Here is a 168,692-nt window from a genome sequence, read left to right as displayed (position 1 = left end):
AGTAGTTCGCGGTAGGTGAGGGTGCGGCAGTCGCCGGGTTCGCCTTCGAAGTGGATGGCGGGTTGGTCGCCGTGGCCGTCGAGGACGTGGCGGTCCAGGCAGTTGTAGGCGACGTTGAGTTTTCCGCCGACGAACCATTTCGCTACCGGGGCGTCGGTCCAGTCCAGGACTTGGGTGAAGGGTTCGTGCCAGTGCAACCGCCCGGCCTGCTCGGCCCAGAAAGCTTCCCGGTCGCCCGCCGCCGCCTGGTAGAACCCCGCGTCGGCGTTCGCCTGAGCGGCGAACTCCGCGCTCGGCGGGTAGGCGGTGGTGCTGTCGCGGTCATCGGTGGTTGCGCTGGTCACGCGAGATCTCCTAACGAAAGAGCAAGGGGGACGAGGAAGGCCGGGCAGCGATCAGTGCACCACCGCCTTCTCCGCGCCGACGCCGGTGAGCGAGCGGACCTCCATCTCCGCAGCCTTGGCCGGATCCTCGGACCTGCCGCCGACCAAGGTGCCGATGACGCCGAGCGCGAACGCCAACGGGATGGAGACGATGCCCGGGTTGGACAGCGGGAACCAGTCGAAATCCGATCCGGGAAGCATGGCGGTCTTGCTTCCGGAGACCGCGGGGGAGAACACGATCAGCACGATCGTCGAGATCAGGCCGCCGTACATGCTGAACAGCGCACCGGTGGTGTTGAACCGCCGCCAGAACAGCGAGAACAGGATGGTCGGCAGATTCGCCGACGCCGCGACCGCGAACGCCAGCGCCACCAGGAAGGCGACGTTCTGCCCGTTGGCCAGGATGCCCAGGGCGATGGCCAGCACGCCGATCACCACCGCGGTGATGCGGGACACCCGGACCTGTTCGCGCTCACCGGCTTTCCCGCGTTTGATGACGTTGGCGTAGATGTCGTGGGCGAACGAGGCCGACGCCGTGATGGTCAGGCCCGCGACCACCGCGAGGATGGTGGCGAAGGCGACCGCGGAGATCACGCCGAGCAGCACCACGCCGCCGAGTTCGAAGGCCAGCAGCGGCGCCGCCGAATTCTGCCCGCCCGCGGCCGCCAGGATGCGGTCCGGGCCGACGATCGCCGCCGCGCCGTAGCCGAGCACCAGGGTGAACAGGTAGAACGCGCCGATCAGGCCGATCGCCCAGACCACCGAGCGCCGTGCCTCTTTGGCGGTGGGCACGGTGTAGAAGCGCATCAGCACATGCGGCAGGCCCGCGGTGCCGAGCACCAATGCCAGGCCGAGGGAGAGGAAGTTGAGCTTCGAGGTCTCGCTGCCGCCGTACTGCGCGCCGGGAGCGAGCACGTCGCGCGCGGCGACGGCCTTGTTCGCCGAGCCGGAGACCGCTTCCTGCGCGGAGCCCAGGATGTCGGAGAAGTTGAAACCGAACTTCGCGAACACCATGACGGTCATCAGCGCCGCGCCCACGATCAGCAGCACCGCCTTGATGATCTGCACCCACGTGGTGCCCTTCATACCGCCGACCAGCACGTAGACGATCATCAGCACGCCAACCACGGCGATCACGATGGACTGCCCGGTCTTGTCGGAGATGTCCAGCAGCAGCGCGACCAGGCCGCCCGCGCCCGCCATCTGCGCGAGCAGGTAGAACAGCGACACGGTGAGCGTGGACAGCGCGGCGGCGGTGCGTACCGGGCCTTCCTTCAGCCGGAAGCTCAGCACGTCGGCCATGGTGAATTTGCCGGTGTTGCGGAGCATTTCGGCGACCAGCAGCAGCGCGACCAGCCAAGCGACCAGGAATCCGATGGAATAGAGGAAACCGTCGTAGCCGTAGACCGCGATGGCGCCCGCGATGCCGAGGAAGCTCGCGGCCGACAGGTAGTCGCCCGCGATGGCGACGCCGTTCTGCGGGCCGGAGAAGCCGCGCCCTCCGGTGAAGTAGTCGGCGGCGGTGGCGTTGTTGCGGCTGGCGCGGATCACCACGATCATCGTGAACACGACGAAGACGCCGAAGATGGCGATATTGGCGACCGGGTTGCCGACCGTCGCGGCGGCGGCATAGGTGTGCACGGTGTTCACGCTCGTTCTCCCTCGAGATAGCCGCGGATCTTCGCCGCGCGCGGATCCAGTTCCCGGTTGGCGAACCGCACGTACAGCGCGGTGATGGCGAAGGTGGAGACGAACTGGCCGAGGCCGAGCAGTAACCCGACGTTGACATCGCCGAACACCGCGCGGCTCATGAAGTCGTGGGCGTAGGCGCCGAGCAGGACGTAACCGAGGTACCAGAGCAGGAACAACGCGGTCATCGGAAACACGAAGCGGCGCAGGCGCGTTCGCAGTTCCTGGAATTGGGGGCTCGCCTGCACTTCGGCGAATTCTGCTGCGCTCGGCGCTCGCCGCGGGGCGGTGTCGTCGAGTTCGATACTGGTCATGAGTGTCCTACCGAGTGACGTGGCTTACTTCTCGAGGACGGTAAGCCAGGCCAGCGGCTCCCCAGTAGGCTGTGGCGTGGGTCACTCTGTGAAGGTGCCCGAATCTGCGCCGAGCGGTCGATGTGACGCGATGAACGGTCGGCCGCCCGGGCCTCGGTCAGTCCGAGCGCAGGCTGCGCTCGCGGTCGGCGCCCATGCCCAGTCGCTCCGGGGCGTGCATCCGGACGAAGATCCGGCTCACCGTCCTCGCGCCGAGTCCGCGGGTGAACGAGCTGACCAGCACCATGGTGGCGAACGCCAACGGCACGCTGATCGCCGCCGGATAGCCGAGCAGCGCCGCAGGCCAGCCGCCCGCCACCGCGTCGGAGAATCCGCCGGTGACGGAGACGGCGGTCGCGGTGCCCGCGGCGAGCCCGCCCGCGATCAGGCCGGCCGCCGCGCCCGCCGCGGTCAGCCCGCGCCACCAGATGCCCAGCACCAGCAGCGGGCACAGCGTGGAGGCGGCCACCGCGAAGGCCAGGCCGACGGTGCGCGACAGGTCCAGCGACACGACGGTCAGCGACAGCGCCAGCGGCACCGAGCCCGCGACCAGCGCGGCCGCGCGGAAGTCCCGGATCCGCCCGCGCAGCATGTCGGTGCTGAGCACGCCCGCGATGCTCACCAGCAGTCCCGACGAGGTGGACAGGAACGCGGCGATCGCGCCCGCCGCGGCCAGCGCCGCGAGCAGCTGCCCCGGCAGTCCGGCGACCACCGAGCCGGGCAGCAGCACCACCGCGGCGTCGGAGGTCCCGGTGATCAGCAGTTGCGGCACGTACAGCCGCGCGAAGACGCCCAGCAGGACGGGGAACAGGTAGAACAGTCCGACCAGGCCGATCACCGCGAGCGCCGTCGCGCGCGCGGCCCGCCCATCGGGGTTGGTGTAGAAGCGCACCAGCACGTGCGGCAGGCCCATGGTGCCGAGGAAGGTCGCGAGGATCAGCGAATAGACCTGGTAGGCCGGATGCGGTCCACCCAAGCCGCCGCCCGGCGCCAGCCAGCCCGTGCCGTCGGCGGGTGCGCCCGCGACCACCGGCACGGCGGCCCCGGCTTCCAGCACCAGCCGCGTGCCCGCGGACAGCTCGTGGGTGCCCGGCGCCAGCGGCACCGGGCCGTCGACCGCGCGGTCGTCCAGTGTTCCCGTGATCGAAACCCGCTGTGGCGCACCGACCCGCACCACCACGTCGGTGGTCACGTCGACGGTCGTGCGCTCGGACACCACCGGCGGGGCGGGCGCGCCCAGTTCCCGCTCGTCGGCGAGGAAGTGCCCGAGCAGCACCAGCGCGGGAAGGGCCACCGCGGTCAGCTTCAGCCAGTACTGGAACGCCTGGACCAGGGTGATCGAGCGCATCCCGCCGCCGACCACGTTGGCGAGCACGATCGCGCCCACCGCCACCGCGCCCACCCAGTCCGGCACCCCGAGCAGGATGTGCAGGGTCAGCCCGGCCCCTTGGAACTGCGGAATGAGATACACCGCGCAGACGAGCACCACGACGGTTGCCGCGAGCCTGCGCAAACGCAGTGAGCCCAGCCGGAATTCGGCGAAGTCGGGCACCGTGTACGCGCCGGAGCGGCGCAGCGGAGCGGCGACGAACAGCAGCAGCGCCAGGTATCCGGCGGTGAAGCCCACCGGGTACCACAGCGCGTCCGCGCCGTATTTCGCGATCAACCCGGCCACGCCGAGAAACGAGGCGGCCGAGAGGTATTCACCGGAGATCGCGGCGGCGTTCCAGCGCGGTCCCACGCTGCGCGACGCGACGAGGAAGTCGGAGGTGGTGCGCGCGAGCCGCACGCCGTACGCGCCGATCGCCACGGTCGCCAGCGCCGCGAGGACCAGCGCGGCCACCGTGAGCGCAGGCGCCGTGCCCGAGGTCATGGAGCGCTCCGGTGTCGGCGCATCGGTTCGGCGGGCGATGTTGACGTGATCGACTCGTTCATGGTGGAGGGCGCACCGTCAGTCCTCGGCCAGTTCGAGGAAGTCCTGTTCGTTGCGTTCGGCCAACCGCACATAGGTGCGGCCGAGCAGGAACAGCAGCGGGTAGACGGCTCCGCCGAGCAGCAGCCACGGCAACCGGATGCCCAGCACCGCCATGTCGCCGATCGAGCCGGTCCGGAACAGCACCGGCAGCGCGCACAGCAGCGCGATGCTCACCAGGCCCACGCGGAGCGCGAGCCCGAGTTGGGCGCGGATCAGGCCCCCGATGAGCGCTTCGCCGAACTCGGTTTGCTCGGCGACCTCCATCCGCGTGCGCACCCGCCGGGCGCCACGTCGCTCGGAGAGCACGACGCGCCTGCGGACCGGACGCTGCGGCCCGGTCACTGGTTGCCCCAGTGCTGCCGGGGCCGGTGCACCAGCCGTTGTTTCAGCTCACGAACCTGTCTTCGGCTGACCGGCAGTTCGACCGCCTGCGCGTCGCCCTCGGCCCGCAGGCACACCACGGTCCCGGAACCCACGCTGCGCAGCCCGGTCACCAGCCGCAGCGCCACCAGGTAAGACCGGTGCACCCGGAGGAATCCCGCGTCGTGCCAGCGAGCCTCCAGCGCCGACAACGGAATCCGCACCAGGTGCGATCCGGCGCTGGTGTGCAGCCGCGCGTAGTCACCGTCGGCTTCCACCCAGCTCACGCTCGATCGCGGTACCAGCGTGGTCACTCCGCCGAGTTCCACGGGGATGACCTCGTTCGGGTCGGTGCGGGCTTCGGCGGCGGGCGGGTGCGGCGCGCTGCGCGCCGCGGCGATCCGCCGCACCGCCTCCGCGAGCCGGTCCTCCCGCAGCGGCTTGAGCAGATAGTCCACCGCGCCCAGGTCGAACGCCGCGATCGCCCGGTCGTCGTGGGCGGTCACGAAGACCACGGCGGGCGCGGCCGCGAACTCCGAGAGGATGCCGGCCAGCTCCATGCCGTCCAGTCCCGGCATGTTGATGTCCAGGAACACCGCGTCGATCGGATGGGCGCGCAGCACCCGCAGTGCGCTGGTGGCGTCGCCCGCCGTGTGGATCTCGCCGATTTCGGTCCGCGCGCGCAGCAGATACACCAGCTCGTCCAGAGCGGGTTTCTCGTCGTCCACGGCAAGCACGCGCAGCGCGCCCGCCGGTTTGCCGGTAACGCGGGTCACAATCGCACCATCGTAAGGCGGTGTGCCGGTCTTACGCCCGGATGCCCGCGCGGAACTTGGGGACGCGGAGGCTGACCTTCGTGCCCGCGCCGGGCGCCGTTTCCACGACCAGGCCGTAGTCGTCGCCGAAGGCCGCGCGCAACCGGTCGTCGACATTGGCCAGCCCGACGTGCGCGGCCTCACCGGAGCCCGCCGGGCCCGTCCCGGTGTCGACGGCGTCCAGCGCGCCGGAGCGCAGCAGATCAGGGTCCATGCCGACGCCGTCGTCCTCGACGCTGATCACGCAGTCGGTGCCCGCGTCGGTGGCGACGATGCTGACGGTGCCGCCGTGCGCGGTGCCCGCCAGCCCGTGCCGCACCGCGTTCTCCACCAGCGGCTGCAACGCGAGGAAGGGCAGCACCACGCCGAGCACCTCGGGCGCGATCCGCAGCCGGACCTGTAGCGCGTCGCCGAAACGGGCGCGTTCCAGCGCGAGGTACCGCTCGATGTTGCGCAACTCGTCGGACAGCACCGTGAATTCGCCCGCGGCGCGGAAGGAGTACCTGGTGAAGTCGGCGAACTCGAGGATCAGCTCGCGGGCCCGCGCCGGGTCGGTGCGGACGAACGAGGCGATGGTGTTCAGCGCGTTGTAGATGAAGTGCGGGCTGATCTGGGCCCGCAGCGCGCGCACCTCGGCGCGGTCCAGCCGGGCCCGCGACGCGTCGAGTTCGGCCAGTTCGAGCTGACCGCAGGCGTACCGCGCCACCTCGGCGACCGCACCCAGCCGGCCCGGTCCCGGCTGCCCGGCGCTCACGACTCCCAGCACACCGGCCACGCCGTTGGATTCGACCAGTAGCGGTTGCGCGATCAACGTGCGTCCCGCGTGTTCGCCACGTCCCGGTCCGGCGACGAGCACCGGGCGTTCGCCCGCGACGGCGCGCGCGGCGGCTTCGCCGAAGTATTCGGCCAGTTCGGCGTGCGGGCCGTCCCAGGCGAGCAACGTGCCGTCGGGGTCGGCCAGCGCGAGCGCTTCGGCGCCGGTGAGTGCGCGCAGGTGCGGCGCAGCCTCCCGCGCGGACTGCTCGGTCAGCCCGCGCCGCAGCGGGACCGCCGCCAGCGACGCGGTGTGCAACGCCGAATGCACCGCCCGCTCTGCGGGGGTGGTCACCACTCTGCGGGTGCGCGACCAGATCAGCAGCGCCCCGGCGATCAGCGCCGCCGCCGCCGCGACGGCGAGTGCGGTGGTCATGGCGGGCATCGGCGCACGGACTGCATGGGCTGATTATCGCGTCGGCCGCAATCGTGCGCGAAGCAGTGGCGGTCCTGGTCCGAGATCGGGCCTGGATCTTTTGCTGCCGTCTGTGACGCTGCGAAGCGGCCTACGCCCTGGCCGGTCGCGCGACCCTCCACCCGACCCGAACTTCTGCACCGAGCCAGGGATCGCAGCGCCGGAAGGCGGCCGAGTGCGGCAACTGCCCGGCGCGCCCGGCTCGGCAGCGCCTGCGGGACGATCGCTCGGGCGAGCAGCGCATCGCCCCGCGGCGACTGGGCCGATCTCACCGGTGCCGCGGCGCGGTCCGGTTCGCGGGAGTTCAGCCCTGGTACTGCGGGACCGTGAACTCGATGGTGCCGGGTTCTGGGAAGTGCGCAGCGCCGATGCTGACCGTCGCGGTGAACTGGCCGATGCCGGGAAGGAACAGCGCGGAGTGGCCGCTGTTGCCCCAGTAGCCGGGGCCCTGCGCGACCACTTGGAACGTACCTTCCTGGCCGGTGTCGACGTTGCGGTAGTTCAGCGTGACCGGCAGCGTGCAAGGTCCGGCGCCGACCAGCGTCGCGCCCACGGTGAAGGCCGCCTGGTTGGGGTAGGCGTTGCCGTTGACCGACATCTCCACCTGACCCACGCACGGCCCCTGGGCCAGGGTGTACACGGTGGCGAACGCGGCGGGCGCGGCCGCGGCGGGCGCGGCCGTCGCGGCCAGTGCCGCCACCGCCGTAGCGGGAACCATCAAGAGCGCTGTCGTCGAATTCATCGACACCTCCACGATTTCGGGAAAATCCGGTCTGCCGTGCTGGCCCGTCCCCGACAAGCGCCGGCATCGTCGTGGGGAGGGAAGCAGAGATTACCGCCGAGCCACGGCCGCCGTTCGGGTGTTCCCGAATTCGGCACGACCCCGACACTCGCGGAAATCGGCCACTCACACGGCGAGTCCCCAGGACGCGCCGGTGATCTTCCCCACCGACACGCCGGACGCCCGAGTGCCGCCAGCGCGCCGGTCCGAAGCAGTCGGTGGGCACGCCTAGAATCGGTCCAGCCAACCCCCGTCGAGACCTTGGGAGGAAGGACCGTCTTGGCCGCCTCGTCCGGATCGTTCGTCCATCTGCACAACCACACCGAGTACTCCATGCTCGATGGTGCGGCCAAGATCTCGCCACTGTTCAGCGAGGCGAAACGGCTGGGGATGAACGCGGTCGGGATGACCGACCACGGCAACATGTACGGCGCCTCCGAGTTCTACAACTCGGCCAAGAAGCACGACATCAAGCCGATCATCGGCATCGAGGCCTACATCGCGCCCGCCTCCCGGTTCGACACCAAGCGCGTGCAGTGGGGCGATCCGAGCCAGAAGGGTGACGACGTCTCCGGCTCGGGCGCCTACACGCACATGACCATGGTCGCCGAGAACGCGACCGGCCTGCGCAACCTGTTCAAACTGTCCTCGCTGGCCTCCATCGAGGGCCAGCTCGGCAAGTGGGCGCGCATGGACGAGGAGATCATCGCCCAGTACGCCGAAGGCATCATCGCGACGACCGGCTGCCCCTCCGGCGAGGTGCAGACCCGCCTGCGCCTCGGGCACGAACGCGAGGCGCTCGAGGCCGCGGCCAAGTGGCAGGAGATCTTCGGGAAGGAGAATTTCTTCCTCGAGGTCATGGACCACGGCCTGTCCATCGAGCGCCGGGTCCGCGAGGGGTTGCTGAACGTCGGCAAGAAGCTGGGCATCCCGGCGCTGGCCACGAACGACTGCCACTACGTCACCAAGGACCAGTCCGCCAACCACGAGGCGCTGCTGTGCGTGCAGACCGGCAAGACGTTGTCGGATCCCACGCGGTTCAAGTTCGACGGTGACGGCTACTACCTGAAGTCCGCCGAGGAGATGCGCGCGCTGTGGGACGCCGAGGTGCCCGGCGCGTGCGACAACACGGTGCTGATCGGCGAGCGGGTCCAGTCCTACGACGACGTGTGGGCCTTCAAGGACCGCATGCCGATCTTCCCGGTGCCCGAGGGCGAGGACCAGGATTCCTGGCTGCGCAAAGAGGTCGACCGCGGCCTGGCGCGCCGGTTCCCGGACGGCGTGCCCGACGAGTACTACACCCGCGCCTACTTCGAATTGGACGTCATCAAGCAGAAGGGCTTTCCCGCCTACTTCCTCGTCGTCGGCGACCTCGTCAAGCACGCGCGGGAGGTCGGCATCCGGGTCGGCCCCGGTCGTGGTTCGGCGGCCGGTTCGCTGGTGGCCTACGCCCTCGGCATCACCAATATCGACCCGCTGCCGCACGGCCTGCTGTTCGAACGGTTCCTCAACCCGGAGCGCCCGTCCGCGCCCGATATCGATATCGACTTCGACGATCGCCGTCGCGGTGAGATGGTCCGCTACGCGACCGAGAAGTGGGGCACCGACCGGGTCGCCCAGGTGATCACCTTCGGCACGATTAAAACCAAAGCCGCGATCAAGGACTCCGCGCGTGTCCAGTTCGGCCAGCCCGGCTTCGCCATCGCCGACCAGATCTCCAAGGCGCTGCCGCCGCCGATCATGGCCAAGGACATCCCGCTGTCGGGCATCATGGACCCCGATCACGAGCGGTACAAAGAGGCCGCCGAGGTCCGCGAACTCATCGGCAACAACCCGGACGTGGCCAAGATCTACGAGACCGCGCGCGGACTCGAGGGCCTGATCCGCAACGCCGGTGTGCACGCCTGCGCGGTGATCATGTCCTCCGAACCGTTGATGGACGCCATCCCGGTGTGGAAGCGGCCCCAGGACGGGGCGATCATCACCGGCTGGGACTACCCGTCCTGCGAGGCCATCGGCCTGCTGAAGATGGACTTCCTCGGTCTGCGCAACCTCACCGTCATCGGTGACGCGCTGGACAACATCAAGGCCAACCGCGGCATCGATCTGGACATGGACAACCTGCCGCTGGACGACCCCGCGACCTACGAATTGCTCTCGCGCGGCGACACGCTCGGCGTCTTCCAGCTCGACGGCGGTCCCATGCGCGACCTGCTGCGCCGCATGCAGCCCACCGGCTTCAACGACATCGTCGCCGTGCTCGCGCTCTACCGCCCCGGCCCGATGGGCATGAACGCGCACAACGACTACGCCGACCGCAAGAACGGGCGGCAGCCGATCAAGCCGATCCACCCCGAGCTGGAGGAACCGCTCAAGGAGATCCTCGCCGAGACCTACGGCCTGATCGTCTACCAAGAGCAGATCATGTTCATCGCGCAGAAGGTCGCCTCCTACTCGATGGGCAAGGCCGACGCGCTGCGCAAGGCCATGGGTAAGAAGAAACTCGAGGTGCTCGAGGCCGAGTACAAGGGCTTCCACGAGGGCATGACCACGAACGGCTTCTCCGAGGCCGCGGTGAAGGCGCTGTGGGACACCATCCTTCCGTTCGCCGGCTACGCGTTCAACAAGTCGCACGCCGCGGGCTACGGCCTGGTCTCGTTCTGGACCGCCTACCTCAAGGCCAACTACCCGGCCGAGTACATGGCGGGCCTGCTCACTTCCGTGGGCGACGACAAGGACAAGGCCGCGGTCTACCTCTCCGACTGCCGCCGCCTCGGCATCACCGTGCTTCCGCCGGACGTCAACGAGTCCGAGCAGAACTTCGCCTCCGTCGGCAAGGACATCCGCTTCGGTCTCGGCGCGGTGCGCAACGTCGGCGCGAACGTCGTCTCCTCGATCATCCAGGCGCGCAAGGAGAAATCGAAGTTCACCGATTTCTCCGACTACCTCAACAAGATCGACGCCATCGCCGCGAGCAAGAAGGTCACCGAATCGCTGATCAAGGCAGGCGGTTTCGACTCCCTCGGGCATCCGCGCAAGGGCCTGATGCTGATCCACTCCGATGCCATCGACGCCGTGATGGCCACCAAGAAGGCCGAGGCGATCGGTCAATTCGACCTGTTCGGCGGCCTGGACGCGGACGAGTCGGTGACCTCGGTGTTCAACGTGAAGGTCCCCGACGAGGAGTGGGAGTCCAAGCACCGGCTCGCACTGGAGCGGGAGATGCTCGGCCTGTACGTCTCCGGGCATCCGCTCAACGGCGTCGAGCACGTGCTCGCGGCGCAGGCCGACACGCAGATCCCCGCCATCCTCGAGGGTGACATCAAGGACGGCACCCAGGTGACCGTCGGCGGCATCCTGGCCTCGGTGAACCGGCGCATCAACAAGAACGGCCTGGCCTGGGCCTCCGCGCAGCTGGAAGACCTCACCGGTGGCATCGAGGTGCTGTTCTTCCCGCAGTCGTACTCGGTGTACGGGATGGACGTCGTGGAGGACGCCGTGGTGCTGGTCAAGGCGCGCGTCTCGGTCCGCGACGACCGGATCTCGCTGATCGCCAACGATCTCGCCGTACCCGACCTGTCCGCGGTCGGCGTCGCGAAGCCGCTCGCGGTCACCGTCACCACCCGGATGTGCACGCCGGACAAGATCGGCGAACTCAAGCGGGTCTTGTCCAGGCACCCAGGCACGTCGGATGTGCATATCCGGCACGTCGGCGCCCGAGACAAGACCACGCTGCTGAAACTCGACGAACGCCTGCGAGTCTCACCGTCCTCGGCACTGATGGGCGATCTGAAGGCGCTGCTCGGCCCGGGCTGCCTGGCCAGTTGATCGGTGGGCTCCGCGCGGTGCGGAATCGGGCGGCTGCTCGGCTCGGCCTGCTCGCGAGGTTCGGTGTTGTCGGGAGCCGAGCCGTTGTCGGCGGGCCGATCGGCAATCTGGACGCGGTCGCAAGTGGAGCGATCGATCGGCGTGTGCTGCTTCGCGAGTGAACGGCGAGCTCGGTGCCGGTCGGGGATCGGGCCGTTGCTCGGCCGGTCCCGCTCGGCGGGTTCGGGGGGTGCGCGGTCGCGAGTGGTGCCGCTGGTAGGGCCCAGGTTGCGTGGCGGGCGATCGGCGCGATCGTGCGGTCCGCAAGCGGGCCGCCGGTCGGTCGGGTGCTGATCGGCGGATCTGCATAGTCAGGAGTCGAGCCACTACTCGATTTGCTCCGGACTGGCTGCGGCGGACGATGTTGCCGTCTTCGGTGCTGTGGGGCGGCCTCGATGCGCTGGTCCTACGCTGTGTGACCGCCTGCAGCGGGCTGCGCGCGTTACGAATCGAGCCATTGCTCGATCTGCGTGAGATTCGCGGCGGTGACGACGGTATCGCCGTCTTCGGCGTCCACAAGTTGCCAGTCACGCGGTGATACGGGATCGCGCACCAGGCGGTAACCCCCGCGTGTGGCTCGATCGGTCAGTTCCCGGAGCCGTTCGGCGATCGGATCTCGTGCGGTTTCATTCATGAGTCAGGTCTCCATGTGGGTTGTTGTCGTGCGGAATCCGGCGTGACGCGCCCGGTGGTGACCAGCGCGGCGAATGCGGCGCGTTTGCGAGCGCAGTCGTGTTCGCGGTGTAGTTGCATGGCGCGGTGTGCGGCGGCGATGGTCAGCTGCTGGGCAGGTGTCGCGCATGTCCACTCTTCCGGCCATCGGATCGGGTGCGAGTGTCGCTGCCTGCGAGCTGATTTCCGTCCAGCGGCCGGTCGGCGTGGCTGATCGGTGGGCCACACACAGCCGATGACGAGGAGTACCGTGCCGCATCCGGCGAAGATCGCCGCGATGCTCGACACCGCGGGCCATATTCCCACGCTCGCTCACCGCCGGCAGCCGTCGCCCGAACCGGTGCGCAGGTCCTCGGCGAGCCGGCCCAGTCCATCGAGCACCTCCTGGAAGGTTCGGGGTTCCGGCATGCTGTCGGCGGACAGCGCGGGACCGGTGTGATCGGTGGGGAAGTCGATGCCACGCCGGTGCGCGCGTTCGCGCGGGCTCGTCTCCTGCGGCACGATCCGGCCGTGCCGCACGAGGGTGTGAAAGGCGACCGCCTTCCACGCACACCGATCGACCCGGCATTCCCGGTGCCGCCGCATCTGCCGATGCGCCAACTCCACCTCGGCCGAACCGCAAATACCCGGCGGCGCAACCAAAACGCCTTCATCCCCGCGAAAACGCAACATATTCCCAATTCCTCCATAACCCACCGGGGCCGGTGATGTCGAGTGGCACACGGCTGCGGCATTTCGCGAGAAGGCCTCTCGACCGGGTGTCGTTGATCTTGAAACGCGCGGACGTCACGCCTGCGGGGAGCCGGATGGCTCGGGTGCCAGCGTGTTTCGGCCGCGTTGGGTGATTTCGTAGCGGCCTCTTCGGGCTCCCGCCACGATGAGTTCGTGGCTGACCAGGTTCGCCAGCGCGTGGCGGGTCTTCCACTCGGTGAGGCAGGCCGACACCTCGATCTGATGTTCGGTGAGCATCCCGCCGCAGTTCAGCGCCCGCAGGATTCGGACCTGTGCGGCGGAGAGGCTTCCCTGTTGCTTGGCCATGCGGCTATGTTGCTGCAGGCCAACAGCATCTGGGCTGGGAAAACGGACGGCCCGACGAAGTCTGCCATTTGCGCAGAGTCCGGACCGGTGCACACGTAGTTCGACGTCCGAACCGGACCGGATCCTGGGCCGTTTCGGACCGAGCAGGGGAAAAGGGGAGCGATGGGGAAGGACGATCAGCCTGGTTCGACGTTGCCGCGTCGGCAACTCGGGCGGGCACTGCGAGAGGCGCGAGAAGGTGCCGGGTTCACGCTCGAGCGGGCCGCGCAGCTCATGGAGATGGGCAAGACCTCGGTCGGCCGGATCGAGAAGGGGCAGAACGACAAGGTCATACTGCGCGATGTGGAGGCGTTCGGCAAGCTGTACGACCTGGACGCGGAACAGATCGAAGAGCTTAAAATTCTTGCGCAGCAGTCGCCTACGAAATCATGGTGGCAGGCGTCCCGCAATCTGATTATGCCTGGATTCAACACGTATCTCGGGCTCGAATCCGGGGCGTCGCAACTTGCAATGTACCAGCCACTCGTTATCCCGGGCCTGCTCCAAGTAGCCGATTACGCGCGAGCAATTGAGCGGCCGTATCTTCCGAATGATACTCAGGAAGATATCGAGCGCCGTGTAGAACTTCGATTGCGGCGGGCGGCGATCCTGACTCTGCGAATAAACCCTGTAAGAGCTGAGTTCGTGGTGCACGAGGGTGTTCTGCACACGATCGTCGGCTCCCGTGCCGTCATGGCTGCGCAACATAGACACATGGCGGACATGAGCACTCGCCCAAACGTCACCGTGCGGATACTGCCATTCACGGCCGGGTTTCCGGGCGACTGTGTCCCCGTACTGCCTTACATCATGCTCGATTTCCCGGTGTACGGTACGGGCGGTCGATCGGAGCCTCCAGTCGTATACGCCGAAAACAACACCGGCGTAATGTTTTTCGAAGGCGAGGACGATGTGAAGCGCTACCGCAGAATCCACGAAACGATCCTGTGCGCTGCGCTGGAGGAACAACCATCGAGAGACCTGCTCCGGCAGGTGGCAAGGAGATATGAACAGTGACTATCGGCCTAACCGGCGCGCGATGGTTCAAGTCGACACACAGCGGCACGGGGAACGAATGTGTCGAAGTCGCCTGGCTGGAGGCGGGCTATGTCGGTGTTCGCGATTCGAAGAACCCGACCGGTCCGGCGTTGATCTTCGCGCCGGGCCAGTGGGATGCCTTCGCCGCTGGCGTCCGTGGCGGGGAGTTCAACCGGCCGGGCTGAATAGATCCCACCGTCCGCAGCAGCGGCCTGCATCCGGGCTACATGGGGCCGGGGCAAGGCCGCTGCCGTTGCGAAAGGAGCTGTCAGACCATGTCGGCCAGTAGCGGGGCTGGTGCGGGCTCGGTCGCAGCTCGCGCCACCTCCTTGCGGTGCAACGCGTGGCTGCACGCCACGACGGCGAGTGCGGCCACGCCGAGAACTACGCCGATCCACGCCACCGCCGGGTAGCCGAGGCCCGCGCCGATGGCGAGACCGCCGAGCCAGGGGCCTGCGGTGATGCCGACGTTGAACGAGGAGATGTTCGTGGCTCCCGCCAGGGTGGGCGCGTCGCCCGCGAGGGTGAAGACGCGGCTGTTCAAAGTGGGATTGATGCCGAACCCGAAGGCTCCCAACAGGAATGACAACAGCACGACGGGCACAGGGTGTTCCATCGTGAGGGCGAGCAGCGCCGAGGTGAGCACGCCGCCGGTGATGCCGACGTACAGGCTGGTGAGCGGGCGAGTGTCGGCGGAGCGCCCACCGACGACGATGCCGAGGAACGCGCCGAGCCCGTAGACGCCGAGTACCACCGGGATCCAGCCGTCCGCCATGCCGGTGACGCGCGACAGCAGAGCGCCGAGGTAGGCGAAGGTGACCATCAGGGCGGCGATGGCGAGGGCGGTGGTGGCGTAGGACAGCCAGAGCGCGGGGCGCATCATGGTGCGCAGTTCGGTGCGCATTCGGGTCGGCGCGTCGGTCCGTCCGCCGGGGATCTTCGCCAGCACGCCGATCCCGGCCGCTGCCGAGAGCAGCGCCACCGCCCAGAACGCCGCCCGCCAACCCAGTTGCTGCCCGATCACGGTGCCCGCCGGGAGCCCGATGATGATGGCCAGGGTGAGCCCGCCCGCGACGATGCTCATCGCCTTGCCGCGCGCGGTGGCGGGCACCAGGCCGATCGCCGTCGTCGCAGCGACCGCCCAGAATCCGGCGTAGACGAACGCGCCGACCACCCGCGTCGCGAACAGCACCCAGTAGTCCGAGGTCAGTGCTCCGACCACGTGGGTGCCGACGAACACCGCGAGAAAGGCGAGCAGTGCGGTGCGCCGCGACCAGCGCAGCGTCGCGACGGCCAGCACCGGCGCGCCCACCAGCATGCCCAGGGCGAACCCGGAGATGAGCAGGCCCGCGCGCGGCACGGAGACGCCCAGGTCTGCGGCCAGCTCGGTGAGCAGGCCCGCGAGCATCAGCTCCGAGGTGCCCTGGGCGAAGATCGACAGACCCAGGACGTAGATCGCCACGGGCATCGGTACCTCCTTATATTGTACTGATCTATCCAAAATGAGGGCACGGCAAAGCCGTCGCCAGGGGTGGAAGGTTCAGAGCGCGTCGAGCGCGGTAGTCGCGATGGCGGCCAGTGTCTCGCGATCCGCGCCGCCGCGTGCGGCCACTCGCATGCCGCCGATGGTGGCGATCACGAAGTGGGCCAGCGCGGATGGGTTCTTGTCCGGTGCGATCTCGCCCGCGCGTCTGGCCGTTTCGAACGCGTCGGTCAGCACGGCGAGCCGTCGCTCCTGGTCGGCGGCGAGTACGGCGGCCAGTTCGGGGTCGCGCGGGGCCAACTCGATCGTCGAATTGACCACGAGACAGCCGAGCGGGTCCTCCTCGGGCGCTTCGACGATTTGCCACAGCAGTGCGTGGATCTTCGCGCGCACCTCCGTCCGGCTGTCGAGCAGGTCGAATGTCGCGGCGTTCTTGGTCGTCATGTAGCGGCGCAGGGCGCGCTCGAACAGGTCGCGTTTGCTGGTGAAGGTGTTGTAGATGCTGCTGCGGCCCAGTCCGGTCGCGGCGCACAGGTCTTCGGTGGAGGTCGCTTCGTACCCCGTGCGCCAGAACGCGTGCATCGCCGCGTCCAGCGCGCGGTCCTCGTCGAACAACCTGGGGCGTGGCATGGGTTCACGCTAGCACGGTTTTGAACAGATCGTTACAGTATATTCCGGACGGGGCTCCGACCTGCGGTGTTCCGATGTCCAAGCGGCTGTTAAGCATTCGATTGGCGCGGTGGCGGACAGTTCTCGGCCAGTCGTCCACTCCCAGGAAAGAGGATCGTCATGCAAGCCATACTCCGGAGCCTGCGCCTGCTCGTACTCGGCGCCACCGTGCTCGCGGCCGCGTTGGCCGTCGCGGCGGTCGGTGCGGGGGCCGCGAACGCGGGGTCGGTGTACGCGATCGAGTTCGCGCCGGGGAGCGACCACGCGTCCATCGACGGCGCGGTGGTTCGCGGCGACGCCGACACCTACGCGTTCGAGGCGCGGGCCGGGCAGACGCTGATCACGGAACTCACCTCCGTCGAGGGCAACGCGCGGTTCAGCACCACCGCGCCCGACGGAAGCGTCCTGTGCCTCGAGGAGACCTGGAGCCGGATCACCCTGCCGCGCAGCGGCTACTACACCATCTCGGTGGAGCCGAGTCGCGGCAACGCGACCTACACCTTGTCGGTCCGCATCGTCTGATCGTCAGGGCGACACCGCGACACCGAGCGTCTGGGCGACCAGGAAGCGGGGAGCGTGCTCCCCGTAGAACGACTCGGCGTCGCGGATCTCGAAACCGGCGTCTGTCACCAGGCCGCGAATATCGCGGTTCAGGTGGCAGCCGCCGAACAGTCGTTTCTGGACCGGGTTCAGCCGGTTCTGCCACGCCCGCACCTTCTCGTCCGGCGCCAGCCCGTGCTCGACGAAATGCAGGGTCCCGCCGGGGACGAGCACCCGGCGCACCTCGGCGAGCGCGGCGGCGATGTCGGGGATGGTGCACATCGTCCAGGTCGACAGCGCGCAGTCGAAGGTGTCGTCCGGGAAGGGCAGCGCCTGCCCGTCCAGCCCGGCCCGCTCGATCGGCACGGTGGCGGCGGTGACGCGGTCGCTCGCCAGCCGCCAGCCCAGATCGGCGGGCTCGACCGCATGCACCGACGCGACCGTCGCCGGATAGAACGGCACGTTCAAACCCGAACCGAAACCGACTTCCACGACCTGCCCGTGCAGATCGGCGCAGGCCCGCTCGCGCAGCGGATCCAGGTCCCGCATCCCGCAGGCCAGGTTGACGATCCGGGGAACCACGTGTTCCGCATAGACACCCACACCTCCACTCTTGCAGGCATCGCCCGTCCGGGCCAGGGGCCTACGGCGACAACCCGGTGGGCGCCCCGCGCCCAGCCCGGTCAGCGTGGTGGCGCGGATCGAGTGAAGCGACTTCAGCCGGGCTGGCGGCAAGCCGGGACCGCACATGCCGCTGTGGTCGAGCTCGGTGGCTGCGCACGCGGCTCTGGTCAGGTCGGGTGTCGGTGGTCGTGCGCGCTGTTGTGCCGAGGGTCGGTGTTCGCGGTGCTGTGCGCTGTTGGGCCTGGGTCGGTGTTGGTGGTGGTGCGTGCCCCTGCGCCCGGGGTCGGCGTCCGTGTTGATGGTGGTGCGCGCTCTTGTGTGGGAGGCCGAGTTCACGTTGGTGGTCGCGTGCGCTGTTCGGCCTGGGTCGGTGTTCGCGATGGTGGTCGCGTGCGCCGTTGTGCCGGGGCCGGTGCTCATATCTGATGGCTGTGCGCGCCATTGTGCCCGGGTCGGTGCTCCTATCCGGTGGCTGTGCGCGCCGCCGCACCCCAGGTCGGTGTCCGTATCCGGCGGGCCGGGTGTGCCCGTGCGATGCTGGCGCGGTGACTTTGTTCGAGGTGTGGGCGCCGCGGCCGGAGGCGGTGCGATTGGATCTGGAGGGTGTCGTCCACTCGATGACTCGGTCGCCGGACGGGTGGTGGCGCACCGATATTCCGGCCGTGAGCGGAGCCAGGTACGGCTTCCTGCTCGATGACGACCCGACCGTGCTGCCCGATCCCCGCTCGCCGCGCCAGCCCGACGGGGTGCACGCCCGCTCGGCGCTGCACACTCTCGATCCGGCGGGGTGGACGGACGCGGACTGGACCGGGCGGCCGCACGCCGGGGCGGTCTACTACGAACTGCACATCGGAACGTTCACCCCCGAAGGCACCTTCGACGCCGCGATCGACCGGCTGGACCATCTCGTCGGACTGGGCGTCACCGTGGTCGAAGTGATGCCGGTGAACGCCTTCGACGGCACGCACAACTGGGGCTACGACGGCGTGCTCTGGTACGCGGTGCAGGAGAGCTACGGCGGGCCCGACGGCCTCCAGCGCTTCGTCGACGCCTGCCATCTCCGGGGACTGGCGGTCTGCCTGGACGTCGTCTACAACCATCTCGGCCCGTCCGGCAACTACCTGCCGCGCTTCGCGCCCTACCTGACCGAGGGCCGCAACACCTGGGGGCAGAGTCTCAACCTCGACGGCCCGCAGTCCGACCACGTGCGCGGATACATCCTCGACAACGCGGTGCGCTGGTTGCGCGATTTCCACATCGACGCGCTGCGCGTGGACGCGGTGCACGCCTTGGTCGACCGCACGGCCACCCACCTGCTGGCCGAGCTGTCGGTCGCCGTCGAGCGGCTGGCCACCCACGTGCGCAGGCCGCTGACGCTGATCGCGGAGAGCGATCTCAACGACCCGAAGCTGATCACCCCGCGTGCGGCAGGCGGCTACGGCCTGACCGCGCAGTGGAACGACGACCTGCACCACGCCGTGCACACCGCCGTCTCCGGTGAGCGGCAGGGCTATTACGCCGACTTCGGCTCGCTGCGCTGCCTGGCCCGCACCCTGAAGCACGGGTTCTTCCACGCCGCAACGTATTCCAGCTTCCGGGGCCGCACGCACGGCAGGCCGATCGATCGCGGCCTGATCCCGGGCAGCGCCCTGCTGGCCTACACCTGCGACCACGATCAGATCGGCAACCGGGCGCTCGGTGACCGCCCCAGCGCCTACCTGACCGACGGCCAGCTCGCGATCAAAGCCGCCCTCGTCCTGTGTGGCCCGTTCACACCGATGCTGTTCATGGGGGAGGAGTGGGGGGCGCGCGCGCCGTTCCAGTTCTTCACCTCACACACCGACCCAGAAATCGCCGCCGCCACCGCATCCGGGCGCAAGAAGGAGTTCGCCGCACACGGCTGGCCCGCAGGCGAGGTGCCCGACCCGCAGGACGTGAAGACGTTCCTGCGCTCCAAGCTGGACTGGACCGAAGCCGACGAGCCGGAGCACGCCCGGCTGCTGTCCTGCTATCGCGCCCTGCTCGCCCTGCGCCGTGACCGGCCGGAGCTCAGCGACCCCTGGCTGACCCACGTTTCGGTGGACTACGACGAGGCCGCGCGATGGATCGTCGTGCGCCGGGGCACGCTGGCCCTGATGTGCAACCTCGGCGAGGACCAGGTCGCGATCCCGATCGCGGGCCTCCCGCTGCTGTCCTGGGATTCCCCGACGATCGGCCCTTCCGCCACAACCGTTCCCGGCCACTCCTTCACCCTGCTGGAAACCGCGCTGCCCGGCCCGCGCCGATAGCGTGGAATCCCAGCTCCGGGCCGCTTTTCGGGCGGTTCCGGGATAGCGGGCGTACCACTGTCCGAGACAGGTACTTTGCCGGAATCGTCCCATGCCATTACCGTGGAGAGATGAGCAACGTCGCTTCCGGGGACCTCGCGGTTCTTCCCCCGGGGATGGGTGGCAGCGCCGCCGCCGAATTCGCACCGTTCGTGCGTGCTTTCGCACGGGCATTCGGCACTCGCCGGGGTGCGGGCGCGGCGTTCACGCTGCACCGGCACGGAGAGCCGCTGGTCGACATCTGGGTCGGTTCCGCTGGTGACGCTCCGTGGACCAGAGACACCGGCACGATCATCTTCTCGGCCACCAAGGGGATCGCCGCCACCGTCGTGCATCGTCTCGCCGACCGCGGGTTGCTCGACTATTCCGCCCCCGTCGCGGAGTACTGGCCGGAATTCGGCGCCAACGGCAAGCGCAAGATCACCGTCCGCCAGATGCTCACCCACCGGGCGGGACTGTCCGCGCTGGCCCCCCTCGCCACCGGCGGACTGGCCGACGTGCTGGATCACGAGCTGATGGAGCAGCGCCTGGCCGCGGCGAAGCCCGACCGCCTGCTCGGCGTGCCCACCTACCACGCGCTCACCTTCGGCTGGCTGGTCGGCGGCTTGGCCCGCGCGATCACCGGCACGAGCCTGGCCGAACTGTTCCAAACCGAGGTCGCCGAGCCGCTCGGTATCGACGGCCTGCATCTGGGCAAGCCACCGGCCGACGCGGCGATCACCTACGCGCCGCTCGCGGGCACCCAGCTGAGCATGCTCGGAAAGCCGCTGGGGGCCGCGGTTCTCGGCCGTAGCCACCGGATTCCCGGCGCGCTCGGGGCCGCCACCCGCTGCCTGTTCCTGCCCGGTCTGGAAGCCATTCTCGAGGGCGCCAGCCCGCCGATCCTGGAGACCGAACTCGGCGCGGGCAACGGTGTGTGCACCGCGCCCGCGCTGGCCACGATGTACGGCGCGCTCGCAGGCGACGGCACCGTGGCGGGCGGCAGGTACCTCGGCCGCCGCACCATCAAGGCGCTGCGCCGGGTCGAGACCTATCAGCCCGACCGCGCGCTGTTCTACCTGCCGATGATGTGGCGGCTGGGCTACCACTCGCTGCCTGCGCCGGGCGCCCACGCCGGGTTCGGGCACATCGGCCTCGGCGGTTCCTTCGGCTGGGCCGAACCCCGGCTGGGCCTGTCGGTCGGCTTCGTGCACAACCGGTTGTCCGCCGCGCAGATCGGCTACGACCAGACGGCGGCATTCTGGCTGTTGCCGCTCATGATGAACTGCCTGCGCGCTTCCCGCCGCCGCATACCGGCGGCGGAAACGCCCAAGGCGGCCTGACCCGGCGGCGGTCCGGCCGAGCTGGAGTCGACCCACCGAGGATGCGGCTCAGGCCGGGTCGATCCGCCGAGGACGCGGCTGAGGTGGGGCCGACCCGCCGAGGACGCGGTTCAGGCCGGGTCGACCCGCCTGACATCCCCGCTCGGGTCGGCTCGAACCGCTGGACAATTCGCTCAGGTCAGGTAGCGGTAGGCCGGAGAATCGGGCTCGAGGCGCTCGCACTGGATCGGGGAATGGTGCATCCGCTCCAGCAGCGGCCCCAGGCCGTCGGGGGCGCCGAGTTCGATGCCGACCAGCGCCGCGCCCGTCTCCCGGTTGTTGCGCTTGACGTACTCGAACAGGGTGATGTCGTCCTCGGGGCCGAGCACCTCGTTGAGGAAACGGCGCAACGCGCCGGGCTCCTGCGGGAAATCCACCAGGAAGTAGTGCTTGAGGCCGCTGTGCACCAGCGAGCGCTCGATGATCTCGCCGTAGCGGGACACGTCGTTGTTGCCGCCGGACACCAGGCACACCACCGTCGAGCCCGGCTCCACGCTGATCTCCGCCAGCGCCGTCGTGGTGAGCGCGCCGGCGGGCTCGGCGATGATGCCCTCGTTCTGGTACAGATCGAGCATGGTGGTGCAGATCGCGCCCTCGTCGACCTGCATCATCTGGAAAGCGCCCGCGCCCCTGGGCGATTCGGTGACGGTCAGCAGCGGCAGCGAGGCGTGCGAGACCACTCGCCCGCCGAATCCGGCCACCGCGGCGTACGGCACGGCGCCGACCCGGCGCACCGCGGCGCCGTCCACGAAGGGGTCGATCTCCGGCAGCGTGACCGGACCGCCCGCCACCAGGGCCGCCGTCATGGAGGCCGCGCCCGCGGGCTCCACGCCCAGGATGGCGGTGCGCGGGGAACGCGCCCGCAGGTAGGTGCCGATACCGGCCAGGCAGCCGCCGCCGCCCACCGGCACGATCACCAGGTCCGGCGGGCCGTCCAATTGCTCGAGGATCTCCGCGGCGATGGTGCCCTGACCGGCGGCGGTGCGCGCGTCGTCGAACGGCGGCACCATGGTCGCGCCGGTGCGCTCCACGTCGGCGGCGGCGGCCGTGGCGGCGGCGTCGTAGGTCTCGCCGACGGCAATCAACTCGACGAACTCGCCGCCGTGTACCCGGATGCGGTCGCGCTTCTGCTTCGGTGTCGTGGTCGGGACGTAGATGCGGCCCTTGATCCCCATCGTCTGACAGGCGAACGCGACGCCTTGGGCGTGGTTGCCCGCGCTGGCCGCGACCACGCCCGCGGCGCGTTCGGCCTCGGTCAGCTGGATCACCAGGTTGTAGGCGCCGCGCAGCTTGTAGGAGCGGACCGCGCTGAGGTCTTCGCGTTTCAGATAGACGGTCGCCCCGGTGAGCTTGGACAGCCGCTCGCTGTGCTGGAGCGGGGTCGGATCGATGACGTCGGCAATTCGCTTGGCGGCAGCATCGATCTCGTCCGCGGTGAGCGCGGGGCGAGAAGCGGACAATGCGTCGAGGACATCAAGCGGATTGGACACCCCAATCATGGTGCCACCCGCCGCGGCGGTGACCTGCGGCGGGTGGCCATGACACGCTGGGCGACCTGCGTAGGAACTACCTGGGCGTGAGGACGAAGACGGGGATCTGACGGTCGGTCTTGGTTTGGTAGTTCGCATAGTCCGGCCACACCTCGACCGCGCGCTCCCACCACTGCGCCTTCTCCTCACCGAAGACCTCGCGCGCGGTGTAGTCCTTCTTCACCGTGCCGTCGCGCAACTCCACGTGCGGTTCGGCCTTGATGTTGTAGTACCAGACGGGGTGCTTCGGCGCGCCGCCCAAGGAGGCGACCACGGCGTACTCGCCGTTGTGCTCGACTCGCATCAGCGGCGTCTTGCGCAGCTTGCCGCTCTTCGCGCCCTTGGTGGTGAGCAGGATGATGGGCTTGCCCTGCAAGGTCGCGCCCTCGGTGCCGCCGGAGTTCTCGTACTTCTCGGCTTGCTCGCGGGCCCAGTCGGATGTGCTCGGTTCGTATTCACCTGTCAGTGGCATGACTGCCGCAACACCGCGGCGAATCGGTGTGTTCCCTGCGACAAAAAGTTCGCTGGCCCGAACTTCTTGTTCCGACTACCCTGAGGAGATGGCGGTCGTTCACTCTTCGGCGCGCGGCACCACGATCGACATCGCCGGTAGCGCGTGGCCGGCCTACAAGCTCGACGCACTCGTCGTCGGGCTGGCGACCTGCCTCGTCCTGGTCCTGATCACGGGCTCGCCGCAGGTCGCGGTGCTGGCGGCGGCAGCGCTCGCGGCGGCGCGGTGGCTGATCGGCATGGCGCTCGCGGGTCCGGGCGAGCTGCCCGGCGACACGCCGTAGCTCCCCCGCATTAACGCTTTCCCGTCCCACGCGATGAATTCGAGTAGTGGAATACGCGGGTTTCGGTGGGACAGCAGCGGGAGGATCAGCGCATGAAACGTCTCGTTGTATGTTGCGACGGCACCTGGAAGGCCGAATCGAGCAGCACGGTGTCGAACATCGTCAAGATCGCGCAGACGATCCGCTTCGACGCGCCGGGCCCGGCGGGGGAGACGATCCAGCAGTGGGTCACCTACGTCTCCGGCCCGGGCGCCCGCGGTTTCCTCAGCGATCGCCTTCTGGGCGGCGCCTTCGGACTCGGACTCGAGGCGAACCTGTCGTCCGCCTACTGGCATCTCGCCCTGAACTGGGAAAAGGGCGACGAGATCTACATCTTCGGCTTCAGTCGCGGCGCCTTCACCGCGCGCAGCCTGGCGGGTCTGATCAGCCGGATCGGGATCATGACCCCGGAGGCGATGATCGCGGGCAAGTACCCGGATGCCTTGCGCATCTATCGGCAGCGCCCGCCCGCGCCGACGCCCGAGGACCCGGATCCGGCCGAGCCGGAGGAATGGCAGGAGTTCCGCCGGAAGAATTGCCGGCGAGCGAAGATCGACTTCCTCGGCGTGTTCGACACCGTCGGCGCGCTGGGCGTCCCCGGCGTCACCTCGCTGCGGCACCGCTTCCACGACGTCAAGCTCTCCCGCCACGTGCACTGCGCCCGCCAGGCGCTGGCCATCGATGAACGGCGGCGCAACTTCGAACCGTCCCTGTGGGAGGTGCCGGTCGAACCGACTGTGAAGTACCGGCGCGGTTTCGAGCGGGTCAAGCAGGTGTGGTTCCCTGGCGTGCACACCGACATCGGCGGCGGCTACGCCGAATGCGGCCTGTCCGACGCGACGTTGCAGTGGATGGTCCGGGAGGCGGAGTCGGTCGGGCTGGCCTTCGACCGGGACCGGCTGGACGCGCTGTCCAAGCGCTGCGACACCACCAAGGGCGATCACATGCGGCTGCACGATTCGCTGAGCATCGGCTACCGCGTCCTGAATCTGGTGCGCACCCTGCGCAATCCGCGCAGCCGCCGCTTCCACTGGGATTCCTGGCGGCGGATCGCCACGCCCACCGATCAGGGCGTCCGGCTGTCGGTCAGCACGCAGGACGCGCTGGACTACCAGCCCGCGAACCTGCGCCGCTGGCGCGAAGAGCTGGGCGGCGTGATCCCGGAGAAGACCTTCGAGCAGGTGCGCGGCGATTTCGCGAAGGAACTCGAGCGGGTTCCCGCGGTGCCCGACGCGCCCCCGCTCGAGCTCTCAGCGCACCAGTAGCGCGACGGGCAGCCTGGCGAACATCTTCTCCAGCCTGGCCCGGCCCTGGAAGGTGTGGCCGGTCAACCGGTCGGTCCAGCTGCCCGCGGGCAGGTCGAGGAACGTATCGCCCCATCCCGTCTCGGCCAGGCTCACGCTGTGCCGGGTGGCGGCGACGATGACCTCGGGCGGCTCACCGGTGCGGCCGCGGGCATACGACACCACCTTGGCCGCGTGGTCGCCGGTGGCGAACAGCGGCCGGTAGGTGCCGCCGACGAAGCAATCGGGACGTTCGCGGCGCAACCACAGCGCGTAGGCGACGATCCACATCTTCGCCGCACCGGTGGTGTCCAGCGCAGGTGTGCCGGTGAGCGACTGGAGCATGCCCGCGCGGGCGGCGAAGTCCACCGGCCTGCGGTTGTCCGGGTCGACGAGGGAGTCCTCCCACAGCTCACAGCCCTGGTAGACGTCCGGGATGCCCGGTCCGCACAGTTGCAGCAGTTTCTGCGACAGCGAGTCCGACCAGGCGTGCGGGGCCAGCTCGTGCACCAGGTCACCCAGTTCGGAGCCCACCGGCCCGTCGATCACGACGTCCAGCCACGCGTGCACGGCGGACTCGAACTCGGCGTCCGGCTCCTCCCAGGAGGTCTTGGTGTTCGCCTCCCTGATCGCTTTCTCGGCGAACGCGTGCAGGCGTTCGCGCAGGCCGGGCACCGAGGCGGCGGGTCTGCCGTCCGCGGGCCACACCCCGAACATGTTCTGTAGCAGGAACAGCGCCGTCGCGCCGTCCGGCGCCGGAGCGGTCTCCAGCCAGGCGTCGACATTGCGCGCCCAGGTCTCCGCGGCCTGGGACAGGACGCCGATACGGGCGCGCACGTCCTCGCCGCGTTTGGTGTCGTGCGTGGACAGTGTGGTCAAGGTCGCGGGCCACAGCTGCGCGCGCTGGCTGTTGGACAGGTGGAACTCGTTGAGCGAGTGACCGAAACGCGCCGGGTTGCCGCCGACCTCTTGCAACGAGACCAGCCGCGCGGCCTGATAGAACATGGTGTCCTCGACCGCCTTCGCGGTCACCGCCCCGCAGACCTGGCTGAAGCGCACCGCCGCGGCCCCGTCGGCGGCCAGCGCCGCGACCAGGACCGCCAGCGGCGCGGTGAGCTCGCTGTTGCGCTTCTCCACCTCGGCGATCACCGCGCCCGCCATCCCGGCCAGCGGCGCGTAGTCGGCCCGGTACACCGGCATGAACGCCAGCACCTCGATGGTGGCGTTGGTCAGCGCCATGGTGTCGAAGCTCTCGGCATTCGCATCCTGTTTGATGGCGGCCACCAGCCGCCGGATCTCCGGCGTCAGGATGGTCTCCGCGACCGCTCGCTTGATCCGGTGCTCGGTCTCGCCGATCCAGGCCCGGTCGCTGCCGTGCCCGGCGACCCGGCGCGACAGTTCGGTGAGCGCGTGTTCCCCGCGCGGATCGATCAGCACGCCGCCGAAATCGGCCAGCGCCTCGTAGCCGGTGGTGCCGTCGATCGGCAGCGTCGCGTCCAACGGCTCGCGGTTGGCCAGGATCTTCTCCACCAGCAGCAACCGGTGCGGGCCGATCAGCCTGCGCAGCCTGGTCAGGTAGCTTGCCGGATCGGCCAGACCGTCCGGATGGTCGATGCGCACGCCGTCGATCAAGTCGTGCTCGCACCACGCGGCGAGTTCCCGGTGGGTGACCTCGAAGACCTCGGGGTTCTCCTGCCGGATCGCGGCCAGGCTGCTGACCGCGAAGAACCGCCGGTAGGTGCACAGCCCGGCCTTCCAGCTCACCAGGCGGTAGTGCTGCTTGTCGTGGATACGCAGGGCGTTGTCGCCGTCGGTGCCCGGCGCGATCGGGAAACGCAGATCGTGCAGCGCGAGCATGGGTTCGGCGCCGGAGCGGTCCACGGTCAAGGCGGCCGGATCGTTCTCGCTCTGCAACACCGGCAGCGCCAGCCGTCCGCCCGCGCCGTTGCCGGGACTCCAGTCGATGTCGAAGTACGGCGCGAACCTGGACTCTCGACCGTTCCGCAGGACGTCCCACCACCAGGCGTTCTGTCGCGGATCGGCCACACCGACGTGATTGGGCACCAGGTCCACGATCAGTCCCATGCCGCGGCTGCGCACCTCGTCGGCGAGGGCCTTGAGCCCGGTCGGCCCGCCAAGGGCGGCGGAGACCGTGGTCGGGTCGGTGACGTCGTAGCCGTGCGTCGAGCCGTTCGTGGCGGTCAGGATCGGCGACAGGTAGAGGTGCGAAATGCCCAGCTGCTGGAGGTATTCCGCGATGGCGCGCGCTTCGGCGAAGGTCAGTGCGTCCGGTCGTAGCTGGAGCCGGTAGGCGCTGCGGATCGTCGTCTGGCGAGCGGGCTTGCGGCGCAGCGATACCGGGTCGGTCACGTGCATCTCGGTGGAATCGGGTGGGTTCATCGGCATTCTGGTCAGGCGGCCTGGCGGAGGACGAGGAGACAGCGAGCTTCGACGGTGACGGTCGCGCCACCGGGGTACCCGGCGTCGGCCAGGCCGGTCGGCGTCGAGCAATCCAGTGCCACCGACCATTCCCCGCCGTCGCCGGTGTGGGGTAGCACGAAGTCGATAGCCTCGTCGTGGGCGTTGAAACACAGCAGGAACGAGTCATCGGTGATCCGTTCGCCGCGGGGGCCCGGCTCGGGAATCGCCTCGCCGTTGAGGTAGACCGCCAGCGACTTGCCGAAGCCGCTGTCCCAGTCCGCTTCGGTCATCTCCTCGCCGGAGGGGGTGAGCCAGGCGATGTCGCGGGCGTCGCCCGCCGAACGGGTCGGGCCGCCCGCCAGGAAGCGGCGGCGCCGGAAGACCGGGTGCTCGGTGCGCAACGCGATCACCGCGCGGGTGAATTCGAGCAGCTCGGCGTTCTTCTCCCGCAGCGACCAGTCCATCCAGGCCAGCGGCGAGTCCTGGCAGTAGACGTTGTTGTTGCCGTGCTGGGTGCGGCCCATCTCGTCGCCGTGCGCGAGCATCGGCACACCCTGGCTGAGCATCAGCGTCGCGAGCAGGTTGCGGCTCTGCCTGGCGCGCAGGGCGAGGATGTCCGGATCGTCGGTCGGCCCTTCGGCGCCGCAGTTCCACGAGCGGTTCCAGCTCTCGCCGTCACGGTTGTCCTCGCCGTTGGCCTCGTTGTGTTTCTCGTTGTAGGACACCAGGTCGTGCAACGTGAATCCGTCGTGCGCGGTGACGAAGTTGATGCTCGCGCTCGGCCTGCGGCCGGTGGCCTCGTAGAGGTCCGAGGAGCCGGTGAGCCGAGAGGCGAACTCGCCCAGCGTCGCCGGTTCGCCGCGCCAGTAGTCGCGCACGGTGTCGCGGAACTTGCCGTTCCATTCCGTCCACAGGCCGGGAAAATTGCCGACCTGGTAGCCGCCCTCGCCGACATCCCACGGTTCGGCGATGAGCTTGACCTGGCTCACCACCGGATCCTGCTGCACCAGGTCGAAGAAGGTCGAGAGCCGGTCCACGTCGTGCAGCTCCCGCGCCAGCGTCGCGGCCAGATCGAAGCGGAAGCCGTCGACGTGCATCTCCAGGACCCAGTAGCGCAGCGAGTCCATGATCAGCTGCAAGGTGTGCGGGTGGCGCACGTTGAGGCTGTTGCCGGTGCCCGTGTAATCCATGTAGTGCGAGGGATCGTCGTCGACCAGGCGGTAATAGGCGGCGTTGTCGATGCCGCGGAAGCCGATCGTGGGACCGCGATGGTTGCCCTCGGCGGTGTGGTTGTAGACCACGTCGAGGATCACCTCGATGCCCTCGGCGTGCAGTGCGCGCACCATCGCCTTGAACTCGGTGACCGCCGACCCGGCGCGGTCCATCGCCGCGTACCCGTTGTGCGGCGCGAGGTAGCCGAAGCTGTTGTAGCCCCAGTAATTGCGCAGTCCCTGGTCCAAGAGCACACGGTCGTGCAGGAACTGGTGCACCGGCATCAGCTCGATCGCGGTGACGCCCAACCCCTTCAAGTGATCCACGATCGCGGGGTGCGCGATGCCCGAGTAGGTGCCGCGCAATTCCTCCGGCACATCGGGATGGGTCATCGTCATGCCTTTGACGTGCGCCTCGTAGATCACGGTCTCGTGGTACGGACGGTTGGGCGCGCGGTCGGCGCCCCAGTCGAAGTACGGGTTGATCACCACGCCGGTCATGGTGTGGCCGAGCGAGTCCAGTCCGTAGGTGTAGAGCGAGGGATCATCGTCGAAGTCGCCGTCGAACGCCTTGCCGTACGGATCGAGCAGCAACTTGCTCGGGTCGCAGCGCAAGCCGCGGTCGGGGTCGTAGGGGCCGTGTACCCGGAATCCGTAGCGCTGACCGGGATCGATCGCGGGAAGGTAGGCATGCCAGACATAGCCGTCGACCTCGTCGAGCGCGATCCGCGTCTCGGCGCCGTCCCCGTCGATCAGACAGAGTTCGACCGCGTCGGCAACCTCCGAGAACACCGAGAAATTGGTGCCCGCGCCGTCGTAGGTGGCCCCGAGGGGATAGGCGGTGCCGGGCCAGACACCCAGTGGGGTCGCGTCGCCGGGCGCTGCGTCGGGCTGAGCCATGGCAACGACAGTAGCGCCAGCGGGGCATTCCGCAGTGCGGGTGGTTCCGGCCGACCGGATCAGGGCAGGTCGGAGGCGTTTTCCGGCCGGCGGCGGCAGTAGTAGCCGGGAAGTGCCGCGACGAACGGGAGACCGCCGGGCGAGCTGCCCGGCGGGCGCGTCAGTCCCCGGGCGTGAGCGCCCGCCGCCAGGTCTGGCCGACCAGGTCGTGACCCCAGCTGTGATGCGGGCTCTGGTCGACGAGCTCGAAGCCCGCCCGTTGGTAGACGTGCCGCGCCGCGGTGAGCACGTCGTTGGTCCACAGCACGATCTCGCGGTACCCCGCCGCGGTGGCGAAGCGCAGGCACTCGCCGACGAGCGCCGAACCGACGCCGAGGCCGCGGGCGGTGGGCTCCACCAGCAGCAACCGCAGCCGCGCGGTGCTGTCGTCCTCTCGAACGCAGAAGACGCTGCCCACCGGGTGGCCGTCCGCTTCCGCGATCCAGGCGCGCTCGCGCCGCTCGTCGCGGGAAGCCAGGTAATCGGCCACGATGCGCACGATCAGTTCCTCGTAGGTCGCGTCCCAGCCGTATTCGTTCGCGTAGAGCTCCGCATGGCGCTGGATGACCCAGCCGTAATCGCCCGAGCGCGGGCCTCGCAGCGAGAAGGCGGGCGCGGCGGTGGGCCGGTCCAGAATCCGCTGGATGGTTCGCATCGCCGTGATCAGCCGGGTCCGATTCGCTTGCGGCTGCCCGTCGAGCAGCGCGCCGACTTCGTCGCTGGAGCGTTGATCGAGCGTCGCGAAGACCTCCCTGCCCCGGTCGGTCAGCCGCACCTCCTGGCGGCGGCCGTCGGTGCCGGAGCGATTGCGCCGCACGAGACCGGACTGTTCGAACCGGGCCAGGATGCGGCTGAGGTAGCCGGCGTCGAGGTCGAGCGCGCGCCGCAGCGCGACCACTTCGGTCGCGTCGGCTGCCGCCAGTTCGAACAGGATTCGCGCCTCGGTCAGCGAGTACCGGCTGTCGTGCAGTCCCTCGCCCAGTACGCCGATCACCCGGGTGTAGTGGCGGTTGAACTCGCGGACGGCGGCGATGTCGGCGGCGGTCACGTCGGCTCCAATCTTTGACTGAGTCAAAGAATATCGCGGGGCGGCCCGCTGGGTCGGGAAACGGCCGGACTGCGCCGACCTGCCCGAGGGAGCCAACCGGCTCGGGTGCTAACTTGAACGGCGTTCAAGACGCCCCGGACGGCCGGGGCCGTGACGCGAGGATTCCTGTGGCACTGACCCCCGACGAGATCACCGCACTCGACGCCGAACACGTCTGGCATCCCTACGGTGGTTTCCCGGCGACGACCGAACCGCTGGTGGTGACCGCCGCCGCGGGCACCAGGCTGACCTTGGCCGACGGCCGCGAGCTGGTCGACGGCATGAGTTCCTGGTGGGCCGCCATCCACGGTTACCGGCATCCGGTGCTCGACGCCGCGCTGGTCGACCAGTCGCGGCGGATGAGTCACGTGATGTTCGGCGGGCTCACCCACGAGCCCGCGGCCCGGCTGGCCGAACTGCTGGTCGAATCGACACCGGCCGGGCTGGACAAAGTGTTCCTGTGCGACTCCGGCTCGGTGTCGGTCGAGGTCGCCGTGAAGATGTGCCTGCAGTACTGGCGCTCGCTGGGCAAGCCGGAGAAGCGGCGGCTGCTCACCTGGCGCGGCGGGTACCACGGCGACACGTTCACGCCGATGAGTGTGTGCGACCCCGAGGGCGGCATGCACTCGCTGTGGAGCGACATCCTGGTGAACCAGGTGTTCGCGCCGGTGCCGCCGAGCGAGTACCGGCCGGAGTACGCGGCGGAACTGGAGCGCCTGATCGCCGCGCACGCGGGCGAACTCGCGGCGGTCGTCGTGGAGCCGCTCGTCCAGGGGGCAGGCGGGATGCGCTGGCACCACCCCGGCTATCTCACCGACCTGCGCAGGCTGTGCGACGAACACGGCGTGCTGCTGGTCTTCGATGAGATCGCGACCGGATTCGGCCGCACCGGAACGCTGTTCGCGGCCGACGTGGCGGGCGTGAGCCCGGATGTGATGTGCGTCGGCAAAGCGCTGACCGGCGGCTATCTCACCCTCGCCGCCGCGCTGTGCACCACGCGGATCGCCGAGACGATCAGCGCGGCGCACGGCGGGCTCATGCACGGTCCCACATTCATGGGCAACCCGCTGGCCTGCGCGGTCGCCGTCGCGTCGATCGAGTTGCTGCGCTCGCGCGACTGGCGCGGCGAGGTGGCCCGGATCGAGGCGGAGCTGGCGGCGGGCCTGGCTCCGGTGCGTGGCCTGCCCGGCGTGGTGGAGGCGCGGGTGCTCGGCGCGATCGGCGTGATCGAGCTGGACCGTCCGGTGGACATGCGCGCCGCGACCGACGCCGCGGTGGCCGCCGGGGTGTGGCTGCGTCCGTTCCGCAACCTGGTGTACACCATGCCGCCATTCATCAGCACCTCCGGCGACATCGCGACGATCACCGCCGGGATGCGCGCCGCGGTGGCCGCGCAGACCGCTCGGTGACCGGTCAGGCGATCCACGGCGGGACGATCGTGCCGTCGCCGTCCGGTGTCCCGGCCCGGGCGCCCGCCGGTGCGGTGACGATGGCGGTGAAGCCGTTCCCGGTGCGCACCTGCCGCAGGACGTTCGCCGGGAGGATCACGGTATCGCCCTCGGCGGCAGTGAGTTCCGTGCCGTCGAGCACGATGTCGACGTGTCCGGCGAGGACGGTCCAGATCTGTTCGGCGTCGATGAAGTGCAGCGGTCCGGCCGTGTCCGCGGGTACCTCGACCCGCCACAGCGCGAGCCCGGAGCCGCCCTGGGTGGGGGAGGCGAGTGTGGTCATGACGCCGCCCGGGGTTTCGGTGCGGCGGGTGTCGGAGTGTCGGATGACGGTCATCGGGCTACCACCTAAGATGGACAATATGGTTGTCCATATAGTCAACGAGGTTGTCCATCATGTCAAGTGACGCGGGTGGTTACGAGTTGCCGCTGCGCATGCTGCTGGGCTTCCGCGCCGTGATCGACGAGGTGCACGCCGAACTGGCCGAGCACGGGCATGCCGAGTTGCGGCCGTTGCACGGCTTCGTCTTCCAGGCGGTCGGCCGCGCGGGCGGGCCCTACGGTTGCGCGGCCGCGGATCTCGGGCGCGCGCTCGGCGTCTCGAAACAAGCCGCGGGCAAGCACATCGAGACGCTCGAGCGGCTGGGCTACCTGCGCCGTGGGCACGATCCGACCGACGCGCGCCGCAAGGTCTACACGCTGACCGAACGCGCCGAGGACGTCTTGGCCCGATCGGCGCGCGCCTTCGACCGGATCCACGACCGCTGGGCGAACCTGCTCGGCGCGCACCGGCTGGCCGAGTTGGAACGCGATCTGCGCTTGCTGACGCCCGGCGAGGTGTTCCGGCTCGATACGCCGAATTGGTTCACCGGTCCGTGAGCCGGTCGTGCGGGGTGCCGGGGATCTCCGGACGATCGCTGTCCGACACCATCTCCCACACCCGGAAGATGCAGTGGTAATCGTCCGACCAGCCACGAACCATCAGCAAGTAGGTGTCGCCGTCGCGCAGGACGATGCGGCGGCCGCGCAGTTTGGGATGTTCGGGAGTGTAGGTGGGCAGCACGCCGGCCAGCTTCGCCAATGCCTGCGCGCGCGTGCCGACCACTTCGGTGAGGATCCGGGGTGACCAGCGCTTCTGCTCCCCCGAGCCCGTTGTTTCCTCGACGACTATCGCCCACCGCGGCATTCGGCCGTTTTCCTCCCCGGTGAAACTTCGCCACCGCAGGCCGGTGACAACCACCAACGTCGGCTCAACGGTACCAGCGGGCGGTGGGCAGGCGTCCTGAACAGCGTTCAAGTATGCTGCGGAGCTGTGACTACCGATCCGCTGAGCTGGTTGGACGAACGCGCGTCGGCGCGCGTGGCCGCGGGACTGCGCCGCGAGCTGCGCCCGCGCGCCGCGCAGGCGTCGTCGATCGATCTCGCCTCCAACGACTACCTGGGCCTGGTCCGCCACCCCGACGTGATCGAAGGCGCCATCGACGCGGTGCGCCGCTGGGGCGCGGGGGCGACCGGGTCGCGCCTGGTCACCGGCACCACCGCGGAGCACGAACTGCTGGAGACGGAGCTGGCCGAATTCGTCGGCGCCGAAGCGGGACTCGTGTTCGCCTCCGGGTACGCGGCCAACCTGGGCGCGGTCACCGCCCTCGCCGGGCGCGGCTCGCTCGTGATCTCCGACGCCGGTAGTCACGCCTCGCTGGTGGACGCGTGCAGGCTGTCGCGCGCCCGGGTGGAGATCGCGCCGCATCGCGACGTCGCGGCGGTGGACCGGCTGCTGTCGGAGCGCACCGAGGAACGCGCGCTGGTACTCACCGATTCGGTGTTCAGCGCCGACGGCGATCTCGCGCCACTGACCGAACTGCACCGGGTGACCAGGGCCAACGCGGCGGTGCTCGTGGTGGACGAGGCGCACGGCCTCGGCGTGCGCGGCGCGGGCGGACGCGGGCTGGTGCACGAGTGCGGGCTGGCCGGTGCGCCGGACCTGGTGATCACCGCCACGCTGTCGAAATCATTTGCCGCGCAGGGCGGTGTGGTGCTGGCCAGTGCGCGGGTGCGCGCCCACCTCATCGATGCCGCGCGCACGTTCATCTTCGACACCGGTCTCGCGCCCGCCGCTGTCGGCGCCGCGCGGGCCGCGCTGCGCCTGCTGCGCTCCGAACCGGAGCTGGCCGGTCGGGTGCTGGACCGCGCCGCCGACATCGCCCGGATCGCCGGGGTGCCCACGCCGCCGTCGGCGGTGGTGTCGGTCGTGCTCGGCCCGGCGCAGGTGGCCTTCGACGCCGCTCAGGCCTGCCGGGCGCGGGGGCTCGACGTGGGTTGCTTCCGTCCGCCGACGGTTCCGGAAGGCACGTCGCGACTGCGCCTGACCGCGCGCGCGAACCTCACCGCGGCCGAACTCGATGCCATCGCGGCGGTGCTCGGCGAGGTGCTGGCCGAGGCGCGAGAGGCGGTGCCCGCGTGACCGTCCTGCTGATCACCGGAACCTCCACCGACGTCGGCAAGACCGTCGTCACCGCGGCCGTCGCCGCCGTGGCGCGGGCAAGCGGTCGTTCGGTGGCGGTGTGCAAGCCGGGCCAGACCGGTGTCGCGGCAGGCGAACCGGGTGACCTCGCGGAGATCGAGCGGCTGTCGGGCGTCACCAGGACGGTCGAACTCGCCCGCTACCCCGACCCGCTGGCGCCCGACACCGCCGCCCGCCGCGCCGGGCTGCCGGAGCTGACGCTCGCCGACACCGCCGCCGCCGTCGACTCCCTGGCGGACGCCGACCTGGTCCTGGTCGAGGGCGCGGGCGGACTGCTGGTGCGCCTGGGCGATTTCACCTTGCTCGACCTCGCCCAGAAACTCGGCGCACCCGTCCTGCTGGTCACCGCCGCCGGGCTGGGCACGCTCAATCACACCGAACTGACCACCCGCGCACTGCAATCGGCGGGCGTGCGGTGCGCGGGCCTGGTGATCGGCTCCTGGCCCGCCGAACCGGACCTCGCCGCCGAGTGCAACCGCACCGATCTGCCCCGCGTCACCGGCGTCGACCTGGTGGGGTCGGTGCCGGAAGGCGCGGGCGGCTGGCAGCGCGCGCGATTCACCGCCGCCGCCGCGGGGTGGTTCGATCCCGCCTGGTCGCCTTTCCGCTGACGAGCCGGGCCGGTTGGTGACATACCTACGACGAACCCACCGGCACCGGCAAGACCACCGCGCACAGGGACACCATCACGGCCGTTTCGCACGGCTGGTCCCGTGCGAACAGTGAGGCAGATCATCTCGTGCGAACCGGTCGACCCTGCGGCGACCGGTGAGCAAAACCATCACCTGCTCGCCGCACGACCCCGAGGGGCGGCGCCGATGTCGAAGTCAGTGCACGCCGCTGTGGCCGGAAGCCGGCGCGCCCGAAGACGAAGACCCCTTCGGTGCGTCTCGTCGGGCAAACTCGCGGCCATGCCCGAGGTGGCACGCTGAGCGGTAGCGGGTGCGTGGCGGCCCTCCGCACCCGTGCCTACAGTGGGATGGATGTCGCCGATGGACGCCCGGCACCCGTCCACCGTCTCCGACTGGGACGACGCGCGACGCCGAGCTCGGCTGCGGGACACGAGCCTGGGGCACGGGTGGAAGACGTTGCGCCGTACCAAGGTGACGCTGCTTCGGGTGACCGCACTGTTGCTGGCCGGACTCGTGGTGTTCGCGCAGTACTGGAAGTACGACGTCGCGCCGGAACAAGCGCGACTGGCGCGCACCGAGCCCGCCATCCTGCCCGTCGCCCCGCCGGTGGACTCGCAGAACTGGGACACCGTCGTGGTGGACCTGGTCGGGCTCGGCGGGCTCGATGCCACCGACACCGCCGCCGCGCTGCCCGCGCTGCGCCGGATGGGCATGGTGTGGGCGATCCGCTACGACAACCAGGGCCTCGACACCAAGGTGATCGCCGACCTCATCGTGCGCGCCGCCGAACTGTCCGGCCTGCGCAACGTCGTGCTCGTCGGCCACAGCATGGGTGGCGTGATCGCGCTCGAGGTCGCCGAGCACATCCACCGCGACAGCGACCGCAGGCTGGCCGGGGTCATCCTGGACTGCACACCGGTGGACTTGAACGCCGTCCGTCCGGAGAGCCGCGGTCGCGGGGAGGACATGCTGCGCTGGATGGGCTGGTTGCCCGGCGCCCGGGAAAGCCGCGCCCTGCGGCTGGCCGTGGAGACCTATGCCCGCCGGGACCGTTTCCTCCACCGCGGCGACGGGCCGTTCGGGCTCGAGTTCGGCAAGCTCGGTGAGGTGCTGGCGGAAGTGACGCGGGACAAGATCGTCTCACGCGACGCCGCGAGCAACGGTCTGATCGAATCCCAGTTCACCGCGATCGTGGCCGGTGGCGCGACCGACGACTTGCGCACTCTGGCCCAGCCCGTGGCGGACAAGCCGCGACCCGCCATCGTCTTCATCCGGCCGCGCGACGCGAGCGCCGACCGCGTGGTCGACGTCGAGTACTCCCACCGGGCGCTGATCGAGCAATCCGGCGGCGTGGACGGCACGCTGCTGGTGGTACTCGCGCGAAACACCGGGCACGCCAACCCGATGCAGCGCCCACGGGAATACAACACGGTGATCGAGCAGCAGATCCTGCCGTTCCTGCAGCGCTACCAGCAGCAGGTCCGGTCGACGATGGTGGCCGCGCCGCCGCGCTGAGGGGTTCGAACCAGGCTGAGACAAACCGTATCCCGGCCGGTTTACCCTTGCTGTAATTCGCCTATGTTCCGACCAAGTACGTTCCGGTCCGGCCGCCGCGGCCGCACGACCGCCGCATTGCTCGCCGTGGCAACCGTTGCGACACTCGGACTCACCGGCTGCGCGAAGGACGACGAGCCGGTCGGTCCCACCGCCGACGGACCACTGCCCACCGAGGTTCCCGCCGGGACCGCCCTCGTGGTCGCCGACCAGTCCGAGCGCCTGCAGTCCGTGCTGCGCATCTCCGGCGAACTCGACAAGCTCCCGTTCAAGGTGGAGTTCGCCAACTTCGTCGGTGGCCCCGCCATCCTGGAGGCGTTCCGCGCGGGCGCCGCCGACGTCGCGCAGGTCGGCGACGTCCCGCCGATCCACGCACTGGTGGCGGGGCAGGACGTGCCGATCGTCGCGTCCTACCAGACCAGCACCACCGCCTTGAAACTCGCGGTGGCGCCGGGCAAGTCGGTGCCGAAGCTCACCGATCTGAAGGGCAAGAAGATCGCCTACGCCGAGGGCACGGCCCAGCAGGCCGCCGTGCTGCGCGCCATCGACAAGGCCGGGCTCACCACCTCCGACGTGCAGCTGATCCGGCTGCAACTGGCCGAGTTCCCCGATGCGGTGCGCACCGGCCAGGTGGATGTCGCGCCGCTGATCGAGCCGAACGTCACCCGGTTCCTGCGCACACCGGGCGCCGCGCTGGTCCCCGACTCCGAGACCGCGGGCATCTACGGCGGCCTCGCCTACCTGTATGCCCGCCGCGCCGTCGTGCGGGACCCGGCGAAGGCGGCCGCCACCCGCGCGTTGGTCGGTGCGTTCGTCCGGGCCTACCAGTGGGCCAACACCCACCCGGAGGAGTGGGCGCGCCGGTACTACGTGGAGAACCAGAAGGTGAGCACCGACGACGCCAAGCGCATCGTGGACTCACTGGGCACCTATGTCTTCCCGCATCTGGACCAGCAGCTCGTCGACCGTCAGCAGTCCACCATCGACGCCATCGCCAAGGCGGGCGAACTGCCCAAGAAGGTGCGGGCGGCCGACGGTTTCGACCTGCGCTTCGACGCCGCGATCACCCAGGCGGTCAGCGAGAGCGGCGCGTCGTTCGAACCGACGGCGCGCTGATGGCCACCCTGGACGCCGCGGTGCTGCGCCGCATCGGCCTCGGCCGCTCCGCGCAGCCGGTACTGGCGAAACGCAAACCGGCCCGGCCGCGCCTCGGGCCGGGCCGCCCGATCCCGTTCGGTATCGCGATAGGACCCGTGCTCCTGGTCGCCGCGTGGGTGACCGGTTCCGCGACGGGCACGTTGGATCCGGAAACCCTGCCCGCACCGTGGACGGTCGCCGAGACCGCCGGTGACCTGATCGCCGACGGCCGGCTACAGAGCAATCTGCTGACCTCCGTGCAGCGCGCCGCGATCGGGCTCGGGCTCGGCGTGGCGATCGGCCTGGTGCTGGCGCTGCTGGCCGGGCTGAGCCGCGTCGGTGAAGCGTTGGTGGACGGGCCGATCCAGATCAAGCGCGCCATTCCCACCCTGGCGCTGATCCCCCTGTTCATCGTGTGGTTCGGCATCGGCGAGGAGATGAAGCTGGTGGTGATCACCACCAGCGTGGCGATCCCGATCTACCTGAACACCCACGCGCACCTGCGCAGCGTCGACGCCAGGTACGTGGAGCTCGCCCAGACGGTGGGGCTGTCGCGGTGGGGATTCGTCCGGCGGATCGCGCTGCCCGGATCGCTGCCCGGCTTCTTCACCGGCCTGCGGCTGGCCGTCACCATCTCGTGGCTGGCGCTGGTCGTGGTGGAACAGGTCAACGCCACCAGCGGCATCGGCTATCTGATGACCCAGGCCCGCACCTACGGCCAGATCGACATCATCGTCGTCGGCCTGGTGATCTACGGCCTGCTCGGCCTGTTCGGCGACATCCTGGTGCGCGCGGCGGAAAGGAAGGCGCTGTCATGGCGGCAGACACTCGGGGACTGAACGTCGTGCGCGCCCGGCGGCTGCGCCGTGGCTTCGGCGACCGTGTGGTGCTGCGCGACCTCGATATCGACATCGCCCGCGGCGAGTTCGTCGCACTGCTCGGCCGCAGCGGGTCGGGCAAGAGCACCTTGCTGCGTGCGCTGGCCGAATTGGACTACGACGTGCCCGGATCCGGCGAGCTGAGCGTGCCCACCGAGCGTTCCGTGGTGTTCCAGGACTCCCGGTTGCTGCCCTGGACGCGCGTGCTGGACAACGTGACCCTCGGTCTCGGTGGTTCGGACGCGGCCGGTCGTGGTCGTGCGGCGCTGGCCGAAGTCGGGCTCGCCGGCCGGGAGAGAGCCTGGCCCAAGGAGCTGTCCGGCGGCGAGCAACAGCGCGTGGCCCTGGCGCGTTCGCTGGTGCGCGAACCCGAACTCCTGCTGGCGGACGAGCCGTTCGGCGCGCTGGACGCGCTCACCCGGATCAAGATGCACGCGCTGCTGCAAGACCTGTGCGCGAAGCACCGGCCCGCCGTCCTGCTGGTCACCCATGACGTGGACGAGGCGGTGCTGCTCGCCGACCGCGTCCTGGTGCTCGACGACGGGCGCATCGCGGTGGACCAGCGCATCGACCTGGAACGTCCACGCCGCCACGGCGATCCCGCGTTCCTGCGACACCGATCCTTGCTGCTGGCCAGCCTGGGCGTCGACGTCGCGAACACACCTACCGACGAGAAGAAAGCCTCATGACGACCGCACCGCGCCAACTCAGCCTCAACGCCTTCATCTACCCCTCCGGCCACCACGAGGCCGCCTGGCGCCATCCGTGGAGCAGCCCCGAGCGGATCTACGACGTCGCCTACTACCAAGAGATCGGCCGCACCGCCGAAGCGGCGAAGCTGGACGCGGTGTTCTTCGCCGACGGTCCCGCGCTGCGCACCAACGTTCGGCACAACGCGGCCTCCGGCCTGGAGCCGATCACCCTGCTCACCGCGATCGCCACGGCCACGACGCATCTGGGCCTCATCGCCACCGCCTCGACCACGTACTACGAGCCCTACAACCTGGCCAGGCTGTTCTCCACGCTGGATCACATCTCCGGCGGCCGCGCGGGCTGGAACATCGTCACCACCGGAACCGATCTCGCCGCGGCGAACTTCGGCCTGGACAAGCATCCCGACCACGCCGAACGGTACGCGCGGGCGCGGGAATTCGTGGACGCGGTGGTCGCGCTGTGGGACAGCTGGGAGGACGACGCCATCGTCGACGACCGGGCTTCCGGCGTGTACGCCGATCCGGACAAGATCCATCAGATCGACTTCGAGGGCGAATACCTGCGGGTGCGCGGGCCGTTCAACGCGCCGCGCACCCCGCAGGGCTACCCGGTGCTGGTGCAGGCGGGCGCGTCGAACGACGGCCGGGCGTTCGCGGGCAAGTACGCCGAGGCGATCTTCACCGCGCATCAGCGGCTCGGCGACGCGCAGGCGTTCTACGCCGACATCAAGGAACGGGCCCGCGGTTTCGGGCGCAATCCCGAGCACGTCAAGGTCCTGCCCGGGATCAGCCCGTTCATCGCCGATACCGAGGCCGCGGCCAAGCGATTGGAACGGGAGTTCAACGAGCTCACCGTGCCGGAATACGGGTTGGCGCAGCTGGAGGGCATCGTCGGGATCAGCCTGCGGCACCTGCCGCTGGACGAGCCGATCCCGGTCGACTTGTTCGACGCGGCGGGCGATGTGACCGACAACGGCCAGAGCCGGTTGCAGGTCGTCGCGGGCATCGTGCAGCGCGAACGCCCGACCGTGCGCGGTCTGCTGCACCGCCTCGCCGGTGCGCGCGGTCACCGGGTGTTCGCCGGAACCCCCGAACAGGTCGCCGACACCATCGAGGAATGGTTCCGCAACGGCGCCGCCGACGGCTTCAATGTGATGCCGCCGTACTACCCGGGCGGATTGGAAGTCTTCGCCGAAACGGTCGTGCCGATCCTCCAGGAGCGCGGGCTGTTCCGCACCGAGTACACCGGCACCACCTTGCGTGACCACTTCGGCTTGCCCCGTCCCGACAGCCGCTTCGCCCGCCAGCCCGCGCTGACGCGGTGATCGGCGCGGACGAAAAGGATTGTCCCGCTGATCTATCGGTGCGTCGTGTCGTGGCTCTGCACGGGGCGCCCGGTGGACGTGCGGCAACGCTCCGAGCCGACGGCGTCGACTTCGCCGAAGGTGTCGGATCAGCGGCACGCACCCGGTGCGGGCTTGTTTCGAGGCTCGGTTGCGAGCGGCATACGACCGATCGGCGCGGGGCCTCGCAGCTGCGGCGTGGTTCCCGCCGATCGGGGCCACGGCGATGAGCGAGCGGTCCGTCCTGGTCGGCGAGGTCGCGGGGCCGGTGCGGTTGCGATCGTTGACCTGGACCGTGTTCGTGCCGATGGTGGTGTACGGCGTCGGGTCCGGCGCGGCGGCGCCGATGTACGCGCTGCGCGCGCTGGACCTGGGCGCGTCGGCCGGACTGGCGGGGGTCATCGTCGCGCTGTCCGGATTGGGCATGGTGCTCACCGACCTGCCCGCGGGACGGGTGGTCGCCCGGATCGGGGAACGCGGCGCGTTGGCGGTGGGATCGGTGCTCGGGGCGGTCGGGGTTTTCACGGCGATCATCGCGCCGAACGTCGGGGTGCTCGCGCTGGGGATGCTGCTGGCCGGCGCGGCGAGCGCGGTGTGGGGTCTGGCGCGTCAGACCTACCTCGTGGCCGTGGTGCCCGCGGGCGACCTCGGGCGTGCGATGTCGACACTCGCCGGTTCCATGCGGCTGGGCTTCTTCTGCGGGCCGTTCCTCGGTGCGGCCGTGGTGCACTCGCTCGGCCCGAACGGCGGGCTGTGGTTGCAGCTGGTGACCACGGTGATCTCGGGCGCGGCCATGGCGGCGATCCGATCACCCGAGGCAGCGGGCGGGGCGGGGGCGCGGCATTCGCTGGGAGCGGTCGTGGTCGAGCATCGCAGAACCCTCGGCACACTGGGCCTCGCGGCGTTGCTGGTCGGTGCGGCACGAGCCGCCCGGCTGGCGCTGCTGCCGCTGTGGGCGGCGCATATCGGTTTGAGCGCGTCGGCGACCAGCTTGGTGTTCGGCGTCGCGGGCGCGGTGGACGTGGTGATGTCCTATCCGGCGGGTGTGTGGCTGGATCGCTACGGCAGGCGCGCGACCGGCGTGCCGTCGATGATCCTGTTCGCCCTCGGCTTCGGCGCGCTGCCGTTCACCTCCTCGGTCCTGGGTCTCGGCTGCGCCGCCGTACTGCTCGGGCTCGGCAACGGAATGAGCAACGGGCTGATCATGACCGTCGGCGCCGACGTCGCACCCGACGGGCAGCGCGCGGAATTCCTCGGCGCCTGGCGGCTCACCCACGACATCGGCATGTTCGCCGGGCCGGTGGTCGTCGGCGCGATCAGCGCCCTCACCGTCCTCGGCGGGGCGGCCATCGCGCTCGCGGTCACCGCCGCGGCGGGCGCGTACACGATGCACCGCTGGTTCCCCGGCGCGGTGGGGCCGCCGACACGCCCGCAACGGTCCGCGGGTTAGCCGCAGGGCTTGGACCTCCGGTCCGAGGAATCGTCACTACTGGCGGGTGTCGATCGGGACGCTGCCCGGCTTGCGTCGGTAGGGTTCTGCGGCGTGTCCCCATGGTTGCTTCGGCGGAACGGTCTTGCCGCCGCCGCGATGAGCATCTGCGTCGCGGCCGCTGTCGCGATGCCGTCGGCGGCGGCGGAAGGTCCGGAAACCGGACGGCTGAGCAGCATCGGACTGCTCGATCCCGCCTGGTCGTTCGCGGCGGCCGCGGCGTCGTTCGGGGTCGTCTACACCACGACCGATCAGCACGGAATGCCCGCGCAGGCGTCCGGTGCGCTGTATCTGCCCGCGGGACTGCCGCCGCAGGGCGGGTGGCCGCTGGTGGTGTGGGCACATGGGACGGCGGGCATCGGCGATGCCTGCGCGCCGTCGCGCCGCCCGCAGTCCTCGCGGAATTCCGCCTACTTCGACCGGATTCTGGCCGACGGGTACGCGGTGCTGGCTCCCGACTATCAAGGGCTCGGCACCGCGGGGCAGTTCAGCTACTACAACTCGAACGTCGAGGGAGCGTCGATATCGGACGCGGTGGCGGCGATTCGCGACACTCCCTTTCCGCTGTCGCGTAGATGGGTGGTGATCGGCCAGTCGGAAGGGGCGCACGCCGCGATGAGCGCGGCGGCCTCGAATGCCGAGAAAGGCGGTTCCGCCACGGGGTTGAGCGGGGTGGTAGCCACCGGTCTGCGCACCGACCCGAGCAAGAGCCTGCCGGAGATGTTCCGGCCGACCTCCACCGGCTCGAAGAACCAGATCGCCTACGCGGCGTACTTCCTGGCCTCGCTGGAGGAATGGAGACCCGGCAGCGTCATGCCGTATCTCTCCGATTTCGGCAAGGAATTCGTGGCGGAAGCCGCCCATGAATGCCTTTCCGATCTGGTCGTACGCGCGCAGGACCGCCGCCCGGCGGCGCTGTTCGTCGACCCCGACCGGCCGACGCCCACCTTCGCCGACGACGTCGCCGCGTTGGCGGGATACCCGCAAGACCGGTTCACCAGTGATCTCATGATCGGCTACGGCACCGACGACGTCGATGTTCTTCCCACCGACACCGCCGATTACGGGAGGCGCCTACAGGAGGCCAACCCCGGGATACGGGTCACGGTCGCGGAATACCCTGGCAGAGACCACAGCGGCGCGTTCCTGGCTTCGCTTCCGGATGCGCTGGCTTTCCTGAACGCGCACCTGCGCTGACGCCGGACGCGCACCCGCGAGCCGCCTCAGCGGACGCGGGTGCCGAGCAGGTGCCGCACGCCCGCCACGAACAGTTGCAGACCGAAGTCGAAACGGGCTGTGGCGTCTGTGGTTTCCTCCAGCGGCGACGTGCCGTCGGGCAGGGCGCCCGCCGAGTCCATCTGCATCCTCGACTGCTCGTCCACGGTCTCGCCGAGGACGTAGTAGAGCAGCGTGAACGCCGTGAGTTCGGCCTCCTGGCGCGGCATGCCCGCGCGAATCGTGGCGCTCACCAGTCGTTCTCGTCCCTTGCTCGTGGTGAGCCGGGAAGCGTATGTCGCCGAGACCAATTCGGCGCCGTCGCGATAGGCCAGCAGGCAGTCGCGCATCCGGTGGGCCAGTTCGGTGATCTGCCCGGCCCACTCCTCGGCCTGGATCGGGTCCTCCATGGGCGCGAGGATCTTGTCCGCGACCGCGCCGAGCAGCGCCTGCTTGTTGGGGAAGTGCCAGTACAACGCGCCCGGTTGGACCTGGAGGGAACCGGCCAGCCTGCGCATGGTCAGGTCGGCCAGGCCGTATCGGTCCAGAATCGCGATGGCGCCGTCGACCACGTCCGCCCGGTGCAGCTGCACTCGATGCCCTTCCCGTCGTGCTTTGACTCACTCCTACCGCTACCCTAGCCTGAACACCGTTCAAGTTGCACGGCCACCTCGGCCGAACGAAGGGATGCGTTGCAGTGACCCAGGCACCCGTAGACACCGCTGCGCCAGGACCGACGCAGGTCGGGACGTCGCCCATTCTGTCGATCGCCCGCGAGCAGGTGCTCGAACGCGGGGAAGGGCTGAACCAGGAGCAGACCCTCGAGGTGCTGCGTCTGGGTGACGACCGGCTGGAGGAGTTGCTCGCCCTGGCCCACGAGGTGCGCATGAAGTGGTGCGGTCCCGAAGTGGAGGTCGAGGGCATCATCAGCCTCAAGACCGGCGGCTGCCCCGAGGACTGCCACTTCTGCTCGCAGTCGGGGCTGTTCCAGTCGCCGGTGCGCGCCGCGTGGCTGGACATCCCGAGCCTGGTCGAGGCCGCCAAGCAGACCGCGAAGACCGGCGCCACCGAATTCTGCATCGTGGCCGCCGTGCGCGGCCCGGACGAGCGCCTGATGGCCCAGGTGGCCGCGGGCGTCGAGGCGATCCGCAACGAGGTCGACATCCAGGTCGCCTGCTCGCTGGGCATGCTCACCCAGGAGCAGGTCGACCAACTGGCCGCGATGGGGGTGCACCGCTACAACCACAACCTGGAGACCTCCCGCTCCTACTTCCCGAACGTGGTCACCACGCACAGCTGGGAGGAGCGCTGGGACACCCTGCGCATGGTCCGTGCGGCGGGCATGGAGGTCTGTAGCGGCGGCATCCTGGGCATGGGCGAGACGCTGGAGCAGCGCGCCGAGTTCGCCGCGAACCTGGCCGAGCTCGAGCCCGACGAGGTGCCGCTGAACTTCCTCAACCCGCGCCCGGGTACCCCGTTCGGCGACCTCGAGGTGCTGCCCGCGTCCGACGCGCTGCGCGCTGTCGCGGCGTTCCGGCTGGCGCTGCCGCGCACCATGCTGCGCTTCGCGGGCGGCCGCGAGATCACCCTGGGCGATCTCGGCGCCAAGCAGGGCATCCTGGGCGGCATCAACGCCGTCATCGTCGGCAACTACCTGACCACCCTCGGTCGCCCGGCCGAGCAGGACCTGGATCTGCTCGGCGAGCTGAAGATGCCGATCAAGGCGCTCAACGAAACACTCTGAGCCGGCTCGGTTGCGACGATGAGGCAGGCGAGCATGGGTACTGTCATGAATATGGACGAGCGCTACAACCCGTTCACCGGCAAGCGAATCGTGCCGGGTCTCGACGACGCGATCCCGGCCGCCGCCGCACTGGGCCTGGAACCGCCGCGCTTCTGCGAACAGTGCGGGCGCCGCATGATCGTGCAGGTGAGCCCGGACGGCTGGTGGGCCAAGTGCTCCCGGCACGGGGTCACCGACTCGGCCGAACTGGAACGCCGCTAGTGGCGTCGCCGTTGCGGGGTGAGGCGCGCGCGGCGACGGTGATCGCCGTCGCCGTGGTGGTGGTGAGCGCGCTGGCCGGTGCCGGATGGGGCCTGCTGGCGCCGACCGAGCGGCTGATGGTGGTCGAGCCGGGCCGCGGAGTCGCGCTGACCGGTGAGAGCGCGCATCAGTTCGACGCCCTGGCGTTGTTCGTGCTCGCGGGCGCGGTGCTCGGTCTGCTCTGCGCGCTCGCCGTGTGGCGGTGGCGCTCGGCGCGCGGGCCGCTGCTGCAACTGGGACTGCTGGTCGGGTCCGGCGTCGGCGCGGTGGTGATGGCGCAGGTGGGGGAGCAGGTCGCCGAATGGCTGCATCCGCGCCCGCACGACCCGCCGGTGGGGCAGATCGTCACGTTGCCCATCGAGCTGGGCAGTGCGCTCGCGTTCATCGTGCAGCCGCTGATCGCGTCGTTCGTCATGCTGTTCCTCGCCGCGCTCAGTACGTCCGAGGATCTCGGCAGCGGACGCCGCGCCGCCCGCGACGAGGAGGAAGCCTTCGGCTCCCTCCCGCCCTACGGTGACGCTGCGAGCGGGGCGGAGCTGCCCTATCGTGGCTACGAGCCTGCCGCGGAAGGGTATTCGGTACCCGAATACCGTCCGCGGTACTGACGCGTCGCCCGGCGGGCAGCCGCGGCGATGGAAGGCTTCCGAGCCCACCGTGGGTGTGGGAACGAAGCGTGCGCGGAAGGAACAGGACGTGACCTTTGTCGGTGGCGGGCCGGTCGTCGAAGAGCTCGACGCCAAGTTCTGGCGGGTGGCCGAACCCCTCGTCTATCGCGGCGCGACGGAGGAATTCGTGGTTCCCGCCGGTTTCCGCACCGATTTCGCCTCGGTGCCGCGCGCGCTGGTCTGGCTGATCCCGCGCTACGGCAGCTACACCCGCGCCGCGATCCTGCACGACTACCTGCTCGGTTCGGGCACGGTGAGCGTCGCCGACGCCGACGGCATCTTCCGCCGGAGCCTGCACGAACTCGGCGTATCGCTGCCGCGCCGGTGGATGATGTGGGCGGCCGTCCGCGCCGCCCACGGGTTGCGTGGCGCAGGCCCGGCCGACGTCGCCCGGTTCATCGTCGTCGCCGTTCCCTCGGTGATCTTCCTCGCGGTACCCGTCACCGTGGTGACGGTCTTCCTGCTGCTGTTCTGGTTGGTGGAACTGGCCTTCTGGGCCGCATCCCGGGTGACCCGGCGGACCGAAGCCCCGCCCCCCGACCCACAGATGAAAACCGCCTGACCGGTACACATGCAAAAGCCCCGCACCTCGAGAGGTGCGGGGCTCTTACCTAGCCACGTCGATCAGATCGCGCGGACGTCCTGAGCCTGCGGGCCCTTCTGTCCTTGGCCGATCTCGAACTCCACGCGCTGTCCTTCTTCAAGGGACTTGAATCCCGAGCCGGACACGGCGGAGTAATGAACGAAGACGTCGGCGCCGCCGCCGTCCTGCGCGATGAAGCCGAAGCCTTTTTCGCTGTTAAACCACTTCACACTGCCTTGAGCCATTGCTTTACTTCATTCTTTTCTGTAGGTGAGCCGAGCAAATCACTTCGATAGCCCGGTCTCAGAGATCAACACTGCCATGAATCGGCGCCGCGCGACACCGAGCGCCCTGGTTTGTGAGCTAACCGACACAAGCGGCCTTCGCCGGTCCCCTCGCGTGACACGCCGGATCCGGCCTTGGGGGCGGCCGACGCGGTCACTCCAGCGATTCCGGCCGATCGGCTGTCCCAAGCCGTGATGCCGGCGCCGCGGCGCACGGACGGCGCCGGCATCACGAGCGAGGCCTCCGCCTGGCCGGTGTGTCCGGGCCGTGCCGGGGAGTCGCCGTGGTGGGCCTGTTCCGCGGAGAAAATGAATGGAGACGGGGTCGATGGCGCGGATAGGGTGGGCGCCCGGATGTCGAGAGGAGGCGGGCGATGAATCGAGCACAGGAAGCGGTGGCCGAGACGCCTCCCGCCGCGAAGGAGCGCGCGGATCTAGCGGCTTGGCGACGGCGAGATGCCTTGCGCCGCAGCAATGCCGCGCGCCCGGTGCGGAGTAAGCGGGAGTATCGCCGCCAGGACAAGCACCGGAAAGCGGCCACCGACCATTGACCCGAGCCTCTTCCCGCATATGCCGGCAGTACGACAGGGTCGTTCACGAAAGGCGTGCGAGCGTGGAAAGCGCCCGTCACGGCGGGCGCCGTTGATCAGGAGGGGCCGGGTGGGCGCAGTGCCGCGAATTCGTCGGTGACGCGCAAGCCCGAGTCGGTGAAGCGGTAGACCGCGGCGGGGCGTCCGCCCGCGCGGCCGGGGGCCGCGGTGGCTCCGGTGGGGGTGATCACCCCGCGGCGGGAGAGGACTCGTTGGAGGTTCGTCGTGTCGACGTCGTATCCGAGGGCCGCGCAGTAGATTTCACGCAAGGTCGACATCGTGAACCGGTCCGGCGCGAGGGCGAAGGCGATGTTGGTGTAGGACAGTTTCGCCGCCAGGCGGGTGCGGGCGTGGTCGACCACCGTGCGGTGGTCGAAGGACATGTCCGGCAGCGCCGAGACCGGGTGCCAGGCGGTGTCCGAGGGCAGGTGGGGGTCGGCGGTCAGCGGAACCAGGCCGAGGTAGGCCGAGGCGATGCGGCGCGGGCTCGGCACCCGGTCGGGGGCGCTGAACACCGAGAGCTGTTCCAGATGGCTCAGCTCGCGCACGTCGACCTTCTCGGCGAGCTGGCGGCGGGCGGAGGTGTCGAGATCCTCGTCGTCGCGCAGGCGGCCGCCGGGCAGCGACCAGGTGCCCTTCTGTGGGTCGAGCGCCCGTTCCCACAGCAACACCGCGAGTTCGGTCCGCTGATCGGGCGGGCAACGCCGCAACATGCTCTCCGCGCGGTCCACGGGGCGGTGACCTGCGGCGATGCCGCTGGGGAAGCGGCGAACCTGGAACACCGCGGTGAGCGATTCGTGGATGGTGCTACTATGGGCCACGTTTTCGATTGTAAGTCGAAAACCTGGTTTGGTGCGAATCGGCGCGCGGCCGACCGCACGAGGAAGGGAGCCATCCATGGCGACGACGGGTGCGAAACTGGCGCCCCCGCTGATGGGGCAGGTGTTCGACGGGCCCTCCGGGTTCGCGGGTGTCGAGGCAACGCCGGAGTGGGCGCAGGAAGTCAAGCGATTGGCTCGAGAGCGCAACGCGACGATCCTGGCGCACAACTACCAGCTGCCGGAGATCCAGGACGTGGCCGACCACGTCGGCGATTCGCTGGCGCTGTCACGGATCGCGGCAGAGGCGCCGGAGGACACCATCGTGTTCTGCGGCGTGCACTTCATGGCCGAGACCGCCAAGATTCTCAGCCCGGCCAAGACCGTGCTCATCCCGGACCAGCGCGCTGGATGTTCGCTCGCCGATTCCATCACGGCCGACGAACTGCGCGCGTGGAAGGCCGAGCACCCGAACGCGATGGTCGTGTCCTACGTCAACACCACGGCCGAGGTGAAGGCGCTCACCGACATCTGCTGCACCTCGTCCAACGCGGTGGACGTGGTCGCCTCGATCGACCCGGACCGCGAGGTGCTGTTCCTGCCGGACCAGTTCCTCGGCGCGCACGTCAAGCGGGTCACCGGCCGCGCGAACATGCACATCTGGGCCGGTGAGTGCCACGTGCACGCGGGCATCAACGGCGACGAGCTGACCGAGCAGGCGCGCACCCATCCGGACGCGGAACTGTTCGTGCACCCCGAATGCGGATGCGCCACCTCGGCGCTGTACCTGGCGGGCGAGGGCGCGTTCCCGGCCGATCGGGTGCACATCCTGTCCACCGGAGGCATGATCGACGCGGCCAAGGCGGCGAAGTCGAGTCAGGTGCTGGTGGCCACCGAGGTCGGCATGCTGCACCAGCTGCGCAAGGCCGCCCCCGGCATCGACTTCCAGGCCGTGAACGACCGGGCGTCGTGCAAGTACATGAAGATGATCACCCCGGCGGCGCTGCTGCGCTGCCTGGTCGAAGGCCGTGACGAGGTGCACGTCGATCCCGAAACCGCCGCGCTGGGACGTAATTCGGTGCAGCGGATGATCGCGATCGGCAATCCCGGCGGCGGTGAATGAGTCCGACCGCTGCCCGTAGGGCGGTGGGTCGTTCTCCGGCGGAACACGGTGGCCACGGTGCTGACCACCGTGCCCGCGCGGGGGAACGTTCGCGGATCGGGAGACAGAGAGGCGCGGGCCGATGACAACCCGGGTTTCGATCGACTGGGAGGCCGAGGCCGATCTGGTCGTGATCGGCGGCGGCGTCGCGGGACTGACCGCGGCGCGGACCGCCTCGCTGCGTGGCCTGCGGGTGCTCACTCTCAGTAAGGGTGGCCCGACCGATACGTCCACCCAGTACGCCCAAGGCGGCATCGCCGTCGTGGCGCCGCACGGTGACTCGGTCGAATCGCACGTCTACGACACCGTGGAGGCGGGCGCCGGATTGTGCGAGGTGGACGCCGTGCGTTCCATCGTCGAGGGCGGCCAGGCCGCGGTGGCCGCGCTGACCGACCTGGGCGCGGTGTTCGACCTCGGCCGCGACGGCCAGATCTCGCGGACCCGCGAGGGGGGCCACAGCACCCGCCGGATCATCCATGCGGGCGGCGACGCCACCGGCGCGGAGGTGCAGCGGGCGCTGAACGAGGCCGGCCTGCCGGTGCTGTTCGGCGCGGCGGTCGGTGAGATCGTCACCGGGCCGAACGGCGTGCGAGGTGTGATCGCGGTGTCGGACAAGGGCTTCGGCGTCGTCCACACGCCCGCCGTGCTGCTGGCCACCGGCGGCCTCGGTCAGTTGTACGCGCTGAGCACCAATCCGCCGGGCGCCACCGCGGACGGCATCGCGCTCGGGCTGTGGGCCGGCGCCGCCGTCGCCGACCTGGAGTTCGTGCAGTTCCACCCGACCGTGCTCTACACCCCGGGCGGCCTGGGACGCAGGCCGCTGATCAGCGAAGCGGTGCGCGGCGAGGGCGCGACACTGGTCGACACCGAAGGCGATTCGGTGACCGCGGGGGTGCATCCGCGCGGCGACCTGGCTCCCCGCGATGTCGTCTCCCGTGCCATCGCCGCGCGCATGCGAGCGCTCGGCACCGAGCACGTCTACCTCGACGCGCGCTCGATCGACGGTTTCGCGCAACGATTTCCGACGATCACCGCCTCGTGCCTGGCGACGGGCATCGATCCGCGAACGGACCTCATCCCGGTCGCGCCCGCCGCGCACTACCAGTGCGGGGGAGTCGTCACCGACACCCACGGCCGTACCGGAGTTCCCGGCCTGTACGCGGCCGGTGAGGTCGCGCGCACCGGTTTGCACGGCGCGAACCGGTTGGCGTCCAACAGCTTGCTGGAGGGACTGGTGGTCGGCGAGCGCGCCGGGGCCGCCGCCGCCGAGCGGCTCGGTGAGCGGGCCGGGGTGAGCGAGATCTCCACCCGCACCGCCGAGTTCGCCGGCCGTGAGGTGGTGCAGAGCCTGATGACCACGCACGCCTCGGTGGTCCGCGACGGCGCAGGCCTCGCCGAAGCGCTCAAGCGGCTCGACGACGTGGCCGTCCGCCGTGACCCGCACACCGCCGCCGCACACCCGATCGCCGGAATCGAGGACGCCGCGCTCACCCTCGCGGCGCGCACCCTGCTGCTTGCCGCAATCGCCCGCACCGAGAGCCGCGGCTGTCACACCCGGTCGGATCATCCGGACGCCATGGACGAACTCCGCCACAGCCTCCCGATCCGGCTGAACGGCGACGGCGCGCCCGAGTACGCACCACTTCCCTGACCACACGCGCCGAGCCGGACATGCCACGAGCTGTCCAACGCCCCGCTCGGCGAGAGAGGAACACTTCGATGGCTCTGGATGCCGCCCTGGATCGCGACGAGGTGCTGCGCCTCATCCGCGCCGCGCTGGACGAGGACCTGCGCTACGGCCCGGACGTCACGACCGTGGCCACCGTGCCCGCGGACGCGGTGATCAAGGCGTCGGTGGTGTCGCGCGAACCGGGGACCGTGGCCGGGCTCGACGCCGGTGTGCTGGTACTCGACGAGGTGATCGGCGCGGGCGAGTACGAGATCACCGATCGCGTCGCCGACGGCACCCGGGTGTCGCCGGGACAGCCCGTGCTGACGGTGATCGCGCCGACGCGCAAGCTGCTCACCGCCGAGCGCACCATGCTCAACCTGGTGTGTCATCTGTCCGGTATCGCGACGGCGACGGCCGCCTGGGTGGACGCCGTCGCCGGCACCCGATGCCGCATCCGCGACAGCCGCAAGACGCTGCCCGGGCTGCGCGGGCTGCAGAAGTACGCCGTGCGGGTGGGCGGCGGTGTCAACCACCGCATGGGTCTCGGCGACGCCGCGCTGATCAAGGACAACCACGTGGTCGCCGCCGGCTCGGTGGTCGAGGCGCTGCGCGCGGTCCGCGCCGCCGCCCCCGACATCGCCTGCGAGGTCGAGGTGGACAGCCTCGAACAACTCGACGCCGTGCTCGCCGAGAACGTGGAACTCGTGCTGCTGGACAACTTCCCGCTCTGGCAGACCCAGGCGGCCGTCCAGCGCCGCGACACCGCCTCCCCGCAGACGAAGCTGGAGTCCTCCGGCGGCCTGAGCCTGGACGTCGCCGCCGACTACGCCCGCACCGGCGTCGACTACCTCGCCGTCGGCGCGCTCACCCACTCGGTCCGGGTGCTCGACCTCGGGCTGGACATGTAGGTGGCGGGACCGGGTGCGGGGGCGGCATCGATCGAGGAGCGGAGGGCGTCGAGCGGAACGCCGCCGTGTTTCCGTCAGCTGTCGCGCCCCATCGTGCGCTGGTGCACGCGTTCGCCGCGATAGCGCAGTCCGGGGACCAGGGGCTCCGGGTCGTGGGCGGCGAAGCCCACGCGCCGGTGCTCCTGGTCTCCGGTGCGACGTCGATGTGCAGGTGACTCGGCCCGCGCTCGTCGCGGAAATCGCCCACCGTCGGCGCCCGGCGGATCGCCGCGCGCGTTAGATCGGCGATGCTGCGTGCGAAGAATGCGGCGGACTTGCCGTTCGCTCAGGCGGTGAGCTCGCGTTCCAGCGGTGTCCGGAACCGTGGGATGGCGCGGACTTCGCCGAACCAGTCTGCGACGCGTTGCGCTTGCGCGGCGATCAGCGTTTCGGCGTCCGCGCCCACGTCTTCGAGCAGGCGGTAGACGATCTCGCCGTCCTTGCGCTGCGCCCAGCCGCCGACGACGCGTCCGTCCCACCAGACCGTAGGTCCGATGTTGCCGTTGCGATCGAACACCCGCGGTGCGTGCGGGCCGAGGTACCACTCCCGCGCCTGCCAGCCCATCGGGGTCGGATCGAGGGCGGGCAGCAGCGCCGCCCACGGCTCCGGCGCGGCGACCGGTTCCACGTCGTCGGCCAGGAGCACGCCGGTCACGCCGTCCAGGTCGACCTCGACCAGATCCAGGGCGCCCAGTGCCGCGCGCACCTCGCCGAGCGTCCACCCGGTCCACCATTTGACGTCGGATACCGGCGCGGGACCGAAGGCGCGCAACCAGCGACGAACCAGTTCCGCCCTGGCCTCGGCGGTGGGAAGAGCGGGAACGCCGTCCGGCAGCCACGATTCGATCGGCGCCCAGGTGTACTGGCTGCTGGTCCAGCCGCCGTTCGGCCTGCCGCGCACGATGCGGCCCTCGCAGCCGAGCGTCACCAGTACCCAGGTGGTGATGTTCGTCGGCTTCGAATACGCCTTGTCCGGTGCGGTGTTCACCTGGGTGCGCAACCGGGGGACGTCCTTGCTCAGCTGCGCGCCGGTCGCCGCGCCGCGGGCCAGCAACGCTTTGTGCGTCTCGGCTTCGACCTCGGCCCACCAACCGGCCGTATCGCCGTCCCCGATGCCCGCCTGCGTCAGGTACTTGCCGTAGGTGCGCCGCTGCTTGTGCGCCAGGGCGTCCGCGCACGAAGCCTGGAGAATCGGAACCGATTCCACCGGCACGACGAACATGGTGCGCCGCATGGCCAGCATTCGCAGCAGCGAACGATCCTCGTAGAGCGCCTGTTCGACGTCGGAGGGTGTGAGCCCGTCGGCACGCGCCGCGACGGAGAGGTACACGGTCGCCGGATCGGTCGCGTGCAGTGCGACCATCGAGCGGGCGATCTCCGCGACCTGTCCGGTGTGCTCCGGCATCGCCAACCGGTGCCGCACCGCCAGCCGAGCGCGCCGCTGCGCGGCATCAATCGAACGCATAGGCGAATCGTAACGTCCGCACCGTAGCTCAGAGGCCGAAGCGCTCCGGGGCCAGGCGCAGCGCCCGGCAGGCGTCGCGCACGGCCTCGGTCGCTTCCGGGCCGCAGGCGCCTGCGTCGCTGCCGATCAGGATCCCGGTGCGGATCACCGCGTCCGCCTCGTCCGGCTTGCCGCCCGCTTTGGCGATCTGCCGCAGCACGTGTGCGCAGCCGCGGATCGGATCGTTCGCCAGCCGATTGCAGTTGTCCTCGAACAGGGCGCGCAAGTCGTCGACCGGGAAATTGCGCAGGACCGGATCGGCCGTGACCAGCTCGGCGACGGTGGCCCGGCCGGTCGCCGCGGTCGCGCCGTCGGCCACGGCGACCAGCGCGCACAGGGCGACGGCGGCGTCACGGAAACTCCCGCCGCGCAGCCGGTTCCGGTCGGCCAGCAGTTGTGCTCGCCACGTCGCGGCGTGCTCGGCCGTGCTGATCGGGGTCGCGTCGGGGATACGGCGGGGTGCGAAGGTCATGGCGGACTCCATGAGAAGACGTCCGAACGCGCGGACCCGTGCCATCCGGACTCGGAATGAATACCCGGACCGTAACAGGGCCGCGACGCCGGGTCCTGCCCCCAAAAAAATCGGAATCAGCCCTCGGGTTCCCAGGCGCGGACCAGGTCGAGCAGGCCGGGGAAGCGCGCTTCGAGGTCGGCGACGCGCACCTGGCTGCGGCGCTCCAGTCCGTAGCGCCGCTGCCGGGTGACGCCCGCCTCGCGCAACACCCGGAAATGGTGCGTCAGCGTGGATTTCGGCCGATCTATGCCGAACCAGGAGCAGGGCCGGTCGTCCTCGGGGGAGTCCAGCAAGAGCTTGCGGACCATGGCCAGGCGCAGCGGGTCGCTCAATGCGGCGAGGACCTGGTCGAGCCGCAGATCGGCGCGATCCGGCTCGGGCAGCACGGCGGTGTCCTCGGTGGCCGTTGGCATCGCGTCTCCTCGCTCTGGGTGCTTTGTACGACTTCTATCGTACTAGGTTAGATGTTCGGTTATTGTCGTACCAGTACGAGAAAATTCGAATCAAGGAGTGGTGATGGGATCGACGGTGACGCGGCCCCGCGCGGAAGTGCGCCGAACGAGCGACTCTTCGGTGTGGCGTGCGGCCTGGCCGGTGTTCGCGGTGTTCGTGCTGTCGAACGCTCCGACGCCGCTGTATGTGGTGTGGCAGCGGACGATCGGGTTCTCCTCCGGGACGCTGACCGCGGTGTTCGCCTGCTACATCGTCGGATTGCTGGGAGCGCTGCTGGTCGCGGGCGTGGTGTCGGACCGGGTGGGGCGCAAGCCGGTCCTGCTGCCCGCGGTGGCGGCGGCGATGGCGGCCTGCGTGCTGTTCGCGATCGCGCAGTCGGTCCTACTGCTGGCACTGGCGCGGCTGCTCACCGGTGTGGCGGTCGGCGCGGCCGTCTCGGCGGGCATGGCCGCGGTCACGGACGTGGGCGGGCCCGACCGCAGACGCGTCGCCGCGCTGGCCGCCTCCACGGCGATGGTGCTCGGGGCCGGGAGCGGCCCGTTGCTGGCGGGCCTCCTGTCCGAAACGCTGCCCGGTCCCACGGTGACGGTCTTCGGGCTCGAGATCGCCGTGCTGGCCACGGCTTTGGCGGTGGCCGCCCGGCTGCCGTTGCCCGCGGGTCCCGGCGGACGCGGGCCGTGGATCCGGATTCCTTCGGTCGCGCGGGAGGGGCGGACCGCCGTGCTGCTCGGGATCGCGGTGTTCGGACCGGGGATCACCGCGACGTCGTTCGTCCTGTCGCTGGGACCGTCGGTGCTGACGCACCTGCTCGGCGCCGCCGACCGGGTGCTCGCGGGTGCGGTGGCGTTCACGATGTTCCTTGCCGCGACCGGAGTTCAGTTCGCCGCGCGGCGATTCGGCGTGCGCACCGTCCTGCTCGGCGGCGCGGTCGCGACCGTGACGAGCATGATCGCGCTGGTGCTGTCGCTCGCGACGACCTCTCTCGCGTTGTTCGTGACGGCCGCCGCGCTCGCCGGGGCCGGTCAAGGGCTCGGCCAGTTCGGGGGCCTGACGGCGATCGGCGCGAGCGTGCCGGGCGGGCGGCTGGCCGAGGCGAACGCCGCGCAGAACGTCGGCGGCTATCTTCCGGCCGCGGCGCTGCCGCTGACCGCCGGGTTCCTCGCCGACGCCTACGGGTTGAGCGCCGGGGTGGCCGTGTTCGGCGCGGTGGTGGGTCTCGCCGCCGCCGGGGGCGGACTGCTCGTCCTGACGCGCCTGCGCCGGGACGCCGCGACGCCGCCGACGGCGTGACATCATCCGAGGATGCGACGGGCCCATCCGGTACTGCTTCTCTGCTGCGCGCTGGCCGGCGTGCTCGTGACGACAATCGCTGCCGCGCCGCGTGTCTCGGCGGAGCCGGTTTGCGCGACGGGTGTGACGGTGCGTCCGGTCTCGCTGACCGTGGACGGTGAGGAGGCGACCGGGCGGGTGTACGAGCCCTACCGGTGCGCCGAGGGGGACGTGAGCCCGGAGGCGCTCGTGATCGCGGTGCACGGGCACGACGGGTCGTCGGCGGATTTCGCCGGTTACCTCGAGTCGATCGCGCGGCGCACCGCGACTCCGATCCTGTCGATGGATCTACGCTCCGCCGACAGCCGGTGGCGCACCGGAGAGTGGAATCTGTGGGCGGGGTGGCGCGATGTCGTCGCCGCGACCGCGTGGTACCGCCAGATCCACGCCTCGATCACCCGCACGGTGCTGTGGGGCTGGAGTCAGGGCGGCATCACCAGCGGTCTCGCGGCGGCGCACGGTCCGCGCGGGATGTTCGACTACTGGGTCGACAACTACGGTCCCGCCGACGATTTCACGATGTGGCTGGGTGCGGTGGCCGTGGACCCGGCACTGCCCGCGCAGATCGAGCGCGACGCGGGCGGCTGCCCGCCCGCCGCTTGCCCGCTCGCCTACGCCGAACGCTCACCCGTCCTGCTGGCGGCCCGGATGGACGTGCGGCGCGCGTTTCTCGTCCATGGCACCGCCGACGACGTGGTGCCCTACGCCACGAGCGTCGAGATGCGCGCGGGGCTGGCCGCCGCGGGCAAGCCCACCTCCATGTACACCGTCGTCACCGGGCGCGACTTGAACGGGCGGGTGGCGCCGGGCGACCACAGCGTCGGCCCGGCCTTCTTCGAAGGCGGCTGCGTCGTCGAGCGCCTGCTGCTCGGCACGGAACCGGTCGACGGCCCGGACCGCGACTACCTCGTCGACGTCGCGCACGGCGTCGTCACCGCCCCGCCCGCACCCGCGGGCGCGAAGTGCGCGGCGTGAGGCGCCGGGAACACGATCGTCGTCCCGCGCGGTTGATCGAGAAGACCGAACGACGAAGCGAGGACGTGATGAGCAAGCCGACCGACCCGGCCTACCACTGGAACGGAGCGGATCTCGATCTGGATGCCTACCTGGCCCGGATCGGTTTCGGCGGCGAGCGCGCCCCTACCGTCCGGACGCTGCGCGACCTGGTGCGGGCGCACACCACCGCCATCCCGTTCGAGAACCTGGAGATCATCCTGGGCCGGTCGATTCCCCTCGACCTGGCGACCTTGCAGGACAAGATCGTGCGCCGCCGCCGCGGCGGCTACTGCTACGAGAACGTCGGACTGTTCGCGGCGGCGCTGGAACGACTCGGTTTCGGCGTCACCGGGCTGAGCGGGCGGGTGAGCATGGGCGCGGGCGCCGGGTTGCGGCCCGCCACCCACGCGTTGCTGCGCGTGACGACCACCGACGACGACCGGGTATGGCTGTGCGACGTCGGCTTCGGCGCCGGACCGCTCGCGCCGTTCGAATTATCCTCGGAGACCGGCGAATTCGCGGCGGGGGGGTGGAAGTTCCGGCTGGAGAGAACGCGCGGTGAGCTGGATTCCGAGCTGTGGGTGCTGCACCAATACGGCCGCGACGGATGGATCGACCGGCACAGCTTCACGCTGAATCCGCAGTACCGCATCGACTACGCCGTCGGCAACCACTTCGTGTCGACCTCACCGCGTTCCCCGTTCACCACCCGGCCGTATGTGCAGCGCTTCCACCCGGACGCGCACCATGTGCTGGACGGCACCACGTTCGTCACGGAGTTTCCCGACGGCACGAGCGACACGCGGGAACTGGAACCCGCCGAACTCCCCAAGATCCTCGCCGAGGTGTTCGACATCGACCTCACCGACGACGACGCCGCCGCGCTGGCGGAGGCCAGGTGGGCGCGCGACTGACATCGGGCCCCGCCCGGTATCGCGCCCGGCCCGATAGGGTCGTCGGCGTGCGTACCAACCGGAAGTCCCTCGTCCTGTTCGCCGCACCGGTGCTCGTGCTCGCCGCCTGCTCGTCCGGACCGGATCAACCCGACACCGTGGCCGGGCAGTTCGCCGAGGCGCTGAACCAGGACGACGTCGCCGCGGCGGCCGCGCTCACCGACAACCCGGCCCTGGCCTCCGAGACCCTCGGCGCGCTCTACGGGGGGCTCGGCAAGGACGTGCGCTACGAGGTCCGCTCGGTCGACGACGAGAGTTTCACGCTGGCCGCCACCTGGAAACTGGGCGGGGACGGCAAGTCCGAGTGGACCTACACCACCAACGGCACCGCGCACGACGACGGGAGGGGGTGGCGGGTGAAGTGGGATCCCGCCACGGTCGCCCCGGGCCTGGCCGGCGGGCCGTTGAGCTACAGCAGGGTCTATCCGCAACCGGCGCGCATCCTCGATGCCGCGGGCGCCGAACTGATGACCGAGCAGATCGTCACGCTGGTGAATCTGGCCCCCGGCACCGATCTCGCCGCGGTCGCGGAGTTGCTCGGCCCGCTCTCGCCCGGTCTCGGCGCGCAGTCGCTGCAAACGGAACTGGCCGCGGCGCAAGGCAAGCCGATCACCGCGATCACCCTGCGCGAGGCCGACCTCGCCCCGATCCGGGAGCGCCTGACCGCGCTGCCGGGCGTCACCCTCGCGCCGCAGACCCGGCTGCTGACGACCGACAAGGCGCTGGCCGCCCCGACGCTGTCCGGACTGGCCGAGTTGTGGCAGGAGTCCGCCGACGCGAACGCCGGGTGGGCGGTGCGCGCCCAGACCCCGCAGGGCACCCAGCGCGTCGCCGGGACGGACCCGAGGCCCACCGCCGATATCGCGACCACGCTCGATCCCGGCCTGCAGCGCGCGGCCGAGGCGGCGCTGGCCCCGGTCGCCCAGCCCGCCGCGATCGTCGCCCTGCGGCCCTCGACCGGTGCGGTCGTCGCGATCGCGCAGAACGCCGCCGCCGACGCGCAGGGCCCGATCGCGCTCACCGGGCTCTACCCGCCGGGATCGACGTTCAAGACGGTCACCGTCTCCGCCGCGCTGCAGGCGGGCGCCGCGACACCCGACACCGTGCTGCCCTGCCCCGGTACGGCGAACATCGAGGGCCGCCGCATCCCCAACGACAACAACTTCGATCTCGGCTCGGTCCCGCTGCACACCGCGTTCGCCCGGTCCTGCAACACCACGATGGGCGCGCTCGGCGCGCAGTTGCCCGCCGATGCCCTGACGAAAGCCGCCGCACAACTCGGACTCGGCATCGACTACGTCACACCGGGCCTGACCACCGTCACCGGAAAAGTCCCCGCGGCGGAGACCTCCGCGCTGCGGGTGGAATCGGCGATCGGTCAAGGGCAGGTGACAGCGTCACCGTTCGGCATGGCCCTGCTCGCCGCGTCCATCGCCCGCGGCGCCGTGCCGGCGCCCACCCTCGTCGCGGGCAAGCCGGGCACCCCCGACCGGACGGCGGAGGCACTGCCGCCGCAGGTGGACGACCAGCTGAAAGCCATGATGCGCGAGACGATCACCGACGGCACCGCGACACAATTGCGCGACCTCCCCGGGCTGCTCGGCAAGACCGGTACCGCGGAGTACATCGATGACGCCCACGCGCACGGCTGGTTCGTCGGCATCGACGGCGACCTGGCATTTGCCGTGTTCATCAGCGACGCGAGCAGTTCGGCGCCCGCGGTGGACGCCGCGGGCCGGATGCTGCGTGCTCGCGGATAGTCCGTGCCGGGCGATTCGGGGCCGCGGAAAGGTCCGGCTGACGCGTACGAGTGTTCCGGCGCCCGCTACACTCATCCCCGGACCGCGTGAGTAATCAATATGCGGGATGTCACGATTTCGAGAAGGTTCGGAGTAGGCGCCATCGATACCGGTCAGTTGATCGCGGAGCATTACCGCCTGGTCGAGCGGATTGGTAGCGGCGGCACGGGCGTGGTCTGGCGTGCCGTCGACGAACGCCTCCAGCGCTCCGTTGCCGTCAAGCAGATCCACATCCAGCCGAGCCTGCCCGAGGCCGAACGCGTCGTGGTGCGCCAGCGCGCCATCCGGGAGGCCCGCAACGCCGCCCGCTTCCAGCATCCCAACGCGATCGTCGTGTTCGACATCACCGAGCACGACGGCGATCCCTGCCTGGTGATGGAGTACCTGAAGTCGAAGAGCCTGGCGGCGGTGATCGGCGCCCAGGGCACGTTGCCGCTGACCCAGGTCGCGCGGATCGGCGAACAGGTCGCCTCGGCGCTGATCGCGGCGCACCAGGCGGGCATCGTGCACCGCGACGTGAAACCGGGCAACATCCTGCTCGACGATCACGGCACGGTGAAGATCACCGACTTCGGCATCTCCCGCGCGACCGGCGACGTCACGCTCACCGAGACCGGATTGATCTGCGGCACCGCCGCCTACCTCGCGCCGGAGGTCGCCCGCGGCTCCGACCCGAGCCCCGCCTCCGATGTGTTCGCGCTGGGCGCCACGCTGTTCCACGCGCTCGAGGGCGAACCGCCCTACGGCGCGGGCTCCAACCCACTCGCGGTGCTCTACGCCGCCGCCAACGGTCAGCTGAGCGAACCGCGCAACGCCGGGCCCGCCACGGATTTCCTGCTCGACCTGCTCAGCCCCGAGCCACGCGAGCGCCCGAGCATGCGGGCCGCGCGCGACCACCTCGCCGCGTTCGCCGATGCGGGCCCCGCGCCGGTGGCCGCCGGGTTCGTGCCCGCCAGCGAAGCCTTCACCCGGCCGAGGGCGGGCGAGCCGGAATCCGCGACCCGCGCGCTGCGGCCCTCGGCGATGGCCTCGGCGCCCTACACGCCGACCGAGCGCCAGCCGCGTCCCCGTCCCACGCCCCCGCCGCCCGTCCACCCGGACACCGCGGCCCATCCCCGCACCATGGCGCAGCCGCGCCCGACGCCGAGTCAGGGCTCGGGAGGGAAACGGCGCGCGGTGCTGATCGGTGCGCTGATCGGCGCGGTCGTGGTGGCCGCAGCCGTCATGGTGAACATGCTGAGCTCGTCGGGCTCGAACACCAACGCCTCGCAGGGCGGTACCTCGTCGGTGGTCGCGTCCACACGCCCCGGTGGCAACACGACCTCGGCCGCCGTCCCCGTGGGGGAGACGAAGAGCGTCGGCAAGGCCGACTCGCGGCAGTCCATCGATCTGGTGGTGAACTTCTACAACAACCTCACCTACCTGAGTCTCTCCGCTGCCTGGAAGCAGCTGACCCCGGCTGCCCAGCAGGTCTACGGGAGCCAGCAAGCCTTCGAGGACTACTGGACGCAGAACCGGGTCACCGGCTTCAACACCGTCGACACGGCCGGTGGCGGTACCGGTACCAACGCGGACGGTTCGGTGGACGTCAACGTGGCCAGCGTGACCTACGGCGGCCGGAACAAGTCGGTCACGCTCCGGGTGATCAACCCCGGCAGCGGGTCTGTGCAGATCGACAGCGACACTCGTTGACGCGGGCGTAGGAGAGCAACGCCACAGTTCGGCGCACCGACGGCAGCTACCGACCGCCGACCTGCGCACACCGCTGCCTCGCGACCCGGCCGCCCGGACCACGGCGATAACGGCTCGCGTCGGCCCATTAGGCTGGTAGCGGCAACTTTCCTGTTGCGGATTCAGCTGGAGACAAGGACCGACACCACATGACATCCCGCATCGAGCTCGCCCGCGTCGATCTGCGCGGTCGTACTCCCTCCGTCGCCGAGCTGCGCGCCGCGCTGCCGCGCGGGGGAGTCGACGTGGACTCGGTGCTGCATCAGGTGCGTCCGGTGGTCGAGGCGATCCGTGATCAGGGCGTGTCGGCGGCGCTGGAGTTCAGCGAGCGCTTCGACGGGGTGATCCCGGCGACGGTGCGGGTGCCCGCGGCCGAGCTGGAAGCCGCGCTGGAACGGCTGGACCCGGCGGTCCGCGCGGCGCTGGAGGAGTCCATCGCCAGGGCGCGCAAGGTGCACGCCGATCAGCGGCGCACGGACAAGACCACCGAGGTGGTGCCGGGCGGCACCGTCACCGAGCGCTGGGTGCCCGTCGAGCGGGTCGGCCTGTACGTGCCGGGCGGTAACGCCGTCTACCCGTCCAGCGTCGTCATGAACGTGGTGCCCGCGCAGACCGCGGGCGTCGGCTCGCTTGTGGTGGCCTCACCGCCGCAGGCGCGGTTCGGCGGGCTGCCGCACCCCACCATCCTGGCGGCCGCGCAGCTGCTCGGCGTCGAGGAGGTATGGGCGGTCGGCGGAGCGCAGGGCGTGGCGCTGCTGTCCTACGGCGGCGTCGACACCGACGGCGCGCAGCTGGAGCCGGTGGACCTGATCACCGGGCCGGGCAACATCTACGTCACCGCGGCCAAGCGGCTGTGCCGCGGCCTGGTCGGCATCGACGCCGAGGCGGGCCCCACCGAGATCGCCGTCCTCGCCGACGCGACCGCCGATCCGGTGCACGTCGCCGCCGACCTGATCAGCCAGGCCGAGCACGACGTGCTCGCCGCCAGCGTGCTGGTCACCGACAGCGAGCAGCTGGCCGACGCGGTGGACGCGGCGCTGACCACGCAGCTGACCGTGGTCAAGCACGCCCACCGGGTGGGCGAGGCGCTGCGCGGCAAGCAGTCCGGCACCGTCCTCGTCGACGACATCGAGCAGGGCCTGCGCGTGGTGAACGCCTACGCCGCCGAGCACCTGGAGATCCAGACCGCCGACGCGGCCGCGGTCGCGGCGCGGGTACGCAGCGCCGGAGCGGTGTTCGTCGGCGCGTACGCGCCGGTCAGCCTGGGCGACTACTGCGCGGGCTCCAACCACGTGCTGCCCACCGCGGGCTGCGCGCGGCACTCCTCCGGCCTGAGCGTGCAGACCTTCCTGCGCGGGATCCACGTCGTGGAATACACCGAAGCGGCGTTGAAGGATGTCGCGGGCCACGTGGTGGCGCTGGCGAACGCCGAGGACCTGCCCGCGCACGGCCAGGCCGTGCAAGCGCGTTTCGAGGCCCTCTCATGACGCGCGCGGCGAGCGCGCCCGGCGCGGACCTGACCCTGGACGACCTGCCGCTGCGGGAGAACCTGCGGGGCAAGAAGCCTTACGGCGCACCGCAGTTGACGGTCCCCGTGCAGTTGAACACGAACGAGAACCCGCATCCGCCCAGCCGGGCGCTGATCGACGACGTCGCCGAGTCGATCCGCGCGGCCGCGGCGGACCTGCACCGCTACCCGGACCGCGACGCCGTCGCGCTGCGCACCGACCTGGCGCGGTATCTGACCACGCAGACCGGTATGGCGGTGGACACCGGCAACGTCTGGGCCGCCAACGGCTCCAACGAGATCCTGCAGCAGCTGTTGCAGGCCTTCGGCGGACCGGGCCGCAGCGCGCTGGGGTTCGTGCCCTCGTACTCGATGCACCCGATCATCTCCGAAGGCATCGACACCGAGTGGATCGAAGCAAAGCGCAACGCCGACTTCTCCCTCGACATCGACCACGCTCTGGCCGCGATCGCCGAGCGCACACCCGACGTGGTGTTCGTGACCAGCCCGAACAACCCCACCGGGCACAGCATCCCGCAGGAGGACCTGGCGCGCATCCTCGCGGCCGCTCCCGGCATCGTGGTGGTCGACGAGGCCTACGGCGAGTTCTCGGCGCAGCCGAGCGCCATCGGGCTGATCGACCGGTTCCCCGCGAAGCTCGTGGTGACCAGGACGATGAGCAAGGCGTTCGCGTTCGCCGGTGGGCGCCTGGGCTATCTGGTCGCCGCGCCCGCGGTGATCGACGCGATGCTGCTGGTGCGGTTGCCCTACCACCTGTCGGTGGTCACCCAGGCCGCCGCGCGCGCGGCCCTGCGGCATGCCGACGAGACGCTCGGCAGCGTCGCCGAACTGGCCGCCCAGCGCGACCGGGTGGCGGCGGCATTGCGCGAGCTCGGATACGACGTGATCCCCAGCGACGCCAACTTCCTGCTTTTCGGCCGCTTCGCCGACGCCGCGCGCAGCTGGCAGCGCTACCTCGAGCACGGCGTGCTGATCCGCGACGTCGGCCTTCCCGGCTATCTGCGCACCACGATCGGCCTCGCCGCCGAGAACGACGAACTGCTGCGGGTCAGCGGGCTGCTGGCAGGCAGCGACCTGGCACCGCGATGAACCAGCGCCGAGAAGCTATCGGCGGCAACCCGATTGGACGTGAGCATGAGTAGGACCGCCCGGGTGGAGCGGGTCACCAAGGAATCCGGCATCGTCGTCGAGCTGGATCTGGACGGCACCGGCAAGACCGAGATCGCCACCGGCGTCCCGTTCTACGACCACATGCTGACCGCGCTCGGCGCGCACGCGAGCTTCGACCTGACCGTGCGCGCGGAGGGCGACACCGAGATCGAAGCGCACCACACGGTCGAGGACACCGCGATCGTGTTCGGTCAGGCGCTCGGAAAGGCGCTGGGCGACAAGGCGGGGATCCGCCGGTTCGGCGATGCCTACATCCCGATGGACGAGACACTGGCGCACGCCGCCGTCGACGTGTCCGGCCGCCCCTACTGCGTGCACACCGGTGAGCCGGAGCACTTGGTGCACACGGTGATTCCCGGTTCCGGTCCCGGCGCGCCGTACTCCACCGTGCTCAACCGCCACGTGTTCGAGTCGATCGCGTTGAACGCGCGTATCGCGCTGCACGTGCGGGTGCTCTACGGCCGCGATCAGCACCACGTCACCGAGGCCGAATTCAAGGCGGTGGCCCGGGCGCTGCGCGCCGCGGTGGAACTCGACCCGCGGGTGAGCGGGGTCCCCTCGACGAAGGGAACGCTGTGAGCGCGAAAACGGTGGCCCTGCTCGACTACGGGTCCGGCAATCTGCACTCCGCCGAACGAGCGCTGACCAGGGCGGGCGCCCGCGTCGATGTGACCGCGGACCCGCAGGCGGTGCTCGCCGCCGACGGACTCGTCGTGCCGGGCGTCGGGGCGTTCGCCGCGTGCATGGCGGGACTGCGTGCGGTGCGGGGCGAACGCCTGATCGGGCAGCGGCTGGCCGGCGGGCGCCCGGTACTGGGCATCTGCGTCGGCATGCAGATCCTGTTCGAGCGGGGTGTGGAATTCGGCGAGCAGAGCGACGGGTGCGCCGAATGGCCGGGCACGGTGGAACGGCTGTCGGCTCCGGTGCTGCCGCACATGGGGTGGAACACCGTCTCCGCCCCGTCCGACAGCATGCTGTTCGCGGGCCTCGACGCGCAGACCCGCTTCTACTTCGTGCACTCCTACGCCGCGCAGACCTGGGACCTGCCGGCCGGCGAGCACTTCGCCGCGCCCAAGCTGACCTGGGCCGAGCACGGGGTGCCGTTCCTGGCGGCGGTGGAGAACGGCGCGCTGTCGGCGACCCAGTTCCACCCGGAGAAATCCGGTGACGCGGGCGCCCACCTGCTGCGCAACTGGGTGAACTCGCTGTAGGGCGATCCCGCGCACCGAGGCGCGCGGGACCGCCGCTGCGGTCAGTGCTTGCGGACCTTGCTGACCAGCCAGCGTCCGTCGACGTTGTCCACCGTCACGGTCATCGCCATGCGGCTGGTCTGCGGCAGACCGTCGGTCTCATCGCTGGTCACCGTCCGCACCACGTCGACGTCCACCTCGGCCCGGTTGTCGTCGCCGGAGACGATGCGGCAGTCGGCCGAGTTGGCCTCGGCGCGGATGTGCGCGGCCTCGGCACTGGATTGGATGTTGGCGCGGAAGTTCTCGAACTCGGCGCGGAACTCTCCGGTGCTGAGGTCGAGCATCCGGCGGGTGTGTTCGCCGAACCGCGCGTAGTCGTAGGTCGCCGCGGCGGAGCCGAATTCGCATCCCGCCAAGCGCGCCTCCTCGGGCGCGGCGGCGTTGGCGGCGGGTGCGGCGACGAAGGCCGCGAAGCAGGCTGCTGCCGAAAGCGACAAGGCGGCAGCGATTTCAGATCGTGACATGCACTTCCTCGGTGCGGAAGGGAAGCGGCGACCGGGGATGATCACCGAGCGGAGACGATACCGTCCGCGGCCCGTGCCGCGGCGATCCCAACTGCTGCCGACGCCCGGGCTGCCGGCTGGGGGCATACGCCGACTCGTCTCTGGGCTCGCTCCGGATCCGCGAGTGACCGTCCGGTCCTGCGGTCGACGGGGGCGGTGATCAACGGCTACGCCGTGCGGCGCGGGCTGGGCACAGTACGCGTTGCTCGTCCTCGCCTGTCACCGCACGCGCGCTCGACGCACCGATCAAGGACGCGTGCCGGTGGACCAGATCGGGGTGGTCCGCACCCGGGACAGGCGCCAGCCGTCGGTGGTGCGGACCGCGTCGAAACGGTAGACCTCGCCGAGGGTGTACTGCGGCCGCGGAATCGTCCCGTCGGAGGAGGCGGGTGCGAAAGTGGCGATCAAGTTGGCCCGCACGTCGGCCGCGCCGCCGCGCAGATCGATCAGCACGTTGCCGATCACGTGCTGAATGCGTTTGTCCTCGCCGTGGTTGCGGCTCGCCTGGGCGATCAGCGCGTCGCGCCCCTCGGCCGTGCCGCCGGGCGTCTTCGCGGTCGCGTCCGGGGTGTAGATCGCCCGCAGTTCCTCGAAGCGGCCCTCGTCCAAGGCGCGGCCGAGCCGGTCGACCAGAGCGGTGATCTGCCCGCGGTCCAGCATCTCGCGCACCTCCGGCGTGGGGGTCGCGGCGGCGGAGGCGCAGGCGGCGGTCAGGGCGGCCAGCGGGAGAACGAGCAGGGGGAGGGCCGAGCGAATCTTGCGCATCGAAGTCGCCTTCCGGACGGAACGTTGGCCTGTCCAACGTTGGTGACTCCAACGTAACAGATCGTGGGTGCTGCCAACAAATCTTGTTAGAGTGGCCGCATGGACATCGCGCACGAAGACGCCGCGGGGCGGCTCCGCGTCCTGCCCACCAGGCTGGTCAATCAGGTCGCGCTGGTGGCGAATCGGGCGACCGAGCGGGCGCTGGAGCCCACCGGCTCCCGGCGGCACCATTACGCGCTGCTGGCCACGCTCGGTGAGTTCGGTCCGGCCAGCCAGGCGGAGCTGGGCAGGCGTACCCGTATCGACCGCAGTGACGTGGTCGCGGCGGTGAACGATCTCGCCGCGCGCGGGCTGGTCGAGCGCAACCCCGACGCCGCCGACCGACGCCGCAACATCGTCACGCTCACCGCGGCGGGCGCGCGCCACCTCGACGATCTCGACGAGCGCCTGAAGGTCGCCCAGGACGAATTGCTCGCGGGCTTCTCCGAGCGCGATCGGCAGACCCTGGTCACGCTGCTGACCCGCATCCTGGACGCGCACGCGCCAGGCCCGCCGCGGTGATCGACGTCCCATCCGCCCAGGCCCTGCACTCGGACGCGGCCGGGTAACCACTAGGCTGCTCTCGTGAGTCTTGTGCTGCTACCCGCCGTCGATGTCGCCAACGGAGAGGCTGTGCGCCTCGTGCAAGGAGAGGCCGGCAGCGAAACCAGCTACGGCTCGCCTCGCGAGGCGGCGCTGGCCTGGCAGGAAGCCGGCGCGGAATGGGTGCATCTGGTCGACCTGGACGCGGCGTTCGGGCGCGGCTCGAATCGGGAATTGCTGGCGGGCGTGGTCGGTGAGCTCGACGTCAAGGTGGAACTGTCCGGTGGCATCCGCGACGACGAAAGCCTGGAGGCGGCCTTGTCCACCGGCTGCGCCCGGGTGAATCTCGGCACCGCCGCGCTGGAGGACCCGGTCTGGTGCGCGAAGGCCATCGCCCGGCACGGCGAGCGCATCGCGGTCGGCCTCGATGTGCGCATCATCGACGGCGAGTACCGGCTCCGCGGCCGCGGCTGGGTCAGCGACGGCGGCGATCTGTGGGAGGTGCTCGAGCGCCTGGAGCGCGACGGCTGCTCGCGTTACGTGGTGACCGACGTGACCAAGGACGGCACGCTCACCGGCCCGAACCTTGACCTGCTGCGCGAGGTCTGCGCGGCCACCGACGCACCCGTCATCGCCTCCGGCGGGGTGTCCACCATCGCGGACCTGGTCGCGATCGCCGAACTCGTGCCCGACGGCGTCGAGGGGTCGATCGTCGGCAAGGCGCTCTACGCGGGCCGGTTCACCCTGCCCGAGGCGCTGGCCGCGGTGAGATGACCCAGGAACTGTCGAACCTGCTCGCGGCGGCGAGCGAGGTCCTGGATTCGGTGTGTTCGCGGTTCGTCGAGGGTATCGGCGCGCCGAGCGCGGTCGAGAAGGGCCGCAACGATTTCGCCACGGAACTCGACCTGGAGCTGGAGCGCACCGTCTCCGCCGAGTTGCTGCGCCGCACCGGGATCGAGGTGCACGGCGAGGAGTTCGGCGGACCGCAGCTCGCCTCCGGCACCGCGTGGGTGCTCGACCCGATCGACGGGACGTTCAACTACTCCTCCGGGCATCCGCTCTCGGGCATGCTGCTCGCGCTGGTCCGCGACGGGGAGCCGGTGCTGGGACTGACCTGGCTGCCGCTGCTCGGCCGCCGCTACGCCGCCATGGCCGGGGGCCCCGTGCTGCTGGACGGGCAGCCGCTGCCGCCGCTGCCGCGCGGGAAACTCGCCGAGGCCATGATCGGTTTCGGCGCGTTCAACGTGGACGCGCACGGCCGCATCCCCGGACAATTCCGCTTCGACCTGCTCGGACCGCTGAGCAGGCTGTCCTCCCGGGTGCGCATGCACGGCTCGACCGGCATCGATCTGGCATTCACCGCCTCCGGGGTGCTCGGCGGCGCGATCGTGTTCGGGCACCATCCCTGGGACAATGCGGCGGGCGTCGCCCTGGTGCGCGCGGCGGGTGGCGTGGTCACCGACCTGGTGGGCAGGCCGTGGACCATCTCCTCCGGCTCCGTGCTCGCGGCCGCGCCCGGCGTGCACGAGGAACTGCTCGACATGATCTGCACGGTCGCCGATCCGGCGGCCGCGGAGGAAGGGTGAGGCAATGACGTTGGCCGTACGGGTGATCCCGTGTCTGGACGTCGACGCGGGACGGGTGGTCAAGGGCGTCAACTTCGAGAACCTGCGCGACGCGGGCGATCCCGTCGAACTGGCCGCCCTCTACGACGCGCAGGGCGCCGACGAGCTGACCTTCCTGGATGTGACCGCCTCCACCGGTGATCGCGGCACGATGATCGACGTGGTGACCCGCACCGCCGAACAGATCTTCATCCCGCTCACCGTCGGCGGCGGGGTGCGCACGGTCGAGGACGTGGACCGCCTGCTGCGCGCGGGCGCGGACAAGGTCTCGGTGAACACCGCCGCGATCGCGCGGCCGGAGGTGCTGCGCGAGATGTCCGAGCGCTTCGGCTCCCAGTGCATCGTGCTGTCGGTGGACGCGCGCACCGTGCCGGACGGGCAGCCGGAGACGCCCTCCGGCTGGGAGGTCACCACGCACGGCGGCAAACGCGGCACCGGCATCGACGCCGTCGAATGGGCGGTGCGCGGCGCCGAACTCGGCGTCGGCGAGATCCTGCTCAACTCCATGGACGCCGACGGAACCAAGGCCGGTTTCGACCTGCCGATGATCCGTGCCGTGCGGGAGGCCGTGACGGTCCCGGTGATCGCCAGCGGGGGAGCGGGCGCGGTCGAGCACTTCGCCCCGGCTGTGCACGCGGGCGCCGACGCAGTGCTCGCGGCCAGCGTGTTCCACTTCGGCGATCTCACCATCGGCCAGGTCAAGGATTCGATGCGGGCGGAGAAGATCGTCATCCGGTAGCGGTCGGGCGGAAATCGGCGCCCCCTGTTATAACGGTGCCATGAGTCTCGATCCCGCTATCGCCGCCCGTCTCAAGCGCAACGACGCCGGGCTGGTCTCGGCCGTCGCGCAGGAACGCGCCACCGGTGACGTGCTGATGGTCGCGTGGATGGACGACGAGGCGCTGGCGCGCACGCTGGAAACCCGTAAGGCGACGTACTATTCGCGCTCCCGTCGGCAGTACTGGGTCAAAGGGGAGACTTCCGGCCACACCCAGTACGTGCACGAAGTGCGGCTCGACTGTGACGGCGACACGATCCTGCTGGTCGTCGATCAAGAGGGGGCGGCCTGCCACACCGGCACGCACACCTGCTTCGACTCGGATGTGCTCCTGGCCCCGCGATCCTGAGCAGGCGCCGGGCTAGCCGCCGTTCGGGCGTCGGTCGTCCGTCGCCGGGATGAGTCCGCCGAGCTGGTCGAGTTGGTCGAGCGCGTCGACGAGCCGCTCGGCCAGCAGTTCGCCCAGTTCGGCGGCCTGGGCTTTCTGCGCGTCGTCCAAGCCGTCGAAGACCAGGTGCCGCACGGCCGCCAGATATCCGGGCGCGGCTTCGACGACCTTCAGGTACCCGTCGTCGGTGAGCACGGCGTGCACGCCGCGCCGTCCCGCGGTTGCCGAGCGCTGTGCCCAGCCCATCCGCTCCAGCTTGGAAACCACGTGTGACAAGCGCGATAGCGATGCATTTGCCTTGTGGGCAAGCTCACTCATCTGCAACCGGTGGCCCGGTTCCTCCGACAACAGGGTCAGTACCCAGTACTCGAAATGCGTCACGCCGGACTCGCGCTGGAGTTGGGTGTCCAGGGCCCCTGGCAGTCGCGTCATCAGCGCCACGATCGCACGCCAAGCGCGTTGTTCGACCGGGTCGAGCCACTTCGTCACTGTGTGCCTTCTTTCAAGCCAAGTGACGTGGTTTCGTTCGTTGTCCTAGTGATTGTCGAGAAGCTTGTGCACAGTCACCCGCGACAACGAGTTTGCCACGACTTCGCTCGACCGTCATAAAGATGCTGCATGACGTGAGTTCACTCACACACCGCTCGAGGGCGTCTCCTCGGCCTTCGGTCGGGGCGGGTGCGTGCGGCGCCACCGGCGCAGCAGCAACAGCGCGACCGCGAGCAGGAGCAGCAGTGCCGCGACGACGGCACCGGTGAGCGCGGCGCCACGGAAGGCGGGCGCGTCGACATCCAGGATCCGTTCGCCCGCGTGGGCGGCGCTGCTATTGCCGAGCACGATGGTCAGCGTCATCAGGTTGGGCAGCGCGAACAGGATGGCGACGACCCCGGCCGCACCGGCGAGAAACTTGCCGGCCTTGCGCCGCCACACCAGCACGGCGAACAGCAGCAGGAAAAGGGTGACGATGGTGCAGATCCCGCCGAAGAACAGGCCCCAGCCGATGCCCTTGGCGAAACTACCGTGCACCATCGATCCCACCCGCTGCGCCCACCAGCGGGGGATGAACGCGGACAGGATGAAGTAGAGAACGACGAGGACGGCCAGCAGCACAGCGCCGCCGATGATCCGGGTGCGCCAGACCGCTGCGGTGGGTTTGCCCTCGCCGGGCTGGACCTCGGTCGAAGTCATGGATCCAGCCTAGGCCGCACCACGGCCCGGCAGCGGCTGCGCGGCCGCGGCGCGCCGCGCGGACTACCTGGTGCGCAGGTAGTTCAGGGCTTCGTCGGCGTGCACCGCGGCGCGCAACTCGCCGGTGATGATCTTGCGAATGGTGCGGTCTGTGTCGATGACGAACGTTTGCCGCTTCACCGGCGCGAGTTTGCCGAGCAGTCCGCGCTTCACGCCGAACTGCGCGGCGACGGCGCCGTCGGCGTCGGAGAGCAACGGATAACCGAGACGCTGCTTGTCGGCGAACCCGGCCTGGGTGTCGACGTCGTCGGTGCTGATGCCGACGCAGGTGGCGCCGAGTGCGGCGAACTCGGCGGCGAGGTCACGGAAATGACAGGCCTCGGCCGTGCACACGGGCGTATTGGCGGCGGGATAGAAGAAGAGGACCAGGGGGCCGTCCGCCAGCAGCGCGTCTAGCGAGCGGGGGGTGCCGGACTGATCGGGAAGCTCGAAAGCGGGGGCGAGCTGTCCTTGCTGCATAGCCGGAAAGCCTACCGGGCGCTTGATTGAATCGGGTATCCCGCTCTCCGGCGGCGGTCGGGGAAACCACGCTCCGTTGCTCGTGCCCGTCGAGGCGCCGCCCGCGCTCCGATCGCCGCGCCGGTGGCCGGGCACGAGCCGAGGGTGTGGCGGCTACGCGCCGATGAGCGCTGCCACCTCAGGGTTTTTGATCGCCATCACATCGAGGATGCCGTGGGCTCGCAGGAACGGCCGAAGCTCTCTGATGCGGTGGCTGTGGACGGCGTATTCGTCGGGAAAACAATTCTTGTCCAGGGACTCCAGTGCTTTGACGTAGGTGACGAAGGACGCGAGCGCGTTGCTCGGAGCACCCTGAGGGTGGGCCGGATGGCCGGTGGCCCCTTGGCGCGGGGCGTGCGGGCGCGGGACGCTGTGGTTCGGGATGTGCCGAGGACCCTCGGGCGCTACCGATTGCGAGGGGTACATCAGTTTGTCTCCTCTCGAGATGGATACCGCATGCGACGTGGAACGCCGCGAGTGTAGTGAGCGCCGCCACACCTTCGGCGGCCGCGTGAGAACCGGACGGTCGACCTGATTTGTCGCGTTTGTCGCGTCCGCCCCCATGTCACCGGCACCGCTCACCGGTCGATCGGCCCGGCCTGGGATGATGAGTGCATGCCAGGCGCGTCCACTCCCACCACCACGACCCGCGAACAGTTCCATCAACTGGCCGCGGAGCACCGGGTGGTCCCGGTGACCCGAAAGGTCTTGGCGGACTCCGAGACTCCGCTGTCGGCCTACCGCAAACTCGCGGCCGACCGTGCGGGCACCTTCTTGTTCGAGTCCGCCGAGAACGGCCGGTCGTGGTCGCGCTGGTCGTTCATCGGCGCGGGGAGCCCGTCGGCGCTGACCGTGGTGAACGGCGAGGCGGCCTGGCTGGGCAGCGTCCCGGCCGACGCGCCCTCCGGCGGCGATCCGCTGGTCGCGCTGCGCGAGACGCTGGAACTGCTGCGCACCGAGCGCTTGCCCGGCCTGCCGCCGCTGACCGGCGGCATGGTCGGGTACCTCGGCTACGACGCGGTGCGCCGGATGGAGCGGCTGCCCAGCCTGGCGCTGGACGACTTGCGGCTGCCGGAGATGGTCCTGCTGCTCGCCACCGACCTGGCCGCGTTCGACCACCACGAGGGCGCCATCACGCTGATCGCCAACGCGGTCAACTGGAACGGCACCGCCGAGCGCGTCGACGAGGCCTACGACGACGCGGTGGCCCGGCTGGACCGGATGACCGCCGCGCTCGGCGCGCCCGCCGAATCCACCGTGTCGGTCTTCGACCAGCCCGAGCCGCGGTACCGGCGCAGGCGCACCACCGAGGAGTTCGGTGCGGGCGTGCGCCGCCTGGTCAAGGAGATCGAGGCCGGCGAGGCGTTCCAGGTGGTGCTTTCCCAGCGTTTCGAGATGGACTACGACGGGACGCCGATCGACCTGTACCGGATGCTGCGCGCGTCCAATCCCAGCCCGTACATGTATCTGCTGCACATCCCGGACGGCCAGGGCGGCACCGCGTTCTCCATCGTCGGCTCCAGCCCGGAATCGCTGGTCACCGTGAAAGACGGTGTGGCGACGACCCATCCGATCGCGGGTACCCGCTGGCGGGGCAGCACCGAGGAGGAGGACCTGCTGCTGGAGAAGGGCCTGCTCGCCGACGAGAAGGAGAACGCCGAGCACCTCATGCTCGTCGACCTCGGCCGCAACGACCTGGGCCGGGTGTGCGAGCCGGGCACCGTGCGGGTCACCGAGTACCGGCACATCGAGCGCTACAGCCATGTCATGCACCTGGTGTCCACGGTGTCGGGCCGGTTGGCGCCCGGCCGGATCGCGCTGGACGCGGTGCGGGCGTGCTTCCCGGCGGGCACCCTGTCCGGTGCGCCCAAGGTGCGCGCGATGGAATTGATCGAGGAACTCGAACCGACCCGGCGCGGCGTCTACGGCGGCGTCGTCGGGTACCTGGACTTCGCCGGTGACGCCGATACCGCCATCGCCATCCGCACCGCGCTGCTGAAGGACGGCACGGCCTACGTGCAGGCGGGCGCGGGCGTGGTCGCGGACTCGAATCCCGAATACGAGGACGTGGAGTCGCGTAACAAGGCGATGGCGGTGCTGAAGGCGGTCGCGGCGGCCGGAACGGTACGGGCCTACGGCGCGGAGCCGGAGCCGGATGTGGCGGACGGTGGATCGCTATGACAGCTGCCCACCCCGAAGGCGAACCCGGCCCGGCGCGGGAGTCCGCCCCGGAGACCGGCGGGCCGGAAGCCGGTCCAGCCGCACCGGATTCCGCCGCACGCGCCGATCCGCCGGGCACGGGAAGCGAGTCGCGCCGGAGATACCCCGTGGCCCCGGTCGCGCTGCTCGCCGTCGCCGCCGCCGCGCTGTGGGCGTCGTCCCGGATGACCTGGGTGACGGTCAGCTCTTCCGACGGCCTCACCCAGCCCCGCACCGATCATCTCGACGGCGGGGTGTGGTTCGGCGCGCTCACGCCGCTGGCGCTGGTGCTGCTCGCCTCGATCGCGGCCGTGCTGGCCACCAGGGGCTGGCTGCGGCGCGTGGTCGGCGTGCTGATCGCGTTGGTCGCGGCGGTGGCCGCGGTGCCCGCGTTCGCGCTGCTGACCGATTCCGGCAAGATCACCGAGCGGGCCGCGACACTCGCCGAACTCCCGGCGCGCGCCCAGGTGGAGACGGCGACCACGTCGGCGTTCCCGGCCGTGCTCGCGCTGCTCGGCGCGCTCGCCGCGTTCGGCGCGGGCGCGCTGCTGGCCCGGATGCCCGCCGAGGCGGCCCGGATGTCCGGCAAGTACGACAACCCGGTCTTCCGGCGCGCCGACGCCACCGCGGAGGTCGCGCAGCGGCGCGCGCAATCCCCGGACGATGTGTCCTCGCCCCAGCTGTCCGAGCGCGTGCTGTGGGACGCGCTGGACGCCGGGACCGACCCGACCGACGAGCCCGCCGCCGGGCCGTCGGGTCCGGCGGACCCGGAGCACGGTGAGGCGGACCGACGTGGCCGCTGAGCTGTTCCCGCGCGGCAGGTGTGGCGGGTACCACCTTGCGCGGAACCCTTCCGCATGGTTGAACCCGAGCCCCGGCGCATCCGCGCCCGGTAGGTCCATTTATTCTTTGTCAGCATCGGTGAGACAGCGCCTGGGGGGATTCTCAGGTAGCAAGTCCGTCTCCCCAGAAAGGATTCGAGCCAGATGACGGTACTCGACTCGATTCTCGACGGGGTCCGCGCGGATGTGGCCGCTCGGGAAGCCCTTCTCGACTTCCAGGCGGTCAAGGCGGCCGCCGCCGCCGCGCCCGCGCCGCTGGACGCCCGCGCGGCGCTGCTCGAGGACGGCATCGGCGTGATCGCCGAGGTCAAGCGGGCAAGCCCGTCCAAGGGCGAGCTGGCGGACATCCCGGACCCGGCGAGCCTGGCCAAGTCCTACGAGGACGGCGGCGCGCGGATCATCAGCGTGCTCACCGAGGGCCGCCGCTTCAACGGGTCGCTCGACGACCTGGACGCGGTCCGCGCCACGGTGAACATCCCGATCCTGCGCAAGGACTTCGTCGTCGGCCCCTACCAGATCCACGAGGCGCGCGCGCACGGCGCGGACGTCATCCTGCTGATCGTCGCGGCACTGGAGCAGGACGTGCTGTCCTCCCTGATCGACCGCACCGAGTCGCTCGGCATGACCGCGCTGGTCGAGGTGCACACCGAGGAGGAGGCCGACCGCGCGCTGGAGGCGGGCGCGTCGGTGATCGGGGTGAACGCCCGCAACCTCAAGACGCTCGAGGTCGACCGCGACGTGTTCGCGCGGATCGCGCCCGGACTGCCCACCGAGGTGATCCGGATCGCCGAATCCGGCATCCGCGGCACCGCCGACCTGCTGGCCTACGCGGGCGCGGGCGCGGACGCCGTTCTCGTCGGCGAGGGCTTGGTGACCAGTGGCGACCCCCGCGCGGCGGTCTCGGAACTGGTGACCGCGGGCACCCACCCGTCCTGCCCGAAGCCGGCACGGCGGGGCCGGTGACCGGCGTGGCAGCGGTACCACAGGCCAGTGACGGCGTCGCCCAGCGCAGCGGCCACGAGCCCGACGTGGGCGGGCATTTCGGCGTCTACGGCGGCAGGCACGTCCCCGAGGCCCTGATGGCCGTCATCGAGGAGGTGACCGCCGAATACGAGAAGTCCCGGATCGACGAGTCCTTCCTCAACGAGCTGGACCGGTTACAGCGTGACTACACCGGGCGCCCGTCGCCGGTGTTCGAGTGCACGCGGCTGGCGGAGCACGCGGGCGGCGCGCGCATCCTGCTCAAGCGCGAAGACCTGAACCACACCGGCTCGCACAAGATCAACAACGTGCTCGGCCAGGCGCTGCTCGCCAAGCGGATGGGCAAGACCAGGGTGATCGCGGAGACCGGCGCGGGCCAGCACGGCGTCGCCACGGCGACCGCCTGCGCGCTGCTCGGCCTGGACTGCGTCGTCTACATGGGCGCGGTCGACACCGCCCGCCAGGCGCTGAACGTGGCGCGCATGCGCCTGCTCGGCGCCGAGGTGATCTCGGTGACCTCCGGTTCGCAGACCCTCAAGGACGCCATCAACGAGGCGCTGCGCGACTGGGTGACCAACGCCGACGACACCTACTACTGCTTCGGCACCGCCGCGGGCCCGCACCCGTTCCCGATGCTGGTGCGCGATTTCCAGCGCATCATCGGCATGGAGGCTCGCGCCCAGGTGCAGGCCGCCACCGGCGGGCTGCCCGACGCGGTCGTCGCCTGCGTCGGCGGCGGATCGAATGCCATCGGCATCTTCCACGCGTTCCTCGACGACGCCGACGTCCGGCTGATCGGCTACGAAGCGGCCGGTGACGGCGTCGACACCGGCAGGCACGCGGCCACCTTCACCGGCGGCACGCCAGGAGCGTTCCAGGGCGCCTACTCGTACCTGCTGCAGGACGAGGACGGCCAGACCATCGAGTCGCATTCGATCTCGGCGGGCCTGGACTATCCGGGTGTCGGCCCGGAGCACGCCTACCTCAAGGACGTGGGCCGCGCCGAGTACCGGCCGATCACCGACACCGAGGCGATGGACGCGCTGCTGCTGCTCAGCCGCACCGAGGGCATCATCCCCGCGATCGAGTCGGCGCACGCGGTGGCAGGCGCGCTGCAACTGGGCAAGGAACTCGGCCCCGGCGCGGTCATCCTGGTGAACCTCTCGGGCCGCGGTGACAAGGACATGGACACGGCAGCGCGGTGGTTCGGGCTGTTCGACGACGAGCCGAAGGAGGAGGGCCGGTGAGCCAGCAGTCCCGCTTGGCGAACACCTTCGCCGCCTGCCGCGCCGAAGGGCGCGCGGCGCTGATCGGCTACCTGCCCGCAGGCTACCCCGATCTGGCCGGTTCGATCGAGGTCGTGCGCGCCATGGTCGACGCGGGATGCGACATCATCGAGGTCGGCGTGGCCTACTCCGATCCGGTGATGGACGGCCCGACCATCCAGGCCGCCGCTGAGCAGGCGCTGCGCGGCGGCGTGCGGGTGCGCGACGTGTTCACGGTGGTCGAGGCGATCACCGGCGCGGGCGGCAAGGCCGTCGTGATGAGCTACTGGAACCCCGTGCTCAAGTACGGCGTGGATCGCTTCGCGCGGGATCTGGCCGCCGCGGGCGGCGCGGGCATCATCACCCCGAATCTGATTCCGGAGGAGGCCGACGACTGGTTCGTCGCCTCGTCCACGCACAACCTGGACCGCATCTTCCTGGTCGCGCCGTCGTCCACCGAGGAGCGCCTGGTGAAAACGCTCGAGGCCAGCCGTGGCTTCGTCTACGCGGCCTCGACCATGGGCGTCACCGGCGCGCGGGACGTGGTGTCCTCGGCCGCGCCCGCCCTGTGCGCGCGGATCCGGACGCACTCCGACATCCCGATCGGCGTCGGGCTCGGCGTCCGCTCGGGCGAGCAGGCCGCCGAGATCGCGTCCTTCGCCGATGGCGTGATCGTCGGCTCGGCGCTGGTGAGCGCGGCGGGACAGGGTCTCGATGCCGTCCGGGCACTGACGGCGGAACTCGCCGAAGGCGTGCGCTCGGCCACCGTGGCGTCCTAGGAAGGCGGTTCGGCCGGGCGGCGAAATCGGCCCGCCCCCGCCGCTGTACCCACGCAGATGGGGTAACGCACCCCGGCGGCCTGCCCCTGGTCGGCCTCGTCCCGTGGTGCCCTGGTCGCCGCTGCGACACGAGACCAGCGATCCAGTCCGGCCAACCGGACGCGCACGAGCCGGTGCACCGGATGGCGTGACTCCTGTCGGGGACGTGCAAGTCACGGGAGTGCGCCTGGCCGCGCTCGCCGCAACGGCAGGGTTCTCGCTGCCCTACCGGTGGCTGGGGCGTCCGGGCGTCGCGACGGCGCGCCTCAGCACGACAAGGGCGGTGCGGTGGTGGCGTGGCGGCCGAGCTTCTCCGCTACGGTGACCCCGTGACGTTACGAGTCCTCGCAGACAGTGTCCTGGCCGACGGCGGCGTCAGCGGCGCCCTGCTGGCCTACATCCCCAGCCCCGCGCGGGGCGTGTGGCAGCTCGGGCCGTTCCCGCTGCGGGCGTATGCCCTGTGCATCATCCTCGGCATCGTCGTCGCGATCTGGTGGGGCGAACGGCGCTGGCGCGCACGCGGCGGGCAGCCCGGCGCGATCCTGGACGTCGCGATGTTCGCGGTGCCGTTCGGTCTGGTCGGCGGCAGGCTCTACCACGTGGCCACCGACTGGCAGAAGTACTTCGGCGCGGACGGGAATCCGGTCGACGCGCTGAAGATCTACCAAGGCGGGCTCGGCATCTGGGGCGCGGTGCTGCTCGGCGGCATCGGGGCGTGGATCGGCTGCCGGGTGTACCGGATCCCGTTGCCGGCCCTGGGCGACGCGGTCGCCCCGCCGATCCTGCTCGCCCAGGCCATCGGCAGGCTCGGCAACTACTTCAACCAGGAACTGTACGGCCGCGAGACCGACCTGCCCTGGGGCTTGGAGATCTACCGGCGGGTGGGCGACGACGGCAGGCTCGACATGATGAACGGCGCCTCCACCGGCGTGGTCGACAAGATCGTGCATCCCACCTTCCTGTACGAACTGCTGTGGAACGTGCTCGTCGTCGTGCTGCTGGTGTTCGTGGACAAGCGTTTCCGGATCGGGCACGGCCGCCTGTTCGCGCTGTACGTCGCCGGTTACTGCTTCGGCCGGTTCTTCATCGAGCTGATGCGCGCCGACGAGGCGACGAAGATCGCGGGCATCCGGATCAATTCGTTCACCTCCGCCGTCGTATTCCTTGCCGCGATCGCCTACTTCGTGTTCGCGACGAAGGGCCGCGAAACGCCCGAGCAGTTGCAACCCGGCGCGAGCCCGCGGCCGTGGCCGTGGCAGATCCGCGCCCTGCGCGCCGCCGTGGCTGCGCCCGGAAAGTCCGCGCCGACCGGCGAATCCACGACCGGCATCGATGCACCGACGTCCGAGAGCGCGGTGTCCGATGCCGAGTCCGGCTCGGCGGAGCCGGGCGGGCAGCAGGCGGGCGAGACCGACGAGTCTTCCCGGACCGCCTCGGAGAAGGCCGATTCGGAAAAGTCGGCCTCCGAAAAGAACTGATCGCCCGGTACGGCCGGGACGGCGAACGGCACGGTTCTCGACTCGACCCGGCATCGTGGGCGCAGAACCGCCCCGGCGGCAACGTTCGGGCGATCCGTCGCGATAACTGTGCGCGGGGCCGAATGCCACCGGGGCGACAACCAGGTCGATCCCCGTGACAATGGCTCGTGATCGTCGCGAAACGGCAGTTCGGCGATTCAGCAGGACGGGGGCCGACCAAAGGGTGCCCGCACGACCGAGGAGGACCTGAGTGACCGACCCTTACCAGCAGAATCCGGAAACCGGTGGCCCGCAGTACGGCCCGCCCGGCACGGGTCCCGATCTGACCAAGCGGCTGGACGCGCAGAACCAGCCGCAGTACAGCGCCCCGTCGGACCCCTACGGTCAGCCGCAGTACAGCGCGCCGTCGGACCCCTACGGTCAGCCCCAGTACGGACAGCCCGTCGATCCCTACGGTCAACAGCCAGGGGGCTACCCGGCCGCCCCCTACCCGGTCGGGCCGCAGGGCTACAACCCCAACGACCCGGAGGCGCCTTGGGGCCGTGACCCTTTCGGTGTACCGCTGTCGGACAAGCAGAAGCTCGTCGCGGGGCTCCTGCAGATCTTCCTGGGCAGTTTCGGCGTCGGCCGCTTCTACCTCGGATACACCGGCCTGGGCGTAGCTCAGCTGGTCGTCGGCATCCTCACCTGCTTCACCGTCGGCTGGATCTGGGGCATCGTCGACGGCGTCCTGATGCTCACCGGCAAGGTGCCGGACAGCAACGGCCGCCCACTGCGCGACTGATCACGGCGGAACCGGCAGGCGGGAGCGGGGTGCCCGCCTTCCGGTCGACGCGGGTGACAGCGCTGCGCAACTCTTCCGCGCACCATGATCGCGATACTGTCGCTCGCGGCGGTCCGGGCGTAGCATGACCGGATTCGCGTGCCGTGTGTGGAGCTTCACGCACCGAAGAGAGGAATTCCGTGCGCCGTAAGTTGTTCGCCGCCGCCGTGCTCGCCGTCCTCGCCGCCACCGGACTGACCGCGTGCGGCGGGAGCGACCCGAACGTGCTGAAGGTCGGTACCGAGGGCACCTACACCCCGTTCAGCTACCAGGGCTCCGACGGCAAGCTCACCGGCTACGACGTCGAGGTGATCCAGGCGGTCGGTGACAAACTCGGCAAGAAGGTCGAATTCGTGCAGACGCCGTGGGACGCCATCTTCGCAGGCCTGGAGTCCAAGCGCTTCGATCTGGTGGCCAATCAGGTGACCGTGAACGACGAGCGCACGGCGAAATACGCGCTGTCGGCGCCCTACACCACCTCGGCGGGCGTGATCGTCACCCGCGCCGACAACAACGCCGTCACCGGGCTCGCCGACCTCGCCGGGAAGACCTGCGCGCAGTCGGCCACCAGCAACTGGAGCAAGGTCGCCACCGACGCGGGCGCGAAGGTCGAGGCCGTGGAGGGCTTCGTGCAGGCCATCCAGCTGCTGAAGAACGGCCGCGTGGACGCCACCGTCAACGACAACCTGGCCGTCGCCGAGTACACCAGGAAGACCGGTGACACCAGCGTGAAGATCGCCGCCCGGACCGGATCGGTGAGCAAGCAGGCGTTCGCTGCGCGCAAGGGTGACGCGCTGATCACCGACGTGGACAACGCGCTGAACCAGCTGCGCGCCGACGGCACGCTGGCGAAGATCTCCGAGAAGTATTTCGGGACCGACGTCAGCCAGTAGCCGACATCGTTCATGGACGCCGCCACCCGGAATCTCATCTGGCACAACCTGTGGCCGATGCTGCAGGCCACCCTCACCAAGACCCTGCCGCTCACCGCGATCAGCTTCGCCATCGGCCTGGCGCTCGCGCTGTTCGTCGCGCTGGCCAGGATGTCGCCGGTGTGGCCGCTGTCGGCGGCGGCCCGCTGCTACATCTCGATCATTCGCGGCACACCGCTGCTGGTGCAGTTGTTCATCGTGTTCTATGCGCTGCCGCAGTTCGGCATCGTGATCGATCCGTTTCCCGCCGCGGTCATCGCGTTCGGTCTCAACGTCGGCGGCTACGCGGCCGAAGTGGTGCGGGCCGCCATCCTGAGCGTCGCGGCGGGGCAATGGGAGGCGGCGCAGGCGCTCGGTATGTCGTATCCCTTGATGCTGCGGCAGATCATCCTGCCGCAGGCCGCGCGCATCGCCGTACCGCCACTGTCGAATACGCTGATCTCGCTGGTGAAGGACACCTCGCTGGCCTCGACCATCCTGGTGACCGAGCTGCTACGCGTCGCCCAGCTCGCCGCCGCGCCGACGTTCGATTTCTTCGCGCTCTACGGGGTCGCGGCGCTGTACTACTGGGTGATCTGCCTGATCCTCGGGTTCGGGCAGACCCGGCTGGAAACGAGGTTGGCCCGTCATGTCGCCCGATGAGTATCCGTTTGTACCTGCCGTGTGGCTGTCGTTCATATTTTTCACCAAGGTTTCACCGTGGCCACGGCGGGACCTGCCCACCGAGCGGGACTAGGCTCTACTCGTGATGCGACGGACGAAGATTGTGTGCACGCTCGGCCCGGCCACTGCCACCGAGGACCGTATCCGCGAACTCGTCGAGAGCGGCATGGACGTGGCTCGGCTGAACTTCAGCCACGGCGAGCACAGCGACCATGCCGAGAACTACAAGAAGGTGCGTCAGGCAGCCGACCACCTCGGCCGGGCGGTCGGCATTCTCGCCGACCTGCAGGGTCCCAAGATCCGCCTGGGGCGCTTCCTGGAAGGCAAAACCGTCTGGGCGACGGGCGAAGAGGTCCGCATCACCGTCGACGACGTCGACGGGACCCACGACCGCGTGTCCACCACCTACAAAGAGCTGGCGCAGGACGCCAAGGCCGGCGACCGCCTGCTGGTCGACGACGGCAAGGTGGGACTCACCGTCACTCGTGTCGACGGTAACGACGTGGTCTGCCGGGTCACCGAGGGCGGCCCGGTCTCCAACAACAAAGGCGTCTCGCTGCCGGGCATGGACGTGTCGGTACCCGCGCTGTCGCAGAAGGACATCGAGGACCTGGAATTCGCGCTGAAGCTCGGGGTGGACTTCATCGCGCTGTCGTTCGTGCGGTCCCCGTCCGACGTCGAGCTGGTGCACGACGTGATGGACCGGGTGGGCCGCCGGGTACCGGTGATCGGCAAGCTGGAGAAGCCGGAGGCGATCGACAACCTGGAGGCCGTGGTGCTGGCCTTCGACGCGGTGATGGTCGCGCGCGGCGACCTCGGTGTAGAACTGCCGCTCGAGCAGGTGCCGATCGTGCAGAAGCGTGCCATCCAGATGGCCCGGGAGAACGCCAAGCCGGTCATCGTGGCCACGCAGATGCTGGAATCGATGATCGAGAACAGTCGCCCCACCCGCGCCGAGGCCTCGGACGTGGCGAACGCGGTGCTCGACGGCGCCGACGCGGTGATGCTGTCGGGCGAGACCTCGGTGGGCAAGTACCCGATCGAGACGGTGCGCACGATGGCGCGCATCGTGCACGCGGTGGAGACCGAATCGACCAGGGTGCCGCCGCTGACCCACGTGCCGCGCACCAAGCGCGGTGTGATCTCCTACGCCGCCCGTGACATCGGCGAGCGGCTCAACGCCAAGGCGCTGGTCGCGTTCACCCAGTCGGGTGACACGGTGCGCCGCCTGGCCCGGCTGCACACTCCGCTGCCGCTGCTGGCGTTCACGCCGCTGCCGGAGGTGCGCAGTCAGCTGGCGCTGACCTGGGGCACCGAGACCTTCATCGTGCCAACGGTCGACAGCACCGACGCCATGATCCACCAGGTGGATGTAGCACTTCTGTCGATGGACCGATACCAGAAGGGTGACCTGGTGGTCATCGTCGCCGGGTCGCCGCCCGGTACCGTCGGTTCCACCAACCTGATCCACGTTCACCGAATCGGTGAGGAGGACCACTAGTGAGTGCTTCCCTGAGCAGCCCCGTCGACATCGCGGATTCACACGCGCCGCGCTCCGATCTGGATGTGCTGCTCGGCCTGCTCGATCTCGAGCAGGTGGACGAGGACGTGTTCGTCGGCCAGCACCCGGAGAAGGTGTGGAGCCGGACCTTCGGCGGTCAGCTCGTCTCGCAGGCCATCATCGCGGCGGGCCGGACGGTCGGTGACCGTCCGGTGCACGCCGTCAACGCGCATTTCGTGCGCGGCGGCGATGTGAAGAAGCCGATCGAGTACCGGGTGGACCGGCATCGCGACGGTCGCGCGTTCGCCAACCGCACGGTGACCGCCAGCCAGGACGGCCAGGAGCTGTTCGTGATGCTCGCCGCGTTCCAGGATTGGGGCACGGGGCTCGAGCACGCGCACGCCCAGCCGGACGTACCGGATCCGGAGACGTTGCCGCGGGTGGAGGAGAGCTTCGAAGGCTTGGAGGACAAGCTGGAGATGTTCGTCAAGGCGCCGCATCCGATCGACATGCGCTACACCAACGATCCGGCCTGGATTCTCAAGGGCACCGGGGAGCGGCTCAACCACAACCGCGTGTGGATGCGCGCGGACGGCAGGTTGCCCGACGACCCGCTGATCCATGTGGCGACGCTTGGCTATTCGTCCGACACCACGGTGCTGGACTCGATCATCACCACCCACGGGCTGTCGTGGGGTCTGGACCGCATCGTCGCGGCCACGGTCAACCACTCGATCTGGTTCCACCGCCCGTTCCGTTTCGACGAGTGGGCGCTGTACTGCACCGAGTCACCGGTAGCCGCGGGCTCTCGTGGCCTCGCGACCGGCCGCTTCTACTCCCGCAGCGGCGATCTGCTGGCCACCACGGTGCAAGAGGGGCTCATCCGCCACTTCCCGCCGCGGCGTCAGGACTAGAGCAGTTCACGGTCGCGATCGATGTCCAGATCGACATCGGTGCGTTGCGATGCGCGGATCGAGACCGGGATCCCGCCTCCCGGCTCGGTTCGCGCCAGCCCCGAGACGGCGTGCAGCAGTTCATGTTCCAATGCGGCCATGTGGGCGTCGGTGAGCTGATCGGGTGCGCCGACCAAACTGAGCGCGATTTCGTAGGTGTCGCGGTTGCCGGAAAATCCGCCGGGCGAATCCGCGCGGCAGCTGCTCTCGAGCGCCAGGTGGGCCGGGTCGTCGGCGTCGACCGGCAAGGTGAAGCGCCAGGCGAATACGTCACGGTCGGCGAGGTGGTCGTCGACCACCTCGCGCACGGTGTCGACGACGCGTTCGAGTATTTCCGGTGTCACATAAACATGGAGCGAAACATCCGAAATGCGTTTCGGCATGTCTGATTCCTGTCCTGTGTCGACGCAGCAACGGCGGAGAATGGTGTCCGGCGGGAGTTTAGTGCGTCGGGGAGGGAAAAGAACACAGCCGCGTGGTAACAGGTTGATACGCGGTGTATCCGGGCGCGTTGACCAGTGCGGTCGTCGCCGCGGCGGTCACCGGATGCGCTGGGCGGCGAGGAAGGTCGCCAGCGGCGCAGGCGCGCCACCCGGACGGATCACCAGTCCCCGGCGCTCGTCGTGGGGCCAGCGCGGCTGCTCGTGCGGGGCGAGCGCCAGCAGCAGCGGCACGAGCGCCTCGGCGATTCGATCGCCGACGTCGCAGAAAGCCTGGGCGGACAGCCCCACCGGGTCGGCGATGTTCTCCCGGCCGACCAGCGACAGGTCGTTGCGCGCGCGGTGCAATTCGGCGACCGTACGCGCGCCGGTGACGTGCGCGATGCGGTGGGCCTCCAGCAGCGTGAAGGTGCGCGCGCCCGCGCCGAAGGCCAAGTCGATCGCGTGCTCGCGAATCTGCTCGGTCATCGTGAGGACCAGGTCGGCCTTATCGATCATCTCCGGCTTCAGGCGACGGGCCCGGAAGTTGCTCGCGTCCGCGCCGAGCCCGGTGATGGTCTGCGCGGCGAGCGGCTCGACCGGAAATCCGACCAAGGCACGGGTGCCGGCGCTTTCGGCGGTGAGATAGGGGAGATCGTGTTCGACCGCGAGGGCGCGAGTGAGCCGCTCGGCGATCACCGACCGGCAAACATTGCCGTTGCAGACGAACAGGACGTGCATATAGAACACGATAAACGGCAGGGAGGCTAGCAGACGGTCCCAAGTCGTTGGTCCCACATGTGGGAACAACATATTCATCTGCCCGTAGCGCGCCGTACACGAAGCGCGCCGCTTTCGGCCACCGGCCTGCGACGTGCGTCACTCCGAAGAGCCGTGCGGTGCGATTCTATTCATGGCTGTACCCCGGGGCTCACGCGCTCAAACGCTGCTTTGTGATTTCCTTGTGATATGACAGCCGGGGCGGACTACTCGGATTCGCCGCTGTAGTAGATGGATTCGGGCACTTCTGCCACCAGTCCCGATGTGGCGCCGTCCGGGTCCATGCTTCGAGGCTGTCCAGATCGCGCCAGTACTGCCGCGCGCCCCGTTGCGGCGGGAACAGCGCCCACACGACGTCTTCGTGCAGCAACAACCCGTCCGGCCGATCTTTGTGCGAGCGATGGAGTTCGGGCCCCAGCCCGAGCAGCCGCAGCATCCCCCTCGGCCGCCGGCCCCGCATGCCGATGAGATGACCACCAGATCCGGAGCGGAACTCCGGTTACTCGTGACCGCGCCGCCGCGTCGTCGATCACCCACCGCCGAAATGCGACCCGATGGAGCCGCGTTCCAACCGAGGCGCCGGGCCCGGCGAGCGGGCTCAAAGCGACGGTGCGAAGGGATCCACCGATCGGCGGGCCGGACGCGTGGAATCCAGGGAATCGGCTGCTGCCGTAACACCACCTATTTCAGCGACGGACTCCACCCGGATCCGGCATCGGCGGCGGGTATTACCCGGCCGGGGGACTCGGCGGCCGCTGATGCACAGGAGGTGGAGGCTGCATCGGAGTACGGGGCCGCCCCCCGCTCTCGCCACTTCTGTTCGCGGAGGCCAGTTTCCGGTGACGATCGTAGGACAGTGCCGCCCACCTCGAGAAGAAAGCCGGGACCAGGCCGGTGGCAATTCCGATGATGAGAACGCCGAGCAAGGTGCCCAGAACATTCTCATACGGCGGAAATCCGGCAGCGAGAACGCCTAGCGCGAAAACCGAGATCATCCAGGCGAATACGATGTAGTAGAGGCCCCGCAGCATTCTTCCGCCGCCGTGTCGATGCTGCCGATCAACCACATCTCACTGACCTTGTTGCGCTCGCGAACCATCTGCGGCTGGTGCATCGATTGCGCTTGGAGGAGTGATTCCAACGCTGTGGATATTATCGACTCCGCTTTTTTCGAGAATTCAGGGGAATCGCTGCCGTTGGCACCCTTGATCGATTCCCATATCTATCGATTCCGATATGCCTATCGCTGCTACCAGCCCGGCCGTTATGGGACCTGCCAGAATTGCGACTGTTACTTCCGTCCCATCCATCCGACAATTCCTCTCCCGCGTGGGGTGAGTCGATGACGACTTGGCCGCAAACTTTGGGCAAATTCTAGCACCGTGGATGTCGCCGGCTGAAGTCTCGAAGCGTGCGGAAGCGCAGTCGTGTGTTGCCGAGTTGTGTTCCGCAAAAGGTCGCGCGGGCGCTCCAGCGTGCCGGAACGGCTCCGATTTCTCGGAGCGGGGAAAATTGGTCTGCCGTCGATGCGCCGCGAGCGGACGCTCGGGACGCCATGCGCTGCCGCCGGGTGAGTTCCGACCACTGCGCCGGTACCGGGATCGGTGAGGCGATCGCCCTGCGCGAGGCGCGGCGCGGAGCCTGCGCTCCACCGTGGTGCCGAGTGTGGGACTCGAACCCACACGTCCTTTCGGACAACGGTTTTTGAGACCGTCGCGTCTGCCAGTTCCGCCAACTCGGCGCACCGGGTGGCAACTATAGCGGGTCGGGTGGCGTGAGCGCGAATGGGTTGTCCTCTGCGGCGCGAGGGCACGGTTTGCGCAGGGTATATGCGTTCTATGTCGAAGTGAAAGGTACTCTTTACATCACTCGACAGCCCGATGGATGGCCGATGGTCGCCCGGTGCGAGCGCGGCTTTCTTTCGGTTGGGTCGGGACAGGGCATCGGAACCAGAGGGGTCTACCTATGAGCACAGCAGCTGGGGACACCGGCACCAAGCGGGACGCCGGGGCGAAGCGGGTCGTCGTCGCCGAAGACGAGGCGCTCATTCGCATGGATCTGGTCGAGATGCTGACCGAAGAGGGCTATCAGGTGGTCGGCGAGGCGGGTGACGGCCAGCAGGCGGTGGATCTCGCGGTGGAGCACCGGCCGGATCTGGTCATCATGGATGTGAAGATGCCGCGCCGCGACGGCATCGACGCGGCGGCCGAGATCGCGTCGAAACGCGTTGCCCCGGTGGTCATCCTGACCGCGTTCAGTCAGCGCGATCTGGTGGAGCGGGCGCGCGACGCGGGCGCGATGGCCTACCTGGTGAAGCCGTTCACGAAATCGGATCTGGTGCCCGCCATCGAATTGGCGGCCAGCCGCTTCCACGAGATCACCGCGCTGGAGAGCGAGGTCGCGAATCTCGCCGAGCGGCTGGAGACGCGCAAGCTGGTCGAGCGTGCCAAGGGTGTTCTGATGCAGACGCAGGGCCTTTCGGAGCCGCAGGCGTTCAAGTGGATTCAGCGCACCGCAATGGACCGCCGCACCACGATGAAGGCGGTCGCGGAGGTCGTCTTGGAGAACCTGACGCCGAAGTGACCGTGCGCGCGGCGGGAGAATTTACGCAGTCGAAACGTCGCGGTGAAGAACAATTCGAAACGATGTCGCGCGCATGATCCGAATGTGATGCGGAACTAACGTACCGACGCTATGTTCTGACCGGGCTGATGTCTCGGCCTCCTCGGCGACCCCGGGGGAGCACAGAACTTAGATGAGGTGAAACGTGCTTAGTTCGACATGGCGCAGTCGCTCGACGCGAGCTGTTCTGGCCGTCGGCGCCGCCGCCGCGCTGGTGCTGACCGGTTGTAGCGACAAATCCACCAGCAGCGGTTCGGATTCCTCGGGCACCAACGGCGCGGGCGGTCTGTCCATCCAGCCGCTTCTCCAGGTCGATCAGCAGGGCAAGGAAGTGCCCAAGGCGGACGCGGCCGCGGCGGCCGATCCCGCGGGCGACGGCAAGGCGACCTGCGCGCCCGGTACGGCCATCGCGATGGCGGGTGCGCTGACCGGCCCCGACGCCGCGCTCGGCATCAACATCGTCAACGGCGTCAAGCTCGCCCTGGACAAGCACAACAAGGCCAACCCGGGCTGCAAGATCGAGCTGAAGCAGTTCGACACCGAGGGTGACCCGCAGAAGGCCACCCAGGTGATCCCGCAGATCGTCAACGACCGCTCGATCATCGGGCTGGTCGGTCCCGCCTTCTCCGGCGAGACGAAGGCGACCGGCAAGATCCTCAGCGATGCGGGCCTGGTCTCGGTCACCTCGTCGGCGACCAACGCCACGCTGACCCAGAACGGTTGGACCACCTTCTTCCGCGGTCTCGCCAACGACGACGTGCAAGGTCCCTCGGTGGCGAAGTACCTGGTCAACGGTGCGGGCTACAAGAAGGTCTGCGTCATCCAGGACAACACCGACTACGGCACCGGCCTGGCGAAGTCGATCACCGAGGGCCTCGGCGCCGCCGCCGACCCGGCGTGCGCCGCCAGCATCAAGAAGGGCGACAAGGACTTCTCCGCGACGGTCACCAAGGTGGCGGCCGCGAATCCCGACGCCATCTTCTACTCCGGCTACTACTCCGAGGGCGCGCCGCTGGCCCAGCAGTTGAAGTCCGGTGGGGTGAAGGCGGTCTTCGTCTCCGCCGACGGCACCAACGACCCGCAGTTCGTCGCCCAGGCGGGCAGCGCCGCCAAGGGCGCGAAGCTGTCGTGCCCGTGCGGTCCCGCCCCGGAGAAGTTCGCCGCGGACTACGAGGCGCTCAACGGCCAGGCGCCCGGTGTCTACTCCGTCGAGGCGTACGACCTGACCACGATCCTGGCCAAGGGCATCGACGGCGGTAAGGTCACCCGCCCGGACCTGCTCGACTATGTACGGACGTACGACGGTGCCGGCCTCGCGCGTCAGTACAAGTGGAACCCGAACGGCGAGCTGACGAACGCGCTGATCTGGGTGTACGAGGTCAAGTAGTCCCGGATCCCGGGCGAACGGCACGTACGGGGGTTCATCCGAATCCCCGTACGTGCCGTTGTTCGGTGGGCGAAAGGATGAGGGGCAGAAATCAATGAAACAAACGTTATCGGCCGGTGGGATTCAACTCGCTGCCGGTTCGATCGACTTCAACTACGAGGGGTTGGTCGACAGTTTCTGGCGACTGACCGTCGACGGCGTGACATACGGCGCCATCTATGCGTTGGTCGCCGTGGGCTACACCTTGGTCTACGGCGTATTGCGGCTGATCAATTTCGCCCATTCGGAGATTTTCATGCTCGGGCTGTTCGGGCAATTGGTCGGTTTGATGATCTTCGGATTCGTCGCGAGTCCGGACGTTTACACCCAGGGCGTGGTGCTCACCATCGTCTATCTGGGCTTGGCGATGATCGTGGGCATGCTGGTATCCGGCGGGGCGGCCGTCGGATTGGAGCGGGTGGCCTACCGGCCCCTGCGCAGACGGGGCGCGAAACCGCTGGCCTTCCTGATCACGGCGATCGGCATGTCGTTCGTGCTGCAGGAGCTGGTGCACTTCGTGTTGCCCAAGCTGCGCCCCGATCTCGGTGGCACGAACGCTCAGCAGCCGATCCGGCTGGTCGAGCCGACCATTCAGTTCAGTTTCGGCGGTGCGGACGTCACCAACATCATGCTGCTGATCGTCGCGGCGGCGGTGGTGCTGGCGATCGCCACCGAGGTGCTGATCAACCGGACGAAGTTCGGCCGCGGCATCCGGGCCGTGGCCCAGGACCCGGACACCGCGACGCTGATGGGCGTCTCGCGCGAACGGGTCATCATGCTGACCTTCCTCATCGGCGGCGTGCTCGCGGGCGCGGCGGCGATGCTGTTCACGCTGAAGATCCCGAACGGGATCATCTACTCCGGCGGGTTCGTCCTCGGCATCAAGGCGTTCAGCGCCGCGGTGCTCGGCGGTATCGGCAATCTGCGCGGTGCGCTGCTCGGCGGCCTGCTGCTCGGTGTGGTGGAGCAATACGGCCAGATCCTCTTCGGCACCGAGTGGCGCGACGTGGTCGCGTTCGTGGTGCTGGTCCTGGTGCTGATGGTTCGCCCGACCGGCATCCTCGGCGAGAGTCTCGGAAGGGCGCGCGCATGACCGACACGACCAAGACGGCGTCCGCGCCGGACACCGCGCGCCGCGGCATCGGCGATGCGATCCGCACCTGGTGGGACGGCCTGAGCAGGCCCGCGCAGTGGGGCGTCGGCGTCCCGATCCTTCTGCTGCTCGCGCTGCTGCCGCTGTTCCCGCCGCCGCTGCTGAACACCCCCTCCTACAACTTCGGCCTGGTGATGGCGCAGGTCGCGATGTACGCGCTGCTGGCCATCGGCCTCAATGTGGTGGTCGGGCAGGCGGGTCTGCTGGACCTGGGCTACGTCGGTTTCTACGCCGTCGGCGCCTACACCGTCGGCCTGCTCACCAGCCCCAACAGCCCGTGGAACCAGACCGACGGCGGCTGGCTCGATCCGAAGTGGGCGTGGCTGGCCTGCCTGCCGATCGCGGTGGCGGTGACCGCGGTATCCGGCCTGATCCTCGGTTCGCCGACGCTGCGGCTGCGCGGCGACTACCTGGCGATCGTGACCCTCGGCTTCGGTGAGATCGTGCGCCTGCTCGCCGAGAACCTCACCGAGATCACCAACGGCAGCCTCGGCCTGTCGGGTGTGGCCTACCCGCACGTGGGCGAATCCGCGAGCAAACCGGAGGGCGTGTTCTCCGGCGGCAACAGCGGCGACCCCGACAGCGTCAACCTCCTCGACCGCGCCAGCTACGGCACCTACTGGTATTGGTTCGGCATGGCGCTGGTCGTCGTGGTGCTGCTGGTGGTCGGCAACCTGGAGCGCAGCCGGGTCGGCCGCGCCTGGGTGGCCATCCGCGAGGACGAGGACGCGGCCGAGATCATGGGCGTGCCCACGTTCAAGTTCAAGCTGTGGGCCTTCATGATCGGCGCCGCGGTGGGAGGCATGTCCGGCGCGATCTACGCCGGGCAGGTGCAGTTCATCAACCCCACCGGCTTCAACATCATCAACTCGATGCTGTTCCTGTGCGCGGTGGTCATCGGCGGGCAGGGCAACAAACTCGGGGTGATCTTCGGCGCGTTCGTCATCGCCTACCTGCCCGCGCGGCTGCAGTCGGTGAACCTGGTCAGCAACGAGTCGACAGGGTACGTCCTGCTGGCGATCGATGTCGCGGTGTTCGTCGCGCTGATCGTCGCCTGGCGGTTGTGGGCCGGCAGGCTGAGCGTCTGGCCACGGCGCGGCGTGATCACCGGCATGGTGGTGACCGGCGTGCTGGCGCTGCTGTTGCTCGGCAGCGTGCTGCTGTTCCGCAAGGGCGGCGCGCAGTCACTGGGCGACCTCAAATATCTGTATTTCGGTATCGCGTTGGTGGTGATGATGATCTTGCGTCCGCAGGGTCTGTTCCCGGTGCGCCAGAAGCTGCTCACCTACGGCAGGCAGGTGTATCTGGCCGTGCGCAGACCGGTCGCCACCGAGCCGATCGGAGCGGGACGATGACCGGGCCGGGCGCGGGCGACGCGCTGTTCGACAACGAGGACATGGCCGCGGGCTACGTGGCCGAACCGCAGCCGGAGTCGGCGGGCACGGTCGACGTCACCCAGGTGATCCCGGACCTCGCCGACGCCGAGACCGTCGCGGAAGTCGTCGCGCCGCATCGCGATATCGAGACCGCGGTGGGCGAGCCGCTGCTGCGCACCGAGGGCCTGACGGTGCGGTTCGGCGGTCTCACCGCCCTGGACCAGGTGAGTTTCGAGATCCGCCGCGGCGAGATCCTCGGTCTCATCGGGCCCAACGGCGCGGGCAAGACCACCTGCTTCAACGCGATAACCGGTGTCTACCAGCCCGCCTCCGGGCTGGTGTACTTCGACGGCAAGCCCCTGACCAAGACCAAGCGCAACGCGATCACCCGCCTCGGCATCGCGCGCACGTTCCAGAACGTGCGGCTCTTCGGCGAGATGACCGCCTTGGAGAACGTCGTGGTCGGCACCGACGCACGGCACCGGACCTCGGTGCCCGGCGCGGTGTTCCGCACGCCGCGGCATCGGCGTGAGGAACGCGACGCCATCGAGCGCGGCATGGCGCTGCTGGAGTTCGTCGGCATCGCCCCGCGCGCGGTGGAGAAGGCGCGCAATCTGTCCTACGGTGACCAGCGCCGCCTGGAGATCGCCCGCGCGCTGGCCACCGAGCCGAAGCTGCTGTGCCTGGACGAGCCCGCGGCCGGATTCAATCCGAGTGAGAAGTCCGCGCTCATGGATCTGATCCGCAAGATCCGCGACGACGGGTTCACCGTGCTGCTGATCGAGCACGACATGCGGCTGGTCATGGGCGTGACCGACCGGATCGTGGTGCTCGAGTTCGGCCGCAAGATCGCCGACGGGCTGCCCGCGGACATCCGGGACAACCCCGCCGTGATCGCCGCGTACCTCGGCGTGCCGGATACCGAGGTGAGTGAATCCGGTTCTCCGGCAACGGAAGACGGCGGAGACGTGTCGCCGTCGGATCCGGAGCCCGCGGCGGTGCCGCTCGGCAAGTCGGCGGTCACCGAGCCGGTCCCAGAGGCGGCGCGCGAGCCCGCGGGCGCCGGTCGGGGAGCCCCGCTGCTCGAAGTGGAGGAGATGGTCGTCAACTACGGCAGGATCCAGGCGCTGCACGGGATCTCGCTGACCGTCGCCGAGGGCGAACTGGTCACCCTGCTCGGCGCCAACGGCGCGGGCAAGACGACGTCGATGCGCGCGATGTCCGGGCTGCTGCCGCTGACCCGCGGCCGGATCATGTTCGAGGGCCGCGACATCACCCGGATGAAGGCGCACGAGCGGGTGACGCACGGGCTGATCCAGGCGCCGGAGGGCCGGGGCGTGTTCCCCGGTATGACGGTGCAGGAGAACCTCGACATGGGTTGCTATGGAAGGGGTTTCAAGCAGAAGGCCGAGTACGACCGGACGCTGGAGTGGGTGTTCGAGCTGTTTCCCCGGCTGCTCGAGCGGCGCAAGCAGGTGGGCGGCACGCTCTCCGGCGGTGAGCAGCAGATGCTCGCCATCGCCCGCGCGCTGATGGCACGGCCGCGGCTGCTGCTGCTCGACGAGCCGTCGATGGGCCTGGCGCCCATGGTGATCCAGCAGATCTTCCGGATCATCAGCGAGATCAACCAGCAGGGCACGACGGTGCTGCTGGTGGAGCAGAACGCCCAGCAGGCGCTGGCCCGCAGCGACCGCGCCTACATCATGGAGACCGGTGAGGTCACCAAAACCGGTCGCGGCGCGGAACTGCTCACCGATCCCGCGGTGAAATCGGCGTATCTGGGCGTGGGTTAGGCGCCCGCCTCGCCGTGCGCGGGGCCCGGGACGTGTCACGCGCGCCCGGTGCCCCGCAGGCGCGCCGACTCCGGTGCCGCGCGGGCCGGCTCGAGGCATGATCGTGACCATGGATGGTCACGACGAGCTGATGAGCCTGGCCGAGCGGTATTGGGACAGTGTGCTCGAGGCGGCGCCGAGCGAGGCGACCTTGCTCGGCGACCGCCGCTTCGACGATCGGATCGAGGATCTGTCCGTCGACGCGGAGCAGCGGTTGCTGTCGACCTGGCGCGGTCTGCTGCGCGCGGTCGACGCGCTCGACGCGGAGCCGTTGAGCCCGACCGACCGCATCACTCGCAGCCTGCTGCGCACCGAGTTGAGCGGCGCGGTCGAGCATCTGGAATGGCGGCCGGTGGAGATGGCCTCCGACCAGATGAACGGCGTGCACGCGGGCGTGCTGATGGTGGCGCCGCAGACGAACGCGCCGCGGCCCGAGCACGCGCTGGCACTGGTGCGGCGCTACCGGCAGTTCGGTGACATGCTCGGCCAGGCCGTGGAACGGTTCCGGGCGGGCCTGGCCGCCGGACGAGCGCCCGCGCGGATCACCATCGAGCGTTCGCTCAACCAGCTGGACGGTTACCTGGATTCCGACCTCGCCGCCGACCCGTTCGTCACCTTCGCCGGACCGGAGGGCTGGGACGGCGAGGCCGCGTGGCGCTCCGAGATGGCCGACGTGACGCGGGATGTCATCCGGCCCGCGTTCCAGGTCTACCGCGACGCGCTGTACGACGAGCTGCTGCCCGCCGCCCGTCCCGACGACCGGCCCGGCCTCGGCTGGCTCGGCGCCGACGGCGAGGACATCTACCAGCGACTGCTGCGCCACCACACGACGCTGCCCGATCTGGGCGCCGACGAGATCCACGACCTCGGGCTCACCGAGCTGGCGAAGCTGCGCGAGGAGTACGCGACGGTGGGCGCGCGCTTGTTCGGCACCGGCGATCTCGGCGAGATCTTCGCCCGCCTGCGTGACGATCCCGTGCTGTGCTACGACGACGCGGAGCAGATCATGTTCGACGCCCGCCGGGCGCTGGCCATGGCGGGCGCCGAGATGGGGAACTGGTTCGGGCGCCTGCCGAAGGAGTCCTGCGACATCGTCCCGGTGCCGGAATTCCTGGCCGCGGATTCGCCCGCGGCGTACTACTTCCCGCCCGCCGCCGACGGTTCCCGGCCCGGCACGTATTTCGTCAACCAGCACCATCCCACCGGCCGCGGCCGCTACGAGACCGCGTCGGTGGCCTACCACGAGGCGATCCCCGGCCATCACCTGCAACTCACCATCGCCAACGAACTCGACCATCTGCCGCGCTTCCAGCGCCAGTCCTTCGCCAACACCGCTTTCGTCGAAGGGTGGGCGCTCTACACCGAGCGTCTGGCCGACGAAATGGGTTTGTACGAGGACGATTTGGGCCGGCTCGGCATGCTGGCCGGAGACTCGTGGCGCTCCTGCCGTCTGGTGGTCGACACCGGCTTGCACGCGAAGGGGTGGAGCAGGCAGCAGGCCATCGACTTCATGGTGGCCAACGCGCCGGTCGGACTGGCCGAGATCACCGTCGAGGTGGACCGCTACATCGCCATGCCGGGGCAGGCGGTCGCCTACAAGGTCGGCCAGCTGGAGATCCTGCGCCAGCGGGTGGCGGCCACCGAGCGGCTCGGCGCGGACTTCGACATCAAGGCATTCCACGACGTGGTGCTCGGCTCCGGATCGGTGAGCCTGCCCGTGCTGCGAGAACTCGTCGCCACGCTGTGACGGCCGCGGGGCGCGATCGACACGCGTCCCGCGAGCCGGAAGTCCGGCGCCGGGGGCACCTGGGTGTCGGCGTATCGCCTTGTCGGTGCCGGTCCCTAGACTCTGGGGCGTGAGTTCACCCACGACCGCTCCGCGTCCCGCCCCCGCGTCCGGCTCCGGCGATCCCGGCTCGGGAGACCGGCCGACGTTGCTGTTGCTGGACGGGCATTCGATCGCCTATCGCGCGTTCTTCGCGCTACCCGCGGAGAACTTCAAGACGGTCACCGGGCAGACCACGAACGCGGTCTACGGTTTCACCGCGATGCTGATCAACCTGCTGCGCGACGAGAAGCCCACGCACGTGGCCGCGGCGTTCGACGTCTCGCGCCAGACCTTCCGCGCCGAGGCGTACCCGGAGTACAAGGCCAATCGCAGCGCCACCCCGGACGAGTTCCGCGGCCAGGTGGAGCTCACCAAGGACGTGCTGGGCGCCTTGGGCATCCCGGTGATGGCGATCGAGGGCTTCGAGGCCGACGACCTCATCGCCACGCTCACCACGCAGGCGACGGCCGCGGGTTTCCGCGTGTTGATCGTCACCGGCGACCGGGACTCCATCCAGTTGGTGAACGAGAACGTCACGGTGCTGTACCCGCGCAAGGGCGTCTCCGACCTGACCCGGTTCACCCCGGACGAGGTGATGGCGAAATACGGCCTCACGCCCAACCAGTACCCCGATTACGCGGCGCTGCGCGGCGACCCGAGCGACAACCTGCCCGGCATCCCGGGCGTGGGGGAGAAGACCGCCGCCAAGTGGATCCGCGAGTACGGCGACCTGAACACCTTGGTCGAGAAGGTCGATCAGGTGAAGGGCAAGGTCGGTGACGCGCTGCGCGCCAACCTGAGCAGCGTGGTGCTCAACCGGCAGCTCACCGAGCTGATGCGGGACGTGCCGCTGCCGTACACCCCCGACCAGCTGGCGCAGGGGCCGTGGGATCGCGAGAAGATCCATCAGCTGTTCGACGACCTCGAATTCCGCGTGTTGCGCGACCGGCTGTTCGAGACGCTGGCGCCGCCGGAACCGGAGGCGGAGGCGGGTTTCGAGATCAGCGGCGGCGCGCTGGAGATCGGCGCGGTCGCGGACTGGCTCGGCGAGCACGCGAAGGCCGGTGTGCGCCACGGTGTCTCGATTCTCGGCACGGGCTCCCCGGCCGGTGGTGACGTCCGCGCGCTGGCCATCGCGGCGGGCGACGGCGAGAGCGGTTACATCGACGTCACCGTGCTCACCCCCGAGGACGAGGCCGCGCTGGGCGCCTGGCTCGCCGACCCGGCGGTGCCGAAGGCGTTGCACGAAGCCAAGGCCGCCGTGCACGCGCTGCGCGGCCGCGGCTGGACCCTCGGCGGGCTGGCCAGCGACACCGCGCTGGCGGCGTATCTGGTCCGCCCGGGCCAGCGCACGTTCAACCTCGACGACCTGTCGCTGCGCTACCTGCACCGGGAGTTGCGCGCCGAGACCGACGAGACCGCGCAGCTGTCGCTGCTCGACGAAGAGGACGCCGTCGACGCCGAGCTGGCGCGGGCGCAGATGTTGCGCGCGCGTGCCGTCGCGGACCTGGCCGACGCGCTCGACGGGGAACTGGCCCAGATCGAGGCCACCCCGCTGCTGGCGGAGATGGAACTGCCGCTGCTGGGCGTGCTGTCCACCTTGGAAGAGGCGGGCATCGCGGTGGACACCGACCAGCTCGCGACGCTGCAGCGGCAGTTCGCCGACCGGGTGGCCGAGGCGGCCGAGGCGGCCTACGAGGTGATCGGCAAGCAGATCAACCTCGGCTCGCCCAAGCAGTTGCAGGTGGTGCTGTTCGACGAGCTGGACATGCCGAAGACCAAGCGCACCAAGACCGGCTACACCACCGACGCGGACGCGCTGGAGTCGCTGTACGAGAAGACCCAGCACCCGTTCCTGGAGCATCTGCTCACGCACCGCGACGCCACCCGCCTCAAGGTCACCGTCGACGGCCTGCTCAAATGCGTCGCCGACGACGGCCGGATCCACACCACGTTCAACCAGACGATCGCGGCCACCGGGCGGCTGTCCTCGACCGAACCGAACCTGCAGAACATTCCGATCCGCACCGACACCGGCAGGCAGATCCGCGACACCTTCGTGGTCGGCTCCGGCTACCAGTCGCTGATGACCGCCGACTACAGCCAGATCGAGATGCGGATCATGGCGCACCTGTCCGGCGACGAGGGTCTGATCGAGGCGTTCAACTCCGGTGAGGACCTGCACACCTTCGTGGCATCCAAAGCGTTCGACATCCCGATCTCCGAAGTGAGTCCGGAACTGCGCCGCCGGATCAAGGCGATGTCCTACGGCCTGGCCTACGGGTTGAGTTCCTACGGCCTGTCCGCGCAGCTGAAGATCAGCACCACCGAGGCGAAGGAGCAGATGGAGGTCTACTTCGCCCGCTTCGGCCGCATCCGCGACTACCTCTACGAGGTGGTGGAGCAGGCGCGCAAGGTCGGCTACACCGAGACGCTGTTCGGCCGCCGCCGCTACCTGCCCGATCTGGACTCCAGCAACCGGCAGCGCCGGGAATCGGCCGAGCGGATGGCGCTCAACGCCCCGATCCAGGGCACCGCGGCCGACATCATCAAGGTGGCGATGATCAACGTGCACCGGGCGATGCGCGAGGCGGGGCTGCGCTCCAGGATGCTGTTGCAGATCCACGACGAACTGCTGTTCGAGGTCGCCGACGGGGAACGAGAGACGCTCGAGGCGCTGGCACGCGAGCAGATGTCCGCCGCCATCGCCCTTTCCGTGCCGCTGGAGGTATCGGTCGGCGTCGGCCACAGCTGGGACTCCGCCGCGCACTGACCGGTGCGGCGCAGGAGGACATGCCGGGCCCGACCGCAGGGGCCCGGCATCCGGCATCCGGAGAGCTACCATCGGGCCGCCGCGTGCAAGTAAACGAATCACGGTGAACGGGACGGATGTCCCGTGCCGCGCGGCCACCTACCGTGGGGCTGGTCGTACCGAGGGATTCACGCATACCGAGCGCAGGGGATGGCCCATGACTGTCACCGATGAGTACCTGGAGAACAACGCGGCCTACGCGAGCACCTTCCGAGGCCCGCTGCCGCTACCGCCCTCGAAGGGCGTGGCCGTGGTCGCGTGCATGGACGCGCGACTGAACGTCTACGGCGCGCTCGGCCTCGCCGAGGGCGAGGCGCATGTCATCCGCAACGCGGGCGGCGTGATCACCTCCGACGAGATCCGCTCGCTGGCGATCAGCCAGCGACTGCTCGGGACCAGGGAGATCATCCTGATCCACCACACCGATTGCGGCATGCTCACCTTTACCGACGACGACTTCAAGGCGAGCATCCAGGAGGAGACCGGCATCAAGCCGGAGTGGTCGGCGGAGTCGTTCTCCGATCTGGAAACCGATGTGCGCCAATCGATCGCGCGCATCGTCGCCAGCCCGTTCGTGCCGCACAAGGACTCGATCCGCGGTTTCGTGTTCGACGTGGCCACCGGCAAACTGAACGAGGTTCTCCGTCGTCAGTAAGGCGAATCTCCCACTCCGGCGTGTTTCACGAGAGCCGGTGCGGAACGAGGCGCGCCGAACCCGCTGTGAGGTCCACGTCGTCGCGCGGCGGCGCGCCGTCGGAGGGGTCCTCCCGGTGCATCAGCGTCGTCAGGCGCTGCTCGAACTCGTGGTGTTTGCCGCCCTGGAAGACTGCCGTGACCTCCTCGAAGCCCGCGGCCGCCACGGGGCGGCCGGACCGCGTGCGAGTCCAGGGCAGTGCTCGGCTGCCGGTGAGCCTGTTCCAGGTCACTTCGGCGAAGGCCAGGAGGATGAGCAGCACCGCCAGACCCGGAATGGTCATGGCCACGAGGAGACCCATGTCACCGACGCTACCCTCGTACCGGCCGCAACGTCCTGAACTGCACGGATGGTACTCGTCAGTAGACAAATCGGGCATCGGATGTGGTTGCTATTGCGCCGCGATGTCCCTATTCTCGATGCCGTGCCGAATCCCGCCGACCGCCGCAGTGCAGCGCTCACCGTCGCAGACCGCGACAGCGCTCTGCTTTCGGCGTCGCTCATCGGGTCCTCCATGGCTGCGCAGGCTACCGCCTCCGAGTCCGAGGTTCGCGCCGAGCTACTTCCGCTCACCGCGACGGTGGCGCCGCGTCCCCGAGTTCTCGTAGTAGCCCGCCGTAGCGGGGTCTGATCCGGGCCGGCCCCCTCGCTGCGGGCTTTTCCACTTGTTAGTGCTGGTCCCCTCTGTCAACTGAGCCACGACATTCTTCGGGAAGACCTACTTTCAATGACCATCCTGACTCTTGATACAGACCTGTTCCACGCCGCCGCTCCCAAGGCCCTACGTGCCGAAGCGGCCGGGCTGACCTCGGCGGAGTTCCACAGCCACTACTGTGCGCACGGCGGTCCGATCCGCCTCGGCGAATGGTCGCCCGCGGGCGCCAGGACCGCGGAGTTCACCGCCACGCTGGAGTTCGCAGGCCATCTGCGGACCGTCATCGCCACCGGCAGCCCCGTCGCGGCGATGACCTCGGCCCTCTACGAAGAGGGCTATCCCGTGGAGATCCTGCAATTCCACCAGCGGCGCACCGCGGAGGGCACCGCCACGTTCGTGCAGTGCGAATGCAACGGCAGGCGCGGCTGGGGCGCGGCGATCGCGGACGACGGCGCCGAGTCGACGGTCCGCGCCATGATCGCGGGCGTCAACCTGCTCGGCGTGTCCTGAGATCCGGCGTCCGACCGCCGGGCGGCAGCACGTCGCCCCGCGGCCGGACGCTGACCGGCGCCGGACGTGGAGCGGGCCCGGATACGGACTGCCGCTTTCGCGTGTCCGTCTCCGGGCCTGAATGAATACCGTTGCGGTGCAAGGTCTGTCGTACCGCAAGGTCCACCGTGGGTCTGCTTACTCGGCGGCCTGCTGCTGCTCGGCGATCTGCTTGCGCACCTCGTCCATGTCCAGCGCCTTGACCTGGGTCACCAGATCCTCGAGCGCCGCGGGCGGCAGTGCGCCGGGCTGCGCGAACACCAGCACGCCCTCCCGGAAGGCCATGATCGTCGGGATGGAGCGGATGTTCGCGGCCGCCGCGAGGCCCTGCTCGGATTCGGTGTCGACCTTGCCGTGCACCACATCGGGGTGCTTGGTGGAGGATGCCTCGAAAGTCGGTGCGAAACTCTTGCACGGACCGCACCAATCGGCCCAGAAATCGACGAGTACCACGTCGTTTCCGGTGACTACCTCGTCGAAGTTCTGCTGGGTCAGCGTCTGGGTGGCCATGACGTCCTCTCGTTTCGGTGTGCCTGCTACAACGCGGGCTGTTCCGGTTATCTTCCACGGCGGATCCGGCCGACCGGCCACTCGCGCCGCTGATCTCCGTCCCATCGACGGATACCCAGCACGGTCGCCGGAAAATCCCGGTCCCTGGCGACGGCGTGGATCGCCTCGCCGAGTTGGTGCGGCGGCACCCGCCTGGCCAGGGTGATGTGCGGGGTCCACGCGTCCGGTCGCACGTTGGCAGGCACGCCGGGGCACGGGGAGATCGTGTGGAAGATCCGGCGGTGCAGGGTGAGCAGCGCCTCGGTCGGAACCACCAGCCGCACCAGGATGCAACGGCGCGCACCGAAGACCACCACGCCGCCGAGCCGGACCGGGATCGGCGCGAAGGTCTGCTCGTCGAGCGCCTGCTCGATGCGCGGCCAGATCTGCTTCGCCACCGCGGCGGTGATGTGCGGACGATTGGACTCGTCGGTGCGCGCGGCGAGGCTCCGCACACCGGCCTCCGCGAGCAGTTGCCACTGCCTGCGGATCTCGGCGTCGGCGGCCTCGTCGAGGAGTAGTTCGACCGACTGCACCATGGTCCCCGAAGGTAACCGCAATCGGCGTGTCCGCGGGCCGCTTCGGGCGGCCGGGCGCGTCGGCGGGAGGATGTTGCGGTGAACGACGCGAACCAACCCCGCCGGAACCGGGCGCTGCGGCTCGGCCTGATCGATGGCGACGGTATCGGCCCCGAGGTGGTGCGAGCGGCCGGGCAGGTGGTCGACGAGGCGCTGGCCGCCGCGGGAGCGCCGCCGGTCGAATGGGTGCCGCTGCTCATGGGGCACCGCGCCATCGCCGAGTTCGGCACCCCGCTGCCCGAGCAGACGCTCGAGGAGCTGGCCGGGGTGGACGCGTGGATTCTCGGTCCGCACGACAACGCGTCCTATCCGGCCGAACATCGCGTCGCGCCCGGCGGCCTGATCCGCAAGCATTTCGGCCTCTACGCCAACATCCGTCCCGCGCGGGCCTTCGCCGGTGTGCACGCCGCGGCGCCGGACATCGACCTGGTGATCGTCCGGGAGAACAGTGAAGGGTTCTACGCCGACCGCAACATGTTCGCCGGGTCGGGGGAGTTCCGGCCGACGCCGGACGTCGCGATGTCGGTGGAGCTGGTGACCCGTGCGGCCTGCGAGCGGATCGCGCACGAGGCGTTCCGGCTGGCCGCGACACGGCGCAAGCGGGTGACCATCGTGCACAAGGCCAATGTCCTGCCGTTGACGATGGGGCTGTTCCGCGACGTCTGCCACGAGGTCGGCCGGGCGTACCCGGGGATCGAGGTGGACGACGAACACGTCGACGCGGCGGCCGCGCACCTGGTCCGAGCCGCCGCCGACTACGACGTACTGGTCACCGAGAACCTGTTCGGTGACATCCTGTCCGACCTGGCCGGGGAATTGAGCGGATCGCTCGGGCTGGCCGCGTCGCTGAACTGTTCGGCCACCACGGCGATGGCCCAGGCGGTGCACGGCGCCGCGCCGTCGCTGGCCGGGCACAACCGGGCGAACCCGGCGGCGCTGCAGTTGTCGTCGGCGATGCTGTTGCGCTGGCTGGCGACCCGGGACGCCGAGGTGACCTTGGCGCGGGCGGGTGAGCGCATCGAGCGGGCCGTGGCCGCGACCTTCGAGGCGGGCATCGCCACCGCCGACCTCGGGGGGCTCGCCTCCACCAGTGAGTTCACCGAGCAGGTGTGCGCCAGGGTGCACCGCCGGTAGCCGGGGACGGTCATTCGTACGCCGTCGGTGTCCTTTCGCCCGGAGCGCCGCTCGGCCCGTGCCCGGTCCTGAATTCGCAGGTCAGCGACCGGGAGGGTAGGGTATCCCGCCGGTGAACCGGCATCGGACGGCGCGCCCGGTCGTGTTGCTGTTGCATTACTGTCCAGCGCGGAGCGCCCTGGTCGCTTAGATTGCCAAACGGGTGGTGACGCCCGGGTTTCGTGGAGCCGAAATGTGGAGGGCTGTTGTGTCTGATCGTTCGTTTCTCGGCAGGCGCGCCCTGCGAGCCACCGTGGGTGCGCTCGCCGCGGGTGCGTTGGTGCTGACGGGCTGTACCACGAACACCGAGGACACCGGACCTTCGGCGGCCAAGGTGCAGGTGGACAAAGTCGACGAGATCGCCGCGCAACTCCCCGACAAGATCAAGCAGTCCGGCAAGCTCGCCGTCGGCGTGAACATCCCTTACCAGCCGAACGAGTACAAGGACGCGAGCGGCCGAATCGTCGGCTTCGACGTGGACCTGATGGACGCCGTGGCCTCCGTGCTCGGGGTCAAGGCGGAATACGTCGAGTCGGCTTTCGAGAAGATCATCCCCTCGATCCAGGCCGGAACCTACGACGTGGGCATGTCGTCGATCACCGACTCCAAGGAACGCGAGCAGCAGGTCGACTTCACCACCTACTTCAACGCGGGCGTCCAGTGGGCCCAGCAGAAGGGCAAGCCGGTCGACCCGGAGAACGCCTGCGGAAAGAAGGTCGCCGTGCAGGCCACCACGGTGGAGCACACCGACGAGGTGCCCGCCAAGAGCGCCAAGTGCGTCGCCGAGGGCAAACCCGCCATCGACATCAAGCCGTTCGACGAGCAGAGCGCCGCGACCAACGCGCTGGTGCTCGGCCAGGTCGACGCCATGTCGGCCGACTCTCCGGTGACGGCGTACGCGATCAAGCAGAGCGACGGCAAGATCGAGAACGCGGGTCCGGTGTTCGACTCCGCGCCCTACGGCTGGGCGGTGCCCAAGGGCGCGCCGCTGGCCGCCGTGTTGCAGAAGGCGGTTCAGCACCTGATCGACACCGGCAAGTACCTCGAGATCACGAAGAACTGGGGCGTCCAGGAAGGCGCCATCACCAAGTCCGTCGTCAACGGCGCTGTGAGCTGATCGATGGCGGACGACGACACTCGGCCGGCGCCCGGCGATCCCGGGCCCGGCGGAGCGGATCAGGCGCGGGACCCGGAGCCGATCAAAGCGGTTCCGCTGCGCAGGCCGGGGCGCTGGATAGCGGCGGCGGTCATCCTCGTCTCGGTGGGGCTGTTCGTCTACGGCGCCGCGACGAACCCGGCCTATCGCTGGGATACCTACGGGAAATACCTGTTCGACACCCGGATCACCGCGGGCGCCATCGTGACGCTGGAACTGACCGTGTGCGCGATGGCGATCGCGGTCGCGCTCGGGACGACACTCGCCGTCATGCGGCTGTCACCGAATCCGGTGTTGCGGAGCACGGCGTGGGTGTATCTCTGGATCTTCCGCGGCACCCCGGTGTTCGTGCAGCTGGTGTTCTGGGGGTTGGTCCCCTCGCTGTACCGGCAGATCCACCTGGGCGTTCCGTTCGGGCCGCAGTTCTTCGAGTTCGACGTGCAGCACCTGCAGGCCGCGTTCGCCTTCGCGGTGCTCGGCCTCGGTCTCAACGAAGCCGCCTACATGGCCGAAATCGTCCGGGCCGGAATCAATTCCGTCGGTGAGGGGCAGCGGGAGGCGTCGTTCGCGCTCGGCATGTCCTGGAGCCAGACCATGCGCCGCACGGTGCTGCCGCAGGCCATGCGCGTGATCATCCCGCCGACCGGCAACGAGCTCATCGGCATGCTGAAGACCACCTCGCTGGTCACCGGCATCCCGCTGAGCACCGATCTGTTCGGCCGGGCGCGCGACATCTACGGCGTGAACTTCCAGCCCATCCCGCTGCTGCTGGTCGCCGCCACCTGGTACTTGGCCGTCACGAGTGTGCTCATGGTCGGGCAGTACTACTTGGAGCGCTACTACTCGCGCGGCGTCTCCCGCAGGCTGACCGGCAAGCAGCTGCAGGAACTCGCCGACGCTCAGCAGGTGGAGAAGGCGAAATGAGCGTGAATGTCGAGAAGACCACCGCTGCTCCGATGATCGTCGCGGACCGGGTCTGCAAGAACTTCGGCGCGCTACAGGTACTCAAGGGCGTTTCCCTCGAGGTGGGCCGCGGCGAGGTGATGTGCCTGATCGGTCCGTCCGGCTCGGGCAAGTCCACCTTCCTGCGCTGCATCAATCACCTGGAACAGGTGAACGCGGGCCGGCTCTACGTCGACGGCGAGATCGTGGGCTACCGGGAGAAGAACGGCAGGCTCTACGAGATGCACCCGCGCGACGCGGCCAAGCAGCGCCGCGAGATCGGCATGGTGTTCCAGCACTTCAACCTGTTCCCGCACCGGACCGCGCTCGAGAACGTCATCGAGGCGCCCACCCAGGTGAAGAAGCTGCGCAAGGCGGACGCGGTGACCAGGGCGAGGGAGTTGCTGGACCGGGTCGGCCTGGCGGACAAGGCGAACGCCTACCCGGCGCAGCTGTCCGGCGGTCAGCAGCAGCGCGTGGCGATCGCCCGGGCGCTGGCCATGGACCCCAAGCTCATGCTGTTCGACGAGCCGACCTCCGCGCTGGATCCGGAGCTGGTCGGGGAGGTCCTCACGGTCATGCGGGAACTCGCTCGCTCGGGCATGACGATGGTCGTGGTGACCCACGAGATGGGCTTCGCGCGGGAGGTCGCCGATCAGCTGGTCTTCATGGACGGCGGGGTGGTCGTGGAGGCGGGAGCGCCTCGGGACCTGCTGGCCGATCCGCGGCACGAGCGCACCAAGGCGTTCCTTTCGCGCCTGCTCTGAGCCGACTCACGCGTCGGCGCGCAGGGCGATGCGCAGCTGCCCGAGCAGGACTTTGGCGGCCGGGCTCGCGGGACGGTCGGTGCGCCAGGCCAGCGCCAGGCGCCCGCGCAGTTCCGGCTCGACGATGCGGACGGTCCGCACCCCGAAAGCCGCGGCCTCCTCGGTGGTGAGTTCGGGTACGACGGCGACGCCGAGACCGCGTGCGGCGAGGCGCAGCAGCAGGGCGGGCGCCGCCGCCTCGTAGGCGATGCCGGGCTCGAATCCGGCCGCCGCGCAGGCTCGCTCGAAGACGCCGCGAATGCCGGTGCCCGGCGTGAGGCAGATCAGCGGGCGATCCCGCAGCGCGGTGAGCGCGACCTCGTCGCCGTAGCCGGGATCCGCCGCGGCCACCGCGGCCACCACCGCCGTGTCCAGCACCACTTCGATGCCGATGGCCGGATCGAGTTCCGCGCCGGTCATCCCGACCAGGGCCATATCCAGCTCACCGCGGCCGAGGGCGGCGAGCATCCGCTCGGAGGTGTCCTCGGTCAGGCTGATACCGATCTGCGGATGGTCGTGGTGGAAATCGGCGAGCACGGCGGCGACGTCGAATTCCTCGACCGCCGCCCCGGAGATCAGCCCGACCCGGACCTGACCGCGCAGCAAGCCGGTGAACTCGTCCACCGTGTGGGTGATCCGCTCGGCGGCGGCCAGCGCCGCCCGCGCGTGCGGGAGGACGGCGGCGCCGACCTCGGTCAGGGTGATCGTACGGCCGCCACGGTCCAGCAGTGGTCGGCCGAGTTCGCGCTCCAATTGCCGGATCTGCGCGCTGAGCCCCGGCTGGGCCAAGTGCAGCCGAGCCGCCGCGCGAGTGAAGCTCGCCTCCTGGGCGACCGTGACGAAGTAGCGCAGCTGCCGCAATTCCATAAGCAACCATTATAGGAACAAGAAGAACTATCTGTTTTACTTCTTTAAGCTCGTGCAGCAGGGTCGAAGTCATGGGAAACAACATCTTCACCGGCCCGGTCTTCCGTCCGGGCGACGAGGGCTATGAGGCGGAGATCGCCGGGTTCCAGACCGCTTACACGCACCGGCCCGGGTTGATCGTCGGCGCCGTCCACGCCGAGGACGTGCGCGCCGCCGTGGAGTACGCCGCGCGCCGCGAGCTGCCGATCGCCGTGCAGGCCACCGGCCACGGCCTGTCCGTCGCCACGGACGGCGGCGTGCTGATCAGCACGCGGCGGATGACCGGCATCCGGATCGATCCGGCCCGCCGGACCGCGCAGGTCGGCGCCGGGGTGCGCACGGGCGCGCTGGTCGAGGCCGCGGCCGAGCACGGGCTCGCGCCGTTGAACGGTTCGTCGCCGTCGGTAGGTGTGGTGGGCTACCTGCTCGGCGGGGGAGTCGGGCTGCTCGCGCGGCAGTTCGGGTACGCCGCCGAGCGCGTGCGGACGATCGAGCTGGTGACCGCCGACGGCCGGGTCCGCACGCTGACACCGGACGACGAGCTGTTCGGCGCCGTCCTCGGCAGCGGAGGCAACTTCGGCGTGGTGACGGCGCTGGAGGTCGAACTGGTCCCGGTCACGACGGTGTTCGGCGGACAGCTCGTGTTCGACACGCCGCTGGTCGAGCGGGCGCTGGAGGCGTGGCGGCGCTGGACCGCGACCGTGCCGGAAGAACTGACCTCGACGGTGAGCATGCTCGCCTTCCCGGACATCCCGCAGGTACCCGCACCGATGCGCGGGCGGTACGTCGCCTCGATCCGCATCGCGTACAGCGGTCTCGCCGAGGAAGGCGAACGTCTGGTCGCACCGCTGCGGGCGGTCGGGGAACGACTGAAGGACGACCTGCGCGCGATGCCGTACACCGAGTCGCACACCATTCACAGCGACCCCGACCATCCGCATGCCTACGCCGCCACCAACGCACTGCTCGGCGAGTTCACCGAGAAGACGGCCGCGGCGTTGCTCGAGGTCGCGGGGCCGGAGTCCGGCGCCGGAGCGGTTGTCGACGTCCGTCACCTCGGTGGCGCGCTGGCTCGTGCGAGCGACGCCGGAATCGCGGTGGACCATCGCGAAGCCGCCTACATCGTGCGGATCATCACCGGTCCGGAGGGCGCCGCGGCCCGAGCCGGCATCCGTGCCGCGCTGACGCCGTGGACGCTGGGCCACAGCCTCAATTTCCTCTACGGCGGGGGCGCCGAGGCGGACGAGGCGCAGACCCGCGCGGGTTATCGGCCGGAGACCTACGCACGGCTGGCCGCGCTCAAGGCCCGGCACGATCCGCGCAACCTGTTCCGCTTCAACCGCAACATCCGGCCGCACGCCGGGTGATCTCCCGCCGCCGCGCCTGGTGTGGCGCGGCGGCTTCATGCTATCTTCGTGATATCACTTTGATATTCGGAGGATGTCATGCAGTTTCGATCCGCGTTCCACGTCAACGGTTTCCTGGTGCTGCTGGGGTGGTTCGTGCTCACCCTCTTGTTCGGCGGCGCTGCGGTGTTCGGCTTCGTCGTGGGCGCCCAGCACGACAACGCCGTCGCCGTGGTCGGCGCGGTGGCGGCGATCGTCGTGGTCGTCGGCTTGCTGCTGGCGGCGACCGGCTTGACCGTGGTGAACCCGAACGAGGCCAAGGTGGTGCAATTCTTCGGCCGCTACATCGGCTCGGTGAGCGAGCCGGGCTTCTTCTCGGTGCTCCCGCTGACCGATCGCAAGAGCATCTCGCTGCGCGTGCGGAACTTCGAGACCCAGAAACTCAAGGTCAACGACGCCGACGGCAACCCGGTGGAGATCGCTGCGGTGGTCGTCTACCGGGTGGTGGACAGCTTCAAGGCCGCCTTCGCCGTCGACGACTACGAGGAGTACGTCGAGACCCAGTCCGAGGCCGCCGTCCGGCACCTCGCCACGACGCATCCCTACGACGCGCACGAAGCGGACCGCACCAGCCTGCGCGACGGCGCCGAAGTGGCCGAGGAGCTGACCGTCGAACTGCGTGACCGCACCGAGATGGCGGGTATCGAAGTCCTGGAGGCGCGGATCACCCACCTCGCGTACGCGCCCGAGATCGCCCAGGCCATGCTGGTCCGCCAGCAGGCCGCCCAGGTGGTCGCCGCGCGGACCCGGATCGTCGAGGGCGCCGTCGGCATGGTCGGCTTGGCGCTGGAGCGGCTCGCCCAGCAGGGCGTGGTGGAACTGGACGAGGAGCGGAAGGCGGCGATGGTGTCGAATCTGCTCGTCGTGCTGTGCGGTGATCGCGCCACCCAGCCCGTCGTCAACGCCGGTTCGCTGTACTCGTGAGGCGGGCGGCCCATGGCTGAGCGCAAGAAGCTGCTGCTACGCCTGGACCCGGCCGTCCACGACGCCATCGCGAAGTGGGCGGCCGACGACCTGCGCAGTATCAACGCCCAGATCGAGTACGCGCTGCGTCTGGCGCTGGAGCAGGCCGGGCGCAAACCGAAGTCGCAGTGACACGACCTCGAGACCGAGCAGAGATGGTGCCCCGGCCCGAGGGCGCGAAGACTGGCTAGGTGTCAGCGACTGTCCGGCTGTCCGCACCGAAAGGGGCGATCACCGAAAGGGGCAATGATGACCACGATTGTGCACATCGACGACACCGTGCGCGACTTCGACTCGTGGAAGCCGGCGTTCGACGGTCTCGAGCGATACTTCGTGCAGGCGGGAGCCCGCAACTGCCGAGTGGCCCGATTCGCGCACAACCCGAACCGGGTGCTCGTCGAACTCGACTTCGACACCGTGGCGGAGGCCGAAGCCTTCCGGGACGGCTTGCGCAAGCTCATCGACCTGCCGGCGACGCAGATGCTGCTGGTCAGCCATGAGGTCTCCCTCCTCGAGCTGGTCGACGATCGTCGCCTCACCGTCCGGGCTTCCTCGTGACGAAGATCGCCGTGCCGGGGAACAGCTCGCCGCGCAGCGGGCTCCACTGTCCCCATTCCCGGTCGAGCCATTCCGGCCATTCCGGCTCGACGATGTCCTCCACCACCAGTCCCGCCGCGACGATCTCCCGGACCCGGTCGCCGATCGTCCGGTGGTGCTCGACGTAGGTGGGCACGTCGTCGCCGTCGACCTCCACGTACGGAGTGCGGTCGAAGTACGGGATGGTGGCGGTCAGGCCCGCCGGACCGGGATCGTCCGGGAAGATCCAGCGCATCGGGTGGTTCACCGAGAAGACCCAGCGCCCGCCCGGCCGCAGCACCCGCCCGACCTCCCGCATCACCAGCGCGGAGTCGGCGACGAACGGCACGGCGCCGAACGCCGAGCAGGCCAGATCGAACGACGCGTCCGCGAACGGAAGAGCCTCGGCGTCCGCCTGCACCAACGGCACCCGAGGGCCGCCGCGCTCCATCACCGCCAGGCCCCGCTCGAGCATGCCGCGCGACAGGTCGAGTCCGACCGGCCGCGCGCCCTGCCCGGCCAGCCAGCGAGCGCACGGGGCCGAGCCGCAGCCGATCTCCAGCACCAGTTTGCCGGTGACGTCGCCGAGGAATCGCATATCGCCCTCGTGCAGGCCCTCCGGGCACCACACGAACTCGCCGCCGGGGGAGTCCACGCCGAGGAACTCCGCGTGCGTCTCGTGGTATTGGGCGGCGTCGGCGTCCCACCACCGCCGGCTGGCCAGCTTGCTGGCCGCCGATCCGATCCGGGTCCGCGCGATGCCCGTCGTTCCGAGCAGTGCGTTTGCTTGCGCATGGCGATCTTCCGACACGCCGATCAGACTATCGGCGTGGCGACCCGACGGTTTGCTCGCCCGGACCGAGGTCGCGTACGCTGAACGCGCGAGTGTCTTCCGTACAACCGTACCGAAGTTCAACCCGTGCTGAGTTTCACGCGCGTCGCGTGCGGTACGTTCCTAAGTGTCCGTCTTCACACCTCGCGGTGAGATCGCAGCGTACCGAAAGTTCCAATGTCCGCAACCGACCACAATCCGTCCGGAGCAAACCGACATATGCCCACCACCGTCACCTCGCCGCAGGTAGCCGTCAACGACATCGGCTCCGCCGAGGATTTCCTCGCCGCCATCGACGCCACGATCAAGTACTTCAACGACGGCGACATCGTCGAAGGAACCATCGTCAAGGTCGATCGCGACGAGGTCCTGCTCGACATCGGTTACAAGACCGAAGGCGTCATCCCCTCTCGCGAACTCTCCATCAAGCACGATGTCGACCCCAATGAGGTCGTTTCCGTGGGTGATGAGGTCGAGGCCCTTGTTCTCACGAAGGAGGACAAGGAAGGCCGCCTGATCCTGTCGAAGAAGCGGGCGCAGTACGAGCGTGCGTGGGGCACCATCGAGGAGCTCAAGGAGAAGGACGAGGCCGTCAAGGGCACCGTCATCGAGGTCGTCAAGGGCGGCCTGATCCTCGACATCGGCCTGCGCGGCTTCCTGCCCGCGTCGCTGGTCGAGATGCGCCGGGTCCGCGATCTCCAGCCGTACGTCGGCAAGGAGATCGAGGCCAAGATCATCGAGCTGGACAAGAACCGCAACAACGTGGTGCTGTCCCGCCGCGCCTGGCTGGAGCAGACCCAGTCCGAGGTCCGCAGCGAGTTCCTGCACCAGCTGCAGAAGGGCCAGGTCCGCAAGGGTGTGGTCTCCTCGATCGTCAACTTCGGCGCCTTCGTCGACCTGGGCGGCGTGGACGGTCTGGTGCACGTCTCCGAGCTGTCCTGGAAGCACATCGACCACCCGTCCGAGGTCGTCGAGGTCGGCAACGAGGTCACCGTCGAGGTGCTCGACGTCGATCTGGACCGCGAGCGGGTCTCGCTGTCGCTCAAGGCGACCCAGGAAGACCCGTGGCGTCAGTTCGCCCGCACCCACGCGATCGGCCAGATCGTGCCGGGCAAGGTCACCAAGCTCGTTCCGTTCGGCGCGTTCGTCCGCGTCGAGGAGGGCATCGAGGGCCTGGTGCACATCTCCGAGCTGGCCGAGCGCCACGTCGAGGTGCCGGACCAGGTCGTGGCCGTCGGCGACGACGCGATGGTCAAGGTCATCGACATCGACCTGGAGCGTCGCCGGATCTCGCTGAGCCTCAAGCAGGCCAACGAGGACTACCACGCCGAGTTCGACCCGTCGAAGTACGGCATGGCCGACAGCTACGACGAGCAGGGCAACTACATCTTCCCCGAGGGCTTCGATCCCGACACCAACGAGTGGCTCGAGGGCTTCGACAAGCAGCGCGAAGAGTGGGAAGGCCGCTACGCCGAGGCGGAGCGTCGCCACAAGATGCACACCGCGCAGATGGAGAAGATGGCGGCCGACGCCGCGGCCGAGGCCGCGAACGGCAGCGGCGCGTCGAACTACTCCTCCGAGAGCGGTTCGCAGTCCTCCGAGCGCCAGGCCGAGTCCGCCGGCGGTTCGCTGGCGAGCGACGCCCAGCTGGCGGCTCTGCGTGAGAAGCTGTCCGGCAACGCCTGATAGGCAATAGTCCGAACGACTGTGCCCCAACCGGAATCCGGTTGGGGCACAGTCGTTTCCGCTGCGGCCTTCAGACGTTCTCGCGGCGCGAGGGTTTCGTGGTGCCGCGATTGACTTGTGGCGCGTGGGCGGGCCGCCGCGCCGCCTCATGTGGCGCGACCATCTGCGCAGTGGTGAGCGCGACGACCTGAATCTGCTCCAGCCGCAAACCGAGCGAGGCCAGCCGGGCGATGACGCCCAGCCGATGCTCCGGCAATCCGGGGCGGATCACCAGCGGATCCCGCTCCGGACGGAGCAACACGTAGGCCCGGCGTTCGGCGTCGAATCGCACGGGTACGCCGTCGCGGATGGCTCGGTAGGCATCCAGATCCAGCGTGCTGTGCCGGATCGGGTCGATCATCAGCGACTCGACGAATTGATCCGCCTGCCGTAGGAACGGCTCTTGGTCCGACGGGTCCAAGTGCTCGATCCGCTGGGCCACGCGCCACCGATAATCCTCCGCGGCGTGGCGCAGCAGAGACCGGTGCCGCTCGATCTCCGCCGCGAAGGCCACGAGTTCCTCGTGGTCCACGGCGCGTGGGTCGGGCGTCGAAGCTTGGACGTCGGGCATGGGGGCCCCTATCTCTCGGGTTGCGGATTACATTGCGTGGCAACCAGATCGACGTCCGACATGTTTATTGTGCCGCAGGGGTCCGACAGAAACGGCGTACGGTCCGTCCGCTCAGTAGCCGACGGTGAAGCGGCGCTGCACGAAACGCGGCAGCTCGGCTTCATCGAGGATCGCGACGGCCACGTCTTCCGCGGAGATGTCCGGGCCTCCGGCCAAGAGCTGATCGCCGCCGATCCGGAAGCGGCCGGTGCGTTCGCCGGGATTGATCCGCCCCGAGGAGGGGCTCAGGTAGGTCCAATTGCGGTTGGACAGCCGGTAGATGTTCAACGCGTCGCGTAGCGCGCGTACCACCTGGGCGTACTCCGCGGGCACATCGAGGACTTCGGTGAGGGTGCGAGTGAATTGCGCGCCGGTGTCCAGCAATTGCGTGCCCGGCGAGACCTCCAAGCTGCCCGCCCCGCCCACGGTGATCAGCCGGACGCGCGGCTGCCGGTCCAGCGCGGCGACCATCGCCCGCGCGCCCACCACGAAGTTGTCGGCCGAGGCAATGGTGTCGGCGATGCCGCGCCCGGTGTTCACCGCGCTCACGACTACGTCGAGACCGGCGATGGCGTCCGCGATGCTGCCCGCGTCCAGCCAATCGGCCACCGCCCACGTCTCCTCCCCGCGCCGGGCCGGGAAGCGTGCCGCGTCGCGCGTGAAGGCGGTGACCCGATGCCCCCGCCGCACCGCTTCGGTGACGACGCGGGAACCGATGACGCCGGTTGCCCCGAAAACCCCGATATCCATGAGCACTCCTCAACATTGTTCATTTACTACACGCCGTTCAGTTTGGATACGGCAGATAGTAGTCGAACACTGTAGGGTGTCAACCGTGGCCGAGATCGTGAGAAGTCGCCGGGAGCGCCTGCGCGCCCAGACGCTGGAGGACATCGAGACGATCGCCATGCGGCTGCTCGCCGAGGGCGGGCCGGACGCGATCTCGTTGCGCGCCATCGCCCGTGAGATGGGCATGACGGCGGGTGCGATCTACGGCTACTTCGCCACCCGCGACGACCTGATCTCCGCTCTCATCTCGAACGTGTACACCGCCCTGGTCGACCGGCTCGAAGCGGCGCGCGATGCCGTGGCGGTGGAGGATCCGGCCGGTCGCATCATGGCTTGGGCAGAGGCTGTGCGCGCGTGGGCGGTGCAGCGGCCCGCCGAATTCCGGCTCATCTACGGGGATCCGGTCGCCGGTTATCGGCCGCCGCCGGGCGGGCCCGCCGCCGCGGCGGAATTGCGGGCCTGCACCGGCCTGGTCGGTCTCGCGGCCGCCGCGTGGCCCCACGCCGCGGCGACACAGGCGGCCGACGATTGCGCGTGGTCGGACTTCGACCCGGATCTGGTCGCGCATGTTCGCTCCGGCTTTCCGGAGTTGCCTCCCGATGCACTTGCCCTCGCGCTGCGTATGTGGGGCCGGATGCACGGACCGATCGCGCTCGAGGTGTACGGCCATCTGCGTCCGCAATCCCAGGACCCGGCAAAGCTTTTCCGCGCCGAAATGCGCGACCTGGTCCGCTCGCTCGGGCTTTAGGTGAACCCGAGGGTGCATGCGGGTCCGCGGAGCCTCCGTAGCGGCTCCCCGCGAGGGCCGGTGACCTAGCGGACCTGCGGTGCCGTCGCGAGCGACTCCGGCTCGGTGGGGCCATGTGCGATGTCGTGAAAAGCGTTCCGCAGCAAAGCGATGATCCGTTGCGGCGGCGCGTCGCGCAGCCCGTCGAGTTCGAGCAGGTGGCGGCCGATCACCACACCGATGGTCAGGGCTCCGAGCAACCCGGCGCGCAGGTCCGCCTCGTCGTCGGCGAGCTCTCCCGCCGCTTCGCGCTGGCGCGCGGTCATGGCCGCGCGCACCTCGTCGGCGGCCTCCGGGACGGTGAGCATCGAGCGGATCGCCGCCAGGGTGTTGACCGGCCGGTCGGCCAGTTTGATGGCGAGCGCGTCGAGCAGGAGCTCGGCCACCTGCTCCGGCGTGCCGGTTATCGGGTGGTCGTCGGCGAATACCGCGACGCGGGCGAACAGATTCTCCTTGGACCCGAAATAGCGCATCACCAGGCTGGGATCGGTGTCCGCCTCCGTCGCGACGGCCCGGATGGTCGTCCGGTCGTATCCGGTCTCCGCGAACAACCTGCCCGCCGCCGCCAGGATCCGGTTCTCGGTATTCCGGCGTTGCTGAGCGCGCGTGGGGGTCGAATCCATGAATTCAGTCTACGTCTGTTGACTCAATAGTCGCGCGGCGGTAGGTTTCGGTCTACAACTGTTGACTGAACTGGAAAGTGAGGTGGTTCCGATGTGGTCCACCGTCGCCCTGTCGCTGGTCGCCGGGATCCTCGGGGTGAACGCCGTTCCGCACTTCGTGAAAGGCATGATGGGGGAGGAGTTCCCGAACGTGACGGGTAACGCGCCGGTCCGCAACGCCGTGGCCGGGTTCCTCGGACTGCTGCTGACGGCGATGATCGCGTCCTGGGCCCACCTGCCGAGTCATCCCTGGGCAGGCGCTGCTGGGATCGGCCTGGGCGGCCTGAGCATGGCGATCTTCCACGGCCTGGGCGGGGCCTACCGGCTCAACACCGCCCTGGGTCTGTCGAATCCTCCTCGTCAGCTGCACTCGACGGTAGCGTGATCCGAGATTCGCGCGGGGGCGGACCTTCGACGAGGCTTCCCGTGGATGCCTCGTCGTCGGTCTCTCCGCCCTCCGGCGAACATTCGGCGCCTCGAGGGCGCGGGGTCACCGAGTCGGCGCCGGTGCGGTACCGGCTCCGGCTGTGATGCCGACGCCGACGAGCAGCGCCGCCAGGGCGAGGATCGCCGAGCCGGCTTCGAACGCGAGCCGGAAACCCTGAGTGAGGGCGGCCTCCACGGGCTTCCCCGACGCCAGCGACGCGGTACTCCGGTGGATCGCGAGGGTGCTGAGCAACCCCAGTCCGAAAGCGCCGCCGAGTTGTTGGGTGGTGGTCACCAGTCCGGAGGCCAGACCGGTGATGTCCTCGTGGGTTTCGCCGACAGCGGCGATGGTGATCGATACGAACGCCAAACCCATGCCGAATCCGGCCACCAGCATGCCCGGAAGTAGCTCCAGATATCCATCGGTTGGTGACAGGCGCGACAGCGCGAGCATGCCGAGGCCGCAGGCGACCATGGCGGTGGTCAGTACCGTGCGCACGCCCAGGCGTGGGGTCAGAGTCGCCGAGGTCGCGAAGCCCGCGATCACCAACGCGCAGAACGGCAGCCATGCCGCGCCGGTGCGAGCCAGGGTGTAGTGCATGACCTGCTGCAGATGGAGGGTGAGGAAGAACAGCATCGACAGGATCGCCGAGCAGAACATGACATTGGCCGTATTGGCGACGGCGCGATCGCGATCCCGGAAGAACGACAGGGGTACCAGCGGTGATTCGTGGCGCCGTTCGCGCACGACGAACGCGATCAACAGCAGCAGGCCGGCACCCAGGCGCAACGCCGTAGTCGGCCAGGCGGTCCGGCCGCTGTCGATCAGCCCGAGGTCGAAGGCCGCGACAGCACCGGTGATCAGGGCCGCGCCGAGCCCGTCGACGCGTGGCCTGCTTACGGTCGTGCGTGCCTCCGAGGTGACCAGCCGGGGGATCGCGATCAGCGCGACCAGCGCGATCGGCACATTGATCAAGAAGCACCAGCGCCAGCTCGCGTACTGGGTGATGACGCCGGAGAGCACCACGCCGAGCGTGGCGGCCAGGCCGCCGAGGCCGGCCCAGATACCCAGCGCGCGACTGCGTGCTCGTGGATCGGTGAACAGCCCCGCGACGATACTGAGCGCCTTCACCCGTCCGATCGCCGTGCGCGCCTGTTGACGCTCACCGACCGTGGGGAGGAGCTCCGGAAAACGCTCGACCGGGAGGTGTTCGGCGACGTTCCCGCGTTGGCCGTGCTCGACGAGGCGGAGCGCAAGCAGCTGTACGGGCTGCTGCGGCGGGTGACGACCGGCTGAGCCGGTCGGTCTGGTCGCCGCCGAGCGGTCACCGGAGGAGAAGCGTCCCGGGCGTCCGGCCGCCGAGTGGTGCGGAAATGAGCTCGGATCGGTAGCTGTGTCCAGAAGTTTGCCGTCATCGGTGTATGCCGGGCTCCCCGACGGCTCAGCCGCCCGTGCTCGTATGCGGTATGCGAAACCTCGCACATCGAAATGGCGAACGGCGATGCCCACTGTTTCGCGGTCTTTCGCGCGGTGCCGCGATTAGCGAGAAAATCGTCCTGGGGGCGCGCGAACTATCTCGCCCGCGGCGATTGTCGTCCGAAATGGAATCGAGCGCCCGCGCCGTCCGGTCACCGTGGCGATACCCCGCGTGCTCGTCGCTCGGTCATGGGAATTCTTCGGTGAAATTTCGCCGGCCGACGAACGGTGATGTCGGACGGTGCTCTGCTTCATTCCCGACCGTGCTCCTGGCACGCAAAACAGTGGCCCAGCCTTGGCGAGAGGCTGGGCCACTTCGAACTCGGGTTCAGCTTGCGGTAGCAGGTACCCACCGGACCGCGGGTGCGGCCGGACGGTTCCGCATGGCGGCGAAACTGTGCCGCGCGGGACTGATGAACGCGGTGAACCAAGAGCGGCGGTGCTCGGCGAGCGCCGCCGCGACAGCAGGGATGTGAATGCAGTGCACTCGCCCCGCCATGCCCAGGCGGTGGCGACCCGTCTGGTTGATTCTGGTGCCCAATGGTGTTCCTTTGCTTCGCTGGTGTCGGCCTGGATCGCCACGGCGAAGATTAGCGGAACGAAACTGCGGGGCAGAGTATTTTGCCCGAGTAATTGCCTCGGCGTGTCGGAAAGTCGCCGGGGGCGAACCGTAAACATCCGGAATTGTTGCGAATCGGTCTCGGCGCAGTCACGGATCGGGCAAATGGCGCCACCGGTGGTGGAATGCGCGAGCCCATCGGGTAATCGGTCGGATCCTCCGTTCCCGCGGGTCGGAACCCGATCGGGGCGGCGGATGCCCGCGCGCGGGCCGGATGCGAGACTGGTCGAATGTTACGAATCGGCCTCACCGGAGGCATGGGCGCGGGGAAGTCGACGGTGGCTCGGGCACTCGCCGACCTGGGCGCGGTGGTCATCGACTCCGACCTGATCGCCCGGGAGGTGGTCGAACCGGGCACCGAGGGGCTGGCCGCTCTGGTCGAGGCGTTCGGCGGCGACATTCTCGCCGCGGACGGCAGCCTCGACCGGCCTGCACTGGCGGCCAAGGCCTTCGGTGACGACGCGGCGCGCGCGAAACTGAATTCGATCACCCACCCGCTCGTGGGAAAGCGCACCGCGGAATTGATCTCGGCCGCGCCCGCGGACGCCATTGTGGTGCAGGATATTCCGCTTCTGGTGGAAAACGGCCTCGCGCCGCTGATGAATCTCGTGCTCATCGTCGACGTCGACGTCGAAACGCGTATTCGCCGCCTGGTGGAATTCCGCGGCGTGGCCGAAGCCGATGCGCGGGCGCGTATCTCGGCGCAGGCCACCGATGAACAACGCCGAGCCGTTGCCGATGTGTTGCTGGACAACAGTGGCGCACCCGGTGTCGTCGAGGCCGAGGTGCGCAGGCTGTGGGCCGAGCGTTTGGTGCCGTTCGAGCGCAACCTGCGTGCCGGGACACCCGCCCGCCGCGACGGCATCCGGCTCGTGCCCGCCGATCCGGCCTGGCCCGCGCAGGCGCAGCGGCTGATCGCCCGGCTGTGGGTCGCCTGCGGCAGCGCCGCGTCGCGCATCGACCACGTCGGGTCCACCTCGGTACCGGGGTTGCCCGCCAAGGACGTGATCGATCTGCAGATCACGGTCGCCGATCTGGCCGCCGCCGACGGTTTGCGCGACGCCCTCGGCGCGGCCGGATTCCCGGTGCGGCCGGAGGTCACCCAGGACAATCCCAAGCCGACACCGCAGGACCCCGCGGGCGTCGATACCGCGCTGTGGACCAAACGTTTCCACCAGAACGCCGACCCGGGCCGGTTGGCCAACGTGCACGTGCGTGCCGAGGGCTCGCCCGGGCAGCAGTACGCGCTGCTGCTGCGGGATTGGCTACGCGCGGACGACGAGGCGCGCGCGGAGTACCTCGCCGTCAAGCGCGAGGGCGAAGCCGAGGCGGCGGGGCTGACGGGCGCGGAGGCGACCGCCGCCTACCTCGGCGTCAAGGAGCCGTGGTTCGACGCCGCCTATGCCAGGGCTCTTGCTTGGCGGGACACGTCGGCGTCCTAGGCCCCGACGAGCGAACCGGCGCGGGCAGCGTCCCGCAGGGGGCCTACAGCCAGGTCAAGGTGATGTCCATGGTCTCCAGCCAGCCCTCGAAGGTGTGGCCGTTGGCGGCGATGCCGTCGATGGCGGCGGTCGCGTGCTGTACGGCGGCCTCGGCGTCGGCGAGGGTGATCAGCCCCGCCGCGTGCGCGGCGATCAGCTCGTCGACGTCGAGCAGCTGGGTGTCGCGCGAGGAGCGCACGATGATGTCGAGATAGTGATCGACGGCCTTCCACTTCTTCGGGGCCACCGTCGTGAAATCACCGACGTCGAGGTAGTAGTCCTGGTCGCGCCGATGCGCCGGGAGGTAGTGGAAGACCGTCGCGCGCAGGTGCAGCTTCGGCAGCAGCCAGGACTCGATGTAGTGGAACTGCGGATGGTCCGACGTGCGCGCCATGTACAGGCCCCACGGCTCGACGCGGTACTTCTCGACCGGGCGCACGAAGCCTTTCGGATCCGTGTTCGTCAGATCCGCGATGTTGAAGTACTCGACCTTCGGGCGGTGCACGTCGACGATTGCCTGCGTCATGCATCAAGAATCTACCGTCGTTCTCGACCCGTCGAGTCGATGGAGTGATCGGCGGGCTACATCCAGGTGAGCGTGATGCCGCGGGTGGCCAGCCACTCCTCCACGCAGTGATCGTGCGCGGCCAGCCCGTCCAGCACCGCCGTGGCCCGGTCGAACGCTCGGTGCGCCTGCGCCGTGTCCACCAGCCCGGCGGCATGCGCGGCCAGCAGCTCGTCGACCCCGAGGAGTTCCGCGGTGTGGCGCGGGCGCACGGCGATGTCGAGGTAGTGATCGACGGCCTTCCAGCGCTTCGGGCCGACTCGGGTGAACTCCCCGATGTCGAGGCGGTAGACACGTTCGCGATGGTGTGCCGGGTTGGTCCGCGTCAGCGTGGCCCGCAACGAGAGTCCTGGCAGCAACCAGGATTCGAGGTAGTGCGAGTCCGGTCCGGCGACCGGACGCGCCATGTACAGGCCCCACGGCTCGACGTGGAAACGCTCGACCGGGCGGACGAAGCCCTTGGCGTCGGTATTGGTGAGTTCGGCCAGATTGAAGAATTCCACCCTGGGCCGGTGCGGCGCCGGGGCGGCCGCGGCGAGTGGCCCCGGTGGGGCGGCCGTGGCGGCGCCGCCGACGGAGGGAACCACCGCGCGGATGTCTCTGGCGACGTACCCGGCGAGGCCGGTCACGGCCGGCACGGCGACGAGCAATGGAATCAGACCGCTCATGGCTCTTCCTCACGTCCGAACAACCAGATCAGGTTACACCTGGCGCGGGGCCACCGCGCGGTTCGAGATAAGCTGTTCTCGAACACGAAACCTATTGCAGCAATGGACATTTCGGACATGTAACCGAATGCGCCGAGCGGGCTCCGCGCGGCTGTGAGGCCGTCGGCGCGCCGGCGGCAACGCGTTCGCATCCGGTAACCCCCTGCCACCGTGAGTGATCGGGAGTATGCCCGCAGCGTTTCGTCGAAAATGGTTGGTAGCACTCGAAATCGGTGTACCCACGACGCGCCGTCGCGTATCGCTTTGTTTCGGGTGGCGCCAGGTTTTCCGGGTAGGCGCAGACTCGTCCCCGGTCCTCGCGTCCGGCGGCCGTAGATCGCCGTCCACTCCGAGTGTGACCGGCTTCACATGACGGGTTCGGTCCCGTGAAATCGCTGGAATCGGGCCCGCCCGCCACCCCGGGAAAGCTGTCGGTGGGTGGGCCTACGCTGGTGAGCATGGCATTCGCAACCGAGATTCCGGCGGAGGGCTTCGAGGACAGGGCGGCCGAGCAGCCGCTCGCGCACTCGGAGTTCCGCCCCGTCGGCGAGATCGAGCGCGTCGGCGGCCGGTTCGAGGTGGTTAGCGAGCACCAGCCTGCGGGAGACCAGCCCGCCGCGATCGCCGAATTGGAGCGCAGGATCAAAGCGGGGGAGCGCGACGTGGTGCTGCTCGGCGCCACCGGTACCGGAAAGTCGGCCACCACGGCCTGGCTGATCGAGCGGTTGCAGCGGCCTGCGCTGGTGATGGCGCCGAACAAGACGCTCGCCGCCCAGCTGGCCAACGAACTGCGCGAGATGCTCCCGCACAACGCCGTCGAGTACTTCGTCTCCTACTACGACTACTACCAACCCGAGGCGTACATCGCGCAGACCGACACCTACATCGAGAAGGACAGCTCGATCAACGACGATGTCGAGCGGCTGCGCCATTCGGCGACCTCCAGCCTGCTGTCCCGGCGCGATGTGGTGGTGGTCGCCTCGGTGTCGTGCATCTACGGCCTCGGCACGCCGCAGTCGTATCTCGATCGCTCGGTGCAACTGCAGGTCGGCTCCGAGATCGACCGGGACGCGCTGCTGCGGCTGCTGGTCGACGTGCAGTACACCCGCAACGACATGGCGTTCACCCGTGGCTCGTTCCGGGTGCGCGGCGACACCGTGGAGATCATCCCGTCCTACGAGGAGCTGGCCGTCCGCATCGAGTTCTTCGGTGACGAGATAGAAGCGCTGTACTACTTGCACCCGCTCACCGGTGACGTGGTCCGCCAGGTGGACATGCTGCGGATCTTCCCCGCCACCCACTACGTAGCCGGGCCGGATCGCATGGAGCGCGCGGTGCGCGATATCGAGGCCGAACTCGAGGATCGGCTCGCCGAGCTGGAACGCCAGGGTAAATTGCTCGAGGCGCAGCGGCTGCGCATGCGCACCCAGTACGACCTGGAGATGATCCGTCAGGTCGGGTTCTGCTCCGGCATCGAGAACTATTCGCGTCACATCGACGGCCGCCCTGCCGGTTCGGCGCCCGCGACGCTGCTGGACTACTTCCCGGAGGACTTCCTGCTCGTCATCGACGAGTCGCACAACACCGTTCCGCAGATCGGTGGTATGTACGAAGGCGACATGTCGCGCAAGCGCAATCTGGTGGAATACGGCTTCCGGCTGCCGTCCGCGGTGGACAACCGGCCGCTGACCTGGGAAGAATTCGCCGATCGGATCGGGCAGACGGTCTACCTGTCGGCCACCCCCGGCCCCTACGAGCTCGGTCAGACCGGCGGTGAGGTGGTCGAGCAGGTCATCCGGCCGACCGGCTTGGTCGACCCCAAGGTCGTGGTGAAGCCGACGAAGGGCCAGATCGACGATCTGATCCACGAGATCAGGCAACGCACCGAGCGCGACGAGCGCGTCCTGGTCACCACGCTCACGAAGAAGATGGCCGAGGATCTCACCGACTATCTGCTCGGGTTGGGGGTCCGGGTGCGCTACCTGCACTCCGAGATCGACACCTTGCGACGGGTCGAGCTGCTGCGGCAGCTGCGACTCGGCGAATACGACGTGCTCGTCGGCATCAACCTGCTGCGCGAGGGCCTGGACCTGCCCGAGGTGTCGCTGGTGGCGATTCTCGACGCCGACAAGGAAGGATTCCTGCGCAGCACCACCGCGCTGATCCAGACGATCGGTCGCGCGGCGCGCAACGTCTCCGGCGAAGTGCACATGTACGCGGACAAGATCACCGACTCCATGCAGTTCGCGATCGACGAGACCGAGCGCCGCCGCGCGAAGCAGGTCGCCTACAACGAGCAGATGGGCATCGATCCGCAGCCGCTGCGCAAGAAGATCGCCGACATCCTCGACCAGGTGTACCGGGAGGCCGACGAGACCGAGGTGGAGGTCGGCGGCTCCGGCCGCAATGCCAGCCGCGGCAGGCGTGCGCAAGGCGAGCCCGGACGAGCGGTGAGCGCGGGTGTGTACGAGGGCCGCGACGTCAAGTCGATGCCGCGCGCCGAACTCGCCGATCTCGTCAAAGAACTGACGGCACAGATGATGAACGCCGCGCGAGAGTTGCAGTTCGAGCTCGCCGGACGTCTGCGCGACGAGATCGCGGACCTGAAGAAGGAACTGCGCGGCATGGACGCCGCCGGATTGAGTTGACCCGGATCGCAGCGGCGCTGCCTCCGCGGGCCGTTCGCCGGCCAACCGCGGAGGCAGCCGAGCCGTCAGGACTGGGTGGCCATCCATTCGTTCACCCGGCGCTCGGCCTCTTCGCGCGAGACGTCCTCGACCTTGGTGAGCACCGCCCAGCGGTGGCCGAAGGGATCGATGACCACGGCGAACCGATCACCGGTGACAAAGGTCTGGGGCTCCTCGACGCTGCGGGCGCCGTGTTCGACGGCGCGCCGCACGACCGCGTCGACGTCCGGGCAGTAGTGCACGATCGAGGTGTGCACCCACTCGCCGTTCGGTGCCAGGACGCCGTTGTCTGGAATGGGCATCCCCATCTGCAGGGTCGAATCGCCGATCTTCAGTTCCGCGTGCGCCGGCTGACCATCGGGCAGGTCGTTGCGAGTGATCACCTCGGCCTCGAAGACGGCGGTGTAGAAATCGATCGCTTTGTTGCCGTCGCCGACCGCGAGAAAACAGGTGATCGAGTGGTAGCCGTCGGCGATGGGATTCACTGTGTTCGTCATGCCCACCACTTTCGCCGGTCGCGGCCGGTGGGTCTTGTAAGAAAGCGACACCGTGGCGCCTAGCGCCGAATCCGCCGCCGGGCCGCCGCAGGCCCGCAACCCCGCCGCGCCCACCGACACCAAGGGAATCCTGCACCCGGACGAGCAGGCGAAGCATCGCTCCCTCCTCCGCTTGCCGCCGAGCCCGGCGGTGGACCGCTACGTCGAGTGGTACTGGGCGGTGCAGTGGGATCTGCGCGGCAGGCCGCCGTACCGAGCCGAGGTGCTGTCCTACCCGAGCGTGAACGTCACCTTCGAGCGATCCGAGACGCGCACCGGCGGATTCGTCAACGGCGTGGTCACGACGAAATTCATACGTGAACTCAGCGGGCAGGGGGAGACGTTCGGGATCCGTTTCCGCGCGGGCGGGTTCGGCGCGTTCACCGGCCTCGATGTCGGCTCGTTCCGCGACCGCGCCGTGCCCATCGGCGACGTACTGCCCGACGCCGCCGGCCTGACCGAGCGGGTGTTCGACGCGCCGACCGCCGAGCGGCGCCGCCTTGTCGTCGAGGATTACCTCGCGGACCATCCCGCCGTGGCGGACCCTACGTATAACTTGGTGCTGCGCATCGTCGACGCCATGGCCACCGACCAGGAGCTGACCAGGGTCGATCAGATCGCCGAGCGATTCGATGTGCCCGCCCGTACATTGCAGCGCATGTTCCGCCGGTACGTCGGCGCGGGTCCGAAATGGGTGCTGCGGCGCTACCGGTTGCAGGACGGCGCCGATCTGCTGGCGAAGGGCCGTACCGAAGATCTCGCGACGTTGGCCGCGGAACTCGGTTATTTCGACCAGGCGCACTTCTCGCGTGAGTTCACCACGGAAGTGGGTATGGCCCCCCTCGAATACGCCAAGAATTCGCTACGCTTCCGCAACGAGGTCACCGCGAAGGTCGTACGGACGCGGGATTAGTTGCCGGACTGCCGACGAGGAGCCGGACATGGACGTCGTGGTGTTGATCGGACGAGTGTTGTTCGCGGTGCTGTTCCTGACCTCCGCCCTGGGGCACTTCACCCGGACCGAAGCGATGGCCGGGTACGCCCAGAGCAAGGGAGTCCCGATGGCGAAGGCCGCCGTGCTGGGCTCGGGTCTGCTGTTCGCCCTCGGCGGCCTGAGCGTGCTGCTGGGTGTCTGGGCCGACGTCGGTGCACTGCTGCTCGTTCTCGCGCTGCTGCCCACCGCCGTGGTGATGCACCGGTTCTGGCAGGAGGCCGACGAGGAGACCAAGCAGAGCGAGCTGATCCAGTTCAGCAAGGACGTGGCTCTGGCGGGCGCCGCCCTGATGTTGTTCGCGTTCTTCGCACACGTCGAGGAACTCGGATTGACCATCACCGGACCCCTTTTCGACCTCTAGTCCCGCCCCTGTGCGCTAATTTCGCGCATCGTTTTCAGCGCAGGAAGAGGAAGCCGTGGACCGCATTGGAGCGATTCTTGGCATATTCTGGGCAAACTATCGGCAGTGGCCCTGGCGGCATGGTAGTCCGGTTCCCATCGGCCTGTTCCCGGCGCGTGATTCACGTGCCGGACAGCCCGCTCTTCATGTGACGGACCTGGCTCTGTGATGAATATCCCAGGCCCGCAAAACGGTTCGACGCGGTTGTGGCACCTCACAGGTTTAGTTCCCCGGAATTGGGTCGGCCCTGGTTGCTCAGGCCCTTCCGGCATTCCCTGGCGAATCCGCGGCGGGAATGGCCGAACACCCCGAGTGTGATGTCTTGCGATTTCTGATATTTCCGCCCGGTTTGCCGCTATGGTCGAGCCCAGTCGCCGCGCCGGCGTCCCGGTCGTACCGGAACGAACCCGCGCGCGGCACCTGACCCACCGCATAGTTGGAGGAGAGAATGACCGCCTACCGGACCATTGTCGTCGGTACCGATGGCTCGGACTCGTCGTATGTCGCCGTCGAGAAGGCAGGGGCCCTGGCCGGTGTGTCCGGCGCGACCCTGGTCATCGCCTGCGCGTACTACCCGACCGACGACCGCGATGTCGCGGCCGCGGCCGACGTGCTGAAGGAAGAGGCCTACCAGGTACGCGGTTCCGCGCCGACCAACGAGATCCTGCGCATCGCCCGCGACAAGGCGATCGCGGTGGGTGCGGCCGACATCGTCGAGCGCGCCATCGTCGGCGAGCCGGTGGAATCGCTGCTCGCGCTGATGAAGGAGGTCGACGCCGACCTGTTGGTCGTCGGTAACCGGGGCCTGAACACCCTGGCCGGGCGGCTGCTCGGCTCGGTGCCCTCCGACGTGGCGCGCAAGTCCCGCTCCGACGTGCTGATCGTGCACACCGTGCGCTGAGTCTCGCGACGATCGAAAGGCTCCGTGTCCATCGCGAATCGCGATGTGGCGCGGAGCCTTTCTCGTTCCGAGATCCGGGCGCCGATCAGCGCAGCCGGGCGAGCACGCCGGGCAGGTCCGCACCGTGCACCACGCCGAGCCGCTGGGTGGCGCGCGTCAGCGCGACGTACAGATCGTTGAGCCCGCGGGGCGATTCGCCGAGGATGTCCTGCGGTTCCACCAGGTAGACCGCGTCGAACTCCAAGCCCTTCACCTCGTGCACGGTCAGCACCCGCACCGACTCGCCCGCGAGATCGGCCAACTCCGCCACCAGCGCCTGCGGCGCAATCACCGCCGTGGTGCCCGGCCCCGTCTCGGTGGCAACCAGCCGAGCCACCTCCGCGTGCACCTCGCCGGGCGCGACCCGGTACGCACGCGGCGCGACGCCGGTCTCGCGGACCGAACGCGGCGCGGTCGCCGCCGGATCGATGGCGGCAAGGACGTCGGCCGCGACGTCCATGATCTCCGCGGGGGTGCGGTAGTTGACGGTGAGCTCGGTCAGCTTCCACCGGGACGCGACGTAGGGCTCCAGCATCCGCTGCCACGAGGACGCGCCCGCCGGGTCGCCGGTCTGGGCGACGTCCCCGACCACGGTGACCCACCGGTTCGGGATGCGCCGCATCACCATGCGCCACGCCATCTCCGACAGCTCCTGCGCCTCGTCCACGATCACGTGACCGTAGGTCCAGGTGCGATCGCCCGCGGCGCGCTCCGCGGTCGTCTGGCGGGAGCGGGTGTCCTGTCGTTCGGCCAGCTGGCTCGCGTCGATCAGGTCGTAGGCCATGAGGATCTCGGGATCGAGATCGTCCTCGAGATCCTGCGGCGCGGAGCCGGTGAGGATGTCGAGGGCGTCCTGCGCCTCGGCGATCCGGGCGCGCCAGCGGCGGCGGGCGCGCTCGCGTTCCTCGGTGTCGTCCACGCCGAGCAGTTCGGCCAGCTCGTCCAGCAGCGGCGCGTCGGCGGCGCTGAACCGCCCGTCGTCCGGTCGCAGCAGTTCGGCGCGGTCGGCCGGGTCCAGCGAGCTCGCGGCCCGGTCCAGCCGCTTCGGGTCGGCGAGCAGGTCGGCCAGCACGTCCTGCGGGGACAGGATCGGCCAGAGTTTCGCGATGGCGGCCTGGATCTGCGGATCGGCGCGCATCTCGTCGCGGATCTCGGTGAGGTCGGCCGAGCTGAGCAGGCTGGGGCCGCCGGAGAGATCGGAGCCCATGGTCTCGGCCAGCTGATCGGTCAGTGCGTCGATCACCGAGGCGGCGAAGATCGGCCGGGCCAGGTTGTGCGGGCGGCGTGAGGACCGGGCGCGGCCGCGGGCCTTGGTGGCGATCTTGCGATCCAGCGACACCGGATAGCCGTCGAAGCTGAGCCGAACGGGTTCGGCGGGCACTTCCTGGCGGTCGCGCACCGCCTGCTTGAGCACCTCGAGGATCGTCAGCGAACCCTTGATCTCGCCGGCGCGCAGCGAATCCTCGCGGGCCGCTCGCACGCCCGGATACAGATCGCCGATGGTGGACAGCAGTACGCCGGTCTCGCCGAGCGACGGCAGCACCTGGCCGATGTAGTCCAGGAAGGTGGCGTTCGGTCCGATGATCAGCACACCGCTCTTGGCCAGCTGCTGACGGTAGGTGTAGAGCAGATACGCCGCGCGATGCAGCGCGACGGCGGTCTTGCCGGTGCCCGGCCCGCCCTGCACGACGAGCACGCTCTTGTGCTCGGAGCGGATTATCGCGTCCTGCTCGTGCTGGATGGTCTCGACGATGTCGTTCATGTGACCGGTGCGCGCGGCGTTGAGCGCGGACAGCAGCGCGCTCTCGCTGCCGACACCGCCGTCGGCGTCGGTGACGCCGGCCCGGCGCGCGGCCTCCAGATCGAGGTACTCGTCGTTGATCGCGGTGACCTTGCGATTGCGCGAGCGGATGTGCCTGCGCCGGGTCACACCGTCCGGCGCCGCGGTGGTGGCCAGGTAGAACGGGCGCGCCAGCGGGGCACGCCAGTCCAGCAGCAGGCTCTCGTAGTCATCCTTCTCGTCGAGGATGCCGAGCCTGCCGATGTAGCGGTACTCCTCCTGCTCTCCGTCGAGGTCGATGCGGCCGAAACACAGGCCGTGCTCTGCGGCATCGTATTTCGCCAGGTCCTCGGTGTAGAGCTGGCTGAAGGACTCTCGTTCGCTGCGCGCCTGCGGGGTGCCCCCGGTCTCCAGCAGCACCGTGCGCAACCGGTTGCGCGCGTAGTCGCGCATCTCGTCCAGCCGCTCGTACAGCACCGACAGGTACGCCTGTTCCCGGTCGGTCTCGCGGGTCCGCTCGGGGGTGCCGTCGTGGGCGGCACGGTCCTGAGTGAGGTCGGGCAAACTGAACTCCTTGTCACCGCGAACAGGCGCGCGCCCCGCTACCCCGGCCGGGCAGGTGAACGCGCGGAAAGCAGAGTTGTCGAGTTTACCGGTGCGGCGGCTGGCTCGCCGCAACCGCAGGTCAGGGCCCCGGCTGCGAAGTGGGGCCCGGGTCGTGGTCGGGGGTGAGCGGTACCGGCGTGAAGTGCTCGACCACCGGGAACGGGTCGTAGAAGTGGTGTAGCAGGTCCTTCCAGCGCTGATATTCCGGCGAGCCGCGGAACCCGACGACGTGATCGTCGAGCCGGTCCCATTCCACCCGGAGCAGGTAGCTGCCCGGCGACTCCACACCGCGCGACAGCGACAGCGACCGGAAGCCGGGCATGCTCGCGATGATCGGCCGGGCCGCGGCGAAAGCGGCCTCGAAATCGGCCGCACGCTCGGGGCGAACCGGCAGCAGGGCGTGTTCGATGATCATGCGCGTCAGGAGGCGTGGGTGCTGTTCGGCCTGCGGCCCTTGGTGACGGTGCCTTCGCGTCGCCCCGGCGGCTTCGCGCGGTACATCGCCAGGTCCGCGTCGTGCAGCACGGCTTCCGGGCTGCGCCGATCGCCCACCTCGAGCTCGGTGACGCCGATCGAGGCGTTCACCTCGATCCGGTGCCCGCGCGCGATGATCGGCTCCGCCATGGTGGAACGCAATCTGCTCACCAGTGCTTCGATGTCGACGCGGCGGGTGCGCCCGGACAGCAGCACCAGGAACTCGTCACCGCCGAGCCTGCCGACGATGTCGTCGCCGCGCAGCGCGCGCTGCAACCGCTGGGCGACGATCTGCAGCACCGTGTCGCCGATGGCGTGCCCGAGGGTGTCGTTGATCGCCTTGAACCCGTCCAGGTCGATGAACAGCACGGTGGACACCGGCAGCAGTTCGTCGGTGCTGGCCAGCGCGGCGGCCAGCTGGGAAAGGATCAGCGAGCGGTTGGCCAGCCCGGTGAGCGAGTCGTGCGTGGCCTGATACTCCAATTGCCGCCTGCTGGCACGGAATTCGGTGATGTCGGCGAAGGAGGACACGGCCGAGGAGCGCGGGTCGCCGGGGTTGAGCAGGCGGCTGCTGCCCGACAGCCAGCGGCGCTGACCGTCCACCCGGTCGACACCGAAGACGTAGCCGGTGATGGTCTCGCCCGTGGCGAGCGTGCGCGCCACGGGATGGCGGCCCGGCGGCAGCAGCTGGGCGTTCGCGTCCAGCAGCACCAGCGGCAGCGACTGGATGGTGCGCCCGATCACCTGGCGGTCGGGTCCCTCGGTGCCGAAGATGCGTTTGGCCGCCGGGTTCATCGATTGGATGCGGCCCTCCGGATCGATGACCACGACGCCCTCCTCCAACTGGGAGACGACCGTGGTGAAGTAGTGCTCGGCTCTGCGCTGCGCGGCCTCGGCGTGGCGCTGGGCGGTGAGGTCGTGGATCACCACCTGGTAGGCGAGGCGGTCGTGCCAGGCGGTCAGCACCGACACCGTCTCCACGGGGACGGTGCCGCCGTCCACCCGCATCAGCGTCATCTCCGTGGGGATCGAGGCCGCGCCCGCGGTGGTGAGGGTGCTGATGCGGTCGAGCATGGAGGGGACGGACGCGGGGTGGACGAAGTCGGTCAGCGGGCGGCCGACGATCTCCTCGGCGTTCTCCGCGGCGAGCAGGCGGACGGTCGCCGGGTTGACGTAGACGACCCGGCCGCGCTCGTGCACACAGATTCCGTCCGGGGTGTGTTCGACCAGGGAGCGGTAGCGCGCGGCCAGCTGTTCGGCGGCGTCGACCGCGGCGGCCAGCTTGTCGTCACCCACTCGAACCCCCGATCATCGACCCGATTATGGCCATTGGAACACGGGATCATTCTGGTATCGACGTGTACAAGATCACATCGTCCACGGTATTGCTTCGATCACAGTACTGGCACGTTCCCGGCCGAGGTCCGGCGATCATGGCAGATACCGGTTGCCGAGTCGAGAAGGGGCGAACCGCTCGAGCGTCCCGGGCAGCCGGCGAAGGAGCGAGACATGCCTGGTGCCGACCCGAACACCGCCGCGCGATTCCGAACTCCGCCGAGGCATCGAGATCCGATGACCATCGCCGGGATCGGCGCGATCACCGGCTACGGGTGGGGCCGGGAACGGCTGTGGAACGGGTTGCTCAGCGGCAAGTCGGCCGCCGCCCTGCTGCCCGGCTACGGGCCCGGCCGGGACGAGGACGCCTGGGTATCGCTGGTGCCCGACGGTGGCGATCCCGAGCTGAGCACGAGCCGTTACGGCCGGGCCGTGCACGAGGCGGCGCGGGAGGCCGTCGCCGACGCCCGCGAGCGGGGTTGGCGGCCCGGCCGCACGGTCGGTCTGCTGCACGCCATCGTGCTCGGCGACGTGGCGGACTGGCGCGACTTCTACCTCGTCGACGGGGGCAACCGCCGGTCGAGGGACTACCTGCGGCTGTTGCCGTCCACCCCGGTCTCGATGCTGATGCAGGAGTTCGGCTTCCACGGTCCGGCGATGAACGTGTCCGCCGCGTGCAGTTCCGCCAACGTCGCGCTGATCACCGCGAAGCTCTGGCTGGACGCGGGCATGGCCGACGACGTGATCTTCGTGGCGACCGACCTGTCCGCCACCCCGGACATGGTGGAGAGCTTCGTCCGGCTCGGCGCCGCGGTCACCGATGCCGAGCCGCTGGACGCGTGCCGCCCCTTCCAGCAGGGCAGCCGCGGGTTCAGCATGGGGGAGGCCTCGGTGGCGTTCGTGCTGACCCGCTCGGCGGACCGGCCCTACGCCGCGGTCCTCGGCGGCGCGATGTCCAACGACGCCTATCACGTGGTCTCGGTCGACCCGACGCACGAGCAGATCCTCGACTGCGCTCACCGCGCGCTCGCCGATGCGGAGGTCGCCGCCACGGACGTGCGTTATTTCAACGCGCACGGGACCGGGACCAGGCAGTGCGATGTGGCCGAGCATCATCTGATCGAGCACCTGTTCGCAGGCCCTCCGCACATCTACGCGCTGAAGCCGCTGGTGGGCCACTGCCAGAGCGCGGCGGCCGCCGTCGAGGTGGCGGCGGCCGCGCTCGGCTACGAGCGCGGCATCGTGCCCGCGGCCCCCATCGTCGCGCCCGCGCATCCACGGTTGCTGGACGGCTCGGCGCCGTTCGAGGGCGGCGTCACCCTGAAGCTCTCCCTCGGCATGGGCGGCAACAACTCCGTCGTAGTGCTCGGCGCCGCCTGACCGCGATTCGCCGCGCGGGCGAGCGCCCCGCCCGGCCCGGTCGGCCTGATTCGGGCCGGTACCGGCACTTTTCGCCGATGGGGACTTTCGGCCCTGTTCGTGGCAGCGCACGCGGTGCTGGCATAGGGGCGGGACGGATCGATCTGGAGAGCGGGGCAATGCAGATGGTCTCATCAGGGCCGCGGTGCGTATCGGAACAGTGGACGACGGCCGCGGGGCCGGAGGTCGCGGTGACCACGCGAGGGGAGGTGGCCGCCTTGGACGTCACGCGGGCGGTGCGAGCCGTCTCCCGGGTGCTGCGCAGACACCATCTCGACGCTCCCGCCCGGGTGCGCCTCGGCGCGCTGCCCGGCGCTGAGGCCCTGACGGTGGTGCAGGTCGACGTCCGCCACCGGGACGTCGTGACCCGGGTCCAGGTCACCGGGCCGCGCGGGTTCGCGGTGACCTTCGCCGCCGAGCGCCTCGACCGCCGGTTGGCCCGGCTGGCCGCGCGGGAAACGCGGCCTTGGCCCGATCCCGCCCGGCCGGCGCTGTCCCGCGCCGGGGAGCCGCGTCCGATCGTTCGCCGCAAGCAGTGTGCCCTGTCCACCTGCACGCCCGCCGAAGCGGTCGCGGTGCTGGACGCCATGGATTACGAGGCCCACCTGTTCACCGACGCCGAGACCGGCGAGGACGCGGTGGTGCACTGGGCAGCGCCGGGCGTGCGGCTCATCCGCCAGCGCGCGACATATCCGCCGATCCGGTCGCCGGAGCCGGTACGGAGCACCCCGCCGATCGTCGTGGACGCGGAGCCCGCCGCATGCCTGCCTCCGGGCGAGGCTGCGACGGCGTTGTGCCGCGGCGGACTGCCGTTCCTGTTCTGTACCGACCCGGACAGCGGCCGGGGCGGGCTGCTGTACCGGCGCCACGACGGCGATCTGGCGCTCGTCGCGCCCGTCTGATCACTAGGCCAGCGGCGCGGACCAGTGCACCCTGGTGCCGCCGCTCTCGGTCCGCCCGACCGTGCAGCGGCCGTCGGACATGCTCGCCCGCTGCGCGAGGTTGGCCAGCCCGCTCGGTGTGACCTCCGCGGGCATTCCCGCGCCGTTGTCCTCGACGAGCACGGTCAGCTCGTCGTCGACGGTGATCTCGACGGCGAGCCGGTTGCCGCCGGAATGACGCACCGCGTTGCTGACCGATTCGCGCACCACGGCTTCCGCGTGGTCGGCGAGCGCGTCGCCAACCACCGACAGCGGCCCGGCGAATCGCACACTGGTCCGGAAGGCGCCGTCGGCGGTCTGCTGGCGAATCGCGTCCTCCAGCCGCCGCCGCAGCGGGTCGCCGCCGTGCAGGTCGAAGATCGACGTGCGGATCTCCTGCACGACCTCCTGTAAACCGTCCATCTCCGCCGAAAGCCGTTGCCGGACTTCGGGATCCCGCGTGCGTGCCACGGTCGCGCGCAACCCGAGCCCGACCGCGAACAATCGTTGGACGACGTGGTCGTGCAGGTCGCGCGCGATGCGGTCGCGGTCGGCGAGCACGTCGAGTTCGCGCATCCTGCGCTGGGTCTCGGCCAGCTGCATGGCCAGGGCCGCCTGGTCGGTGAACGCGGCGGTCAGTTCGATCAATTCGCCGGGGTACGGGGGAGCTCCGGGTGGCCGCGCGATGATCAGCACGCCGAGCGCGAGATCCGCGGTTTGCAACGGCAGCACCAGCGCGGGCCCCGCCGGGCCCACCGCCGCGCCGAGATCCTCCCCGGCGGCCTCCGGCACCTGTACCGGCGCGCGCTGCGTGAATGCCGTACCGGTGACGGTGCCCGCGATGCGCACCCGCTCCGGGCCCGGTCCGGGGCCGAACCATTGCGCCACCACGAGTTCGGTGGCTTCGTCGGGCGGCGTCGCGGGCGCCACCACGGCCAGCAGCGCCTGCTGCGAACCGGTCAGCGCGCGGGCGCGGGCGACCACCTGCGCGAGCACCAGATCCGGCGCCGTGCCCGCGAGGAATTCGGTCGCGATGTCGCGGGTCGCCTCGATCCACGCCTGCCTGGTCCGCGCGGACTCGTACAGCCTGGCGTTCTCGATCGCGATGCCCGCCGCGGCGGCCAGCGCCAGCACGATGGCCTCGTCGTCGTCGGTGAAGGGTTGCCCGCCCGCCTTCTCGGTGAGGTACAGATTGCCGAAGATCTCCTCGCCGACCCGCACCGGGACGCCGAGGAAGCTGCCCATCGGCGGATGATCGGGCGGAAAGCCCACGGAGGCAGAGTGTTCCGACAGGTCGTCCAACCGGATCGGTCGCGGGTGCGTCAGCAGCAGGCCGAGTACGCCCTGCCCTCGCGGAGCGCGGCCGATGTGGGCCGGCGTCAGGTCGTCGACGCCCTGGAAGATGAATTCGACCAGCCGGTCGCCGTGTCCGCGTACGCCGAGCGCCCCGTAGCGGGCGTCGACCAGACGGGTGGCGGTCCGCACGAGGGCGCGCAAAGTGTCGAGCACCGTTGACGAGAGATGAGGGGTGAGTTCCGTCATGAAGGAGTCGGGGGAGGCCGGTGGGGGGCGCACAGCGCGCTCAGTCTAATCGGCGGTCCCTGCGTGCGCTGCGGAGTTGCGCCGCGCGGTGACCCGGGGGAGTCGGCGCGGCCGGAGACATCGGCGCGGTCTCGACCAGCGTGACGGGGTCGCAGTGTGGGTCGTCACACACACGCGGGGTGACGTCGAGCACCGGGCGGCGGCGCGCCACTCCGCTGTCGATCACTCGCCTCCCAGGTCCCGGCTGCCTCGGGTGCGGGCGGCGGCAGCGTGGCGGCCGCGTCGAGGGGAATGACGAGTGCGGTCGCACTGTTGACCAGTGGTGCCGGGAGGGCGATGCTACGGAGGCGGCCTGGCCTGTTTCCCCGGCCCGATCCGTAATGTCCGGCCGCCGGGTTCCCGCTATTCGTCGAGGTGACGGGCGGTCCGCGAAACTTGTCGGTGCCCATGCCTAGCATGGCGGCCGGGGGTATTTCTGGACGCCGAACACGAAGGAGAAGGGACGACCTGTGGCGGAACGCCTCACTGTGCGCGGAGCTCGGGAGCACAACCTGAAGGGTGTCGATCTCGACCTGCCCCGCGACAGCCTCATCGTGTTCACCGGTCTGTCCGGCTCCGGCAAGTCCAGCCTGGCCTTCGACACGATCTTCGCCGAAGGGCAGCGCCGCTACGTCGAGTCGCTGTCGGCGTACGCGCGGCAGTTCCTGGGGCAGATGGACAAACCCGACGTCGACTTCATCGAAGGTCTGTCGCCCGCGGTGTCCATCGATCAGAAGTCGACCAACCGCAACCCGCGCTCCACCGTGGGCACCATCACCGAGGTCTACGACTATCTGCGGCTGCTCTACGCGCGGGCGGGCACGCCGCACTGCCCCGTGTGCGGCGAGCTGATCGCCAAGCAGACGCCGCAGCAGATCGTCGACCAGGTGCTTGCCATGGAGGAGGGCATCCGCTTCCAGGTGCTCGCCCCGGTGGTGCGCACCCGCAAGGGCGAGTTCGTCGACCTGTTCGACCAGTTGAACTCCCAGGGCTACTCCCGCGTGCGGGTCGACGGCGTGGTGTATCCGCTCACCGACCCGCCGAAGCTGAAGAAGCAGGAGAAGCACGACGTCGAGGTCGTGGTCGACCGGCTGGCGGTCAAGCCGGGTTCCAAGCAGCGCCTGACCGATTCGATCGAGACCGCGCTGCGGCTCGCCGACGGCATCGTGGTGCTCGACTTCGTCGATCGCGACGAGCACGCGCACGACCGGGAGCGCCGCTTCTCCGAGCGCCTCGCCTGCCCGAACGGTCACCCGCTCGACATCGAGGACCTGGAGCCGCGCTCGTTCTCGTTCAACTCGCCCTACGGCGCCTGCCCGGACTGCACCGGCCTCGGCATCCGCAAGGAGGTCGACCCGGAACTGGTGGTGCCCGACCCGGGGCTGAGCCTCAACGACGGCGCCATCGCCCCGTGGTCGCGCGGCCAGACCGCCGAGTACTTCACCAGGCTGCTGTCCGGTCTCGCCGACGCCATCGGCTTCTCCATGGACACCCCGTGGCAGGATCTGCCGCCCAAGGCGCGCAAAGCGGTGCTGGAGGGCAGCGCCGACCAGGTGCACGTGTCCTACACCAACCGCTACGGCCGCAAGCGCTCGTACTACGCGGACTTCGAGGGCGTGATGCCGTTCCTGCAGCGGCGCCTGGAGAGCACCGAGTCCGAGCAGATGAAAGAGCACTACGACGGGTACATGCGCGACATCCCGTGCCCGGTGTGCAACGGCGCCCGGCTGCGCCCGGAGATCCTCGCCGTCACCATCGCCGCGAACGGCGACAAGAAGTCCATCGCCGACGTCAGCGACCTGTCCATCGGTGAGTGCTCGGCGTTCCTGAATTCGCTCACCCTGGGGGAGCGCGAGGCGGCCATCGCCGGGCAGGTGCTCAAGGAGGTGCAGGCGCGACTGGGCTTCCTGCTCGATGTGGGCCTGGAGTACCTCTCGCTGTCCCGCGCGGCGGCCACGCTCTCCGGCGGTGAGGCGCAGCGCATCCGGCTCGCCACCCAGATCGGCTCAGGTCTGGTGGGCGTGCTGTACGTGCTGGACGAGCCGTCGATCGGTCTGCACCAGCGGGATAATCGCAGGCTCATCGAAACCCTCACGCGCTTGCGCAATCTCGGCAACACGCTGATCGTGGTCGAGCACGACGAGGACACCATCCGCGCCTCGGACTGGGTGGTCGACATCGGCCCGTACGCGGGCGAGCACGGCGGCACGGTGGTGCACAGCGGGCCCTACGAAGAGCTGCTCACCGATCCGAACTCACTGACCGGCGCGTATCTGTCGGGCCGGGAGCGGATCGAGGTGCCGCTGGTGCGCCGTCCGGTCACCAAGAAGCGGCAGCTCACCGTCGTCGGGGCGAACGAGCACAACCTCAGGGGCATCGACGTCGCGTTCCCGCTCGGCGTTCTCACCTCGGTGACCGGCGTCTCCGGGTCGGGTAAGTCGACCTTGGTGAACGACATCCTGGCGACGGTACTGGCGAACCGCCTCAACGGCGCGCGGCAGGTGCCCGGCAGGCACACGCGGATCAACGGGCTCGACCACCTGGACAAGCTGGTGCAGGTGGACCAGTCGCCGATCGGCCGCACGCCGCGGTCCAATCCGGCCACCTACACCGGCGTCTTCGACAAGATCCGCACCTTGTTCGCGGCCACCACCGAGGCGAAGGTGCGGGGATACCAGCCGGGCCGGTTCTCGTTCAACGTCAAGGGCGGTCGCTGCGAGGCCTGCTCCGGCGACGGCACGCTGAAGATCGAGATGAACTTCCTGCCGGACGTCTACGTCCCCTGCGAGGTCTGCCACGGGGCCCGGTACAACCGGGAAACCCTCGAGGTGCACTACAAGGGCAAGACCATCGCCGAGGTGCTGGACATGTCCATCGAGGAGGCCGCCGGATTCTTCGAACCGGTGACCTCGATCCACCGCTACCTCAAGACCCTGGTGGACGTCGGGCTCGGCTATGTGCGCCTCGGGCAGAGCGCTCCCACCCTCTCCGGTGGCGAGGCCCAGCGGGTGAAGCTCGCCGCCGAGTTGCAGAAGCGGTCCACCGGTCGCACCGTGTACATCCTCGACGAGCCGACCACGGGTCTGCACTTCGAGGACATCCGCAAGCTGCTCAACGTCATCAACGGCTTGGTGGACAAGGGCAACACGGTGATCGTCATCGAACACAACCTGGACGTCATCAAGACCTCCGACTGGGTGATCGACATGGGCCCCGAGGGCGGCTCCGGCGGCGGCACCGTGGTGGCGGAGGGCACGCCGGAAGACGTCGCGGCCGTCGCGCACAGCTACACCGGCCAGTTCCTCAAAGAGGTGCTGGACCAGCCGCCCGCGCCGCAGACCGCCGCGAAGAAGGCTCCGGCGAAGAAGACCGCCGCGAAGGCCACCAAGCGCGCGGTGAAGAAGACCGCGGCGGTCGGCTGACCCGTTGTCCGATGCGGCGCGGCCCGGAAGCTCTGGGTCGCGCCGCTTTCGCCTCAGCGGTTGGCGATGGTGTGGATCAGTGCGGCGAGTTCCTTCGGCTTCGACCACATGGGCCAGTGTCCCGTGGGCAGGTCGACGTACTCGGCATCGATGCGCGCCAACTCGGTGAAGAGGGGGGCTTCCCCGTTGTCCCGCAGCTTCTCGACCAGATCGGCGGTCATGCTGCTGCAGATCACGGTCGTCGCTACGGCCAGCCGCGCGGCCGAATCGCTCAATCGCAGCGGCGCGGCCGCGACGGACGTTGGCTCCGGCACGGCGCGTTCGCGGAAGCGCGCCAGGGCGGCTTCGTCCAAGCCCGCCAAGCTGCTGCCTCCGGCCTCCAGTTCGGACCATTCCGGCAGCGCCCACTCGCGCGCGGCGATGTCCAGGGCGGAGTTGATGACGAAGCCGTTGGGCAGCGGAGCGCTGTCGACGTAGATCGCGCGGCGGAACAGGGTGGGCGCCCGGTCGATGGCTAGATAGGCGGGCGCCGCGCCGCCGGAATGCGCGACGAGCACGACTGTCTCGTCCGCGGGCACCGCGTCGATGATGGCTTGCGCTTGGGATTCCAGGGTGGCCGACAACCGATCGGGATCAGCCGCGTCCAGGCCGGGGAGCGTGAGCGCCGTTACCTCGTTGCCACGCTGCCGCAGATCGGGTGCGACCTCGTCCCACGCCCATGCACCGAGCCAGAATCCGGGAGCGAGCAGAATCCGAGTAGCCATGGGCTCACTGTGCCCTACCCGTTGGGAAATTTCCTAAACATCGTTGTCCCAGTGCGTGATTCGCCCACAATTTCCGCCGCGCTTCGGAATTCCGTCGGGCCGGGAGCGGCCCGACGGGTATGTCCTCGCCGGATGCCCGCCGCGGTCGGCGGCTCGGCGCAGCGCGACACCGGGCGTCGTCGCTCAGCGCCGGGATCGAGCCGCTGGGCGCGACGTCCTCGTGCCCCGTGGCCGAGCCGGTCAGTAGACCGGGCCGGTGTACTTCTCGCCAGGGCCCTTGCCCGGCTCGTCGGGATGCGCGGAGGACTCACGGAAGGCGCGTTGCAGCGACTGCAACCCTTCGCGAATCGGTCCGGCGTGCGGGCCCAGGTACTCCACCGACGCCGTGACGAGTCCCGCCAGCGCGGTGATCAGACGGCGCGCCTCGTCCAGGTCGCGGCGCGGGCTGGTGTCCGGGTCCTCGTCGGCCAGCCCGAGCTTCTCCGCCGCCGAACTCATCAGCATCACCGCGGCGCGGCTGATCACCTCGACCGCGGGGATGTCGGCCAGTTCGCGTACGGAGGCGTCGAGCTCGTCAGTCATGCCTTCAGGCTAGCGACGCCGCGCGCAGCATCCGGAGGTGGCCGATCTCCGTGACGTTCTTCATCAGCTCCGCGTTCACCCAGCCCGCCAGGTGCGCGACGGTCGATCCGGCCTCGGCGGGCCACGGATAGGCGGAAGGGCGGTCCAGATCGGTCTCGTCGAGCATGTCGAGCACGCGCGTCCACTCGCTGTGCAGATCGCGCAGGCAGGCGATGGCGGCGGCGCCCTCGCCGGGCCAGTGCACGTCCTCCCGCGCGGGCGGGGTGACGCCTTCGGCATGATCGATGGCGGCGCCCCACCACCAGCCGATGTGCCAGGTGAGCCAGCCGATCGTGGGGACGGGCACGGGGTCGGGTTCGGTGTCGGCCCAATCCGGCCGCCATACGCCGTCGGCATCGGGGCGGACCGTCCAGCTGAGTTCGGCGGGTTCCCAGAGGAAGTCCTCCGGCGTGAGAGCGTCGAGGTGGATCCCGGCGAGTGACCAGATCAGGTCGAACTGCCATCGCAGCAGGTCACGGCGTGGTGTGCGCACCGGGGGAGCGTGGCACGCGGGACACGGCCGGGCAAGGTATTTTCGGCCCGATTCGGCGATAGCGGAACGGAATGTTAGACTTTCCGCTGACGACCGCCCCGGGCTTGCCCCGGGGCTGATAAGTGGAGCCCGACTCCCACCGTTGCCGACGAATCATCGTACGGTCAACGGTCCGGTCGCCCGCCCGCGAGGGCGGGTTTCTCGTGCCGAGGTTCTCGTGGAGAACCGGGACGCGAGGGTCGGCCCGAGTTCACTCGTGGCCGGCGATCGGTCGACATCGGGCCCCGTCGCGGAATACCGCACCGGGGCCTTCGTGTTGAACAGGGGTTGCAGTTATTGCGCGCGGTCGTCCGACGACACCGCTTGACCTAGGAGGCCCCATCAGCACTGAGACCCGCATCAACGATCGCATCCGTGTTCCCGAGGTCCGGCTCATCGGACCGGGCGGCGAGCAGGTTGGGATCGTGCGTGTTGAAGATGCACTACGCGTCGCCCTCGAAGCCGACCTCGATCTGGTCGAGGTGGCACCGGATGCCCGTCCGCCGGTCTGCAAGATCATGGATTACGGCAAGTTCAAGTACGAGACGGCGCAGAAGGCGCGCGAGTCTCGGAAGAACCAGCAGCAGACGGTGATCAAGGAGCAGAAGCTCCGTCCGAAGATCGACGACCACGACTACGAGACCAAGAAGCGCAACGTCGTTCGCTTCCTCGAGGCCGGGTCCAAGGTCAAGGTGACGATCATGTTCCGGGGACGCGAGCAGTCCCGCCCCGAACTCGGCTTCCGGCTGCTGCAGCGCCTGGCGTCCGACGTCGCCGAGCTCGGATTCGTGGAAACCTCGGCCAAGCAGGACGGTCGCAACATGACCATGGTCCTCGCCCCCCACAAGGGTGCGAAGACCCGGGTGAAGGCGCAGCAGGAGTCGGTCCCGCGCCCGGCGCCCAGCGCCGCCCCGGCCGGTCAGCCCGCTGCGGAGCAGGCCGAGACCGCCGGCCCGCAGTAACACCGATCAGAACACCGGCGGTCCGCCCCGACCGCCGGGACGACAGATAGAGGAATCCATGCCGAAGATGAAGACCCACAGCGGCGCCTCGAAGCGATTCAAGGTGTCCGGTAAAGGCAAGCTGCTGCGCCAGCAGGCGAACCGTCGCCACCTGTTAGAGCACAAGCCCAGCCGCCGGACTCGTCGTCTGGACGGCGTGGAAGTTGTCGCCTCCGCCGACGTCCGTCGCGTGAAGAAGCTGCTCGGTCTCTGATCGCGCCCGCACAGACCGATAGGCACACCGCGACCGGACCAGCTCCGTCGCCACCCACCGACCCATTTCCGGGCGCTGCCCCGCGCCCCCAGATCGATTAGGACTGACCAGTGGCACGCGTCAAAAGGGCCGTCAACGCTCAGAAGAAGCGCCGTTCCATCCTCGAGGCCTCCAAGGGTTACCGCGGCCAGCGCTCGCGGCTGTACCGCAAGGCCAAGGAGCAGCAGCTGCACTCGCTCGCCTACGCCTACCGGGACCGCCGGGCGCGCAAGGGTGACTTCCGCAAGCTGTGGATCGCGCGCATCAACGCCGCCGCGCGGATCAACGACATCACCTACAACCGCTTCATCCAGGGCCTGAAGGCCGCCGGTGTCGAGGTGGACCGCAAGATCCTCGCCGAGCTCGCGGTGTCGGACGCCGAGGCGTTCGCCGGTCTCGTCGCCCTCGCCAAGGCCGCCCTGCCGCAGGACGTCAACGCGCCGGCCGCCTGAGTCGCATCCGTTGGCACACGGACACCTTTCGGAACGACCCGTGGAAGCGCTCAGTGAGCGCAATCCGCGGGTCGTTTCCGCTGTCAAGCTGCAGCGTGGCGCGCAGCGTCGCAAAACGGGCCGATTCCTCGCCGAAGGCGCCAATGCCGTCGCCGCGGCGCTGGAGACCGCGCGCGTCCACGAGTTGTTCTTTTCGGCGGCGGCCGCCGAACGAGACCACGCGCTGATCGCGGGGGCGGCCGCGGTGGGGGTCCGCACCACGCTGGTCAGCGATCGAGCGGCACAGCATCTCGGGGAGACCGTGACCGCGCCGGGACTGGTGGCGGTCTGTGACCTGCTCGACGTGCCCTTGAGCCGGATCTTGGACGCGCGACCGCGCATGCTGGCCGTCCCGGTCGAGATGGCCGAGCCCGGGAACGCGGGCACGCTCGTGCGGGTCGCCGACGCGGTCGGCGCCGACGGCGTCGTGCTGGCGGGTGACACGGTCGACCCGCACAACGGCAAGTGCGTGCGGGCCAGCGCGGGCAGCATCTTCCACGTGCCGATCGCGCGGCACCGCGATGTGGCCGAGACGCTGGACGCGATCGCCGCGGCGGGTATCACGATCCTGGCGACGGCGGCGAACGGTGAAGTCGGCCTGGACGACGCCGACGCACTGTTCACCGGCCCGGTGGCCTGGCTGTTCGGCAACGAGGCGCACGGCTTGGACCCGGCCGTGGCGCGCCGGGCCGACCATCGCATCCGCATTCCCATTCGTGGCCGCGCCGAGAGCCTGAACCTGGCGACGGCCGCCGCCATCTGCCTGTACGCGAACTCCCGCGTTCGCTACGGTGCTTGATCTCCGACGCCCACGTCAGGTCTCGCGGCTGTCTCGCAGTCCAACGGGTGTCGGCGAGCGGCCGAAGGTCGGATCGTCAATCGCCATCGGTGCTCAGATTCTCCAGAAGCTCCGTCGCCCACGCCGCGGGGATCGCGTCCGGTCCCGCCACCCGCATCGCGCTCATCACCGTGAGCAGCATTCCGGTGGCGAGGAAGCGCCGAGTCTCCGTTTCCGGTGCTCCCGTCAGTTCCCGGATCAACTGGTAGATCTCCCCGAATCGGGCCCTGACCTGGTTGCCGATCTCCGGCTCGATGCTGGCCGCGAACCCGTGCAGCAAGAGCTGGAGCAGCTCGCGTTCGGCGAGGAAGACCGAATAGCCGCCGCCGAGTGCCGCCAGAGCCGCTTCGGGGTCCGCGCCGGGCGCCGCCTCCGCGCGCGCGGCGCGGAAGACCTCCTCGATCCGGTCGCACACGCGGTGCAGGGCTGCGCGGAACAGGTTCTGTTTGGTGCCGAACAGCCGGATCACGTACGGCTGTGACACGCCCGCGAGCCGGGCGATCTCATCGGTCCGGGTGGCGGCGTAACCGGATTCGGCGAACGCGCGGATCGCCGCGCGCAGCACCTGTTCGCCCCGTTCGCTTGCCGTCATCCTGGTCCTGGTCGCCATCGTGCTCCGTGTTCGCTGGTCTGGGCTCGGTCTTGACATGTTATCAGTGGATGCATAACGTTCTCCATATTAGTTATCAGTCGATTACAACAAGGACTGGACATGACCGAGACCCTTCCACCCGCCGCGGCGCCCGTCGCCGCGCCCGCGGCCACGATCGGTGGTCGCAGGCTCGCCGCCGTACTGGCCGCGGTCGGCATCCCGATGTTCATGGTCACGCTGGACAACCTGGTCGTGACGAACGCGCTGCCGGTGATCCGCACCGAACTCGGCGCCTCGCTGGCCGACCTGCAATGGTTCGTGAACGCCTACACGCTGTCGTTCGCCTCGCTGCTGCTCACCGCGTCCGCCCTCGGTGACCGGCTGGGCAGACGCCGGATCTTCCTGCTCGGCATCGCGGTGTTCACGGCGGCCTCCGCGATCTGCGCGCTGGCGACCGCGCCGGACATGCTCATCGCTGCGCGGGCGGTACAGGGCTTCGGTGCGGCGGCGGTGATGCCGCTGTCGCTGACACTGTTGTCGGCGGCGGTGCCGGAGAAGATGCGCAGCGCCGCCATCGGCATCTGGGGCGGGATCGCAGGCCTCGGCGTGGCACTGGGTCCGCTCATCGGCGGGGCGGTCGTCGAGGGGCTGAGCTGGCAGTGGATCTTCTGGGTGAACGTGCCGATCGGCCTGCTGGTGCTGCCGTTCGCGCTGCGGGTACTTGGTGAGTCGCACGGCGGCAGCAGGCGGGTCGACCTGCTGGGACTGCTGCTGTCGGCGGGCGGCGTGCTCGCGGTGGTGTGGGGCGTGATCCACGGCGCCGACGATGGCTGGACGTCTCCCGGCGTGCTGTCCGCGCTGGTCGGCGGCGTTGTGCTGCTCGGCTGCCTGATCGCCTGGGAGCTGCGTACGCCGGATCCGATGCTGCCGCTGCGGTTGTTCCGCTCCCGCGCCTTCCGGGTGAGCAATGCGACCGGCTTCACCTTCTCGATGGGCGTGTTCGGCTCGATCTTCCTGCTGGCGCAGTACTTCCAGGTCGTGCAGGGCTATGGGCCGTTGCAGTCCGGTATCCGCACCATGCCGTGGACGATGGCGCCCATGGTCGTCGCTCCGCTGGCGGGTTTGATCGTCGACCGGGTCGGCGCCAGGGTGCTGCTCACCACCGGGCAGGCGTTGCTGGCCGTCGCGCTGGCCTGGATGGCGGTGGTCACCTCCGTCGACGCGAGTTACCTGTCGTTCGTCGGTCCGTTCCTGCTCGGCGGCATCGGCATGGGCCTGACCTTCGCGCCGAGCGCCACCGTGGTGATGGCCGCGGCGGCGGAGGAGGACCGCGCGATAGCGTCGGGAACCAACAACACCCTGCGGGAAGTCGGGGTGGCCATGGGCGTCGCGGTGCTGGCGTCGGTCTTCGCCGCGCAGGGCTCCTACGAGGATCCGCAGAGTTACGTCGACGGACTGGTGCCCGCGGTGTGGGTCGGCGCCGCGATCGTCGCGGTCGGCGCGGTGGTGTCGCGGTTGCTGCCCGCCCGCATCGCCGTCGCGCGCTGACCGCCGAACCGTCGCGCGCCGATCGCTGGACGCCCGGTCACCGGAGTTCTCTCCTCGGCCGGGCGTTCCGCGGCGGCTGCCGGAACTCCCCCTCATCTCTTCCTGCTCGGCCTGCGTCCGGAGGTGGTGATGGTCCGCGCCGTTCCGGACCGGTTGCCGCGCGGTTCCGGCGCATGCCCGCCCTGCTCGGCGCGTGCGGGTGCACGGCCGCGTGGCTACCACACGGCTCGCGCGGCGTCGCGGGTAATCCGGGTGAATCCGCCATAGCGCATCGAATACGATTGCGACCAGCAGCAATGCGGGCAGGCGGCAGCCGTGCCCGTGAACCGATCCCCAGGGGAGAGACGGAGCATCGTGGCCGACGACATCGACGCAGGCGAGCAGAACGCGGCGCTGACCGAGGAGGCACTGGCCGCGGCAGCGGCGGCCGCCGAGAAGGCGTTCGCCGCTGCCGCCGACCTGGATGCGCTCGCGGTCGCGAAAACCGAGCACCTCGGCGGCAAGGCTCCGCTGGCCCTGGCGCAGCGTGCGCTGGGCAGCCTGCCCAAGTCGGAGAAAGCCGACGCGGGCAAGCGGGTCAACGTCGCCAGGTCCCGGGTGTCGGAGGCGTTCGAGGCGCGCCGCGTCACCTTGCTGGCCGAGCGCGACGCCGCCGTGCTGGTCGCCGAGGCCATCGACGTGACACTGCCCGCTGGCCGCGCGGCCGTGGGCGCCCGGCACCCGATCACCGTCATCTCCGAGCAGATCGCCGATGTGTTCGTCGCGATGGGCTGGGAGGTCGCCGAAGGTCCCGAGGTGGAGACCGAGCACTTCAACTTCGACGCGCTGAACTTCCTGCCCGACCATCCGGCCCGCACCATGCAGGACACCTTCCACATCGCGCCGGAGGGCTCGCGGCAGGTGCTGCGCACGCACACTTCTCCGGTGCAGGTGCGCTCGATGCTGGAACGCGACCTGCCGATCTATGTGGTCTGCCCGGGCCGCACCTTCCGCACCGATGAGCTCGACGCCACGCACACGCCGGTGTTCTCGCAGGTGGAGGGCCTGGCGGTGGACAAGGGCCTGACCATGGCGCATCTGCGCGGCACGCTGGACGCGTTCGCCAGGGCGCTGTTCGGCCCGGAGACCCGCACTCGCATGCGCCCGAACTACTTCCCGTTCACCGAGCCCTCGGCCGAGGTCGACGTGTGGTTCCCGGACAAGAAGGGCGGCGCGGGCTGGGTCGAGTGGGGCGGCTGCGGCATGGTGAACCCGAAGGTGCTGATCGCCAGCGGGATCGATCCCGAGGTGTACAGCGGGTTCGCGTTCGGCATGGGCCTGGAGCGGACGCTGCAGTTCCGCAACGGCATCCCGGACATGCGCGACATCGTCGAGGGCGACGTGCGTTTCACGCTGCCCTTCGGTATCCGGTCCTGACCTCACCCTTCGATCGAGAGAGCGAAACGTCAAGTGCGAGTAGCGCAGTCCTGGCTGACCGACATCATCCAGCGCACCAACCCGGAGTGGTCGGTGACGCCGGAGGAGCTCGACGCGGGATTCGTCCGGGTCGGACTGGAAGTCGAAGAGGTCGACAAGCTCCAGCGGGTCGCGGGCACGGAGGACGGCGAGCCGCCGCTGGTGGTCGGCCGGGTCGCCGAGATCACCGAGCTGACCGAGTTCAAGAAGCCGATCCGCTTCTGCAAGGTGGACATCGGCAAGCCCGAGCTGCAGGAGATCATCTGCGGCGCGCGGAATTTCGAGGTCGGTGACCTGGTCGTCGCGGTACTGCCCGGTGGCGTGCTGCCCGGCGGGTTCGAGATCACCTCGCGCAAGACCTACGGCCACGTCTCCAACGGAATGATCTGCTCAGTCGCCGAACTCGGTATCGGCAAGGACCATTCCGGCATCCTGGTGCTGGAACCGGGCACCGCCGAGCCGGGCACCGACGCCAACGCGCTGCTCGGTTTGGACGACACCGTCATCGAACTGAACATCACCCCCGACCGCGGCTACTGCTTCTCGGTGCGCGGCCTGGCGCGCGAACTGGCCTGCGGCTTCGATCTCGAATACGCCGACCCGGCGGTGCGTACCCTGCCCGACCACGAGCAGGAAGCCTGGTCGATCCGGGTCGAGCCGGACTCTCGGTGCACCCGCTTCGCGGCCCGCCGGGTCACCGGAATCGACCCGAATGCGGTCAGCCCGTGGTGGTTGCAGCGCAGGCTGCTGCTGTCGGGCGTGCGCCCGATCTCGCCCGCGGTGGACGTCACCAATTACGTGATGCTCGAGCTGGGGCAGCCGCTGCACGCCTTCGACGCCGCGAAGGTGTCGGGCGGCCTGGTGGTCCGCACCGCGAACCAGGGCGAGACGCTGCGCACCTTGGACGAGGTGGAGCGCACGCTCGACGCCGAGGACGTGGTGATCGCCGACGATTCGGGTGTCGTCTCGCTGGCGGGCGTGATGGGCGGCGCGAGCACCGAGGTCGGCGCGCGGAGCACCGACATCCTGCTCGAGGCGGCCACCTGGAACCCGCTGCTGGTCTACCGGACCGCGCGCAGGCACAAGCTGGTGTCCGAGGCGGGCAAGCGGTACGAGCGGGTCGTCGATCCGGAGATCAACGTCGCCGCGCTGGACCGCGCGGCCACCCTGCTCGCCGATATCGCCGGTGGCACCGTCGAGCCCGTGCTGACGGATTTCCGGGCCCCGCTCCCGGCGCCCGAGCCGATCCGGATGGACATCGACCTGGCCGATCGCGTCGCGGGCGTCACCTACCCCACCGGAACCTCCGCGCGCCGCTTGGCCCAGATCGGCTGCACCGTGGAGGTCGCCGTCAGCGAGGCCGGGCACGGCCAGCTGGTGGTGACCCCGCCCAGCTGGCGGCCCGACCTGGCCCAGCCCGCCGACCTGGTGGAAGAGGTGCTGCGGCTGGAAGGGCTCGAGCAGATCCCGTCCGTGCTGCCCGCCGCACCGGCCGGGCGAGGACTCACGCCGACCCAGCGCCGCCGCCGCGCCGTCAGCCGCGCGCTGGCGTTCGCCGGCGCCGTGGAGGTTCTGCCGCCGGTGTTCCTGCCCGCCGGGGTGTTCGACACCTGGGGCCTGGATGCCGACGATCCGCGCCGCGCCACCACCAGGGTGCTCAATCCGCTCGACGTGGAGCGCGCCGAACTGGCCACCACCCTGCTGCCCGGCCTGCTCGAAGTGGCCGTCCGCAACATCTCGCGGGGTGCGCGTGATCTGGCGATCTACGGCATCGCGCAGGTCGTGCGGCCCGGGGCGAACATCAGGGCGGTCGACCCGCTGCCGGTGGACCGGCGCCCTACCGACGCCGAGATCGCCGAGCTGCTCGACTCGCTGCCCGAGCAGCCGGTGCACGTGGCCGCCGTCCTGACCGGTCGCCGGGAGCCGCGCGGGCCGTGGGGTCCGGGTCGTGCCGTCGAGGCCGCCGACGCGTTCGCACTGGCCGACGCCGTCGCCGACGCGGCCGGTGTGACCATCGAGCGCAGGGCGGCGGCCCAGTTGCCCTGGCATCCCGGTCGCTGCGCCGAGCTGGTGGTCGACGGAACCGTCGTCGGCTACGCGGGTGAACTGCACCCCGCTGTGCTGGAACGTTCGGGTCTGCCGCCGCGCACGTGTGCCGTCGAACTCGACCTCGACGCGTTGCCGCTGCGGGAAGCGCGCCCGGTTCCCACGGTGTCGCCGTTCCCCGCGGTGCTCCAGGACGTCTCGGTGAGCGTCGAGAAGACGATTCCGGCGGCGACCGTACAGGCCGCGCTGCGCACCGGCGGCGGGGAACTGCTGGAGGACATCGCGCTGTTCGACGTGTACGAAGGCGCTCAGGCGGGCGAGGGACGCAAGTCGCTCACCTATGCCCTGCGTTTCCGGGCCGCCGACCGGACCCTCACCGAAGACGAGGCCAGTGCGGCGCGCGACGCGGCCGTCGCGGCGGCGGCCGACGCCGTGGGCGCGGTGCTGCGAGGCTGACCCGGTGCGGCACCCGGCCCGTCCGATCCTCAACGCGCTGACCTACCTGCCGGAGCGGACGGTGCTGCAGACCCCGGCGCTGCTCGGCATGGAGTACGCCGAACTGTCCCTGCCCACCTCGGACGGCGAGATCGTGCACGCGTGGTGGATGCCCGCCCGGAACTCGGTCGGGCACATCCTCTTCGCGCACGGCAACGCGGGCAACCTCGGCGACCGGGTGCCGATCTACGCGTTGCTCACCGAGGCCGGTTTCGACGTGCTGGCCTTCGATTACCGCGGGTACGGGCGCAGCACCGGCAAACCGACCGAGCACGGCACCTACCTGGACGCGCACGCCGCGCACCGGGCGCTGCTCGCGCAACCGGGTGTCGATCCGAATCGTGTTGTGTACCTGGGTAAGTCCCTCGGCGGCGGCGTCGTGCTCGAGCTGGCGCAACACCATCCGCCTGCGGGGGTGATGCTGATGTCCACCTTCAGCGGTCTGCGCGACGCGGCTCGTTCGGTCTACCCGTTCCTGCCCGCGCCCCTGGTGCCGAACGCCTATCCGAACGAACGCCGCATCCGCACGCTGCGCGCTCCGGTGCTGATCATGCACGGCGACCAGGACGAGCTGCTGCCGCTGCGGCACGCGCACCGGCTCTACGCCGCCGCGCCCGAGCCGAAACGGCTCGTCGTGTTTCCCGGGGCCGGGCACAACGATCTGATCGTCGTCGGCGGCTCGGCCTGGTACGACCTCGTGCGCGACTGGGCGGGCGCACTCGTCCGGTCGTGAACCGCGTGCGGCGCGGTCGTGGCTGCGTAGCCTGGCGGTATGAGTGACAACAGCGATATCGCGAGCCGGTTGGGCGGGCTGTCCGACGCGGAACTGGCAGGTGTCCTGCTGGTCGCCACGGCGGGCCGTCCCGGGTTCGCGGCGGTCCACGCCGCGTTGCTGGGGCTGGTGGAGACGGGGGATGCCGGTACCGCCGGGGATGTGACTCCTACCACCCCGGCCGGCGGCACCGCGCTCCCCGGGCAGGGGTCGGAGGTATCCGGCCAGGTAGGCGGCGGTTCCGCGGTACCGGCGGTACCGGTACCGCCGCCGGGTATGACCGGCACCGCCCCGAGCGGCGGATATTCGGTCTCCGGTGTTCCTACTTTCGAGTCAGTTCGCGATAAGGTCGAGCAGCGCTACGGCACCGCGCAGGGGATGGGCGAACTCGACCGGCAGACTCCAGCGGGCCGCAGCGCGGACGAACAATGGCAGGCACGCGAGAAGGCCGCGCGTGAGCGACTGGACCGGATCCGGGAATCGTTGCACGGCAACGACACCGAGCCGCGCCAGACGTGAACGGGCCGGGCGCGCCGGATGAAGAGTGATGGGTGGAATTCGATGAGCGAGCCGCGTGAGATCGCCGAACGGCTACTGGACGCCCAGGTGGAATTCCTGCTCGCCGAGGTCACCGGCGAGCGCTTCGCGGAGGTGATCGCGCGTGACACCGAGGCCGTCCTCGGGGTCGCCGACACGATCGTCTTCCGGGACGTCGTCGAGGTCGAGCATGCCAAGCAGACCGTCCGCACCATCGTCGAGCTGATCGGCGGCAGTCCGGTGTTCGCCGACATGGTCGGTGTGTTCGCCGACTCCATCTACGACCACATCGCGACCAACAACGACTACACCCTCGGCGAGGTGGTCGAGCGCGAGCCGGTCGAGGCGCTGCTGGAGAAGATCTTCGGCATGCACCAGGCGCAGGAACGCATCCTGGACCGGCTCACCGAGAGCCCGCTGGTGGCCACCGTCGCGTCGAAATTCGTGGACAAGTTGATCAACGACTTCATGCAGGCCAACCGCGAGCGCGCCGAGAAGATCCCGGGCGTCTCCTCGCTGATGTCGCTGGGCCAGTCCGCGGCCAATCGCGCCAAGAAGGCCGCCGACGGCACGTTCGTCGGCGACCTGGCGGGCAAGGGCGCGCTGTTCGCACTCAAGCGCACCAACAACGCCATCCGCGAGATGCTGCGCGACGCGCCGGTGCACGCCGCCGCGATGGAGTTCTGGGATCTGCACGCCGACGAACCGGTCAGCGGTCTGCGCGAATACCTCAGCCGCAAGGACCTCAACGAACTGGTGCTGCTGTGCTACGAAATCGCCGTCACCACGCGCGAGAAGGAGTACTTCGGCCTGCTGCTGGACGAGTGCGTGGAGGTGTTCTTCACCAAGTACGGCGATTACACCCTGGCGGCCATGCTGCCCGAACTCGGCCTCAGCGGTGACGACATCGCCGCGGAGATCCTGCGGTACGGGCCTGCGGTCATCGAGAGCGCGAAGCGGGAAGGCGTTCTGGCCGGATTGATCCGTGAACGCCTCGCGCCCTTCTACGCCTCCGACGAGGTACTTCGCATCCTCGCGGGGTGAGGCTGCGCAATTTCGGCAGCGCCGGGACGATCGATTCGCCGACGGTCGCCAGGCGATCGCAGGGGTTCTGATCCGCGGTCCGGTTGACCAGCGTCAGTTGCGGCAACCCCGCCGAGCCGGGAAGAGCACGTCGCACAATCTGGTTTTCGCGCTCGTCAGCGTGGCATCGGGGATGCCGGTGCTGGGATCGAACAGCTGGGTGGCCGTGCCCGCGGCCTGCGTTGTGGTCGTCGCCGGTGACCCGCTGGACTCGTCGCCGCAGGCGGCCGCTCCGAGCGCTACTGCTATTGCCAAAGGAATCAACGTAATTCGGGTGCGCCATCCAGCCATCCGGGTACATCGCGCCGGACTGGATCGGAGTCGGGCCGTGAGGTTTCGGGGCGGGCGAGGGTGGGTAACTGGCAGCCTGACTCGGCGTCTCCCGGTCCGAGCGGAGGCCGGATTCGTCGCGCCCGGTAACCCCCTCGTTGCCAGTGTGTTTAGAAGTCCGCACAGTGTCCGGTTTGACCGAATTTCGCGTTGACACCGGGAAGGCCTTGTGAAAGTTTGCCACTGATTCCGTGTCCTCGCCGTGCAGCGGTCACGGCGGCCGATCGGAGGAGCAGAGGGTGGTGCGGTCACGTCGACGACCGGAATTATCCGGCGGCACACGGTTTTTTACGCCCCGCCGACGGCAGCGATCGGGCAGCGGAATCGTCCGTCCCCGCACCATTCGCGGACAGTTGGCTCGAATCCTCGTCGTCCCCTTGGTGTTGGTGCTCGCGCTGCTGGGCGCGATGGTCGCGCGGGAGGTCGACGCGTACCGCGGGAGCCGGGACACGGCGGCCGCGGTACCGCTGGCGCTGGCGGTGCAGGACTTGGTGCACGAGACGCAGCGCGAGCGCGGCCTGACCAACGGCCTGCTCGGCGGCGACGGGCGATTGCTCCAGCCGGTCGCCGACCAGCGCGGCGCGGTCGACCATGCGCTGGGCGAGCTGCGGCGCGCGATGGCGGGCAACCCGCCCGGCGCGGACCGGGTGCGCGCGGCCGCCCGGCCGCTGGCCGACCTGGATGCGACCCGCGCCCGGATCGATGAGCGGCGAACGGCCCGGCAGGCGGCCTTCCAGTACTACACCGACGCCATCGACGCGCTGAACCACTTGTCCCTCGGTCTGGACCAGGCCGCCGATCCGGCGGTCCGGCACGGTCTGCAAGCGTTGTACGCCCTGGGTGAAGCCAAGGAGCAGACGGCGCGGGAACGAGGCTTCCTGAACGGCGTCTTCGCCGCAGGCGCTTTCGGGCCGGGCGAGTACGTGCAGTTCCTCGATATCCGGGCGGCCAAGCTGGCCGCTCTGACCGCGTTCGCCAACGACGCCACCACGGCCCAACAGGCCCGGTTGGACGCCGTGCTGGACAGCGACAGCGCGGTCCGGACTGCGGAGTCGGAGAACATCGCGATCGCCTCGAGCGCCGGACCTCTGGTGCGTCCGGTCGACCCGATCACCTGGTGGGCGAGGATGACCGGGGTCATCGACGAGCAGCGCACCGTGCAGCAGGCGGTCGGCGCCGACATCGGCTCGCGCGCGGAGGTGTTGCGCCGCAACGCCGCCTTGATCCTGGGCGCGTTCGTGCTCGCCGCGCTGGCGGCGATCGCGGTGGAAGTGGCGCTGGTCGTCTCCGCAGTACGCGCCATCGTCCGGCCTTTGGCCATGCTGGCCGCGGACGCCGACGACGTATCGAGCCGGCGGCTGCCCGACGTGATCGCGGCTTGGCGCAACGGCGACGACACCCGACCGCCAGACCCGCCCGCACCGGTGCGGACACCGGCGGGCGCGAGTGTTGAGATCGACGCCGTGGCACGAGCTTTGGATCGGGTGCAGTCCACCGCCTTCGACCTCGCGTCGGAGCAGGCGCTGGTGCGCCGCAACACCACAGAGTCGATGGTCAGCCTGGCCCGCCGCAGCCAGAATCTCGTGCGCCGCCAGCTCGGCCTGATCAGCGAATTCGAGCGGGAGGAGCTCGATCCCAAGGCGCTGTCGAACCTGTTCGAACTCGACCATCTCGCCACCCGAATGCGCCGCAACGCCGAGAGCCTGCTCGTGCTGGTCGGCGAGGCCGGTCCGCGCCGCTGGGCCGAACCCATCCCGCTGAGCGACGTGATCCGCGCGGGCCTGTCCGAGGTGGACGACTACCGCAGGGTGGTGCTGCGCCGGATGGACGAGGTGCTCGTCACGGGCGCGGGTGCCAGCGAGCTGGCACACATGCTCGCGGAGCTGATCGAGAACGGACTCGCCTTTTCCCCACCGGATCTCGAGGTCGAGATCTACGGGCGCGCCGGGCCGAACGGATATTTGCTCGCGGTGGTCGACCACGGAGTCGGCATGCCCGCCGACCACTTGGCACAGGCCAACGCACGACTGCACGGCGAACAGGATTTCGTGGTCGCGCCGACCCGCCATCTGGGCCACTACGTCGTCGGCAGGCTCGCCGAGCGGCTCGGCATCGGCGTCGAGCTGATCGCCTCGCCGGTGAGCGGCATAGTCGCGCGTCTGACGCTGCCGGCGGGCATGCTCGAAACCGGACAGGTACAGCGCGACGACCGGAGCGAGGCCGCGCCACGTGTCGCAGCGCTCCCGATCGGTTCGAGTTCGCCGAGACCACGTCCGTCCGTTGCCGCAGCGGCCGTGGCTCGCGCACCGGCTCGATCCAGGACGAACGCCGGGTCATCGGCCCAGACCCAGGTCGTCGCACCGCGAACGGAACCGGCGGCTGCGCCGCGCGTCGCCGCCCTCGACTCGAGCAGCCCGGCAGCGGGTTCCGAACCCGTGGTGCGGCACACCGAGAACGGCTTGGTCAAACGAAACAAAAAGGCCCGCGCAGCCGCCGCCGGTCCACGGCCCGGCACAGTGCCGCGATCGGAGCCCGCACCCGCGGTCGAGCGCTCACCCGAGGAGATCCGCGGCATGCTGTCCGCCTTCCGATCGGGCTACCAGCGTGGCGCGCCTGGAGGGCACGCCGCCGCCTCACAGGACGCCCTCATCCGCGCCGCCGATACGGCGCACGAATTCCAGCCCGCCGCCACCATGGCAGAGGAGATCCGGTGACCACCCACATATCGAGCGCCGACCCGCACACGTTCAATTGGATGCTGGCCAACTTCGTCCGGGAGACCGACGGTGTACGTGAGGCGGTCGCGGTCTCCTCGGACGGCCTGCTCATCGCCATGTCCGACGGCCTGGACCGCACCTCCGCCGACCGGCTCGCCGCCATGGTGTCCGGGCTGGTCGGGCTCGCCCGAAGCGCCTCGCGCAGTTACGCCTTCGACGGTCTGAAGCTGATCATGATCGAGATGAAGCGCGGCTTTCTGCTCGTCTCCGCCCTGGGCGACGGCAGCTGCCTCGGCGTGATCGCCGACAGTGGTTGTGACGTCGGGCTGGTGGGGTACGAGATGGCGGTGCTCGCCGAGCGCGCCGTCGCGCTGCTGGATCCCGCGCTCATCGCCGAACTGCGCGAGACGCTGCGGCGATGAGACGCGAATCCCCCGCCGACGAGCGATTCGTGCGGCCCTTCGTGGTCACCGCCGGACGCACCACGCCCCTGCTGGAGGGGCTGCGCATCGAGACGTTGGTGCGGGCCGAGGCCGCCGCGCTGTCCGCTCCGCTGCGCTTCGAGCAGCACACCCTGGTCCGGCTGTGCCAGCAGCCGCACTCCATCGCCGAAATCGGCACCGCGCTGCGGGTTCCGATCGGGGTGGCCAAGGTCGTCGTCAGTGACCTGGCCGCCGCCGGACACGTGACTGTGCGCGCCGCCGACCAGCTCACCGCCGCTGCCATCGAGAGGATCAGGGACCTTGTCCGGGCACTCTGACACGCGAACGCCGACCATGCCGTCCTCGGTGAAAATCGTGGTCAGCGGTGGGTTCGGCGTCGGGAAGACGACGTTCATCGGAGCCATCTCCGAAATCGAGCCGCTGGTGACCGAGGCGGCAATGACCGAGATGGCCGTCGGCGTGGACGACCTCGGACACCGTGCGGACAAGACGCATACCACGGTCGCCCTCGACTTCGGCCGCATCACCCTGGACAGTTCGCTGATCCTGTACCTGTTCGGCACGCCGGGCCAGGACCGCTTCGTCTTCCTGTGGGACGACCTGGTCGACGGTGCGCTCGGTGCGGTGATCGTGGTGGACACCAGCCGCGTCGACGACTGTTACCCCGTGCTGGACTATTTCGAGGAGCGCGGCACTCCCTTCGTCGTAGCGGTCAACCGCTTCGACGGCAGCGCCCACTTCGACCTCGGCGAGGTTCGCGAAGCGCTGGAGCTGGAGAACTGGATTCCGGTTCTGGAGTGCGATGCCAGGTCTCGTGATTCGGTCAAAGAGGTGTTGGTTTCGCTGCTGGAACAGGTACTGCTGCACCGCCCGGATCAGCTCACCGCGTGAGACATGGGCTGATCGCCACACACGGGGCTTGTCGGCGGTACGAAGTCTCCGGCCGGTGCCACACGGGTCGGCCGAACGAGGGTGCACGCTCGCCCCACATGGCACCGGCCGAAATTCCGAACGTCTTCGCCGAGGAATCCGCCGCGCGTCCGGCATCTGTACTGTCGCCCCTCCCGAACGACGACAAGGCGCAGCATCATATGCAACCTCAACGACTTCATGCAGGCCAACCGCGAGCGGGCCGAGAAGATCCCGGGCGTCTCCTCGCTGATGTCGCTGGGCCAGTCCGCGGCCAATCGCGCCGAGAAGGCGCCGACGCATCCTCGCGGGGTGAGGCTGGAAGCGCTGCGCTATTTCGGCAGCGCCGGGACGATCGATTCGCCGACGGTCGCCAGGCGATCGCAGGGGTTCTGATCCGCGGTCCGGTTGACCAGCGTCAGTTGCAGCAACCCCTGCCGAGCCGGGAAGAGCACATCGCACATCTGGTCCTTGGCGGCGTCGTCGACGCGGAACCGGCGGCCGGGCCGTCCGGCGATGGTGACGTCCTGGAAGTCGACATTGCCGGGCTTGCGTTCGAATTCGGCCACGGACGCGCCGTTGGAGAACACGCCGAGGGTGAAGTCGGCGCCCTTCCATCCGCAGATCTCCCAGCCCGGCTGCGCCACCCCGCCCACACCGACCTGCTTGCTCGCGGGATCGAGCCCGGCGCTCGTCAGCGCGGCGTCGGGGATGCCGGTGCAGGGATCGAACAGCTGGGTGGCCGTGCTCGCGGCCCGCGTGGTGGTCGTCGCCGGTGACCCGCTGGACTCGTCGCCGCAGGCGGCCGCTCCGAGCACTATCGCTATTGCCAAGGGAACCAATGTAATTCGGTGCGCCATCCGCCCTCTTGCCCTCCGGGTATATCGCGCCGGACTGTATCAGAGTCGCGCGGCGAGGTTTCGCGGCGGCCGAGGACGGGTACATGGTTGCTCGTGCGTCGGTGCCGGCGGCCGCATTCCATCGCCGGACATCGGTAGCGTGCCGGAAGCCTCGGTCGGGGCGCCGAGTCGTCGTCAGCGACCCGGCCCGACCGATCCGCGACCGGTGCGTGCCGCCGACCGGCGCACCGCCGCTGCTATCGAGAGGAGCAGGGAGCTTGTCCGGGTATTCCGACACGCGAACGCCGACCATGCCGTCTTCGGTGAAAATCGTGGTCGGCGGTGGTCACGGCGTCGGGAAGACGACGTTCATCGGGGCCGTCTCCGAAATCGAGCCGCTGGTAGCCGCGGCGGCGGCCGAGATCGCCATCGGCGCCGACGATCCGGAGAGCTGGGCAGACGACCCGCGGCCCGGTGTCGCCCTCGACGTCGGGCGCATCACCCTGGACAGCTCACTGCTGCTGTATCTGTTCGGCACGCCTGCCGAGGACGGTCTCGTCTTCCTGTGGGACGAACTGGTCGACGGGGCGCTCGGCGCCGTGATCGTGGTCGACACCGGCCGCGTCGAGGATTGTCAACCCGTGCTGGACTACTGCGCCGAACGCGGTACGCCCTTCGTCGTCGCGGTCAACCGCGTCGACGGCGGTGATTACCTCGATGTCCGTGCGGTGCGCGCGGCGCTCGGGCTCGCACACTGGATCCCGGTTCTGGACTGCGATGCCAGGCAACGTGATTCGGTCAAGAAGGTGCTGGTCACCCTGGCCGAACAGGTGGTGTCGCACCGCACGGATCACCTCACCGCCCGTACCGCGGGCTGAGCGCGGCCTGGGTGCTCGCCCCGAGCGCGGCGCCCGCAGAGAATGTGAACCGCGCCGCCGATGAATTCTCCGCGTGCCCGTCGTCTGTACTGTTGCCCAGCCCTGACGACGACAAGGAGCACCATCATGAGCAACGGCGCGGACCTCGCCCTCACCCACATCGGCGTACTGGTCGGTGACCAGGACAAGGCCCTGGAGTTCTACCGCGACGTGATCGGCCTCGAGGTACGGGCCGACATGCCGTTCGCCGGTGGGCGCTGGGTGACCGTCGGCCCGGCGAAGCAACCGGGCATCGAGTTCATTCTGGAAACCCCCGAGATGGTGCCGGACGAGGCGGCCGGCGCGGCGGCGCGGGCGCGGCTGGCCGGCGGCGCGCAGGGCACGTTGATCTTCACCACCGATGCCGTGGACACCACCTTCGCCCGGCTGCGCGACGCAGGCGTCGAGGTGACGCAAGAGCCGATCTCGCAGCCGTACGGGGTACGCGACTGCGGGTTCCGCGACCCCTGGGGCAACTACCTGCGCTTCTCCGAGCTCCTCGGCTGAGCCGCGGGCGGCCGGTGTGGGCCGCGTCGCATACCCGCGCGGCCCGGAGGGCAATACTGTCTGATCATGGGCGAATCGATGAGCGAGATCGAACAGGACGCCATCCGGCCGCTGCGCGACGACATCCGTTTCCTCGGCGGCGTACTCGGCGACACCATTCGCGACCACGAGGGGCCGGAGGTCTTCGACCTCATCGAGCGGGTGCGCATCGAGGCGTTCCGGGTACGCCGCGAGGAGGTCGAGCGCAGCGCCGTCGCGGAGATGCTCGACGGTGTGGACATCGCGGTCGCCCTGCCGCTCATCCGGGCGTTCAGCTACTTCGTGCTGCTGGCCAATCTGGCCGAGGACATCCAACGCGACCGCCGCCGCGCCGCGCACGAGGCGGCGGGCGAACCGCCACAGGACTCGTCGCTGGCGGCCACCTACCGCAAACTGGACGCGGCGGCACTCGACGGGTCCCGGGTCGCGGAGCTGCTGGCCGACGCGCTGGTGTCGCCGGTGATCACCGCGCACCCGACCGAAACGCGCCGCCGCACCGTGTTCGACGCGCAGGCCCGGATCACCGAGTTGATGCGCCTGCGCTTGCGCTACGCCGAGAACGAGCGTGAGCGAGCCGACCTCGAACTGCGGATCCGCCGCCAGGTGCTCAGCCTGTGGCGCACAGCGCTGATCCGCCTGGCCCGCTTGCGCATCCAGGACGAGATCTCGGTGGGTCTGCGCTACTACGACCTCACTCTGTTCGACGTGATCCCGGCGATCAACGCCGAAGTGCGCGCCGCGCTGCGTTCGCGCTGGCCGGGCGTCGAGTTGCTGCCGCGTCCGATGCTGCGTCCCGGCTCGTGGATCGGCGGTGACCGGGACGGGAACCCGTACGTCACCGCAGATGTCGTGCGTCAGGCCGCTTTCCGCGCCGCGGGCGTCGCGTTCGAGCGCTACCTGCGCGAGCTGGTGGAACTGGAGAAGACGCTGTCGCTGTCGGCCCGGCTGGTCAGCGTGACGCCCGAGGTCGCCGCGCTCGCCGAGACCGGATACCCGGATCCGGCGGCGCATGCCGACGAGCCGTATCGCCGCGCGCTGCACCACGTCCGGGCCCGGCTGACCGCCACCGCGCAGGCGGCGCTCGGCGAGGTTCCGCCGAACGGCCTGGATGCCGGTGCGCGGCCCTATCCGACTCCGCAGGCGGTGCTGGACGACCTGGACGCGATAGACGCCTCGCTGCGGGGCAGCGGCGACGGCTTGCTCGCCGACGATCGCCTCGCCGCGTTGCGCCACGCCATCGAGACCTTCGGCTTCCATCTACAGAGTCTTGACCTGCGGCAGAACTCCGAAGTGCATGAGCAGGTCGTCGCCGAGCTACTCTCCTGGGCGGGGGTCCACTCCGACTACGCGAGCCTGCCGGAGGAGCGCCGGGTGGGGCTGCTGGCCGCCGAGCTGCGCACCCGCCGCCCGCTGCTCGGCCCGCACGCACGGCTGAGCGAGTCGGCCGCCAAGGAACTCGGCATCGTGCGCGCCGCGCGGGAGGTCGTGGACACGCTCGGCGCGGCCGCGGTGCCGAACTACATCATCAGCATGTGCACCTCGGTCAGCGATCTGCTCGAGGCCGCCCTGCTGCTCAAGGAAGGCGGGCTGCTCGACCCGGGGGAGCCGGACGGGCCGCCGAGCTGCCCGGTGGGCATCGTCCCGCTGTTCGAGACCATCGAGGACTTGGGCGCCGGGGCGGCGACACTGTCCGCGGCGCTGGAGGTGGGGGTCTATCGCGATCTGGTCGCGGCGCAAGGCATGCGCCAAGAGGTGATGCTCGGCTATTCCGACTCCAACAAGGACGGCGGATACCTCGCGGCGAACTGGGCGCTGTACCGGGCCGAGCTGGATCTGATCGAGGTCGCCCGCAAGACCGGCATCCGGCTGCGGCTGTTCCACGGCCGCGGCGGCACGGTAGGCCGCGGCGGCGGCCGCAGCTACGACGCGATCCTCGCCCAGCCCGCCGGGGCGGTGCGCGGCTCGCTGCGGCTCACCGAGCAGGGCGAGGTGATCGCCGCGAAATACGCCGAACCCGGTAGCGCGCATCGCAATCTGGAGTCGCTGATCGCGGGCACCCTGGAATCGACCCTGCTGGACGTGGAGGGACTCGGCGCCGACGCCGAGCCGTCCTACGGGATCATGGACGACCTCGCGGCCCGCGCCCGCGCCGCCTACGCGCGGCTGGTGCACGAAACCCCCGGATTCGTCGAGTACTTCCGGCAGTCCACGCCGGTCGCCGAGGTGGGGGACCTGAACATCGGCAGCAGGCCCGCCTCCCGCAAGCCGACGAATTCGGTCGCGGACCTGCGGGCCATCCCGTGGGTGATGTCCTGGAGTCAGGCGCGGGTGATGCTGCCGGGCTGGTACGGCACCGGCGCCGCCCTGGAGGAGTGGATCGGCGGCGACCCGCAACGCCTGGCCACCTTGGCGGACCTGTACCGGCGCTGGCCGTTCTTCCGCACGGTGCTGTCCAACCTGGCCCAGGTGATGGCCAAGAGCGATCTCGACATCGCCGCGCGCTACGCCGAACTCGTGGACGATGTGGCGTTGCGCGAGCAGATCTTCGGCATGATCCGCGACGAGCACGCCCGCACCGTCCGCATGCACGCCGCGATCACCGGCAACGATCACCTGCTGGCCGACAACCCGTCGCTGGCCGAGTCCATCCACAACCGTTTCCCCTACCTGGAACCGCTCAACCAGATGCAGGTGGAGCTGCTGCGCCGCCTGCGCGCCGGGGACGATTCCGAACTGGTGAAACGCGGCATCCTGCTGACCATGAACGGCCTGGCCACCGCGCTGCGCAACTCGGGCTGAGCCGCAGGGCTCCAGGGCCCGGAAGGAATGTCGTGTCGATCGATGAAGCCGCCGTCGCGGCGCTCGCGGACCGCCGGATCGGTCCCGAGCACAAGGGCATGCCACCCGAATCCTGGGGGCTTACCGTGCGGGAATTCCGCACCGGCGCTGTGCCGCTCGACTCGCTGGAGACGCCGGTGCTCACCGTCGATCGCGCGGCCTTGCGGACGAACATCGCGGTCATGGCCGACTGGGTGCGCGCGGCCGGTGTGCGGTTGGCGCCGCACGGCAAGACCACGATGGCGCCACAGGTGTGGGCCGACCAGTTGGCCGCCGGCTCGTGGGGCATCACACTGGCCACCATCTGGCAGACCCAGGTGGCCCGATCGTTCGGCGTCGCCCGGGTGCTGCTGGCCAACGCGCTGGTCGATCCGGTCGGATTGCGCTGGGTCGCGGCGGAATCGGCGCGCGACCCGTCCTTCGAATTCGTCTGCTGGGCCGACAGCGTCGAGACGGTCGCGCTGATGGACGCGCACCTGCGCACCGTCCCGGGGCCGGCGCGGATCCGGGTGCTGGTGGAACTCGGCGGCCCGCACGGCCGAACCGGTGCGCGCACGGTGGAACAGGCGCATGCCGTGGCGCGGGCGATCGGCGCGGCATCTCGGCTGACGCTCGCCGGCGTCGGTGGTTACGAGGGCGCGCTCGCCCACGACCGCACCGCGAGCGGCGTTCGCGCGGTGCGCGACTACCTCGGCGAACTCGCCCGCCTGCACCGGGAACTCCTCGCGGCGGGGCGATACCGCGGTCCGGCCGTCGTCACCGCCGGTGGCAGCGCCTATCCGGAGCTGGCGCTCGAATACCTCGCCCCGCTGTCCGACGAGCAGGGCGGGCAGGGTGTCGCGACGACGGTCGTCCTGCGCTCCGGTGCGTACGTCATCCACGACGACGGCTTCTACGCGAGCATGTCGCCGCTGGCGGCTCCCGGATGCGCGCGGCCGCTGCGCTCGGCGATGCACGGCTGGGCGCGCACCCTCTCGCGGCCTGAGCCGGGGCTCGCCCTGCTGGACGCGGGCAAACGCGATCTGCCCTTCGACGAGGGGCTGCCGATTCCGCAACGCGTCGCGGGGCCTGCGGGCGGTGCGCTGGACGCGGGCGCGACGGTCTCCGCGCTCAACGACCAGCACGCCTTCCTCCGGCTGCCGGTCGGCGCCGCGAAGTTGCCCATCGGGTCGGTCGTGCGGCTCGGGCTGTCGCACCCGTGCACCGCCTTCGACAAATGGCGCCTGATCCCGGTGATCGACGACGCCGACGCCCAGACGCCCCGGGTGGTCGATCTGCTGCACACGTTCTTCTAGGGCGACGCGGGATTTCTGGTACCCGAGAAGCTGCGACCATGGCGATGCAGGGCGCTCCCGCGACGGCTCGGCCCTGCGTTCCTCGATCATCCGGTGCGAGCGGCGCGCGCTCCGAATGGTTCGGCGGGAAGGCACGAAGTCCGGCACCCGAGCCACCCGTATTCGGCTCGCCATGGCAGTGGCAGTGATACCGGGACGGTCCCGCTACTCGACACTACATCTGTAGTAATGTTTGTGATAGCTGCTCGTCGAGCGGTTCGGAGAAAGGGGAAGCGATGGCCGAGGCGCTCATCGTGGGCGGTGGCATCGGTGGCCTGGCGACCGCGGTGGCCTTCTTGCGACGAGGCCACCGCGTCGAAGTGCTCGAGCGGGCCGCCGAGATCACCGAAGTCGGCGCTGGACTGTCGCTGTGGCCAAACGCGATTCGCGCCCTCGACGCCCTCGGCTTGGGCGACGAGGTACGGGCACGGGCCATTGAGCAGGGGGCGGCGGGCATCCGTGATCGCGCCGGACGGTGGCTGACCAGGATGGACGCCGAGGCGATCCGGGATCGGAACGGCAGCCCGATCATGCTGCACCGCGCCGACCTGGTGCACATCCTGCGCTCCGCGATACCGGCGGCGGCGCTGCGCACCGGCGTCACCGTGGCCGAGGCCCGAGCCGACGGCACGGTGGTGCACTCGGCCGGAACCTCCAGCGCCGACATCGTCGTCGGCGCGGACGGCATTCGCAGCGTCGTGCGACGCGCCGTCTGCGGTGAGATCCGTCCCCGCTACGGCGGCTACACCGCGTGGCGGGTGGTCGTCACACCGCGTGAGCCGGTCACGGAAATGGGCGAAAGCTGGGGGCGCGGTGAGCGTTTCGGGTACGTTCCGCTCGCTGACGGTCGCGTCTACTGCTTCGCCACCGCGAACATGCCCGCCGGGAAAGCGGGCGGCGGGGTGGACGAGTTGCGCGCCCGGTTCGGCGGATGGCACGACCCGATCCCCGTCCTGCTCGCCGCGGCAGGGGACGCCGAGGTGCTGAAGCACGACCTCTACGACCTGCCGACGCCGAAGACCTTAGTGGCAGGCCGGATCGCGCTCGTGGGAGACGCGGCGCACGCCATGATGCCCACCCTCGGGCAAGGCGCCTGCCAGGCGCTGGAGGACGCCGTGGTGCTGGCCAGGGTGGCCGACAGCGGCGGTGACCTGGCCGATTACGACCGGGAACGCAGGCCGCGCACCCGGATGATCGCCTCTCGCTCGCGCCGGATCGGCGCGGTGGCGCAACTGTCGTCGGCGCCCGTCGTCGCGATCCGCGACGCCCTGGTGCGGGCGGTCCCCGACTCGGTGCAACTCGGATCGCTCGCCGCCGTCCTGGATTGGCGCGGCTAGCCGGTGCGCTCGCCGCGGAAGTCGCGCACGGCGCGCACGCAGCGGGCGGCCTGGTCGCGCAGCGCCTCGACGAGTTCCGGTGGGCCGTCGAGCAGGGTGAAGTCGAGATCGACCGAGGTGATCATCCACACCAGCTGCTCCGGCGACTCGCTGCCGACGTGCAGGCGGCAGCTGTGCTCGTCGACGGCTTCCAGGACGCCGGTGCCCGGCCACACGCGGTCGGCGGCGTCATCTGCCGAGCGGTGCAGGAGCACCGTCGCCTGATGCGGCCATGCCCGGGTCGACAACCGCATCGAAAGATACGCCGCGACATCGCCTTCCGGCGGCTCGCGGGGTGCGCAGCGTGGGCCGGTCGGAATCCGCGGGGTGATCCGGTCCACCCGGAAGGTGCGCCAGTCGGTGCGTTCCACGTCCCAGGCGACCAGGTACCAGTGCCTGCTGAAGTGCACGAGGGTGTGCGGCTCGACGGTGCGCAGGCCCAGTGCTCCGTTGTGCGCGCGATAGTCGAACCGCAGCCGTTCGTGGCGCAGACACGCTTCGGCGATGGCCATGAGCGTGTCCGGATGGACCTCGGGCACCGGCGCCGCGACGCGCAGGGTGGCGCCGCGCAGCGTGCGGACCCGGTGGCGCAACCGGGGCGGCAGTACCTGCTCCAGCTTGCTCAGTGCGCGCAGCGACGCCTCCTCGAGTCCGGTCACGCTGCCACCGGCGGCGCTGCGCAGCCCGACCGCCACCGCGACCGCTTCGTCGTCGTCCAGTAGCAGCGGCGGCAATGCGGCGCCCGCGCCGAGCCGGTATCCCGCGGCGCCCCGGGTGGCATGCACCGGGTAGCCGAGTTCGCGCAGCCGATCGATGTCGCGGCGCACGGTTCGACCGGTGACGCCGAGCCGTGCGGCCAGTTCGGCGCCGGTCCAGTCGGGACGGGTCTGCAACAGAGTCAGCAGGGCGAGCAGGCGAGCCGACGTTTCCAGCATCACGCCAGAATGCCGGAAAGATAGGAACGATCCCGTCCTAAGCGCTTCCTACCGTGGCCGACATGACAACCGAACCGGACATTCGCCCTTTCCGCATCGACATCCCCCAGGAGAAGATCGACCACCTGCGCCGGCGTCTCGCCGAGACGGCATGGCCGAGCGACCTGCCCGGCGCGGGATGGGACAAGGGCATGCGGATGTCCTACCTGCGGCCGCTGGCCGAGTACTGGCGGACCGAATTCGACTGGCGCGCCGTCGAGGCGACGCTGAACGAACTGCCGCAGTTCGTCACCGCCATCGACGGGCAGCGGGTGCACTTCCTGCACGTGCGCTCGCCGGAGCCGGACGCGCTGCCGCTGGTGCTCGGTCACGGCTGGCCCGCGTCGTTCGTCGAGTTCCTGGACGTGCTCGGGCCGCTGAGCGATCCCCGCGCCCACGGTGGCGACCCCGCCGACGCGTTCCACCTGGTCGTTCCCTCGCTGCCGGGCTTCGCGTTCTCCGAGGTGTCCCCGGATCCGGGTGCGGGCTCGACCGAGCGGTTCGCGGAGGTGGTCGCGGCACTCATGGCGCGCCTGGGCTACGACCGCTACGGCGTGCAGGGCGGCGACGCCGGATACTTCATCGCCGCACAGCTGGGCCATATCGCTCGAGAACACGTCGTGGGCCTACATGTGAACGGCCCGATCACGATTCCCTCCTGGGACAGCGGCGACGGCGAATCGTGGGGGGCGGCGGCGTCCGCTTCGGCCGAGTGGACCCCGGAAGCATCGGAGGCCGAGTACAGCCCGGCGGACCAGGCGAGGCTGGCGACGCTGACCGGCCCGGAGAGTTACGCCCGCTACGACTACGCCACCGTGCAAGCCAACCGCCCGCACACGCTGGCGATCGGCCTGCAGGACTCGCCCGCCGGGCTGCTGTCCTGGATCGCCGACCTGTTCCGGCAGTACACGAACCCGGCGATCGAACTGCCGGACGACGCGGTGGGCCGGGACGCGCTGCTGACCAACGTCAGCCTGTACTGGTTCACCGGAACCTTCGCCTCCTCGCTGCGGCTCTACAGCGAATCCGCGGCCTGGGGCGCGCCAGCGGTGAAGTCCGACGTGCCGACCGCGGCGGCGATCTTCCCCGGCGACATGTCCGTTCGCAAGCTCGCCGAACAGGCGCACAACATCGTCCGGTGGACGGAGTTCGATCGTGGCGGGCATTTCGCGGCGATGGAGGCGCCGGATCTGTTGATCGCGGACGTGCGCGAGTTCTTCCGCACGCTGCGCCGACCGATGTCTCGCGAGTAGCGGGACAGTCAGGCTGACCATCGTGAGCTGGGCGAATCCGCCCGGGCGCGGGCGGCTGCGCCGGGGGAGCCGCCCGCGCCACGCGACCAGGGTCGGCGCGCGGCGGAGACCTGGTGGGCGGGGTGGTCTAAGCCCCGGAGTAGCGCGCGTGCATGGCCGCGGCCGTCGCCGCGAGCTGGGCACGCAGGTGTGGCGGCTCCAGCACTTCGACGAACTCGCCGAGCGGCAGCAGGCCGTGCGCGAGCACCTCGTAGGACTCCGATGGCACGACCACCTCCACCCACCCCTCGGCGTCGGGCTGCCCGGCGGAGGCCAGCGCCTCGGCGACCGCGGCGGGGTCGTTCATCAACCGCAACAGGCGCAGATGGGTGGCGGCGATCCGGCAGCGGGCTCGGACGCGCAACATCGAACGCGCGAAATCGTCGGCGGCGTCGGTCCAGTGCGTGCGTAAATCGAATTCCGCGGGGCGGACGAAGGTTTCGCCGGTCGGCTCGGCGTCGCGAATCCGGCCCACTCGATAGGATCGCGGCGACGTGTCCCCACGGGCGACCAGGTACCAGGTGCCTGCCTTGAGCACCAGGCCGAGCGGGTCGAGCAGGCGTTCGACCACCTGGTCCTTGCGCGCGTAGCGCACGCGCAGCCTGCGGTCGTGCCAGAGCGCGTCGGCGATCGTCGCGAGCGTCGGCGTCTCGTCCGGTTGGTGGAACCAGCCCGGCGCGTCGACATGCACCCGCTCGGCGATGCGCGTCGCGCGGCCGCGCAATTCCGGCGGCAGCGCGGCGAGCATTTTCAACTGCGCGGTGGCCAGCACGGTGCCGAGGCCGAGATCGGCGGCGGCGCCGGGCAAGCCGGTCAGCAGCACCGCGTCGGCCTCGTCGGTGGTGAGGCCCGTGAGCCGGGTGCGATAGCCGTCCACGAGCCGGACGCCGCCTGCCCGGCCCGGTTCGCTGTAGACCGGGACACCGGCCGCCGAAAGGGCCTCGACGTCGCGATAGACGGTGCGCACCGACACTTCCAGTTCCCTGGCCAGTTCGGGCGCGGTCACCCGGCCTCGCGTCTGCAATAGCAAGAGCAGTTGCACCAGCCGACTCGCCCGCATGCAGGCGACACTAGCCGCAAACCTTGACACGAGATGGCAGGGTTTCGCCGTACCGTCCTCGTCATGACCACTTGGAGCCGATTCACCGAAGAAGCACCGCACGTCGCCGAGGTCTTCGCGCGCAGGCACCGCGCGGCGGGCAATCTCTGCATGCTCGGCACGATCCGGGCCGACGGATCACCGCGGATCAGCCCGGTCGAACCGCGCGTCTTCGAGGAGTTCCTGGTGATCGCGGGCATGCCGGGCACGACCAAGTTCCGCGATCTGGCCCGGGATCCACGCTTCTGCCTGCACACCGCCACCGTGGACACGAACGTGTCCGACGGTGACGCCAAACTCTTCGGCGCCGTCGTCGACCTGCCCGACCGGGACGTGCACGTCCGCTTCGCCCAGCACCTGTTCGACGAGACCGGTTTCGACATCCGGGGGCGGGAGTTCGACCACTTCTACGTCGCCGATCTCACCGGGGCGTCGACGGTGGAGGTGGACGGCGACCACCTCGACATCACCATTTGGAAGCCGGGCGAAGGGGAGCGCGTGGTGCGCAAGCACTGAGCCGGCGGCTCGGCGCGACGACCTCACTGCCGCGCCGTCAGCTGGGCGGCGATCGGGCTCGGGACCGAGACGCCGCGGCGGTGCAGGTCGGTGAGGAATCGGCGGACTAGGGGATCGCCCGGGGTGGAGGTGAGACAGACGACCTCGCGCGTCAGTGGCGGCCGCAGGCTGCGCACGGCGCCGGGGAACGTCACGGTCAGCGCGCTGGTGGGCACGAGGGCGGTGCCGAGACCGGCGGCGGCCAGCTGGGCGGCGGTGGTGGCTTGACGGGTCCTGGTCGCCGCGGTCAGCGCCACTCCTCGGCCTGCGGCGACTTCGTCGAGCCAGGCGCCGAGGCCGTTGTCGGGGTGGTAGTGCACCACCGGGCGTTCGGCGACGTCCGCCAGTGTCATCGCTGCCGGGGGCTTCCCGGCGTCCGGCAAGACCGCGACGATCTCCTCGGTTCCGATCACGACGAGGTGGCCTTCCCAGCGCGACGGCCTCGGCCCGAGGGCGAGATCGGCCGTGCCGATGGCCACCATCTCTGCCATGGCATCGGCGCTGGACAACTCGGACAAGGTGAGGCGTACCTCTGGACGACGACGATGCCAGACGCGCAGTACGGGCGCGAGCAGGCTCGCGGACATGCTGTCCGCGCACGCGATGCGCAACTGCCCGGTCGCGCCCGCGGCGACGGCGCGGCCGCCCGCGACCACCCGTTCGGCGGCAGCCACCGCGGCGCGTGCGTCCGCGGCGATCGCACGGCCCGCGGCCGTCGCCCGTACCCCACGCGGGAGCCGCTCGAGCACCGGCGTGCCGAGTTCGCGTTCCAGCGCGGCGATCTGATGGGAAAGCGCGGGTTGCGACAGATGCAGTCGCGCGGCGGCTTCGGTTACCGATCCGGAGTCCAGCACGGCGATCAGGCACTCCAGCGCGCGCAACGTAGGCATTCGGGAATTCTATGGCAAAGCACGAAACTATCGATCTCACGAAGGGATGGCGGGAGGTCGCCCAGCTCGTTCCTTTCGGTGGGACAGCACACCACCTACCGAAAGGCACACTCATGACAGGCGCGTTGGACGGCAAGAAGCTGGTCATCGTCGGCGGTGGATCGGGCATCGCTCGACAGATCGCCCGAGACGCGGTCGCCGCGGGCGCGACCGTGGTGCTCGCGGGCCGCGACGAGCACGCCGTGGCCGCGGCGCGGGAGCAAGTGATGGGCGCGGCCCGCGGTCGTCGTGCGGCGGTCGAAGCGATCCGGATCGACCTCGGTACCGAGGACTCCATCGTGCGGGCAGCCGAGGAAGTCGGTGAGCTGGACTATCTGGTGTCAGTGGCCGCGTCACACGCGAACGGGCCGGTGGCCGAGCTGGATCGGGCGGCGATCGTGCGGGCCTTCGACGCCAAGGTGATCGGTCCGATCCTGCTCGGCAAGCACTTCGGCGCCCGGATCAGGGCGGGCGGAGCGCTGCTGCTGTTCTCCGGAGTAGCCGCGTGGCGGCCCGCGCCGGGACGGACGGTGATGGCGACGACCAATGGCGCGGTGAGTTTCCTCGCCGAGGCACTGGCGGTCGAGCTGGCGCCGGTCCGGGTGAACGCGCTGTCGCCGGGCATTGTCGACTCGGGCGTCTGGGACGGCATGGGTGAGCGGAAAGAGCACTTCTTCGGTGAGGTTGCGGCTGTCAATCCGGCGCGCCGGGTCGGCAGCCCCGCCGATATCTCCGCCGCGGCGCTGCTGGCGCTGACCAATCCGTTCTTGACCGGAACGACCCTGCACGTCGATGGTGGCGGCCGGCTGGCCTGAAGCGCGATCGCCTCGCTACCGGTTCGGTTCACCTCGGCCGACCTCGGCGCGACGACGCGCCAGGAAATTTCGTTCGGCCGCGTTGTGGGTGCGGTCGAGGGCGGCGTCGTAGGCGGCGACGGCGTCGGCGGTGCGCCCGAGGCGGGCCAGCAGGTTCGCGCGGATGGCGTGGAACAGGTGGTATCGCTCGAGAGCGAGCGCGTCCACCAGTTCCAATGCCGTCGCCGGACCGTCCACTTCGGCGACCGCCACCGCGCGGTTGAGAGCGACGACCGGATTCGGTGTGAGCGCGGTGAGCGGGTCGTAGAGGCGCAGGATCTGGGTCCAGTCGGTGGCCGCCGCGACGGGTGCGTCGGCGTGCACCGCGTTGATCGCCGCTTGGAGTTGATACGGCCCCGGCCGGTTGCGGCGCAGGCACTGCCGCACGAGCGCGTGCCCCTCGGCGACGAGGGCGCGGTCCCACCGGC

165 protein-coding genes, 1 tRNA gene and 1 pseudogene (1 of these 167 only partly in view) are annotated in these 168,692 nt (G+C 69.6%); 104 read left to right on the top strand and 63 right to left on the bottom strand.

Going from position 1 to position 168,692, the window contains the following annotated elements; genetic code table 11:
- The 8 genes from ABZ420_RS12835 to ABZ420_RS12800 form a co-directional block, all read right to left on the bottom strand.
- Nucleotides 1-344: acetyl-coenzyme A synthetase N-terminal domain-containing protein (locus ABZ420_RS12835; RefSeq protein ID WP_357121041.1), on the bottom strand; the 344-nt coding region annotated here is incomplete at its 3' end.
- A 51-nt stretch (nt 345-395) separates the two neighbouring features.
- Entirely contained in the window at nt 396-2,033 is a 1,638-nt protein-coding gene (locus ABZ420_RS12830; protein ID WP_357121039.1) for a cation acetate symporter, read from the bottom strand.
- A complete protein-coding gene (locus tag ABZ420_RS12825; RefSeq protein ID WP_357121036.1) occupies nt 2,030-2,386 on the bottom strand; it encodes a DUF485 domain-containing protein in 357 nt (118 codons plus the stop codon). The genes ABZ420_RS12830 and ABZ420_RS12825 overlap by 4 nt, the downstream gene beginning before the upstream one ends.
- A gap of 157 nt (nt 2,387-2,543) precedes the next feature.
- Nucleotides 2,544-4,298: a cation acetate symporter gene (locus ABZ420_RS12820; RefSeq protein ID WP_357121033.1), complete on the bottom strand. Its 1,755-nt coding sequence runs from the start codon at nt 4,296-4,298 to the stop codon at nt 2,544-2,546.
- 78 nt (nt 4,299-4,376) lie between these two features.
- Nucleotides 4,377-4,742, bottom strand: coding sequence for a hypothetical protein (locus ABZ420_RS12815; RefSeq protein ID WP_357121030.1), 366 nt, complete (start codon nt 4,740-4,742; stop codon nt 4,377-4,379).
- Nucleotides 4,739-5,536 (bottom strand): LytTR family DNA-binding domain-containing protein, encoded by a 798-nt coding sequence (locus ABZ420_RS12810; RefSeq protein ID WP_357121027.1) that lies wholly within the window; start codon nt 5,534-5,536, stop codon nt 4,739-4,741. The genes ABZ420_RS12815 and ABZ420_RS12810 overlap by 4 nt, the downstream gene beginning before the upstream one ends.
- A gap of 31 nt (nt 5,537-5,567) precedes the next feature.
- The gene (locus ABZ420_RS12805; RefSeq protein WP_357121025.1) at nt 5,568-6,764 is read right to left on the bottom strand and encodes a histidine kinase; all 1,197 of its coding nucleotides are present in this window, start codon (nt 6,762-6,764) and stop codon (nt 5,568-5,570) included.
- A 343-nt stretch (nt 6,765-7,107) separates the two neighbouring features.
- Nucleotides 7,108-7,545, bottom strand: a complete 438-nt coding sequence (locus tag ABZ420_RS12800; protein ID WP_357121022.1) for a hypothetical protein — start codon at nt 7,543-7,545, stop codon at nt 7,108-7,110.
- A gap of 318 nt (nt 7,546-7,863) precedes the next feature.
- Between ABZ420_RS12800 and dnaE the strand changes: the two genes are divergently transcribed.
- On the top strand, nt 7,864-11,412 hold the full coding sequence (gene dnaE, locus ABZ420_RS12795) for a DNA polymerase III subunit alpha (protein ID WP_357121019.1): 3,549 nt from the start codon (nt 7,864-7,866) through the stop codon (nt 11,410-11,412).
- A gap of 481 nt (nt 11,413-11,893) precedes the next feature.
- On the opposite strand, the gene ABZ420_RS12790 is transcribed toward dnaE, so the two are convergent.
- The 3 genes from ABZ420_RS12790 to ABZ420_RS12780 all read right to left on the bottom strand — a co-directional run bounded on the left by ABZ420_RS12790 (nt 11,894) and on the right by ABZ420_RS12780 (nt 13,161).
- On the bottom strand, nt 11,894-12,085 hold the full coding sequence (locus ABZ420_RS12790; protein ID WP_357121017.1) for a hypothetical protein: 192 nt from the start codon (nt 12,083-12,085) through the stop codon (nt 11,894-11,896).
- 350 nt (nt 12,086-12,435) lie between these two features.
- Nucleotides 12,436-12,729, bottom strand: a complete 294-nt coding sequence (locus ABZ420_RS12785; RefSeq protein ID WP_357121014.1) for a hypothetical protein — start codon at nt 12,727-12,729, stop codon at nt 12,436-12,438.
- Between the two features lie 180 nt (nt 12,730-12,909).
- Complete coding sequence (locus ABZ420_RS12780; RefSeq protein WP_357121011.1) at nt 12,910-13,161, bottom strand: hypothetical protein; 252 nt, start codon at nt 13,159-13,161, stop codon at nt 12,910-12,912.
- Between the two features lie 162 nt (nt 13,162-13,323).
- Here ABZ420_RS12780 and ABZ420_RS12775 point away from each other — a divergent pair, with 162 nt between their 5' ends.
- On the top strand, nt 13,324-14,217 hold the full coding sequence (locus ABZ420_RS12775) for a helix-turn-helix transcriptional regulator (protein WP_357121007.1): 894 nt from the start codon (nt 13,324-13,326) through the stop codon (nt 14,215-14,217).
- Complete coding sequence (locus tag ABZ420_RS12770) at nt 14,214-14,423, top strand: DUF397 domain-containing protein (protein ID WP_357121004.1); 210 nt, start codon at nt 14,214-14,216, stop codon at nt 14,421-14,423. Before ABZ420_RS12775 ends, ABZ420_RS12770 begins: the two co-directional genes overlap by 4 nt.
- A gap of 83 nt (nt 14,424-14,506) precedes the next feature.
- Here ABZ420_RS12770 and ABZ420_RS12765 read toward each other — a convergent pair whose 3' ends face one another.
- Nucleotides 14,507-15,706, bottom strand: coding sequence for a Cmx/CmrA family chloramphenicol efflux MFS transporter (locus tag ABZ420_RS12765; RefSeq protein ID WP_357121001.1), 1,200 nt, complete (start codon nt 15,704-15,706; stop codon nt 14,507-14,509).
- A 72-nt stretch (nt 15,707-15,778) separates the two neighbouring features.
- The gene (locus ABZ420_RS12760; RefSeq protein WP_357120998.1) at nt 15,779-16,351 is read right to left on the bottom strand and encodes a TetR/AcrR family transcriptional regulator; all 573 of its coding nucleotides are present in this window, start codon (nt 16,349-16,351) and stop codon (nt 15,779-15,781) included.
- Between the two features lie 159 nt (nt 16,352-16,510).
- On the opposite strand from ABZ420_RS12760, the gene ABZ420_RS12755 reads away from it, so the two are divergent.
- Nucleotides 16,511-16,912: a hypothetical protein gene (locus ABZ420_RS12755; protein ID WP_357120995.1), complete on the top strand. Its 402-nt coding sequence runs from the start codon at nt 16,511-16,513 to the stop codon at nt 16,910-16,912.
- Between the two features lie 3 nt (nt 16,913-16,915).
- Here the strand turns inward: ABZ420_RS12755 and ABZ420_RS12750 are convergent, their stop codons facing one another.
- The gene (locus ABZ420_RS12750; RefSeq protein ID WP_357120992.1) at nt 16,916-17,533 is read right to left on the bottom strand and encodes a class I SAM-dependent methyltransferase; all 618 of its coding nucleotides are present in this window, start codon (nt 17,531-17,533) and stop codon (nt 16,916-16,918) included.
- A 566-nt stretch (nt 17,534-18,099) separates the two neighbouring features.
- On the opposite strand from ABZ420_RS12750, the gene treZ reads away from it, so the two are divergent.
- Both treZ and ABZ420_RS12740 read left to right on the top strand, forming a co-directional pair.
- Nucleotides 18,100-19,842: a malto-oligosyltrehalose trehalohydrolase gene (treZ, locus tag ABZ420_RS12745; RefSeq protein WP_357120989.1), complete on the top strand. Its 1,743-nt coding sequence runs from the start codon at nt 18,100-18,102 to the stop codon at nt 19,840-19,842.
- A gap of 110 nt (nt 19,843-19,952) precedes the next feature.
- Nucleotides 19,953-21,203 carry a serine hydrolase domain-containing protein gene (locus ABZ420_RS12740; protein ID WP_357120986.1) on the top strand — a complete coding sequence of 417 codons (1,251 nt, stop codon included), beginning with the start codon at nt 19,953-19,955 and terminating at the stop codon, nt 21,201-21,203.
- Nucleotides 21,204-21,376: 173 nt separating this feature from the next.
- Here ABZ420_RS12740 and ilvA read toward each other — a convergent pair whose 3' ends face one another.
- Both ilvA and ABZ420_RS12730 read right to left on the bottom strand, forming a co-directional pair.
- The gene (gene ilvA, locus ABZ420_RS12735) at nt 21,377-22,732 is read right to left on the bottom strand and encodes a threonine ammonia-lyase IlvA (protein WP_357120983.1); all 1,356 of its coding nucleotides are present in this window, start codon (nt 22,730-22,732) and stop codon (nt 21,377-21,379) included.
- 76 nt (nt 22,733-22,808) lie between these two features.
- The gene (locus tag ABZ420_RS12730) at nt 22,809-23,243 is read right to left on the bottom strand and encodes a nitroreductase family deazaflavin-dependent oxidoreductase (RefSeq protein WP_357120980.1); all 435 of its coding nucleotides are present in this window, start codon (nt 23,241-23,243) and stop codon (nt 22,809-22,811) included.
- A gap of 88 nt (nt 23,244-23,331) precedes the next feature.
- Between ABZ420_RS12730 and ABZ420_RS12725 the strand changes: the two genes are divergently transcribed.
- Both ABZ420_RS12725 and ABZ420_RS12720 read left to right on the top strand, forming a co-directional pair.
- A complete protein-coding gene (locus tag ABZ420_RS12725; RefSeq protein WP_357120977.1) occupies nt 23,332-23,565 on the top strand; it encodes a hypothetical protein in 234 nt (77 codons plus the stop codon).
- A gap of 92 nt (nt 23,566-23,657) precedes the next feature.
- Nucleotides 23,658-24,869: a DUF2235 domain-containing protein gene (locus ABZ420_RS12720; protein ID WP_357120974.1), complete on the top strand. Its 1,212-nt coding sequence runs from the start codon at nt 23,658-23,660 to the stop codon at nt 24,867-24,869.
- Here the strand turns inward: ABZ420_RS12720 and treY are convergent.
- The 3 genes from treY to ABZ420_RS12705 form a co-directional block, all read right to left on the bottom strand.
- Nucleotides 24,855-27,263, bottom strand: coding sequence for a malto-oligosyltrehalose synthase (treY, locus tag ABZ420_RS12715; protein ID WP_357121076.1), 2,409 nt, complete (start codon nt 27,261-27,263; stop codon nt 24,855-24,857). The two genes, ABZ420_RS12720 and treY, sit on opposite strands and share 15 nt — an antisense overlap.
- A 35-nt stretch (nt 27,264-27,298) precedes the next feature.
- Nucleotides 27,299-29,419 (bottom strand): glycogen debranching protein GlgX, encoded by a 2,121-nt coding sequence (glgX, locus tag ABZ420_RS12710; RefSeq protein WP_357120971.1) that lies wholly within the window; start codon nt 29,417-29,419, stop codon nt 27,299-27,301.
- A gap of 160 nt (nt 29,420-29,579) precedes the next feature.
- Complete coding sequence (locus ABZ420_RS12705; protein ID WP_357120968.1) at nt 29,580-30,506, bottom strand: helix-turn-helix domain-containing GNAT family N-acetyltransferase; 927 nt, start codon at nt 30,504-30,506, stop codon at nt 29,580-29,582.
- 167 nt (nt 30,507-30,673) lie between these two features.
- Here ABZ420_RS12705 and ABZ420_RS12700 point away from each other — a divergent pair, with 167 nt between their 5' ends.
- A complete protein-coding gene (locus ABZ420_RS12700; RefSeq protein WP_357120965.1) occupies nt 30,674-31,954 on the top strand; it encodes an adenosylmethionine--8-amino-7-oxononanoate transaminase in 1,281 nt (426 codons plus the stop codon).
- Nucleotides 31,955-31,958: 4 nt separating this feature from the next.
- Here ABZ420_RS12700 and ABZ420_RS12695 read toward each other — a convergent pair whose 3' ends face one another.
- Nucleotides 31,959-32,330 carry a cupin domain-containing protein gene (locus ABZ420_RS12695; RefSeq protein WP_357120962.1) on the bottom strand — a complete coding sequence of 124 codons (372 nt, stop codon included), beginning with the start codon at nt 32,328-32,330 and terminating at the stop codon, nt 31,959-31,961.
- A gap of 59 nt (nt 32,331-32,389) precedes the next feature.
- On the opposite strand from ABZ420_RS12695, the gene ABZ420_RS12690 reads away from it, so the two are divergent.
- On the top strand, nt 32,390-32,872 hold the full coding sequence (locus ABZ420_RS12690; RefSeq protein WP_357120959.1) for a MarR family transcriptional regulator: 483 nt from the start codon (nt 32,390-32,392) through the stop codon (nt 32,870-32,872).
- On the opposite strand, the gene ABZ420_RS12685 is transcribed toward ABZ420_RS12690, so the two are convergent.
- Nucleotides 32,859-33,179, bottom strand: coding sequence for a hypothetical protein (locus ABZ420_RS12685; RefSeq protein WP_357120956.1), 321 nt, complete (start codon nt 33,177-33,179; stop codon nt 32,859-32,861). The two genes, ABZ420_RS12690 and ABZ420_RS12685, sit on opposite strands and share 14 nt — an antisense overlap.
- Nucleotides 33,180-33,305: 126 nt before the next feature.
- Here ABZ420_RS12685 and ABZ420_RS12680 point away from each other — a divergent pair, with 126 nt between their 5' ends.
- From ABZ420_RS12680 to ABZ420_RS12640, 9 genes are all read left to right on the top strand, one after another.
- Nucleotides 33,306-34,454, top strand: coding sequence for an 8-amino-7-oxononanoate synthase (locus ABZ420_RS12680; RefSeq protein WP_357120953.1), 1,149 nt, complete (start codon nt 33,306-33,308; stop codon nt 34,452-34,454).
- On the top strand, nt 34,451-35,125 hold the full coding sequence (gene bioD, locus ABZ420_RS12675; RefSeq protein ID WP_040865989.1) for a dethiobiotin synthase: 675 nt from the start codon (nt 34,451-34,453) through the stop codon (nt 35,123-35,125). The genes ABZ420_RS12680 and bioD overlap by 4 nt, the downstream gene beginning before the upstream one ends.
- A gap of 372 nt (nt 35,126-35,497) precedes the next feature.
- The gene (locus ABZ420_RS12670) at nt 35,498-36,661 is read left to right on the top strand and encodes an alpha/beta hydrolase (protein ID WP_357120950.1); all 1,164 of its coding nucleotides are present in this window, start codon (nt 35,498-35,500) and stop codon (nt 36,659-36,661) included.
- A gap of 63 nt (nt 36,662-36,724) precedes the next feature.
- Nucleotides 36,725-37,816: an ABC transporter substrate-binding protein gene (locus ABZ420_RS12665; protein ID WP_357120947.1), complete on the top strand. Its 1,092-nt coding sequence runs from the start codon at nt 36,725-36,727 to the stop codon at nt 37,814-37,816.
- On the top strand, nt 37,816-38,676 hold the full coding sequence (locus tag ABZ420_RS12660; protein ID WP_357120944.1) for an ABC transporter permease: 861 nt from the start codon (nt 37,816-37,818) through the stop codon (nt 38,674-38,676). Before ABZ420_RS12665 ends, ABZ420_RS12660 begins: the two co-directional genes overlap by 1 nt.
- The gene (locus ABZ420_RS12655; RefSeq protein WP_357120941.1) at nt 38,652-39,404 is read left to right on the top strand and encodes an ABC transporter ATP-binding protein; all 753 of its coding nucleotides are present in this window, start codon (nt 38,652-38,654) and stop codon (nt 39,402-39,404) included. Before ABZ420_RS12660 ends, ABZ420_RS12655 begins: the two co-directional genes overlap by 25 nt.
- A complete protein-coding gene (locus ABZ420_RS12650; RefSeq protein WP_357120938.1) occupies nt 39,401-40,753 on the top strand; it encodes an LLM class flavin-dependent oxidoreductase in 1,353 nt (450 codons plus the stop codon). Before ABZ420_RS12655 ends, ABZ420_RS12650 begins: the two co-directional genes overlap by 4 nt.
- A gap of 244 nt (nt 40,754-40,997) precedes the next feature.
- On the top strand, nt 40,998-42,221 hold the full coding sequence (locus ABZ420_RS12645) for an MFS transporter (RefSeq protein WP_357120935.1): 1,224 nt from the start codon (nt 40,998-41,000) through the stop codon (nt 42,219-42,221).
- A 93-nt stretch (nt 42,222-42,314) separates the two neighbouring features.
- On the top strand, nt 42,315-43,457 hold the full coding sequence (locus tag ABZ420_RS12640) for a hypothetical protein (protein WP_357120932.1): 1,143 nt from the start codon (nt 42,315-42,317) through the stop codon (nt 43,455-43,457).
- 26 nt (nt 43,458-43,483) lie between these two features.
- Here ABZ420_RS12640 and ABZ420_RS12635 read toward each other — a convergent pair whose 3' ends face one another.
- Nucleotides 43,484-44,068 carry a TetR/AcrR family transcriptional regulator C-terminal domain-containing protein gene (locus ABZ420_RS12635; protein WP_357120929.1) on the bottom strand — a complete coding sequence of 195 codons (585 nt, stop codon included), beginning with the start codon at nt 44,066-44,068 and terminating at the stop codon, nt 43,484-43,486.
- Nucleotides 44,069-44,232: 164 nt separating this feature from the next.
- On the opposite strand from ABZ420_RS12635, the gene bioB reads away from it, so the two are divergent.
- The 4 genes from bioB (at nt 44,233) to ABZ420_RS12615 (ending at nt 46,746) form a co-directional block, all read left to right on the top strand.
- A complete protein-coding gene (bioB, locus tag ABZ420_RS12630; RefSeq protein ID WP_040866012.1) occupies nt 44,233-45,219 on the top strand; it encodes a biotin synthase BioB in 987 nt (328 codons plus the stop codon).
- 33 nt (nt 45,220-45,252) lie between these two features.
- Entirely contained in the window at nt 45,253-45,480 is a 228-nt protein-coding gene (locus tag ABZ420_RS12625) for a hypothetical protein (RefSeq protein WP_062970925.1), read from the top strand.
- Nucleotides 45,480-46,124, top strand: a complete 645-nt coding sequence (locus tag ABZ420_RS12620; protein WP_357120926.1) for a DUF2567 domain-containing protein — start codon at nt 45,480-45,482, stop codon at nt 46,122-46,124. Before ABZ420_RS12625 ends, ABZ420_RS12620 begins: the two co-directional genes overlap by 1 nt.
- 88 nt (nt 46,125-46,212) lie before the next feature.
- A complete protein-coding gene (locus tag ABZ420_RS12615) occupies nt 46,213-46,746 on the top strand; it encodes a DUF1353 domain-containing protein (RefSeq protein WP_357120923.1) in 534 nt (177 codons plus the stop codon).
- Between the two features lie 62 nt (nt 46,747-46,808).
- Here the strand turns inward: ABZ420_RS12615 and ABZ420_RS12610 are convergent, their stop codons facing one another.
- Entirely contained in the window at nt 46,809-47,012 is a 204-nt protein-coding gene (locus tag ABZ420_RS12610) for a cold-shock protein (RefSeq protein WP_040741190.1), read from the bottom strand.
- 413 nt (nt 47,013-47,425) lie between these two features.
- Here ABZ420_RS12610 and ABZ420_RS12605 point away from each other — a divergent pair, with 413 nt between their 5' ends.
- Nucleotides 47,426-47,602 carry a hypothetical protein gene (locus ABZ420_RS12605; protein WP_357120919.1) on the top strand — a complete coding sequence of 59 codons (177 nt, stop codon included), beginning with the start codon at nt 47,426-47,428 and terminating at the stop codon, nt 47,600-47,602.
- A gap of 95 nt (nt 47,603-47,697) precedes the next feature.
- Here the strand turns inward: ABZ420_RS12605 and ABZ420_RS12600 are convergent, their stop codons facing one another.
- On the bottom strand, nt 47,698-48,462 hold the full coding sequence (locus ABZ420_RS12600; RefSeq protein WP_357041599.1) for an NUDIX domain-containing protein: 765 nt from the start codon (nt 48,460-48,462) through the stop codon (nt 47,698-47,700).
- Between the two features lie 76 nt (nt 48,463-48,538).
- On the opposite strand from ABZ420_RS12600, the gene nadA reads away from it, so the two are divergent.
- The 3 genes from nadA (at nt 48,539) to nadC (ending at nt 52,201) form a co-directional block, all read left to right on the top strand.
- A complete protein-coding gene (gene nadA, locus ABZ420_RS12595) occupies nt 48,539-49,582 on the top strand; it encodes a quinolinate synthase NadA (RefSeq protein WP_062970919.1) in 1,044 nt (347 codons plus the stop codon).
- Between the two features lie 121 nt (nt 49,583-49,703).
- Nucleotides 49,704-51,272, top strand: coding sequence for an L-aspartate oxidase (locus tag ABZ420_RS12590; protein ID WP_357120916.1), 1,569 nt, complete (start codon nt 49,704-49,706; stop codon nt 51,270-51,272).
- A gap of 68 nt (nt 51,273-51,340) precedes the next feature.
- Nucleotides 51,341-52,201 (top strand): carboxylating nicotinate-nucleotide diphosphorylase, encoded by an 861-nt coding sequence (gene nadC / locus ABZ420_RS12585; RefSeq protein ID WP_357120913.1) that lies wholly within the window; start codon nt 51,341-51,343, stop codon nt 52,199-52,201.
- 325 nt (nt 52,202-52,526) lie between these two features.
- Here nadC and ABZ420_RS12580 read toward each other — a convergent pair whose 3' ends face one another.
- The 3 genes from ABZ420_RS12580 to ABZ420_RS12570 all read right to left on the bottom strand — a co-directional run bounded on the left by ABZ420_RS12580 (nt 52,527) and on the right by ABZ420_RS12570 (nt 54,671).
- On the bottom strand, nt 52,527-53,705 hold the full coding sequence (locus ABZ420_RS12580) for a winged helix DNA-binding domain-containing protein (RefSeq protein WP_357120910.1): 1,179 nt from the start codon (nt 53,703-53,705) through the stop codon (nt 52,527-52,529).
- Between the two features lie 28 nt (nt 53,706-53,733).
- Nucleotides 53,734-54,216, bottom strand: coding sequence for a TerB family tellurite resistance protein (locus ABZ420_RS12575; RefSeq protein ID WP_357120907.1), 483 nt, complete (start codon nt 54,214-54,216; stop codon nt 53,734-53,736).
- Between the two features lie 116 nt (nt 54,217-54,332).
- Nucleotides 54,333-54,671, bottom strand: a complete 339-nt coding sequence (locus tag ABZ420_RS12570; RefSeq protein WP_357120904.1) for an ArsR family transcriptional regulator — start codon at nt 54,669-54,671, stop codon at nt 54,333-54,335.
- Nucleotides 54,672-54,774: 103 nt separating this feature from the next.
- Between ABZ420_RS12570 and ABZ420_RS12565 the strand changes: the two genes are divergently transcribed.
- The 9 genes from ABZ420_RS12565 to hisH all read left to right on the top strand — a co-directional run bounded on the left by ABZ420_RS12565 (nt 54,775) and on the right by hisH (nt 65,428).
- Nucleotides 54,775-56,001: an MFS transporter gene (locus ABZ420_RS12565; protein ID WP_357120901.1), complete on the top strand. Its 1,227-nt coding sequence runs from the start codon at nt 54,775-54,777 to the stop codon at nt 55,999-56,001.
- 12 nt (nt 56,002-56,013) lie between these two features.
- Nucleotides 56,014-57,015 (top strand): prolyl oligopeptidase family serine peptidase, encoded by a 1,002-nt coding sequence (locus ABZ420_RS12560; RefSeq protein WP_357120898.1) that lies wholly within the window; start codon nt 56,014-56,016, stop codon nt 57,013-57,015.
- Nucleotides 57,016-57,083: 68 nt separating this feature from the next.
- The gene (locus ABZ420_RS12555; protein WP_357121073.1) at nt 57,084-57,950 is read left to right on the top strand and encodes an arylamine N-acetyltransferase; all 867 of its coding nucleotides are present in this window, start codon (nt 57,084-57,086) and stop codon (nt 57,948-57,950) included.
- A gap of 47 nt (nt 57,951-57,997) precedes the next feature.
- Entirely contained in the window at nt 57,998-59,749 is a 1,752-nt protein-coding gene (locus tag ABZ420_RS12550; protein WP_357120895.1) for a penicillin-binding transpeptidase domain-containing protein, read from the top strand.
- Between the two features lie 156 nt (nt 59,750-59,905).
- On the top strand, nt 59,906-61,480 hold the full coding sequence (locus tag ABZ420_RS12545; protein ID WP_357120892.1) for a protein kinase: 1,575 nt from the start codon (nt 59,906-59,908) through the stop codon (nt 61,478-61,480).
- Between the two features lie 188 nt (nt 61,481-61,668).
- A complete protein-coding gene (gene hisD / locus ABZ420_RS12540) occupies nt 61,669-63,006 on the top strand; it encodes a histidinol dehydrogenase (protein WP_040866017.1) in 1,338 nt (445 codons plus the stop codon).
- Complete coding sequence (locus ABZ420_RS12535) at nt 63,003-64,136, top strand: histidinol-phosphate transaminase (protein WP_357120889.1); 1,134 nt, start codon at nt 63,003-63,005, stop codon at nt 64,134-64,136. Before hisD ends, ABZ420_RS12535 begins: the two co-directional genes overlap by 4 nt.
- Before the next feature lie 45 nt (nt 64,137-64,181).
- A complete protein-coding gene (gene hisB, locus ABZ420_RS12530) occupies nt 64,182-64,796 on the top strand; it encodes an imidazoleglycerol-phosphate dehydratase HisB (RefSeq protein WP_040866019.1) in 615 nt (204 codons plus the stop codon).
- Complete coding sequence (gene hisH, locus ABZ420_RS12525) at nt 64,793-65,428, top strand: imidazole glycerol phosphate synthase subunit HisH (RefSeq protein WP_357120885.1); 636 nt, start codon at nt 64,793-64,795, stop codon at nt 65,426-65,428. The genes hisB and hisH overlap by 4 nt, the downstream gene beginning before the upstream one ends.
- A gap of 41 nt (nt 65,429-65,469) precedes the next feature.
- On the opposite strand, the gene ABZ420_RS12520 is transcribed toward hisH, so the two are convergent.
- Together ABZ420_RS12520 and ABZ420_RS12515 are read right to left on the bottom strand one after the other, a co-directional pair.
- Nucleotides 65,470-65,931: a hypothetical protein gene (locus ABZ420_RS12520; protein ID WP_040866021.1), complete on the bottom strand. Its 462-nt coding sequence runs from the start codon at nt 65,929-65,931 to the stop codon at nt 65,470-65,472.
- A gap of 285 nt (nt 65,932-66,216) precedes the next feature.
- Nucleotides 66,217-66,735 (bottom strand): nuclear transport factor 2 family protein, encoded by a 519-nt coding sequence (locus ABZ420_RS12515; protein WP_357120882.1) that lies wholly within the window; start codon nt 66,733-66,735, stop codon nt 66,217-66,219.
- 99 nt (nt 66,736-66,834) lie between these two features.
- Here ABZ420_RS12515 and ABZ420_RS12510 point away from each other — a divergent pair, with 99 nt between their 5' ends.
- The 5 genes from ABZ420_RS12510 (at nt 66,835) to hisI (ending at nt 70,069) form a co-directional block, all read left to right on the top strand.
- Complete coding sequence (locus tag ABZ420_RS12510; protein WP_357120879.1) at nt 66,835-67,296, top strand: MarR family transcriptional regulator; 462 nt, start codon at nt 66,835-66,837, stop codon at nt 67,294-67,296.
- A gap of 63 nt (nt 67,297-67,359) precedes the next feature.
- Complete coding sequence (gene priA / locus ABZ420_RS12505) at nt 67,360-68,091, top strand: bifunctional 1-(5-phosphoribosyl)-5-((5-phosphoribosylamino)methylideneamino)imidazole-4-carboxamide isomerase/phosphoribosylanthranilate isomerase PriA (protein ID WP_062970890.1); 732 nt, start codon at nt 67,360-67,362, stop codon at nt 68,089-68,091.
- Complete coding sequence (locus tag ABZ420_RS12500) at nt 68,088-68,903, top strand: inositol monophosphatase (protein ID WP_357120876.1); 816 nt, start codon at nt 68,088-68,090, stop codon at nt 68,901-68,903. Before priA ends, ABZ420_RS12500 begins: the two co-directional genes overlap by 4 nt.
- 4 nt (nt 68,904-68,907) lie before the next feature.
- Complete coding sequence (gene hisF, locus ABZ420_RS12495) at nt 68,908-69,681, top strand: imidazole glycerol phosphate synthase subunit HisF (RefSeq protein WP_357120873.1); 774 nt, start codon at nt 68,908-68,910, stop codon at nt 69,679-69,681.
- Between the two features lie 40 nt (nt 69,682-69,721).
- Nucleotides 69,722-70,069, top strand: a complete 348-nt coding sequence (gene hisI / locus ABZ420_RS12490) for a phosphoribosyl-AMP cyclohydrolase (protein ID WP_357120870.1) — start codon at nt 69,722-69,724, stop codon at nt 70,067-70,069.
- Nucleotides 70,070-70,081: 12 nt separating this feature from the next.
- On the opposite strand, the gene ABZ420_RS12485 is transcribed toward hisI, so the two are convergent.
- The 4 genes from ABZ420_RS12485 to ABZ420_RS12470 form a co-directional block, all read right to left on the bottom strand.
- A complete protein-coding gene (locus ABZ420_RS12485; RefSeq protein WP_357121070.1) occupies nt 70,082-70,540 on the bottom strand; it encodes a MarR family transcriptional regulator in 459 nt (152 codons plus the stop codon).
- A 201-nt stretch (nt 70,541-70,741) separates the two neighbouring features.
- Nucleotides 70,742-71,296 carry a permease gene (locus ABZ420_RS12480; RefSeq protein ID WP_357120867.1) on the bottom strand — a complete coding sequence of 185 codons (555 nt, stop codon included), beginning with the start codon at nt 71,294-71,296 and terminating at the stop codon, nt 70,742-70,744.
- 63 nt (nt 71,297-71,359) lie between these two features.
- Complete coding sequence (locus ABZ420_RS12475; RefSeq protein ID WP_357120864.1) at nt 71,360-71,815, bottom strand: peroxiredoxin; 456 nt, start codon at nt 71,813-71,815, stop codon at nt 71,360-71,362.
- A 153-nt stretch (nt 71,816-71,968) separates the two neighbouring features.
- A complete protein-coding gene (locus ABZ420_RS12470; RefSeq protein WP_357120861.1) occupies nt 71,969-72,280 on the bottom strand; it encodes a hypothetical protein in 312 nt (103 codons plus the stop codon).
- Between the two features lie 189 nt (nt 72,281-72,469).
- On the opposite strand from ABZ420_RS12470, the gene ABZ420_RS12465 reads away from it, so the two are divergent.
- From ABZ420_RS12465 to ABZ420_RS12415, 11 genes are all read left to right on the top strand, one after another.
- Nucleotides 72,470-74,035, top strand: coding sequence for an anthranilate synthase component I (locus tag ABZ420_RS12465; RefSeq protein ID WP_357120858.1), 1,566 nt, complete (start codon nt 72,470-72,472; stop codon nt 74,033-74,035).
- Nucleotides 74,032-74,856 (top strand): TIGR02234 family membrane protein, encoded by an 825-nt coding sequence (locus ABZ420_RS12460; RefSeq protein WP_357120855.1) that lies wholly within the window; start codon nt 74,032-74,034, stop codon nt 74,854-74,856. Before ABZ420_RS12465 ends, ABZ420_RS12460 begins: the two co-directional genes overlap by 4 nt.
- Before the next feature lie 183 nt (nt 74,857-75,039).
- Nucleotides 75,040-75,858 (top strand): indole-3-glycerol phosphate synthase TrpC, encoded by an 819-nt coding sequence (trpC, locus tag ABZ420_RS12455; protein WP_062970871.1) that lies wholly within the window; start codon nt 75,040-75,042, stop codon nt 75,856-75,858.
- Nucleotides 75,855-77,123 (top strand): tryptophan synthase subunit beta, encoded by a 1,269-nt coding sequence (gene trpB / locus ABZ420_RS12450; protein ID WP_357041668.1) that lies wholly within the window; start codon nt 75,855-75,857, stop codon nt 77,121-77,123. Before trpC ends, trpB begins: the two co-directional genes overlap by 4 nt.
- A complete protein-coding gene (gene trpA / locus ABZ420_RS12445; RefSeq protein ID WP_357041671.1) occupies nt 77,120-77,920 on the top strand; it encodes a tryptophan synthase subunit alpha in 801 nt (266 codons plus the stop codon). The genes trpB and trpA overlap by 4 nt, the downstream gene beginning before the upstream one ends.
- A 368-nt stretch (nt 77,921-78,288) precedes the next feature.
- A complete protein-coding gene (gene lgt / locus ABZ420_RS12440; protein WP_357120852.1) occupies nt 78,289-79,437 on the top strand; it encodes a prolipoprotein diacylglyceryl transferase in 1,149 nt (382 codons plus the stop codon).
- Nucleotides 79,438-79,687: 250 nt separating this feature from the next.
- Nucleotides 79,688-80,221, top strand: a complete 534-nt coding sequence (locus tag ABZ420_RS12435; RefSeq protein ID WP_040866035.1) for a TM2 domain-containing protein — start codon at nt 79,688-79,690, stop codon at nt 80,219-80,221.
- Between the two features lie 179 nt (nt 80,222-80,400).
- Entirely contained in the window at nt 80,401-81,153 is a 753-nt protein-coding gene (locus ABZ420_RS12430; protein ID WP_357120849.1) for an amino acid ABC transporter substrate-binding protein, read from the top strand.
- 12 nt (nt 81,154-81,165) lie between these two features.
- Nucleotides 81,166-81,834: an amino acid ABC transporter permease gene (locus ABZ420_RS12425; protein ID WP_357120846.1), complete on the top strand. Its 669-nt coding sequence runs from the start codon at nt 81,166-81,168 to the stop codon at nt 81,832-81,834.
- A 103-nt stretch (nt 81,835-81,937) separates the two neighbouring features.
- Entirely contained in the window at nt 81,938-83,356 is a 1,419-nt protein-coding gene (gene pyk / locus ABZ420_RS12420) for a pyruvate kinase (RefSeq protein ID WP_357120843.1), read from the top strand.
- Nucleotides 83,356-84,270 carry an acyl-CoA thioesterase II gene (locus ABZ420_RS12415; protein WP_357120840.1) on the top strand — a complete coding sequence of 305 codons (915 nt, stop codon included), beginning with the start codon at nt 83,356-83,358 and terminating at the stop codon, nt 84,268-84,270. The genes pyk and ABZ420_RS12415 overlap by 1 nt, the downstream gene beginning before the upstream one ends.
- On the opposite strand, the gene ABZ420_RS12410 is transcribed toward ABZ420_RS12415, so the two are convergent.
- The 4 genes from ABZ420_RS12410 to ABZ420_RS12395 all read right to left on the bottom strand — a co-directional run bounded on the left by ABZ420_RS12410 (nt 84,267) and on the right by ABZ420_RS12395 (nt 87,249).
- Entirely contained in the window at nt 84,267-84,692 is a 426-nt protein-coding gene (locus ABZ420_RS12410) for a hypothetical protein (protein WP_357120837.1), read from the bottom strand. The two genes, ABZ420_RS12415 and ABZ420_RS12410, sit on opposite strands and share 4 nt — an antisense overlap.
- 156 nt (nt 84,693-84,848) lie before the next feature.
- Nucleotides 84,849-85,469 (bottom strand): low molecular weight phosphatase family protein, encoded by a 621-nt coding sequence (locus tag ABZ420_RS12405; RefSeq protein ID WP_357120834.1) that lies wholly within the window; start codon nt 85,467-85,469, stop codon nt 84,849-84,851.
- Between the two features lie 190 nt (nt 85,470-85,659).
- Nucleotides 85,660-85,944: a DUF4188 domain-containing protein gene (locus ABZ420_RS12400; RefSeq protein ID WP_357121067.1), complete on the bottom strand. Its 285-nt coding sequence runs from the start codon at nt 85,942-85,944 to the stop codon at nt 85,660-85,662.
- 1,218 nt (nt 85,945-87,162) lie between these two features.
- Nucleotides 87,163-87,249 (bottom strand) — tRNA-Leu (locus ABZ420_RS12395).
- A 224-nt stretch (nt 87,250-87,473) separates the two neighbouring features.
- Between ABZ420_RS12395 and ABZ420_RS12390 the strand changes: the two genes are divergently transcribed.
- From ABZ420_RS12390 to ABZ420_RS12350, 9 genes and pseudogenes are all read left to right on the top strand, one after another.
- Entirely contained in the window at nt 87,474-88,091 is a 618-nt protein-coding gene (locus ABZ420_RS12390) for an ANTAR domain-containing response regulator (RefSeq protein ID WP_357120832.1), read from the top strand.
- Between the two features lie 226 nt (nt 88,092-88,317).
- Nucleotides 88,318-89,517, top strand: a complete 1,200-nt coding sequence (locus ABZ420_RS12385) for a branched-chain amino acid ABC transporter substrate-binding protein (protein ID WP_357042021.1) — start codon at nt 88,318-88,320, stop codon at nt 89,515-89,517.
- Nucleotides 89,518-89,611: 94 nt separating this feature from the next.
- The gene (locus ABZ420_RS12380) at nt 89,612-90,649 is read left to right on the top strand and encodes a branched-chain amino acid ABC transporter permease (RefSeq protein ID WP_357120829.1); all 1,038 of its coding nucleotides are present in this window, start codon (nt 89,612-89,614) and stop codon (nt 90,647-90,649) included.
- Nucleotides 90,646-92,064, top strand: coding sequence for a branched-chain amino acid ABC transporter permease (locus ABZ420_RS12375; protein ID WP_357120826.1), 1,419 nt, complete (start codon nt 90,646-90,648; stop codon nt 92,062-92,064). Before ABZ420_RS12380 ends, ABZ420_RS12375 begins: the two co-directional genes overlap by 4 nt.
- Nucleotides 92,061-93,017, top strand: a pseudogene (locus tag ABZ420_RS12370) (ABC transporter ATP-binding protein); the annotation flags it as partial. The gene ABZ420_RS12375 and the pseudogene ABZ420_RS12370, both read left to right, overlap by 4 nt.
- A gap of 165 nt (nt 93,018-93,182) precedes the next feature.
- Nucleotides 93,183-93,878 carry an ABC transporter ATP-binding protein gene (locus tag ABZ420_RS12365; protein WP_245663800.1) on the top strand — a complete coding sequence of 232 codons (696 nt, stop codon included), beginning with the start codon at nt 93,183-93,185 and terminating at the stop codon, nt 93,876-93,878.
- 109 nt (nt 93,879-93,987) lie between these two features.
- The gene (locus ABZ420_RS12360; RefSeq protein ID WP_357120823.1) at nt 93,988-95,664 is read left to right on the top strand and encodes a DUF885 domain-containing protein; all 1,677 of its coding nucleotides are present in this window, start codon (nt 93,988-93,990) and stop codon (nt 95,662-95,664) included.
- Nucleotides 95,665-95,773: 109 nt separating this feature from the next.
- Nucleotides 95,774-98,518 carry a DNA polymerase I gene (gene polA, locus ABZ420_RS12355; RefSeq protein WP_357120821.1) on the top strand — a complete coding sequence of 915 codons (2,745 nt, stop codon included), beginning with the start codon at nt 95,774-95,776 and terminating at the stop codon, nt 98,516-98,518.
- Between the two features lie 196 nt (nt 98,519-98,714).
- On the top strand, nt 98,715-99,212 hold the full coding sequence (locus ABZ420_RS12350; protein WP_357120819.1) for a carbonic anhydrase: 498 nt from the start codon (nt 98,715-98,717) through the stop codon (nt 99,210-99,212).
- Between the two features lie 25 nt (nt 99,213-99,237).
- Here the strand turns inward: ABZ420_RS12350 and ABZ420_RS12345 are convergent, their stop codons facing one another.
- Nucleotides 99,238-99,552 (bottom strand): DUF6191 domain-containing protein, encoded by a 315-nt coding sequence (locus tag ABZ420_RS12345; protein ID WP_357120817.1) that lies wholly within the window; start codon nt 99,550-99,552, stop codon nt 99,238-99,240.
- Between the two features lie 426 nt (nt 99,553-99,978).
- On the opposite strand from ABZ420_RS12345, the gene ABZ420_RS12340 reads away from it, so the two are divergent.
- Nucleotides 99,979-100,416, top strand: a complete 438-nt coding sequence (locus ABZ420_RS12340; RefSeq protein ID WP_357120814.1) for a 2-keto-3-deoxygluconate kinase — start codon at nt 99,979-99,981, stop codon at nt 100,414-100,416.
- 177 nt (nt 100,417-100,593) lie between these two features.
- Here the strand turns inward: ABZ420_RS12340 and trxA are convergent, their stop codons facing one another.
- A complete protein-coding gene (gene trxA, locus ABZ420_RS12335; RefSeq protein ID WP_357120813.1) occupies nt 100,594-100,965 on the bottom strand; it encodes a thioredoxin in 372 nt (123 codons plus the stop codon).
- 47 nt (nt 100,966-101,012) lie between these two features.
- Complete coding sequence (locus tag ABZ420_RS12330; protein ID WP_357120810.1) at nt 101,013-101,543, bottom strand: 2'-5' RNA ligase family protein; 531 nt, start codon at nt 101,541-101,543, stop codon at nt 101,013-101,015.
- Nucleotides 101,544-101,621: 78 nt separating this feature from the next.
- Between ABZ420_RS12330 and ABZ420_RS12325 the strand changes: the two genes are divergently transcribed.
- From ABZ420_RS12325 to ABZ420_RS12310, 4 genes are all read left to right on the top strand, one after another.
- The gene (locus ABZ420_RS12325) at nt 101,622-102,716 is read left to right on the top strand and encodes an isocitrate/isopropylmalate family dehydrogenase (RefSeq protein WP_357120807.1); all 1,095 of its coding nucleotides are present in this window, start codon (nt 101,622-101,624) and stop codon (nt 102,714-102,716) included.
- Nucleotides 102,717-102,963: 247 nt separating this feature from the next.
- Entirely contained in the window at nt 102,964-103,872 is a 909-nt protein-coding gene (locus ABZ420_RS12320) for an ABC transporter substrate-binding protein (RefSeq protein ID WP_357120804.1), read from the top strand.
- Nucleotides 103,873-103,875: 3 nt separating this feature from the next.
- Nucleotides 103,876-104,835, top strand: coding sequence for an amino acid ABC transporter permease (locus ABZ420_RS12315; RefSeq protein WP_357120801.1), 960 nt, complete (start codon nt 103,876-103,878; stop codon nt 104,833-104,835).
- Between the two features lie 32 nt (nt 104,836-104,867).
- Complete coding sequence (locus ABZ420_RS12310; RefSeq protein WP_357121064.1) at nt 104,868-105,620, top strand: amino acid ABC transporter ATP-binding protein; 753 nt, start codon at nt 104,868-104,870, stop codon at nt 105,618-105,620.
- A 6-nt stretch (nt 105,621-105,626) separates the two neighbouring features.
- On the opposite strand, the gene ABZ420_RS12305 is transcribed toward ABZ420_RS12310, so the two are convergent.
- The gene (locus ABZ420_RS12305) at nt 105,627-106,526 is read right to left on the bottom strand and encodes a LysR family transcriptional regulator (protein WP_357120798.1); all 900 of its coding nucleotides are present in this window, start codon (nt 106,524-106,526) and stop codon (nt 105,627-105,629) included.
- A 71-nt stretch (nt 106,527-106,597) separates the two neighbouring features.
- Here ABZ420_RS12305 and ABZ420_RS12300 point away from each other — a divergent pair, with 71 nt between their 5' ends.
- The 4 genes from ABZ420_RS12300 (at nt 106,598) to ABZ420_RS12285 (ending at nt 109,492) form a co-directional block, all read left to right on the top strand.
- Complete coding sequence (locus ABZ420_RS12300; protein ID WP_357120795.1) at nt 106,598-107,932, top strand: FAD-binding oxidoreductase; 1,335 nt, start codon at nt 106,598-106,600, stop codon at nt 107,930-107,932.
- A 78-nt stretch (nt 107,933-108,010) separates the two neighbouring features.
- Nucleotides 108,011-108,895, top strand: coding sequence for an SPFH domain-containing protein (locus tag ABZ420_RS12295; protein WP_357120792.1), 885 nt, complete (start codon nt 108,011-108,013; stop codon nt 108,893-108,895).
- Between the two features lie 12 nt (nt 108,896-108,907).
- Nucleotides 108,908-109,066, top strand: coding sequence for a hypothetical protein (locus ABZ420_RS12290; RefSeq protein WP_168434213.1), 159 nt, complete (start codon nt 108,908-108,910; stop codon nt 109,064-109,066).
- A gap of 117 nt (nt 109,067-109,183) precedes the next feature.
- A complete protein-coding gene (locus ABZ420_RS12285; protein ID WP_357120789.1) occupies nt 109,184-109,492 on the top strand; it encodes a hypothetical protein in 309 nt (102 codons plus the stop codon).
- Here ABZ420_RS12285 and ABZ420_RS12280 read toward each other — a convergent pair.
- A complete protein-coding gene (locus ABZ420_RS12280) occupies nt 109,470-110,321 on the bottom strand; it encodes a class I SAM-dependent methyltransferase (protein ID WP_357120786.1) in 852 nt (283 codons plus the stop codon). The genes ABZ420_RS12285 and ABZ420_RS12280 overlap by 23 nt on opposite strands.
- Nucleotides 110,322-110,561: 240 nt before the next feature.
- Here ABZ420_RS12280 and rpsA point away from each other — a divergent pair, with 240 nt between their 5' ends.
- Entirely contained in the window at nt 110,562-112,028 is a 1,467-nt protein-coding gene (gene rpsA / locus ABZ420_RS12275; RefSeq protein WP_357120784.1) for a 30S ribosomal protein S1, read from the top strand.
- Between the two features lie 70 nt (nt 112,029-112,098).
- Here the strand turns inward: rpsA and ABZ420_RS12270 are convergent, their stop codons facing one another.
- Together ABZ420_RS12270 and ABZ420_RS12265 are read right to left on the bottom strand one after the other, a co-directional pair.
- Nucleotides 112,099-112,638 carry a hypothetical protein gene (locus ABZ420_RS12270; protein WP_357120781.1) on the bottom strand — a complete coding sequence of 180 codons (540 nt, stop codon included), beginning with the start codon at nt 112,636-112,638 and terminating at the stop codon, nt 112,099-112,101.
- Nucleotides 112,639-112,749: 111 nt separating this feature from the next.
- A complete protein-coding gene (locus ABZ420_RS12265; protein ID WP_357120778.1) occupies nt 112,750-113,427 on the bottom strand; it encodes an NAD(P)H-binding protein in 678 nt (225 codons plus the stop codon).
- Nucleotides 113,428-113,512: 85 nt separating this feature from the next.
- On the opposite strand from ABZ420_RS12265, the gene ABZ420_RS12260 reads away from it, so the two are divergent.
- Nucleotides 113,513-114,214, top strand: coding sequence for a TetR/AcrR family transcriptional regulator (locus ABZ420_RS12260; RefSeq protein ID WP_357120775.1), 702 nt, complete (start codon nt 113,513-113,515; stop codon nt 114,212-114,214).
- 65 nt (nt 114,215-114,279) lie between these two features.
- Here ABZ420_RS12260 and ABZ420_RS12255 read toward each other — a convergent pair whose 3' ends face one another.
- Complete coding sequence (locus tag ABZ420_RS12255; RefSeq protein ID WP_357120772.1) at nt 114,280-114,876, bottom strand: TetR family transcriptional regulator; 597 nt, start codon at nt 114,874-114,876, stop codon at nt 114,280-114,282.
- A 91-nt stretch (nt 114,877-114,967) separates the two neighbouring features.
- On the opposite strand from ABZ420_RS12255, the gene ABZ420_RS12250 reads away from it, so the two are divergent.
- Entirely contained in the window at nt 114,968-115,300 is a 333-nt protein-coding gene (locus ABZ420_RS12250; protein ID WP_357120769.1) for a hypothetical protein, read from the top strand.
- A 105-nt stretch (nt 115,301-115,405) separates the two neighbouring features.
- On the opposite strand, the gene ABZ420_RS12245 is transcribed toward ABZ420_RS12250, so the two are convergent.
- Nucleotides 115,406-116,473 (bottom strand): MFS transporter, encoded by a 1,068-nt coding sequence (locus ABZ420_RS12245; protein WP_357120766.1) that lies wholly within the window; start codon nt 116,471-116,473, stop codon nt 115,406-115,408.
- A gap of 24 nt (nt 116,474-116,497) precedes the next feature.
- On the opposite strand from ABZ420_RS12245, the gene ABZ420_RS12240 reads away from it, so the two are divergent.
- Together ABZ420_RS12240 and coaE are read left to right on the top strand one after the other, a co-directional pair.
- The gene (locus ABZ420_RS12240) at nt 116,498-116,638 is read left to right on the top strand and encodes a hypothetical protein (RefSeq protein WP_357120763.1); all 141 of its coding nucleotides are present in this window, start codon (nt 116,498-116,500) and stop codon (nt 116,636-116,638) included.
- 1,029 nt (nt 116,639-117,667) lie between these two features.
- Nucleotides 117,668-118,879 (top strand): dephospho-CoA kinase, encoded by a 1,212-nt coding sequence (coaE, locus tag ABZ420_RS12235; protein ID WP_357120760.1) that lies wholly within the window; start codon nt 117,668-117,670, stop codon nt 118,877-118,879.
- 43 nt (nt 118,880-118,922) lie between these two features.
- Here coaE and ABZ420_RS12230 read toward each other — a convergent pair whose 3' ends face one another.
- Both ABZ420_RS12230 and ABZ420_RS12225 read right to left on the bottom strand, forming a co-directional pair.
- On the bottom strand, nt 118,923-119,444 hold the full coding sequence (locus ABZ420_RS12230; RefSeq protein ID WP_357120757.1) for a DUF402 domain-containing protein: 522 nt from the start codon (nt 119,442-119,444) through the stop codon (nt 118,923-118,925).
- 56 nt (nt 119,445-119,500) lie between these two features.
- A complete protein-coding gene (locus ABZ420_RS12225) occupies nt 119,501-120,151 on the bottom strand; it encodes a DUF402 domain-containing protein (RefSeq protein WP_357120754.1) in 651 nt (216 codons plus the stop codon).
- 497 nt (nt 120,152-120,648) lie between these two features.
- Here ABZ420_RS12225 and uvrB point away from each other — a divergent pair, with 497 nt between their 5' ends.
- Complete coding sequence (gene uvrB, locus ABZ420_RS12220; protein ID WP_357120751.1) at nt 120,649-122,838, top strand: excinuclease ABC subunit UvrB; 2,190 nt, start codon at nt 120,649-120,651, stop codon at nt 122,836-122,838.
- Nucleotides 122,839-122,903: 65 nt separating this feature from the next.
- On the opposite strand, the gene ABZ420_RS12215 is transcribed toward uvrB, so the two are convergent.
- Nucleotides 122,904-123,374, bottom strand: a complete 471-nt coding sequence (locus ABZ420_RS12215) for a VOC family protein (protein ID WP_040866102.1) — start codon at nt 123,372-123,374, stop codon at nt 122,904-122,906.
- Between the two features lie 52 nt (nt 123,375-123,426).
- Here ABZ420_RS12215 and ABZ420_RS12210 point away from each other — a divergent pair, with 52 nt between their 5' ends.
- From ABZ420_RS12210 to ABZ420_RS12200, 3 genes are all read left to right on the top strand, one after another.
- Nucleotides 123,427-124,326, top strand: coding sequence for a helix-turn-helix domain-containing protein (locus ABZ420_RS12210; RefSeq protein WP_357120748.1), 900 nt, complete (start codon nt 123,427-123,429; stop codon nt 124,324-124,326).
- Nucleotides 124,327-124,354: 28 nt separating this feature from the next.
- Nucleotides 124,355-124,768: a DoxX family membrane protein gene (locus tag ABZ420_RS12205; RefSeq protein ID WP_357120745.1), complete on the top strand. Its 414-nt coding sequence runs from the start codon at nt 124,355-124,357 to the stop codon at nt 124,766-124,768.
- Between the two features lie 487 nt (nt 124,769-125,255).
- On the top strand, nt 125,256-125,708 hold the full coding sequence (locus ABZ420_RS12200) for a universal stress protein (RefSeq protein ID WP_062970801.1): 453 nt from the start codon (nt 125,256-125,258) through the stop codon (nt 125,706-125,708).
- A gap of 85 nt (nt 125,709-125,793) precedes the next feature.
- Here the strand turns inward: ABZ420_RS12200 and ABZ420_RS12195 are convergent, their stop codons facing one another.
- The 3 genes from ABZ420_RS12195 to ABZ420_RS12185 all read right to left on the bottom strand — a co-directional run bounded on the left by ABZ420_RS12195 (nt 125,794) and on the right by ABZ420_RS12185 (nt 129,903).
- Nucleotides 125,794-128,004 (bottom strand): ATP-binding domain-containing protein, encoded by a 2,211-nt coding sequence (locus tag ABZ420_RS12195; RefSeq protein ID WP_357121061.1) that lies wholly within the window; start codon nt 128,002-128,004, stop codon nt 125,794-125,796.
- Nucleotides 128,005-128,212: 208 nt separating this feature from the next.
- Nucleotides 128,213-128,548, bottom strand: a complete 336-nt coding sequence (locus ABZ420_RS12190; RefSeq protein ID WP_357041777.1) for an antibiotic biosynthesis monooxygenase — start codon at nt 128,546-128,548, stop codon at nt 128,213-128,215.
- A gap of 5 nt (nt 128,549-128,553) precedes the next feature.
- On the bottom strand, nt 128,554-129,903 hold the full coding sequence (locus ABZ420_RS12185) for a diguanylate cyclase (protein ID WP_357120742.1): 1,350 nt from the start codon (nt 129,901-129,903) through the stop codon (nt 128,554-128,556).
- A gap of 276 nt (nt 129,904-130,179) precedes the next feature.
- Here ABZ420_RS12185 and ABZ420_RS12180 point away from each other — a divergent pair, with 276 nt between their 5' ends.
- Nucleotides 130,180-131,322, top strand: coding sequence for a beta-ketoacyl synthase N-terminal-like domain-containing protein (locus ABZ420_RS12180; protein ID WP_357121058.1), 1,143 nt, complete (start codon nt 130,180-130,182; stop codon nt 131,320-131,322).
- 230 nt (nt 131,323-131,552) lie between these two features.
- Complete coding sequence (locus ABZ420_RS12175) at nt 131,553-132,263, top strand: sigma 54 modulation/S30EA ribosomal C-terminal domain-containing protein (protein WP_357120739.1); 711 nt, start codon at nt 131,553-131,555, stop codon at nt 132,261-132,263.
- 3 nt (nt 132,264-132,266) lie between these two features.
- On the opposite strand, the gene ABZ420_RS12170 is transcribed toward ABZ420_RS12175, so the two are convergent.
- Nucleotides 132,267-133,856, bottom strand: coding sequence for a GAF domain-containing protein (locus tag ABZ420_RS12170; protein ID WP_357120736.1), 1,590 nt, complete (start codon nt 133,854-133,856; stop codon nt 132,267-132,269).
- A gap of 476 nt (nt 133,857-134,332) precedes the next feature.
- Here ABZ420_RS12170 and uvrA point away from each other — a divergent pair, with 476 nt between their 5' ends.
- A complete protein-coding gene (gene uvrA / locus ABZ420_RS12165) occupies nt 134,333-137,284 on the top strand; it encodes an excinuclease ABC subunit UvrA (RefSeq protein WP_357120733.1) in 2,952 nt (983 codons plus the stop codon).
- A gap of 53 nt (nt 137,285-137,337) precedes the next feature.
- Here the strand turns inward: uvrA and ABZ420_RS12160 are convergent, their stop codons facing one another.
- From ABZ420_RS12160 to ABZ420_RS12150, 3 genes are all read right to left on the bottom strand, one after another.
- Nucleotides 137,338-138,048 carry an alpha/beta fold hydrolase gene (locus ABZ420_RS12160; protein WP_357120730.1) on the bottom strand — a complete coding sequence of 237 codons (711 nt, stop codon included), beginning with the start codon at nt 138,046-138,048 and terminating at the stop codon, nt 137,338-137,340.
- A gap of 240 nt (nt 138,049-138,288) precedes the next feature.
- On the bottom strand, nt 138,289-138,630 hold the full coding sequence (locus ABZ420_RS12155) for a DUF1844 domain-containing protein (RefSeq protein WP_063050489.1): 342 nt from the start codon (nt 138,628-138,630) through the stop codon (nt 138,289-138,291).
- A gap of 4 nt (nt 138,631-138,634) precedes the next feature.
- The gene (locus ABZ420_RS12150; protein WP_357120726.1) at nt 138,635-139,162 is read right to left on the bottom strand and encodes a DinB family protein; all 528 of its coding nucleotides are present in this window, start codon (nt 139,160-139,162) and stop codon (nt 138,635-138,637) included.
- A 335-nt stretch (nt 139,163-139,497) separates the two neighbouring features.
- Here ABZ420_RS12150 and infC point away from each other — a divergent pair, with 335 nt between their 5' ends.
- The 4 genes from infC (at nt 139,498) to ABZ420_RS12130 (ending at nt 141,745) form a co-directional block, all read left to right on the top strand.
- Nucleotides 139,498-140,163 (top strand): translation initiation factor IF-3, encoded by a 666-nt coding sequence (gene infC, locus ABZ420_RS12145; RefSeq protein WP_357121055.1) that lies wholly within the window; start codon nt 139,498-139,500, stop codon nt 140,161-140,163.
- A 58-nt stretch (nt 140,164-140,221) separates the two neighbouring features.
- Nucleotides 140,222-140,416, top strand: a complete 195-nt coding sequence (rpmI, locus tag ABZ420_RS12140; protein ID WP_357120723.1) for a 50S ribosomal protein L35 — start codon at nt 140,222-140,224, stop codon at nt 140,414-140,416.
- A 110-nt stretch (nt 140,417-140,526) separates the two neighbouring features.
- Nucleotides 140,527-140,907 (top strand): 50S ribosomal protein L20, encoded by a 381-nt coding sequence (gene rplT / locus ABZ420_RS12135; RefSeq protein ID WP_357120720.1) that lies wholly within the window; start codon nt 140,527-140,529, stop codon nt 140,905-140,907.
- A gap of 40 nt (nt 140,908-140,947) precedes the next feature.
- Nucleotides 140,948-141,745 (top strand): RNA methyltransferase, encoded by a 798-nt coding sequence (locus tag ABZ420_RS12130; protein WP_357120717.1) that lies wholly within the window; start codon nt 140,948-140,950, stop codon nt 141,743-141,745.
- A 76-nt stretch (nt 141,746-141,821) separates the two neighbouring features.
- Here the strand turns inward: ABZ420_RS12130 and ABZ420_RS12125 are convergent, their stop codons facing one another.
- Nucleotides 141,822-142,376: a TetR/AcrR family transcriptional regulator gene (locus ABZ420_RS12125; protein WP_357120714.1), complete on the bottom strand. Its 555-nt coding sequence runs from the start codon at nt 142,374-142,376 to the stop codon at nt 141,822-141,824.
- A 120-nt stretch (nt 142,377-142,496) separates the two neighbouring features.
- On the opposite strand from ABZ420_RS12125, the gene ABZ420_RS12120 reads away from it, so the two are divergent.
- The 6 genes from ABZ420_RS12120 (at nt 142,497) to ABZ420_RS12095 (ending at nt 150,273) form a co-directional block, all read left to right on the top strand.
- Nucleotides 142,497-143,924 (top strand): MFS transporter, encoded by a 1,428-nt coding sequence (locus tag ABZ420_RS12120; protein ID WP_357120711.1) that lies wholly within the window; start codon nt 142,497-142,499, stop codon nt 143,922-143,924.
- Nucleotides 143,925-144,278: 354 nt separating this feature from the next.
- Complete coding sequence (gene pheS / locus ABZ420_RS12115; protein ID WP_063050483.1) at nt 144,279-145,340, top strand: phenylalanine--tRNA ligase subunit alpha; 1,062 nt, start codon at nt 144,279-144,281, stop codon at nt 145,338-145,340.
- Nucleotides 145,341-145,373: 33 nt separating this feature from the next.
- Entirely contained in the window at nt 145,374-147,881 is a 2,508-nt protein-coding gene (pheT, locus tag ABZ420_RS12110) for a phenylalanine--tRNA ligase subunit beta (RefSeq protein ID WP_357120708.1), read from the top strand.
- Between the two features lie 4 nt (nt 147,882-147,885).
- Entirely contained in the window at nt 147,886-148,653 is a 768-nt protein-coding gene (locus ABZ420_RS12105) for an alpha/beta hydrolase (protein ID WP_357120705.1), read from the top strand.
- 39 nt (nt 148,654-148,692) lie between these two features.
- The gene (locus tag ABZ420_RS12100; RefSeq protein ID WP_357120702.1) at nt 148,693-149,211 is read left to right on the top strand and encodes a hypothetical protein; all 519 of its coding nucleotides are present in this window, start codon (nt 148,693-148,695) and stop codon (nt 149,209-149,211) included.
- 42 nt (nt 149,212-149,253) lie between these two features.
- Complete coding sequence (locus ABZ420_RS12095; protein ID WP_357120699.1) at nt 149,254-150,273, top strand: hypothetical protein; 1,020 nt, start codon at nt 149,254-149,256, stop codon at nt 150,271-150,273.
- Nucleotides 150,274-150,366: 93 nt separating this feature from the next.
- Here the strand turns inward: ABZ420_RS12095 and ABZ420_RS12090 are convergent, their stop codons facing one another.
- Nucleotides 150,367-150,567, bottom strand: a complete 201-nt coding sequence (locus ABZ420_RS12090) for a hypothetical protein (protein WP_357120697.1) — start codon at nt 150,565-150,567, stop codon at nt 150,367-150,369.
- 428 nt (nt 150,568-150,995) lie between these two features.
- On the opposite strand from ABZ420_RS12090, the gene ABZ420_RS12085 reads away from it, so the two are divergent.
- From ABZ420_RS12085 to ABZ420_RS12070, 4 genes are read left to right on the top strand one after another with little or no spacing between them, the layout of a single operon-like run.
- A complete protein-coding gene (locus ABZ420_RS12085) occupies nt 150,996-153,356 on the top strand; it encodes an ATP-binding protein (protein ID WP_357120694.1) in 2,361 nt (786 codons plus the stop codon).
- Nucleotides 153,357-153,397: 41 nt separating this feature from the next.
- Nucleotides 153,398-153,781 carry a roadblock/LC7 domain-containing protein gene (locus ABZ420_RS12080; RefSeq protein WP_357121053.1) on the top strand — a complete coding sequence of 128 codons (384 nt, stop codon included), beginning with the start codon at nt 153,398-153,400 and terminating at the stop codon, nt 153,779-153,781.
- Nucleotides 153,778-154,119, top strand: a complete 342-nt coding sequence (locus ABZ420_RS12075; protein WP_357120691.1) for a DUF742 domain-containing protein — start codon at nt 153,778-153,780, stop codon at nt 154,117-154,119. The genes ABZ420_RS12080 and ABZ420_RS12075 overlap by 4 nt, the downstream gene beginning before the upstream one ends.
- A 16-nt stretch (nt 154,120-154,135) precedes the next feature.
- On the top strand, nt 154,136-154,693 hold the full coding sequence (locus ABZ420_RS12070) for an ATP/GTP-binding protein (RefSeq protein WP_357121050.1): 558 nt from the start codon (nt 154,136-154,138) through the stop codon (nt 154,691-154,693).
- Between the two features lie 350 nt (nt 154,694-155,043).
- Here the strand turns inward: ABZ420_RS12070 and ABZ420_RS12065 are convergent, their stop codons facing one another.
- Entirely contained in the window at nt 155,044-155,544 is a 501-nt protein-coding gene (locus ABZ420_RS12065; RefSeq protein ID WP_357120688.1) for a DUF3558 domain-containing protein, read from the bottom strand.
- A gap of 284 nt (nt 155,545-155,828) precedes the next feature.
- Between ABZ420_RS12065 and ABZ420_RS12060 the strand changes: the two genes are divergently transcribed.
- From ABZ420_RS12060 to ABZ420_RS12040, 5 genes are all read left to right on the top strand, one after another.
- Nucleotides 155,829-156,428, top strand: a complete 600-nt coding sequence (locus tag ABZ420_RS12060; protein ID WP_357120685.1) for an ATP/GTP-binding protein — start codon at nt 155,829-155,831, stop codon at nt 156,426-156,428.
- Nucleotides 156,429-156,554: 126 nt separating this feature from the next.
- Entirely contained in the window at nt 156,555-156,974 is a 420-nt protein-coding gene (locus tag ABZ420_RS12055; RefSeq protein ID WP_357120682.1) for a VOC family protein, read from the top strand.
- 78 nt (nt 156,975-157,052) lie between these two features.
- A complete protein-coding gene (gene ppc, locus ABZ420_RS12050) occupies nt 157,053-159,812 on the top strand; it encodes a phosphoenolpyruvate carboxylase (RefSeq protein ID WP_357121047.1) in 2,760 nt (919 codons plus the stop codon).
- A 32-nt stretch (nt 159,813-159,844) separates the two neighbouring features.
- The gene (locus ABZ420_RS12045; protein ID WP_357120680.1) at nt 159,845-161,146 is read left to right on the top strand and encodes an amino acid deaminase; all 1,302 of its coding nucleotides are present in this window, start codon (nt 159,845-159,847) and stop codon (nt 161,144-161,146) included.
- 275 nt (nt 161,147-161,421) lie between these two features.
- Nucleotides 161,422-162,522, top strand: coding sequence for an FAD-dependent monooxygenase (locus ABZ420_RS12040; protein WP_357120677.1), 1,101 nt, complete (start codon nt 161,422-161,424; stop codon nt 162,520-162,522).
- On the opposite strand, the gene ABZ420_RS12035 is transcribed toward ABZ420_RS12040, so the two are convergent.
- Nucleotides 162,519-163,496: a YafY family protein gene (locus ABZ420_RS12035; protein WP_357120674.1), complete on the bottom strand. Its 978-nt coding sequence runs from the start codon at nt 163,494-163,496 to the stop codon at nt 162,519-162,521. The two genes, ABZ420_RS12040 and ABZ420_RS12035, sit on opposite strands and share 4 nt — an antisense overlap.
- A 62-nt stretch (nt 163,497-163,558) precedes the next feature.
- On the opposite strand from ABZ420_RS12035, the gene ABZ420_RS12030 reads away from it, so the two are divergent.
- The gene (locus ABZ420_RS12030; protein ID WP_357120671.1) at nt 163,559-164,788 is read left to right on the top strand and encodes an epoxide hydrolase family protein; all 1,230 of its coding nucleotides are present in this window, start codon (nt 163,559-163,561) and stop codon (nt 164,786-164,788) included.
- A gap of 127 nt (nt 164,789-164,915) precedes the next feature.
- Here the strand turns inward: ABZ420_RS12030 and ABZ420_RS12025 are convergent, their stop codons facing one another.
- Complete coding sequence (locus ABZ420_RS12025) at nt 164,916-165,887, bottom strand: YafY family protein (RefSeq protein WP_357120668.1); 972 nt, start codon at nt 165,885-165,887, stop codon at nt 164,916-164,918.
- A gap of 63 nt (nt 165,888-165,950) precedes the next feature.
- Here ABZ420_RS12025 and ABZ420_RS12020 point away from each other — a divergent pair, with 63 nt between their 5' ends.
- Nucleotides 165,951-166,442, top strand: a complete 492-nt coding sequence (locus ABZ420_RS12020) for a pyridoxamine 5'-phosphate oxidase family protein (protein ID WP_357120665.1) — start codon at nt 165,951-165,953, stop codon at nt 166,440-166,442.
- Nucleotides 166,443-166,465: 23 nt separating this feature from the next.
- Here ABZ420_RS12020 and ABZ420_RS12015 read toward each other — a convergent pair whose 3' ends face one another.
- Complete coding sequence (locus tag ABZ420_RS12015; RefSeq protein WP_357120662.1) at nt 166,466-167,371, bottom strand: LysR family transcriptional regulator; 906 nt, start codon at nt 167,369-167,371, stop codon at nt 166,466-166,468.
- Nucleotides 167,372-167,484: 113 nt separating this feature from the next.
- On the opposite strand from ABZ420_RS12015, the gene ABZ420_RS12010 reads away from it, so the two are divergent.
- A complete protein-coding gene (locus ABZ420_RS12010) occupies nt 167,485-168,225 on the top strand; it encodes an SDR family oxidoreductase (protein ID WP_357120659.1) in 741 nt (246 codons plus the stop codon).
- A 15-nt stretch (nt 168,226-168,240) separates the two neighbouring features.
- Here the strand turns inward: ABZ420_RS12010 and ABZ420_RS12005 are convergent, their stop codons facing one another.
- Nucleotides 168,241-168,692 carry the 3' end of an RNA polymerase sigma factor gene (locus tag ABZ420_RS12005; RefSeq protein WP_357120657.1) on the bottom strand. It continues 790 nt past the right edge of the window, so only the last 452 of its 1,242 coding nucleotides appear in the window; the start codon falls outside the window, past its right edge; the stop codon is at nt 168,241-168,243.

This window comes from Nocardia sp. NPDC005745, assembly GCF_040630775.1.
GTDB lineage: Bacteria > Actinomycetota > Actinomycetes > Mycobacteriales > Mycobacteriaceae > Nocardia.
This window is presented reverse-complemented; position numbering and strand designations above follow the sequence as displayed.

Excerpts from the sequence above, each read along its gene's own strand:
- ABZ420_RS12825 (WP_357121036.1), bottom strand. The coding sequence starts at position 2,386 with ATGACCAGTATCGAACTCGACGACACCGCCCCGCGGCGAGCGCCGAGC.
- ABZ420_RS12820 (WP_357121033.1), bottom strand. The coding sequence starts at position 4,298 with ATGACCTCGGGCACGGCGCCTGCGCTCACGGTGGCCGCGCTGGTCCTC.
- ABZ420_RS12805 (WP_357121025.1), bottom strand. The coding sequence starts at position 6,764 with ATGACCACCGCACTCGCCGTCGCGGCGGCGGCGGCGCTGATCGCCGGG.
- ABZ420_RS12800 (WP_357121022.1), bottom strand. The coding sequence starts at position 7,545 with ATGAATTCGACGACAGCGCTCTTGATGGTTCCCGCTACGGCGGTGGCG.
- ABZ420_RS12790 (WP_357121017.1), bottom strand. The coding sequence starts at position 12,085 with ATGAATGAAACCGCACGAGATCCGATCGCCGAACGGCTCCGGGAACTG.
- ABZ420_RS12780 (WP_357121011.1), bottom strand. The coding sequence starts at position 13,161 with ATGGCCAAGCAACAGGGAAGCCTCTCCGCCGCACAGGTCCGAATCCTG.
- ABZ420_RS12775 (WP_357121007.1), top strand. The coding sequence starts at position 13,324 with ATGGGGAAGGACGATCAGCCTGGTTCGACGTTGCCGCGTCGGCAACTC.
- ABZ420_RS12765 (WP_357121001.1), bottom strand. The coding sequence starts at position 15,706 with ATGCCCGTGGCGATCTACGTCCTGGGTCTGTCGATCTTCGCCCAGGGC.
- ABZ420_RS12760 (WP_357120998.1), bottom strand. The coding sequence starts at position 16,351 with ATGCCACGCCCCAGGTTGTTCGACGAGGACCGCGCGCTGGACGCGGCG.
- ABZ420_RS12755 (WP_357120995.1), top strand. The coding sequence starts at position 16,511 with ATGCAAGCCATACTCCGGAGCCTGCGCCTGCTCGTACTCGGCGCCACC.
- ABZ420_RS12740 (WP_357120986.1), top strand. The coding sequence starts at position 19,953 with ATGAGCAACGTCGCTTCCGGGGACCTCGCGGTTCTTCCCCCGGGGATG.
- ABZ420_RS12730 (WP_357120980.1), bottom strand. The coding sequence starts at position 23,243 with ATGCCACTGACAGGTGAATACGAACCGAGCACATCCGACTGGGCCCGC.
- ABZ420_RS12725 (WP_357120977.1), top strand. The coding sequence starts at position 23,332 with ATGGCGGTCGTTCACTCTTCGGCGCGCGGCACCACGATCGACATCGCC.
- ABZ420_RS12720 (WP_357120974.1), top strand. The coding sequence starts at position 23,658 with ATGAAACGTCTCGTTGTATGTTGCGACGGCACCTGGAAGGCCGAATCG.
- treY (WP_357121076.1), bottom strand. The coding sequence starts at position 27,263 with ATGCACGTGACCGACCCGGTATCGCTGCGCCGCAAGCCCGCTCGCCAG.
- glgX (WP_357120971.1), bottom strand. The coding sequence starts at position 29,419 with ATGGCTCAGCCCGACGCAGCGCCCGGCGACGCGACCCCACTGGGTGTC.
- ABZ420_RS12695 (WP_357120962.1), bottom strand. The coding sequence starts at position 32,330 with ATGACCGTCATCCGACACTCCGACACCCGCCGCACCGAAACCCCGGGC.
- ABZ420_RS12690 (WP_357120959.1), top strand. The coding sequence starts at position 32,390 with ATGTCAAGTGACGCGGGTGGTTACGAGTTGCCGCTGCGCATGCTGCTG.
- ABZ420_RS12685 (WP_357120956.1), bottom strand. The coding sequence starts at position 33,179 with ATGCCGCGGTGGGCGATAGTCGTCGAGGAAACAACGGGCTCGGGGGAG.
- ABZ420_RS12670 (WP_357120950.1), top strand. The coding sequence starts at position 35,498 with ATGTCGCCGATGGACGCCCGGCACCCGTCCACCGTCTCCGACTGGGAC.
- ABZ420_RS12665 (WP_357120947.1), top strand. The coding sequence starts at position 36,725 with ATGTTCCGACCAAGTACGTTCCGGTCCGGCCGCCGCGGCCGCACGACC.
- ABZ420_RS12660 (WP_357120944.1), top strand. The coding sequence starts at position 37,816 with ATGGCCACCCTGGACGCCGCGGTGCTGCGCCGCATCGGCCTCGGCCGC.
- ABZ420_RS12655 (WP_357120941.1), top strand. The coding sequence starts at position 38,652 with ATGGCGGCAGACACTCGGGGACTGAACGTCGTGCGCGCCCGGCGGCTG.
- ABZ420_RS12650 (WP_357120938.1), top strand. The coding sequence starts at position 39,401 with ATGACGACCGCACCGCGCCAACTCAGCCTCAACGCCTTCATCTACCCC.
- ABZ420_RS12645 (WP_357120935.1), top strand. The coding sequence starts at position 40,998 with ATGAGCGAGCGGTCCGTCCTGGTCGGCGAGGTCGCGGGGCCGGTGCGG.
- ABZ420_RS12625 (WP_062970925.1), top strand. The coding sequence starts at position 45,253 with ATGGGTACTGTCATGAATATGGACGAGCGCTACAACCCGTTCACCGGC.
- ABZ420_RS12610 (WP_040741190.1), bottom strand. The coding sequence starts at position 47,012 with ATGGCTCAAGGCAGTGTGAAGTGGTTTAACAGCGAAAAAGGCTTCGGC.
- ABZ420_RS12605 (WP_357120919.1), top strand. The coding sequence starts at position 47,426 with ATGAATCGAGCACAGGAAGCGGTGGCCGAGACGCCTCCCGCCGCGAAG.
- nadA (WP_062970919.1), top strand. The coding sequence starts at position 48,539 with ATGGCGACGACGGGTGCGAAACTGGCGCCCCCGCTGATGGGGCAGGTG.
- ABZ420_RS12590 (WP_357120916.1), top strand. The coding sequence starts at position 49,704 with ATGACAACCCGGGTTTCGATCGACTGGGAGGCCGAGGCCGATCTGGTC.
- nadC (WP_357120913.1), top strand. The coding sequence starts at position 51,341 with ATGGCTCTGGATGCCGCCCTGGATCGCGACGAGGTGCTGCGCCTCATC.
- ABZ420_RS12580 (WP_357120910.1), bottom strand. The coding sequence starts at position 53,705 with ATGCGTTCGATTGATGCCGCGCAGCGGCGCGCTCGGCTGGCGGTGCGG.
- ABZ420_RS12575 (WP_357120907.1), bottom strand. The coding sequence starts at position 54,216 with ATGACCTTCGCACCCCGCCGTATCCCCGACGCGACCCCGATCAGCACG.
- ABZ420_RS12570 (WP_357120904.1), bottom strand. The coding sequence starts at position 54,671 with ATGCCAACGGCCACCGAGGACACCGCCGTGCTGCCCGAGCCGGATCGC.
- ABZ420_RS12565 (WP_357120901.1), top strand. The coding sequence starts at position 54,775 with ATGGGATCGACGGTGACGCGGCCCCGCGCGGAAGTGCGCCGAACGAGC.
- ABZ420_RS12560 (WP_357120898.1), top strand. The coding sequence starts at position 56,014 with ATGCGACGGGCCCATCCGGTACTGCTTCTCTGCTGCGCGCTGGCCGGC.
- ABZ420_RS12555 (WP_357121073.1), top strand. The coding sequence starts at position 57,084 with ATGAGCAAGCCGACCGACCCGGCCTACCACTGGAACGGAGCGGATCTC.
- hisD (WP_040866017.1), top strand. The coding sequence starts at position 61,669 with ATGACATCCCGCATCGAGCTCGCCCGCGTCGATCTGCGCGGTCGTACT.
- ABZ420_RS12535 (WP_357120889.1), top strand. The coding sequence starts at position 63,003 with ATGACGCGCGCGGCGAGCGCGCCCGGCGCGGACCTGACCCTGGACGAC.
- hisB (WP_040866019.1), top strand. The coding sequence starts at position 64,182 with ATGAGTAGGACCGCCCGGGTGGAGCGGGTCACCAAGGAATCCGGCATC.
- ABZ420_RS12520 (WP_040866021.1), bottom strand. The coding sequence starts at position 65,931 with ATGTCACGATCTGAAATCGCTGCCGCCTTGTCGCTTTCGGCAGCAGCC.
- ABZ420_RS12515 (WP_357120882.1), bottom strand. The coding sequence starts at position 66,735 with ATGCGCAAGATTCGCTCGGCCCTCCCCCTGCTCGTTCTCCCGCTGGCC.
- ABZ420_RS12510 (WP_357120879.1), top strand. The coding sequence starts at position 66,835 with ATGGACATCGCGCACGAAGACGCCGCGGGGCGGCTCCGCGTCCTGCCC.
- ABZ420_RS12500 (WP_357120876.1), top strand. The coding sequence starts at position 68,088 with ATGACCCAGGAACTGTCGAACCTGCTCGCGGCGGCGAGCGAGGTCCTG.
- hisF (WP_357120873.1), top strand. The coding sequence starts at position 68,908 with ATGACGTTGGCCGTACGGGTGATCCCGTGTCTGGACGTCGACGCGGGA.
- hisI (WP_357120870.1), top strand. The coding sequence starts at position 69,722 with ATGAGTCTCGATCCCGCTATCGCCGCCCGTCTCAAGCGCAACGACGCC.
- ABZ420_RS12485 (WP_357121070.1), bottom strand. The coding sequence starts at position 70,540 with ATGACGCGACTGCCAGGGGCCCTGGACACCCAACTCCAGCGCGAGTCC.
- ABZ420_RS12480 (WP_357120867.1), bottom strand. The coding sequence starts at position 71,296 with ATGACTTCGACCGAGGTCCAGCCCGGCGAGGGCAAACCCACCGCAGCG.
- ABZ420_RS12475 (WP_357120864.1), bottom strand. The coding sequence starts at position 71,815 with ATGCAGCAAGGACAGCTCGCCCCCGCTTTCGAGCTTCCCGATCAGTCC.
- ABZ420_RS12470 (WP_357120861.1), bottom strand. The coding sequence starts at position 72,280 with ATGTACCCCTCGCAATCGGTAGCGCCCGAGGGTCCTCGGCACATCCCG.
- ABZ420_RS12465 (WP_357120858.1), top strand. The coding sequence starts at position 72,470 with ATGCCAGGCGCGTCCACTCCCACCACCACGACCCGCGAACAGTTCCAT.
- ABZ420_RS12460 (WP_357120855.1), top strand. The coding sequence starts at position 74,032 with ATGACAGCTGCCCACCCCGAAGGCGAACCCGGCCCGGCGCGGGAGTCC.
- trpC (WP_062970871.1), top strand. The coding sequence starts at position 75,040 with ATGACGGTACTCGACTCGATTCTCGACGGGGTCCGCGCGGATGTGGCC.
- ABZ420_RS12425 (WP_357120846.1), top strand. The coding sequence starts at position 81,166 with ATGGACGCCGCCACCCGGAATCTCATCTGGCACAACCTGTGGCCGATG.
- ABZ420_RS12410 (WP_357120837.1), bottom strand. The coding sequence starts at position 84,692 with ATGCCGAAACGCATTTCGGATGTTTCGCTCCATGTTTATGTGACACCG.
- ABZ420_RS12405 (WP_357120834.1), bottom strand. The coding sequence starts at position 85,469 with ATGCACGTCCTGTTCGTCTGCAACGGCAATGTTTGCCGGTCGGTGATC.
- ABZ420_RS12400 (WP_357121067.1), bottom strand. The coding sequence starts at position 85,944 with ATGCTGCGGCTGCTCGGGCTGGGGCCCGAACTCCATCGCTCGCACAAA.
- ABZ420_RS12390 (WP_357120832.1), top strand. The coding sequence starts at position 87,474 with ATGAGCACAGCAGCTGGGGACACCGGCACCAAGCGGGACGCCGGGGCG.
- ABZ420_RS12380 (WP_357120829.1), top strand. The coding sequence starts at position 89,612 with ATGAAACAAACGTTATCGGCCGGTGGGATTCAACTCGCTGCCGGTTCG.
- ABZ420_RS12375 (WP_357120826.1), top strand. The coding sequence starts at position 90,646 with ATGACCGACACGACCAAGACGGCGTCCGCGCCGGACACCGCGCGCCGC.
- ABZ420_RS12365 (WP_245663800.1), top strand. The coding sequence starts at position 93,183 with ATGGTCGTCAACTACGGCAGGATCCAGGCGCTGCACGGGATCTCGCTG.
- ABZ420_RS12360 (WP_357120823.1), top strand. The coding sequence starts at position 93,988 with ATGGATGGTCACGACGAGCTGATGAGCCTGGCCGAGCGGTATTGGGAC.
- ABZ420_RS12350 (WP_357120819.1), top strand. The coding sequence starts at position 98,715 with ATGACTGTCACCGATGAGTACCTGGAGAACAACGCGGCCTACGCGAGC.
- ABZ420_RS12345 (WP_357120817.1), bottom strand. The coding sequence starts at position 99,552 with ATGGGTCTCCTCGTGGCCATGACCATTCCGGGTCTGGCGGTGCTGCTC.
- ABZ420_RS12340 (WP_357120814.1), top strand. The coding sequence starts at position 99,979 with ATGACCATCCTGACTCTTGATACAGACCTGTTCCACGCCGCCGCTCCC.
- trxA (WP_357120813.1), bottom strand. The coding sequence starts at position 100,965 with ATGGCCACCCAGACGCTGACCCAGCAGAACTTCGACGAGGTAGTCACC.
- ABZ420_RS12330 (WP_357120810.1), bottom strand. The coding sequence starts at position 101,543 with ATGGTGCAGTCGGTCGAACTACTCCTCGACGAGGCCGCCGACGCCGAG.
- ABZ420_RS12315 (WP_357120801.1), top strand. The coding sequence starts at position 103,876 with ATGGCGGACGACGACACTCGGCCGGCGCCCGGCGATCCCGGGCCCGGC.
- ABZ420_RS12310 (WP_357121064.1), top strand. The coding sequence starts at position 104,868 with ATGATCGTCGCGGACCGGGTCTGCAAGAACTTCGGCGCGCTACAGGTA.
- ABZ420_RS12305 (WP_357120798.1), bottom strand. The coding sequence starts at position 106,526 with ATGGAATTGCGGCAGCTGCGCTACTTCGTCACGGTCGCCCAGGAGGCG.
- ABZ420_RS12300 (WP_357120795.1), top strand. The coding sequence starts at position 106,598 with ATGGGAAACAACATCTTCACCGGCCCGGTCTTCCGTCCGGGCGACGAG.
- ABZ420_RS12295 (WP_357120792.1), top strand. The coding sequence starts at position 108,011 with ATGCAGTTTCGATCCGCGTTCCACGTCAACGGTTTCCTGGTGCTGCTG.
- ABZ420_RS12290 (WP_168434213.1), top strand. The coding sequence starts at position 108,908 with ATGGCTGAGCGCAAGAAGCTGCTGCTACGCCTGGACCCGGCCGTCCAC.
- ABZ420_RS12285 (WP_357120789.1), top strand. The coding sequence starts at position 109,184 with ATGACCACGATTGTGCACATCGACGACACCGTGCGCGACTTCGACTCG.
- rpsA (WP_357120784.1), top strand. The coding sequence starts at position 110,562 with ATGCCCACCACCGTCACCTCGCCGCAGGTAGCCGTCAACGACATCGGC.
- ABZ420_RS12270 (WP_357120781.1), bottom strand. The coding sequence starts at position 112,638 with ATGCCCGACGTCCAAGCTTCGACGCCCGACCCACGCGCCGTGGACCAC.
- ABZ420_RS12265 (WP_357120778.1), bottom strand. The coding sequence starts at position 113,427 with ATGGATATCGGGGTTTTCGGGGCAACCGGCGTCATCGGTTCCCGCGTC.
- ABZ420_RS12255 (WP_357120772.1), bottom strand. The coding sequence starts at position 114,876 with ATGGATTCGACCCCCACGCGCGCTCAGCAACGCCGGAATACCGAGAAC.
- ABZ420_RS12250 (WP_357120769.1), top strand. The coding sequence starts at position 114,968 with ATGTGGTCCACCGTCGCCCTGTCGCTGGTCGCCGGGATCCTCGGGGTG.
- coaE (WP_357120760.1), top strand. The coding sequence starts at position 117,668 with ATGTTACGAATCGGCCTCACCGGAGGCATGGGCGCGGGGAAGTCGACG.
- ABZ420_RS12230 (WP_357120757.1), bottom strand. The coding sequence starts at position 119,444 with ATGACGCAGGCAATCGTCGACGTGCACCGCCCGAAGGTCGAGTACTTC.
- ABZ420_RS12225 (WP_357120754.1), bottom strand. The coding sequence starts at position 120,151 with ATGAGCGGTCTGATTCCATTGCTCGTCGCCGTGCCGGCCGTGACCGGC.
- uvrB (WP_357120751.1), top strand. The coding sequence starts at position 120,649 with ATGGCATTCGCAACCGAGATTCCGGCGGAGGGCTTCGAGGACAGGGCG.
- ABZ420_RS12215 (WP_040866102.1), bottom strand. The coding sequence starts at position 123,374 with ATGACGAACACAGTGAATCCCATCGCCGACGGCTACCACTCGATCACC.
- ABZ420_RS12205 (WP_357120745.1), top strand. The coding sequence starts at position 124,355 with ATGGACGTCGTGGTGTTGATCGGACGAGTGTTGTTCGCGGTGCTGTTC.
- ABZ420_RS12200 (WP_062970801.1), top strand. The coding sequence starts at position 125,256 with ATGACCGCCTACCGGACCATTGTCGTCGGTACCGATGGCTCGGACTCG.
- ABZ420_RS12190 (WP_357041777.1), bottom strand. The coding sequence starts at position 128,548 with ATGATCATCGAACACGCCCTGCTGCCGGTTCGCCCCGAGCGTGCGGCC.
- ABZ420_RS12180 (WP_357121058.1), top strand. The coding sequence starts at position 130,180 with ATGACCATCGCCGGGATCGGCGCGATCACCGGCTACGGGTGGGGCCGG.
- ABZ420_RS12160 (WP_357120730.1), bottom strand. The coding sequence starts at position 138,048 with ATGGCTACTCGGATTCTGCTCGCTCCCGGATTCTGGCTCGGTGCATGG.
- ABZ420_RS12155 (WP_063050489.1), bottom strand. The coding sequence starts at position 138,630 with ATGACTGACGAGCTCGACGCCTCCGTACGCGAACTGGCCGACATCCCC.
- rpmI (WP_357120723.1), top strand. The coding sequence starts at position 140,222 with ATGCCGAAGATGAAGACCCACAGCGGCGCCTCGAAGCGATTCAAGGTG.
- ABZ420_RS12125 (WP_357120714.1), bottom strand. The coding sequence starts at position 142,376 with ATGACGGCAAGCGAACGGGGCGAACAGGTGCTGCGCGCGGCGATCCGC.
- ABZ420_RS12120 (WP_357120711.1), top strand. The coding sequence starts at position 142,497 with ATGACCGAGACCCTTCCACCCGCCGCGGCGCCCGTCGCCGCGCCCGCG.
- ABZ420_RS12100 (WP_357120702.1), top strand. The coding sequence starts at position 148,693 with ATGAGTGACAACAGCGATATCGCGAGCCGGTTGGGCGGGCTGTCCGAC.
- ABZ420_RS12095 (WP_357120699.1), top strand. The coding sequence starts at position 149,254 with ATGAGCGAGCCGCGTGAGATCGCCGAACGGCTACTGGACGCCCAGGTG.
- ABZ420_RS12080 (WP_357121053.1), top strand. The coding sequence starts at position 153,398 with ATGCTGGCCAACTTCGTCCGGGAGACCGACGGTGTACGTGAGGCGGTC.
- ABZ420_RS12075 (WP_357120691.1), top strand. The coding sequence starts at position 153,778 with ATGAGACGCGAATCCCCCGCCGACGAGCGATTCGTGCGGCCCTTCGTG.
- ABZ420_RS12070 (WP_357121050.1), top strand. The coding sequence starts at position 154,136 with ATGCCGTCCTCGGTGAAAATCGTGGTCAGCGGTGGGTTCGGCGTCGGG.
- ABZ420_RS12055 (WP_357120682.1), top strand. The coding sequence starts at position 156,555 with ATGAGCAACGGCGCGGACCTCGCCCTCACCCACATCGGCGTACTGGTC.
- ppc (WP_357121047.1), top strand. The coding sequence starts at position 157,053 with ATGAGCGAGATCGAACAGGACGCCATCCGGCCGCTGCGCGACGACATC.
- ABZ420_RS12040 (WP_357120677.1), top strand. The coding sequence starts at position 161,422 with ATGGCCGAGGCGCTCATCGTGGGCGGTGGCATCGGTGGCCTGGCGACC.
- ABZ420_RS12035 (WP_357120674.1), bottom strand. The coding sequence starts at position 163,496 with ATGCTGGAAACGTCGGCTCGCCTGCTCGCCCTGCTGACTCTGTTGCAG.
- ABZ420_RS12030 (WP_357120671.1), top strand. The coding sequence starts at position 163,559 with ATGACAACCGAACCGGACATTCGCCCTTTCCGCATCGACATCCCCCAG.
- ABZ420_RS12025 (WP_357120668.1), bottom strand. The coding sequence starts at position 165,887 with ATGCGGGCGAGTCGGCTGGTGCAACTGCTCTTGCTATTGCAGACGCGA.
- ABZ420_RS12020 (WP_357120665.1), top strand. The coding sequence starts at position 165,951 with ATGACCACTTGGAGCCGATTCACCGAAGAAGCACCGCACGTCGCCGAG.
- ABZ420_RS12015 (WP_357120662.1), bottom strand. The coding sequence starts at position 167,371 with ATGCCTACGTTGCGCGCGCTGGAGTGCCTGATCGCCGTGCTGGACTCC.
- ABZ420_RS12010 (WP_357120659.1), top strand. The coding sequence starts at position 167,485 with ATGACAGGCGCGTTGGACGGCAAGAAGCTGGTCATCGTCGGCGGTGGA.